This window comes from Clostridium sp. YIM B02569, from assembly GCF_022320765.1.
Lineage (GTDB): Bacteria > Bacillota > Clostridia > Clostridiales > Clostridiaceae > Clostridium > Clostridium beijerinckii.
Window position 1 is genome coordinate 1 of sequence record NZ_JAKJJX010000012.1, and the last position, 176,494, is coordinate 176,494.

General features: G+C 29.8%; 156 protein-coding genes and 3 riboswitches. Of the genes, 130 read left to right on the plus strand and 26 right to left on the minus strand.

From position 1 onward, the window contains the following. Window positions 1-32 precede the first annotated feature (32 nt). Window positions 33-305 carry a pyridoxamine 5'-phosphate oxidase family protein gene (locus L3B96_RS12165; protein WP_238861167.1) on the minus strand — a complete coding sequence of 91 codons (273 nt, stop codon included), beginning with the start codon at window positions 303-305 and terminating at the stop codon, window positions 33-35. A gap of 182 nt (window positions 306-487) precedes the next feature. Here L3B96_RS12165 and L3B96_RS12170 point away from each other — a divergent pair, with 182 nt between their 5' ends. From L3B96_RS12170 to L3B96_RS12260, 19 genes are all read left to right on the plus strand, one after another. Continuing rightward, window positions 488-838 (plus strand): helix-turn-helix domain-containing protein, encoded by a 351-nt coding sequence (locus tag L3B96_RS12170; protein ID WP_238861169.1) that lies wholly within the window; start codon window positions 488-490, stop codon window positions 836-838. Window positions 839-1,183: 345 nt separating this feature from the next. Continuing rightward, complete coding sequence (locus tag L3B96_RS12175; RefSeq protein WP_238861171.1) at window positions 1,184-1,657, plus strand: iron dependent repressor, metal binding and dimerization domain protein; 474 nt, start codon at window positions 1,184-1,186, stop codon at window positions 1,655-1,657. 200 nt (window positions 1,658-1,857) lie between these two features. Beyond that, window positions 1,858-3,243 (plus strand): L,D-transpeptidase/peptidoglycan binding protein, encoded by a 1,386-nt coding sequence (locus L3B96_RS12180; RefSeq protein ID WP_238861173.1) that lies wholly within the window; start codon window positions 1,858-1,860, stop codon window positions 3,241-3,243. A gap of 132 nt (window positions 3,244-3,375) precedes the next feature. Further along, the gene (locus L3B96_RS12185; RefSeq protein WP_238861175.1) at window positions 3,376-5,109 is read left to right on the plus strand and encodes an FAD-dependent oxidoreductase; all 1,734 of its coding nucleotides are present in this window, start codon (window positions 3,376-3,378) and stop codon (window positions 5,107-5,109) included. A gap of 118 nt (window positions 5,110-5,227) precedes the next feature. Further along, the gene (locus tag L3B96_RS12190) at window positions 5,228-6,619 is read left to right on the plus strand and encodes a L,D-transpeptidase family protein (protein WP_017209082.1); all 1,392 of its coding nucleotides are present in this window, start codon (window positions 5,228-5,230) and stop codon (window positions 6,617-6,619) included. A 146-nt stretch (window positions 6,620-6,765) separates the two neighbouring features. Next, the gene (locus L3B96_RS12195) at window positions 6,766-7,452 is read left to right on the plus strand and encodes a response regulator transcription factor (RefSeq protein ID WP_017209081.1); all 687 of its coding nucleotides are present in this window, start codon (window positions 6,766-6,768) and stop codon (window positions 7,450-7,452) included. Next, complete coding sequence (locus tag L3B96_RS12200; protein WP_238861176.1) at window positions 7,439-8,845, plus strand: HAMP domain-containing sensor histidine kinase; 1,407 nt, start codon at window positions 7,439-7,441, stop codon at window positions 8,843-8,845. The genes L3B96_RS12195 and L3B96_RS12200 overlap by 14 nt, the downstream gene beginning before the upstream one ends. A gap of 267 nt (window positions 8,846-9,112) precedes the next feature. Then, on the plus strand, window positions 9,113-10,096 hold the full coding sequence (locus L3B96_RS12205; RefSeq protein WP_012060258.1) for an efflux RND transporter periplasmic adaptor subunit: 984 nt from the start codon (window positions 9,113-9,115) through the stop codon (window positions 10,094-10,096). Between the two features lie 19 nt (window positions 10,097-10,115). Then, a complete protein-coding gene (locus L3B96_RS12210) occupies window positions 10,116-10,769 on the plus strand; it encodes an efflux RND transporter periplasmic adaptor subunit (RefSeq protein WP_017209079.1) in 654 nt (217 codons plus the stop codon). A 12-nt stretch (window positions 10,770-10,781) separates the two neighbouring features. Next, complete coding sequence (locus tag L3B96_RS12215) at window positions 10,782-12,374, plus strand: DHA2 family efflux MFS transporter permease subunit (RefSeq protein WP_238861178.1); 1,593 nt, start codon at window positions 10,782-10,784, stop codon at window positions 12,372-12,374. Continuing rightward, window positions 12,340-12,819 carry a MarR family winged helix-turn-helix transcriptional regulator gene (locus tag L3B96_RS12220; protein ID WP_012060255.1) on the plus strand — a complete coding sequence of 160 codons (480 nt, stop codon included), beginning with the start codon at window positions 12,340-12,342 and terminating at the stop codon, window positions 12,817-12,819. The genes L3B96_RS12215 and L3B96_RS12220 overlap by 35 nt, the downstream gene beginning before the upstream one ends. A 412-nt stretch (window positions 12,820-13,231) precedes the next feature. Next, window positions 13,232-14,635, plus strand: coding sequence for an amino acid permease (locus L3B96_RS12225; RefSeq protein ID WP_012060254.1), 1,404 nt, complete (start codon window positions 13,232-13,234; stop codon window positions 14,633-14,635). A 554-nt stretch (window positions 14,636-15,189) separates the two neighbouring features. Further along, window positions 15,190-15,918 (plus strand): FadR/GntR family transcriptional regulator, encoded by a 729-nt coding sequence (locus tag L3B96_RS12230; RefSeq protein WP_238861317.1) that lies wholly within the window; start codon window positions 15,190-15,192, stop codon window positions 15,916-15,918. A gap of 230 nt (window positions 15,919-16,148) precedes the next feature. Then, entirely contained in the window at window positions 16,149-17,864 is a 1,716-nt protein-coding gene (ilvD, locus tag L3B96_RS12235; RefSeq protein ID WP_238861180.1) for a dihydroxy-acid dehydratase, read from the plus strand. Window positions 17,865-18,270: 406 nt separating this feature from the next. Next, a complete protein-coding gene (locus L3B96_RS12240) occupies window positions 18,271-18,462 on the plus strand; it encodes a PspC domain-containing protein (RefSeq protein WP_017209073.1) in 192 nt (63 codons plus the stop codon). Between the two features lie 83 nt (window positions 18,463-18,545). Then, window positions 18,546-18,857: a hypothetical protein gene (locus L3B96_RS12245; RefSeq protein WP_012060250.1), complete on the plus strand. Its 312-nt coding sequence runs from the start codon at window positions 18,546-18,548 to the stop codon at window positions 18,855-18,857. Window positions 18,858-18,952: 95 nt separating this feature from the next. Next, entirely contained in the window at window positions 18,953-20,014 is a 1,062-nt protein-coding gene (locus tag L3B96_RS12250; protein WP_238861182.1) for an iron-containing alcohol dehydrogenase family protein, read from the plus strand. 145 nt (window positions 20,015-20,159) lie between these two features. Continuing rightward, on the plus strand, window positions 20,160-20,315 hold the full coding sequence (locus tag L3B96_RS12255) for a hypothetical protein (RefSeq protein ID WP_023973088.1): 156 nt from the start codon (window positions 20,160-20,162) through the stop codon (window positions 20,313-20,315). Window positions 20,316-20,602: 287 nt separating this feature from the next. Next, the gene (locus L3B96_RS12260; RefSeq protein ID WP_238861184.1) at window positions 20,603-21,046 is read left to right on the plus strand and encodes a GNAT family N-acetyltransferase; all 444 of its coding nucleotides are present in this window, start codon (window positions 20,603-20,605) and stop codon (window positions 21,044-21,046) included. Window positions 21,047-21,183: 137 nt separating this feature from the next. Here the strand turns inward: L3B96_RS12260 and L3B96_RS12265 are convergent, their stop codons facing one another. Beyond that, on the minus strand, window positions 21,184-21,480 hold the full coding sequence (locus L3B96_RS12265) for an HNH endonuclease (RefSeq protein WP_238861186.1): 297 nt from the start codon (window positions 21,478-21,480) through the stop codon (window positions 21,184-21,186). Window positions 21,481-22,051: 571 nt separating this feature from the next. Here L3B96_RS12265 and L3B96_RS12270 point away from each other — a divergent pair. After that, window positions 22,052-23,914, plus strand: a complete 1,863-nt coding sequence (locus L3B96_RS12270; RefSeq protein ID WP_238861188.1) for an APC family permease — start codon at window positions 22,052-22,054, stop codon at window positions 23,912-23,914. 79 nt (window positions 23,915-23,993) lie between these two features. Here the strand turns inward: L3B96_RS12270 and L3B96_RS12275 are convergent, their stop codons facing one another. Together L3B96_RS12275 and L3B96_RS12280 are read right to left on the minus strand one after the other, a co-directional pair. Continuing rightward, the gene (locus tag L3B96_RS12275; RefSeq protein WP_238861189.1) at window positions 23,994-25,169 is read right to left on the minus strand and encodes an extracellular solute-binding protein; all 1,176 of its coding nucleotides are present in this window, start codon (window positions 25,167-25,169) and stop codon (window positions 23,994-23,996) included. Between the two features lie 81 nt (window positions 25,170-25,250). Beyond that, a complete protein-coding gene (locus L3B96_RS12280) occupies window positions 25,251-26,930 on the minus strand; it encodes a methyl-accepting chemotaxis protein (RefSeq protein ID WP_238861191.1) in 1,680 nt (559 codons plus the stop codon). A gap of 346 nt (window positions 26,931-27,276) precedes the next feature. Here L3B96_RS12280 and L3B96_RS12285 point away from each other — a divergent pair, with 346 nt between their 5' ends. From L3B96_RS12285 to L3B96_RS12350, 14 genes are all read left to right on the plus strand, one after another. Beyond that, window positions 27,277-27,948, plus strand: a complete 672-nt coding sequence (locus tag L3B96_RS12285) for a GntR family transcriptional regulator (protein WP_012060242.1) — start codon at window positions 27,277-27,279, stop codon at window positions 27,946-27,948. A 190-nt stretch (window positions 27,949-28,138) separates the two neighbouring features. Beyond that, the gene (uxuA, locus tag L3B96_RS12290) at window positions 28,139-29,200 is read left to right on the plus strand and encodes a mannonate dehydratase (protein ID WP_023973084.1); all 1,062 of its coding nucleotides are present in this window, start codon (window positions 28,139-28,141) and stop codon (window positions 29,198-29,200) included. A 113-nt stretch (window positions 29,201-29,313) separates the two neighbouring features. After that, a complete protein-coding gene (locus L3B96_RS12295; RefSeq protein ID WP_275297168.1) occupies window positions 29,314-30,927 on the plus strand; it encodes a mannitol dehydrogenase family protein in 1,614 nt (537 codons plus the stop codon). Window positions 30,928-31,355: 428 nt separating this feature from the next. After that, window positions 31,356-32,768, plus strand: a complete 1,413-nt coding sequence (uxaC, locus tag L3B96_RS12300) for a glucuronate isomerase (RefSeq protein ID WP_012060239.1) — start codon at window positions 31,356-31,358, stop codon at window positions 32,766-32,768. Between the two features lie 38 nt (window positions 32,769-32,806). Continuing rightward, complete coding sequence (locus L3B96_RS12305) at window positions 32,807-34,312, plus strand: MFS transporter (protein ID WP_012060238.1); 1,506 nt, start codon at window positions 32,807-32,809, stop codon at window positions 34,310-34,312. Between the two features lie 284 nt (window positions 34,313-34,596). Continuing rightward, the gene (locus L3B96_RS12310) at window positions 34,597-35,019 is read left to right on the plus strand and encodes an HIT family protein (RefSeq protein ID WP_012060237.1); all 423 of its coding nucleotides are present in this window, start codon (window positions 34,597-34,599) and stop codon (window positions 35,017-35,019) included. 887 nt (window positions 35,020-35,906) lie between these two features. Further along, entirely contained in the window at window positions 35,907-36,464 is a 558-nt protein-coding gene (locus L3B96_RS12315) for an rRNA adenine N-6-methyltransferase family protein (protein ID WP_012060236.1), read from the plus strand. A gap of 577 nt (window positions 36,465-37,041) precedes the next feature. Beyond that, a complete protein-coding gene (locus L3B96_RS12320; protein WP_238861193.1) occupies window positions 37,042-38,505 on the plus strand; it encodes a sugar ABC transporter substrate-binding protein in 1,464 nt (487 codons plus the stop codon). An 82-nt stretch (window positions 38,506-38,587) separates the two neighbouring features. Further along, the gene (locus tag L3B96_RS12325) at window positions 38,588-40,285 is read left to right on the plus strand and encodes a methyl-accepting chemotaxis protein (protein ID WP_238861195.1); all 1,698 of its coding nucleotides are present in this window, start codon (window positions 38,588-38,590) and stop codon (window positions 40,283-40,285) included. Window positions 40,286-40,450: 165 nt separating this feature from the next. Beyond that, a complete protein-coding gene (gene rbsK / locus L3B96_RS12330) occupies window positions 40,451-41,368 on the plus strand; it encodes a ribokinase (protein WP_238861197.1) in 918 nt (305 codons plus the stop codon). An 801-nt stretch (window positions 41,369-42,169) separates the two neighbouring features. Continuing rightward, on the plus strand, window positions 42,170-42,481 hold the full coding sequence (locus L3B96_RS12335) for a CD3324 family protein (RefSeq protein WP_012060232.1): 312 nt from the start codon (window positions 42,170-42,172) through the stop codon (window positions 42,479-42,481). 366 nt (window positions 42,482-42,847) lie between these two features. Next, entirely contained in the window at window positions 42,848-43,087 is a 240-nt protein-coding gene (locus L3B96_RS12340; protein ID WP_065418726.1) for a hypothetical protein, read from the plus strand. A 288-nt stretch (window positions 43,088-43,375) separates the two neighbouring features. Continuing rightward, window positions 43,376-44,146: a DUF2087 domain-containing protein gene (locus tag L3B96_RS12345; RefSeq protein WP_238861198.1), complete on the plus strand. Its 771-nt coding sequence runs from the start codon at window positions 43,376-43,378 to the stop codon at window positions 44,144-44,146. A 90-nt stretch (window positions 44,147-44,236) separates the two neighbouring features. Then, on the plus strand, window positions 44,237-45,187 hold the full coding sequence (locus L3B96_RS12350; protein WP_238861200.1) for an L-lactate dehydrogenase: 951 nt from the start codon (window positions 44,237-44,239) through the stop codon (window positions 45,185-45,187). Between the two features lie 158 nt (window positions 45,188-45,345). Here the strand turns inward: L3B96_RS12350 and ytaF are convergent, their stop codons facing one another. Then, the gene (ytaF, locus tag L3B96_RS12355) at window positions 45,346-45,960 is read right to left on the minus strand and encodes a sporulation membrane protein YtaF (RefSeq protein WP_039771820.1); all 615 of its coding nucleotides are present in this window, start codon (window positions 45,958-45,960) and stop codon (window positions 45,346-45,348) included. Window positions 45,961-46,240: 280 nt separating this feature from the next. Beyond that, window positions 46,241-47,539, minus strand: coding sequence for an Nramp family divalent metal transporter (locus L3B96_RS12360; RefSeq protein WP_012060227.1), 1,299 nt, complete (start codon window positions 47,537-47,539; stop codon window positions 46,241-46,243). 220 nt (window positions 47,540-47,759) lie between these two features. Here L3B96_RS12360 and mntR point away from each other — a divergent pair, with 220 nt between their 5' ends. The 3 genes from mntR (at window position 47,760) to L3B96_RS12375 (ending at window position 51,440) form a co-directional block, all read left to right on the plus strand. After that, the gene (mntR, locus tag L3B96_RS12365) at window positions 47,760-48,230 is read left to right on the plus strand and encodes a transcriptional regulator MntR (RefSeq protein WP_238861202.1); all 471 of its coding nucleotides are present in this window, start codon (window positions 47,760-47,762) and stop codon (window positions 48,228-48,230) included. Between the two features lie 374 nt (window positions 48,231-48,604). After that, the gene (locus L3B96_RS12370) at window positions 48,605-49,360 is read left to right on the plus strand and encodes an AIM24 family protein (protein ID WP_238861204.1); all 756 of its coding nucleotides are present in this window, start codon (window positions 48,605-48,607) and stop codon (window positions 49,358-49,360) included. Between the two features lie 463 nt (window positions 49,361-49,823). After that, window positions 49,824-49,925: riboswitch (purine riboswitch) on the plus strand. Between the two features lie 222 nt (window positions 49,926-50,147). Further along, complete coding sequence (locus tag L3B96_RS12375) at window positions 50,148-51,440, plus strand: NCS2 family permease (RefSeq protein ID WP_012060224.1); 1,293 nt, start codon at window positions 50,148-50,150, stop codon at window positions 51,438-51,440. A gap of 181 nt (window positions 51,441-51,621) precedes the next feature. On the opposite strand, the gene L3B96_RS12380 is transcribed toward L3B96_RS12375, so the two are convergent. Together L3B96_RS12380 and L3B96_RS12385 are read right to left on the minus strand one after the other, a co-directional pair. Continuing rightward, the gene (locus tag L3B96_RS12380; RefSeq protein WP_017209051.1) at window positions 51,622-52,245 is read right to left on the minus strand and encodes a cytidylate kinase-like family protein; all 624 of its coding nucleotides are present in this window, start codon (window positions 52,243-52,245) and stop codon (window positions 51,622-51,624) included. 48 nt (window positions 52,246-52,293) lie between these two features. Further along, window positions 52,294-52,746 carry a heme-binding protein gene (locus L3B96_RS12385; protein ID WP_077854639.1) on the minus strand — a complete coding sequence of 151 codons (453 nt, stop codon included), beginning with the start codon at window positions 52,744-52,746 and terminating at the stop codon, window positions 52,294-52,296. 254 nt (window positions 52,747-53,000) lie between these two features. On the opposite strand from L3B96_RS12385, the gene L3B96_RS12390 reads away from it, so the two are divergent. From L3B96_RS12390 to L3B96_RS12530, 29 genes are all read left to right on the plus strand, one after another. Then, window positions 53,001-53,381 (plus strand): BMC domain-containing protein, encoded by a 381-nt coding sequence (locus L3B96_RS12390; protein WP_012060221.1) that lies wholly within the window; start codon window positions 53,001-53,003, stop codon window positions 53,379-53,381. Between the two features lie 8 nt (window positions 53,382-53,389). Continuing rightward, window positions 53,390-53,842, plus strand: coding sequence for a EutP/PduV family microcompartment system protein (gene eutP / locus L3B96_RS12395; RefSeq protein WP_238861207.1), 453 nt, complete (start codon window positions 53,390-53,392; stop codon window positions 53,840-53,842). Window positions 53,843-53,915: 73 nt separating this feature from the next. Further along, on the plus strand, window positions 53,916-54,491 hold the full coding sequence (locus L3B96_RS12400; protein ID WP_238861209.1) for a DJ-1/PfpI family protein: 576 nt from the start codon (window positions 53,916-53,918) through the stop codon (window positions 54,489-54,491). Between the two features lie 114 nt (window positions 54,492-54,605). Beyond that, window positions 54,606-57,143, plus strand: a complete 2,538-nt coding sequence (locus L3B96_RS12405; protein WP_238861211.1) for a glycyl radical protein — start codon at window positions 54,606-54,608, stop codon at window positions 57,141-57,143. 91 nt (window positions 57,144-57,234) lie between these two features. Next, window positions 57,235-58,155, plus strand: a complete 921-nt coding sequence (locus L3B96_RS12410; protein WP_017209046.1) for a glycyl-radical enzyme activating protein — start codon at window positions 57,235-57,237, stop codon at window positions 58,153-58,155. A gap of 29 nt (window positions 58,156-58,184) precedes the next feature. Continuing rightward, window positions 58,185-58,982: a propanediol utilization microcompartment protein PduB gene (gene pduB / locus L3B96_RS12415; RefSeq protein WP_012060216.1), complete on the plus strand. Its 798-nt coding sequence runs from the start codon at window positions 58,185-58,187 to the stop codon at window positions 58,980-58,982. Between the two features lie 160 nt (window positions 58,983-59,142). Beyond that, window positions 59,143-59,421, plus strand: coding sequence for a propanediol utilization microcompartment protein PduA (gene pduA / locus L3B96_RS12420; RefSeq protein ID WP_012060215.1), 279 nt, complete (start codon window positions 59,143-59,145; stop codon window positions 59,419-59,421). Between the two features lie 80 nt (window positions 59,422-59,501). Then, window positions 59,502-60,275: a hypothetical protein gene (locus tag L3B96_RS12425; protein ID WP_238861213.1), complete on the plus strand. Its 774-nt coding sequence runs from the start codon at window positions 59,502-59,504 to the stop codon at window positions 60,273-60,275. Window positions 60,276-60,395: 120 nt separating this feature from the next. Further along, entirely contained in the window at window positions 60,396-61,019 is a 624-nt protein-coding gene (locus tag L3B96_RS27245; RefSeq protein ID WP_275297169.1) for a BMC domain-containing protein, read from the plus strand. Between the two features lie 51 nt (window positions 61,020-61,070). Beyond that, window positions 61,071-61,322, plus strand: coding sequence for a EutN/CcmL family microcompartment protein (locus L3B96_RS12435; protein ID WP_241682647.1), 252 nt, complete (start codon window positions 61,071-61,073; stop codon window positions 61,320-61,322). 36 nt (window positions 61,323-61,358) lie between these two features. Next, entirely contained in the window at window positions 61,359-62,708 is a 1,350-nt protein-coding gene (locus tag L3B96_RS12440; RefSeq protein WP_238861215.1) for an aldehyde dehydrogenase family protein, read from the plus strand. A 25-nt stretch (window positions 62,709-62,733) separates the two neighbouring features. Beyond that, window positions 62,734-63,840, plus strand: a complete 1,107-nt coding sequence (locus tag L3B96_RS12445; protein WP_236892364.1) for a 1-propanol dehydrogenase PduQ — start codon at window positions 62,734-62,736, stop codon at window positions 63,838-63,840. 68 nt (window positions 63,841-63,908) lie between these two features. Then, window positions 63,909-65,222 (plus strand): PocR ligand-binding domain-containing protein, encoded by a 1,314-nt coding sequence (locus tag L3B96_RS12450; RefSeq protein WP_012060209.1) that lies wholly within the window; start codon window positions 63,909-63,911, stop codon window positions 65,220-65,222. Window positions 65,223-65,224: 2 nt separating this feature from the next. Next, window positions 65,225-66,235 (plus strand): response regulator, encoded by a 1,011-nt coding sequence (locus tag L3B96_RS12455; RefSeq protein ID WP_041899167.1) that lies wholly within the window; start codon window positions 65,225-65,227, stop codon window positions 66,233-66,235. A gap of 29 nt (window positions 66,236-66,264) precedes the next feature. Further along, entirely contained in the window at window positions 66,265-67,464 is a 1,200-nt protein-coding gene (gene metK, locus L3B96_RS12460) for a methionine adenosyltransferase (RefSeq protein ID WP_238861217.1), read from the plus strand. A gap of 20 nt (window positions 67,465-67,484) precedes the next feature. Continuing rightward, window positions 67,485-68,354: a hypothetical protein gene (locus tag L3B96_RS12465; protein WP_012060206.1), complete on the plus strand. Its 870-nt coding sequence runs from the start codon at window positions 67,485-67,487 to the stop codon at window positions 68,352-68,354. Window positions 68,355-68,387: 33 nt separating this feature from the next. Further along, on the plus strand, window positions 68,388-68,666 hold the full coding sequence (gene pduA / locus L3B96_RS12470; RefSeq protein WP_012060205.1) for a propanediol utilization microcompartment protein PduA: 279 nt from the start codon (window positions 68,388-68,390) through the stop codon (window positions 68,664-68,666). 36 nt (window positions 68,667-68,702) lie between these two features. Next, on the plus strand, window positions 68,703-69,341 hold the full coding sequence (locus L3B96_RS12475) for a phosphate propanoyltransferase (RefSeq protein ID WP_012060204.1): 639 nt from the start codon (window positions 68,703-68,705) through the stop codon (window positions 69,339-69,341). Between the two features lie 39 nt (window positions 69,342-69,380). After that, window positions 69,381-70,208, plus strand: coding sequence for an ethanolamine utilization protein EutJ (eutJ, locus tag L3B96_RS12480; RefSeq protein WP_238861219.1), 828 nt, complete (start codon window positions 69,381-69,383; stop codon window positions 70,206-70,208). Window positions 70,209-70,224: 16 nt separating this feature from the next. Further along, window positions 70,225-71,643, plus strand: a complete 1,419-nt coding sequence (locus tag L3B96_RS12485) for an aldehyde dehydrogenase family protein (RefSeq protein WP_238861221.1) — start codon at window positions 70,225-70,227, stop codon at window positions 71,641-71,643. Window positions 71,644-71,861: 218 nt separating this feature from the next. Beyond that, complete coding sequence (locus L3B96_RS12490; RefSeq protein WP_238861223.1) at window positions 71,862-73,187, plus strand: 4Fe-4S dicluster domain-containing protein; 1,326 nt, start codon at window positions 71,862-71,864, stop codon at window positions 73,185-73,187. 40 nt (window positions 73,188-73,227) lie between these two features. Continuing rightward, entirely contained in the window at window positions 73,228-73,776 is a 549-nt protein-coding gene (locus L3B96_RS12495) for a BMC domain-containing protein (protein ID WP_238861225.1), read from the plus strand. 658 nt (window positions 73,777-74,434) lie between these two features. Next, window positions 74,435-76,120 (plus strand): 2-oxoacid:acceptor oxidoreductase subunit alpha, encoded by a 1,686-nt coding sequence (locus tag L3B96_RS12500; protein ID WP_238861227.1) that lies wholly within the window; start codon window positions 74,435-74,437, stop codon window positions 76,118-76,120. After that, window positions 76,120-76,971 (plus strand): 2-oxoacid:ferredoxin oxidoreductase subunit beta, encoded by an 852-nt coding sequence (locus L3B96_RS12505; RefSeq protein WP_238861229.1) that lies wholly within the window; start codon window positions 76,120-76,122, stop codon window positions 76,969-76,971. Before L3B96_RS12500 ends, L3B96_RS12505 begins: the two co-directional genes overlap by 1 nt. A gap of 302 nt (window positions 76,972-77,273) precedes the next feature. Then, window positions 77,274-78,500 carry an aminopeptidase gene (locus L3B96_RS12510; protein WP_238861232.1) on the plus strand — a complete coding sequence of 409 codons (1,227 nt, stop codon included), beginning with the start codon at window positions 77,274-77,276 and terminating at the stop codon, window positions 78,498-78,500. Between the two features lie 399 nt (window positions 78,501-78,899). Continuing rightward, the gene (locus tag L3B96_RS12515; RefSeq protein ID WP_077854622.1) at window positions 78,900-79,370 is read left to right on the plus strand and encodes a DUF6323 family protein; all 471 of its coding nucleotides are present in this window, start codon (window positions 78,900-78,902) and stop codon (window positions 79,368-79,370) included. Beyond that, entirely contained in the window at window positions 79,370-80,728 is a 1,359-nt protein-coding gene (locus tag L3B96_RS12520; RefSeq protein ID WP_238861235.1) for a DUF6179 domain-containing protein, read from the plus strand. The genes L3B96_RS12515 and L3B96_RS12520 overlap by 1 nt, the downstream gene beginning before the upstream one ends. A 197-nt stretch (window positions 80,729-80,925) precedes the next feature. After that, a complete protein-coding gene (gene chbG, locus L3B96_RS12525) occupies window positions 80,926-81,663 on the plus strand; it encodes a chitin disaccharide deacetylase (RefSeq protein ID WP_238861237.1) in 738 nt (245 codons plus the stop codon). A gap of 418 nt (window positions 81,664-82,081) precedes the next feature. Then, complete coding sequence (locus L3B96_RS12530; protein WP_238861239.1) at window positions 82,082-83,395, plus strand: 6-phospho-beta-glucosidase; 1,314 nt, start codon at window positions 82,082-82,084, stop codon at window positions 83,393-83,395. A 46-nt stretch (window positions 83,396-83,441) separates the two neighbouring features. Here the strand turns inward: L3B96_RS12530 and L3B96_RS12535 are convergent, their stop codons facing one another. Next, the gene (locus tag L3B96_RS12535; RefSeq protein WP_031275509.1) at window positions 83,442-84,791 is read right to left on the minus strand and encodes a PLP-dependent aminotransferase family protein; all 1,350 of its coding nucleotides are present in this window, start codon (window positions 84,789-84,791) and stop codon (window positions 83,442-83,444) included. A gap of 431 nt (window positions 84,792-85,222) precedes the next feature. Here L3B96_RS12535 and L3B96_RS12540 point away from each other — a divergent pair, with 431 nt between their 5' ends. From L3B96_RS12540 to L3B96_RS12575, 8 genes are all read left to right on the plus strand, one after another. Then, window positions 85,223-86,761 (plus strand): diguanylate cyclase, encoded by a 1,539-nt coding sequence (locus L3B96_RS12540; RefSeq protein WP_238861241.1) that lies wholly within the window; start codon window positions 85,223-85,225, stop codon window positions 86,759-86,761. A gap of 172 nt (window positions 86,762-86,933) precedes the next feature. Then, the gene (locus tag L3B96_RS12545; RefSeq protein ID WP_012060191.1) at window positions 86,934-87,899 is read left to right on the plus strand and encodes an aromatic acid exporter family protein; all 966 of its coding nucleotides are present in this window, start codon (window positions 86,934-86,936) and stop codon (window positions 87,897-87,899) included. A 111-nt stretch (window positions 87,900-88,010) separates the two neighbouring features. Next, a riboswitch (cyclic di-GMP riboswitch) is annotated at window positions 88,011-88,098 on the plus strand. Window positions 88,099-88,238: 140 nt separating this feature from the next. Beyond that, a complete protein-coding gene (locus tag L3B96_RS12550; RefSeq protein WP_012060190.1) occupies window positions 88,239-88,571 on the plus strand; it encodes a hypothetical protein in 333 nt (110 codons plus the stop codon). Between the two features lie 53 nt (window positions 88,572-88,624). Next, window positions 88,625-89,611: a 3-oxoacyl-[acyl-carrier-protein] synthase III C-terminal domain-containing protein gene (locus L3B96_RS12555; RefSeq protein WP_238861243.1), complete on the plus strand. Its 987-nt coding sequence runs from the start codon at window positions 88,625-88,627 to the stop codon at window positions 89,609-89,611. A 247-nt stretch (window positions 89,612-89,858) separates the two neighbouring features. Further along, entirely contained in the window at window positions 89,859-90,725 is an 867-nt protein-coding gene (locus tag L3B96_RS12560) for a radical SAM protein (RefSeq protein WP_077854616.1), read from the plus strand. 94 nt (window positions 90,726-90,819) lie between these two features. After that, the gene (locus tag L3B96_RS12565; RefSeq protein WP_238861246.1) at window positions 90,820-91,011 is read left to right on the plus strand and encodes an anti sigma factor C-terminal domain-containing protein; all 192 of its coding nucleotides are present in this window, start codon (window positions 90,820-90,822) and stop codon (window positions 91,009-91,011) included. 265 nt (window positions 91,012-91,276) lie between these two features. Continuing rightward, window positions 91,277-92,737 (plus strand): glycosyltransferase family 39 protein, encoded by a 1,461-nt coding sequence (locus tag L3B96_RS12570; protein ID WP_077854615.1) that lies wholly within the window; start codon window positions 91,277-91,279, stop codon window positions 92,735-92,737. A gap of 110 nt (window positions 92,738-92,847) precedes the next feature. Next, window positions 92,848-94,203 (plus strand): amino acid permease, encoded by a 1,356-nt coding sequence (locus L3B96_RS12575; protein WP_012060185.1) that lies wholly within the window; start codon window positions 92,848-92,850, stop codon window positions 94,201-94,203. Window positions 94,204-94,297: 94 nt separating this feature from the next. Here L3B96_RS12575 and L3B96_RS12580 read toward each other — a convergent pair whose 3' ends face one another. Genes L3B96_RS12580 through L3B96_RS12590 form a run of 3 tightly spaced genes read right to left on the minus strand, consistent with a single transcriptional unit; the run spans window position 94,298 to window position 97,243 of the window. Then, on the minus strand, window positions 94,298-95,272 hold the full coding sequence (locus L3B96_RS12580) for an acyl-CoA dehydratase activase (protein ID WP_012060184.1): 975 nt from the start codon (window positions 95,270-95,272) through the stop codon (window positions 94,298-94,300). Continuing rightward, window positions 95,260-96,351 (minus strand): 2-hydroxyglutaryl-CoA dehydratase, encoded by a 1,092-nt coding sequence (locus tag L3B96_RS12585; protein WP_065418697.1) that lies wholly within the window; start codon window positions 96,349-96,351, stop codon window positions 95,260-95,262. The genes L3B96_RS12580 and L3B96_RS12585 overlap by 13 nt, the downstream gene beginning before the upstream one ends. Before the next feature lie 4 nt (window positions 96,352-96,355). Continuing rightward, a complete protein-coding gene (locus L3B96_RS12590; RefSeq protein ID WP_026015642.1) occupies window positions 96,356-97,243 on the minus strand; it encodes an acyl-CoA dehydratase activase-related protein in 888 nt (295 codons plus the stop codon). A gap of 315 nt (window positions 97,244-97,558) precedes the next feature. On the opposite strand from L3B96_RS12590, the gene L3B96_RS12595 reads away from it, so the two are divergent. Both L3B96_RS12595 and L3B96_RS12600 read left to right on the plus strand, forming a co-directional pair. Next, the gene (locus tag L3B96_RS12595; RefSeq protein WP_238861248.1) at window positions 97,559-98,512 is read left to right on the plus strand and encodes a DMT family transporter; all 954 of its coding nucleotides are present in this window, start codon (window positions 97,559-97,561) and stop codon (window positions 98,510-98,512) included. 104 nt (window positions 98,513-98,616) lie between these two features. Further along, a complete protein-coding gene (locus L3B96_RS12600) occupies window positions 98,617-99,381 on the plus strand; it encodes an N-acetylmuramoyl-L-alanine amidase (RefSeq protein WP_035768630.1) in 765 nt (254 codons plus the stop codon). 151 nt (window positions 99,382-99,532) lie between these two features. Here the strand turns inward: L3B96_RS12600 and L3B96_RS12605 are convergent, their stop codons facing one another. Beyond that, window positions 99,533-101,797 (minus strand): glycoside hydrolase family 3 C-terminal domain-containing protein, encoded by a 2,265-nt coding sequence (locus L3B96_RS12605; protein WP_238861250.1) that lies wholly within the window; start codon window positions 101,795-101,797, stop codon window positions 99,533-99,535. A gap of 188 nt (window positions 101,798-101,985) precedes the next feature. Between L3B96_RS12605 and L3B96_RS12610 the strand changes: the two genes are divergently transcribed. From L3B96_RS12610 to L3B96_RS12645, 8 genes are all read left to right on the plus strand, one after another. After that, window positions 101,986-102,771 carry a Cof-type HAD-IIB family hydrolase gene (locus L3B96_RS12610; protein ID WP_238861252.1) on the plus strand — a complete coding sequence of 262 codons (786 nt, stop codon included), beginning with the start codon at window positions 101,986-101,988 and terminating at the stop codon, window positions 102,769-102,771. A gap of 573 nt (window positions 102,772-103,344) precedes the next feature. Then, the gene (locus L3B96_RS12615) at window positions 103,345-103,698 is read left to right on the plus strand and encodes a response regulator (RefSeq protein WP_012060177.1); all 354 of its coding nucleotides are present in this window, start codon (window positions 103,345-103,347) and stop codon (window positions 103,696-103,698) included. Window positions 103,699-103,722: 24 nt separating this feature from the next. Further along, entirely contained in the window at window positions 103,723-105,786 is a 2,064-nt protein-coding gene (locus tag L3B96_RS12620; protein ID WP_238861254.1) for a chemotaxis protein CheA, read from the plus strand. Between the two features lie 23 nt (window positions 105,787-105,809). After that, the gene (locus L3B96_RS12625) at window positions 105,810-106,313 is read left to right on the plus strand and encodes a chemotaxis protein CheW (RefSeq protein WP_012060175.1); all 504 of its coding nucleotides are present in this window, start codon (window positions 105,810-105,812) and stop codon (window positions 106,311-106,313) included. A 78-nt stretch (window positions 106,314-106,391) separates the two neighbouring features. Further along, the gene (locus L3B96_RS12630) at window positions 106,392-109,286 is read left to right on the plus strand and encodes a methyl-accepting chemotaxis protein (protein WP_238861256.1); all 2,895 of its coding nucleotides are present in this window, start codon (window positions 106,392-106,394) and stop codon (window positions 109,284-109,286) included. A 160-nt stretch (window positions 109,287-109,446) separates the two neighbouring features. Beyond that, entirely contained in the window at window positions 109,447-110,976 is a 1,530-nt protein-coding gene (locus tag L3B96_RS12635) for an ATP-binding protein (protein ID WP_238861258.1), read from the plus strand. 35 nt (window positions 110,977-111,011) lie between these two features. Then, on the plus strand, window positions 111,012-111,413 hold the full coding sequence (locus tag L3B96_RS12640; RefSeq protein ID WP_077854609.1) for a response regulator: 402 nt from the start codon (window positions 111,012-111,014) through the stop codon (window positions 111,411-111,413). Between the two features lie 294 nt (window positions 111,414-111,707). After that, window positions 111,708-113,048, plus strand: a complete 1,341-nt coding sequence (locus L3B96_RS12645) for an FAD-dependent oxidoreductase (protein WP_171787647.1) — start codon at window positions 111,708-111,710, stop codon at window positions 113,046-113,048. An 82-nt stretch (window positions 113,049-113,130) separates the two neighbouring features. Here L3B96_RS12645 and L3B96_RS12650 read toward each other — a convergent pair whose 3' ends face one another. Then, window positions 113,131-114,648 (minus strand): PLP-dependent aminotransferase family protein, encoded by a 1,518-nt coding sequence (locus tag L3B96_RS12650; RefSeq protein WP_077829388.1) that lies wholly within the window; start codon window positions 114,646-114,648, stop codon window positions 113,131-113,133. A gap of 359 nt (window positions 114,649-115,007) precedes the next feature. On the opposite strand from L3B96_RS12650, the gene L3B96_RS12655 reads away from it, so the two are divergent. Beyond that, entirely contained in the window at window positions 115,008-116,807 is a 1,800-nt protein-coding gene (locus L3B96_RS12655; protein WP_238861260.1) for a heme NO-binding domain-containing protein, read from the plus strand. A gap of 61 nt (window positions 116,808-116,868) precedes the next feature. Here L3B96_RS12655 and L3B96_RS12660 read toward each other — a convergent pair whose 3' ends face one another. Further along, window positions 116,869-117,291: a carboxymuconolactone decarboxylase family protein gene (locus L3B96_RS12660; RefSeq protein ID WP_023973035.1), complete on the minus strand. Its 423-nt coding sequence runs from the start codon at window positions 117,289-117,291 to the stop codon at window positions 116,869-116,871. 133 nt (window positions 117,292-117,424) lie between these two features. Here L3B96_RS12660 and L3B96_RS12665 point away from each other — a divergent pair, with 133 nt between their 5' ends. The 7 genes from L3B96_RS12665 to L3B96_RS12695 all read left to right on the plus strand — a co-directional run bounded on the left by L3B96_RS12665 (window position 117,425) and on the right by L3B96_RS12695 (window position 125,246). Next, window positions 117,425-117,877: an Lrp/AsnC family transcriptional regulator gene (locus L3B96_RS12665; protein ID WP_077854694.1), complete on the plus strand. Its 453-nt coding sequence runs from the start codon at window positions 117,425-117,427 to the stop codon at window positions 117,875-117,877. A 68-nt stretch (window positions 117,878-117,945) separates the two neighbouring features. After that, on the plus strand, window positions 117,946-118,761 hold the full coding sequence (locus tag L3B96_RS12670; RefSeq protein ID WP_077308863.1) for a TraX family protein: 816 nt from the start codon (window positions 117,946-117,948) through the stop codon (window positions 118,759-118,761). A gap of 342 nt (window positions 118,762-119,103) precedes the next feature. Beyond that, a complete protein-coding gene (locus L3B96_RS12675; RefSeq protein WP_238861262.1) occupies window positions 119,104-120,276 on the plus strand; it encodes a malic enzyme-like NAD(P)-binding protein in 1,173 nt (390 codons plus the stop codon). A gap of 200 nt (window positions 120,277-120,476) precedes the next feature. Beyond that, window positions 120,477-121,451 (plus strand): 2-keto-3-deoxygluconate permease, encoded by a 975-nt coding sequence (locus tag L3B96_RS12680; protein ID WP_238861264.1) that lies wholly within the window; start codon window positions 120,477-120,479, stop codon window positions 121,449-121,451. A 185-nt stretch (window positions 121,452-121,636) separates the two neighbouring features. Further along, window positions 121,637-122,707: a butyrate kinase gene (gene buk, locus L3B96_RS12685; RefSeq protein ID WP_012060163.1), complete on the plus strand. Its 1,071-nt coding sequence runs from the start codon at window positions 121,637-121,639 to the stop codon at window positions 122,705-122,707. 264 nt (window positions 122,708-122,971) lie between these two features. Further along, on the plus strand, window positions 122,972-124,546 hold the full coding sequence (locus tag L3B96_RS12690) for a sensor histidine kinase (protein WP_238861266.1): 1,575 nt from the start codon (window positions 122,972-122,974) through the stop codon (window positions 124,544-124,546). Between the two features lie 4 nt (window positions 124,547-124,550). Then, a complete protein-coding gene (locus L3B96_RS12695; protein ID WP_012060161.1) occupies window positions 124,551-125,246 on the plus strand; it encodes a response regulator in 696 nt (231 codons plus the stop codon). Between the two features lie 92 nt (window positions 125,247-125,338). Here L3B96_RS12695 and L3B96_RS12700 read toward each other — a convergent pair whose 3' ends face one another. The 3 genes from L3B96_RS12700 to L3B96_RS12710 form a co-directional block, all read right to left on the minus strand. Then, complete coding sequence (locus L3B96_RS12700; RefSeq protein WP_238861268.1) at window positions 125,339-126,106, minus strand: 3'-5' exonuclease; 768 nt, start codon at window positions 126,104-126,106, stop codon at window positions 125,339-125,341. Window positions 126,107-126,246: 140 nt separating this feature from the next. After that, window positions 126,247-126,825, minus strand: coding sequence for an ATP-dependent Clp endopeptidase proteolytic subunit ClpP (gene clpP / locus L3B96_RS12705; RefSeq protein ID WP_077854604.1), 579 nt, complete (start codon window positions 126,823-126,825; stop codon window positions 126,247-126,249). A gap of 36 nt (window positions 126,826-126,861) precedes the next feature. Then, window positions 126,862-127,245 (minus strand): AraC family transcriptional regulator, encoded by a 384-nt coding sequence (locus L3B96_RS12710; RefSeq protein ID WP_238861270.1) that lies wholly within the window; start codon window positions 127,243-127,245, stop codon window positions 126,862-126,864. A 241-nt stretch (window positions 127,246-127,486) separates the two neighbouring features. On the opposite strand from L3B96_RS12710, the gene L3B96_RS12715 reads away from it, so the two are divergent. The 10 genes from L3B96_RS12715 (at window position 127,487) to lepB (ending at window position 136,815) form a co-directional block, all read left to right on the plus strand. After that, window positions 127,487-129,067 (plus strand): [Fe-Fe] hydrogenase large subunit C-terminal domain-containing protein, encoded by a 1,581-nt coding sequence (locus L3B96_RS12715; RefSeq protein ID WP_238861272.1) that lies wholly within the window; start codon window positions 127,487-127,489, stop codon window positions 129,065-129,067. A 530-nt stretch (window positions 129,068-129,597) separates the two neighbouring features. Next, on the plus strand, window positions 129,598-130,320 hold the full coding sequence (locus tag L3B96_RS12720) for a YdcF family protein (protein WP_343073093.1): 723 nt from the start codon (window positions 129,598-129,600) through the stop codon (window positions 130,318-130,320). 52 nt (window positions 130,321-130,372) lie between these two features. Then, a complete protein-coding gene (locus tag L3B96_RS12725) occupies window positions 130,373-131,233 on the plus strand; it encodes a putative RNA methyltransferase (RefSeq protein WP_238861276.1) in 861 nt (286 codons plus the stop codon). Between the two features lie 242 nt (window positions 131,234-131,475). Beyond that, complete coding sequence (locus L3B96_RS12730; protein WP_238861278.1) at window positions 131,476-132,042, plus strand: DUF5317 family protein; 567 nt, start codon at window positions 131,476-131,478, stop codon at window positions 132,040-132,042. Then, window positions 132,020-132,478: a hypothetical protein gene (locus L3B96_RS12735; RefSeq protein ID WP_238861280.1), complete on the plus strand. Its 459-nt coding sequence runs from the start codon at window positions 132,020-132,022 to the stop codon at window positions 132,476-132,478. Before L3B96_RS12730 ends, L3B96_RS12735 begins: the two co-directional genes overlap by 23 nt. Continuing rightward, window positions 132,471-133,082, plus strand: a complete 612-nt coding sequence (locus L3B96_RS12740; protein ID WP_238861282.1) for an accessory gene regulator B family protein — start codon at window positions 132,471-132,473, stop codon at window positions 133,080-133,082. Before L3B96_RS12735 ends, L3B96_RS12740 begins: the two co-directional genes overlap by 8 nt. A 48-nt stretch (window positions 133,083-133,130) precedes the next feature. Further along, window positions 133,131-133,256, plus strand: coding sequence for a cyclic lactone autoinducer peptide (locus L3B96_RS12745; RefSeq protein ID WP_039772020.1), 126 nt, complete (start codon window positions 133,131-133,133; stop codon window positions 133,254-133,256). A 58-nt stretch (window positions 133,257-133,314) separates the two neighbouring features. Further along, window positions 133,315-135,039 carry a diguanylate cyclase gene (locus tag L3B96_RS12750; protein WP_238861284.1) on the plus strand — a complete coding sequence of 575 codons (1,725 nt, stop codon included), beginning with the start codon at window positions 133,315-133,317 and terminating at the stop codon, window positions 135,037-135,039. Between the two features lie 136 nt (window positions 135,040-135,175). Then, entirely contained in the window at window positions 135,176-135,991 is an 816-nt protein-coding gene (locus L3B96_RS12755; protein WP_238861286.1) for an alpha/beta hydrolase, read from the plus strand. A 281-nt stretch (window positions 135,992-136,272) separates the two neighbouring features. After that, window positions 136,273-136,815, plus strand: coding sequence for a signal peptidase I (gene lepB / locus L3B96_RS12760; RefSeq protein WP_012060153.1), 543 nt, complete (start codon window positions 136,273-136,275; stop codon window positions 136,813-136,815). A gap of 28 nt (window positions 136,816-136,843) precedes the next feature. Here lepB and L3B96_RS12765 read toward each other — a convergent pair whose 3' ends face one another. Continuing rightward, window positions 136,844-137,170 carry a hypothetical protein gene (locus L3B96_RS12765; protein WP_012060152.1) on the minus strand — a complete coding sequence of 109 codons (327 nt, stop codon included), beginning with the start codon at window positions 137,168-137,170 and terminating at the stop codon, window positions 136,844-136,846. Window positions 137,171-137,650: 480 nt separating this feature from the next. Here L3B96_RS12765 and L3B96_RS12770 point away from each other — a divergent pair, with 480 nt between their 5' ends. Next, window positions 137,651-138,112: a hypothetical protein gene (locus L3B96_RS12770; RefSeq protein WP_238861288.1), complete on the plus strand. Its 462-nt coding sequence runs from the start codon at window positions 137,651-137,653 to the stop codon at window positions 138,110-138,112. An 82-nt stretch (window positions 138,113-138,194) separates the two neighbouring features. On the opposite strand, the gene L3B96_RS12775 is transcribed toward L3B96_RS12770, so the two are convergent. Continuing rightward, window positions 138,195-139,241: a substrate-binding domain-containing protein gene (locus tag L3B96_RS12775; protein WP_238861289.1), complete on the minus strand. Its 1,047-nt coding sequence runs from the start codon at window positions 139,239-139,241 to the stop codon at window positions 138,195-138,197. 134 nt (window positions 139,242-139,375) lie between these two features. Next, window positions 139,376-139,591: a helix-turn-helix transcriptional regulator gene (locus L3B96_RS12780; protein ID WP_023973012.1), complete on the minus strand. Its 216-nt coding sequence runs from the start codon at window positions 139,589-139,591 to the stop codon at window positions 139,376-139,378. A 135-nt stretch (window positions 139,592-139,726) separates the two neighbouring features. On the opposite strand from L3B96_RS12780, the gene L3B96_RS12785 reads away from it, so the two are divergent. The 4 genes from L3B96_RS12785 to L3B96_RS12800 all read left to right on the plus strand — a co-directional run bounded on the left by L3B96_RS12785 (window position 139,727) and on the right by L3B96_RS12800 (window position 142,238). Beyond that, entirely contained in the window at window positions 139,727-139,885 is a 159-nt protein-coding gene (locus tag L3B96_RS12785; RefSeq protein ID WP_017208982.1) for an aspartyl-phosphate phosphatase Spo0E family protein, read from the plus strand. 247 nt (window positions 139,886-140,132) lie between these two features. Next, window positions 140,133-141,425: a hemolysin family protein gene (locus L3B96_RS12790; protein WP_077829378.1), complete on the plus strand. Its 1,293-nt coding sequence runs from the start codon at window positions 140,133-140,135 to the stop codon at window positions 141,423-141,425. Window positions 141,426-141,628: 203 nt separating this feature from the next. After that, window positions 141,629-141,859, plus strand: coding sequence for a hypothetical protein (locus L3B96_RS12795; protein ID WP_077829377.1), 231 nt, complete (start codon window positions 141,629-141,631; stop codon window positions 141,857-141,859). 115 nt (window positions 141,860-141,974) lie between these two features. Beyond that, complete coding sequence (locus L3B96_RS12800) at window positions 141,975-142,238, plus strand: hypothetical protein (RefSeq protein ID WP_173707001.1); 264 nt, start codon at window positions 141,975-141,977, stop codon at window positions 142,236-142,238. A 477-nt stretch (window positions 142,239-142,715) separates the two neighbouring features. Here L3B96_RS12800 and L3B96_RS12805 read toward each other — a convergent pair whose 3' ends face one another. Beyond that, window positions 142,716-143,609: an AraC family transcriptional regulator gene (locus L3B96_RS12805; protein ID WP_012060147.1), complete on the minus strand. Its 894-nt coding sequence runs from the start codon at window positions 143,607-143,609 to the stop codon at window positions 142,716-142,718. Window positions 143,610-143,911: 302 nt separating this feature from the next. On the opposite strand from L3B96_RS12805, the gene fabF reads away from it, so the two are divergent. Beyond that, window positions 143,912-145,147, plus strand: a complete 1,236-nt coding sequence (gene fabF / locus L3B96_RS12810; RefSeq protein ID WP_238861290.1) for a beta-ketoacyl-ACP synthase II — start codon at window positions 143,912-143,914, stop codon at window positions 145,145-145,147. Between the two features lie 386 nt (window positions 145,148-145,533). On the opposite strand, the gene L3B96_RS12815 is transcribed toward fabF, so the two are convergent. Beyond that, complete coding sequence (locus L3B96_RS12815; protein ID WP_012060145.1) at window positions 145,534-146,337, minus strand: type II CAAX endopeptidase family protein; 804 nt, start codon at window positions 146,335-146,337, stop codon at window positions 145,534-145,536. A gap of 366 nt (window positions 146,338-146,703) precedes the next feature. Between L3B96_RS12815 and L3B96_RS12820 the strand changes: the two genes are divergently transcribed. The 15 genes from L3B96_RS12820 to L3B96_RS12890 all read left to right on the plus strand — a co-directional run bounded on the left by L3B96_RS12820 (window position 146,704) and on the right by L3B96_RS12890 (window position 165,781). After that, window positions 146,704-147,204, plus strand: a complete 501-nt coding sequence (locus tag L3B96_RS12820; RefSeq protein WP_238861291.1) for an AAA family ATPase — start codon at window positions 146,704-146,706, stop codon at window positions 147,202-147,204. 527 nt (window positions 147,205-147,731) lie between these two features. Beyond that, window positions 147,732-148,766, plus strand: coding sequence for a CAP domain-containing protein (locus L3B96_RS12825; RefSeq protein WP_238861292.1), 1,035 nt, complete (start codon window positions 147,732-147,734; stop codon window positions 148,764-148,766). A 569-nt stretch (window positions 148,767-149,335) separates the two neighbouring features. Continuing rightward, entirely contained in the window at window positions 149,336-150,769 is a 1,434-nt protein-coding gene (locus L3B96_RS12830; RefSeq protein ID WP_238861293.1) for a 6-phospho-beta-glucosidase, read from the plus strand. A gap of 384 nt (window positions 150,770-151,153) precedes the next feature. Next, complete coding sequence (locus tag L3B96_RS12835) at window positions 151,154-153,505, plus strand: PAS domain-containing sensor histidine kinase (RefSeq protein ID WP_238861294.1); 2,352 nt, start codon at window positions 151,154-151,156, stop codon at window positions 153,503-153,505. A gap of 40 nt (window positions 153,506-153,545) precedes the next feature. Beyond that, window positions 153,546-153,974 carry an EamA family transporter gene (locus L3B96_RS12840; RefSeq protein ID WP_238861295.1) on the plus strand — a complete coding sequence of 143 codons (429 nt, stop codon included), beginning with the start codon at window positions 153,546-153,548 and terminating at the stop codon, window positions 153,972-153,974. Between the two features lie 324 nt (window positions 153,975-154,298). Further along, a complete protein-coding gene (locus L3B96_RS12845) occupies window positions 154,299-155,975 on the plus strand; it encodes a peptide-binding protein (protein ID WP_238861296.1) in 1,677 nt (558 codons plus the stop codon). A 103-nt stretch (window positions 155,976-156,078) separates the two neighbouring features. Then, entirely contained in the window at window positions 156,079-157,050 is a 972-nt protein-coding gene (locus L3B96_RS12850) for an ABC transporter permease (protein WP_077308815.1), read from the plus strand. Between the two features lie 12 nt (window positions 157,051-157,062). After that, window positions 157,063-157,905, plus strand: coding sequence for an oligopeptide ABC transporter permease (gene opp4C / locus L3B96_RS12855; RefSeq protein ID WP_077308813.1), 843 nt, complete (start codon window positions 157,063-157,065; stop codon window positions 157,903-157,905). Between the two features lie 13 nt (window positions 157,906-157,918). After that, window positions 157,919-158,908, plus strand: coding sequence for an ABC transporter ATP-binding protein (locus L3B96_RS12860; protein ID WP_238861297.1), 990 nt, complete (start codon window positions 157,919-157,921; stop codon window positions 158,906-158,908). Next, window positions 158,901-159,887: an ABC transporter ATP-binding protein gene (locus L3B96_RS12865; protein ID WP_238861299.1), complete on the plus strand. Its 987-nt coding sequence runs from the start codon at window positions 158,901-158,903 to the stop codon at window positions 159,885-159,887. The genes L3B96_RS12860 and L3B96_RS12865 overlap by 8 nt, the downstream gene beginning before the upstream one ends. Before the next feature lie 280 nt (window positions 159,888-160,167). Then, complete coding sequence (locus L3B96_RS12870) at window positions 160,168-160,521, plus strand: hypothetical protein (RefSeq protein WP_012060134.1); 354 nt, start codon at window positions 160,168-160,170, stop codon at window positions 160,519-160,521. Between the two features lie 362 nt (window positions 160,522-160,883). Next, window positions 160,884-161,834, plus strand: a complete 951-nt coding sequence (locus L3B96_RS12875) for a transglutaminase domain-containing protein (RefSeq protein ID WP_238861300.1) — start codon at window positions 160,884-160,886, stop codon at window positions 161,832-161,834. 186 nt (window positions 161,835-162,020) lie between these two features. Further along, window positions 162,021-163,016: an L-glyceraldehyde 3-phosphate reductase gene (gene mgrA / locus L3B96_RS12880; protein WP_012060132.1), complete on the plus strand. Its 996-nt coding sequence runs from the start codon at window positions 162,021-162,023 to the stop codon at window positions 163,014-163,016. A gap of 114 nt (window positions 163,017-163,130) precedes the next feature. Then, complete coding sequence (locus L3B96_RS12885) at window positions 163,131-163,556, plus strand: MerR family transcriptional regulator (protein ID WP_012060131.1); 426 nt, start codon at window positions 163,131-163,133, stop codon at window positions 163,554-163,556. 601 nt (window positions 163,557-164,157) lie between these two features. Further along, window positions 164,158-164,245: riboswitch (glycine riboswitch) on the plus strand. A gap of 141 nt (window positions 164,246-164,386) precedes the next feature. Then, window positions 164,387-165,781: an amino acid permease gene (locus L3B96_RS12890; protein WP_238861302.1), complete on the plus strand. Its 1,395-nt coding sequence runs from the start codon at window positions 164,387-164,389 to the stop codon at window positions 165,779-165,781. A gap of 192 nt (window positions 165,782-165,973) precedes the next feature. On the opposite strand, the gene L3B96_RS12895 is transcribed toward L3B96_RS12890, so the two are convergent. Continuing rightward, on the minus strand, window positions 165,974-166,150 hold the full coding sequence (locus L3B96_RS12895; RefSeq protein WP_023972996.1) for a hypothetical protein: 177 nt from the start codon (window positions 166,148-166,150) through the stop codon (window positions 165,974-165,976). A 351-nt stretch (window positions 166,151-166,501) separates the two neighbouring features. On the opposite strand from L3B96_RS12895, the gene L3B96_RS12900 reads away from it, so the two are divergent. Further along, window positions 166,502-167,422, plus strand: a complete 921-nt coding sequence (locus L3B96_RS12900) for a DUF2167 domain-containing protein (protein ID WP_238861304.1) — start codon at window positions 166,502-166,504, stop codon at window positions 167,420-167,422. 834 nt (window positions 167,423-168,256) lie between these two features. On the opposite strand, the gene L3B96_RS12905 is transcribed toward L3B96_RS12900, so the two are convergent. After that, window positions 168,257-168,445 carry an H-type small acid-soluble spore protein gene (locus tag L3B96_RS12905; protein ID WP_238861306.1) on the minus strand — a complete coding sequence of 63 codons (189 nt, stop codon included), beginning with the start codon at window positions 168,443-168,445 and terminating at the stop codon, window positions 168,257-168,259. A 238-nt stretch (window positions 168,446-168,683) separates the two neighbouring features. On the opposite strand from L3B96_RS12905, the gene L3B96_RS12910 reads away from it, so the two are divergent. From L3B96_RS12910 to L3B96_RS12925, 4 genes are all read left to right on the plus strand, one after another. After that, window positions 168,684-170,057, plus strand: a complete 1,374-nt coding sequence (locus L3B96_RS12910) for an FAD-binding oxidoreductase (protein ID WP_238861320.1) — start codon at window positions 168,684-168,686, stop codon at window positions 170,055-170,057. A 327-nt stretch (window positions 170,058-170,384) separates the two neighbouring features. Further along, window positions 170,385-171,530 (plus strand): tetratricopeptide repeat protein, encoded by a 1,146-nt coding sequence (locus L3B96_RS12915; RefSeq protein WP_238861308.1) that lies wholly within the window; start codon window positions 170,385-170,387, stop codon window positions 171,528-171,530. A gap of 326 nt (window positions 171,531-171,856) precedes the next feature. Further along, a complete protein-coding gene (locus tag L3B96_RS12920; protein WP_081300660.1) occupies window positions 171,857-172,624 on the plus strand; it encodes a LytTR family DNA-binding domain-containing protein in 768 nt (255 codons plus the stop codon). Further along, window positions 172,618-173,868, plus strand: coding sequence for a GHKL domain-containing protein (locus L3B96_RS12925; RefSeq protein ID WP_238861310.1), 1,251 nt, complete (start codon window positions 172,618-172,620; stop codon window positions 173,866-173,868). The genes L3B96_RS12920 and L3B96_RS12925 overlap by 7 nt, the downstream gene beginning before the upstream one ends. 45 nt (window positions 173,869-173,913) lie before the next feature. On the opposite strand, the gene L3B96_RS12930 is transcribed toward L3B96_RS12925, so the two are convergent. Then, window positions 173,914-174,525 (minus strand): accessory gene regulator B family protein, encoded by a 612-nt coding sequence (locus L3B96_RS12930; protein WP_238861311.1) that lies wholly within the window; start codon window positions 174,523-174,525, stop codon window positions 173,914-173,916. Window positions 174,526-174,809: 284 nt separating this feature from the next. Between L3B96_RS12930 and L3B96_RS12935 the strand changes: the two genes are divergently transcribed. Both L3B96_RS12935 and L3B96_RS12940 read left to right on the plus strand, forming a co-directional pair. Beyond that, window positions 174,810-175,745: a CHAP domain-containing protein gene (locus L3B96_RS12935; RefSeq protein WP_238861313.1), complete on the plus strand. Its 936-nt coding sequence runs from the start codon at window positions 174,810-174,812 to the stop codon at window positions 175,743-175,745. A gap of 438 nt (window positions 175,746-176,183) precedes the next feature. Further along, complete coding sequence (locus L3B96_RS12940) at window positions 176,184-176,345, plus strand: hypothetical protein (RefSeq protein ID WP_238861315.1); 162 nt, start codon at window positions 176,184-176,186, stop codon at window positions 176,343-176,345. Window positions 176,346-176,494: the final 149 nt, after the last annotated feature.

Genomic DNA, 176,494 nt, shown 5'->3' on the forward strand with positions numbered 1-176,494 from the left:
TATTCTACCTCCAACCTTATAAAATAAACATATTACTTTTTGAAGTTTACACGAAAGTCTTGACAGACTCTCAAGGATGGAACTGATTCTAACATAGCTGATTTTACTTCTGTACTGGAATCAAAAACTGCTTTTCCAGTTAAACGAATCCATTCACCTTTAGGAGAAGTCGTGGATATTTCAACCTTAGGATTTGCAACTAACTGTTCAAAAACAGATTTAGTGTTATTTGTTGCAAAATATAATTTGTCATTATATTTCATTACTGCACCAAAAGGTCGTACTCTTGGTTGATCACCATCCATAGTTGCAATATAGAAGGTAGGGTTGTTAAGTAAAAAATTCTAATACTTCATTCATCTTAATTGCTCCTTAAATTTTAATATGTTATAATCTCTTTGTACATAATATAGGTTATTACCGTAATTTTTTCAAGTAGGATTATTTTAAATACATAGTATCATAAATATACTAAGGGGAGTACATGATGGAGGAAGAATATAATTTATTTGGCAAATGTCCGTTTGTAACAGCACAAAAAATTATTGCAGGTAAATGGGCAATAGTAATTTTACATAATTTAAGTACAAAAACACTTCGTTTTGGAGAATTACAAAAATTATTACCTGAATTAAAGCAAGCTACATTAACAAAACAGCTTCGTAGTTTAGAGGAGTATGGGTTGGTAAATCGTAAGATTTTTCCCCAGGTACCGCCAAAAGTTGAGTATTCATTAACTGAGATAGGAAAAGAATTTAAATTGGTGTTGGATAGCATATCTATTTGGGGAGAAAAATATATCGATCATATAAAATCAGCTGAAGTTTCAGAAACTTAAATATAGTTATATATTAGGAATGTTATAATTTAATATTTTAAATTATAACATTCCTAATTTTTTTGAGGTTAGCTATATAGCCTGAAAGATGTGTCTTAAAATATTTAGATCGTATTAAATGTTGTGATTTTATTGACATCAATGTCAATCTAAAACACTAAAACTATAAGTCTAATTAAATAGTAACAAAATTAATATTCATATTAACTTGCCTTTTTGTATATTATTAGTAAGTTTAAGTTTAGAGAAAAACTTTTTCTATGCTAACATATGTAGGATAATTTGAACATAACTGTTGGTAATATATAAATCCCCCAAATATAGTAAAATTGGATGGTGAGAAATATGGAAAAGAATTTTCATACTGCAAGAGGATATGAAAATATAAATTTGACAAGAAAATTGCTTACTCCTTCAATGGAAGATTATTTAGAAATGATCTATAGATGCAGCATGGAAGAAAAAGTAGTTAGGCTAAACAAAATAGCACAAATGCTGAATGTTCGCGATTCATCAGCATCTAGAATGATGAAAAAGTTTGGAGAATTATCTCTTATAAAATATGAAAGGTATGGAGTAATAATTCTCACTGAGGAAGGAATAAATATAGGTAAGTATTTGCTCGAAAGACATAATATTGTAAAGAAGTTTTTGGAATATTTAGAGTGTGAACGGGATATTTTAGAGGAAACAGAATTGATTGAGCATATTATTAGCAGCGAAACTATTAATAATATAGATATGCTAAATATGTTCTTTGCCGAGAACATAGATGTGTTAGAAAGGTATAGGAATTTTAAAAAGAGAAATAAAGAATAGTAAATATAATTTTTTGATGTCTCATAAAGTATGAGATAATTTGTAAATAAATTTATGTATATTGAGTATTAGGAATTACCTAGTAAGATAATATGGGATGTTTTGTAAAAGAATGATATTGTTTAAAAATAAATGGGTAAATAAAGCATACATTATTTATTCTATACATTTGTATAATGATAACGGGGTGAGACGTTATTATGGAAATGCAGAAAAATAAACACAAAAAACTTTTAATAGGCATTATAGTTTCATGTTTTACTTTACTTGCCATATATTTGGGGCTGGCAATCTATTTTATGAACCACTTTTATTTCGGTTCTACGGTTAATTGTGTTAATGTTTCGGGTAAGACTGTACAAGAAGTAGATGAAGAAATGCCAAACGAAATAACAAATTATACTTTGAAATTAAAGGAAAGAGGAAATAATGAAGAACAAGTTAAAGGAACTGAGATAAATCTTAAGTATAATCCAGATGGAAAAGTTCAGGAACTAAAAGATAAGCAAAATCCATTTAATTGGCTTATGTCATTATTGGGAACCAATGATTCTACGATAACAAATGTAGTTACTTATGATGATGAGTTACTAAAAAAAAGCATTGATAATCTTTCATGTTTTAATAGTAATAACGTAAATGAACCACAAAACCCTAGTTTTGAATATACAGATGATGGATATAAAATTACTGATGAGGTATATGGTAATAAAATTGATAAGATGGCGCTACATGATAGTATTGTGAATGCAATTCTTAATGGGAAAACAACATTAGATTTGGATTCGGAGGATTGTTATGAAAAGCCTCAATATACTTCAAAATCTCAGGAGGTTATTAATACTAAAGATACCCTTAATAAATATGTATCCTCTAAAATAACATATAATTTTGGTGATAAGACCGAAGTAATAGATGGATCTATAATAAACAAATGGATTAACGTAAATAATAGTTTAGAAATTACACTTGATGAACCAAAAATCAAAGAATATCTAAACAGCATATTGAATAATTACAATACAGTTGGTAAGACAAGAAATTTTGTTACATCGCTAGGTGCCACTGTGCAAGTTAGCGGAGGAGATTACGGTTGGTTAATTAATAATAATGATGAGGAAAAAGAATTAATTTCAAGCATAAAAGAAGGACAATCTGTAACAAAAGAGCCTAAATATACACAATCAGCAATGTCTCCTGGGAGTAATGACATTGGTAATACTTATGTAGAAGTAAATATGAGCAAGCAGCACGTATGGTTTTATAAGAATGGTTCTTTAATAGTAGAGGGAGATGTGGTTACAGGAAATGTAAGCAATAATACGTCAACACCTACTGGGGTATATTCATTAAAATACAAGCAAAGAGATGCTACTTTAAAAGGTCAGGGATATAGCAGTCCAGTTAATTTTTGGATGCCCTTTAATGGAGGAATAGGCATTCATGATGCAAGTTGGAGATCAGTATTTGGAGGAAGAATTTATTTGACAAATGGTTCTCATGGATGCGTAAATTCTCCATATTATCTAGCTAATACTATATTTAATAATATTAATGAGGGAACGCCTGTGGTTTGTTATTATTAAATTTCTATGAAATTATCAATTTAGAACTTAATAAACTAAGATTAAAAATGAGACTAGCTTTTAGCTGGTCTTTTGCAGCTGCTAGAATAATATATTTAACTATAGTGATTTTGTTTAAAGGAGTGGCTTTATTTGCCTAGAGAAACAAATTTTATTCAACCAGATAATCCAACTGATGAAGAAAGGCATGAAATGTTAAGGATGACTTTAGAGGAAGCGAATCGTATTGAAGATTTTAATAATATAGTTGAATTATTAAGTCCACCACAAGATATTACAACAATTTTACCTCCTGGAAGTTGCTCAGGCATTAAGGTTGGGATAATAGGAGGAGGTATTGCAGGTTTAGCCTCAGCCTTTGAACTTAGAAAACTAGGTTTTGATATTACTATTTTTGAAACAGAAGAGAAGCGGATTGGAGGACGAGTCTATACCTATTATTTTGATGAGGAGAAAAGACTTTATGGTGAACTTGGTGCTATGCGTACACCAGTAGGTCATGAAACAACATGGCATTATATTAATACTTTTGGTATAAAAACAAGGCCATTTATTCAAAATAATAAAAATGCATTATTTTATATAAGACATAAACGTGCGAGGAATGATCCTCAGGGAAAAAGTGTAATGGAAAATATATACCCGGAATTTAACTTGACTGAGAGGGAACGAAATACTCCATGGCAGAAAATAATTGGAGATGCATTGTCAAGTAATTTATTAAAAATACCCCCCTCCATAAGAAAGGAATTATTAGAGGTAAAAGAAAATTATTCAGATATAATTAAATATGTTGGTAGTCTTGGAATAAGGGAAGTACTTGAAAAGATGGGTGTAAGTGAAGGAGCAATAGAGCTAATTTCTGGAGTTGCACCTTTTCTAGGTTCATTTTATTATAATAGTTATTCTGAAAATTTAATTGAGGAATATACTGTAGATTATGCATATAGGTACGAAATTGTTGGTGGAGCAGTAAATCTACCACTAGCTTTTTATGATTCGTTAATGTCTAAAAAACCAAAAGAATATAATAATATTAGAGATGAAGAATTGGGAAAAGTATCTTGGGAAAGTGGAAAGACAGTAAAAAGCATATATAAAATTAATGATATAGAGGATAAAGTAGTGTTAGAATATGCGGATGAGAAGTTATCTAAGCTTTATAGTCAAACTTTCGATTTCGTTGTTTGTGCAATACCTTTTTCAAGCCTTAGAGATGTGAATGTATTTCCTATGTTTAGCAATGAAAAAATGCAGTCAATAAGAGAAGTTTTTTATACATCATCTCAAAAAACTCTTTTTATGTGTAATGAACGTTTTTGGGAAAAAGGAAATGATAATGAGAAGATAGTTGGCGGAGGATCTAATACTGATTTGCCAATTCAAACCATATGGTATCCTAGTCATAGTATTAGTACTAGTTATGGTGGAGTAACAAAAAATAAGATGAATGTTTCTGTTGGAAGAAAAAGAAGTGCTAAGGATAATCAAGGAGTTCTGATAGCATCATATAATTTAGGGTTAGACGGAATACGCGTAGGAAGCTTAGATGATAATGCACGATTTGAATTGATTAAAAGGCAAGTTGAGGATGTCCAGGGTCTTCCACGAGGATATCTTGATTATATAGTTGAAGATCATAAAACTGTTGACTGGGATAGAGAAAAAGGATTTTATGGAGCATTTTGCTACTTTATGCCTCAGCAGCAAAAACTTTTTTCTAATGCGATGGTAAAACCAGAATATAATAATAGAGTATATTTTGCAGGAGAACATGTTTCTTTGACGCATGGATGGATAGAAGGTTCTGTAAGTACTGCAATGAAAGCTGCAAATAAATTAGCAGAGTACTGTAAAAGTATGTGAGAGTGAGCTACCTTTAAATAGAAATGCATTTTCTATTTATGGTGGCTTTTTTTGGTGAAAAATTATATATTAATAATTTAGATTTTTTAGTATAATAGTAGCGAAGGGAGTAGATATAATGAGAAAAAGAAGAAATAAAAGTAGTAACAAGGTTATGCCAGGGGTTATAATTTCTCTCTGTACTTTGGGTGCTATATATTTAGGTATGTCATTATATTCTATTAATCATTTTCACTTTGGAACCGTAATTGATGGGGTTAATGTTGGCGGGCAGACCGTTGAGGGAGCAGAAGAAAAGCTAGCTGCCCAAATGCAATCATATGCATTGGAATTAGACGAAAGAGGAGATGTAAAAGAACAAATTAAAGCTAGTGATATTGGATTAAAATATAATTCTGATAAAATCAAAGAATTAAAGAAGAATCAAAGTTCATTTGCTTGGCCTAGTACATTTTTTAAGAAAAATAATTCTGAAGCATCCCAGATAATTATGTATGATGAAGAACAACTAAACCAAACACTAAATAAGCTTTCTTGTGTTAGTAACAAGAAGATAACCCAACCACAAAATGCTAGCTTAAATTATAAAGATGGAGAATACGAGATAGTAGATGAAGTTTTAGGAAATAAGATAAATAAAGATGCTTTACATGATAATGTAGCTAATGCGATCCTTGATGGGAAAACATCAATAGATTTAGATTCAAGCAATTGTTATGAAAATCCTAAATACACTTCAAAGTCAGATGAAGTAACTGCAGCAAGAGATACACTTAATAAATACATAGGATTAAAAATTACGTATGATTCAAATGGCAAAAAAGAAGTTTTGGATGGATCTACTATACATAACTGGCTTGGAGTAGATGACAATATGCAAGTTACAATCAATGAAGATAAAGTTCGGAATTATGTATATAAAATATCTAGCATTTATAATACTTTTGGTAGCACAAGAGATTTTGTTACAGCAACAAAAAAAACAGTACAAGTGAGTGGCGGTAATTATGGATGGATTGTTGATAACTCTAAAGAAGTAAAAGATTTAATAGAAATTATAAGGAATGGACAAGATGTAACAAAGGAACCAAAATATGCACAAAATGCATTTGTAAAAGGAACTAACGATATAGGGAATACTTATGTAGAAGTCAATCTTACTAAGCAGCATGTATGGTTTTATAAAAATGGAGCTCTAGTTGTTGATGATGATGTTGTTACAGGAAATGTAAGTAATAATACAGGTACACCAGTAGGGACATATGTTCTAAATTACAAAGAGAAAAATGCAACATTAAAGGGTGAAGATTATAGTTCACCAGTTGATTATTGGATGCCTTTTAATGGAAATGTAGGTATTCATGATGCTAGTTGGAGAAATGGAGTGTTTGGTAAGCAGATATATTTAACAAGCGGTTCACATGGATGCGTAAATTCACCTTATAATTTAGCAAAAACAATATTTGAAAATATTGAGCCGGGAACTCCAATTATAGTATATACTGAATAATGTACTATTTAATTTATATTTGTTAATAAAATTGTAATACTATTGAAATAGTATAAATAAGTAAAGTTATGCTAATATAAAAGCAGGTTTATAGATTAAAAATCTTGAACCTGCTTTTAATTTTAACATTAGAGAAGGTGTATATTATGGATATAAAAATTCTTATAGCTGAAGATGACAATATATTTCGTGATTTAGTATGTGATATAGTAAGAAAAGAAGGGTACATGCCTATAGAAGCGTGTGATGGGGAAGAAGCTATTAATATGTTTTTTAATAATAATGATATTGATTTGGTCATATTAGATGTAATGATGCCAGTGTACGATGGGTGGGAGGTTCTTAAAGAGATAAGAGAAAAGTCTGAAGTGCCAATAATTATGCTGACAGCATTAGGAGATGAAAAACATGAAGTGTTAGGGCTTAAAAAAGGTGCGGATGATTACATTGGAAAACCGTTTAGTTATGAAATATTTGTTGCACGCTTGAATAACATCGTAAAGAAAGTAAAGAAGAAATTCTCAGACGAAATAGCTGTAGGAAACTTAAGGATATATCAAAGAACTCATAAAGTAGTGATTGATGATGAAGAAATCAAATTAAATCCAAAAGAATATAATCTTTTACTGTATTTAGTTGGAAATGTTAATACAGTTCTAAGCAGAGAGCAGATATTGGATAAAGTATGGGGATATAATTTTGATGGTGATATAAGAACTATAGATACGCATATAAAAACTTTAAGGGCTAAACTTTCGGAACAAGGAGATTGGATAAAAACTATAAGAGGAAGTGGATACATGTTTGAGGTAGAAAAATATGAAAACAATTAAGACAAAATTATTTTATATATTTATGGTTCTTATGATTTCATTAGTTTTAGGTGGGATAATTTTAAATTCAGTCTTCCTAGAATCATATTATATTTATAAAAATAAAGGAGTCTTAGTGTCAGTAAGTCAGAAAATTAAGGATGAATATACGGAAGGAGAAAAAGACAATTATCAATATGTAGACACAATACAAAGTGTTGATAACATTAATACAATAATTGTTGATAATAATTATGATATAAAATACAATTCTATTCATCCTAAATCAAATGATGAAGAAAAACGTCTATCTAAGGAGATTAAACAAACTATTGTAGAGAATGAAAAAAGACTTTCGAAAAAGTATGTTTACTATATTGATGAGAAAAATAATGATCAAAGGACAAAATTAGTATTTGTTTCACAAATTGAGAATGGAGATTTTATTATTCTAAAGAAGTCTTTTAAGAGTATTCATGAGAGCGTAGTAATTGCAAATCAATTTTATATATTGGCAGGACTTATAGTAATGTTTATTGGTGCTATATTTATTATTATTTTCTCTAATAAAATAACAAAGCCAATTATAGAAATGAGTAAAATTGCTGAAAATATATCTAATCTTAAATTTGACAAGGTTGTTGATATAGATTCGAAGGATGAAATAGGAAGGCTAGGAAATAGTATAAATAAGATTTCTGACAAGCTTAACAAAAGTATAGATGAACTTAAACAAGATGTGGAGCGTAAGAAAGAACTTGTAAGGAATATGTCTCACGAATTAAAGACACCAATTGGGATAATTAAAGGGTATGCGGAAGGGCTCAAATTTGGAGTGGCCAATGATAGGGAAACAATGGATAAATATTGTTCGATATTAGTTGAAGAATGCGATAGAATGGATAGCTTGGTTAAAGAACTTTTACATTATTCTATGATGGAAGGTGGAATGATTAAACTAAATGTTGTATCATTTGATATTAACAAATTTTTATGCAAAATTGTAGAACGATTTAAACCAGTAGTTGGTGGGAGAAATATTACTTTCACTTTAGATTGTGTGAAAGACTGTGAAATACATGCTGATAGAGACTTGCTTGAGAAGGCTATAAATAATTTCATTACGAATGCCATCGATCATGTGAAAGGCAGAAAAATTATTAATATAATAGGCAAGAAAGAAGAAAATAAAATAAAGATAGGTGTTTTCAATACTGGTGATAACATATGTGAGGAAGAAATGGATAAGCTTTGGGATGTATGCTATAAAGTGGACAGGTCGAGAGCTAGAAAGTATGGAGGTCATGGTATAGGCCTGTCATTAGTGAGATTGATTGCACAACTTCATGGTGGAATTACTAAAGTGAAAAATGTGGAAGAAGGGGTGACTTTCTATTTGGAAATACCTGAATAGATTATTGAATATAAATTTATCCCAAATATAAGAGAATATTAAAGTCATGCAAAATATATATGCATGACTTTTTTGATATAAAATATATTTATATTTAAAATACATGAAAAAGATCAAGGGATTTTTGCAAAAGGTGTATACGATTTCGAAAAAAATGTATAAATTCATGGAATAATATTCTTGATAACAAGGACAATCTGCTGTATAATACATACTGTTAGTATGCGAACAATATGCATAAAAATAATTCGTACATGGAGGGTTAATATGAAAAAGACTATGTTAGTTTGTTTAGTTGTAGCACTAATGTTAAGTGGTTGCGGTTCGACTAATAACGGAAATACAAGCAATAATTCAAAAACTGCTGAAACTACTGCAGAGCAAGCTAAAAATAAATACATAATGGCTGGAAAAATAGAAGCAAATGATCAAGCAAATATAGCCTCAAAAATTTCAGCAAGAGTTTCAGAAGTACTAGTTGATGTTGGGTCAAAAGTAAATGCAGGGGATACTATAGTTAAGTTAGATACTCAAGACTTGCAAGCACAAGTGAATCAAGCACAGGCAGCGGTTGATACTGCAAATGCGACGTTAACTAACGCTATGAATTCTACACGTCCAGAACAAATATCTCAAGCTCAAGCAACTTTAGATAGTGCAAATGAAGCTTATGATGTTGCTAAGAAAAACTATGATCGTACTAAAGCTTTAGTTGATGCGGGAGCAAATACTCAGCAGCAACTTGAAGCTGCACATCAACAGCTTACAACTGCAGAGTCACAACAGAAATCTGCACAAGAGCAATTGAACATGCTTAATAATGGAGCAACACAAACAAGTATAGATGTTTATAAAGCTCAAGTGGCACAAGCAGAAGCTGCTTTAAAAACTGCACAAACAACATTAAATAATGGAACTCTTACAGCGCCGATTTCGGGTGTAGTAAATGCTAAAAGTATTAATGTAGGTGAGATGGCATCTCCAGGTGCAACTCTTGTTTCAATATCTAATCCGGATGCTTTAGTGGTAAATGCATATGCACCTTTAGATATTGCAGGTCAGCTTCAAGAAGGACAAGATGTGGTAGTTAAAGTATCAGAAGTAGATAATGTTGAATTTGACGGAAAGATAACTGTAATAAATTCAAAACTAAATTCGCAAAGTAGAAATATTTTGGTTAAAGTTAGTTTAGCAGACCCAAATTCACAATTAAAGCCTGGCATGTTTGCTGAAATTGGATTAAAGGAATAAGGGAAGAGGTGACTTGAATATGAAAGGAAAGCGTAAAATATTAATTATTGGAATATTGTTGGTAATTGTGGTAGCATTAGGTAGTATAGGATTCTACTATTGGTATGAAAATGCATACTATGTTTCAACTGAAGATGCAAGAGTTAATGCAGATTTTGTTAGTGTAACTCCACAAATTTCTGGTAAACTACTAGAACTTAATGTTGATGAAGGAGATAAAGTAACAAAAAATGAAATACTAGCGCGTCAAGAAATGAATAATCTTCCAGACACAAGTGTAGAACAATCTTTAGTAAGAGCACCTATTGATGGAATTATAGTAAAGAAGCAGGGAACTGTTGGAGAACTTTTATCAACAGGTCAAACTTTAATTACGTTAGTAGATCCAACTAAGCTTTATATTTCTGCTAACATAGAAGAAACAAAACTTGAAAAAGTAAAAGTTGGACAACCAGTTGATATTACTATTGATGAATATGATTCACAAAAATTTAGTGGAAAAGTAAAAACAATAGGTGAAATATCTAATTCTGCTATATCACTATTACCATCATCAACAAGCGGAACCTTTACTAAAGTAGTTCAAAGAGTACCAATAAAAATTGAACTTGATAATTTTGATGATAAGATTCTTCCAGGAACTAATGCAGTTATTAAGATTCATATTAAATGATGAGGTGATATAATGGGAGAGAATAATAACGAATCATTAGCAAGTAGTTGGTTAGCGTTAGCTGTAGTTATTATAGGTACTTTCATGTCTATACTTGATAGTAGTATAGTAAATATTGCTCTTCCTAAAATGATGGCTGTTTTTGGAGTATCTTTAGATGATATAAAGTGGGTGTTAACAGCTTATACATTGGCGCTTGGTGCCATTATACCACTTACTGGATATTTACAAGAAATTTTAGGAGCTAAAAGAATATATGTATTTGCTTTAGCGATGTTTACAGTTGGATCTATGTTATGTGGTCTTTCTTGGAGCAATACAAGTATGATAGCATTTCGTGTCCTCCAAGCCATTGGAGGAGGAATGATAATGCCAGTAGGAATGTCAATAATATATCAAATATTTCCTCGAGAAAAGATTGGATTAGCACTTGGATTTTGGGGAATAGCTGCGATGGCAGCACCTGCAATAGGACCTACTTTGGGTGGATATATTATTGAGAAGATGGACTGGAGACTTATTTTCAATGTTAATGTCCCAGTAGGGATAGTAGGAGTAATATTGGCCTTAATTTTATTAAAGGGGACAGAAAGGAAACCTTTTAAATCCTTTGATATAATTGGATTCTTATCTTCCACTGTAGGGCTAGTAAGTATACTATATGTTCTAGGTGAAGGCTCATCAATTGATTGGTCAAAACTTGAAAATCCAATTTTGATGACCCTTGGATGTTTAAGTCTTGTATTATTTATAGTAAATGAATTAACTCATCCAGATCCATTATTAGATTTAAGAGTTTTTAAATTATTTGATTTTACAATTAGCCAAATTATAACTAGTGTATTAACTCTAGCTATGATGGGCGGTGTTTACGTATTACCATTATTTTTACAGAATATAAGAGGATATACACCTATGGAAGCCGGATTAATAATGTTGCCGGGAGCTCTGGTAATGGGAATTATGATGCCTCTTAGCGGTAATTTATTAAATAAAGTTGGCGTAAAAGCACTGGTTATACCTGGACTTATAATACTTGCAGGCGCTTCATATGAACTTGCAACAGCTATAAACATGAATTCGAGTAAAGACTATATCATACTTGTTAATTGTATAAGGTCCATTGGAATAGGATTGAGTATGATGCCGATTAGTACTACCGGGATGAACGTTGTTCCAGCACATTTAATTAGTAGAGCATCAGCTCTTTCAAATACCTTAAGACAGGTGGCTGGTTCAGTTAGCGTTACTTTAATGTCTACTCTTATACAAGGAAGAAATGATTATAATTATGCAAAGTTATCTGAACAAATTAATGTATATAATCCAACTTCTAATAGCACAATAAGTACATTAACTAAAGCATTTATGGGAATGGGAATGGATGCAAATACTGCTAGAGCTTCTGCAGTATCTTATATAGTGAAAATAATTCAAGGTCAAGCGTATGTAGATGCTATGTCATATTCAGTTGTAGTAACTGTTGTTATAGTATTCGTGACTATATTCTTAGCTTTATTTATGGGTGGAAAGAAAGAGCCTAAAAAAGAAAATAAAGAAGGTGAAAAAAATGAATCTACAGGAGGGGCCCTCATCGCCGAATAATGAATTACATCAAAAACAAGCGGATGAGATTATTGGTGTATTTAGGAATATTAGAAAAGAATTAAGCTGTAAGTTTGAAAAAATTGCAAAAGATTGCGGATTTACAGCACCTCAATTAAATGTTATATTTCATTTATATATGATGCCATCGATAACTCTAAATGAATTAAGTGATCAGATAGGATTAACTAAAAGTACAGTTTCAGGAATAGTTGATCGTCTTGCAAAACAGGGCGTTGTTACAAGAGAAATACCAAAGGAAAATCGTAGAATTGTAAGATTGTCAATTTCAGCGGAATTTAGGAAAAACAATGATATTTGCAAAATGAAAAAAGAGTTTATATCAAATCTTATACTAAATTCTATAAAAAATACAGATCCAGAAGAAGTAGAAAAAATAATTTATGGATTAAAACAATTCAGTATATTACTGAATAATAATTAGAAAATTGTAAAGCGCTTTATTCATATACAATTATTTTAGGATAGTTTTTATGAGTGAAGTGTTTTTCTTTAAGAAATTTATAAAAGGCCAAAGTAAGACTGATTTTATAATTCTTTTATTTGGATCGGAATCTTTTTAAGTTTAATGTCCAGGTGAACTGTAATTGGCTAGGTGATAAATGGGAAATATGACGTTCAATGTAGTAGCCGAAATCTTGTTATTTTTATTAAAAAAAAGAAGTAATATATGTGCTAATTTAATAAAGTTAAAGTGAAATTATTTGTATATTTTAATTGAGTTAGTAATATAATTAAATGAAGGCTAATTTTGTCGAAGATGTATACAAAGGTAAAAGTATATTATATTATTTTAATATAAAAATTAAAATAATATAAGTGGGAGAGAAAAGTTTATGTCTGAAAAAAACAACAAAAAAATTGTTTGGTATACCTTAGCATTTATGGCTTTTTCAACAGTTTGGGGTTTTGGTAACGTTATCAATGGTTTCTCTGAATATAATGGACTTAAGTCAGTAGTATCTTGGATCCTGATTTTTGCTATTTATTTTGTACCATACGCACTAATGGTAGGAGAGTTAGGATCAGCGTTTAAAGAATTTGGTGGTGGTGTCAGTTCATGGATAAATGAAACAATAAGTCCTAGAGTTGCCTATTATGCAGGATGGACTTATTGGATTGTTCATATGCCTTATATTTCACAAAAACCATCAAACTTTATGATAGCAACAAGTTGGGCTATATTTCAAGATAAAAGAATTAGTAGTATGGATACAAAGTTACTACAAATAACATGTTTAGTAATTTTTTTAGTTGGACTTTATATAGCTTCTAAAGGATTAAATCCGTTAAAAAAATTAGCTACACTTGCAGGAACATCGATGTTTGTAATGTCAATTTTGTTTATTGTTTTAATGGTAGCTGCACCTGCTATTACTAATGCGCATTTAAATTCTATCGATTGGTCTATAAAAACGTTTATGCCCGCATTTGATATGAAGTTTTTTACAGGTCTATCTATATTAATTTTTGCAGTTGGCGGTTGTGAAAAGATTTCGCCGTATGTAAACGAAATGGATGATCCTGAAAAGGGATTCTCAAAGGGTATGATTGCATTAGCTGTTATGGTAGCTGTATGTGCAATTTTAGGAACAATTTCTCTTGGAATGATGTTTGATTCAAATAATGTTCCTAAAGACTTAATGACAAATGGAGCATACTATGCCTTCCAGAAGTTAGGGGAATATTATCATCTAGGTAATTTATTTGTTGTCGTTTATGCTATTACTAACATGATTGGACAGTTTGCGGTATTAATTATATCTATTGATGCACCTTTACGTATGTTACTTGATAGTGCGGATAAGAATTTTATTCCTGAAAAAATGTTTGTAAAAAATAAATATGGCACATATAAAAATGGTCATAAATTAATTTTAATAATTGTTTCAATTTTAATAATAGTTCCAGCCTTTGGTATTGGGAACGTAGACGAGCTAGTGAAATGGCTAGTAAAATTAAATGCCGTGTGTATGCCACTTCGTTATTTATGGGTATTTGCTGCTTATATTGCATTGAAAAAAGCAGGAGAAAAATTCAAGCCAGAATATCAATTTGTAAAAAACAGAACTGTTGGTATTATAATTGGAGCATGGTGTTTTGCATTTACTGCTTTTGCATGTATTAGTGGTATGTATACAGCTGATAAATTTCAATTAGTTCTTAATATTATAACTCCTTTTGTATTACTTGGGCTAGGATTTATAATGCCGTATTTTGCACGAAAGAACAATAATTAATTATACAATAAAATATTTGGCTCTAAGTATTATAACTTAGGGCTGTTTTTATTGTACAAAAAACTATGAATTTATTAAATGCTAAATAGCTTATTATATAAGTCTTTAGTGATATAATTGTGTATACATTGGGGATTATGAGATTATAAAAATAAACGGAAGTGGAGGGCGGCGTAGCTAGCTTTTATAAATGAATAATAATTAATCAGAATCTTTGAAAAGTTTTAATACTAAAGCAGTGTAGATTATAGTAAATAGAGAATTTAAATAATTTATAAATAATTATGGAAAGTGTACAGGATTTTAAAGAGGAAAATTGGTGCATTAAAAATATATTTAAAAGGTCTTTTAAATTGCTGTATTTTTAAGTATTATAATAAGTGAATGCTAACATTTTAATTGTCCTCCATATTATTTATCATGCTTAACAGCGGGTGTATAACTTGGGGGATAAAACTTATTTTTTAAAATAATAAAGCGGGTTAAGTTGGCAGGGTTAGAAAATACTTTTGAAAGAACTTTTAAGCTGCAAGATAGTAGCATTTGGAGGAAATATGTCAGATATTAGAGAATTGAGTTTTAATGATACAAATAGTTCAACAAAATCACTAGGAGAGCAAACTTCAGAAAGAATTGTTCGATTGATTATAGATAATGATTGGAAATCTGGAGATAAGTTACCTAATGAATATGATCTTGCAAGTAGCCTTAATGTAGGAAGAAGCACTATAAGAGAAGCTATAAAGGCTTTGGTTTCACGGAATGTTTTAGAAATTAGACGTGGAGCTGGAACTTTTATTTCTGATAAATGTGGAATTGCTGATGATCCCCTAGGATTAACGTTCGTAAAAGATAAATATAAATTAGCGCTTGATTTATTGGAAGTAAGATTTATGATAGAACCATCAATAGCATCTATAGCTGCTACAAAAGCTACTGATGAAGAAATCGAACAAATGTCTGGCCTGTGTGACGAAATAGAGAGCCTTATCTTGAAAAATGAACCGTATTTAGAGAAAGATATAGAATTTCATACTGCAATAGCTAAGAGTAGTAAGAATTTGGTTATTGTTAATTTGATTCCAATAATTAACAGATCTATTACTATATTTATAGATATTACAAATAGAAAATTACGTAATGAAACAATAGAGACGCATAGGGAAATTTTAAATTCAATTAAGGAACATAATGCTAATGGAGCCCATGATGCGATGCTCTTACACTTAGTATATAATCGAAGGAATATCGCAAGTATTATAGACAATGAAAGAAATTATTAATTGTTTTGACTTTATGAAATACGTCTGCTCTTATTTTGGAGAGCGATGTATTTTTTTGCTGCTATTTTAAATACATCAGATGAATGTGCATGTTTTATATTGCTTTTTATAGAAAAATAAGAATTAAAACAATGAATTCAAAAAAAATTGACAAATACATCAGATGTGATATCATAAATACATCAGATGTATTTAAACGGTGTCAAATAAAGATTAAGGAGAGAAATAGTATGATTAGTCAAGAAGTAAGAAAAATTGCTCCAGAGATGGATCCACTTCGAAGAGGAATGGGATGGACAACAGAAGATTTATCAAAGCCGCAAATTATAGTAGAAAGTACATTTGGAGATAGTCATCCAGGAAGTGCTCATCTATTGAAATTTGCTAACAGAGCAGTTGAGGGAATTACACAATCAGGTGGGAAAGGTGCTAGATACTTTGCAACAGATATTTGTGATGGAATGTCACAAGGGCATGATGGAATAAATTACTCCTTAGCGTCTAGAGATACATTAACGTCTTTAATAGAAATCCATGCTAATGCAACACCATTCGATGGAGGCGTATTTATTTCAAGTTGTGATAAAGCAGTTCCATCACATCTTATGTCAATCGGAAGGCTAAACATACCAGCTATTATGGTTACTGGAGGAGTAATGGAAGCAGGTCCTGATTTATTGACACTAGAACAAATAGGTGCCTATAGTGCAATGTGCCAAAGAGGGGAAATTTCAGAAGAAAAATTAACTTTTTATAAAGAAAACGCATGCCCATCTTGCGGAGCTTGTTCATTCATGGGAACAGCAGCTACAATGCAAGTTATGGCAGAAGCACTTGGATTAATGCTTCCAGGTAGCTCATTGATGCCAGCAACATGTGAAGATTTAGAAGAAGTAGCGTTAAAAGCAGGAAGACAAGCTGTTGAACTAGCTAAAATGAATCTTCGTCCAAAAGATATTGTTACAATTAAATCCTTTGAAAATGCTATATTAGTTCATGCAGCTATATCGGGGTCTACTAACTCACTGTTGCATTTACCTGCTATAGCTCATGAATTTGGATTGTATATCGATGAAGAGACTTTTGATAGAATACACAAAGATGCACATTATTTACTAAACATACGTCCTGCTGGAAAATGGCCTGCGCAATATTTCTATTATGCAGGTGGTGTACCAGCAATAATGGAAGAGCTAAAGCACTTGCTTCATTTGGATGTTATGACTGTAACGGGGAAGACTTTAGGTGAAAACTTAGAAGAATTAAAAACTAACGGATATTATGAGAAGTGTAATGAGTATCTTGAAAAAGTAGGACTAAAAAAAGAAGATGTTATTCGTCCATTCAATAATGCTATTGGTACTAATGGTTCTGTATCGATATTAAAGGGAAATATAGCGCCAGAAGGTGCTGTAGTAAAACATTCTGCAGTTCCTAAAGAAATGCATGAGGCTATACTAAAAGCAAAACCTTTTGATAGTGAAGAGGAAGCTATTGATGCAGTCTTAAGAAAAATAATTCGTCCAGGGGATGCGGTTATTATAAGATATGAAGGACCAAAAGGTAGCGGAATGCCAGAAATGTTCTATACAACAGAAGCAATTGCTTCGGATGAAGAATTATCTGCTAGTATAGCGTTAATAACAGATGGTAGATTCTCAGGAGCTTCTAAAGGACCGGCAATTGGACACGTATCACCAGAGGCCGCAGTAGGAGGACCAATTGCATTAATTGAAGAAGATGATTTGATTGAAATTAGTATTCCTAATAGAGTATTACAGATCGTTGGTATAAAGGGAAAAAAATGCAGTAAAGAAGAAGTGAAGAAAGTTTTTGAAGAACGTAGAAAGAATTGGAAACCACGAAAATCAAAATACGAATCTGGAATTCTAAAGATTTTTTCAGAACATGCAGTATCACCAATGAAAGGTGGATATATGAAATAGATTAAAAACAAGGGAAAGATAAACTGTTTATTATGTAGTATACAGATTAAAATATTTCCATAATAAGTGATAATTTAATAATTCCTATTATAAATTATTAAAAGGGAAAGAATGGTTCATGTGTTAGTGAATTGTTCTTTCCCTTTATTACGCTAGATTTAAAAGATATATTATGTAAGACAAGGATGTAATGCCTTTTGGGGTAGAAAGCTGAAAAAATAATCAGATTCCTATATAGAATTTTTAAATATACAAATATAATGTTTTAGTAATGATGTGTATGAACGTATATTAGCACTAAAAAATATATACCTCAATAATAGTAAATAGAATTCTAAAGTGATATAATTTTGAAAAAGAACTATGTTCAAATGATATGTTATAGCAATTTAGGAGGAAATCTATTATGGAGAAAAGACTCTATCTATCAGCAACAGATAAAAAGTTAGCAGGGGTATGCGGTGGGATAGCTGAATACTTTGGACTTGATTCAACATTAGTCAGAATTGGGTGGGCAATTTTGATTGTTTGTGCGGGATCAGGATTACTCTTATATATAATTTGTGCATTAATTATACCAAAGCAACCGCTATTATAAGCATAAGAAAAATTAAAATTTAAGGAAGTATACTAGTGAGCAAGTTTAATATAATATTAACTATCTAACTTGGGAGGAAACAAATGGATAAAGTAAATAGCTTGATAAAAAATACGCCAATACATTTAACAACAAATACTATAGTTTTAATAATAGTTGCTATTATTGCTCTTTATATATTAATTAAAGCAATAGCAGGTATCATAAGAATAGCAGCTCTTATAGGTGTGTGCTGGTTTATATTGATGTCTATTCAAAGTACAAACCTTATTAATATACCAATTATAAGAGAAGCGTATACAACGGTAGAAAAAATAATTCCTTCAAAGGAATTATGGACAGAAGCTTTGGATAAGGCAGATAAGATAAACAAAGTAGTTAATGATTTAAAATAATAAATGTTTTTTATTTTCCACCTAGGGAAAGCTAATTTCAAGATATAAAAATTGATATTTTAAAAAATTGAAAATACTTTTGAGGAGTGAAATGAATGAAGACGTCAACTCATAGAATAGCTATTCCTTCTATTTTAGAGGTGGGAAAAGGAAATATAAATAATGTAGGCAACTTGATTAAGAAAGCCATGTTTAAAAATGTTTTAATATGCTTTGGCGAGGGTCTAGAAGAATTGTTTGCAGATTCTATATGCAACTCTTTAAAAGAAGCTAATATAGATATTTCAAGAATAGAAACAATATCAGATGTAAATTTCGAAAAGATTAGTGTAAAAGCTTTTGAAATATCAAACGACGTAGAAGCTTTAATTGGAGTAGGCGGAGGAAAGGCTATAGATGCTGTTAAGTACATGAGCTTTTTGAGAAAACTACCGTTTATTAGTATTCCAACTTCAACTTCTAATGATGGTTTCTCAAGTGCAGTTGCCTCTCTTTTGGTTAATGGCAGGAGAATATCTCTTCCAGCTAAAACTCCTTATGGAATAATTGTAGATATTGATGTTATTAAGAGTGCACCAGAAAAATTTATATATTCGGGGATAGGAGATTTAGTATCAAATATCACTGCGTTGTATGATTGGAAATTTGAAGAAGAAAATGGAAGGATGATTATTGATGATTTTGCTACTATGATTTCTAAGAAAGCAGTCAATAGTTTTATAAGAACTGAGTTTAAAAATATTAAAGATGATTTGTTTCTGAAGGAATTAGTGGATTCATTAATATTGAATGGTATTTCTATGGAAATAGCAGGTAATAGCTCGCCGGCCTCTGGTTCAGAGCATCTAATATCTCATGCATTAGATAAATTTTTAGAAATGCCTCAGCTTCATGGAATACAGGTTGGAATTGCAACATATATTATGGCGAAAGTACAAGATCATAGATTTGAAAGAATATCGAAGATACTAAAAGAAACAAACTTTTTTGAGCATGCAAAAACTTTAAAAATGAAAAAGAAAGATTATAAAAAAGCTATTGATATTGCTCCATCAATAAAACCTAATAGATATACGTATATTCATGTAGATGAAAATAGAATTCTTGCTAAAAGAATTATAGATGAGGATGAAATTCTGAACTACATATTAATATAATTTTTTCAGAAGAAGATGGAAATAAAATAAAGATTAAATGCATGAAAAAAAGTGATGAAGAAGCTATCGTAAAAGCTGAATAAAAAAGTCTCCACGGGTAATACTAGATTTAGAGTTAGTATGATTCAAAAGAGGAGGAACTTTAATGGAAAAATTAAGAAAAGGTGAGCATGAAAAAGCCATGGAAAAAGCAAAAGAGATGCTTGATAAAGGTTGCGGAATGGGAGATATAGTAGAGGAAACAAAACTAAGCGAAGAAAATGTAATGAAGGCAAAAAGAAAATGGGAAGATAAATCGTAATATTTGTTTTTGTATAAAATAATAGAAAAGTATAGTTTATTTTATAACTACTAATTAGGTTGCTAGATAAGTGCTTAGTTGGTAGTTTTATATTTTTATAATTTAATATAATAAAATTTGTTCAAGATAAAAAAATATATTTATTAGTATTTCTAAAGCAACATGGACCTAGTGCTATAGTTATTGAATAAAATATACAATAATAAATAAATTTGTGAATAAATATTCAATTATTATGAATATAGTGTATAATATAATTATAATAATATAGAAGTTGGGGAAGAAATATGAATAATATTACATATGAATTTATAAATTATAAAAGTAAAGAGTTTAAAGAAGTATCTGAATTAAGGTTTAAAATACTTTTTAAACCATATAATAAAATTCATAAATACGACTATGATGAATTAGATTATAGCAGTATACATTTGGTAGCATTAGATGAGGGCACTGTTGTTGCATATTCCAGAATGACTAATTATAATATGAATGGTAAAATGACAAATATAGTTGTTAGTGAAAAATATGTGGGTAAAGGCATTGGCATTGAAATGTTAAAAAGACATAAAATTAAGGCTAAAGAGTTTGGAGTTATATGTTTATATTTGAATGCAAGATTAGATACAATTAATTTTTATAAAAAGGCAGGATTCCAGTGCAAAGGCAATACATTTTTATCAGAAAAAAGTGGATTAGCATTACAGCCTATGTATTTTAAAATAAGTTAATATATAATAATATTATTATAATGGGATCAAAACTTATTATCATACAAATTCAGAGTTGATAAATTATATAATTTTAGGCAATAATCTTAGTAAGATTATTGCCATTATTTTTGCACATAAAATATTTAAATATCATCCTAACAACTTTTTCGTACATGTCTTGATTTTTTTATGTCTAAATAAGAATCACCGGGAATATTCTGAATGAATTTAAGAAATTTAATTATCTTTATATCTTTCTTTAATGATTCAAGACTTCGATAGTGTGTTGCTAATTCACGATTCGTGAAAAGAGCATGAATTTGTCTATGACAGGTTGAACATAAAGAGAGTGTTTTAAATTTTTCTCCGCCTTTTTCTAAGGGAATTAAGTGATGTTTAGTAATGCTAGAAACATTTCTATTGCATAATTCACATATATGGTTTTGTGCCATAAAATCCTCCTCTTATATATTAGCTTTACAATTTGATTATATCAAAATAATGAGTAAAAGCAAAAAAGATTAAAAGTAATATCATTATTATTTTATTAACAATTATTCCGTAAAATTACAAAAATATAGAAGTCCATTTTAGTAAGATTAACTTGTATATTTAAATTTATTAGTTTTCATGAAGTAGAATTGAGATATTTATAGAATTACTGTTTCAAAATACAAATCAAAGATTTGAAATTTGTAATAATTTTGAGTTAAATTAGGAAAACTTTAATCATACTAAATCAGAATTTCTTAATATATATTAAAATCATAAAGCTATATTTATAATTATTATAAGTCAAGTGATTAATTAAGGCTAATATGTGGAAATTAAATTGAAATACAGGTGTAATAACAAAGTTAAAAATAATTCATTAAAAGAAGAAATCAGTGATAATTACATATGTATTCGTATTCATGAGGCGAATTCTACATTTTTCTTCAATATATGCAATAATTAGAATATTGCTTTTGATTTCATTATTACATACAATATTTTTCGTATGATAATATAGGGGGAAAATAAATGCTTACAAAGTTTTTAGATGTTTTATTAGGAGAACCTTTATCAAATGAACAAGGATGTAATGAAAAGTATAATATTCCTTTTGGATTAGCAATTATGGCAAGTGATGCAATATCATCTGTTGCCTATGCTGCCCAGGAGATTCTTTTTGTTTTAATAGTTCTAGGTGTAGCAGCATATCAGTGGTTAACATGGACCTCTTTTATGATTATAGGATTATTAATAATATTAACAATTTCGTATATTCAGATTATTAGGGCTTATCCTCAAGGTGGAGGAGCTTACAAAGTAGCAAATGAAAATATAGGGAAAAAATCTGGCTTAGCAGCTGGTGCAGGTCTAATAATTAGTTATATACTTACTGTCGCAGTTAGCGCCAGCGCAGGTGCGGATGCTATTATTTCTGCATTTAGCAATTTGACAGAATATAAAGTCATGTTTGTTTTAATAATAATTATAGTTTTGACTATTTTAAATTTAAGAGGTATAAGTGAATCTTCAAAAATTTTTGCCATACCTACGTATATTTTTATTTTTAGCATGGCTTTTATGATACTTTATGGTTTGTTTAAGTACTTTATATTAAATATTCATCCAGAACCAATGTATTCTATCCCGGTAAATACTACAGAAAATGTATCGATATTTCTTATTTTAAGAGCTTTTTCATCAGGATGTTCTGCTTTAACTGGAGTGGAGGCAGTAAGTAATTCTGTTCCAAATTTTCAAGAACCGAGCCAAAAAAGTGCAAAGACTGTTATGATATTATTAGCAGCTTTAATATTTTTCATATTTGGAGGAACTTCGGTACTTGCCATATTTTATACAGCTGTACCAATAGCAAATGGTCCTACAGTTGTTTCACAAATAGCATTTGCTATTTTCGGCAATGGCATAATGTACTATATAATTCAGTTTAGCACTGCTGTAATTTTACTTATGGCATGCAATACAGCATATACAGGATTTCCAATGCTAATGTATATAGTTGGGAAGGATGGTTTTGCACCACGACAATTCACTATTAGAGGTAAACGACTTAGTTTTTCTTTTGGAATCGTTGCATTATCATGTATAGCTTGTATTTTAGTTATTGTATTTAAGGCCGATACTCATAGGTTGATTCCGCTATATGCTATAGGAGTATTTATATCTTTTACCCTAGGACAATTTGGAATGGTGAATCATTGGAGAAAAGAAAAAGGTAAGGGTTGGGTAAAACGTGCAATAATCAACGGTATTGGTTCTGTTGTTACTTTATTAACAACGATAATAATTTTAATTGAAAAATTTAGTGAAGGTGCATTTATAGTTGCAATTTTAATTCCAATCATAATTGTAATTCAGCTAAGAATAAAAAAACACTACGATAAAGTGGCTTGTGGTTTAAGTATTAGTCAATTAAATCTGAAAAAGGTGAATTTAAGAAAGAAATATACTCATATTGTGATAGTTCCAATTGCTAGCTTAAATAAAGCAACAATAGGTGCGTTGCAATATGCTCAAAGTGTAAGCGATAATGTTATTGCTCTTAATATTTCACCAGACAAGGAAGCTATGGAAAAATTAAAATCTAGATGGAGTGAGTTAGATACAGATATATTACTTGTCGCAAAATATTCTCCATATAGAGCTGTGGTTACTCCTTTGTTAAAGAATATAGAATTGATTGCAAATTCAACAGCTAAAGATGAGAAGATAACAGTAGTTGTACCTCAATTTGTTACTAATGAAAGATTTGGTGAGGTCTTACATAATCATACAAGTTTCTTTATTAGAGAAACCTTATTGAAGAATGATAACATAATTGTATCTACTTATCCTTATCATTTACTAGATGAGGATATAAAGCAAAGTAAGTAATTATTAATTATAGATTTAGGATATAAAAACGTGCTATATTGTTTGATTCAGCAATATAGCACGTTTCTTAATTTTATTATTATCTTTTTACTTTAGTTCCAAATAATTGATCCCACATATTCAAAGCGTCCATGAATTTAGTTGTATCTAATTGTGTCGAATTTGGAAGTGTATTAATAGAATCTTCATAAGATTGTCTTATAGCTGGTTTTATTTTATCTTGACTTTCTTTTGGAGCCATATCAAGTGAAACATTTTTTACAGAAGGTCCAGGATAAAAATAACCGCTATCGTATGTTATTGCCTGCATCTTTGGCGTCATAAGCCATGCCATTAGTTTTAAAACTACATTTTTTTGTTCATCGCTAAGTCCTTTTGGAATTGCCATATACTGAGCATCTGCAACCAATGTAGTATTGTTTAATACAAATCCTTGATAAGTTTGTGGAATACCACCTATGATTCTCTGATTCATATCCCATCCTAACTGACTTGCTATAATAGATCTTTTTCCGTCTTTTAATTCTGTGAATGTAGTACCAGTTTTAGCAGGATAATAATCTATGTATTGATTCAATTCTTTAAGATAAGCCCAAGTCTTGTCCCAAGTTTTAGGATCTTTGGGATCCTTATCTCCAAGAATATATGGTAACCCTTGAAGAAAAATTCTGCCTGGCCCTGAACCCGCGGGTCTTGCATATGTGAACTTTCCAGGATTAGCTTTAGCGAAAGCCAAAAGCTCATCAGGCGTTTTAGGTATATTTTGTACGGTATCTGGGTTATAAGTAAAGAATGGGCCGCTAGGTGAATACACATAAGTTATCGCATAACCCTTTACTAAATCATAAGTGGCTTTAGCACCAGAACTATAATTACTTTCTAAATCAGGAAATCTGCTGCCATATGCAGGCATAATATTTTCTATAACATCTCTATCAATACATGTGGAAAGACCATCAATTCCAGTAAAAATCAAATTTGTTTTCATATCTTCAGATAAAATTTGAGCTTTTAATAAAGATGGAACCTCTAATGCAGTAGATTTTTTTACTACGACATCTCCTATTAAATCAGGGTTTGCAGCTTTAAATTGATCTATGGAATCTCCGACTAATTGCATGCTTCCTGAAACATCTATTATATTTAAAGTGATAGGCTGCATTGCTTTGGAAACATTTTTTGAACCGCAGCCTGTTAATATAGTCGTCATAAAAACTATTACAAGCGTAACATTTAGAAATTTAAAATTTTTCATAATTATCCTCCATTTTAATTTAGATATAATGCTCTCGAGTTTAAAATTGCAAAATATATCTTAAGTTATGTATAACAACAATTATAATTTAAATTTACTTACTTCATTCATCATAGAGGTTGTTAAATTTGATAAAGTTTGAGCTGAAGTTGCTACATCATTAAAAGATGAATTTATTTGTTGAACTGAGGCTGCTATTTCTTCAGATGAAGCTGCATTTTCTTCTGATACTCCAGAAATATCTAACGTTTTTGAGATTATGAGATCTTTTTCAATATTTATATTTTCAATAGATTTATTTATATTATCAACTCTAGGCAATATAGTATTTATAGCCTTAAATATTAAAGCAAAAGATTTTATAGAATCTTCAATAAGGACTGATTGATTATTTAAGCTATCTTTACCTAAATCAGTAGTCTTAACCGCTATTTGGGCTTCGTTATTAATATTAGTAATCAAGTCACTTATATTACTTGCAGATACTTTAGATTGTTCCGCGAGTTTTCTGATTTCCTCTGCAACTACAGAGAATCCACGCCCTACTTCCCCTGCACGAGCAGACTCAATTGCAGCATTTAATGCTAATAAGTCGGTTTGATCAGCAATTGAATTTATAATAGTAGTTATGTTATTCACTTGTTCTACATGATTATCTAATTGAACAACTTTATTTCTTACAGTATCAAAAGATTCGTTTACATCTTTAATAGAATTAAATAAAAATTCTAACTTAGAGTTACTATCTTCGGCCATTGAACTAATATTATGTATATTTGAGTTTACATCATTAATTGACGAGGTTATTTGATCTAGTGAATCAGCGAAACTATCTAATGAAGTTTTTACATTCATTAGGTCACTAGATTGTTCAGTGGCAGCATTAGCTACTTCTTGAACAGCAGCATTAATTTCTTGTGCAGAAGAAGACATTTCATCTGAAGCTCCTAATAAATTGGTTGCTTGTATATTTACAACATTTGCTGAATTTTGCACTTCTTCGAGCATGGAGGAGATGTTTGAAGTTGTTACTTTGAGTGATTTTTTCATTCTGCCAAATTCGTTTTTTAAATTAGTGCTTATTTCAAAACTAAAGTCACCCTGAGCAACATTATCTAAATCGGACATTATCTCCTTTATAGACTTTCTTATAACCAAGATTATAGAGGAGGAAACAAGTATCTGAAGAATAAAGCCAATGAAGAAAGTGGTAAAAAAGATTTTAGTGCTTCTAATGTATAAACTCATATTGTCATTATGTAGAGTATTAGCAGTATTTGAACTATAAGTTACTAGATTATCAAGAAAAAGTTGCATTTCAACTCCCAATTGATTAAATTTTTCTAAATCTATACCATATAATTTATTGCCTTTTTCAAGATTCTTAATTTGTTCATAATAAGCTGAGGAGTCCTTCTTAAATTCGGATAAATTGTTTGTTTCTATAGTGCTAAGCGATAGATTTTCGTAATCTTCCACCATTTTGTTTATGGCAGAGTAGTCATTATCTATAGCTGCTACATCATCATCATTAAATTCAGATATAGAAATTCTATTGACATTTAACCGAATATTTAAGAATGTTTGTCTAATTTCCTCAGTTTTAATAATTCTTGTTAATGCAATTGTGTACATTGATGATGAATTTGAGTTAATCGTTTTCATGTTATTATAACCAATTATTGCGATAGATAACGATACAACCGTTGATAAGATAACCATCAAAATAATACTATTGATAATTTTAATATTTTTCAGCATAATATTCCCCTTTCAAACATAATAAATTTCCATATTGATAATATATCTAACCAATATTATACTCAAGGTCTAAAAAATCGGCGTATATATGAAATACGTGCAATTATATTGCATTTTTCTAGTATTTTCTCATTATTGCTAACTATATTGTAAGTTAATGCATTTTAAAAAATAATTAAATATTTATCTTGACATTGTAAACGGTTATGATTATTATTAAAACATAACTACCATACAAGTATGGCAGTCTGGATTGATAATAGATTTTTTAAAATACTTATGATAAAATATAAATATAACTACCATACAAGTATGGTAGAACTTGAAAGTAAGGGAGAATATAAAAATGGCTTTAGAGGTAAATAAGAATACAACAAGTAAAACTATATATTATAAACTTAGAGATGAAATTATTAATTTATATCTTGAGCCTGGTACTAGTATTTCGGAAAAGGAACTTTCGGAAAAATATAGTGTGAGTAGAACTCCAGTAAGAGAAGCACTTGTTAGATTAGCTCAAGAGGGGCTAGTTAATATTTATCCTCAAAAAGGAACAGTTGTTTCTTTAATTGATTTATCTGCAGTTGAAGAAGGAAGGTTTTTACGTGAACATTTAGAAAGAGCAGTTGTAAAGGAAGCTTGTAAAGAATTTTCACAAGAAAATGTACTAGCTTTAGAAATGAATTTGAAACTTCAAAAAATGTATATAGAAAATAATGATTATAAAAAGTTATTTGAGGCAGATGAAGAATTTCATAAGATAATTTTCGAGGGAAGTAATAAAAAAAGAGTATGGAATAGTATTAATGATGGCAGTACTGAGTTTCAAAGAATTCGTATGCTTAGATTAGTAACTAATTCTAGCTGGGACAATATTTATCTTCAGCATAAAGAAATTTTTAATGCTATAAAAAACAAGAGCCCAGAGATAGCAGAAGACTTTATGAAGGAACATTTAAATATGGTTACTTTTGATAAAAATAAAATAAAAGAGAAGTATCCTAATTATTTTAAATAAAGATTGATTTAAGTTTTAATATGATTAAAGCTGTTAAATAATCATGTAATACTAAGATTATTATTTTAAATTAAAGGAGGTGAGGCTTATATATAAGCAGCATTAAATTTAAGCGTATTAATTTTATATATGTTTTGAGATATTATATATTGAAATTATAATTAAATGAAGTGACAGGAGGGACATTACTATGAAAATGGGTTTTAGATGGTACGGAGAAGGCAATGATACCGTTACACTTGAACAAATAAAACAAATTCCTGGAGTTGGAGGAATTGTTTGGGCTCTTCATGATATGGCAGCAGGTGAAGAATGGCCAATGGAAAAGATTCTTGAAGTAAAGAAATCAGCTGACAAGTATGGATTTAATATGGATGTTGTTGAAAGCGTTAATGTTCATGAAGACATTAAATTAGGTTTACCAACAAGAGATAAATATATAGAAAATTATAAAAAGACAATAGAAAAGTTAGCTAAGGTTGGTGTTAAAGTAATCTGCTATAATTTCATGCCTGTATTTGACTGGCTTAGAACAGATTTATTCAAGAAGGCAGAAGATGGATCAACAGCTCTTTTTTATGAAAAAGCAAAGATTAAAGATATTGATCCAATGGAGTTAGTTAACAAAATTGCGTCTAATCCAGATCTTACAATGCCAGGCTGGGAACCAGAAAGATTAAAGAATTTATCACAGCTTTTTGAAGCATATAAGAATGTAACAGAAGAAGACTTATGGAATAACTTAAAATACTTCTTAGAACAAATTATTCCTGTAGCTGAAATAAATGATATTAAAATGGCAGTACATCCGGATGATCCACCTTGGCCAATATTTGGGTTACCAAGAATAGTTAAGAACAGAGATGATTTAGCAAGATTATTAAAGCTTGTTGATAATCCATATAATTGCTTAACTCTTTGCAGTGGTGCTATAGGTTCAGATCCAAATAATAATGTACCAGCTATGATAAGAGAATTCGGTAATAGGATTGCTTTTGCTCATATTAGAAATGTTAAGATTTATGAGAATGGTGATTTTATTGAAACATCTCATAGAACTTGTGATGGTTCATTAGATATATGTGATATAGTTAAAGCTTATCACGAAGTTGGATTTACTGGATATGTAAGACCAGACCATGGAAGACATATTTGGAATGAACAATGCAGACCAGGTTATGGACTTTATGATAGAGCACTTGGAATTATGTATTTATGGGGAATATGGGATTCTCTTGAAAGAAATAAATAAAAGAGATAAACTAAAATTTTGATTAAAAAAATTTTGGCTCATAGAATCTTAAGATACAAAAGATAATTAATAGTATTGACTTTATTAGCAATAGTTTTAAAGAGGTGAAAAAAATGAATAACGCCAAAATAGTATTAAGTAAAGAAAGTATCAAAAATAGTGATTTATGGGAAAAAGCTGGGATTGAAATTCCAAAGTTTGATTATGACAAGATGTCAGCATCAACTAAAGAAAATCCTACATGGGTTCATTTTGGAGCAGGAAATATATTCAGAGGATTTATAGCAATACTACAACAGGAACTTTTAAATACTGGGAAAGCGAAATCTGGTATTGTTGCTGTAGAAGGATATGACTATGAAATTATAGATGAAATTTATTCTCCTTATGATAATTTAAGCTTACTAGTAATTATGAAACCAGATGGTAGCCTAGATAAAAAAGTAGTAGGAAGTATAGGCGAAAGCTTAGCTGGTGATTACTCAAGAGAAGAAGATTGGAATAGGTTAAAAGAGATATTTTCAAATCCATCTTTACAAATAGCAAGCTTTACAATAACAGAAAAAGGTTATAGTGTTAAGAATTTATCACAACAAGATACAACAGATGGTCTAGAGCATCCTGTAAGTATTATAGCTAAAGTTGCGTCCCTAGCATATGTAAGATATCAAAACGGACAACTTCCAATAGCTTTTGTAAGTATGGATAATTGTTCAAAGAATGGTGAGAAGCTTCACAATGCAATGGAAACAATGATAAAGAACTGGGTTGAGAATGGATTAGTTGATAAAGGGTTCCTTGAATATATCAATGATAATAAAAAGGTATCTTTCCCTTGGAGTATGATAGATAAAATTACACCTAGACCATCTCAAAGTGTTAAGAATACATTAGAAGCAGTTGGTTTTGATAGCACTAAGATTGTAACAACTAGCAAAAATACTTATATTGCACCTTTTGTAAATGCAGAAGGGCCTCAATATCTTGTAATAGAAGATAACTTCCCAAATGGACGTATGCCTTTAGAAGAAGCAGGTGTATTTTTAACAAATAGAGAAACTGTGGAAAGAGTTGAAACAATGAAGGTAACTACTTGTTTAAATCCACTACATACGTCTCTAGCAGTTTTTGGATGCTTACTTGGATTTGATTTAATTGCAGATGAAATGAAAGATCCAGCTTTAAAGAAGTTAGTTGAAAAAATTGGATATGAAGAAGGAATGCCTGTTGTTGTAAATCCAGGAATATTAAATCCAGAAGATTTCATTAAAGAGGTAGTTGAAGTTAGACTTCCAAATCCATATATACCTGATACACCACAAAGAATTGCTTCAGATACATCTCAAAAAGTTGGTATAAGATTTGGAGAAACAATTAAAGCTTATAGTAAGAGAGAAGATTTAGATGCTAAAGAACTTAAATACATTCCTCTAGTTATAGCAGGCTGGTGCAGATATCTAATGGGATTGGATGATAATGGTAATGTTATGGAGTTAAGTCCAGATCCTTTATTAGATGAATTAAGAAAATATGTAGCAGATATAAAATTAGGTTCTAAAGAATCAGTAGAAAGTAGCTTAAAATCAATACTTATAAATGAAGAAATTTTTGGAGTAAATCTTTACACTATAGGTTTAGGCGAGAAAATTGAAGGTTATTTCAATGAATTGATTTCAGGTGCTGGTGCAGTTAGAGCAACTTTAGAAAAATATTTAGATTGTAAATAATCAGAGATAATGCTCGAAGATGCAAAAAAATAAACATTTTTATCATTCTTCATTTATTATATTCTGCCAAATAATATAAGTGAAGAACGATAAAGAATGTTTAAGAAAATTAATATGAAGTACATTATAACATAAGCAATGCTAATTAACAACTTTGCACTTATACTAAAAGGATGATATAAAACTTTTAGTATTATAAGGTAAGGAAGTTAAATTAGCGAATATAAGAATATAAGAATATAAGAATATAAGAATCCAAAACATAACAATAAGGTTAATATATAAAATTTAAGAAAACGTTGTGGTAAAGTATTGAGTAAATGCAAATTACAATAATGTACGTGAATTTATATACTGCGTGTTATTAACCCAAATATTCAATGATTTACAAATATAAAATATTTATTTGAGAGAGTAGGATGAAGAATATGAAAAATTTCATGGATGAGAATTTTTTACTATCTAATCAAACAGCTATAGATTTATATCATAATTATGCTAAGAACTTGCCTATTATTGATTATCACTGTCATATTGATCCAAAAGAAATATATGAAAACAAAAAATTCAGTAATATAACTGAAGCGTGGCTTTATGGTGATCATTATAAGTGGAGAGCTATGAGAAGTAATGGTATAGATGAAAAATGCATTACAGGAGATGGAAGTGATTATGACAAATTCTTAGCTTGGTCGCAAACGATACCTATGGCTATAGGAAATCCTCTTTATCATTGGACTCATTTAGAACTTCAAAGATTCTTTGGAATATATGAACCGCTTGATGAAGATACTGCTCCTGAAATTTGGAAGAGAGCTAATGAATTATTAAATGGAGAAGGTTTTAATGTTAGAGATTTAATTATAAAATCAAACGTTGAAACTATATGTACAACAGATGATCCTATAGATACATTAGAATATCATATAAAAATTAAAGAAGATGCTAGCTTTAATGTAAATGTTTTACCCACTCTTAGACCAGATAAAGGAATTGAAATCAATTTAGATGGTTTTGTTTCTTGGGTAAAAGATTTAGAAAAAGTATCTGAAGTATCTATAAATAATTATGATGAATTTTTAAAAGCTCTTGATTCAAGAATAAGATTTTTCCATTCAGTTGGATGCAGAATAGCAGATCATGGTATAGATGGTGTAGTAGTTTATGCAGATTCATCAAAAGAAGAAGCAGAAGCAATATTTGCTAAAGCTTTAGAAGGTAAATCTATAAGCATTGATGAAGAAAAGAAGTATAAAACTTATACATTAAGACATGTATTCAAGCTTTATCATGAATTAGGGTGGACTATGCAGCTCCATATTGCAGCTCTTAGAAGTAATAATACAAAAATGCTTGAAAAAATAGGAGTAAATACAGGTTTTGATTCAATTAATGATGAAAGCATAGCTTATCCACTTTCTAGACTTTTAGATTCTGTGGACAGAGAAAATTCTCTTCCAAAAACAATTTTATATACATTAAATCCAAAGGATAACTATGTTCTTGGAACTATGATAGGAAACTTTCAAGGAGATGGTATTCCAGGAAAAATGCAATTTGGTGCAGCGTGGTGGTTCAATGATAATAAGGATGGAATGATTGAACAAATGAAGGCATTAGGAAACCTTGGATTGCTAGGACGCTTTGTTGGAATGCTAACTGATTCTAGAAGTTTCTTATCATATACTAGGCATGAATACTTTAGAAGAATTGCTTGTAATTTAATTGGAGAATGGGTAGAAAACGGAGAAGTACCTAAAAATGATAAATTACTTAAAAGAATTGTTCAGGGTATATGCTACAGCAATGCAAAAGAATATTTTGGATTTGATGAAAAATAATTCGGGAACACTTAATTGATGAAAGTGAGGAAAAATATATGTCAAATAATAATAGAAAAATCACGATAGCTAGAGGCGTTGGTTATGGACTAGTTGATTTAATGGGTGGTGGAGCATTCACCATTATTGGAGCTTTCTTACTATTTTTCTATACAACATTTGCAGGATTAACACCGATAGAAGGTGCTTCTATTATCGCTATCGCTCGTATAGTGGATGCAGTTGCTAGTTTATTTATCGGTAGTATATCTGATAACTTCTATAAAACTAAACTTGGAAAACTTTTTGGTAGACGTCGTTTCTTCTTATTAATCGGAGCTCCGTTAATGGCAGATTACGTATTACTATGGGTAACAGGAAGAAGTTATGCATTCTATTTAGTTACTTATTTGTTATTTGAAATAATTGCAGCTATGGTATTAATTCCATGGGAGACATTACCTGCTGAAATGACAAAAGATTTTACTGACAGAACTAAATTATCAGCATCGAGAATGTTTATTTCGGCAACAGGTACATTTTTAGCTACTTTTGTTCCAGGAAGATTAATAGCTTTCTTTGGTGACAAGAGCCCACAAGCATATTTCATTAATGGATTAGTTTTTGCTATTATATATGCAATATGTATACTTATATCACATAAAGTAACATGGGAAAGGGACCTTACACCTGAAATGGAACAAGAACTATTAAATGGTTCTACAAGCAAGAGCTTTGGCGAACAATTAATGACTATTGTAAAGGTTGCTGGTGACTATGTTTCAACATTTAAGATCAGAGCATTTAGACAACATTTAGCAATTTATATATGTTCATTTACTGCTAAAGACTTATTTAATTCAGTATTTATATATTTCTGTGTATTTAATTTAGGTGTTTCATCTACTACTGCTGCGAATGTACTTTCACTTAGCATCATTGGTATTCCTGTAACAATATTAGGCGGATTCTTAATGATTAAAGTTGGACCAGGTAACTTATATAAGATGGCTTATTCTATTATGATTGTATGTTTATTAGCATTTTATGGACTTTATGTAGGAAATTTAGGATCGAATATTGTTTTATTATTTGTAATTGGTACAATTTATCAAGTAGGAAGAAGTTTATTAGAGTTTACTCCATGGAATGTATTCCCATTCATTCCTGATGTTGATGAAATGGTTACAAGACAAAGAAGAGAAGGGCTTTTTGCAGCAGTTATGACATTTACTAGAAAAAGCAGTGTGGCAATAGCTACATTTGTTATAGGTGTTGTATTGCAAGAAAGCGGATTCGTTAAAGGACAGGCAACTCAATCACCACAAGTTGTATCAACTATAGCTACTCTTTTAGCTGTTGGATGTATATCTTTACTTGTAATTGCATTAATTTGTGCGGCAACTTTCAAACTTAATAAAAGAACACATGGTATATTAGTGGATGAAGTTGAACGTCTAAAGAATAATGGTTCAAAAGAAGAAGTAACTCCAGAAACAAAAACAATTGTTGAAAATCTTACTGGATATAAGTATGAAAATGTTTGGAAAGAAACAGTAGTATAAATTAATTCTTTTGACTAATAGAATATTAAAATATAAAAATAGCTCAAAATCATCATAATCTCTAGATACGTTTCAATTTAGTTATTATAGCTGTCTTAAGATAGAAAGTAAATTGCTATTTTAAGGCAGCTAATTTTAATTTCAACTGTACTAAAATATTATTTTGATAGCTTCTATATTGTCTGTAAGAATATAAAGGTATATCCTAAATAATTAATTGTACTATTAAATATAAAAATGTTATTAATATATGTCTATAAAAAATTAGGTTAGGAGACTGAAATATGAGTAATAAAAATAATTGTCTTTATTGTGATAAGGATGAAAAACTTGATAATTTAATGATTGAAATATGTAAGCTTGAAGTGTCAACTCTTTATTTGTTCAAAGAACAAAGCCATAAAGGAAGATGCATTGTTGCGTATGACAAACATGTGAAAGAATTATTTGAATTGGATGATAAGGAATTAGAATTATATATGAAAGATGTCACTAGAGCAGCGGCTATGATTAAAAAAACTTTTTCACCTGATAAAATAAATTATGGAGCATATTCAGATACACTTCCACATCTTCACTTTCATTTAGTTCCTAAGTATAAAGATGGATATTCATGGGGTGGTGTATTTGAAATGAATCCTCAGAAAAAATATTTAAGTGATGAAGAATATGTTAAGAGGATTAATCTTATAAAAGAAAATTTATAATTTTATATTTTGTGTTAGCTATTTCAAAATAGAGGATAGATATCTGTTTTGAAGTAGCTATTTTACAATGCAGATTTATGCCTTTATTTTGTATTGGATGTATTAATAACTATATATCCATATTAAGTTTTGAATATAACTTTCTATTTATATTAATCAAGAAGGATTTATAAGTACAAGGGGATAATTCTACAGCATATGGAAAAGAAAATAGATTTATTTGAAACTTGGATTAAAATAAAAATTTTAGTAAAGCTTCTTCAATGACAAGTTTAGGAGGCATAGATATCGAATTATCCCCTATATATATTTATGATGTATGTTCCTTTTTAAGAAGACATAAAGCAAAAAGTTAAACATATATTATAATCTAAGAAATATACTAAGATTACATTTGGGGTTGAAATTATATTGTAAATAATAATGAATATATTTGTTTTGTAAAGAATAAGCATGATTATTCGTAATTTTTAAATTATTAGACCTTAATAAAATTAAAATAATAAATTTTCACATAATTAGTTTATGTAAAACATTGAATTTATTTCCTTATTATGTTATAATTTAGAGGTTGAAAAAATTTGGATTCTAAAGTAGTTTTTGATTTTTACACTGTGTTGGAGACTCATCATCTAAACATTGTTAGCTATGTAAAATTCGCTAACAGAGATGTACTTTTAAAACTGTGCATGTCTATATAGAAGTGCTGTAATTAAATAAGAAAATAGTTAGAAAGAAATTTATAGAATATTTTAGATTATCTCTAGTTTTTAAAAATCGAGGGGTAGTCTCTTTTGTTAATAATAGAATATATATTTTATTTAGTTTGTTTAAGTTCAATAAAATATGTATTCTAATTAAGAAAATATAGAGAGGGTTGTATTATTATGTGGATAAAGTTCTTAATGGAATATTTTAAGTCGCCAAGAACTGTTGGAGCTGTAGCTCCTAGTTCTAAAAAGCTTGCGGAAAAAATGGCGCATGATATTGATTTTGACCATGCAAAATGTATTGTGGAGTATGGTCCTGGAACAGGAGTGTTTACTGATAGACTAATGAAAAAAATAAAGGATCATACGATGTTAATGCTCGTAGAATATAATGAAGAATTCTGCAGAGAACTAGAGGAAAAGTATGGTGAATATAATAACGTTGTAATAGTAAATGATTCAGCTGAAAATGTAGATAAATATTTAAAAGAATACAATATTAAAGAAGTAGACTATGTTGTATCAGGATTACCATTTGCTAGTTTGCCAAAGAATATGTCAAATAGTATATTGAAAAAAACAAAAGATATATTAAAAAAGAATGGATTATTCATAACATTTCAATATACATTGCTTAAAAAGGGATATATAGGAAGTTATTTTGAAGATATAAGTTTAGAAAGAGTAGTGTTAAATATACCACCAGCGTATGTTTTAAAATGTCAAAATACCTAATATGATTAACATAATTTTAAGTTATGTGAGAACTTGCTAAAATGATAGTAGTAAGTTTATTTCAGAAATTAAAGATGTTGGTATCTAGGAATATAAGTTTTGTACAAGCTTTAGAATTTCATATCAAGTTTTAAAGAAGTTTACAAATATATATTTTGAAAATAATAATTTTTAGCATTTAATTAATACAAGTGAAGCTCTCAATGTATGTTGAGAGCTTTTTATTTTTAAGGTTGATGTATAAGAATAATTATTATATATACTTTACCTTAAATCTCCGAAGTAATATTATACTGTAAAAATAACATTTATTAAGAAGTATAAAATAAAGGATTTTTGAAATTATTGTAGAATTATAGAAATTATAGAAGTATTTTAATATAGTAGTGAATATAACATTACAATAAGTTTGTATTAAAAAAGATAGTTTGCAAGGGAGGAATACAAGTTGTGTAAACGTTTTTTAAGAGGCTCATATTTGTTATAAATTTAACAAATATGATATCTAAGTAGTTATTGTGTATTAAAAGGATTGAATTACTAATATGATTAGATGCTACCAAGGAGGAAAGTCAAAATGGAAATATTAAATTTTAGGTTACGCAAATTAAGTTGCATTGTATTAATAATTTTGGTTGGAAGTATTTTATCAGCTTGTTCCCAAGTAGGTAAAGTAATTGTTGATAACGAATCAAAAGAAGACAGGCAAAAAGATTATATTGAAGAAGTTCCAACACAAACTGTAACAAATGAGAAATCAGTGGATTTGGCACCGTTGTACGATCAGGTAAGAAATTTAAAAGGACAAGAGGCATTGGATTTTTTTGAAAGTCTTAAATCAAAAGGGTTATCGGATAGTGATATATTAGAATTTTTTATTAATTTACCTCTTTCAGATGCAAATAAAGAGATTACGGATATATATAAGAATGAAAAATTTGAAACTTATATGAGTACATATCCTACGGGAAAGCCTTTCGGTAACTATAAATGGACAAATGGAGATGGAACTAAGATAAAAGGAGCATTTAGCGATCTGGATTTGAAATTACCATTTTCAAATTATGTGGCCTTAAAATCAGGACCAGTTGGAGATTTTAATAAAAAGTATAGGATTGGTGTCGCTATTCATGGATTTGATCAGCCATGGAATGTTAGTTTAGCTGATGCGGCTCAATGGGAGGCAGAAAGACATCCAAACGTCGAAGTTGATGTTAAAGATGCTCAATGGGACAACGATAGAATGGCGGATATTATAGATAGTTTTGTTTTGCAGAAAGTGGATGGGATTTTAACTTGGCCTATGGTTGAATCAGAAACAACTATTGCACCAGTAAAAAGGGCAATTGAGGCAGGTATACCAGTTGTAAGCGTTGATAGAATGACAGGACTCGAGGAAACCACGAGTAGAGTTACCGGGAATTTTCCAGCAAATGGCGCTCAGTGTGGTATGTATTTAATTTGGAAACTTGCAAAAGAAGGCAGTCTAAATGCAAATGTAGTTCTTCTTAGAAAGCCTTCTGGAAGTACTGCAGATGCTAATAGAACTGGTCATTTTCTTAAGGTACTAAGTTATTTCCCTGATATTCATATATTAAAATCATATCATGATGATGATAATACAGCAGAAGCACTTGCCAATATGCAATTAGCATTAAATGAATATCCTTCTATTGATGTTGTATTTGGAACAGGTGATCATGAAGCAATTGCTGCTTATGATGCATCAAAAAATGCTAATAGATTAAATAGCAGAAAGGATGCTAAAAAGATGATGTTTTTATCAATTGATGATTCTAAAAAAGCAATTACATCCGTAAAAGATGGATTGTTTGAAGTGAATACACCATACACGCCTTTAATATCTGATATTGGAATGAGAACTTTACTTAATATAATCACTAAAAATGGTTCAATGCCACATGATATTATTACACCTAATATACCTATGGTGACAAAAGACGGAGATACTATATTTGGATTGAAAACTCAAACACCTGATCAATGGTATGAATATACTTTTGGAGCACCAATTAAATAATATATAGATATTATTTAGAAGTTAATATTATATCTGAAAATTTTATAGAATCAATGACATAAGAGGAAGGAGAAACTTCAAGATGAAAAAAATAAGCTCAGTTCCAGGAAGAATTCCCTTAACAATAAAATCAAAGCTTATTATAAGCTTCTCATTAATAGTATTCTTGATATCTGCAGTAGGAATAACATCTTATATGACTATGAGGTCTTATTTGGTGCAAGAAAATATTATGATTGAAAAAAATGTTATGGCGAATGATATAATAATTTTAATAAACTCAATTCCTCAGGATATATCAAAATATATATTAAACCCAACAGCAGAGAATAAAAAAATTATAGATGATAAATTTATAAATATTAATAAAAATCAAGAGTTTATTAAAGACAATGTATCTGGAGAGAAGGCACCGAAATCTTTTGATGCCGTAAGCAGAATGTTAGAGTCTTATTCAGAGGAAAATATAAAACTTTTTGAAAGTAAGAATGCCACTGAAATGGTGGAAAAAAATAAACTTATGAACAGGTTTTCTAAACTAATTCAAAATAGCATGCAGGAATATATGTCAGTCGAATTAGACCAACAAAATAAAGCTAGAGCAGATTTGGCTAAAAAATCTAATTTTACAGGAGTGCTAATCATTGTTTTTATAGTATCCATAGGTTTTTTTAGCATAATTTTTGCTATTTTCTTTTCGATAAAGTTAGGAAAATCATTGAATAAAATTGTACTATTAGCTGATGATATTGCTAATGGAAATTTACAGGTAGAAGAATATAAAGTGAATTCTAACGATGAAGTATCTTTATTGGCAAGTTCTTTTAACGAAATGACAAAAAATCTAAGAACTATGATTAAGGGGATTATTAATAATAGTAAGGATTTGTATGAATCTTCTACTATGATCAAGGATAGGGCGAAGGAAAGTGTCAAAGCAGTTAATCAGATTGCAGTATCTACTCAAGATGCTGTCGATGGTTCGCAGTATCAATTTAGTGAAGCAAAAAGGACTGAAGAAGCAGTTAATAGACTTATTAAAATGAATAGTACAATAAAAGAAAAGTCAAATAATGTTTTATCTTCGGCTAATAAATCTCTTAAAATAGCTGAAGGCGGAAATGAGAAAGTTAGATCCATGTTAAATCAAATGAACACTATTAAAGAACAGGTTATGAATATCCAATCGGTAACTGGTATTTTAAAAGAAAATTCATCGCAAATAGAAACGATACTAGATACTATTTCTAAAATTACAGCCAGTACGGAGTTGTTGGCTCTAAATGCTGCGATTGAAGCAGCTAGAGCAGGTGAATATGGAAAAGGATTTGCAGTTGTATCAGATGAAATTCGCAAACTAGCAACAAGTTCTGCAACATCTACTGTAGAGATATCTAAAATTTTAACTCAAATTCAAAATTATATTAATGTATTGATTAAAAGTATGTCCATTGCGGTCAGCGAGGTAATGAGTGGCTCGGAAAAAGTTTTGGAAGTTGAAGGAGCATTTAAGAATATTGTGGAGTCAAACAATGATGTTGACGGTGAAATAAAAAATATTTCAGATGAAATTTTAGTAATGGTTAATGAAATAAATGCAATTGAAAAAATATCTAAGAATATATGTGAAATTTCAAATAAATCACTAGAAGGAAGTACAGATATATCTGCAATAGTGGAAGAACAGCTAGCAACCCAAGAAGAATTCTTTGCATCTGCCACTACTTTGGCTAACATTTCAAGTGAGTTAGCCAACGTTGTTTCTAAGTTTAGGGTTTAAGCGAACTTTAGAAATTTTAATAGTAGTGATGCAAGATTCTTGGAGTGTCGAAGCATATGTTGAGTTAGTGAAATTTTTAGGAATGGAAATTGTGATATAATAATACTAGATTTAAATTAGAAATATATTTCGTTTTAATCTGATGTAGGAAGAGGAGCGTATTATATGAAAAGTCTATGTGTAATTGGAAGTTTAAATATGGATTTAGTAACTACAGTAGAAAATTTTCCTGCGGCAGGACAGACTGTCATGGGGAAAGCGTTTAATACATTTTCAGGAGGAAAAGGTGGTAATCAAGCAATAGCACTAGGTAGATTGGGTTCAGATGTGCTTATGGTAGGAAAAATAGGGGAAGACATATATGGAAAAAGATATCTAGAAGTTTTAAGAAGTAATAATGTCAAGTCTCATGGAGTAAGCATTGAAAAAGGCATGTCTTCTGGAGTAGCAGTGATACAAGTAAGTAATAATGGAGAGAATAATATAATTGTTGTTCCAGGAGCTAATGCAGAAGTTGATATAAATTATATTGAAAGCAAATGGAGTTTGATTGAAAGAGCAGATATATTTTTGTTTCAATTAGAAATTCCACTAGAAACAGTAATTGCAACTATGAAAAAACTAAAAAAACAAGGTAAGACAGTAATACTTGATCCAGCACCAGCGGTGGATCTTCCTGATGAAATTTTTAAATATGTGGATTATTTAACACCAAATGAAACAGAGTTGGAGACTTTAATTGGAAGAAAGATAAATAGTGAAGAAAACCTTGCAGAAGCAGCAAAAACATTATTTGATAAGGGAGTAAGAGTTATAGTTGCAAAGTTAGGTAGTGATGGGGCTGCAATTATTAAGAAAGATAAATGTACTAGAGTTCCAGGATTTATTGTTGATCCAATAGATACAACTGCAGCGGGAGATTCTTTTAATGCGGGATTTGCTTTTGCACTAGCAAAAGAAAAAGAACTTAAAGAATGCGTAATATTTGGAAATGCAGTAGGTGCTATTTCAACAACTGCACTAGGAGCTCAGGAAGCTATGCCAACTTTTGAAAGAGTTGATAAATTTATTAGAGATAGATAAATTTATAAGAAAAATTAATTATAAAAATTATTTCCATTGAGATATTTATACGTATAATGCGATAATTAATTTACCGGTAAATATAATGGAGAGGGGATGATTATATTGAAAATTAATAAGAGGTGGTTATTAGCTTAAATTTAAGCTAATAATCTTGCTAATAAAATAAGGAGGATTATATCCTCCTTTGAAAGATTTTTAGACATCTCTAAAAAAGTACATTTGTGAGTAATTCAAAAATATTTTTAGAGAATATTGACATAAAACATTATTTTGAATAATATATATTATATGGGTTATTTAGGAAAGTTAGATGACCAAAATTCAGATGAAGGAGGATATTTATATGAAAATTTTATTAAATAAAAGTGTTGAGGTTTTTTTAAAATAATTGAATATTGCTGAAAGTCATTATAGAAAACTTTATAATTATTTTTTGTGATATTTATAGAGTAATGGAAGTATGTTATGCTTACTTTTCATTCGTTGTGCTTTCAAAAGAGTATTAACCATCATCTGAAGAATTAATATATATCTAGGCAGAATACACGAGGGTTATCGTGTTTTTTTTATTGCATTTTTTAAGCATAAGGAAGTACTAGACAATAGTAATTATCTAGTTTTTTTATGTGTAATCCCATGGATGATTAATTAGTATCCACGGGATTTTTTTATCTGAATCTAATTATAAGGAGTAATAATCTAATTTTGATTATAGAAATTATTAGGAGGTGGTTTCAATGAGAAATTTAAAAAACGTAGTATTATTGAATATTAAAAATTTTAAGGAGGAAATCAAGGGTGTGTTACAAAAACGGAAAGGATATCCTGCCAGAAAAGCTTTTGAGAGAGCTTCAAAAGTATATTCAAGGAGAAACCATTTATATTCCTAAGACTGAAGAAAGAAAGGGCTGGGGAGAAAGTAATGGTACTAAAAGAGCAATAAGAGAAAGAAATTTAGAAATATATAAATTATATAAAAAAGGCGAAAAAGTTTTTGATATTGCAGAGGCATATAATCTTTCAGATGATAGTATAAGAAAAATTATATTTAAGTTAAATAATGAAAAATTGGAGTCATCACATATAGTGCTAAAAAGTAAGGCTAAGTAAAGACAAAGTTCATATTTATAATATAAAATGATTTGCAAGGTACAAGAATACTATAAGGAAACTGTTGTAAATAATATATAACTCAATATCTAATTAATTATTAGTTGGATATTGCGTTAAAAATTATCTTCAGCAGTTTTTTGCTGATTCTAAATTAAAGAGTCGGAATTAAGAAAGTTTAATTATAATAATTTTTTACATATCATTTAGTTTATGGTAAGGGTAAACTGTTATTGTGGTGCTAGTTTATTATTAAATAAGTTGTTTCAAAAACTTTAAAAATATTAAAGAAGGAGTGAGTTAAATGGAATATCATGAAGCAGAATTTAGGGAGTATTCAAGGAAAGGAATTATAAAAAATACGGAATGAAATTTGGAATTAGTAGAGGTAAGATAAATATGAAGAATAAAAATGGAATAGGAAACTTGTTTTTTAAGTTAAAACGAAATGCTAAAGCTTTTATTGTAGCAATCTTTAATTTCGCGCCTAAAGATAATATAGAGAGTTTTGATTACTACAAGTTTAGAAAGCTAAAATCTAACGATTATGAGGAATGCAGAAATAGAATTAGCATTCAGATGCAAAGAGATAGGCTTTTATTTTAGAATTATAATAATATAATTTCAAATCTGAAAGTATTAGAAAATACAAGTAAGTTTTAAGATATATCTAATATATTAATAGGTCAACCATAAACAATAAATAGAGATGGTTGGCCTATTTTTATTTGAAATAAATAGAACATTGAAAAATCCTATGAGGTGTACTCAGAAAGTTTATGCTGATAAAAATGCAAACATTGGTCATAAATGTTTGTTTATATATAGACAAAGTAAATAAAAGTCTGTACTATATTAAATAGAAAGTAATTATATTGAAAGGAAATGAGATTAATGGATATAAAATCAAATGAATTATTTTGGAACGCTACTATAAGTGAGCTTAAAGAAGGGATTCTCGAAGAAGATGATGGATATAGGTGTATAATATGTGAAGAAGAATTCCAGAGAGGAAGAATATATGAAATAAATTCAAAGCTGTATGATGCAAAGAAATCAGCAGAGTTACATCTTAAAACAAGCCACGGTTCAATGCTTGAATATTTGTTAAATATGAATTCTGGTTTTACTGGAATATCAGATGTTCAAAGAGAATTAATAAAATTGATTGCCATGGGATTATCTGATAAAGAAATTTCAGAGAAACTTAAAGTTGCGCAATCAACAATACGAAATCACCGATATAAATTAAGAGAAAAGGAAAAGCAAGCAAAATTATTTTTAGCTATGATGGATTTGCTTTCAAAAACCACAAATAAGAAAATTAATAAAATTGGTAAAGAGACTATATGTGATGCTTATAAAACAGCAACTACTTTAGATGATAGGTATAATATAACAGATAAAGAAAAGAAGAGTGTTATTGAAACTTATATGAATGAAAATGGTGGTTTAAAGAGTTATCCAGCTAGAGAAAAGAAAAAGATTATTGTGTTAGAAGAGATATCAAGAAATTTTTCAAAAGGAAAGCAATATTCTGAAAAAGAGATAAATAGGATTCTAAAGAGAGTGTATGAGGATTACGTAACCATAAGAAGAGCTTTAATAGAGTATGGTTTTATAGAAAGAAAAAAAGATGGAAGCAGCTATTGGATTAAGGAATAAGTTTTTATGCTAAAGTGGAATTGGTTAGATGATAATAGGTCTAATTTTTGATATAATAATTTATAGAAAAATTAGTAGAGGGGGATATATATGGCGATTGGAAGAAGTAAAGTAGTAATAGTTGGAACGGGTTCTGTTGGGGCAGCGGTAGCATTTGATATGGTAATGAATCATGTTTGTGATGATTTAATACTGATTGATATAAATAAAGAAAAATCATGGGCTGAAGCAACGGATTTGCAACATTCTCTTGGATATAGCGGAAGTAAGATGAGGGTAAAAGATGGGGGGTACGAAGAATGTAATGATGCAGATATAGTTGTAATTGCAGCTGCATTACCTTATATTACAGGGCAAACAAGATTAGATATGTTAGAAAAAGCTGCAGGAATAATGAATAATATAGTCCCGAACATCATGAAAAGTGGATTTTCAGGCATAATAGTTGTAATAACAAATCCTGTTGATGTTATGTCATATTACGTGCACAAACTTTCGGGTTTGCCAGCAAGTAAAGTCATTGGAACAGGAACAGCTCTAGATTCAGCACGTTTGAAATATCATTTAGCTGATGTTATGAGTGTTGACCCACAAAGTGTTCATGCTTTGTGCATGGGAGAACATGGAGATTCACAGATAATTCCATGGAGTCAAATTACAGTTGGGGGTAAAAAGTTTTTAGATATAATCAGTGACAATGAAATGAGATTAAAAGGTTTTAATTTAAATTCAGTAACGGAAGATATTAAGAAAATAGCATATCGTATTGTGAATGCTAAAGGTGCAACTACTTTTGGTATTGCAGCAACTACTGTTCAGATTGTAAAAGCAATATTACGCGATGAAAATAAAGTTATTCCTGTATCAGCTATGCTTAATGGAGAGTATGGGGAAAGTGACACATATGCAGGTGTTCCAGCGGTTTTAAATAATCAAGGAGTGAAGGAGCTTGTTGAATATCACTTAGTTGAAAGTGAAAAGGCAGAATTAAAAGAATCTATTGAGATTATAAAAGACTACAATAAAAGACTAAAATTATAAAATATGATATTTAATATTTTTGTATAAATGATATTTTATATAAAAAATTGAGAATGAAAGCATTTCTTTTTATAGAAATACTTTCATTCCTAAAATTTATAATCGTTCTTCAATTTATTATGTTACGATTTTAGTAAACCATATTTAATCTAAATCTATTAGTTAAATAATTCTATGATCCCGAGACTTATAAGTAAGAGTCCTGAAATTAACGGAGCAAATTTACCTAAGAACTTGCCTAAAATATGGTTTCCAGCTCTTTCTCCAAGTTTAAGTGTACAAATACTTAATATAAATGTTAATATGACTGTAAGTTCTATATTAACGCCTGTTACACTTGCAGCAACTCCTGTACCAAAGTTATTAAATGTTAATGCAAAAGCTACCAAAAAAGCTTCTTTTTTATCTATATCTCCTGATTTATCTAAATCTGATTTTTCTGCATATTCAATCATATCATTAGTATTCTTTAAAGCGAGTTCTTTTATTTTTTTATTATTTATAAGTTTAAAAATACTTTGAATTACAAAGTATAATCCTAGAATTATGATAATTCCAGCACCTAAGCTATTTGATAAAAAGCTTGGTAAAAATTTAGATACATATATGCCAAGTAACATAGATAAAAATGTTCCAGTAGAAGTTACAAGTGCTACTATAAGATTTGCAGTTGTGTCTATTCTTATTTTTTTTATTCCATATGCAATACCTATAACTAAATTATCTAAGTTAGAAGATAAACTAAATAATAAAGCAGATAAAATTAATATCATATATGTCATTCCTTCTTAATTATTACTTATATTTAATATATGGTTGTAAATTTGTGTGGTGATTAAGAATTTTTAAACGAAATTACGTTTAATTACTAATATCTATTAAATACATAAAGATATTTAAGTTATATTTTATAAGATGTCCATACAAAAATGTGTAGATTAAATTAATAGTGGGAAGAAAACTCTTCTAAGGCTCTGGAAGACCGAAAAGAAGAGTTTTTATCTTTTAACATGTTAATAGACTTAATCACAAAGCACTCCTAAAATATTACTATTAAGCTTGGCCAGTAAATGTTAAATATAAGAGAACCATATTTAGTGATATGATTATAGCTGCGATGATAATACCTAAGATTCTTACCCAATTGCGATTTGCCATAATACCCATTAAATCCTTACGTCTAGCTATAGTTAGCATTTGTATTATCGGAAATGGCAATATGAAGCTAAGTGCTACTTGGCTTAAAACAAGGGCATTCATTGGATTTATTCCAAGTGCAATTATAGCCAATGCAGGCATCATAGTTATAAGTCTTCTAATATTAATTGGTATACTTAAATTCACAAAACCCTTCATAATTGTTTGACCTGCCATAGTACCCACAGCAGATGATGACAAACCTGAGGCAAGTAATGCTATTCCAAAAGCTCCGCTAGATAATGAACCTAGTAAAGGTTGTAATGATGCATGGGCTTGCTCCATTGTATCAACAATTAATCCATTTTTATTGAATACAGCAGCGGATACAATAACCATTGCAGCATTCACTATAAAGGCAATATTCATAGCTATTGTTACATCAATTTTTTCCATTTTTAAATGTTTTAGCTTTCCTTCAATGGATGTATCAGTTCCTCTATGCTGGACCAAATGTGAATGAAGGTATATTACGTGAGGCATAACTGTTGCACCAAGCATTCCTACTGCGATTAATAATGCCTGACTATTTGGCAGTGATGGAATTATTGTATGAATTCCTACTTGAAACCAATCAGGTTTGGCAAGAAATAATTCTATTGTATATGCAATACAAATTACTGCAACAAGAATTGATATTATTATTTCTATAGTTTTTTGGCCATACTTTTCCATATAACAAATGAAGAATGTTATTATTCCTGTAATAATCCCAGCATATATCATTGGTATATGGAACAATAAATATAATCCCAAAGTTCCACCTAGAAATTCTGCTAAGTCAGTTGCCATTGCACCTATTTCTGCAACAATCCAAAATACCCAATTTGTTTTTTTAGAAAATACTTTGGCACACATTTCTGGAAGGTTATGGCCTGTGGCTATTCCTAATTTTGCAGACATTATCTGTAAAAAGATAGCCATTAAGTTACTAAATAAAATTACCCAAATTAACGCATAGCCAAATTCCGATCCTCCACTAATATTAGTTGCAAAGTTTCCAGGATCTATATATGCTACACTTACAATAAAAGCTGGACCTAAATATTTTAATAGTTGCCTAAATTTACTAATATTAGCACTCCTGTCTTTTTTAAATGGAACAAATCCAGTGACAGATACATCAGTGCTTCTTAAACCTCTTTCGTTCTCCAAGAAAATACATCACCTTTCTTACTTTATTTTTTTATGTGTCTAATTTTTTAATCTTATATGTAATTAAGATAGTTATTAACAGTTAACTTTCTTAGCCTAGTCTAAATTATTTTATATTATAAGTTATGCAATAATATTCTAAATGTTACAGTAAAGTAACTTTTTCGCCATTAAAGCATATAATTTATTAAGTAGATTATTACGGGGAGCGAGTAAGTATATGGGCAAAAATGATTTCTATACTTTTAACGAATATATGAAGAAAGAAGACAGCAAGCTAACTGCGTCCATGGAAGATTATCTTGAGATGATATATAGACTGTCATTGAATAAAGGGTATTTAAGAATTAATGAACTTTCAAATGCACTTAATGTTCAACCTCCTTCTGCCACAAGGATGGTACAGAAGTTATCAGAGGAAAGACTTGTAAAGTATGAAAAATATGGGATTATAATACTTGAAGAAAGTGGTAAAGAACTTGGCGCAGCACTTCTTAACAGGCATCATATTATTGAGAATTTTCTAAAGATACTTGATATTCCTGATAAAGAAATATTAGATGAAACAGAAAAGATAGAACATACTGTAAGTAAAGAAACATCAAAATGCTTTCAGGATTTTGTACAATTTATAGAAAGCAATCCTAGTATAGCTAAGGCTTTTAAGGAGTATAGAGAGTCTATAAAATAGAAAGATGGAGATTGTTTATTTAAACATTAATAAAGATAAATCAGATAGCAAGTTAGATCTTAATTATAAGGCTTAATTTATTATCTGATTTATTTATGTTGCTTTTATTTGAGTTTGAGTAGATATAATTAAATAGTAAATATAGTTTTTATTATTTTTTAAATAAAGATGCTTGTTGAAATTGCACTATATTTAAAAAAGTGAGCCACAAATTGTATTTTTGAATGTTCTGTTTTATAAGTGGAAGAAACTTAGTTAATTGTTGTATGTCTATGTAAAAATCTTTATTACTATCTGTATACATAATAATGTGATTAATTAACATAGACTATATAAGAAATATATATTCAAAGAATAAGGGGAGAAAATTTTCGATGGTAAAATGTAAGAATCTTTTTGAAAATAAAAATATTGAAATTGTAGAATCAAGAGGGGGCGTTAAGGTTCTTGAATATAAAAAAGATTTGAGTGTAAGCACTACAACTGCAATGGCAGCATATTTTGCTTCAGAGATGAATGTTAGAAAAAGACAGGTTTTAATTGAGTTGAATGGTAATGCTTACACAATAAGTTCCGGAGTAATGCAGTGGACAGCAGGATCTGTGAGTATGGCTGCTGATATTAAGGGAATTGGTGATTTTTTTGGAAAAGCTATATCATCAAAGGTAACAAAAGAGTCTGCTATTAAACCAAAATATCAGGGAAATGGTTTATTGATGTTAGAACCAACATATAGGCATATTTTGCTTGAGGAAGTTTCGGAATGGGGAGGGATGGTTTTAGATGATGGACTTTTCTTAGCGTGTGAGTCTAAGGTTCAGCAAAGGATAGTTGCGAGGACAAATATCTCTTCGGCAATGCTTGGGAATGAAGGACTATTTAATTTGTGTCTAAAAGGTGAAGGGATAGCCGTGCTAGAAAGTCCTGTTCCAAGAAGCGAATTAATAGAATTTATATTAGATAATGATGAGGTGCGGATTGATGGAAATTTTGCAATTGCTTGGTCTAATTCTTTAGAGTTTAGAGTTGAAAAGTCTAGTAAAAGTTTAATTGGATCTGCAGTTTCAGGAGAGGGATTAGTTAACGTATATAGGGGAACAGGAAAAATACTTATGGCTCCAATATCATAGAAATACGGATGTGAATATTTAATTGTAGAAGGATTGGTAAGAAATATTATAATCACCAATCCTTTTGCTATTAAGAAATTAAAAGGTAAGTCAAAAATAATGTTCATTTGGGATTAATAGTAAACAGGATAATATAAAAAGTTAATAGAATAATAAATATAAATATTAAGATTGCTTAAAAACTAATATTCGGAATAATTTTACATACGAGGAATTATAGCTATATTATTAGATTTTTTTTGCCCAAAACATATAAAAACACGAACATTAGATAAATAAAAATGAAAAAAATACATAAAATATTTAATTTGCTATTGATTTATAGTCCAAAGTATTGTAGCATTAAGTATGTAAAATAAAGAGCTATATATTACGCACTGAATATATTACATTTTATTTATTCTATGCTTTAACATTCGATGATTGTATGGAAATTCAAAAAGTAATTTATTAGTATGTCATATATAAATAATGAAATTTTACCCGTATATGCTTGAAAATAAGGTTCAAGCGTTTCTACCGGACTACCGTAAATTGTCTGACTATGGGTGTTTATAGGTACTTGTTACTTGTAAGCCCCTTTGTAAAAAAACAAAGGGGCTTATATTTTACAAGAAATCTTTAAATTCTTGTTATTATCTTTTATATTTTTTTCAACGTTAGTGCATCCTACTAACAGATGTATTATTTTGGAGTAGCAGTGTTAATTTGTGTAGCTCAAAAATAGGAGGAATCTATATTGGACAATGTATTAAAAAAATCGGTAAAAACAACGGAGGAGAACGGTATGTTAGAAAAAATATTTCACTTATCAAAAAATAAAACAACTGTTAAGACAGAAATGTTAGCGGGGTTAACAACCTTTTTAACTATGGCGTATATCTTAGTAGTAAATCCTAGTATCTTAAGTCAATCAGGTATGGATGTATCAGCTGTATTTACTGCAACTGCATTGGCTTCTTTTATTGGTACTGTAATTATGGCGCTTATTGCTAATTATCCATTTGGTATGGCACCAGGTATGGGATTAAATGCTCTTTTCACATTCACAATTTGTTTGGGAATGAAGTTCTCTTGGCAAACAGCTTTGGCAGCTTCATTAATCGAAGGATTTATATTTATGGCGCTTAACATATTTAAAATTAGACAAGTAATTATTGATAGTGTTCCGCCAACATTAAAATATGCAATTAGTATTGGTATTGGTTTCTTTATAACATTTATAGGTCTTCAAGATGCTAAGATGATTGTTGCTAATCAAGCTACATTAGTTGGAATAGGAAATTTAAAAGATCCAACAGTTCTTTTAGCTGGTCTAGGTGTTATTATAATATCGGTATTATATTATAAAAATATAAAAGGTTCATTCATTATTGGAATGTTTTCTGTATATGTATTAGGAATGATTTTTGGAGTTGCTAAGGTACCTACAGGAATAATATCTATGCCACCATCAGTTGCTCCAATATTTATGCAATTTGATTTTAAGAGTGCAATGGTGATTGGTATAATACCAGCAATTCTTTCTATGTTATTTATAGATGTTTTCGATAGTATAGGAACTCTAATTGGTTTAGCTTCAAAAGCTGGATACTTAGACGAAAAAGGTAATGTTAAAAATGCAGATAAAGTTTTAACAGCTGATGCTATTGGGTCTGTAGTAGGTGCATGTTTAGGAACATCTACACCAGTTGCATTTGTTGAGTCAGCAGCCGGTATTGCTGAAGGTGGAAGAACAGGACTTGCTGGTCTTACAATAGCTGGATTATTCTTCTTGTCATTATTCTTTTCACCAATTTTAACTGCTATACCAGGTTTTGCTACAGCGCCAGTTCTAATAGTTTTAGGTGCAGTAATGATGGAACCAATAGCAAAGGTTAATTTCTCAGATTTCACTGAAGGAATGCCTGTATTCCTAACATTGATACTAACTCTTTTAACATATTCAATTACAGATGGGTTAGCATTTGGATTTGTTTCTTATGTGTTAATAAAATTATTCACAGGTAAATCAAAAGATATTCCTGTACCAATGTATTTTATTGCCTTGGCATTTGTAGGATTATTCGCGCTTATGTAATAATAGATAAGAAGAGCCTCATGGTGTAAGAAAATTCACCATGAGGCTTTTATAAATTAATTACTATTCTATTAGTATTCTATGTTATTTGTTAAGAAATAATGGTAATAGTGCTTTGAATTATCATTTAGTTGGAAATTTTGATTTTATATTGAAGATATTTTTAAGGACGTCCGAAGATTTATAATTCCATACGTAACTTTACATACTTCTTAATATATTTTACGCATTTCTCGAAGCCGAGCTTGCTGGTATCTAGAGACAGATCATAGTTTTTTACGTCCTCCCATTTATTGCCAGTGTGGTAATAGTAGTAGTCACTTCTATATTTATTTAATTTCTTAATTTCCTTAATTGCTTCTTTTTCAGAAGCGCCAAGGATATCCATTTCATGCTTAATACAGTAATCTTCTGATGCATGAATAAAAATTTTAAATATATTTGGTTTATCCTTTAAGATATAATCAGCACAACGCCCTATCACAACATAAGATTCTTTATCGGCTAATTCACGTAATACCTTAGCTTGATAATTGAACAAATTGTCATTTGAAGTAAAATCATTACTTTCAGGTGGGATTAATTCACCATTATATACTTTCTTTGAAACCTTATATAACAAACTATTTTTTACACCTTCGTCTGCATTGGCAAATAGAGCTTCATTTATACCACTGTCATCTGAAGCCAAACGTAATAACTCACGGTCATACATATTTATACCCAAATCTTTAGATAACATTTTCCCTATTGTTGTCCCACCGCTTCCACAAGTTCTTGTTATTGCAATTACAAACTTATCCATATAATCTCACTCCTTCCTTATATAGAAATTATACCACATTTTATTAAATTATTTAAGTGCGGCTTGAGCTATCTGAATATCTTCATCAATGCTTCCACCACTAACACCAATAGCACCAATGATATTTCCGTTACTAACTATTGGTATTCCTCCACCTAAAATACAAAGTTCGCCATGTCCAGTATTTTCTAAGCCATAAAGAGGTTTGCCAGGAAGCGCTAGTTCATTAAATCTTTCAGTAGACATTTTTAAAGCAAGTGCAGTATATGCTTTATTAAAGGAAACTTTAATACTTATTAAGATTGAATTATCCATTCTATGCTGGGCGATAAGATTTCCACCATCATCAACTAATGCTATAACTACTGGAACATTTATTGATTCAGCTTTTCTTTCTGCTTTTTCAAGAATTTCTTTTGCCATTTTTAGTGTTAGCTTAGGCGTCTTTATAGAACTAATTAGATCACTCGATAACTTTTTTATTAAATCTTCATTTATCATATAATCGCTCCTATAAATATTATTTATATAATGTATTTAAGTTAAATTACTCCAATAATATTATATAATTTAACTAATTTTGCTACAGGTAATTTACAATTGTATAATAAGTAAAGTTCAGACTATACTTAAATTTACTTATTTTTAGTTACAAAATTATTACTAATAGTCCTTAGGGATATGCTAACATTATAAACAGAGTGGTATCAAAAAAATGTATTTAAAATTACAATTTCTTCGAGAGGGTGAAAAAAATGAAGTTAAATGATTTGCAGATAAATAAAACTGATTTAATGAGGATAATTCAAGAAACCGTTCCAGGAAAACAAATTACAATGGCTCATGTAATTGCGAGCCCAGACTCAATTATTTATAAGAAGCTAGGATTAGACCCTAAAATTGATTATAACAGGGCAGCTATTGGTATTCTCACTGTTACTCCAAGTGAAACTTCTATAATAGCTGCAGATATAGCAATAAAAGCGTCGGCAATAGAGATTGGTTTTATTGATAGATTTAGTGGAACTTTGATTATTACAGGAACAATTTCAGATGTGGCAATTGCTTTAGAGTCTATCTTAAACTATGCAAAAAATACATTAGGGTTTAATGTTTGTAATCTAACAAAGGCATAGGTGGTTTTATGAGAAAGATTATGTTAGTTGGAAGGACAGGCTGTGGTAAAACTACTTTAACTCAAGCTTTAAAAGGAAAAGAGATTACATATCATAAAACCCAATATATAAATAATTTTGATGTTATTATAGATACTCCTGGCGAATATGCTGAAAATAAAAAACTAGCACGAGCGTTAATACTATACTCCTATGAAGCCGATGTAATTGGACTTCTAATGAGTTCACTTGAAGAATATTCTCTTTATAGCCCTAATATTGGAGCAGGAGCGACTAGAGAAGTAGTTGGAATTGTGACTCAGATAGATAATAAGAATGCAAGAGCAGATTTAGCAGAAGCATGGCTCAGCCTTGCCGGTTGTAAAAAAATATTTCATATAAGTTCATATACAGGAGAAGGAATACCAAATCTTTTGGATTATTTAAAAGAAGATGACGATATACTGCCTTGGGAAAAGTAGCATATAGAAAAGGTCTTAAAATTACATGTAAAGGTTTAAAAAGTGCAAATTTTATTTAAGGAGAGATTTGAATATGAGAAAAATTTTGATGTTAGCTGGCGATTTTACTGAAGATTATGAAGCCATGGTACCATATCAAGCCTTGGAAATGTTAGGTTTTAAAGTTAATGTAGTTTGTCCGGAAAAGAATGCCGGGGAATATATAAAGACTTCAATACATGATTTTGAAGGACATCAAACTTATACTGAAAAGCTTGGACATAACTTTCTATTAAATATGTCTTTTGATTATTTAAAATTAGAAGAATATGATGGATTATATATAACAGGGGGAAGAGCACCAGAATACCTTAGACTTAATACACGGGTTATTGATATTGTAAAATACTTTATGGAATTAAAAAAACCAGTAGCTGCTATATGTCATGGAATTCAAATATTAACAGCGGCTGATATAATTAAAGGAAGAAAGTTAACTGCGTATCCTGCTGTTAAGCCAGAAGTAGTTATGGCTGGAGGAATATTTATAGATAAAAATCCAGATGAAACAGTGGTAGATGGTAACTTAATAACTGCACCAGCCTGGCCAGGAAATACAGCCATCTTGAAAGATTTTTTAAATGCTCTCAATGTGAAGATTCAATTATAGTTTTAATTTTACAATATTTTAGTTTGAATTGTATTACAACGATTTCATACCTCTAATATATAATGAACTTGCACGAAATAAATTTTTACGATTTTTTTGAGGAGGGAATTATAAATGATATCTAAAGGGTTTTCAAAACCAACTGAGAGGGTTGAAAGATTAAAAAGAATGATTGTGGATGCAATTCCGTATGTAGAATCAGAAAGAGCGGTTCTTGTAACAGAATCATATAAGGAAACAGAAGGTCTATCTCCTATATTAAGACGTGCTAAAGCCGTAGAAAAAATATTTAATAATCTACCTATTACTATTCGTGAAGATGAATTAGTAGTTGGTGCAATTACTAAAAATCCACGTTCTACTGAAATCTGTCCAGAATTTTCTTATGATTGGGTAGCTAAAGAATTTGACACAATGGGAGCAAGAGTTGCAGATCCATTCCAAATTCCGAAAGAAACAGCAGCGGAATTAAGTGAAGCATTTAAATATTGGGACGGTAAAACTACAAGTGCACTTGCTGACTCTTATATGTCTCAAGAAGCAAAAGACTGTATGGCAAATGGAGTATTTACTGTAGGAAATTATTTCTATGGTGGTGTCGGACACATTTGTGTTGATTATGGAAAGATTTTAAGAAAAGGGTTTAAAGGCATTATTGCTGAAGTTATTGAAGCAATGAGTAAAATAATGGACAAGAAAGACCCTGATTATATAAAGAAACAACAATTTTATAATGCTGTAGTAATTTCTTATAGCGCAGCAATAAATTTTGCACATAGATATGCTCAAAAAGCTAGAGATATGGCAGCTGCAGAATTAAATCCAACTAGAAAAGCAGAATTGTTACAAATAGCTGCTAACTGTGAAAGAGTACCTGAAAATGGTGCAACAAACTTCTATGAAGCTTGTCAATCATTCTGGTTTATTCAAATAATGGTTCAAATTGAATCTAATGGACACTCAATTTCGCCAGGACGTTTTGACCAATATATGTATCCTTACCTTAAAGAAGATAAAAATATTTCAAAAGAATTTGCTCAAGAGTTAGTTGATTGTATTTGGATTAAACTTAATGATATCAATAAAACTCGTGATGAAATTTCAGCTCAAGCTTTTGCAGGTTATGCTGTATTCCAAAACCTATGTGTTGGTGGACAAAATGAAGAAGGGCTTGATGCTACAAATGAAATATCTTACATGTGTATGGATGCAACAGCTCATGTTAAATTACCAGCGCCTTCATTCTCTATCCGTGTATGGCAAGGAACTCCAGATGAATTCTTGTTAAGAGCTTGCGAAGTTGCAAGATTAGGGCTTGGCGTACCTGCTATGTACAATGATGAAGTTATAATTCCAGCATTAGTTAATAGAGGTGTTACTCTTAGAGATGCACGTAACTATTGTATTATCGGCTGTGTTGAACCTCAATGTCCAAACAAGACAGAAGGCTGGCATGATGCAGCATTCTTTAATGTAGCTAAGGTATTAGAGATTACATTAAATAATGGTAAAGTAGGCAACAAGCAATTAGGTCCTATCACAGGAGATATAACAACATTTAAGAGTATCGACGATTTCTATGCAGCATTTAAGAAGCAAATGGAATACTTTGTTTACTATCTTGTTGAAGCAGATAACTGTGTTGATTATGCTCATGCTGAAAGAGCACCATTACCATTCTTATCAGCAATGGTTGATGACTGTATTGGAAGGGGCAAATCTGTTCAAGAAGGTGGAGCAATTTATAACTTTACAGGACCACAAGCTTTTGGTATAGCAGATACAGGAGATTCCGTATATGCAATTCAAAAACATGTATTTGAAGATAAAACTATTGAAATGGATCAATTAAAAGCAGCATTAGATGCAAACTTTGGACATACTGGCGTTAATACAGTTAGTACAAGCAATAACAATGCCGATGTTACTGAAATGCAGATATATGAAGCAGTTAAGAGAATATTAAGTAATTCTGGATCAATTGATATATCTGAAATTCAAAGTAGAATCTCTTCAGAATTTACTTCACCTAAAACAACAGTTTCGGGAGATTTTGATAATATAAGAAGACTTCTTGAAAGTACTCCTTGCTTTGGTAATGATATAGATGAAGTTGATATGGTTGCTCGTAAATGTGCACAAATATACTGCTTCGAAGTTGAAAAATATACTAACCCACGTGGAGGACAATTTCAAGCTGGAGTTTACCCAGTATCTGCAAATGTATTATTTGGTAAAGATGTTGCGGCATTACCAGATGGTAGATTAGCTAAGACTCCTCTTGCTGATGGTGTATCTCCTAGAGCAGGTAAAGATTGTGCAGGTCCAACTGCAGCAGCAAATTCTGTTGCTAAGTTAGATCACTTTGTAGCATCAAATGGTACACTTTATAATCAAAAATTCTTACCATCTGCAGTTGCTGGAGATACAGGATTACAAAACTTTGCTTCTGTAATAAGAAGTTACTTTGATCATAAAGGTATGCATGTTCAATTTAATGTAATTGATAAGCAATTATTATTAGATGCTCAAAAGCACCCAGAAAATTATAAAGACCTGGTTGTTCGTGTTGCAGGCTATAGTGCTCAATTTACTGTATTAGCAAAGGAAGTACAAGATGACATTATAAATCGTACTGAACATTCACTTTAAGCTTATTTGAACATAATAAGTAGGCCAAAATTTTATCCCTTATAAGTTTTATTTGAAAAAGTTACACTTTATAAGGTTAGGGGAGATGTGCATGATGGATACAATTAATTATAGTATGGAAGGAACAGTATTTGATATACAGAGATTCTCTATACATGATGGCCCAGGAATTCGTACAATAGTTTTTTTAAAAGGATGTCCTTTATCATGCTTATGGTGTAGCAATCCTGAATCACAGAAAATTAAACCTGTCATAATGTATCAATCTGCGAATTGTATTCATTGTGGAAGATGTATTTCAGCCTGCAAAATAGGTGCAATTAGTGTTAATAATAAAGGTTTTATAAATAGAGAAATTTGCACAGCATGTGGTGAATGTAGCAATGTTTGTCCAACAAGCTCTTTAGTCTTAAAAGGTAAAAAAATGACGATTGAACAAGTTATAAAAGAACTCAAAAAAGATGCTATAAATTATAGACGATCTGGTGGTGGAATCACTTTATCAGGAGGAGAACCACTAGTGCAGTCAGATTTTTCAAAAGAACTTTTTAAGGCATGTAAAGCACAAGGTTGGCATACAGCTATTGAAACTACAGGTTATGCAAATTCAGAAACTATTGAAGAAGTATTTCCTTATATAGATTTAGTGCTTATGGATATTAAGAGTACAAATCTTGAATTACACAGAAAATACACAGGAGTTTCTAACGAAATAATTCTAAATAATGCAAAGAGAATTTCTGAAATATCAAAAATGGTAATTAGAGTACCATTAATACCAGACTTTAATTCTTCAATGCAAGATATTTTGGAATTATGTAGGTTTACTAAAACGTTGAATAACATTGATACGATTCATTTGTTACCATACCATACTTATGGTGAAAATAAATATGAACTCCTTGGAAGAGATTATCTTATGAAAGACTCACGGTCATTAAAAGAAGATGAGATTGAAGTCTTAAAAAAGATTATTGAGGATCAGGGGATTAAATGTATTATTGGTGGTTAAAGATATAATTTTAGAATGGAGGAGTCAAAATGGATCAACAATTGATTGAAAAGGTAATGAAACAGGTTTCTAGCGAACTTGGAATATCTGTTAAAAATCAAAATAATGATTCTCAAAATATAAGCAAAAATACTAGTGGAGGAATAGGTGTTACTGAATTTGTAGGTACTGCAATAGGCGATACTATTGGACTAGTAATTGCAAGTGTAGATCCACTACTTACAGAAACTATGAAATTAGGAAAGTACCGTTCAATCGGTATCATAGGTGGAAGAACCGGAGCTGGACCTCAAATTATGGCTGTTGATGATGCTGTTAAAGCTACAAATACAGAAGTTATTTCTGTTGAATTACCTAGAGATACTAAAGGCGGAGCAGGTCATGGAAGTTTAATTTATATAGGAGCTGATGATGTTTCAGATGCTAGACGTGCAGTTGAAATTGCACTTTCAAGTCTAGATAAATATTTTGGAGATGTGTATGCAAATGATGCAGGACATTTAGAATTTCAATACACAGCTAGAGCAAGTTATTGTTTAGAAAAAGCTTTTGGAACACCACTAGGCAGAGCTTTTGGAATGGTTTGTGCAGGACCAGCTGCAATTGGAACAGTTTTAGCTGATGTTGCTGTAAAAGCTGCTAATGTTGATGTTGTGGGTTACTGTTCACCAGGAAACGGAACAAGTTTCTCAAATGAGGTTATATTAACTTTCAGTGGTGATTCGGGAGCTGTAAGACAAGCTGTAAGAGCATCAATTGAAGTAGGTAAAAAATTACTAGGTGCGTTAGGCGATGAACCTAAATCAACAACAACACCTTATATTTAAGTAGAGAACCCAAATCTGTGATTTGGTGTGAATCACTTACTCAGCGAGTGAATACGAGTCGAGTTTCCTTATCAATATAATATATTAAATTCAATATTTTCTATATAAAGTTAAATATAAAAAAACAAAAGTTTACCTAAAATTTAAGGAGGTATTTAATATGAATTCAGATGCATTAGGAATGGTTGAAACTAAAGGGTTAGTTGCTGCAATAGAAGCAGCAGATGCTATGGTTAAAGCGGCAAATGTTAATTTAATAGGATATGAAAAGATAGGCTCAGGTCTAGTAACAGTTATGGTTCGTGGTGACGTTGGCGCTGTAAAAGCAGCAACTGATGCAGGGGCTGCATCTGCTAGATTAGTTGGAGAAGTTGTTTCTATTCATGTTATTCCACGTCCTCATATGGACACTGAAAAGATTCTTCCTAAATTCGTATAACAAGATTTTAAATTATAATGAGATAGTTATGCAAAAAGAAAATATTACAGTAATTGCTTTTAGAGCTTAGGAGGGATAACGTGGAAATAGATGAGAAAAGACTAAGAGAATTAGTGATTAAAGCCATACAATTGCTTCAAGCCGAAAGCTCTATACAGAATTTGTTTATTCCCCGAAAGAAACTGTATGTGATATTTACTGAAGAGTGGAATAACAAGTATTCATCTCTATTTGAAGAATTAGATAAGCGAAACGAATATGAAGTTTATGCAGTATTACCAGATGGAATATATAATGCTTTTCACCTAAGTAATTTGAAAAAATTTAGTGTATGTAAATCCGTAATAAGTAGAAAGAATGCTGACTTTGATGAATCATCAGAATATCTCACGGTATTTCCAGTAGTTCCTAGAGAAATCGTAGTTAAAACAGCATTATGTATTGATGATATTTTTGAAAGTAGATGGATTTTTAAAAGTATGGAAAAGGGACAAAGAATTATTTTACTCAGTTCAGGACTTGAAAAATTTACTGGCAAAGAGCCACCTAGTTATATTAATAAGATATTAAATTATTACAAGACTTTGTTGGAATTTAATATTGAAATAACAAAGGATATTTTTCAAATTGAAGAATATGAAAATAAATTTATTGAAAATAGTTCCGTGGTCTATGAAAGTACAGAATATAATGAGGTTTTAAATAATAAAGATGGCAAAAGAATAATTACTGTTCAGGAAATAGAGAGATATAAGAATGATAAAAAATTATTCTTATATTCAGGAGATATAATAACTGAGTTAGCTAAGGATAAGGCAAAAAATTTAAACATTCAAATTATTAGAAGAAGTTAGAGTATATTCAAAGGTATCGTTTAGTATAATAAAGATTTTCATAGAATGCGAGATTACTCGTATTTTATGAAAATTGTAAAAAGATGCACACATTAATAAAGATTAAAGTGAGGTGACAAGATGAAAGAAGCATTAGGTTTAGTTGAAACAATAGGTTTATCAACTGCTATTTTAGCTGCAGATGCTATGGCGAAAACGGCTAATGTTAATATAATTGACCTTGAAAATACTAAGGGATCCGGGTACATGACGATAAAAGTTTCAGGAGATGTTGGAGCGGTAACAGCTGCAGTTACAGCAGGAAGACAAGTTGCTATTGAAAACAACGCATTTGTTTCATCTAAAGTAATTCCAAGACCTTCTAATAATATAGAAAGCGCTTTTTGTCAGCCTAAAAAGGAAGAAGATACTTCTTCTATCACAGAGAATAATATAACTGAAGAAAGTAATGTAAGTGAAGAAAATAATATTATTGAGGAAAATAATACTGTTGAAAACAAAGAAGATTTAGAAAATCACGTAGTTGTATTAGAAGAGGCTTTAACTGAGAAAGTTGAAAAGCTGGAAGATAAACAGGAAGGAAATACTTCTCAAAGTGAAGAGACAGTAGTTGAAAATAATGAAGACATCAATCAATCTGAAGAAGATGGCATTCAACTTAAGCAATCTGATATAGAAATTTCTCAATCTCAGTCAGAAGAAAAGAGAACTAGAAAAACTAGCAGTAGAAAAAAAGGAAAATAATAAATATCACTTTTTAAGCTGTTAAAGGAAAGGACTGTGATTAGTATGTATATGGCAAAAGTTGTTGGTAATGTTGTAGCTACAAGAAAAGATGATTCATTAGTTGGATATAAGTTAATGATTGTAAAGAGAATAGATGTAAAAGAGAATTTTATTGGCAACGAAGAAGTTGCAGCAGATTATGTCGGAGCAGGTATAGGGGATTATGTATTACTTTGTAAAGGGTCAGCTGTACGTGTAGAGAAACAAAAGGTTGCTATTGATATGGCTATTATTGGAATCATAGATACAATTGATGTCTAAAATGCATTTATTCCATAATCAAGAGAGGAGGTTAACATGGATATAAATTATAAATTTTTTAATAACGAAGAATTAAAAAGTGGTGTTTTTTCTTCAGTGAACGATGCAGTTTTAGCAGCGGTAGGTGCATATAATCAATATAGCAAATTTACTTTGAATGAAAGACAAGAGATTATTGATTCTATTAAGGAAAAGCTTTTATCTAGGGTTGAGGAAATAGCTTATATGACAGTTGAAGAGACTGGAATGGGGAATGTGCATGACAAAATTGAGAAACTTATTCTAGCGATTAAAAAAACACCAGGAATAGAAGACTTAATTACTGAAGTGAGAACAGGAGATAATGGGATGACATTATATGAACTATCATCTTATGGTGTTATCTGCGCTATACATCCATGTACTAATCCATGTGCCACATTAATTAGTAATACAATAGGGATGCTGGCAGCAGGAAATGGAGTTGTTCATTGCCCACATCCAAGAGCAATAAAAGTGTCAAAATATGTTACGGAGATAATCAGTGTTGCAATAAGAGAAAGATGTGGAATAGATAATTTAGTTGTAACCTTAAATGAAAATTCAATTACTTGTACTAATGAAATTATGACTCATCCAGATATTTCAATGGTGGTTACGACAGGTGGTAATAATGTATTGCGGCAAGCAATGGCATCTGGCAAAAAAGTTATTGGAGCTGGACCTGGTAATCCTACGACTATTGTTGATGAAACTGGTGACATTAAAAAGGCTGCAAGAGATATTGTAAGGGGAGCTTCTTTTGATAATAATATAATGTGCATTTCAGAAAAAAGCATAGTGGCTGTTTCAAGTATTGCTGATTTATTAGTAGAAGAGCTTGTTAGAAATAAGGTATATTACGTAGATAATGATGAGGAAATGCTTAAACTCACAGTAGCTACATTAACAAGCGACATGACCTTAAATAAGACTCTTGAAGGTAAAAGTGCAAATGAGATTTTAAAGGCTGCAGGAATTGTATGCGAAAGAGATATTAAGCTTATTGTAGTTAATACTATAAAGCAGCATCCATTTGCAACAGTTGAAATGCTTATGCCACTTGTACCATTAATAAGAGTAAAGAATTTTGAAATAGCTTTGGATACAGCACTTGAAATAGAACAAGGATTCAGGCACACAGCAACAATTCATTCTCAATCAATTGAAAGATTAAATGTAGCAGCAAAAGTAATGCAGACGGCAGTATTTGTTAAAAATGGTGCTTCACTCGTAGGAATTGGATGTAATGGTGAAGGTGATACCAGCTTTACAATTGCTACAATCACAGGAGAAGGCACTACTACAGCAAGGCATTTTGCAAGAAGAAGGCGATGTTCCCTAACAAATGGTTTTTCAATTAGGTAGGAAAGGAGAGGAAGTTTTGAAAAGTGTGTATATTAAAACAAAAATATATTCAGGAGAAAATTCTCTGAAGCGCCTAGAGAAATTTAAAAATACAGACATCTGTGTGGTATGTGATCAATTTCTTGTGAAAAACGGCAGCGTAAAAGGTCTATTGAGTTTTATTAATGACAGTAATAATGTTTCTGTTTTTGATGAGGTTATTCCAGACCCGCCACTAAATGTAATTGGAAAAGGTGTTGCTCTTATTAAGAAAAATAATCCTAGCATAGTTATTGCGTATGGTGGAGGCTCTGCTATAGATACAGCAAAGGGAATTATTTATTTCGCAAAACAGCAAAACTTTATTGATAAAGTTAATTTTATAGCAATTCCAACTACAAGTGGAACTGGATCTGAGGTAACGTCAGCGACAGTAGTTACTGATACTGAGACAAAAACAAAGCATATTATTTTTGATGATGTGATGCTACCAGATGAAGCGATCTTAGATGCCAATCTAACAGTTTCTGTTCCAGCAGACATTACTGCAAATACAGGAATAGACGTTTTAACTCACGCAATAGAAGCATATGTTGCAAAAGATGCAAATGTATATTCAGATGCATTAGCTGAAAAAGCTGTTGAATTGGTCATTGAATCTTTAGTACAGTGCTATAAACAAGGTAATGACATCGCAGCAAGGAAAAAAATGCATGAAGCATCTAATTTGGCAGGTATGGCTTTTAATATAGCGGGTCTTGGTATAAATCATAGCATTGCTCATCAATTAGGAGGTAGATTTCATATTCCACACGGACTTGCCAATTCAATCTTGGTGAATATTGTAATAGATTATAACTGTGAAGATCATGAGATTTTAAAGAAATACGCTAAATTAGTTTATAAAACTGGTATGGTGGAAAAAGCACAAAGTGATGAATTTGCAGTTGAAGTTTTAAAAACATATATTAAAACACTGACGAAGATTATGAACATGCCTCAAAACTTAAAAGAGTGTGGTGTAGATAAAAATGAATTTGACAATGTAAAATCAATTATAGCTGAAAATGCACTAAAGGATGGATGTACACAAGCAAATAGAAGAGAAATTACAAAATTTGGTATGGAAAGACTGATTCAATTAGTGTACTAACCTAATCTTAGTATGATAGAATATATTTAGAAAAATATATTCTTGTGATGTATGAAGGAGTGGGTTAAATGCATGAATTCCATGATAGAACAAAAGGTGAAATCGTTGACAGCAATACGCAGATTGATGAGAATTTAATTAATAAATTTAATATAATCAATTTATTCGGCAAAGAAACATTAGAAGATATCCAGGAAAAGATATCTAGAGCAACAGGCCTTGCATTTGTTACTGTTGATTATAAAGGTGAACCAATTACCAAAATGACTTCTTTCACAGAATTTTGTAGCGAGATTAGAAAAAATAAGAAAGCAGAATGTGTCTGTAAGTCTTCCGATGCTTTTGGTGGAATTCAGGCAGCAGTTACACAAAAGAATTGTGTATATTTTTGCCCTTGTGGATTACTTGAAATTGCAATACCTATAATCGTTAGAGGCCATTACCTAGGTGGCTTTATTGGCGGACAAGTGAGATGCTTAGATGCACCTTCAGGAGTAAGTAAACTTGAAAATGTAATAAAACATTCTCAAAATTATAGGGAAGATAAGCATATGTTAAGTTTGTTTGAGTCTGTTCAATTATATGATTATGAAAAATTTATGAGTGTTGCGGAATTAATTTCTCTTATTATAAATCAATTGGGAGAGAAAGAAGCATATAGATTAATGCAAAAAAACTCATTAAAAAAGGAAGTTGAGGAATTAAATAATTCTAGAAAAGAACTTGAAATAGAAAATGCATTGAAAAAAAATGAACTTATAAATCTCAGAGCTCAATTAAACCCACATTTTTTAATCAATGTTTTGAATTCGATTTCTAATTTAGCAGCTATTGAAGATTCACCTAAGACAAATGAGATGATTGTAATGTTTGCAGATTATTTAAAGCAGAGTTTAGGTAGTCAAAAGAGCTATACAAATTTATCAGATGAATTCGAAAATATTGAAAAATATTTGAAGATCCAGAAAGTTAAGTATGGAGATTTGCTTCAATATTCAATTAACATGAATGAAAAAATGCATTATCAAAGAATCCCAAGCCATATTATTATGCCATTTGTGGAATATGCTGTTTTTTATGGAATTGCAACAAAGAATAACGGTGGAAAAGTAGCGGTAACTTCTTATTATGAAGGTAAGGATGTTGTTATATGTATTTCTGACAATGGATCTGGATTTAGTGATGAGGCAATAGCTAAGAAATTCAAGATATATAAAGGTGGTTATGAGGGAGAATCTATTCAGATAAGCATCTCCAATGCAAGAGAAAAGCTCATAACATTATTTGGTGAAAAGTATGATACTTTTATTGAAAATACTGAAGGAGAAGGTACAAGGAGTATTATAAGATTTCCAATAAAATTCGAAGAAAGGAATGTCTAGATATGTATGGAGTATTAATTGCGGATGATGAACCACTAATGAGAGCATCTTTAAAGGTTATGATATCTAAAGTTGAAGGATTTGAGGTCTTATATTCTGTTGGTAGCGGTGAGCAGGCAGTTGAGATATGTAAAAATAATAAAATAGATATTGTTTTTATGGATATCATGATGCCTGGTGAATCAGGGATAGAATCTAGTAAAAAGATATACACCATTAATCCAAGTACCACTATTTTTATTGTATCATCTTATAACAGTTTTGATTTTGCAATTGAAGCTTTAAAAACTAAAGTTAAAGAGTATATATCAAAACCTGTATCCTTTTCTCAAATAGAAAAATTATTGAGCAATTATAAAGATGAGAATCAGAATGTTAAAAGTGAGATAGAAGGGAATAAGTATGACAGTCTACTTTTAATAATTAAAGAAAAAAATTACAAAAAAATGTATTATGAAATTCCTAAGATAATAGATGAGATGTGTTCTTCTAAAAAGTCTGATACAAAGTTACTAAGAGAAGAATTTATGCAAATAGGAGAAAATCTTATTAATTCTGTCCAACTGCTAAACAAAAAGCCCAAAAAGCTTAATGAGCTATTTCCGATGGAAGAAGATTTAGGCAATGAGAAAAGATTTTTCGAATTTTGGTTATTCAAGGTTATGAATTATGTTTTTCAACAAAATAGCATAAAAAAGTATTCAATATTAAATGATGTGTTTAGTTATATTGAAAATAATATTGAAGAAGAGATTGGATTAAATGAGATAATTAATAATTGTTCAGTAAGCCAAGGTTATTTAAGTAGAATTTTTAAAAGGCAGTTTAACATAAGTGTTATGGAATATTTGCATATGAGAAAGATTAATATGGCGAAAAGTTATTTTTGTTTTACTGATTTAAGTATTACGGATGTTGCATTTAAACTTGGATATAATGAGAGCAGTTATTTTAGCAAAGTGTTTAAGAAGTATGAAAATACAACGGTTTATAAATATAAAAAAATGTTGTAGAATCAGAAAATCAAGGTAGGTGGTAAAATATGAGCGAATATTTTGTTACATCAGAATCTGTAACAGAAGGACATCCTGATAAAATTTGCGATCAGATATCGGATGGAATCTTAGATGCGTATTTAGCACAGGATAATAATTCAAGAGTTGCAGTAGAAACAATGGTCTCAAAGAATACAATTATGATAGCAGGAGAGGTTACTTCAAATGCAAAGGTAAATATTGTTGAGGTTGCAAGAGAGGTTGTAAAAAATATTGGTTATACGAAAGAAGAATATGGTTTTGATTATAAGACATGCCTAGTGTTTACAAATATCAATAAACAGTCTCCAGATATTGCTTTAGGTGTTGACAAAATAGAAGAAAACAGGAAGATTACTAAAGCAATATTAGGAGCTGGTGATCAAGGAATTATGTACGGGTATGCCTTTAATGAGACTGATAATTACATGCCATTAACGTGTGATCTATCTAATAAGCTTACAATGAGGTTATCTAAACTTAGAAAAAGTGAAGGAATTCCTTGGATTCGTCCTGATGGTAAATCTCAGGTTACAATGAAATATGATAGTAATGGGAATCCAATTAACATTTCAAGCATAGTAATTTCAATTCAACATGATCCGGATATTGACTATGATTATATGAAAAATGTTATTGAATATGAGGTTATTCGTAATGTTATTGATAGCAAGTGGATTAAATATGATACGAAGATACATATTAATCCTACCGGAAGATTTGTTATAGGTGGTCCTGCAGGCGATACTGGTTTAACGGGACGAAAAATTATGGTAGATACTTATGGTGGAATTGGAAGACATGGTGGTGGAGCCTTTTCAGGAAAAGACCCCACAAAAGTAGATAGATCAGCAGCATATATGGCAAGGTATGTGGCAAAAAATATAGTTGCTGCAAAGCTGGCTGACAAGGTTGAATTATCCTTAAGCTATGTAATTGGAGAAGCTGAACCAGAAGCAATAACTATTAATACATTTGGAACTGAGAAAATAGATATTAAAGATATAAGAAAAATAATTAAAGAGACTTTTTCTTTTTCGGTTGCTAATATCTTAGAGCAACTTGATTTAAAGAAACCACAATTTTTTAATACAGCTGCCTATGGTCATTTTGGGCGTGAAAATAAAAATTTTAAATGGGAAAAAACTGATAAAATGGAACTTTTAAGAAAGAAGGCAATGCAATGTGTTTTGGAAAATTTTAAATAGTATTTAAGGAGTTTGATGTTATGAATATCTATGCATTAATAGCAGCATTTGGTGGAGGAGCTTTAGGAGCACTTCTTGGATCAATACCTGCTTTTATTTTAACGGGAATTTTAGCAGTTGTTGGAGGAATTTTAGGATTAGCAGGTATTGCTGAACCAACGGTTGGAAATATTACTTTTGGTTCTTTTTTAGGTCCTCATATTGCATTTGCAGCAGGAGTAGCGGCAGCAGCATTTGCTGGGAATAAAAGAAAAACATTGAGCAATGCAAACGATGTATTAACACCATTATATTCAATTAATGATTATACAGTAATACTCGTTGGAGGCCTATTCGGAGTTATAGGTTTTTTATGTCACTATGTTTATGGTGCAGTATTGAACTTTAAAACAGACCTTCCTGCTATTTCTGTTTTCACCGTTTTGATGATTTCGAGATTAGTATTTGGTAAGACAGGTCCGGTTGGTAAGTATACTGGGGCAGGCAAAAGAGATTGGCTTCCTGATACAAAAACATTAGTTAATCATATTGTGCTTGGATTAACAGTTGGAATTGTTGTAAGCGGTATTGCTATATCAATGGTTAATTCGGGTGTATCGCCTAAAGTTATGTCTATGTATCCTATCGTTTGCTTTGGAATTAGTGCAACTTCATTGATTTTCTTGCAGACTGGTTTTGGAGTTCCGGTAACACATCATATCACTTTACCAGCTGCAGCGGCTACAGTTATGACAGGAAATATATTTATAGGTGTTTGCGTAGGAATTGCCTGTGCAATAGCTTGGTTAATTGCAGGAAAAGTTATTAACAGTTATTGTGATACTTATATAGACCCACCAGCTACAGTAATATTTATTTCAATGTTTATTATTAATGCGATGTTCATTTAGATTTATATGTTAAAAAATAAGGAGGAATTTATTATGAATAATGAAGCTTTAGGAATGGTTGAAACAAAAGGCTTAGTTAGTGCAATAGAAGCAGCTGATGCAATGACAAAGGCAGCGAATGTTATGCTTGTTGGATATGAAAAAATTGGATCAGGGCTTGTAACTGTAATGGTTCGCGGGGATGTTGGAGCAGTAAAAGCGGCTGTAGATGCTGGAGTTGCAGCTGCAAGAAATGTTGGCGAAGTGATTTCGCAACATGTTATTCCAAGACCACATATTGATACAGAAAAGATATTACCAAAAACTTTATAGAGTTTTTATAGGATATCTAGAGAGTGAGTTGATAAAATGCATAGCGAAGATGTAGTAAAGTTAATTACTAAAATAGTTGTAGATAAAATCAAAGCATTAGAGAATTATAAAATTCCTATTGGCGTATCAAATAGGCATGTGCACCTAAGTCAAAAGGATTTAGATATTCTATATGGTCTAGGATATAGCTTAACTAAAAAAATTGATTTGAAACAACCAGGACAATTTGCAGCTAATGAAACTGTAACTATTAGAGGTCCTAAAGGTGAATTTGAAAATGTCCGTATTTTAGGGCCTATAAGAAGTGAAAGTCAGGTTGAAGTTTCAATGACAGATAGTTTTAGGTTGGGGGTAAAACCTCCAATTAAAGAATCAGGACAACTAGAAAATACTCCAGGACTTGAAATTATAGGACCTAAAGGGAGTGTGAAAATTCCAAACGGAACAATCATTGCTTTAAGACATATTCATATGACACCTGAATATGCTGAGAAAATGGGAGTGAAAGATAAGGAAATTGTTGAAGTGGAAACTATGGGCGAAAGACATGGTATCTTAGGCAATGTTTTAATAAGGGTTTCTGATAAGTCTTCTCTTGAAATGCATGTGGATGTTGATGAAGCTAATGCTTGTGCTTTAAAAAATGATGACTTTGTTATCCTGCATAGGAAGTAAGCAGTTAGTTAAAAATTAATTATGATAGGAGAGATAAGAATGTTAATAAATAGTGACATATTAACAGAATTCTCCAATTTGATTGCTGAAAATAGAAGTAATTCATTTGAAGGAGAGCTTAAAACGGGAGTAGACCTAGGAACGGCCAATATTGTTGTATCAGTTGTAGATTCTAATAATAATCCTATTGCAGGAGCTACTTACCCTTCTACTGTTATTAAAGATGGAATTGTAGTAGATTTTGTAGGTGCTATAAATATAGTTAAAAGTTTAAAAGCTGAGGTTGAAGAAATAATTGGTAGGGAGCTTCTAACAGCAGCAACTGCTGTACCACCAGGAATTATTTCCGGTAATGTAAAGTGTATATCCAATGTTGTAGAAGCAGCAGGATTTGAAGTTATAAATGTTGTGGATGAGCCAACAGCGGCAGCTAGGGTGATAAACATTAAGGACGGTGCAGTTGTTGATGTTGGAGGTGGAACAACAGGGATTAGTATATTGAAGGATGGACAAGTGATTTTTACTGCTGATGAAGCAACTGGGGGTACACATATGACACTTGTACTTGCAGGATATTATGGAATATCAATTAAGGAAGCAGAAGAATTAAAGAAAGATCCTAAGAAAGACAAAGATATATTTCCAATTATTAAACCTGTAGTTCAAAAGATGGCGTCAATAGTAAAACGATATTTAAATGGTTATGATGTTTCAGAAATTTATGTTGTTGGAGGAGCTTCTTCCTTTGAGGAATTTAATGATGTTTTTGAAAAAGAAATAGGTATTAAAACTATAAAGTTTAATGAACCTTTATTAGTAACGCCTTTAGGCATTGCAATGAATTGTAATAGAGATGAAAATTTTTAAAAAGAGGTGTATATAAATGGATGTAGATGTAGTATTAGTTGAAAAACTAGTTAGACAAGCAATAGAAGAAGTGAAAAATCAAAACCTAGTGAATTTTGATAAAATTGATTCTTTAAAAAATTATGGTATTTTTGAAACTATGGATGCGGCAGTTGAAGCATCATTTGTAGCACAAAAACAATTATTAAAGGCTTCTATGACGGACAAACAAAAATATGTGGATACTATAAAAGCTACTATCTTGAAGAAAGAAAATTTAGAATTGATTTCAAGAATGTCTGTTGAAGAAACAGAAATCGGTAAATATGAACATAAGTTAATTAAAAATAGAGTAGCAGCTGAAAAAACACCGGGAATAGAAGATTTAACTACAGAGGCTATGACAGGAGATAATGGACTTACTTTGGTTGAATATTGTCCATTTGGAGTAATTGGTGCTATTACTCCTACTACAAATCCTACTGAAACTATTATTTGTAATTCTATTTCTATGATTGCGGGCGGGAATACAGTAGTGTTTAGTCCACACCCAAGAGCAAAAAATGTTTCAATAAAATTAGTAACTATGTTAAATAAAGCATTAGAAGAGGCAGGGGCTCCTGATAATCTTATAGCAACAGTTAAGGAACCTTCTATTGAAAATACAAATATTATGATGGAGCATCCAAAAATCCGAATGCTCGTAGCAACTGGTGGACCAGCCATAGTTAATAAGGTTATGTCTACGGGGAAAAAAGCTATTGGAGCGGGGGCAGGAAATCCTCCTGTTGTTGTTGATGAAACTGCTGATATAGAAAAAGCTGCTATTGATATTGTTAATGGATGCAGTTTTGATAATAATGTCCCTTGTATAGCTGAAAAAGAAGTCTTTGCGGTTGATCAAATATGTGATTATTTAATACATTACATGAAACTGAATGGAGCTTATGAAATTAAAGATAGAGACTTGATTCAAAAACTTTTAGATTTAGTTACAAATGAAAATGGCGGACCTAAGGTTTCTTTTGTAGGAAAGAGTGCACCATATATCTTAAATAAGCTTGGTATTTCAGTAGATGAGAATATTAAAGTAATTATAATGGAAGTAGAGAAAAATCATCATTTCGTTTTGGAAGAAATGATGATGCCTATTCTACCTATTGTAAGAACAAAAGATGTAGATGAGGCTATTGAATGTGCTTACATTGCTGAGCATGGAAATAGACATACAGCTATAATGCATTCAAAGAATGTTGACAAGCTCACTAAAATGGCAAGACTTTTAGAAACAACTATTTTTGTCAAAAATGCACCATCTTATGCTGGAATAGGTGTTGGTGGGGAAGGAACTACAACATTTACTATTGCAGGCCCTACTGGTGAAGGTTTAACAACAGCAAGGTCTTTCAGCAGAAAACGTAGGTGTGTTATGGTAGATGCATTTAATATAAGATAATGTAGTCAGTATGATAGTATATTTCCCTTTATACTTTGTCACTATGTTTACCTAGTAGATTACTATTAGAAAACATACTTCATTGTTTAATGGGAAATATTTATCATATTATGGAATTAATATTTTCTCTCATATATCTTAAAGAAAAAATTTGCAATAAAGAGAAGATGTGTTCAGGCGGTACTTTTTCAATGAAATAGAATTGGAGTAGAGAAGTTATGGAAAAAAGCTTTATTGATTTAATAAAAGATGCTGGAATAATTGGAGCCGGTGGAGCTGGTTTTCCAACCCATGTGAAATTAAATGCAAAAGTTAAAACCGTAATAGTGAATGGTGCAGAATGTGAACCATTGCTAAAGGTAGACCAACAATTGATGGATAAGAAAGGAGATGAAATTCTTTACGCATTAAACAAAGTTGTTGATGAGACCGAAAGTGAGGTAGGGATAATTGCGCTAAAAGGGAAATATAAAAGCGCAATAAATACCTTAAATTCAAAAATCAAAGATTATCCTAAATTACAACTGTTTATGTTGGAAAATTTTTATCCTGCTGGAGATGAGCAAATTCTTGTATATGAAGTTACAAATAAGATTGTGCCAGAGGGTGGAATCCCTCTAAATGTAGGAGTCATAGTAATTAATGTAGAGACACTATTGAATGTGTATAATGCAATTAATGGTATTCCTGTCACTGAAAAATATTTAACCATCACTGGCGAGGTTAAGAATCCAATAACAGTTAAAGTACCTATAGGAATTTCTATTGAAGAAGCAATTGAAATTGCAGGCGGCAGCTCTATAAGTGATTTTTGCGTTATAGACGGCGGACCAATGATGGGAAAAATAGTAGAGGATATTCAAAGTCCAATCAAAAAAAATACAAAGGGGCTAATAGTGCTTAAAAAGGAGCATAAAATAGTACAATCTAAAATAAAGAGTATACAATCTACCATAAGAGATGCAAGAATAGCGTGTTGTCAGTGTTCCTTATGTACGGAAGTATGTCCGAGACATTTGCTAGGGCATAAAATTGAACCATCTAAAATAATGAGAATTGCTAGTTATGGCAAGACTTGTAGTACAGAAATATCATCTACAAATACCTTTCTTTGTAGCGAATGTGCCCTTTGTGAACAAGCATGTATTATGGGATTACAACCTTGGAAATTAAATAGGTTCTTTAAAGGGGAATTAAGCAAAAACGGTATAAGAAATCCTCATAATAGGATACCCGAAAAGGCTGATGAATTTAGAAGGTATAGAAAATTTCCTGTTGAGAGATTAAAGCAAAGGCTTGACATAAATAAATATAATTCAGATTCACTTTTAGAAGAGAAAGAATACGATTTTCAAAAAGTTACAATATTACGATCACAACATATAGGGGCAAAAGCTGAACCTATAGTTAAAATTGGAGATAAAGTTCAAAAAGGTGATTTGATAGGAGAAATTTCATATGGGAAGCTAGGAGCTAAGATCCATGCAAGCATAGATGGAATTATAAAAGAAATAACAGATGAAAGTATAGTTATAGTTAAATAATATATGAATTATTAAATCTATGAGAGGGGAAGAGACAGCAATGAGAAGGTCTATTGGATTACTTGAATATAAAAGTATTGCAAAAGGAATGGAAGCATGTGATGAAATGCTTAAATCTTCAAATGTCGAATTAGTTTTAGCTTCACCAGTATGTCCTGGGAAATATATAGTAATATTATCTGGAGATGTAGGTGCAGTTGAAAATGCTGTTAAAGTAGGGAAAAGTATTGGAGGCAGTTATCTTATAAGTGATTATTTAATAGCAAATGTTCATGAAAATGTATTCCCGGCTATTACAGGAACAATTGATATTGGAAAAATTGATTCGATAGGAATTGTTGAAACTATATCGGCAGTAGCATCTGTAATTGCGGGAGATGTAGCATTGAAAGCTGCTAATATAGAACTTTTAGAAATAAGAATTGCAAAAGGACTTTGCGGAAAAGGATACATGTTAATGACTGGAGAAGTGTCCGCTGTAAAATCTGCAGTCGAAGCTTGCGAAAGCAGACTTATTGAAACTGGTGAAATTATAAGTACAGTTACAATACCATCACCAAGTAAGGAATTGATTTCAAGCTTGCTTTAGGAATAGGAGTGAATATAAAGTAAAGAGATATGCTTATCTATTTACTACTTTTTATATAAAGAGATAGTCTGTATTTACTTGGCTTAATAATGCGTTGCATAATCTTCATAAAGTTTATTAGACTATCCCATAAATGAATTTGTAATTTTCTACCATATCTCAATTTATTCGTTAGAAATTTGTTTTACTACCTACAATAAATGCACCTAATTTCTTATCTTTTGAGCTGATTGCTTACATTATAATGCAATCATCCTCTATATCCACAACTAAATAGTAGTATACAGCGATTAAAACAACTACTATTCCTTGCTTACCTTTATATTTGTCTATAAGCTTTTCGCTACTACCAGTTATTGATTAATTATTTTCATAGTAGGAATTCTCATTGTTAAATGAATCGTATATGATACTTCTTGGATAGTTATGCTTATGACTAGTCATAAATGTATTCACCTAAACAAGCGTATCTTTTAACAATAAGCCCTTATCAATAAATTAGTATCAATATTAGTATATGATTAAAAGGATGTTTTGATATATTAAAAAATTGTAGGTTTTATGCGTTTAAAGATTATATATAGTCATAATACTGAGAAACAATAATAAAATATTATCAGCATGCAATTTATAAGCGTTTTTAGAGGGGAGGAATTTTATGATTTATAATATTTTAATTGGAGGAGCAGCTGGGCTAGGAATGGAGACCATTTCCTCTATATTAGAGAAAGTTTTAAAAAGAAAAGGCTTTGAGATATTTACTATACAAGACTATATGTCAAGGGTAAGAGGCGGGCATAATTTTTTTCAAATACGCTTTGGAAATGAGCAAATAAATTCCCATTGGGATGATATTGATGGAATAATCGCTTTAGACAAAGAAACAATAGATCTTCACATCGGCAGATTAAAGGAAGATGGGTTTATAATTGCTGATAAGCAAATTAAGCTTGAGGATAAAAGATTCTTTGGTCTTACTCTTAAAGCTTTAGCTAAAAGCATTGGAAATCCAAAAGTATATGGTAGCATAGCTTTGGGAGCTTTTGTAAAGTTATTCAATTTGGATTTAAGTGGCGTTAAGGAAGTATTAACAGAAAAGTTCAAAGAGGAAATCGCCAACAAAAATTTCAATGCATTTGAACAAGGATACAAGCTAGTTGCACCAAAGTATCAAATTCAACCTAAGAACAATGATGAGAGTATTTTAATTGGAGGAAATGATGCGATTGCTCTTGGGGCTATTGCAGCAGGATGTAAGTTTTATTCTGCTTATCCAATGACACCATCTACAAGTATAATGAATTATCTTGCTTCAAAGATGAATGAATCAGAAATTGTAGTTGAACAGGCTGAAGATGAAATTGCTTCAATAAATATGGCTATTGGAGCCTCCTATGCAGGTGTTAGAGCAATGACAGGATCGTCTGGAGGGGGATTCGCACTAATGGTAGAGGCGGTAGGATTATCCGGAATGCTTGAGGTGCCTCTTGTAATAGCAGAAATACAAAGGCCTGGGCCTACTACAGGTTTGCCAACAAGAACAGAGCAAGCAGATTTGAAATTTGTTATAGCCTCATCACCAGGGGAAATACCCAAAATGGTAATAGCATTAAGGGAACCAGAAGATGCATTTTATCAAACTATAAGAGCATTCAATATTGCTGATAAGTATCAAATACCAGTTATTTTACTTGGGGATCAGTTTTTAGCTGATAGTATAAGAACTGTAAAGCCTTTTAATTTCGATAAGATTAAAGTAGAAAGGTATTTAAAAGATGATGAATATATAAATGCTAAAGATTATAAGCGTTATGAATTAACAAAGACAGGTGTTTCGCCACGTATAACACCAGGCAAAATACCAGGATTAACAGTATTAGTAGATAGTGATGAACATGATGAATATGGACATATTACTGAATCAGGTGAAGTAAGAAATAAGATGAATGAGAAGAGACTAAGGAAAATGGAGTATTTAAAAGAAGAACTTTTGGAACCTGAATTCATCGGTGAAGAAAATGCAGATACTTTACTTTTAGCATGGGGATCATTATATAGTCCGGTTAAGGAAGCTATAAAACTTCTTAATGAACGTTCAGGAAATAATAATAAATACTGCTCATTAGTATTTGGAGATGTGTGGCCTTTACCTGAGAAAGATCTTAGGAAGTATGCAAAAAAAGTAAAAAATATAATAAACATAGAGCAAAATGCGACAGGACAACTAGCGGGGCTTATTAGAGAATATACAGGTATTGAATGTGATAGCAGTATCTTAAAATATGATGGAAGACCTATTTCATCTCAAGAAATATACAGTAAGTTAATTGGAGGTGAGCAATAATGAATGATGAAATATTTCTAACAGCAGAAACAGCTTGGTGTCCAGGATGTGGAGATCATAATATTCTTGATGCTCTAAAGCAAGCACTTATAGATTTGGGAAAGGCTCCACACGAAGTGCTTATTGTTGGTGGAATAGGTCAAGCTGCTAAAACACCTCAATATATAAATACTAATGGATTTTGTGGCCTTCATGGAAGATCATTACCACCTGCAGTTGCAGCAAAGATTGTAAATAAAAGATTAACTGTAATAGTAAATACAGGAGAAGGGGATTCTTATGGAGAAGGAGGAAATCACTTTATTCATAATATTAGGCGTAATGTAGATATAACACATTTTGTTCACGATAACCAAATATATGGGTTAACAAAAGGACAAGCATCACCTACAACTGACATCGGACATGTAACAGATGTTCAGCCAAATGGGTCAAACAACATTCCTATGAATCCAGTAGCACTTGCAATAACGCTTGGTGCTGGTTTTGTTGCTAGAGCATTTAGTGGAGATAAAGAGCATTTGAAGAAAGTTATGATTGAAGCTATTAATCATAAAGGCTACTCTCTTGTTGATATCTTACAGCCATGTGTGTCATTTAATAAAGTTAATACATTCCAATGGTATAATAAAAGAGTTTATAAACTTGGAAAAGAATACGATCCAAGCAATAAATTGAAGGCTATTGAAAAATCAATGGAATGGGGCGACAAGATTCCTTTGGGAATTTTATATAAAGAAGAGAAGTCCACTTTTCATGATAAAGTTAGCTTTTTAAAAAATGGAGAATCACTTGTTGAAAGTAAAGTTAAAATAGATAAGGTCAAGGAATTTATGAAAGATTTCCTATAAAAATAGCATAGAAAAAAATTAATGATCAAAAGTAATTACATTTTAGTAGCCAAGGCCTGATTTTTATTAAATCGGGCCTTTTAAATGCGAATAATTGTTATAAAGCTTATATATTTTCTTAAACAGATAATTTCTAATGAAATCTTAGTTTGTATTTTAATAAATGTTATATTTTTATATTGCATTTATCGAAATAGATATAAATGAAAGTATATTATGAAGATTTTAAATAAAAACTTATAAAGTAAGATATGCTATAATTATGATAATAAAAATTAAGGAAAAATGTGGAGGGAAGCAAAATGAATACAGATACATTAAGAAAGTATGCAGAGCTTGTTGTTAAGAAAGGGATCAACTTACAAGATAAGCAACAATTGCTTATAAATTCACCAATAGAATGTGCAGAGTTTGCTAGACTGATAGCAGAAGAAGCTTATGAAGCTGGTGCTATTAATGTTATAGTTGATTACAATGATGAAGAGCTTGCCTTGATAAAATATAATAAAGCTCCTATGGAGAGTTTTGAAAGGGAGCCAAAACATGCTGTATTATCAAGAGAGCAACTTATAAAGGAGAAAACTGCGTTTATAAGTATTTCTGCTAGAGATCCAGAGCTATTAAGCGGAGTAGATCCTAATAAGATTTCCGCTTTAGCAAAAACAGCAAATAGAGCTATGAAAGATGTTAGTGCTGCCATGATGAGTAATGAAGTTCAATGGTGTGTTGTTTCAATACCTACAAAGGGATGGGCGAGAAAAGTATTCCCTGATTTATCAGAAGCAGATGCAGTAGAAAATCTTTGGGACTCAATTTTTAGCATAGTAAGAGCTGATAAGGAATCACCTATTGAAGCGTGGAATGAACATTTAGAAAAATTAAAAAATAGAAAAGATTATTTAAATGAAAAGAATTTTAAATATCTTTATTATAAATCAGAAGGCACAGACCTAACTGTAGAACTTCCAGAAGGACATCTATGGTTAAGCGGTGAAGAGGATTCTAAAGATGGTATTAACTTTGTTGCTAATATACCGACAGAAGAAGTATTCACCCTTCCAAAGAGAGATGGAGTAAACGGCTATGTTACTAGTAAAAAGCCATTGAACTATGGAGGAAATTTAATTGATAACTTTAAGTTGACATTGAAAGATGGTAAGATAGTTGACTTTACTGCAGAAAAGGGAGAAGAAATATTAAAAGGATTACTAGATACAGATGAAGGTGCTAGATATTTAGGAGAAGTTGCGTTAGTTGGTTATAACTCACCTATATCAAATTCAGGACTAATTTTCTTTAATACATTATTTGATGAAAATGCATCATGTCATTTTGCTTTTGGAAAAGCATATCCAACTTGCCTAAAAGATGGTGACAATATGTCGGAAGAAGAACTAATAAAAAATGGAGCTAATGATTCGTTAACTCATGTAGATTTTATGGTAGGATCAGAGGAACTTGAAATAATAGGTGAAACCGCTAATGGAGAAAAGATTCCAGTATTTAAAAATGGTGATTGGGTGATATAATTGTGTTATCTATACAGATTGTCGAGTAAAAACTTGATGAGAGATTAATCTATATAAATGAAGATAGACATTTGTTTAAGTTGTTAAGTGTTCCGAATTTGGTTATCTATTGAAAAAATCAAAATTGTTAAATTTGAATCTAATAATTAAAAAAGGCTGTTAAATATCAAAATTTACTAGATATTTAACAGTCTTTTTAATTATTAATGATTTTATATTAATTTATAAAAGTTGCTATTTATACAAAATGGGCATAAAAAAATACCATTGACTTTCCATATAGCCGATGATAGAATTAATTGTTAGAAAGATATTCTGTTTATCTATATATAATAATCATAACATATTTAAAAAGATAAGTCAATACTTAAAAATAAAAAAGTTTGGATGGTGTTATTTATGAAAAATTATCTTATGTCTATTTCTGATTCTATAATAAGTAAACAAACTTTTGAAGATATTCTTCAGTGTAATGAGGAGACATTGGAATATGGATTAAAGCTTAGTGAAGAAAATGTTAAAGAGATAGTTGAGATAAGAAGCGAAGCTTTAAGTAAGAATGGCAGAGTTGAATTTGGCGGAGGGATAATAAAGCAAATAATATCAACCTTTTGCGATTCGCCATATATTTCTCAATACAATTATATTGAAACTATAGAGGAGCTTATAGAAACATTTTATTATTATAAAAATGAAACTATGGAAGAAATAGGTGACATTGAATTAATTAATTTAATGAAAGATTATTTCGATAATGAATGCCAAGGATCTTTAGAGCTACTTAGATATAAGTATTTGGATACTATAGCTCATAATATTAAATATGGGGTTTCTGATTATTTAAATGTGGATGGAGATGAAGAGTTATAATGGATAATTATATTGCTAACAGAAATGATACCATTGAAAATTTATTAAGTAAGGAACATTATTTTCAATCTTTACTACAAATACTCCATTCGAATAATATACTAAATAATAAAGAACTAGAAAACATTCAAGTTCAAATATTAGATATTTTAAGAGAAACCGTAAATTATTATACAAAAGCTGAAAGCTATTCGGTAAGAGTTGAAGTTGCAGAGCAAATAATGTTATCAATTTATTATACTATGGGGAGCTTTCTAAAAGGCAAAATATCAATAAAGGAACGGATTATATTAATAAAAGAAAATACAATGAAATATTTATTTTCTGAAGGGGAAAAAGTTTTAAAGATTAAAATAGAAGAAAGTAAAGAACTATTAAAGAACGTGCAAAAAAATAAATTAAAAACAAGTAATTATGCTTATATAGATACTATAGATTACGGGATTCCATTATTTTTTATGGAATATGATAGTAGATTTGCGGCTCATGAAACGCAGGGATCTATAGATTATCCATTAGCTATAGATGAGATGGATTTAGTAGGAATAGAATATATAAACGAATATTTAAAAAAAATAGACTTTGAAAATCAATTTTGTTCCCACTTTGATAGCTATGAAATTGAAAATTTGCTTAAAAGTTTTGATAAAAATTCAGATCATATATTAATAAATATCTTTGAATTGGTTCTGACTAATTATTTAGGATGTATGCTATTAGGGAAAGGAGGAATAACTCTAGATATAACAGATATTGAAAGACGTTATCTTAAAAATAAATTAGGAAAACTGAAAGAAGTGGAATTTAATGAAGTAATATCTAGGATAGTTAAAGATATTTTCAAGGAGTTTACTATAAATGATATAAATTTTATTAATTATATAAATAAAACTACTTACAAGATTATGCCAAATATTAAGAAGAATATTGAAATTAATAAATTGGAAAATACATTTATCACATTTAAAAATGCAAATGAAAATTTAATTAGATATGAAGATGGAGAAAGTTTAGATAACAGCAGATTTAAGGATATAACTGAAGAAATCAGAGATTGTGATAAAGTAGAGAATAAGATACAAATTATAAAGGAGGAAATTCACAGTCTTAGGGATTTAGTAGATGTTCTTGGTTCTGATTGTATATTCGATAATGAGTTTATTGAGATATTCAGGGTCTTAGATGATTTCGAAATATCATTATTACTTAAGTATATTCCTAATGGTTCAGTTACGGCTGTAGAGTATGGAACTGAAAGTGAGAAGGAGTGGCATGAAAAGCTTAAGGAATATCTTGATATGATTAATGAAGAGAAAAAAAGTAAAATAATTACCGAATCCGTGAATATTATATTGTAATACTAGTCTAGGTATATATAGGCAGCGAGCTATGTCTCAGGTTTATATTATGAAATATATCCCAACTAAAAATAAGAATTACATATAATATGATTATTATTTGGAGCTATTGCTGATAAAAATAATGTGGATTATTATGTTATTATAAATATATTTCTGTTAGATTAAAATATTAAGTATAAGGAGTAGAGAAAGATATGAGATTAATAATGAATGCAGATGATTTTGGTATTTCAAAAGCAATTAATCTAGGTATAATTGAAGGATTTAAAAATGGAATAGTAACATCTACCACATTAATGTGTAATATGGAGACAACGGAACATGCAGTTAATTTGGCAAAAGAAAATTCTAAATTAGGTGTAGGAATTCACTTGGTCCTTACCGCAGGCAGGCCTTTATCAAAGAACGTGAAAACATTAGTTGATAGTGAAGGGAATTTTTTGAAATATGATAAGATGGTTGAGTCAGCGTGTATTGAAGATATACGAAGGGAATTTAGAAAACAATTTGAAAAGTTTTTATCTTTTGGGATAGTTCCAACACATATAGATACACATCATCATGTACATTCTATTGAGAGTGTTTTTGAGGTAGTTGCTGAGTTAGCAAAGGAGCATAATATACCAATTAGACATATTAAGGCGATTGGAGAAGAAAAGTATGAAAATATTAAAACAACAACTGAGTTTGTTGATAGTTTCTATAATCTTTCTATGATTGAACCCCAGATGTTAATAAACCTTTTGGATGATAATATGAATGTAGATTCTTTAGAAATTATGTGTCATCCAGGATATCTTGATTCTAAGATTCTTAGTAGTAGTTCATATGCATATCCAAGAGTAAAGGAATTAGAAACATTAACTAATAAAGAAGTAATACAGTTTATTAATGAAAAAAACATTGAATTAATAAATTTTAAAGATATATAACTAAAAATTATTGTTATATATAAAGCAAAACATTTAAAGGTGCCAATTACTGGGAAATAGTAGTTAGGGCTTTTCATAAAGATATTGTTAGAATATTGATAAATAGTATTTTACAATTGCGGTGCTCTATATTTAATAAAAACACAACTGTACTAGTACAGTTGTGTTTTTATATTATTGAATAGAATATTATATTGAGTTACGATATAGAAAACAGATCTGTTAGAATTTTATGAAAATAAGAGAAAATACAATTTTTATATAAAGAATAGAAGAGGAAATTTCTTATAAGAGTATCTAAATAAATTGCTTAAAGAATAAAAAATAAGTATAGCCAATATAAACAAATGCTTAAATTATTAAATCAAAATTTAAAAATGATTATGCTTATATTTTATAATATATAGGAGGATATCTGATGGAAAAAGGAATTAAAATAGTAACAATTGGCGGGGGATCGAGCTATACTCCAGAATTAGTGGAAGGGTTTATAAAAAGGTATAATGAACTTCCGGTAAGGGAATTATGGCTAGTTGATATTGAAAGCGGAAAAGAAAAATTAGATATTGTAGGGAAATTAGCTAAAAGAATGGTTAAAAAAGCTGGTGTACCTATGGAAATTCATTTGACTTTAGACAGGAGAGAAGCATTGAAGGATGCAGACTTTGTAACTACACAATTAAGAGTTGGTCTGTTAGATGCTAGGATTCAGGATGAAAGAATACCATTAAGCCATGGCGTAATAGGACAAGAAACAAATGGTGCAGGAGGTATGTTTAAAGCATTAAGAACAATACCTGTGATTTTAGATATAGATAAGGATATGTCAGAGCTATGTCCAAATGCATGGCTTATAAATTTTACAAATCCTGCAGGAATGGTAACAGAGGCTCTTCTTAGGTATGGAAATAATAAAAAAGTTATTGGATTATGTAATGTTCCAATTGGTATGGAAAAAGCAGTAGCGGACATGCTTGAAGTAGATCATAACAGAATTACTATGGATTTCATGGGATTGAATCATATGGTATTTGGTAGAGAAATTTATTTAGATGGTGAAAAAATTACTGATAAAGTAGTAGACTCACTAGCAGAAGGTAAACTGGGATCAATTGTAAAAAATATTCAAGATTTGGAGTGGAATCCAGAATTTATTAAAGCTCTTAGAATGATGCCATGCCCTTATCATAGGTATTACTTTCAAACAGCAGATATGCTTGAAGAAGAATTAAAAGAATTTTCTAAGGGAGAAACTAGAGCAGAAGTAGTTAAGAGATTAGAAAATGATTTGTTTGAACTATACAAAGATGAAAATTTAGATATTAAGCCACCGCAATTAGAAAAAAGAGGTGGAGCATATTATTCAGATGCAGCTTGCAGATTAATTAACTCTATTTATAACAACAAGGGAGATATTCAACCAGTTAATACTAAAAATAATGGGGCTATTGAAGGAATAGAGAATGACTCAGCAGTTGAAATTTCATGTATTATAACTAAGGATGGACCTAAACCTATTGCTATGGGGAAATTACCAGTAAGTGTAAATGGATTGGTTCAAACAATAAAATCATTTGAACGTCTAGTGGTTGAAGCAGCAGTTGAAGGGGATTACCATAAAGCACTTCTTGCATTAACTATTAATCCATTAATTCCATCAGAGAAAATGGCAAAAATATTATTGGATGAATTACTAGAGGCACATAAAGATTATTTACCACAATTTGCTTAATATAATAAAAGATTTAAGGGAGAGAATATAACCATTAGATCTTTTATTATTGTATTTGTGATAATTTTAATATTTCATCATAAATAATATTTAATGCTAATTTCAAATCAGCAGAATTAATTCTAGCAATACTAAGTCTTAGACTATTGTCAAAATTCTCTGTATTATAGTATGATGCTGAATTATGGGCTAGAAAGATATTTTTGCTTTTTAAGTTGTCTAATAATTTATTACAGCTGATATGAGGAGCTAATCTTATAGTAGAATAATAACCAGAACTTCCGCCAAGTATCTTAACTAAATTTGAGTCCCAAGTAGAAGTTATTTTCCTAAATAATTTTAAAGTGTCCTTTAAATTGTTGGAAAGAATAGTTACATGCTTATTATATATAGAGCTTTTTATATATGATTCAAGTGTTGCTTGAGACACCAATGATGGCATGTAATATGAAAAATAATATGAGTATCTCATCCATTCCCTAAAGCCATTAATTAAATCATCAGGAATTATAGCTACACCAATTCGTATATAAGGTATTGTCTTTGAAAAGCTTCTAAGGTATATACAATTCCTAAAATCCGAGTAATAGTAAAGAGGTGAATATCTTGACAAGGTGCTTAAATCTGAAAAATAATCATCTTCGATAATATATACATTGTAAGTATGGGCAAGCTTCATTATTGCTTTTCTTTGATTTAATGAATAATAAGTGCCTAAAGGGTTATGATTTCTAGGAATCGTATAAAAGAATTTAATATTTTGGGTTTTAAATATTTCTTCAAGTTTATATAAATTAATTCCATTCTCATCTCTTTTTATAGTTTTAACTTTCATATTCTCATACTTTAAAAAGTTTATATAATAAGTATAAGATGGATCCTCGATAAGTATAGTATCATTGCCGTTTGGAAATTCCATCTTTGAAAAAAGAGTTAATACTTGTAGAATACCTTGAGATAGAATTAAATTTTTGCTTTTAGAATATATATCATCCTTCATAAGTAAATCAGTTAACAGTTCACGTAGAGAAGGAAGTCCTTCTAAATCCATATTTAGAGACATGTTGCCATGGAGCTCTAAGGCTGAGTTTAGACAATGCTGAATGTCCTTTATTGGGATATTGCTAACTAAAGAGTTACCAGTCGATAGGTCATAAATATTAGTTTGATTTGTATTAAATCGTACAAGGTTATCAGCAACGTAAAATCCACTCTGAGGTGAAGAGTAAACTATATGTTCATTGCATAGGTTATCGTAGGCTTTAATCACAGTTCCTTTACTGCATTTGTATTCTTTGCAGAGGGATGTAATTGATGGTAGTTTAGCACCTTGAGGCATTTGATCAAGTATTATTTTTTGTTTTATATCACATGAAATTTGTTCGTATATCTTCAACAATTTAATCCCCCCCTTAAATTTTTATAAAATTAGTTTAACATATATAAAAAATTTTATAAATAATCTCTAAATGACTATTCGAAAGCATAATATATAATTTCTATTTGAAAATATTACATGATAAGTTCACTTAAAAATAATTTGAGTACTTATAGGACGAAAAATAATGTGATGTTGTATTTAATGTTAATAATTATATATATTAATACATTTATTTGTATTAAGTTTAAAAATTCGATATTTTAATGAAAGAGTATGTTATAATTTTCTTGTTAAAATGGAGCATATTTAAATAAAATATTGAAGTTGGAAATGAGATAAGGTAGACAATATATAGTAAAAAGTAATCGGTAAATTATATATAGTTAATAAGTAGGATGATTTGTTTAAAAATAAACTATTTAGTATTAGTAGCTTAGGAGAAAACAATGGAGAAGAATTCAGTTAGATATACTAGAGTTATAAAAACGATAAGAAAAAGATATATATTAGCATTGTGCATAATTATTTTTGCATTATTACTAAGCCAAATAATAGTGCAATATAATATAAATAATGAAATGAGCTATTCTAGAATAATAAATATTGCAGGAAGGCAAAGAATGCTTAGTCAAAAGATTTCAAAAGATGTATATGCTATTTATTTATCAGAAAATAAGGAAACGGAAGATTTATATATAGATGAATTAGCTTCAGCTTTAGAAATATGGGAAAAATCTAATACTGATTTGCAAAGAGGGAATATTGAAGAGGGGATTTCGAAAATAAGCAATAAAAAAATTGAAGATATGTTTTTAGCTATAAAGAAACCACACGAGGCAATGATTAATAGTTCTCATGAGATTATAGATATGGTAAAGGGCAGTAATTATAACAAAAGTGAATTTTCAAGTAAAATGCAAATAATCCAGGATAATGAAAAGGTGTTTCTTAAAGGAATGGATGATATAGTTTTTCAGTATGACTTAGATGCCAAAGAAAAAATTTTAATGATAAAGAATATTGAAATTATTTTATTAGCTATAACATTGATACTAATATTATTCGAAATTTTATTCATATTTGCTCCGGCAGAAAAGAGCATAATTAAGGCTTTTAGAGATATTAATGAAAGCCGAAAGAATTTTTATAAACTATTTGAAGTAGCGCCTGGGGCGATGTTTTTGGTAGATTATGATACAGAAGATGTAATCCTTATAAATAAGCAGGGGAAGGATTTTAAAAGCAAGTTATTTGGAAAGGATAAAAAATTAAATATAAGAAATATTACATTTTCCAAAGTTGAAAATAATGATGAGTTGATTAAAAAAATAAAACTTAATGAAAGACTTGAAAATCAGGAGATGGTTATTACAACTGAAGCAGAAAAAAATATAGCAATGCTTATATCATCTATTAAATTATATTTTGGTAAGAAAAGTACCATATTATTGGCAATTGCTGATGTAACAAATCAGAAGAAAGAAAAAGAAAATTTAAAAAAACTAGCCAACATTGATGAACTTACTGGGATTTTTAATAGAAGATACGGATTGAGTATCCTTGAAGATAATTATATGAAAGCGAAAATTGAGGGTGGAGATTTTTCTATATGTTTTATTGACATTGATGGTCTAAAGTTAGTAAACGATAAATTTGGGCATGATGAAGGTGATTGGTACATAAAAACAGTTGCCAATTGTATTAAAGAAAACATAGGAGAAAATAATTCTGTATTTAGACATGGTGGAGATGAATTTATTGTTATTTTTCCTAAAATAGATAGTGGACAAGTAAACGAAATTATTGATAAAATACAAAAAAGATTAAAAATAATAGAAGATTCAGAAGGTAAAACATATAAACTAGAAATAAGTTTTGGATTAACTAGTTATAAGCTGAATGAAGCAGATAATTTAGAAGAGCTGTTAAAGAAAGCTGATTATAAAATGTATGAAAATAAAAAATTAAAAAAAGTTTCTAGGTAATGAAATATATGCCTCTTATAATCTCAATGAGGGAGGTATATATTTCATTATAAATCTGGAACACGTGTGCAAAAAGCGTTATTTAGTTAAGATACATATGAAAGGCAAGCTACATGCAAAAGTGAAGATTATATAATGAATAAGAATTTAAGCATGGTAGGAGAAAGTAAAAATGATAAAATATTTACAATCTAAAACTCTTAAAATGGCATTATCAGCTACAATAGCAATTATTATATCAAATTATGTTGGTTTACAATTTGGAGTGACTTCAGGAATTATTGCAATCCTAAGTATTCAAGATACAAAAAAAGAATCTTTATTAGTTGCAGGGAGAAGAATAATTGCTTCTGCATTAGCCATTCTTTTGTCGTTTATGCTATATTTATTACTTGGAAATAACCCAATCATATTCGGATTATTTTTAATTATATTTATACAAACAACAATAATTTTAAAAATAGAGGAAGGAATGGTAGTTGGATCTGTATTATCAACACATTTACTTACAAGCACAAATATAAATATTTCATGGATTATAAACGAAGCACAATTAACTGTAATAGGAATTGGAGTAGCAATGATGTTTAATTTATATACCGCATCATTGGAAGAACAATTTGAAAAAAACAAAGAAAGAATAGAAGATTATTATAGAGCTATATTATCAGATATGGCAGTAAGCCTTGTTACTCAAGCTGTACCAATTTATGAAAAGCAAATATCAGTGAGCGTTGAGGAATTAATTAATAAGTCTAAATTTATGGCGCAGATAATAAATAATAACCATTTATTTAAAAAAAATGATTATTATTTGAGTTATATAGAGATGAGAATAATACAGCTAGATACAATGAAAAGAATGAAGAGGCATTTCTCGAGATTTTATATGACTTATGATCAAACTAGAATATTATCAGAATTTACAAATGAAGTTGCAATGAATCTTAAGGAAGATAATGATTGTGTAGAGCTTATAGATAAACTAAATTTGCTTAGGAAAGATTATGAAAAAATGGATTTGCCTAAAAATCGAAACGAATTTGAAAATAGAGCGTTATTATTTCAGTTTTTGAATGATTTAGAAGATTTCCTAGTTATTAAGAAAGAATTCAAGGAATCTTTTCAAAATAAGTAGAAATTATAAATATAACTTACTAAAATTAGTTTTAATGCCATTAATGGTAAAAATATTGGTATAAATATTGAAATTTATCAAAAATAAGTGTAAAATTATGCATATCATATGCATTGATAATAGCACACTTGCCGAAAGGTAGGGCCGCAAAGCTATGGGTCTAAAGAAATTCATTTTCAATGATTGCCAGGTTGCCAAAATGTAGTTATATAAACATTAGTCATTTGTTTATTTTTGGTGCCTATTAATAATTAATAGGTACCTTTTTATTTTGATACAAAATCATTGAAATATGTGTATATGGTAACAATTTAAATAAAGAAAGGTTAGGTGTAGTAAATGAAAAAGTATCAACTGTCTTTGGACAAAGCAAAAAAGGAGATTAATATAAGGATATGGGGAATGTTTGAACCAAACGATGCTAATAGTTTTGTTGAAGATTTTAGAAAAGAACTATCTCCTATACAAACTTCAGAATATGTATTGAATTTTGACGCAAGAGAGTTAAACGTTTCAAGACAAGAGATGTTACCAATGTTAGAAGGATGTTTTCAAATGTACAAGGCTTGCAAGTTTGTAAAGGTTATAGCAAATGTTGGTAGCAATATTACTTTAAAGATGCAATTATCAAGAATAAGTAGGAACACTGGATTGGTAATTGAAATAATTTAAAATGATACATAATTTATAATATTAAATTGAATTACATTAGCTAGGAGATTATTATGGGAATAAGACTAAGTTGTATTGATGTTTGTCATGCATCAGAAGTTGTTTCAAATGATATTTATTTAAAACATTTTGAAAAACAAGATAAAGATGTAGAACATTTATTAGTAGATATAATCGGTAGAGATAAACGATTTATGTTTAATGAACAGGAGACAACTTTATCTCTAGCAGTAAAAGTAGCAAAATCAGTATTAGATAAGGCTAACTTGACAGGTAGTGATATAGATGTACTAGTTTATTCATCTATATTATCGGAATATGTAGCACCAGCAACATCTATTTTAATACATAAGGAATTAAATGCAGGAAGAAATGTAATGTGTTTTGATATGAATGCTAATTGTGCTGGCATGACTGTTGCATTAGAGAATATGTCAAATTATTTAGAATCGTCGAAGCGAGCTAAAAGAGCATTAATTATTGGTTGTGATGATGTTGATTCATTAGCTGACCCAAATAATGAGCTTTGCTATGGAAATTATGGACATGCTGCATGTGCAATAATTTTAGAAAAAGTTGAAGAAGAGTGTGGGATAGTTGATGCAGAATATTATATAAACACAGAGGAAAGTCATAACATTATGTATCCAAGTGAAGGATTCTCTAATTTTTTCAAATCAAAAGATGTAAGCGAACTTTATTTGAAATGGTTGCCATTTGATGGTGGGGCATGTGTTTATCCCGCAGCAGAGATTGCTAAAAAGATGCTGAAGAAAAATGGCTTAGAAAATGAAGATATTAAGATGTTTTGCTTTTCTCAGTTTGCGTTTATAAATATAAAAAATATAAGACAACTTTTAGATATAGGAGAAGATAAGAGTATCTATATAGGAAATAAATATGGATATACTGGAACTACTAGCCCTTTCATAGCATTGTATGAATCGATAAAGGAAGGTAAAGTTAAAAGAGGGGACTATGTAATTTTCTGGACTATTGGATCTGGTTCTCAGAGTATAGTTATGTTATATAAATATTAATATTAGAAAACGCACTTCATAAATATAACCTTCTGTAGTAAAATCTATAGAAGGTTATATTTATGAGTTTGATGCTATCATATGAAATGCAAGTAAATATACTTCGGATAAATATATATTAGAATATCACTAATTTAAGAATAAATACTTATAAAGAATTTAATGAAGTAGAAATATATATGTAGATAGTGTTAGAACTTAAAAAATACTATATTAATTAAAGAATAACAGGGGAGATGGTTTGATAATGTACGATTATCCACTATATAGGCCTCCAAGTGAAAGTAATAGTCTTATAATACAAGTAACTTTAGGGTGTTCTCATAATAAATGTAATTTTTGTAATATGTATAAATCTAAAAAATTTACAATAAAATCTTTGGAAGATATTAAAGCAGACGTAAATTACTTTAGAGAAATGTATTCTTATGTAGAAAAAATATTTTTGGCAGATGGTGATGCTTTAATCATTCCAACGGAAAAATTAAAAGAAATATTAACGCTTATAAGAAATACATTTTCTGAATGCAGGAGAGTAACGCTTTATGGGTCACCAAAATCAATATTAGGTAAAACTCATCAAGAGTTGAAAGAACTTAAAGATTTAGGTTTATATATGATATATATGGGCGTTGAAAGTGGAAGCGATGAGGTTTTAAACGATATAAATAAAGGAGTGAGTAGTAACGAGATAATTGATGCTGCTAGAATAGTTAAAAATGCTGATATCTTACTATCAGTAACAGTTATAGCTGGAGTTGGTGGCATTGAAAAGAGCGATATTCATGCAATCAAAACAGGCAAATTAATAAGCGATATGGCTCCAAATTATTTAGGCGTATTAACTCTTATGGTTGAAGAAGAAACGGATTTGTATAATAAAATATTAAGGAAAGAATTTAAACTTCTAAGTGATAGAGAAATATTAAATGAGATAGGGATATTAATACAACATATTAATGTCAATGAATCAGTTACATTTAGATGCAATCACGCATCAAATTATGTTTCTCTAAGAGGAAGTTTACCAGAAGATAAAGAAAAATTGCTTAATCAAATTAACTACTATTTAAAAACTAATCAAATAAAACAAGAGGAATATAGAAGATTGTAAGCAAACAATTGAAGTTAATAATCCAGCATTCGATGTTATTGGGATAAAATCTATTGATGGAGCAGGAGAGTTTAGGAGTGATACAGATGGTAGAATGCAGAACTTTAAGGCAGCGATTAAACAGTTAAAGGATATAGGGCATACTCAGTATATAAAAAATATAGATGAGAATGATATTAGAATAATTGGAGCTGTAGTGGTTGGAAGTCCAAAAGAACTAAAGGCAATCGAGAACAATCCTATTATAAAACATGCTGTCTTAGGTACTGTGGTTGATAAATATTAATTAAAGGGAAAAATTTAATTTTAGTAGTAATAGTGTAATAGTTGATTATAAAAGTAACTTTTGGTTCTAGACTGAAAGTTACTTTTTTATTCTATATGAATTCATATTGTAATGAAATCTGTGGACATTGTGTTCCTTGTGGGTGCAAGTTATGGAAAAGGCTGATTCACATTTTTAAGAATGTATATATTTTTCAAGCTAAGGTTAATATAGTAAATGATTTTATGAAATTAAAATATTAAGTATATTACAGGGAGAGCAAAGTATGAGCATGTTTAGAACAAAGTTAATTGATAATATTATAGGGCTTGTTGAAAAATGTTACTACATTATATTAATAGTTATATTGTTAATTGCATCCTTTAATATATTTTACAATTTAGGTGTCATTCCTATATATAGCTGGGATGAGGCACGACATGGTGTTAGCGCTTATGAGATGATAAAAAATAGCAATTATATAGTAAATACATATGCTTATAAAAATGATTATTGGAATTTGAAACCACCAATAAGCTTTTGGGCAATAGCTATGGGATATAAAATTGCAGGATTTAATGCTTTAGGACTAAGAGTATTTTCTGCATTTGCAGCAATAATAACTATAGTACTCGTAGCAATTTTTAGTTTCAATATATATGGGAGATTGACATCTCTGATTGCGACAATTGTTTTAACAACAACAATACCATTTATTACAGAGCATTGTGCAAGAACCGGAGATGCAGATGCCATATACGTTTTATTTTTTACAATATCAGTAATGTCTTTAATTTTAATTGAAAGGAGTACTAAATGGCTATATGTATTTGGATTATCATTTTCAGCAGCTTTTTTAACTAAAAGTTTCCATGCAGGTAATATCTTTTTTATAGGAATATTATATTTAATATTTAGTAAAAATTTATTTAAATTAACATTAAAGCAAATTCTGGCATTAGTATTAAGTGCATCTTTTCCGATTCTTATATGGGCAATCTTAAGATATTCCAATGATGGAATAGATTTTTTTAAGACTATGATAGAATTTGATTTGCTAGCAAGAACATCAAGACCTTTAGAAGGGCATATTGGCGGAAAGTGTTACTACATTGAACATTTGCAATGGTCATATTTTTACTGGAATCTTGTATTTGTAGGTGTTAGCATGGCATATTTAACTATAGCCCATAGATATATTACGGATAGGAAACTAATAAATTGTAATTTGATAATATGGCTGTCGATGATTATTCCGTTTATATTATATACTATTTCAAAAACGAAAATTTCATGGTATGTTTTACCGATATATCCTGCCGCAGCAATATGGATAGGATATGCATCAGGTTTTATATTAAAAGAGCGTAATAGAAATTTTGCTACACAAATAGTATTGGTTGCTATGATTATATTATCGATATATAAAAGTGAAGAAGTTATAGTAACTAGAATTTTAAATCCAAAAGAGGACTTGAGTCAAGAGCTTATTAAGGAAATCGGAAACTTGCCAGAATATTATGGAGAAAAAATATATGTAAATCATTTTGAGCAAAGCTATTGGCTGGATAGTGAGCTTTATGCAGATTTGACTCCGCTAGAAGGTGGTATAGAAGGATTTTTGAAAGATAATGAAGATAAAACATTATTGTTTATTAAAAAAGAAGATTTCGACTCACTTGGAAATGAAAAAGATAATTTAAAAGTTATACTTGAAAATGATGAGGCCTATATTTTTGCAAAATAATATAATTATGGTTTTTGTTGACGAAATTCATTACGAATTATACAATAGAAAAAGTGTTTTATTTAATATTATATATATAAAATTTAAAATTGAGTCAGGAGATGACTAGCATGAATGAATCAACGCAAAAGAATAAGGAAACTGTTATTCCTAAAGGTTTAAAAAAAGAAATAGGACTTATTGAAGCTATTACTATAGTTATAGGTGTAGTTATAGGGTCAGGAATTTTCTTTAAGGCGTCATCAGTATTTAAAAATGCAGGTACCCCAACTCTGGGAATAATGGCTTGGCTGATTGGTGGATGTATAACTATAGCTTCAGCTTTAACCGTTGCTGAAATTGCAGTAGCAATTCCTAAGACAGGTGGAGTTTTTGTTTATATTAAGGAATTATATAGTGAAAAATGGGCATTTTTATTTGGTTGGATGCAGACTTTAATCTATGTGCCAGGGGTGGCAGCTGCATTATCAATAGTTTTTGTTACTCAAGCAACGTATTTTATTCCAGATCTAACACCAATGATGCAGAAAATATTCGCTATATGCATTCTATTTTTTGTAATGGCTTTAAATGTTCTATCATCAAGACTTGGTGGGAAGGTTCAAGTAATTTCTACAATTGGTAAGCTTGTTCCAATAATTTTTATTGTTATATTTGGATTAATAAATGGTACAGCTCATGATTTCTCGACAACTGTATTTGCTTCAAATACATCAGGAGCAGCAGGATTCGGAGCTGCAATACTGGGGACTCTATGGGCTTACGACGGATGGATTAGCGTAGGAAATATGGCTGGGGAGCTTAAAAATCCAGAAAAAGATCTCCCAAAGTCAATAATAATGGGATTAATAGCAATAATAATAGTGTATATATTAATTAATGTAGCAATAATAAATATAATGCCAGTTAACGATGTAATACTTTCTTCCAAGCCAGCTTCAGATGCAGCGGTAATATTGTTTGGAAATATGGGAGCTGCCTTAATCGCAGTAGGCATAATGATTTCTATTTTTGGAGCGCTAAATGGATATCTAATGACAGGGGTTAGAATACCTTTTGCTATGGCTCAGGATAATCTTTTCCCTTTTCCTAAATTTTTTGGGAAAATCAATGAAAAATTTGAGACTCCTATAAATACATTTGCTTTTGAAGTATTACTAGCAAGTTTATATGTATTAAGTGGATCTTTTGACAAACTTACAAACTTGGCTGTGTTTGTAATGTGGATATTTTTTGTTATGTGCGTATGTGGGATTTTTATATTGAGACGTAAACATAAAGAATTAAAAACTTCATACAAAGTTCCTTTATATCCAATTGTTCCATTGATCGGAATAGTTGGTGGGCTGTACATATTAATAAGTACTTTTATAACAGATTCATTAAGTGCAATATATGGAATAGGAATAACTTTAATAGGTCTTCCAGTTTATTTTTATATAAGAAAAAAATATAAAAGAGATTAATATTATATTGCAATACAGACTAAGTAATTAAAATCAATCGCTTAGTCTGTATTTTTTATCCTTAATTATGTAAGAAACAATTATGGTTTTATTATTAAGCACCTTTAGTAATATTTTCATTAATGGTATTGGTCCATTTTCCACAGCGATCTCCAAAGCATCCTATTATTATACTATCATCTTCTATTCGTACAACTTCGCACCGATTAGAGCAGCCTTCACATTCAAAGCTAGTGGATATAAAACTAGAATCAGCAATATCAAAGCCTCTAAAGTTAGTAGCGCCGGTCTTGTCAACAGTTTCTTTAGCAATAATTGCGGCACCTATGGCGCCCATAACATTATAATGTTCAGGAATGTATACTTCACATCCTAAAGCTTTTTCAAAAGATGCCTTCATACCCTTGTTAGCTGCTACACCACCTTGAAAGAATATTTTAGGGCATATTTCTTTTCCTTTCCCAATATCATTGAGATAATTTCTAACAAGGGCTTCGCATAACCCGTTTATAATATCAGGCTCATTATAACCAAGCTGTTGTTTGTGTATCATATCAGACTCGGCAAAAACTGCACATCTTCCAGCTATTCTTAGTGGAGTTGTTGATTTTAAAGCATAATCTCCGAACTCTTCTATTGGAATTCCTAATCTTTCAGCTTGCCTATCAAGGAATGATCCAGTTCCAGCTGCACAGACATTGTTCATCGCAAAGTCTATAGCAACTCCATCTTTTAATATTATTATTTTTGAATCCTGTCCCCCTATTTCTAAAATTGTCTTAACATCGTTATCTATAGCGAGTGCAGCACATGCGTGAGCTGTTATCTCATTTTTTACTGCATCTGCTCCAAGGATAGAGGATGCGATTTGTCTTCCACTACCTGTAGTACCAACAGCTTTAATTTGTTCATCATCGTATTTCTCTTTCAAGATTTTAAACCCCTGTTGGATCGCATTTATTGGCTTTCCTTTTGTTCTTAAATATAGTTTATCTACGACATTCAGATTATTATCTAAAAGAACAATGTCAGTACTTACTGAGCCAACATCAACACCTAAATAATACATTTTTGCTTTCTCCTTTCCAATAGATCTAGGAATGCTTCTATTCTTGTAATATATCCTGTTTCACCCGTCATTTCGTCAACTACAAGAGTTAAAATAGGGAAATTCTTATCTTTAGATATGGAAGGAAGCACAGCTTTGCAAACAATTTCTGGCATACATCCCATAGGGAATATTTGTATGGCACCATCAAAGCCATCATGTGCCGCCATTACTGCTTCTCCAATGCATTCTCGTGCGTGTCCTCCAATATATAATGGAAGATATTCTTTAGAAGCTTTTCGTATGTCTAAAGAATTCATTCCAACAACTGACATAATAGAGTTTTTAGCCCACCAGCTTGGCGTAAGTTTTCTTTGGGTTGAAACTCCATATTCCATAAGTTTATCCTCAATAAAAAGGTTCGAAAATGGCTCTATTATTGTATAGATTTCTCCTATTATTGCTACTTTTATTGGATTCCTATCACTACATATCTCTAGGGAATCTAGTCTTTTATCATATTTGTTTAGTATTTTTATCATATCATTAGGACTATTACTATTTTCGGCATCAATTTTACAATTGCTTAAGAGTTTTTTACATTCATTTTTATTTTTTTCATACCCTGCTAAGTAATGTGCTTTTGCCTCTATTTTATCTATTAGATTTAAAACTTTAAATCCTATGCGTAATGCATTTAGCTTTTGCGGCATATTTTTATTGCTGCTAGATGAGATGGAAGATATCCTATTTAGAAATTCTTTTGGGCCTATTTCTGACGGTTTATCTAATACAATAAAATTTAAATTATGTCCTAATTTTTTTAGAGTGTTTATTTGGAGTTCGCAATATTCTCCATATCTGCAAGGTCCGCAGCTTCCAGTAATTATTATTGTATCTGCGCCTTGTTCGATTCCCTGTATGTAATTTCCCATCATAAGTTTAAATGGGAGGCACATATCATCTGGAGAATACATAGATCCTATTTCTAATGATTTTTTACTGTTGAATTCCGGAATTATATAGTCTATACCAAGAGTATCAAACACTGCTTTAGTAACCAGATATGTATTTCCTAAATGAGGCGTCATAATTTTCATAACATTACTTCCTTTCTAACATGTCGACAAAGGCTTCTATTCTTGTGTCAAATCCAGATTCTCCAGTATGTTCATCGACTTTTAATACTAAGAAAGGAAAATCTTTCACTTTTTGTTTTATAAGATCTATAACAACAGAATCAATACCACAAGCAAACGAAGATATGTATACTATACCGTTAATTTTTTTATTTTCTGCTAAGTATGTAGATGCCCCATAAGCATTTTTTGCAAATGTCCAGAAAGGTCTTTTAAATAATTCAGTTGTTTTGTCAGCAATAGAGGCTTCGTCTATAAATTCTTCCGTTATGATACCAACACCTAATTTATTTAATTTTTTCACTAAGTTCATATTCACAAATTTATCATAAATATTGTAAGGATGGCCAATTAGAGCTATATTTAATTTATATCCATCGCTTTTAATTCCTATTTCATATTCATCTTGTGCTATTAAAGCTTTATCATAAGCATCCCGAATTCTTTTTTTGTTTGTTGTTATTAGGCTTCCAGTTGAAACTATCCATTTATATAATTTTTCTTTTGACGTTGCATAAATAGGAACCATAGTAACTTTTGGCATATTGGGAATGCTATTTATGATCATTTCAGGTAAGCCGCAAAATTTTGGACAGATAAATTCATGTTCACTTAATTGCATAATTCTAGGGATAACCATTAAATCACATTTATCTTTTATTGCATTTACATGACCGTGAAAAATTTTAATAGGCAAACATGCTTCATTTACACAATTCTTTACACCTTCATCTAATATTGTTTTGTTTGTATCTGGTGATCTAACAATATCTGCACCAAGTTCAGAAAAGAACTTCTCAAGGAAAGCAGAATATTTGTAATTTAATAATCCATTGGGAATTCCAACCTTCATATACATTTCACTCCTATAAAATTCATGCTCATTATTATATTTTTTTCAAAATTACTAGAATTATTCATAAAAATTGGATTAATTTATATTTTACTTTAAAGTTTTACATTAAATTATTAAAATACCATTTTATCTAATATTAAAAACAAGAAAGTACTTTTAGATATATCTATATAAATTGTTGTAGATGGTATTTTTTTATAGTATACTTACTTGGAAATTTATATATTTAAGGGATCTATAATAACTTTTGAGTTCTTGACCTCTTAAGTTCATATTTTAAGATCTATGTACAAGGAAGGAAATGACATAAATATGAAAAATAAATCACATATAATTCCATACTTTACTGCTATAATAACTAATTTTATTTTTGGATTAAGCTTCTTATTTTCGAAGCAAGCATTAAGTGTAGCTACGCCAATAGAATTACTTTCGTTTAGATTCTTAGCAGCTTTGCTAATAATGACAATTTTGATATTTTTAAAAGTAATAAAGGTAAATTATAAAAATAAGCCTATGAAATGGCTTATTATTTTGGCTGTTATAGAGCCTATAGTTTACTTTATATTTGAAACCTATGGAATTAAGAAAACATCTTCGTCTTTAGGCGGACTTATGATTGCTCTTATACCAATAGTTGTGACAGTTTTAGCTGTGTATCTATTAAAAGAAAAACCATCTCCTAAGCAAATCGTAAGTATAATACTTTCGGTATCTGGAGTAATACTGATAATTCTTATGGAAAATTCTAATGATTCAGGAGGGAGTACTCTATTAGGAATTATCCTTCTAGGAGGAGCTGTATTTTCAGCTGCATTATTTAATATAATAGCAAGAAAAATATCACGACAATTTACAGCGATTGAAGTAACATACTTTATGATGCTTATTGGAGCTATATTTTTTAATATTGTTTCAATTACTAATCACGTGATAAATGCAAATTTATCAGAATATTTTATACCATTAAGAAGTATAAACTTTATGGTATCTATATTATATCTTGGAATATTATCTTCAGTTGTAGCATATTTTCTGGCTAATTATACGCTTTCTAAAATGGAAGCTTCTAGATCAGCTGTATTTGCCAATATATCAACTATAGTATCTATCGCAGCTGGTGTGCTCGTATTACATGAAAACTTCCAATTATACCATGTAATAGGATCAGTGATGATTCTAGTGGGTGTATGGGGAACAAATTATTATCAAAAAAAGCTTAATTCAGAAGAGTTTACACCAACTGTTGGTTCTTTTGAACAATAAGCTATATGAATGTATTAGTCTTCTTTCTAATGGATTAAAGTTAAAATTTTCAAATTCTTCTTTAATTATGTAAAATATTCTGGTAATATTTACTATAGAGGGGGATGAGAAAGTTGGATAATTTTAAGGTGAAATTAGTTACTTTCGTACTTGGTTTTGCAATAGTGTCAAGTTTGGCTCCAGCAATACGTGTACAAGCATCAACATTAACACAAAGCACTTTAAGCAGCCAGGCAATGACCGCTATAGCTAACCTTGATAAAAAGAAAAAGACAATAGTGGTTGATCCAGGTCATAACTACGGTGGTGATCTAGGAGCTGCATCTACAATTAAAGGCATAACGTATAAAGAAGTAGATTTAAATATGCAGGTTGCATCTAAGTTAAAAACGGAATTAGAGAAAAGAGGATATAATGTTGTAATGACTAGATATCCTAAGGAAGTACAAACGATAGGGACCAATCAGAGTCTTAAAGATAGAATTACAATTGCCAATACAGCAAATGCAAGTTTATTTGTAAGTATACACCATAATGCTGTAAAGGATGCTCCAGACGCAAAAGGGGTAGAAGTTTATTATAGTTCGGCACAGCAAAGTCAAAATTTTAAAGGTGGGGTATCTCCTAACAAGTTAACGATAAGTAAGAACGTAGCAACAGTTATTGATAACAATATTGTTAAGAAGTTTAATTTTAATGATAGAGGTGCAAAGGATAGCAGACTATTCATAAAAAGCACAAATATGCCATCAGTAATTGTGGAAGCAGGATTTATAACTAACGAGGAAGAGGCGAAAAGGTGTTCGGATCCAGTGAGTCAGCAAAAATTAGCAGAAAACATTGCTGAATCTATAAAAACTGTTATATAAATATAATAATGAAAATGAAGAACATGTTTTGGTATTAAGTTGATAAATACTTATATGAAACATGTTCTTTTTAATGTGAATACACTAATATATAGTTTTTAGATATATTGTTGTAATTTTATTTTGAATTATAAATGAAGATATTCTATAATTAAGCTTCATTCGCAGAATATAAAAGATCATTTAGCATTTTTTCGGTGAATGTTCCATTACTTAAGGTAGTAAATCTTCCTATAGGAATATTTTTAAAGTAATTTATAAGCTTTTCTTGCGCATTTGTATCAGAAGTTATGGATTGAGCAGCGCTGCTTAATAAAGGTTCTACAATTGCCTTAGTTTTTGGATTAATGAGAAAATCTTGTGCGAGTGTATCTCTAGTATAATTAGTCTTAGGTAGATATGGTGACTGAACATAAATGTTTTTAGATAAAGGAAGATCTCTAGAAGATTTACCAATTAAAATTTCATAAGGACCGCTTTCAATTACCCAGCTATTTGTGTTTATATCATAGTGAGAAAAATCTTTTGTATCAATCAAAAAACTCACCTCTTTTTCTTCATCTGGAAAAAGAGATACTTTTGTAAAGGCTTTTAATTCTTTTTCAGGTCTTAAAATGTTACTATCAGTATTCTTTATATATAACTGTACAATTTCTTTACCAAAATATTTTCCAGTATTTTTTACTTTAAGTTTAATTTCTAATGTATCATTATCAGTTAATATATCTTTATCAAGAGTTAAGCTGCTATATTTAAAAGTAGTATAGGACAATCCGAATCCAAAAGGAAATTCAACATTCATATTTTTTTTATCATAATATCTATAGCCTACAAAAACCCCTTCTTTATACTGTAAATTATTTTCTGAATCTATATAATCTAAATATGTTGGAGTGTCTGACAATTGTATAGGGAAAGTAGTTGGTAATTTACCGGATGGATTAGCGATGCCAAATAGGATTTCTGCAAGAGCACCTCCACTTGCTTGTCCTGGAAGCCAGGTTTCTAAAATAGAATCAGCATATTTGGCCCAAGATGATATAGTAACTGGAGATCCATTGCTAAGTACTACAATTAAATTTTTCTGGACTTTACCTATTTCCTTAATTAATTTCACTTGATCAGTGGGGAGATCTAGGTTTACATTGTCAGCATATTCTTTATCATAGTATTGTGGAGTTCCTACAAATAATATAACTATATCCGCGGTACGTGCAGTTTTTCTTGCATCTGCAAGAAGTGTGTTATCATCATCTTCTGAATTTTTAGAAGTATTATAACCTTTTTCATAATATATTTTGACGGAACTTCCGACGAGTTTTACTATTTCATCATAGGCATTTTCAAACATTATAGGTATGACGTTAGAATTACCATCACCTTGACATCTTGTTTCTTTTGCATATTCTCCAATTATCGCTAATTTCCTATTTTTTAACCTATCTTTTTTTAAAGGTAAAAGATTACGTTTATTTTTCAAAAGGACAATGCTATCTTCAGCAACTTCTCTTGCTAAATCATTATGTTTTTCTTTGTCATAAATATTGCATTCACATTCTTTTACAGGTTTAATAACTTTAGATATAGTATTTAATATATCTTCAATAGCATTATCAAGGATTGATGAATCTAAAGTACCACTAAGTACAGCTTCTATAATTTGTTTTGTATTATTAGGTGAGTTTGGAAATTCTAAGTCTAATCCAGACTGTAATGAATTTATTATTGAATTTACTGCATATAAGTCTGATAAAACTAATCCGTCAAAATTCCATCTATTTCTTAAAATATCGATTAACAAATAGTCATTTTCGGTACAAGGTATTCCATTTATTTTATTGTAAGCAACCATTACAGCGAAGGGATTAGAATTTTTTATTACCCGCTCAAAGTTTGATAAATAAATTTCATTTAAAGTCTGTTCATCAATTATGTTATTAATATTTTGTCTATGTGATTCCTGGTTATTTCCAATGTAATATTTAACACATGCTCCAATACCCTCACTTTGGATTCCATTTATAAAAGCTGCACCCATTTCACCACTTAGAACTGGATCTTCTGAAAAATATTGAAAATTTCTTCCGCTTAATGGAGAACGTTGAATATTTACAGCAGGACCAAAGAGAATATTAACATTTTCAGCTAAGCATTCTTCACCAATAGCTTTTCCGACAGAATAAGCAAGATTAACATCCCAAGTTGCGGCCAAGGCAGTAGGCGTAGGAAAACACGTAGCTGGAACAGGGTCATAAGAATTGCAGTTTATTTTTGATAATCCATAGGGACCATTCGCAAAAGTTATTGAAGGAATTCCGAATCTTTCAATTTCTTTAGTTGCCCAAAGTTTTTTTCCAGAACAGAGAGATGCTTTCTCTTCTAAGGTCATTTCATTGATTAATTTCTTTATATCCACTCAGATACCACCTTATCTTTCTTAATAGTATTAATTTATACATTTGAAATTAAATTGCAACATATTTTAAGGAAAATTTAGCTCTCATTATTATATATTTAAAGTAAATAATATATATTACCTTTTACTTCTTTTGTTATTAATGTATGATATAGTTGTGGATGTAATTGTTTTTTAAGGAGGTAAGAATGGAAAAGAAGGCAGTTTTTTTTGATATAGATGGGACACTATATAATCGTGAAGTTGGTGTGCCAAAGAGTACAATAGAAGGTATTAGGCAGCTAAGGGAGAATGGTCATCTTGCTTTTATATCAACTGGAAGGGCAAGAGCAATGATTTCACAAGATCTAATTGATATTGGGTTTGATGGGATACTCGCATCTTGTGGTTGTTATGTAGAATATGATGGAAACGTAGTTTATAACATAGATTTGGAAAAGCAAATAGCTGATAATGCAATAAGTGTTTTAAAAAATAATAAAGTATTTTGCATTCTAGAAGGGCAAGATTATTTATATATGGATGAAGAGGAATTTATAGATGATAAAAGATCTTCAATAATGATGTTTAAAAATAAATATAGGGAAAAAATAAAGCCAATAACAGGAAATGAACATAGTTTCAATAAAATTACATGCAGAACATATGAGAATAGTAATTTTAAAGAAGCATATTCAATAATAGAAAAGGATTTTGACTGCATATGCCATAGTTCAGAATTTATTGAATTAGTACCAAAAGGATTTTCTAAGGTAAAGGGAATAGAGGAGATTATAAAGCGTTTAGAAATTGATATTGAAAATACATATGCATTTGGTGATAGTTTAAATGATATAGATATGTTGAAATATGTTAAATATGGAGTTGCAATGGGAAACAGTAGTCCTGAGATTCTTGATGTTGTAAAATATAAAACAGATAATATTGAGAATGATGGTATTTATAAAGGATTAAAACAGTTTAAATTAATATAACCTTATAATTACTAACTGAGTATGATATTAAAATCATGTCACTAGTAATTTTAACAGTACTAATATAAATTATATATTTTTCACTGTATATAAATTTATTTAGAATTAAAATATAAGTAAAATTAGTTGAGAGTTATAAGCCCAATATAAACAACTATCCAATTAGAGAGAAATTGGATAGTTGTTTTATTATTTATACTGGCTTATTTCACACTTTATGTTTGATTTGATAAAAAGTAATATTGTGCTAAAAAATTATTGTAAATATGAAACATAGGTATAGTAAGAATATACAAATATACTTAATTTTTAGAACAAACAGACAGAATAATACAAGCATTGACTTTTAAAGATAAATCATTTAAATTATAATCAGATAGTTGTTTACATAATACAACCAATTTATGCAAGTATTTCACCTATAAACGTTTGCAGATAAAATATGCTTGCAATTATTTTTAATATAATTTATAAAAGGTTATTATTTAAATAGATTGGAAGAATTATGTAGTAATATAGATTGAAATATTAATTATCTTAATAAAGTTATGATAAAACGGGAGGGTATTATTTATGAAAAGAATACTTGTAGTTGATGATGCTGCATTTATGAGGCTATCTTTAAAAACAATGCTTGAAAAAAATGGTTATGAAGTTGTTGGGGAAGCAGAAAATGGTCGTAAAGCTGTTGAAATGTATAAAATGCTAAACCCTGAACTTGTGACAATGGATATTACGATGCCTGATATGGATGGCATTGAGGCATTAACTGAAATAATGAAATTTGATTCAAAGGCTAAGGTAATTATGTTAAGTGCTATGGGGCAAGAAACCAAAATTAGGGAAGCTGTAATTCAAGGTGCTAAAGGTTTCGTAGTAAAACCATTTAAAGAAGATTATCTTGTTAAAGCATTAAGCAAGTTTTAAGAGTGTTTACTAAGGAGGACAAGCATGGATACTAGAGAACCGATGCTAGAAATGTTTATATTCGAAACATTTGATATGATAGAACAACTTCAGCAACTCATTATTGATAGTGAAAAGAATAAGAGACTAGAAACAGAAGCTATAAATGAAATATTTAGAATAATGCACACAATTAAAGGTTCTTCTGGGATGATGATATTTGATAACATTTCTAATCTTTCTCACACTATAGAAGATTTATTCTATTTTATTAGAGAATCAAAGCCAGGGAAAATAGATTATTCAAAACTTACAGATTTAGTTTTAGAAGGAAGCGATTTAATAAAAATAGAAACAGAAAAAATAAATAATAATAAAGACACAGATGGAGATTTTACTTTATTTATAGAGAAAGTTAAGGGGTTTTTAAAACTCCTTAAAACATACGATGAAAATTCAGAAGATTCGGGAAATGGCGGGTCAGATGAATTAGTAAGTGAGGAAGATGTAGAACAAAAATATTACTTAAGCACTGATAGGGTAAATTCGAACCTTAATTTATTTAGTTCTACTTTGTTTTTTGATGAAGAATGTGATATGGAGAATATAAGATGCTTTACTGTTGTGCATCAGCTTAAAGAGATTTCTGAAGTTTCATATTATTATCCTGAAGATATTATTGAAAATAATGATACGTGTGAAATTATAAAGAAGCAGGGATTTAAAATATTTTTCAAGACAAATCAAAGTATTGAGGATATTAGAACACTTTTGATGGAAAATGCTTTTTTGAATAATGTTGATATAAACAAATTTTATAGTGAAATTGAATTCAGTGAGCAATTTAGTAAGAAGAACGAAAAACCACAAGAAGATATTATAAAGTCAATTAATAATATAGTTAATGATACAAATGACAATGAGAAAGTAGCTTCTAAAAGCTTATCGTATAAACAAAGTTTAATTAGCGTAGATGTAAATAAATTAGATAAGTTAATGGATTTAGTAGGAGAATTAGTTATTTCAGAAGCGATGGTAACTAAAAATCCAGAAATATCTGAATTGCAATTGGATAGTTTTAATAAGGCAGCGAGGCAGCATAGAAAAAGGCTTTCTGATCTTCAAGATGTTGTTATGTCAATAAGAATGGTATCACTTGCCCCGACATTAACTAAAATGAATAGAATAGTTAGAGATATGTGTAAGAAATTGAATAAGGAAGTAGAACTTGAAATAATAGGACAAGAGACAGAAGTAGATAAAAATATAATTGAGCATATAGGTGATCCATTAATGCATATAGTAAGAAATTCAATGGACCATGGAATAGAAACCAAAGAAGAGAGGTTAGCAAATGGGAAACCTTCAATTGGAAAAATAACTATTGAGGCTAAAAACACTGGTGGAGAAGTTTGGATTATTATAAAAGATAATGGTAAAGGCCTTAATAAAGATAAGATATTAAAAAAGGCAAAAGATAATGGACTACTAAAAGTAAAGGAAAACGATTTGACAGATAGAGAGATATATTCAATGATTTTTCTACCTGGTTTCTCAACCAAGGAAAATGTTACAGAATTTTCAGGACGTGGGGTTGGAATGGATGTGGTTACAAAGGAGATTGAAAAAATCAGGGGGATTGTGACAGTCGATAGTATACCTGGTGAAGAAACAACAACTTCTATAAAAATTCCATTAACTCTTGCGATTATTGATGGCATGACAATAAAGGTAGGAAAATCAGTTTTTACTATTCCTGTTACTTCAATAAGGCAATCATTCATTATAAAAAAGGAAGATATTATAAGAGATATAGATAATAATGAAATGATATTAATAAGAGGAGAATGTTATTCTATATTAAAGCTTCATGAGTTCTATAATATAAAAACTAATGTAGTAAATATAGAAGATGGTATTGTAATTATGGTTGAAGATCAAGGTAAAGCAAAATGTATTTTCGCAGATGAACTTATTGGAGAGCAACAAGTTGTTATTAAGGCACTTCCAGAATATATAAAAAAGGTGAAAGCAATAAGTGGTTGTTCATTATTGGGAGATGCAACTATAAGCTTAATATTAGATATATCTGAAATTGTTAACTTATAAAATTGCGTTATGGGAGGATTAGAATGTCAGAGTTAGTGGATGTAATGATTGAAAATGAAGAAGATACTCAAAAGGATAAATACCTAATATTTTCGATCGGTCAAGAGTGCTATGGAATTGATATTAAATATGTAATAGAAATAATAGGAGTTGAGCCAATAACAGAGGTGCCGGAATTACCTAAGTATATTAAAGGTGTAATAAATCTAAGAGGAAAAATAATACCAGTGATGGATGTCAGGATTAAACTGAAAAAAGAGGAAAAAGAATATGACGATAGAACATGCATTATTGTAGTTGAAATTGAAAATATAGATATCGGTTTAATAATAGATAAAGTTATAGAGGTTGCCAATATTGATGAAAGTAATATTTCTCCTCCTCCAAAAGTAAATTTAGAGAAACACAATTCAAATAGTTATATAAAGGGTATTGGAAAGATTCAGAATGAAGTAAGGCTTCTTATAGATTGTAATAGGCTTTTAGAAGATGATGAAATAGAAGAATTAAAGAATGGAGAAAATTAATAATTGTAAGAGCATATTAAGTAAGTTTAAATGAAATTACGTTCAGATAAAATTTGAAGAAGATGAGAGGTAAAGAATATGAAGTGGTTTTTGAATTTAAAGATAAGGAGTAAAATTTTAACGGCGTTTTTAGGAATTGTTATATTAATGGGAATTGTAGGATCGGTGGGGATTTTTAATTTACAAAAAATCAGTAAATTAGATAGTGATCTATATGAAGACAACACAAAAGCTATTAGTTTTGCCAGTACTATACAGGTAAATTTACAAAAAAATAAAGTATTGTGTAGAACTTTGTTAATTGAAACTGATACATATAAAAATAATGAAAGTAAGAATATAATATCTAAAAATGATGAAGAAATAGATAAAGCTATGGAAGAGCTTAAGCTCACCCTTAAAGATCAAGAATTAGTTAATGAATATAATAATTTAAAAGTAAATATGGATAAATACAGACCACTTAGAGATAAATTTATTGATTTAGCGTTGCAAAATAAAGATACAGAGGCTGTAGGTATCATGAATGGTGATGCAGGCATATTCTCTAGTAATATTGATAATTCAGCTACCAAACTTATTGAGCTAAAAGAGGCAGAAGGTAAAGTGAAGGCTGACACTAATTCAAAAGCTGCAAGTAGTGCAATTATTATAATGCTTGTAGTAATTTCTATGGGAATAGTTATTGCCTTAGTATTCGGAATTATAATATCGGGATTAATTAGTAGACCGATAAATAAAGTATTAACTATTCTTGGTGAAATGAGTAAAGGGCATCTTGGTGAAAGAGTGGACATATCAACTAACGATGAAATAGGACAAATGGCTAAGGTTATGGACTCGTTTTCTAACACATTACAGAATGATGTTATAGGGGCTATGAATAAAATAGCTAAAGGTAACATGGATATTAATATAGTTGCGAAAGATGAAAAAGATGAAATAGCTCCTGCATTAAATAAGGTTGTAGAAAATGTAAGGATGCTAGTGACAGATGTAAATATGTTATCAAATTCGGCAATAGAAGGAAAGTTTGAAACAAGAGCTGATGCAGGAAAACATGAAGGAGATTTCAGAAAAGTAATAGATGGAGTAAATGGAACTTTAGATACTGTAGTAGATAAGGCTGTTTGGTATGAGGCTATTATAGATGCTATACCTTTCCCAATTCATGTTACAGACAATGATATGAATTGGACGTATATGAACAAGTCATTTGAAAATTTAATGATTAATCAAGGTGTCATTAGAGATCGAAAATCTGGTTACGGGTTGGCGTGTAGTCATGCGGGGGCTAATATATGTAATACTGAAAAATGTGGTATAAAACAGCTACATAAGGGAAAATCAGAAAGTTTCTTTGAATGGTGTGGCATGAGCAATAAGCAAGATACGTCTTACTTAAAGAATAAAAATGGTGAGAATGTAGGATATGTGGAAGTTGTAACTGATTTAACACCTATTATTAGGGTAAGCGATTATACAAAGGGTGAAGTTAAGAGACTTGAGGGAAATCTAAAGCTTTTGGCATGTGGAAATACTAATTTTGACTTAAAAATTAAAGAAGCAGATCAATTTACTGATGAAGTTAGCAGACAATTTGAAGGAATATCTAATAGTTTAAAAGATGTTAAGCGTGCAATAGATAATCTTATATTTGATGCCAAAATGCTGTCAAATGCTGCGATAGAAGGAAAATTAGATATAAGAGCAGATGAAACAAAACACAGTGGAGACTTTAAACAGGTTGTAGAGGGTGTAAATCAATTGATTGGAGCTATGGTAGAACCAATTAAGGAAGTTACAAGTGTTATGAGTGAAATATCTAAAGGGAACCTTGATGTTCTAGTAAGTGAAAATTATAAAGGGGAGTTTGGAATTCTAGCTAAAGCTGTTAATGAGACCGAAGATGGATTAAAACGTGTTGTTGGAGAAATCTCTGATATAATAGGACAAATCTCACAAGGTAATCTCAATATTGAAAATGTAAAAGAGTTTCATGGTAATTTTAATAATATATCAGTTTCTCTAAATACAATAATAGACTCGTTAAATTCAGTTCTTAGTGAAATAAATAATGTGTCAGAACAAGTTTATACAGGTGCGAGCCAGGTTTCAGACGGTAGTCAGTTATTATCACAGGGAGCTACAGAGCAAGCAAGTGCGATAGAACAATTGACATCGTCAATAACCGAAATTGCAGCACAAACTAAGGAAAATGCTTTTAATGCGAATCAGGCTAAGGAGTTAGCTCTTGAAGTAAAAGTAAATGCAGAACAAGGAAGTAGGCATATGAATGAAATGCTTAAATCTATGGGTGAAATAAATGAATCTTCAGCGAATATTTCAAAAATTATAAAGGTTATAGATGAAATAGCATTTCAGACCAATATACTTGCACTAAATGCAGCAGTTGAAGCCGCAAGGGCAGGACAACATGGAAAGGGGTTTGCAGTAGTTGCTGAAGAAGTTAGAAATCTAGCAGCTAGGAGTGCAAATGCAGCGAAAGAAACAACAGCACTTATTGAAGGGTCTATAAAGAAATCTGAAAATGGAACTGAAATTGCTAATAACACAGCAAAAGCCTTATACGAAATAGTTGATGGAGTATCTAAGGCAGCGACTCTTGTATCAGAAATAGCAGCGTCTTCAGATGAACAGGCTACTGGAATATCACAAGTAAATTTAGGAATAGAGCAAGTATCACAAGTTGTTCAAACAAACTCAGCAACAGCGGAAGAAAGTGCGGCGGCTAGTGAGGAACTTTCAAGTCAATCAGAACTGCTTAAAGATTTAGTTTCTAGTTTTAAACTTAAAAATGATAGTTTGAGAGGGAGAGTAAGCAAAAATAGTAAAAACTATATATTGAAACAATCATATGATATGGGAGATAACTCGCTAGATAAAGAAGTGGCAGTTACTTCAAATAAAAAAAGAATAAAACTAAGTGATAGTGAATTTGGTAAATACTAATCTACAAAGATAAAGGTAGGAAGAGAAAATTAAGAGAAATTTTTGTTTTGCTTCCTACCTTAATTATATAGAATGAGATAAGATAAGTGGTTTATTCCTCTAAAATAAGGATAGTATTAACAGGAGTTAATATATCTAAAGGGAAAGGTTGGGGAATATTGTGAGGAATGAAAGAGAAAATGTGTATAAGTTTGACCGAGCACTGACAAAAGAAGAACTTTTCAAACTTAAAGAAGCAGCAGAGGCAGCCAATAGAGCTAAAAGTGAGTTTCTAGCAAATATGAGTCACGAAATAAGAACTCCGTTGAATGGAATAATAGGTATGACAGATCTGACGCTTTCAACTAATCTTACAGAAGAGCAAAAAGAAAATCTGAGTATTGTAAAAAGTTGTGCTCATTCGTTATTATCATTAATAAATAATATTTTAGATTTGTCAAAAATTGAAGCAGAGAAAGTCTTAATTGAGAATGTGAATTTTAATATACAAGTTCTTATTAAAAATGTAATATATACTAACTTGCCAAAGGCTAATGAAAAGTATATACAACTTCACTATACGATTGATGAGAATATTCCGCAAGTTTTAGTTGGAGATGTATATAGACTTGAGCAAGTATTAAATAATTTAGTTTCTAATGCTGTAAAATTCACAGAATCTGGATTTGTAATTATAAAAGTAAAAAAGATAAACAAAAGTAAAAATGAATATGAAATTCAGTTTGTGGTCGAAGATGTAGGGATTGGAATTAGCAGAGATGAGATGCAACACCTTTTTAAGAGTTTTAGTCAGGTTGATGGATCTATAACAAGAAAATATGGAGGAACGGGACTTGGACTTTCTATCTCCAAAAAACTTGTAGAATTAATGGGTGGTAATATAGAAGTAGAGAGTGAAAAAGGAGTTGGAAGTAAATTTTACTTTGCCATTAAATTAGAAAAGGCAATGGATGATATTGGAGAATTAGATCATCAAAAAATAAATGATGAAAATTCTAAGAGTGAAAAAATTCTCGTAGTAGAAGATGATAAGATCAATCAGATAGTGATTAAAAAAGTGTTGAAAGAGCTGGGATATATTAATATAAAGATTGCATCAAATGGAGTTGAAGCTTTGAAGTTTATTGAAAATTACAGATTTGATTTAATTCTAATGGATGTACAATTGCCTGAATTAGATGGAAGTGAAACTGTTAGGATAATTAGAAAAAATGAAATAAAAACAGGAGGGCATATTCCTATTGTAGCGATGACAGCCTATGCTTTGAAGGGAGATCGAGAAAGATTTTTATCACAAGGTATGGATGACTATATTTCAAAACCAATAGATATAAATAAACTTAAAAAAATTTTAGAAAGGACTCTAAAGAACATCGACTTAGAGGCAAAAAGCACCATTCAACTATTCTTAAGAAATACTACATATAATAATAGTCTTATTATAGTTGATAAAGAGATTAAGGAGACGTTGTTAAAATGGTTATATAGCATGGAGAGATATATTATTGAAGAAAAAACGCTAGAAGATTACATTAAGATTGAAAATATAGCTCATGAAATAAAAGAATATTGTGAAGAAAACAGTTTGAATAATATTAAGATTTTAGCATTTAAAATTGAACTTGCGGCAAGAAAGAAAGATGAGTTGGGAATTAAAAATAACTACGAGAAAATTACAAATAGTTTATAAGTTTTATACTATATATTTTATAAGGGGGCTTAACAGTGAAAATTTTAATAGTAGAAGATGATCTTTCAAGTAGAAAGCTTTTGTTTAAATTTATGTCCAAGTATGGTGAGTGCGATATCACACTTGATGGAATGGAAGGATTAGATGCCTATTTAATTGCATTAGATGAAGGCGAACCTTATGATTTGGTGTGCTTAGATATAATGATGCCAAAGGTAGATGGAGTGAAGGTTCTAAAGACTATTCGAGAAATAGAAAAGCAAAAAGATATTGAGAATAATAAGAAAGTTAAAATAATAATGACAACAGCTCTAAATGATGCGGACTTAGTCAAAAGTATTTTTAACAATGGTTGTGAAGTATATGCGACAAAGCCTATTGATATAAAAAGATTGGATCTTGTAATGGAAAAATTGAACTTTAAAAAGATAGAATAAGGGTTTTAAGTATATTAAGTATATTATTCAATGGGAAGTATAAAATATATCATAAATAGATAATTAATAAGATATTTATGTTTCAATGACAAATCTACATTATAAAACTTTTATCACACTAGGTGATAGATAACTAGCGAATGTAGAAATTTAATTGCAAAATGGATATTAGAGAATAATTATATTATTTAAGAAAAATTCTTTATTTTTCTTGAATAAAGATATATAATATTATTAGTTAATAATTATTATTTATAAGTAAAAATTATCGAAAAGATTTCAGGAGGATATGATATGAAGGTTATTGTAATTGGATGTACACATGCAGGAACAGCTGCTATTGTTAATTTAAAGGAATTATACCCAGATAGTGATGTCGTAGTTTATGAAAGAAACGATAATATATCATTTCTATCTTGTGGAATTGCGTTAAGTATAGGCGGAATAGTTACTGAAACAGAAAAGTTATTTTATAATTCGCCAGATAATTTGAGCTCTTTAGGAGTTAAAACAAAGATGAAACATGACGTTTTAGATATTGACTTTGATAATAAAATTGTTAAAGTTAAGAATTTAGAAAATGGTGAAATATTTGAAGATAGTTATGAAAAGCTAGTTTTAACATTAGGGTCTTGGCCAATAATACCTAAGTTTGAAGGCGGAAATTTACAAAATATTTTATTATGTAAGAACTATAATCATGCGAAAGAAATTGAAGCTAGACGTAGTGATGCAAAGAATGTAGTTGTAATTGGTGGCGGATACATTGGTGTGGAACTTGCAGAAGCTTTCAAAATTCAGAATAAAAATGTTACATTAATTGATGCTGAAGAGAGAATAATGTCTAAGTACTTGGACAAAGAATTTACTGATATTGCAGAAAATGAATTTAGAGATCATGGAATAAACCTAGTTTTAGGGGAAAAAGTTAAATTGTTCAAGGGAGATAATGATAAAGTTTCACATGTAGTAACTGATAATAATGAATATGAGGCAGACTTAGTTATATTATGCATTGGCTTTGCACCAAGCACTGCTCTTGTAAAAGGTAAATTGGAGACACTTCAAAATGGTGCAATTATGATTGATGAATATATGCAAACAAGCAGAAAAGATGTATTCGCAGCAGGAGATTGCTGTGTTGTTAAGTTCAATCCGGCTGATGATACACGATATATACCTTTAGCAACAAATGCAGTGAGAATGGGAACTTTAATTGCGCATAATATAGTTGAGCCTAAATTAAAGTATATGGGAACACAAGGCACATCAGGAATTAAGATATATGAAAAATGTATTGCATCTACAGGATTAACTGAAGAAGTTGCAAAAAATACAACATCATTTAATGTAGGAGCTGTTTCTGTTACAGATAACTATAGACCAGAGTTTATGCCTACTTATGAAGAAGCATTATTAAAATTAGTTTATGATAAAGATAGTAGAAGAATACTTGGCGGTCAAATAATTTCGAATTTAGATTTAACACAATTTATGAACACATTGTCAGTAGTAATTCAAAATAAAATGACTATAGAAGAACTTGCAATGACAGATTTCTTCTTCCAACCACATTTTAATAAACCTTGGAGTTTACTAAATATAGCTGCTTTGCAGGCATTAAAAAATATATAGTAAAAATTCTTATAATAGGTGTTAAATAAAAAAATCATTGGCCATAATTTTGTGGCAATGATTTTTTTACTTTAAGTAGATACTAATTATCCAAAAGTCTTATATTTTTTCCTATTATCGCAATGCCCTTTTTTATATTTTCGTCACTTACTCGACCAAATCCAATTCTAAAAGTATCATAGCCTTTTAAGCTTTTTTTTCTATGGCTAATAGGCTTGTTATCATCTGTTTTAGTATGAAATTCTACATTATCATTGGAATTTTCATAAAAAATATCACCAGGCATAAATAATACATTATCTTTATAGCAGAGTTCTAGAAGAGTTCTTGCATTTATGTTGTTCTTTAGCTTTATGAATACATGAAGGCCACCCTCACCAGTTATATATTCATATGGAATATATTTTTCAACCATATCGAGTACAAGATTGTATTTATCTCTATAATATTTTCTTACATTTTTAACATATCTGTTGAAGGCACCACTTTTTAAATAATAGAAAAATGCGCTTTGATCTAAAAAAGAAGAATGAATATTTCTTCCACGTTTTACACTTTCTAAAGTTTCTATAAGCTTATCATCTGCGAATATCCATCCTATTCTAAGACCTGGAAACAGTATTTTAGAAAGACTTCCTATATATATGACTCCATTACCAGTTCCACATAGTGATGCTATTGGATCAATTGGGGAGCTTGAGTAGAGTAATTCTTCATTAAAGCCATCTTCTATTATAGGAACAGAATATTTTCTAAAAAGTTTATATATTTCCTTTCTTCTTTCAGTTTTAGTTACTATTCCAGTTGGATTATTGTAAGACGGAATCAAATATCCGAACTTTGGATTATATTTACTTAAAGCACTTTCAAGAGATATCAAATCTAGGCCTTCTTTATCCATTTTTACTTGAACTATCTTTAATCCATAGCTTTTCATAATTTTTAAAGCTGTATTATGTGTTGGTTCTTCGCATAAAATAATATCACCATTATTTGTTAGCGAACTAATTACTATATCAAAGGCTTCGGTAAATCCATTAGTTACTAAGATATCTTTGTTATTAGTATCAACTCTTTTATCTCTCATATAATCTAAAAAATAATCTATTAATGGCTTATATCCTTTAGCATAACCGTAATTTAATAGATTGGCTTCCTCGTAAGTCCAAGCATCTAACAGAGATCTTTTAAAATCATCAAGATTAAAGAGATGACTTTCAGGAGAAATGGATTTGAATGATATCATTCCCTTCTTATACGGCAATTCACTTTTTATGATATCAAACTTCTTTAAGGTAGTTCCATAATTGTTAATCCTTTTAGAAAAATCCACATTATATTCATAACTTTCATTTTCACTTTCTATGGAGATAAAAGTACCTATTCCTCTTTTTGTTGTTATTATTCCTATGCTTTCTAATTCCTCATAAGCTGAAATTACAGAATTCCTACTTATATTCAAAAACTTACTTACTTCCCTTGTAGATGGAAGCTTACTATCTTTTTTTAATTCACCGTTTTTAATGCCTTGTTTTATATGTCTTTCAATTTGAATATAAATAGGCTCATCTTTATTTATATTAAGATTAGAAAATATCAATGCTGAATCACCTCACTACTTTAGATAAGCAACAACAAATTTAATAAGAAAATACTTAATGTTTAAATTATATTGTTAATACTAATATCTAATGAATTTTATAAATGCAATTAAACTGTATAGAATTAATTTATTTCAATTATTTTAGATTTACCATACTATTTCTTTTGTGTCAATAAAATGGTGCGATGGTTATTAAAAATAAAGATATGAAGATATTAAATAATAATATATATTAACTAGTAATATATTTACTGACTAAAGGAAATAAGTGTATAATTATATTATACAATAACGTGAAATATGATAAATGGCATGAAATACTGTTATAGAAAAAGAGAAAAGGAGGTAATGTGTTTATGAAAGGGACCGTTGTATCAACATGGATGAAGACAAATAGAAAGTTGTTTGGAGACTCAATTGTCAACGAAGCAATGGATTATATAGGTTGGGGAACAACAAAAATATTTTCACCTATTGAAAATGTAGACGATGGAGAAGTTAAGAAAATAATATCATACATAGCTAAATCTCAAAATATAGAGGTAGGAACTCTTTGGAGAAAAATTGGACAAGATAATATAAAAGCTTTTAGCCATGATTATCCAGCATTTTTCAAACATGACAATGTATATTCATTTTTAAAGTCGATGTTTGATGTACATGTAGTGATGACAAAAAAGTTTGCAGGAGCGAAGCCACCTTTGGTATCTATAGAACCAATATCGAGTAGGGAAGCTATCTTTAGCTATAATTCTTCTAGAGGAATGTTTGACTATTTTTTAGGTATGCTTCAAGGGACTTGCGAACACTTTAACGAAAAAGTGGATATAAAAGAAATATCAAGAACGAGCAGTGAGCTTAAATTAAAACTTACTTTTGAAAGAGACGTATATTACAATAAAAAATACTTTTTTAATAGAGTTTTTTCTTTGGGTATTATAAAAAGTTTTGGGGTAAAGGCAGGAGTATTTTCATTCGTAATATCGGCTATAGTTTTTTTGATAATGTTAGGAATAAATGATATTACAAAGGTTTTAATAGGAAGCTTAGTATCCGGTTTAGCTACATTTGTAGGTGTTTCTTTAATGATGTCACCTATAGGAAAAATAAAAGAGGAAATAGAACGAATAATTAAAAATGAATACAATATTGATGGAAAAATTACCACTAATGATTTCTTTGAAGAAATTTATGATTTACTTAAGGAACATAAAAAAGTGATTCAGGCAGATTTCGTTGGATTTAAAGGTGTTACAGATGAAATGAATACTTTTGTAAATACAATAAACAAGATTTCTGATTCGATGAATCATACTTCAACAGAAATAAGTGGCGTTGTTGAACAGGTTGCGAATGGGGCTGTTACACAAGCTCAGAATACAGATAAAGCTGTACAAGCACTTAATGGAAACATCGAAGCCTTAAGGAATATAGTTGAAAACGAGAATGAAAATAAATCAGAACTTGAAGATGCCATGCTTAAAATTAATAATAGCTATGGAAATGTTGAAAATGCAAGTAAAAATATTTTGAAATCTTTACAGAGTTTTAATGAAGTTAAAGAGAAGGGGACACAGCTTGAAGGAAGGGCTAAAGATATAAATAATATTGTATCTATAGTATCAGGAATAGCAGAACAAACTAATTTATTAGCATTGAATGCATCCATAGAAGCAGCTAGGGCAGGAGAACAAGGGAAGGGGTTTGCTGTTGTTGCAGAATCAATAAGAAAACTTGCTGAACAGTCCAAAGAGGCAGTACTTGATATTAACTCTAATTTAGCTCAATTTGTTAAAGAAATAGGTTTCTTAGTGGATCACATAGATGTTCAATATAATGTATTAGAAAAAGAAACCAATAACTTAGACGTCGTACGAAATATTAGCTATGAAGCTAATCAATCAGTACAGAGTGTAGCAACTTCTATGATTGAGACTATAAGCAAGTTAAATATTGAAGCTGATTCTATATCTGATGTATATGATAGTATAGAGTCGTTAGCAGCCATTGCGGAAGAAAATTCAGCATCATCGGAAGAAGTAAGTGCTAGTGTAATAAATTATACAAATGAGATAAAAAAACTTATAGATAATATATCTGATTTTAAAGGTATTACAAAAACCTTTAAAAATGATCTAGAGAAATATAAAATTTAAATTCATGATATATAAAAATACCTACTAAAAGAAAATCATTTACTTTTAGTAGGTATTTTTATTAAATATTAATTGAACAACTTGGTTGTAAATTAAGAGTAGCTCCAAATTTTTGAGAAGCTGTTATAAAGCATATTAGAGCAATAAGCTCTGAAATTTCTTTTTCAGAAAGTTCATTATTTAAAGGGATGAAATCCTCATCGCTAACTACAGAATTTTTTGAAAATGAATTTGCAAATTTGGTAGCTGCTAAAATCTTTGAATCGTTTATGTTATTGAATGGCTTACCTTTAGCCATACAATATTCACAGCCATTATTAAATGCCAAAGTACGTCTTACCTGTTCTTTTAATTCAGAAGTGAATGTATTGGTAGAGAAAAGAAGATTCTCTAAATCGGACCACTTTAACATAATATCTTTATTGTGTCCTAATAGTTTTTGAAATGGTGTATTTCCTTCTTTTGAAAAATTGATTCTTGCCATAATAAATCTCCTTTTATATAATATTAACAATTAATATTATATAGGAGTTATAGTATTATTTACATTCTAGATGACATATAATACTAATGATAAGGTTATATTTGGAACAAAAAATATACTAGGAGCGTTACATATGAAATTTGATGAAATAGATATATCAATATTATCAGAGTTGCAAAGAAATAGTAGGTTATCAATAAGAGAATTATCTAAGCGTATAAATTTATCACCTCCCTCCGTTACAGAGAGAGTGAACAGACTTCAAGATAGTGGTATTATAGAAGGCTATACAATTAGAATAAATAAGAAAAAGCTGGGATTATCAATTGATTGTATAATGAAGATTACAATGAAGAACGGAGAATATAACAAATTTAAAAATTTTATTAAAAATCATAAACGAAGTGAATGGGGGTATAGGATAGCAGGGGATGGATGTTTCTTAGTAAAATTATCTGTAAAGAATTTAGAAGAGATAGAAGAGTTTATAAATGATATATCAGAATATTCACTGACAACAACAATTATTGCATTTTCAGAAGTAGAAATAGATAATAACATAAATAAGTTTATGGAACATATATAAATAAATAGTTATTAATAAATATGCATGAACTTACATATGAAGTTTTAATAATAGCTAGGAGATACAGTATGTATATAGCAAATAATAATATTATTCAAAAAGGGTTTAGTGGATTTTCTTTGAAGATAATCGCATTAGTATTAATGACAATGGATCATATGCATGAATTCTTAGCATCGACTGGAATTCCAATTTGGTTTAATTGGCTTGGGAGATTATCGGCTCCACTTTTTTTCTTTACAATGGCAGAAGGCTTTTTTTATACAGGGAATAGAAAAACTTATGTTAAAAGATTATATTTATTTTCAATAGTAATGTCTTTAGGAAAATTTATTTCATGGAAGATATCAGTTGATGATCCATCATATTTTCCAGTGAGTAATAATATATTCGAGACATTCTTTTTGATAGCATTAAATATATTACTAATTGAATATTTAAGAGATGAAAACAAAGATTTGTATAGGAAAATTTATATTATTTTTTTAGCGATAATGTTTGAAGTTGTATTACCAATAAGTACTTATTCAATATTTTCAAAAAACATAGCTGGAATTATTATATCCTTTTTACCTTGTCCATTGCTTTGTGAAGGAAGTGTTTCATTTGTTGCTCTCGGAATAATATTTTTTTATTTAAGAAATGACAGAAAAAAAATGATGATTGTTTATGCAATTTTTTCAGTATCGTTTTTTCCATTTGCGAGTTTTTCATTTAAGAATATATTTTATGGTTACAATCAGTGGATTATGATTTTCGCTATACCGCTAATGATGCTTTATAATGGAAAAAAGGGACGTGGATTAAAATATTTATTTTATTTTTATTATCCTATCCATATATTCATATTATTTTTATTGGGAGGAATTACACATATAAACTGAAGTTAAATAATGGCTTATGAAAATGCAAAATGGAGATCGTGTTCAAAAGAATAGGATCTTCATTTTGTTTTTTTATTTCTAGGATATGCTTTTTTTATATTTGCATAGTACACAAGCTAATATGTCTAAAAAGATATCTATTGATGCTATGTGAAAAAGTTATTTAGGGCAATTAAAATGCTCGTTAAAAAAAACACAAAGTATTCTTAATTTACTAAACATAAATTAAACTTACTTAATATTTTAAATTTTCAGACAAAATGATATTATCTAGTTACACCAAACAACAGCAAAATATTAAATATCAAATGTAAATGTTTAAATATAGAGGGGATGTTTTAAATGAATTATTTTGAAGAAAGTTTAAAATTACATGAAGAAAAACAAGGAAAGATTTCAATCACATCTAAGGTTAAGGTTGAAACAAGAGATGATTTAAGTCTTGCATACACACCAGGAGTTGCAGAACCATGCAGAAAAATTCATGAGAATCAGGAAAACGTCTACAAATATACATCGAAAGGAAATCTGGTAGCAGTAGTAACAGATGGAAGTGCAGTGTTAGGACTAGGAGATATAGGGCCAATGGCAGGAATGCCTGTAATGGAAGGAAAGTCAATTTTATTTAAAGAATTTGCAGATGTTGATGCTTTCCCTATATTAGTAGATTCTAACGATGTTGATGAGATAGTTAATACAGTTAGATTGATAGCGCCAACATTTGGTGGAATAAACTTAGAAGATATTGGAGCACCAAGGTGCTTTGAAGTTGAAGAAAAATTAAAGAAAGTAGTTGATATACCTGTATTTCATGACGATCAACACGGAACAGCAATAGTTGTTCTTGCTGGTGTTATAAATGCACTTAAAGTAGTAGATAAGAAGCTTGAAGATATAAAAGTAGTAGTAAATGGGGCAGGGGCTGCAGGAACTGCAATAGCTAAGCTTTTATTATCATCAGGAGTAAAAAACTTAGTTGCTTGCGATAAAGTAGGTATTTTATATAGAGGCATGGAAAAAATTGATGATGCTAAAGATGCTTTAGCAGAAATAACAAATCCAGATAATATAAAAGGAAGCCTTACAGATGCTTTAATTGGTGCTGACGTATTTGTTGGCGTGTCTGCTCCAGGAATATTGAAGCCTGAAATGGTTAAAGCAATGAATAAAGATGCAATAATTTTTGCAATGGCAAATCCAACACCGGAAATTATGCCAGATGAAGCAAAAGCGGCTGGAGCAAGAGTTATAGGAACAGGACGTTCAGATTTTCCAAATCAAGTGAACAATGTTCTAGCTTTCCCAGGTATTTTTAGAGGTGCCTTGGATGTTAGAGCAAAAGAAATAAATGAGGAAATGAAACTTGCTGCAGCATATGCCATAGCTGGATACATTAAAGATGAAGAGTTAAATGAAAATAATGTAATTCCAAGTGCTTTAGATAAAAATGTTGCTACAAAGGTAGCAGAAGCAATTGCAAATGCTGCAAGAGAAAGTGGGGTTGCGAGAAAATAGCTGGATTCGATTTGTACATGTTATTAGAAAGTAAGAAATTAGAATTACTATATTTGTGACATGTACAAATTCTAAATAAAATACGATTATAACTAATTATATCCAACAAAATTATAAATTAGGATTGTTTAAGTAGAAGTTTATCATGAGACATATGTAAAGGTTTAAAGATGAAAAACAAGATTTTAGGAGGTATATATATGCAAATTCCAATTAAGAAAACACTTGATAAAATACCGGGTGGTATGATGCTTGTTCCACTTTTTTTAGGAGTACTAGTTAACACTTTTTGTCCGCAATTTCTTAAAATTGGTGGATATACAACAGCACTATTTAGTTCGACGGCATCATCAACAATTCTGGCTTGCTTTATGTTTTTAATTGGCTCACAAATTAATTTCAAATTAGCACCTAAAGCACTAAAAAAAGGTGCACTATTAATATCTGGAAAATTCATAGTGGGTGCTGGTATCGGTATAATTGTAGGAAAAGTTTTTGGACCAGCTGGTGTATTAGGTTTATCACCACTAGCGATTCTTTCAGCGCTAACAAATTGCAACGGTGGGTTATATGCATCTTTAGCTTCACAATATGGTGATGAAACAGATGTAGGTGCTTATGCTCTATTATCGTTAAAAGATGGTCCATTTTTCACTTTGGTTGCATTAGGTGCATCAGGGCTTGCTCAAATTCCATTTATGTCACTTGTTGCAGTTTTAATTCCAATAGGGATAGGAATGATTTTAGGAAACGCCGACCCTGATATGAGAAAGTTTCTTGGAAGCAGTAAGTTGTTATTAATTCCATTCTTCTCATTCCCATTAGGTGCAGGAATGAATCTTGATACAATTGTAAAAGCTGGAGGTCCTGGTATATTATTAGGAGTGATAGCTGCCTTTACTGGAATAGGGGCATATATACTTTTAAAATTATTTAGAGAAGAACCTATAATTGGACTTGCAACAGGATCAACAGCGGGAAATGCAGTAGCCACACCAGCGGCTGTTGCAGCGGCAGACCCAACATTGGCTGCAATAGCGACAGTAGCAACAGCACAAGTTGCGGCGGCATGCGTAGTATCTGCTATTGTTTGTCCATTCATTGTTTCTTATGTGTTTAAAATGCTTAGAGCAAATAAAGAAAAGAAATTGAGCAGAGAAGCAGTAGTACAATAAATAATTATTAGTATTGGGTTAAGAGCTATAGTATGAATTAATAAAATTAATTTTAATATTGAAAAATACTTGCTAAAGCTGATACCTACAGAGTATAATTTAAAAACAGGTTTTGTATCTGTGTTTATAATAATAACAATAGATGCAAATACTATAATTAAATATAACGTAGGGGAGGAAAATGTGTGAGTCATAAATTATTAATTATAAATCCAGGTTCCACATCAACTAAAATAGCAGTATATGAAGGTGAAAAGGAAATTTTTGAGGAAACACTTAGACATTCATCAGAAGAGATAGGAAAGTTTAAGTACGTAGTTGATCAACAAAGCTTTAGAACAGAAGTTATATTAAAAATACTAGAAGATAATAAAATAAATATAACTGAAATGGATGCAATAGTTGGAAGAGGTGGCCTTTTAAAGCCTATAGTTAGTGGTACCTACAGTGTAAACGATAATATGTTAAAAGATTTAAAAGAAAATGTTCAAGGAGAGCATGCATCTAATCTTGGTGCTATAATTGCTAATGAAATTGCGAGGTCTATTAATAAACCTGCTTTTATAGTAGATCCAGTAGTTGTAGATGAAATGGAAGATATAGCAAGACTTTCAGGAGTGCCAGAACTTCCAAGAAAAAGTATATTTCATGCATTAAATCAAAAGGCAGTGGCTAAGAGGTATGCGCAAGAAAATATGAAGAACTATGAAGATATAAATGTTATAGTTGCTCATATGGGAGGCGGTGTTTCGGTAGGCGCACATAAAAATGGCAGAATAATTGATGTAAATAATGCTCTTGATGGAGAAGGCGCATTTTCACCAGAAAGAAGTGGTGGCATACCATCTGGTGATTTAGCTAGAATGTGTTTTAGTGGGAAATATACTTTAGAAGAAATATTGAAGAAGATAACCGGAAAAGGCGGTTTTGTAGCATATCTTGATACAAACGATGGGAGAATAGTTAGACAACTTGCATCAGAAGGAGACATGAAGGCAAAGTTAGTTTATGAAGCCATGGGATATCAAGTAGCAAAAGATATAGGGGCAGCAGCTGCGGTTTTATGTGGAAAAGTAGATGCGATAATTTTAACTGGAGGCATTGCCTACGAAAAAATGATGGTAGACATCATAAAAGAAAAAGTGGAATTTATTGCTCCAATAACTGTTTATCCAGGTGAAGATGAAATGCTTGCTTTAGCTCAAGGTGCACTAAGAGTTTTAAACGGACAAGAAGAAGTTAAAGAATATAAATAGACTTCTATATATACTAAAGATTAGAAAGTAGTTGAAAAGATAGCATTTAGTATTACTATAATTATTGAGTATTAGTTTATTGGCTTTAATAAATTATGAATTAAGAGCGGATTCCTAGGGATACGCTCTTAACTTTTTGTGGGAAATTGCTTTGATAAATAGCAAGTAAACGTATTACTAAAGAAGTTGTACTATTTTGTAATAGGGAATTATTTATATATAATGTAAATGAACTAAAATTTAGAATTAGATAGAGGAGATAAAATGAAGCTAAAAGGTAAAATAATATCTCTTGTAATAGCTATCCTTGTAATTTCAATTGGAAGTATAACAATACTTTCTTTTATTGAAATGAAAAAGTTATTAAGAGATCAAATAGATAAAAATATGTTGAATATAGCGGATTCATTTGCATCAACCTATGAAGTTAAAGAATATTTGAAAGGAAATAAGGCAATTCCGATTGATCTGTTAAATAGTGAGATAGAGAAGGCACGTATAAAGACAAATGTAGAGTTTATCGTAATTATGGATATGAATGGCATAAGATATTCTCACCCAGATAAAAGTAAAATAGGAGAAAGATTTGCTGGTGGAGATGAAGATAGGGTATTAAGCACAGGAGAGCAGTATATATCAACAGGAAGTGGTACACTTGGTATTTCTGTAAGAGCATTTGCACCTATTTATGATGATAGTAATAAGCAGATAGGTGCAGTTGCTGTTGGTATGTTGTATAATAAATTTGATAACGAAGTCTATACGAAAATGTATAAATTTATTCCTATAATATTAATGGGATTAATATTGGGTATATCGGGAGCTATAGCTCTTTCTTATAATATAAAGAAGTCAATATTTGGACTTGAACCAGAAGAAATAGCCTTGGCGTTAAAGCAAAAAGAAACTGTAATTGAAAATATAAAGGAAGGTATAATAGCTTTAGATAATAATGGATGCATAACGCTATTTAACGGGCAAGCTAGTGAAGTTTTACATTTGAAAGAAAATGATATAGGGAAGCCGATTACTGATTTTACCTACGAAAGTATGGCTCTAAAAGTTTTAAACAGTGGGAAATCTATGACTAATATTGAGATAAAAGTTCGTCCTGGAGTAAACGTTATGTGTAAATACAGTATTATAAGAGGATTTAAAAAACAAATTCTTGGATTAGTTGTAACATTTGAAGATTTAAGTGAAGTTAGAAAAATGGCTGAGGAGTTAACTGGTATAAAGAAAATGGCATGGTCACTTAGAGCACAAAATCATGAATTTATGAATAAACTTCACACAATCTCAGGACTTATACAACTCGAAGAATATGATGAAGTAATTAAGTTTGTTAATGTAATAGTGGAAAGTAAAAAGAATATAACTACTATAATATCTGATAAAATAAAAAATGTATCTTTGGCAGCGTTAATACTATCTAAATATAGTAAGTGTGAAGAAGCTAGAATCAATTTGATAATAGATGATGACTCAAGAGTAATTAAATTACCACAATATATGACATCAGAAGAGTTAGGATCTGTTGTAGGAAATCTAATAGAAAATTCTATTGATGCAGTTAAAAATGATGGGACTGGTGAAATATATATGAAAATTTTTGAGGAAGATGATCAAATGAAAATTATGGTGAAGGATAATGGCTGTGGGATACCAGAGAATATCAGAAATTCTATTTACAACATTGGAATCACAAGTAAAGAAGGGGAACGAGGATTTGGGATGTATATAGTGAAAAAGATCATTGATGAAGCTAAAGGAGCTATTAAATTTAAAGTTGATGATGGTACTGAATGGGAGATATCTATACCTATGAGGAGGAGTTAAATATATGATTAAAACTATGATTGTTGAAGATGATCCGATGGTAAGACAAATTAATTCTAAGTTTTTGAAAAAAATAGAGGGATTTTCACTGGAAAAAGCAGTTGCAAACCTTTCTGAAGCAAAAGAATTTTTGATGCAGAAGCAGGTAGATTTAATTTTATTAGATATTTTTCTTCCTAATGAAAATGGCATAGATTTGCTAAAGTGGTTAAGGCAAAATGAAATATTATCTGATGTTATATTAATTACTGCTGATAAGAGTGTAGAGAGAGTAAAGGATGCTTTTAGATATGGAGTTGTAGACTATTTAATAAAACCATTTACATTTGAAAGGTTTAACGAATCTCTCAATATTTTTAGAGAAAGATTAAATAGCTTTGAAAATAGCCAGACTATGGAACAAAGCGATCTAGATAAGTTTATTTTGAGTAATAAAAATAAGAAAACAAACAATAGTGAAACAAAACCAAATCTAGAAAAGGGCTTGAACAAGTATACTTATAATTCAATTGCTAATGAGCTTAATAATACTAAAGAAGAGTATTTTACTACTGAGGACTTATCAGAAAAGTTAGGCATTGCAAAAGTTACTGTAAGGAAATACCTTGACTATATGAGCAAACAAGGCGAACTGGAGAAAATCATAGAGTATGGAAAGATTGGAAGGCCATTGTATAAATATAAAATAAAAGGTCTATAATGTTACGGTTCATGAATTCACGGATACTCTAAAAATTAGTAATAGAGTATCCTTTTTATATTGAACTAAAAAAAGTTTTCTACTAGCTGCATTTATTTCAGAAATTGTTTCGTTTTTCCCATCATGTATGCAACTTTAATCATTGACTTTTCATCTTTAGTCAGTTCTCTATTATACATTTTTTCAAATTGCTTTAATAAAGCTTCATTATCAATTACTTCTTTGGGTTCTGTAGTTCTTTTTGCTGGTGAAGGAACGTAAGTTTCAGGCTTCATGTATTTGTTATAGATACGCTTAAAAATTTCAGAAGTATAGTAAGCATCATTAAGTGCATCATGAAATTCACTATAAATTGGTATATTTAAAATCTCAACAGCATTTCTTAAACCAATTCTAGAATTTTTGGGTGCTTTAAGGTATTTTGAAGCATACTTCTGAATGTCAATATATTTTGAAATATATGAAGTAGATAGATTATAAAATCCCAAGTTTCTGTAGAGTTCCTTAATATCGCCAACGCCCCATACACACAGTAGTACGTCATCATCTCCAATGAACTCTAAAAAGGCTTTATGTACATTAATAAAGTTTTTGCAAGAAGAAACTTTATCGTATGTTATTTTAGTTAAATTCTCAACATATGGATGAATGGTTTTATATAGAGTTGGTTTGACTAAGGAATTGAATTTAGACACTTCTTGAAAATTATTATCTAGTTTTATAGCACCAATTTGAATTATTTCAAAAGGAATAAGTGGTATGTTAGTATCATCATTAAATTTTGAAAAATTAATATTATTGCAATCTTCAGAGGCATTACTTCTTTGGTTAAATTCTAAATCATATATTACATAATACATACTTTCACCTGCTTTTTGGTTAAGAATAAGAATACTATTTATATTATAGCCAATGAAGATGTGAATAATATAAACATAATAAAAAAGATTCAAAAATTTTTGAACCTTTTCAATATATTTATAATAGGAATTTATATTTATCAAAGAATTTTATCTATTATTCCATAAGATAAAGCCTCTTGAGCAGACATAAAATAATCTCGTTCCATATCTCTTTCAATTTCCTCTATTGGCTTTTTGGTTTTTTCACTATATATTTTATTTATTTTATTTTTTGTCTTTAGCAGCCATTCAGTATGAATCCTAATATCTGTAGCTTGACCTTGAAAACCTCCATGTACAGATGGCTGATGGATTAGAATCTCACTATTTGGAAGAGCATATCTTTTTCCAGGTGCGCCTGCTGCAAGTAAAAACGATCCCATACTTGCAGCTAATCCTAAACATATTGTTGATACGTCAGGCTTTATATATTGCATTGTATCATATATTGCCATTCCTGCTGTAATAGAACCACCGGGGCTATTTATATAAAAGTGAATATCACCATCTGGATTTTCTGATTCAAGAAATAGTAATTGTGAAGTAATTATACTTGCGGTAGAATCGCTTACTTGATCGCTTAGCATAATTATTCTTTCTTTTAGCAATCTAGAATAGATATCATAAGAACGTTCTCCTCGACTTGTTTGTTCAATAACCATTGGTACATAGCTCATAAAGATTCACTCCTTAAAAAATATTTTTGATGAATTCTAAACAGCCATAGAAAGGTAAGTTGTAGAATTCTTTCTTGAATGTATTGTTGTTAAATTTATTTTGTTTTTCCTAAATTCCTTAGGGGGGATTCCATAAAGCCTTTTGAAAGCCTTAGTAAATGATTCCTGATTACTAAATTGATATTTTAGCGCTATATCTATAATCTTATTTTCTGTAGTTAATAGTTCATTTGCAGCTTCCTCTAATCTTTTTTTACGAATATATTCAGCAACAGGTTCTCCAACCACTGAATGAAAAACCCTATGAAAGTGGTATTTGGATAAAAAGGCCTTATCTGCAAGTTCCTTTAGTTGTATTTTCTTATTTAGATTATTTTCTATATATTCAATGGACTTTTTTATACAAGCTTCATAATTCATGTAAGGCGCTCACCTCATTTAATCTTTTCCTATATTATATAGCAACATTTTATTTAAATCCTGTCTTTTTTTGCTCATTAAATATTTAAGAAACGATCAGAGTCAAGAGTTTATGTTCATTTTTAAATGATAGTTTTCAGTTGCTATGAAAAATTTAAATAATTAATAAATTAGATATAGTAATAATAAAAGAAGATAAAAAGTAATTATAACTATAGAAATGAATAACATGGAGAAATTTATGGGAAAGTCAAAGAAAGCCAATAGAATTGAAGAGGATAATATAATACAAATAAACAAGAAAAAATGTATTGGATGTACTGCATGCGCTTTTACGTGTGCTCAAGAAACTAAGATGGCGATATTAAAGGAAGTAGATTCAGGAAGGAAAACTGTGGATACTAAAAGTGGAGGATTTGGGGCTTCTGGATGTCTATATTGTGGACAATGTACACTTGCCTGTCCAACAGAAGCGATTGATGTAAGAAATGACGTAGATTTAGTTAAAGAAGCCTTAAGTAGTGGGAAATATTTAGTTTTAACGGCCTCTCCAGCAGTCAAAGCAACACTAGGAGAAGAATTTAATCTTCCAATAGGTACTTATGTTGGAGGAAAAATAGCTCCATCCGCGAAGAAATTAGGTTTTCAAAAAGTATTTAATACTGAATTTGGGAATGATATGACAGTTGTAGAGGAAAGTAGTGAATTCATTAAAAGAATTGCTAATAAAGAAAAACTTCCTATGTTTACGTCTTTCTGTCCTTCTTTCATACGTTACGCTGAAATATATCATCCAGAAATACTGGATAATATATCTACAGCGAAATCTCCTCAGCAGATGATGGGAGCAGGAATAAAAACATATTTTGCAGATGTTTATAATATTTTGCCTACCAATATAGTTGTTGTATCTGTACAACCATGTAGTGCTAAAAAATATGAGGCTGATAAAGAGGATATGGGGAGAGATAGTTACAAAGATATCGATATTGTTCTAACTGTAAAAGAATATGCAAATCTATTAAAAGAGAAAGGCATAGATATAACTGCTATACCAGACGAAAAACCAGATGATTTTATGGGGGAATATACTGGGGCAGCAGCTCTTTTTGGTATGAGTCAAGGAGCAATGCAAGCAATTTTTAGAACCGTGATGAGTTATTTAAAGAACGATATATCTGAGGCTGAAAATATGATATTAAAACCAGTAGAAGGATATAAGGAAATAGAAGAAGTATCGGTTATTTTAGGTAATAAGAATTGTAAAGTAGCAGTGGTAAATGGTCTAAAAGAAATCGAAAAATTTTTAGTCAGTAACAAATGGAAGGAATATTATTTCATTGAAGTAGTGGCATGTAACGGAGGGTGCATAAATGGAGGAGGGACTCCTAGAATAGGTGCAAAGTCTCAAATTAATGAAAATCTATGCATATCGTGTGGTACTTGTATACAAAATTGCCCTGTTAATGCGATACAATATAATGTTAGAGGAAGGGCAGAGGTTAAAGAAGAAGAGTGTGTTGGCTGTAAATTATGTAATAACGTCTGCAGAGCTAAAGCTGTACAGGTAAAATGTTATAATAAATCCTCAAATGAGTTGTTAGGAAAAGATTATAAAATATTGAGATCAGATATTCTAAGGAATATTGATAAAAAATCAATAAAAAGAGTGTCAGACGAAAATGAAAATCTTGAAAATATGTATAAGAGCTATATAGGAGATCCTAATAGCACAAGGGCAGAATCTTTGTTTCATACCAGTTATATTGATAAATCCAATGAATTTAGAAATAATAATACAAAAAAGAGACGAAGGCATTAACTGGATAAAGGAGAATGAATGACGAAAAACAAATAAGAAATATATTAAAATATATGGCGTTTATTGTTGAAATATGTTAATATATAGTTATACAAAAGATATAAACCCTCTCCCATTTATACCCACGGATAAGATGGACTATTCCTAAAAGGCTAGTCTATCTTATTTTTTTTGATATTTTACTTTATAGCTAAATTTTTATTATAGAATTCTTAATGAATTTATAAGTGTGCTTTTTTATTAAAATTTAATTTAATAATATATATTTGTGTTGTTATAGCGTTTATCAAATCAATGATTATTATATTAGGGTTTACTAACGATGATATAAATAACATAAAGATAATATTATGGTAAAATAAATATGCAAAGTTAGTGAAAAAATATATTATAGTTTATGTTATAATTTATTAATTCATATCAGTAGTGATTTTGTTATTATATGCTTTTAGTGGAGGGAAATAACAATTAATAGTGAAAAAATCCAATATTGTATTAATAAGATATCTGAATTTTTAGCAGTTAGAGATATTAACACGTTAAATCCTAAGGAACTAGAAAGAAAATTTGGATTAAAAAAAGTTGATGTATTAGTCTTATTAGGGAATTCTATACCTTATACAGTACAATGTGCTGTGAATGCATGGAAGAATAATATATGTGATAAGATTTTGATTAGTGGGGGGATTGGACATTCTACCCAAATACTAAGAGATGAAATAAGGAGAAGTTCAGAGTTTAATTCGATTGAAGTAGATGGTAGGCCGGAAGCTGATATATTTTTTGATATAATGACTAAAATTTATGGTGTTAACTCAGATAAAATTATTATAGAAAATAAATCTACGAATTGTGGAGATAATGCTAAAAAGACAATAGAATTATTATGGAAATTAAATATAGAATATGAATCTTTAATTTTGATTCAAGATCCTACTATGCAGCTTAGAACTTTTGCTTCATTTTCTAAGTATACATATAATAATGTTAAGTTAATAAACTATGCTCCATTTATTCCTAAGATTGATATAAATCTAAAATTGAGTAATATTGGAATTAATGGAATCTGGGAAGATAAAAGGTATTTGGAACTTTTGATGGGAGAGATACCAAGATTAAGAGATAATGAAAATGGATATGGACCTAATGGAAAGGAATTTATAGTCCATGTTGATATACCAAGAGAAATAGAAGAAGCATACAATAGTCTAAAGACACTGATTAATAATGAAGATTTTTACCGTAGATGTTGATTTTAGCAATTAAAATAAAATACATAATATATGGAAAGAGAGTTGTAAGTTTATGAATGATATTTTAAATGAGACCATGCTGCTTTGCCCAGTTTGTAAGGAAAAATTAGTTAAGGATATTTCAAATAAGATGTACAGGTGCAGTAACAAACATACATATGATATAGCAAAAGAAGGGTATGTAAATTTGTTAATAAGCAATCAGAAAAGAAGTAAGAATCCTGGTGATTCAAAAGAAATGGTTTTATCAAGAATAGATTTTTTATCTAGAGGATATTATAAAGCACTGTCTGATAAAATAAATGAAATAATAGTTGATGGGATGTCAGATAAAATTATCAACAAATTGAATATTGTAGATCTAGGATGTGGCGAAGGGTATTACTTAACAAACCTAAAAGATTATATGAATAAGAAAAATATTGAAGCTAATTATTATGGCTTAGATGTTTCTAAAGAAGCTGTAAAATACGCAAGTAAACTAAACAAAGATTGCGTTTGGGCGGTTGGAAACAATTTTAACATACCACTTGGGGATAAAACAGTGGATTGTATTATTTCAGTATTTAGTCCTATAGATATTGATGAGTGTAATAGAGTTTTAAAGAATGATGGAATATTTGTTAGAGTGTTACCTAGAACTAATCATTTAATACAACTTAGGAATATTATTTACTCTGAGGTTCATTTAAATGATAAAGTTTATAAAGCAAATGCAGAAGAAAATGATTATATAGAGGAAGCTAATGTAACATTCGATATAACATTAAATAAAGAAGAATTATTGAGCTTATTAAAGATGACACCTCATTATTGGAAGTCTACACCAGAGAATAAAGAGAAGTTAGAAGATTATGAATCCTTAGTTATAACTATAGATATGAGAATAGGTATATTTAAAAAGAAAATTTAATTGAGTAAAACTTAATCCAAATTTAATGTAAGCTTATATAGGCAGTGTTTGTCTTAGGAGTTTTATAACTAATATATTAAATTGATCCTTTTGTAGGCAAAGATATAGAAACTGTACAAAATAGGTATTATAATATATATTAATATGCATAATAATTTACTTATAATTCATAATTATTAGTTTTATTATGATGCAAATTATTATGTGAAAATTAAAAAAGTAAATTTGATCACGGAGGAAACATGCCAGAAACAGTATTACTTACATTTTTTTTAGCAAAAATTAGAGGATACAAAATATGTCCGTTATTTAAATCATGGGCTATTTATCCCCTAATTGTATTTGAAATATTCACGTTTGTTGGACAAGTTGCTACTTTTTCTGGCAATTATGTGATTATAAGAACCATAGGGAGATTGACACCTATTTATTTAATTACATATTTGTTTTTAATATTAAAATATGAATTATACATAAGTTCGATAATTGGATCGCTTTTTATGATTTTAGGCGGCGCATTAAATGATATTGCAATAAAAACTAATTGTGGATTTATGCCAGTTTACCAATCATTATCACGCCTTACAGGACGTTCATTAGAGAATTTTCAAGGAATGAATGATATTCATATATTAGGAGATTCACAAACTAAATTAAAGATATTAACTGACTTTATAGACTTAGGATACACTATTCTTAGCGTAGGTGATATATTTATAAGATTATTTGTGTTTTTAGTAATTTATAGTGCTTTAAAGAAAATTAATAATCAAGGGAGAAAAGAAGATGTTGAGATTAACAGTATTTGAATTTATATTTAGGTTAGTTCCAGAAGCATTTGTATTGATACTAGCAATGATAGCGTTATCTAATGTAAAACTTAATTCAAAAAGATATATAATTTCGAGTTTATTATTAGCAGTATGCGAATATGGAATACGACTTCTGCCTATAAATTATGGAGTGCCAACCATACTTGATATATTTGTAATGATTATTATTATGTGGAGTGTAAATAAAGCAGATGTGGTTTTGTCTATAAAGTCATCATTAATAACAACTATAGTTTTATTTATGTGTGAAGGATTAAATATGCTACTATTAAACATTGCGTTTAGAAATAGTTTGGATGTTATAATGCTAAATCCAGTATTAAAAGAAATATATGGGTTACCATCTCTAGTATGTTTTGCAATTATAACATTAATTTATTATTTAAAAAAAGGAATGCTTAGAGATGTTTAAAATTGAGAATATATGCAAAAAATTTTCTGGTTATATTGCACGTGAATTAAATCTTAATGATGATAGAAGATCAGTAATAAACTATGGAATATTTGCTTTTGCCCAAATTATGGTTTGCATAGCATTAGTTATGATATTTGGAATTGTTTTCAATGCAATGATTGAAGCACTTATCGTATCATTTACAACAAGTATGCTAAGGAAAAGCTCAGGGGGAGCTCATGCAAGTTCACCTGAAAAATGTGCGATTATAGGAACTGTTGTTAGTGTAGGAATGGGAATAATAGCGAAATATGCACATTTTGATTTGATTTTGATTATAGTGGTAGGAAGCATAATATTTGCATGGTCGTATTATATTATATATAAATTAGCTCCTGTTGATAGTGTGGCAAAACCAATTAAAAGTTATAAAATGAAAAAAAGGCTAAAAAAAGTGTCTATCATAACGTTGAGCGTTTACTTAACTATTGTATTAATTTTAATTTTGTCATATTTGCTAACAAAGAATCTTACTTTATTAACATATTCTTTGTGTATTTATATAGGCTTGTCGTGGCAGATTTTTTCTTTAACTAAAACTGGACATTTAGCATTGAGGTAGTTCGGACATTAAAAAACTAGGTTACTTAATTTAAAGGAGGTGAAGTTAATGAAACGAAAAATTTTAATGGTAGTAGCAACAGCAGCAACACTTATCGCATCAATTGTTTCTACTTCTGCATGTATATGGGGACATTATCAGCCAGAAGAGCCTAAGTGCTTAAGAGAAGAATAATTTACAAAGTGAGACCAGCATATTGGGTCTCACTGTAACTATTTATGAGGGATATGATATGAAGCGTGTAAAAGATGACAAAAAAAAACAAGTTAATGATATAATATCTGTAGTAAAATTATCTTCACTTTTATTCGTGGGTATAATTTTATGTAGAGAGTTTATTAAAAATACTAACTCGCAAGTATGGGAAATTAGTTACTATTATCAATATGTATTTCTTTGTGCTCCATTAATGATAATAACTTTAGTTTACTGCGCATGGACATTTTCAATAAAAAATAAGATTAGATGGAGGCATGGAACTATATTCAATAAAATCGAAATAGCAGTATTTATAATAGTGTTTTCGATAATTATATTTATATGTGGAGTAAATGAAAGCCAATATAAATTTTTGTATTTGTTTATAATAATAACAACAACAATTCAATATGGAATGAAACAAGGTATTATAGTTTCCTGTATTTCATCTCTAATTATTTTAGCTATGGATATATTTATGGAACCTAATGTAATAGTAAATACATATTTTGAAAATGATTTAATCTTAGCAGGAGTATTTATTTTGACTGCATGGCCCTTGGGATTCTATGTAAAGATAGAAGCAGAACATATTAAAAAGTTAGAGGAGTTAATAAATATTGATGGACTTACTGAACTTTATAATCATAGATACTTCTGTGACTCGTTAGCAGAGAAAGTTAAGAATGGAGATAGGAATAGCAAACCTGTATCCATGATTTTTATAGATATAGATTATTTTAAGCAATATAACGATACTCATGGCCATCAAAAAGGTGATTACGTTCTTAGAAGAATTGGTGAAATTATTAAAAGTAACATAGGAGAGGAAGATATTGCAGCAAGATATGGGGGGGAAGAATTCTCAATAATACTGCCTGATGCAAATGAGGAAGAAGCAATTCAGGTGGCAGAAAATTTAAGAAAAAAAATAGAGTGTACACGTTTTTATGGTGAAGAAAGTCAGCCTAAAGGGAAAGTTACAGTTTCAATAGGTGTATCAGTTTATCCATATAAAGCGAGAAATGATATAGAATTAATAAAAAGCGCAGATGATGCACTATACAGAGCAAAATTTTTCAATAAGAATAGGGTCGAAGCATATACATCAATTCTAGATGAAATCAAAAAAAATATAGATGAAAAAGATATTGAACTTGTCGCTTCGATAAAAACCTTGATTAGTGTTATTAATGCTAAAGATAGATATACTTATGGTCATGTAGAAAGAGTTGTAGTGTATAGTAGAATGATTGCTGATAAACTCAAATTAAGCAAAAGAGAAAAAGAAATTTTAATTTATGGCGCTTACATGCATGATATTGGCAAGATTAACATCAATAAAGAAGTGTTAATGAAAAAAATGAGATTAACAGATGAAGAATGGGAATTATTAAAGCAACATCCTGCTAATGGAGTTGAAATTATAAAATCTGTAGATTCACTTAAAGATATCATACCTTTAATCATAAGCCATCATGAAAGGTATGATGGAAACGGATATCCTAATAAACTAAAGGGCAAAGAAATACCTTATCTAGCAAGAATTCTGACAGTTGTGGATAGTTTTGATGCAATGACATCAAATAGACCATATAATACTAGAAAAACTTATGAGGAAGCTGCAGAGGAACTTGAAAAATGCAGCGGGACACAATTTGATCCTGAAATTTCGGCAGCTTTCATTGAAATAGTGAGAAAGAATGAGGGAGAGGCTTTTATAGAAGGCGTAAGCGATATAGGAGAAATACACATATAAATAAATCATAAATATCTATTTTAATCAAATTGCATGTTAATATTAGTTTTAGAAACTTAATAGTAGTAATTCACCTATTTGCTGTAAAAGAATAAGCTGTTTTTAGAAAGAAAGTTTATTAATGGAGGCAATTTGCATGGGTTACTATATTAAAGTAGAACCAGACGTTAAAGTTTATGTAGAAGATCTTAATGAAGAAGGAAGAAATACAATTGTATTTTTACATGGTTGGCCAGGAAGTCATAAATTATTTGAATACCAGTTTAATATCCTTCCTAAAATGGGATATAGGTGTATTGGGATAGATCAAAGAGGGTTTGGCGAATCAGATAAACCATACAGAGGGTATGACTACGATAGATTAGCAGATGATGTTAGAAGAGTTGTGGAAGTGCTTAATTTAAAAAACTTTACATTGTTAGGTCATTCTACAGGTGGAGCAATCGCTATTAGATATATGTCAAGATATGATAATGACAAAGTTTCTAAATTAGTTCTTTGTGCAGCAGCAGCACCAAGCCTTGTTCAAAGATCTTATTTTCCTCATGGGTTACAGAAACAAGCCGTTATTGATATAATTAAAGGAACATATAATGATCGGCCTAAAATGCTTCAAGATTTTGGAGATATTTTTTTCTATAAGCATATTACAGAGAGTTTTTCAAATTGGTTCTTTCAGCTTGGATTGCAGGCAGCAGGTTGGGCTACAGCAGAAGTTGCTAATACTTGGTTAGGTGAAGAAAGTTTGTTTTCGGATCTTGGAAAAATTAATGTTCCGACATTGATTCTTCATGGTATTCATGACCAAGTTTGTTTATTTGCTTTGGCTAAAGCTCAAAAGCAAATCATTAAGAATTCCAGAATTATGCCATTCACTGATAGTGGACATGGATTATTCTACGATGAAAAAGAAAAATTCAATGAAGAGCTAACAAAATTCATTGAACAGTAATATTCATGAGAGGTAAGTGACTGTAATTAAGTGATATTTTGATTTTAAGTTGAAGATAGGAATATGATATAGAAATTATATTTTTTATAAGGTTACAAATTCTAAAGAATATATATTGTTTAGAATAGTACCTTATATTTTCTTTTATGATGATTAATATAATGTAAGTAAACTTGACTAATTCTTATTTTATTGGTAAGTTAAATAAATGGTTACTAAATTAATCTGTATATATAGTAAAAGCAGAAATATTAATTATAATCTGGGAAGGATGATATGCTTTGGAAGAAAGTACTAAAATAGAAGAAAAAGGTAAGAAGAAAAGTAATTTTATTAAAGATTGGATAATACCAATATTTTGTGCTTTAGTAATAGCGTTTTTACTAAGACAGTTTGTATTTTTTAATGTATATGTGCCAACAGGATCAATGATTCCAACTATAAATTTAAATGATAAAATTTTAGTAACAAGAATACATAACTTTGATAATCTAAAAAGAGGAAACGTAATTGTATTTTATTCAGATGAACTTAAAGAAACTTTAGTAAAGAGATTAATAGGTTTGCCAGGAGATAAGATAGATATAAAAAATGGGGTAGTATTTGTAAATGGAGAAAAGTTGGAAGAAGATTATGTGAAAAATAAGGATGATTATAATGGATCATTCGAAGTACCACAAGGAAAGTATTTTTTCTTAGGAGATAACAGACCTGTATCATTAGATGCAAGGTATTGGAAAGAACACTATATAGATAGCTCTAAAATAGAAGGAAAGGCTCAGTTTATATTTTATCCTTTTAAAGATTTTGGAATGCTAAAATAATTTAAGAAAACCACTCGAGAGAGTGGTTTTAACTTATACTTATAAAATTAGCAGCTATTTCTCCATTACCGATTATTGATACTATATCACCTTTAACCATAGGACCTAAGTTAATCGTTTCGTTGACTGTATCGAATCTCTTAAAAAATTTTATATCTCCATCAGGATCTATAACAATTAAACTTGTAATGTTATTAGGAGTTATAAGTTTTGCAGTATAATTTTCTTTGCTGCTTTCAGAAATTTTATATATACCTTGCTTGTAAGTATTTGCTATTGGAATCGTTGCATTAGCATTGCTTATAGTAAAGATAAAAAATATTAAGAGAGTTGCTAAGAAGTTTTTTATTTTCATTATTTATACCTCGCTTTAATGCAGTTATAATTTTTTAAACGCAGCCAATAAAATACTGGCTGCGTCTTTACTTAAGTTAATTAGAGGAATAGAGATTAATGCATTAAATATATTCTGCAAAAACGTTATCTATTATACTTAAATATTAAATTTATAAAAATATAATAAAAACAATAGAATATTTTGTCGGATTATGTTAATATATAAGTGTACAAAAGAGTATGTCTCAAATTATATAAAACCTTAATAATCTCATAATCTCTTATAAATATGGATGCGGCTAAGTTGGGCCGCATCTTTTTTTTGTACCTTCTTAATAAATACTAATGTCAAGGTATAGTTTATAAGAAATTTTAATTTAACACTCATTAAAAATTATTTATAGGCAAATTATTTATATTATATTATCATAAGGAAAGTGGATTTTAAGGTCGGTATTTCATAATATGTGTTATAAAATAATATTGAAGGAAGTATATAATGTTAAAAGCAATTTTAAAGCCAGTGGAGAAGATTCTTACTAACAGATTTAATAAACCTGGATTGAAGGAGGAATTATCAAAACATCCAGATTATATTTCAAAAGCACGAGAAATTTGGGATATGATTGATGAGGATTTTGGAATTTCAAGTACAATTGAGAATGTACTAAAATTAAAAATAGACAAGTTTGATAATACTTTAATATCTAAATTTCCAGAATTAAAAAAAGAGGATATTGAGGAATTAAAACAAAATATACTTGAGAATTTAAATCTAGGCAAAGATTTTACATTTGGTAATGCAAAAGTAATTAAGGAATTGAATGATATTAATTCTAAGTTGCAAGAGGAAAATGAGAAACTAAAAAGTCAATTAAGGAAATTTGAATCACTACTTACTTCGAGTAGTAATTCGAATTTAAATGAAGCAGAAACAGTTGCTAATAAAGATGAAAAATAATAAGTTTATAAATTAATTAAGAGTAGCCATTTGGCTACTCTTAATATCATATGAATGAGTGTATTAATAATTTCAAATTTATTCATTCTTTATATTCTCTGTAAGGCATTTCTACTACAAAGCCGGTTTCGTTGAACTTATAGTTCGTATTACTAAGAGGTGGTCTATTATAAATTAAATTCATTCCAACTTTATAAAGAGCTTCTGCCATCTCAGATGGATCTTGGATAACAGTACCGAGCATAGAACCTTTTTTAATTAATTCTCTAGCCTCTGGTATTGCATCAGCGCCAACAACTGGTATTGATTTATTACCTATATTATAACCATATTTTTGCAAGGCATTAATGGCTCCTATAGCTAAAGTATCATTATTTGCAATTATAGCTTCAATTTTATCACCATACTTTAGAAACGTAGACTCCATAATCATTTGAGCAGCTTCTTTAGTTCCTTCTGAAGATATTCTGGAAAGTTCCTCTGTTTTTATTCCAGCTTTATTAATTGTTGATATAGAATACCTTGTTCTTGCAGTAGTTAGTGTGTTATTGTTTTTATCTGTTAACATAATATATTGAAGAATATTATCTTTATTTTTATCCATAGCTGCTTTGTTAGTGTTCCATGCATTAACAATTAAATTTCCTTGTAAAATTCCAGATTGTTCAGCTGATGTAGCTATTACAAGAGCTTTGGGATAGGATTTTATTGAAGTTGTTACAAATGGAACTATATTAAATAAAAGTACAGGAATATTTTTTGACTTTACTTTGTTAATAAATGAGTCTATATTATTTGCATCTAAATTAACTAAGTTAGCTAATAAAAGATCAAAATCTGTTGAAAGTGTTGAAGTTATAAGTTCGTTTTGTATGTCTGTATTATTCTTCCCATCAAGAAATATAAATTCTAGATTGTTAGCGTTTTCTTTTTGGATTCTTTCTAAGTTATCTTTAATCAAAGAAATATAAGCATCATTAAATGAAGAGAGAAGTACTACTATTTTTATAGTTTTTTCTGATTTAATTTGTGCGTTTGCATATATATTATTTTTTACTATATTTAATGATGTAACGATAAATAATGTTAATATAGTAGTAAAAATTATTATTTTTTTTAATACCTTCATTTGAAGCCTCCGGGTTCTTAATATAATTAATAGTTTTAGGTTGTGTTTTAGTAAAAAAAATATACTCTATTTTGTTAATGCAATTTATTAGATATGATCTGTAAGAAATGTATATGATAATAGTTATATAATTTTTATTTAATAAAAGAATTTTTGCTTTCTATAAAATATAAAAAAATTTCTGTAGGATCTAGGTTTAATTCTTTCGATAATTTTAAAATAAAATTAATATTAGGATTGCAAAGGGAGGGATGTTTTTCTAACTTAGATAAATAACTTTTGCTGATTCCTAATTTTTTTGCCAATTTCGACTGAGTTAAATTTAATTCTCTTCTTTTTCTCTTTAACATACTTATCACCTCATTTTATAGCTTTCGAAAAAAGTCGAAAGTTTCCTGGTAGTAAACAATATTTGTTATATAATGTAATTACTAATGGCTTTAAATACAATATATAGCTAAAAAGTATTTTATTGGAGGTACAGTATGGACAAAAAGAAAGAAATTGAAGAATTAAGGGATGAATTAAATAAAATAATTAGTGAAAGGCTGGACTATAATAAAATTTTAAAGTTGAGTCAGAAGTTGGATATTTATATAGTTGAAGCTATGAAAACAGATGTTGAAGGTATAGATAAAGAGTAGATAAAAATGAACTTAAATGGACAAACTCGATAAAAAGTCATTCCTCATAAGTGTATACAGATTTTGTTTTAGTAAGAAAAATAGTAGGGTTTAATTAATTGGAGAATGGAGAATATAAAATAAAATGAATTATTAATTGTTTATACTCTAACTTATTAAACAATATATGTTATAATGTTAATTAGTATTTAAAATAGTATTATATAGTAGTATACATACAATAACTTGGGAGGGAAACTATCAATATATGATTATAATATTAAACGTTATTATTGTAATTTTGCTTGTATTTATGAATGGTTTTTTTGTAGCAACAGAATTTGCAATGGTAAAGGTAAGAAAATCAAGGATAGAAACATTAGCAATGGAAGGAAACAGAAATGCAAAGCATACATTAAAAGTTGTTACGGATCTGAATTCGTATTTATCTGCATGTCAATTAGGAATAACCTTAGCGTCATTAGGACTTGGTTGGGTTGGAGAGCCTGCATTTGCAGAGATGTTAAGACCTTTAATAAATCTATTTAATTTGCCGGAAATAACATTGCATTCAATTTCAGTGGTTTTAGGATTTTCAATTATAACTGGTCTTCATATTGTACTTGGCGAATTGGCGCCTAAATCATTGGCAATTATAAACACGGAAAACATAGCAATGTATACAGCTTTGCCACTTATAGCTTTTTATAGATTGACTTATCCGATAATGTGGACTTTTAACCATAGTACTAATTTAGTTTTAAAGATATTTGGAATTTCACAAATTAATGAGCAAGAAGCAGCTCATACGGATGAGGAAATAAAGCTTTTAGTTGAAGATAGCTATAAACATGGATTAATAGACCAAACGGAATTAACTTTTGTAGATAACATATTTGACTTTTCGGAAAAAACAGTAAGGGATATTATGATACCGCGTACTGATATGGCATGTATTTTTATTGAAGATACTTTTGATGAAATTATAAATTATGCTTTAGAGGAACAACTGACTAGATATCCTGTATGTAGAGATAGTAAAGATAATGTAATTGGATTCATACATATTAAGGACTTATATAAACTTAAATTTGAAGGCAGTGATAACATAGAAGGAATTATTAGAGAAATTAAATTTGTTCCCGAATCATTATCAATTAGTGAATTGTTTAAAACTTTCAAAAAGGAAAAAGCTCAAATGGCAATAATTATAGATGAGTTTGGTGGTACAGCAGGGCTTGTGACTACCGAAGATATCTTAGAAGAAATTGTTGGCGAAATTCAAGATGAATTTGATGATGACGGAGAAGAGGAAATAAGAGAGACTGATAATGGTAGCTATGTAGTTGATGGTAAAGTTTTAATCGGAGATATCAACGAACTTTTAGATACTAATATTGAAGCTGAAAATATTGATACTATTGGTGGATGGATTTACTCTCAATTGAAGTCATATCCAAAACCTAAAGAAAAGATAAATTATGACAAGTATGAATTTATAATTTTAAAATGCGATAGAAAAAGAATAAATCAAGTATTAATTAAAAATTTAAGTGAATAATTTAAAACAGTGCTTTTAGATATTTCTGCATATCTGAGTGCTGTTTTTTTATTTGTTTGCTAAATTTTTCTTACATACGTTCAATAAGGCATAAGTATAAAAATATTCGTAACCAGAGCTGCATATCATCTTGTTTTCAAAGAATTAAAGCTATAAATTTATTTAAGGTTAAATTAAGAATTCAAGATGATTTTTATTCAGCAGTGAATAGGAAATGGTTAAATAATGAAAAAAATCACGCAGAGAATAGTGATGAAAAGAAGATAATTAATTTATACAAAAATACTTTAAATATTGATGCAAGGAATAAGCAAGGAATTGGACCGATAAAAGGAATGTTGGAAGAATTGAGAAATATTAAAACAATAGATGATCTTTCCGAGTTGACGCTTGAATCAAAAGTTGAAAGTCCTTTAATAGAATTTTCTTTGTGAAAGAGTTTCAAGAAATAAATTGAATAAATATAATGTGTTCGAATCGTTTGGATATATTGAATGAAAGATAAAGACACCGCTAATGGTGCTTTATCTTTTATTGAATTATATTTTTGTGGATGATTTAAGAAAATCAGAATGCAATCGTTTTATATGGCTTAAAAAGTATATATATGCAGTATCAAATATAAAACAGAAAATTCCTAAAGTAATGATTAATCCACTATGCAAAATAATGCTAGATGAGATTGTAGCTGCTAAGGTACCAATACATTTATTAATAGCTATAGTTAAACTTTGTCCCTTTATATCGGGTCTACCGACAAGCATTATTATGAATGATATAGACATTATGAGGTTTTGGATAAAAGCGGAATAGAATTTAGCTAAATCACCAAATTCTATGATAAAGAAATATTGGATAACAAAAGACATTATAAATATAATCAAAGTCCATGGCCAGAAGTATTCTTTATTTGTATGTTTTGGGAAATAGCGCTTCCCATATAATAGATAAGTTAAGATGACTAAAATGTCTAAGCATAGCCAAATTAAAGTGATATAAGTTGTAATATTTAATATATTATCTTTTAAATCGAAATAAGAATTGACACTTTCCCAAGCAAAATTAAGAGCTAATGCAATAAATGGAATTCCGCAAGCTTTATATCTAAAACCTAAATGAATTAATTTTACATAAACAATCGACCAACAAAATCCACAAACTAATAACAAAAATAATACCATAAAATTGCTCCCTTATAATTATAAAAGTTAATTACATTGTTAATATATGATATTCAGAAGCTAAGAAAACTAGACTCGTATTTATTAATTTAAATTAGTAAATACGAGTCTAGTTTTCTCTTTTTAGATCTTCTATTGGCTGATATACATATAGCTCACAGTAATTGTCTTTGGACCTTGAATTGTCTATATATTCAAACCTGAAGGTGGCAGCAAATTTATAGCCAGACTTAAAAATCCATTTTCTATATAACTGGACTAATAAACGGCCTAAATGTCTTCCGTTAAGATCGTCAGGGCGAAAGAAACCAACAAAACGGAACACTACATATTTATGAGCTGGTATAGAAATACTAATCATTCCTTCAGGTATAGTATTTATATCAGAAACTTGGACACTTGGAATGTAATATATGAAGTCATCACTACCCCAATCTGTAAAACCAAAGTATTCATGTGGGTTTATCAAATTATTAATTTTATGCTTATGATTATAGAAGAAATCTCGACCATATGAATTTGCGCTTTTATCACCAGATTTACTTAATATCTTATGCTTTATCCCAATCAAATTGAATTTTTGTTTAAAGACAAATTGAGGATTATATGTAATAGAATTACCTATGGATAAGATATCGTTGCAATTAATCTTTTCTTTAAGTATTAAACTTAAAGAAATCTTATCGGATCTAATTTTAAGAGGCGTATGTCCAAAACATTTTTTAAATGCTCTAATATATGATTGTTCATAATCAAAACCGTACTCAAGAGCAATATCTATAATTCGCATAGTTGTATTAATTAATTCGTTAAGGCTAGATGTTAATTTTCGACCTTGAACATATTCCATAATAGATTCGCCGGTTAAAGATTTAAAGATTCTGTGTAGATAATATTTTGATATTCCTGTATGTAGTGAGATGTCAGCCAAAGAAATCTTATTATAGAGGTTATCTTCAATATAAGCTACAGTTTCAATAATAGTTTCTTTTAAGTCTTTCATATTTTAAACACCTTTTCTAAAAATAGTTATTGAGATAAATGAAAAATAATAAGGCAATAATTTTATGTAATATATTTGATGCTGAACAAAATTAAATATATTAATTTATTCATTTTGGAAATATATCGGACATTAAAAAAGCAATATCTGTTCATTTTAATTAACAATTTACATATAAAATCATATTGAAAGATGATTTTAAATTGTTTAGATTTATTATATCGATTAAAAGTTATAAAGTAAATACTTTGTAAATTAGAAAGAATTATACTGTATTGGTTACGGAAAGTAGGAGGTTTAGTATGAGTAGAAGAGTAGTTATTACAGGGATTGGAGCAGTTACATCACTTGGAATTGGAGCAGATAAGCTTTGGGAGTCAATAAAGGATGGAAAGTCTGGAATTAGTATGATTGAGGGAATAGATGTTTCTGATTTATCTACCAAAGTTGCATCTCAGGTAAAAGATTTTGATCCAAGTAGCTTTATTGATAAAAAAGAAGTTAAAAGAATGGATAGATTTGCACAATTTGCTCTAGCATCAGCTCAAATGGCTATGGAAGATTCGGCACTTAATTTGGAAAAAATAAATAAAGAACGTATGGGAGTAATAATTGGTAGCGGCATAGGAGGAATTGGGACTTTAGAAAGTCAGTATGATGAATTGAAAGAAAGAGGTCCTAGAAGAGTAAGTCCGTTTTTAGTACCAATGATGATAGCTAATATGGCTTCAGGGCTTGTTGCTATAAAATTTGGAGCTAAAGGTTATAATGAATGTACTGTTACAGCGTGTGCAACTTCAACAAATGCAGTTGGGAACGCATTTAAAGTAATTCAAAGAAATGATGCAGATATAATGATTGCTGGTGGAGCAGAGGCTTGTGTAACGAAACTAACTTTAGCGGGTTTTTGTGCAATTAAAGCTATGACAACAAATCATGATCCGGCTACTGCATCTAGGCCGTTTGATTCAGAAAGAAATGGATTTGTACTTGGAGAAGGTTCGGGTGTTCTTATACTTGAAGAATATGAGCATGCTTTAAATAGAGGAGCTAATATAATTGGCGAAATAGTTGGATATGGGTGCACTAATGATGCGTTCCATATAACTGCTCCGGCTGAAGAAGGGGAGGGGGCTGCAAGATGTATGAAAATTGCGCTTGAAGACGCAAAGATTACACCTTCCGATATAGGATATATAAACGCTCATGGAACATCAACAAAAGCAAATGACAAAAATGAAACTATGGCTGTAAAATCTGTTTTTGGGAAACATGCGTATGAACTTGCTATAAGCTCAACAAAATCAATGACGGGTCATCTGTTAGGAGCTTCAGGTGCTATAGAGGCGATTATAACGGCATGTGCTCTAAGAGAAGGATTTATCCCTCCAACAATAAATTACAAAAATCAAGATCCTGATTGTGATTTAAACTATGTACCTAATGAAGGAAAGAATCTGGAATTTACTTATGCTTTGAGTAATTCCTTCGGTTTTGGGGGACACAATGCAACTTTAGTTTTAAAGGCATTTAATTAGTTTAAGTGATATAACGGGTTAAGTTAGCTTGTCTTGTTTAAAGAAGCTCTAGTAGCGACTTTTACATTAAAATTGTTGATAGTTCATTATTTTTGTGAGATTTTACAAATGCATAAGAAAATATGGATTATTTTGTTATAATATGATAATGTAGACATAAGCAAAACAATTCAAACATAATAATCTGAAAAACAGAATTAAAGATAGGTAGAGCGTTGCTCGGCCTATCTTTAATTCTTTAAGAAAACTAGATTTAAGACTAGAGATATTAGGTCAGAGTTTTAAAAAACACAACCATATATGCTATAGTCTATAATGATATTATAGACTATGGAGTTATACTGCTTTTTTGAGTGACATGCTATGATTAAGCTAATTTTAGATAGCTATATATTTAAACTCGGATGATTGGAAAATTTTCTGTGAGCGTAAATTGCAAATATGCTTAAAAAAATTAACCCTAATAATCCTTCCCCATTAATAATTTTTACATTACCAATAATAAATCCATAAGAAACATTATTATAAGAGTAGCCAAGTGTGGCTATGTTTATATTATTCCATAATATGTGCATTATACTTGGTAAAATTACATTTGGTGACATTGTATAAAGATAAGTAAAGCAATAGTTCAACGCAAAAATAGCTGCACATTGCAAAACTACATATGTAACTGCTTTAGGTAAACCAAAATGCATATTTAGAATAAAGAATGCTGGAACATAGTATAATGACCAAATGATACCCATTATAAAATTTGTTCTTTTAATACTATATCTTTTTAAAAGACGAGGTAAAAGGTAACCTCTCCAACCATACTCTTCAAATAATCCAGCTATAAAAAGTGTTAAAGAGATCAAAGTAATCTTTATAGAATCGAGAAATATGTACGATATATTTTCTGATAATACACCTTGTTTAGTTAAATATGCAGATGACCCGCATAGAAAGATCACAATTAATGGAAATGCAATAGCGAAAATTAAGCCCTTCAATGTGATTTTGTAAGTAAAGGGATTTAGTAATACTTTTAATGACCTTGATTCCATCAATATCGAAATTATAGCAGCGAAAGCTGGAATAACCATTATAATAGTTAAGGCTCCAATAAAACCTTTCGGTAAAAGTATTATACTTATAAAATAAGTTAATAAAAAAGTGATTGATAGGAATATTTTTTCGTATTTCATTTTTAAGCTCCTTTTAAAAACATAATTGTTTTAGTTCTTCGATATAATTATATTTTGTTTCGTAAAATAAATAACTTTGATTAATTATTATATCATATAGTTTAGAATATTATGTGGCAATGTTGGAATATTATATGAAAAATATGAAATGTTGCATTAGAAACTATATTTTTTGAGTTCTATTATTAAGAAGCAAAAATTTTTTATAGTCAATGCACTAATCGTTATTGAATATATATAATAAAAAGGGTATATTTAACAATTAAGTGGATAGTGTTATTATAAATATGGGATTATAAAAGAAGTCATTCTAAAGATGTACCATATTAGTTCGTGTGAATTGGACATTATAAAAAGGAGAGAGCTATGAAGAAAAAAGTGATAATAATAAATGGAACTATGGGGGTTGGAAAAAGTGCAACCTGTAGAGAGTTAAATAAAAAGTTGAAAAATTCAGTATGGCTTGATGGGGATTGGTGCTGGATGATAAATCCTTTCGTAGTTAATGAGGAAAATAAGAAAATGGTTATAAATAATATAAATTATTTACTGAGAAGCTTTCTTACTAATTCATCATTAGAATATATTATTTTTAATTGGGTTATACATATGGAAGATATTTTTGATGATATATTAGAACCGTTAAATGATTTGAATTTTGAGATTATCAAGATAACTTTAATTTGTGATGAAGATGCTCTAAAGAAGAGAATTTTAGGAGATGTAAAGTTAAAGTTAAGGGATGAAGAGTGCGTAAGTAGAAGTGTTGAACGTCTTGATTTATATAAAGAAATGTCAACTAAAAAGATTGATACAAGCAACATTTCTGTATTGGAAACTGTAGATAAAATAATGAAAATTATTTAAAAATAAATCTTATTTATTTTTAATGACATGGAATATATTTAGGGAAAAAAATGTATACTGTGTAGATACCCCATTAACTAATACTTAACTTTCTTATATTAATATTTTATAGGTGGATTATCCACCTATATTTTTTTGTAAAACTATAAAATTTAAATATAGATAAATAATGTTAAAATTATTATAACAATTATGAATAAAATGTAAAAAACAAGGTTTTTGATTAGAGATATTTTTAATAATACTATGGTATTTCGAAAAAATATATAGGGGGTAGTCCTTTGCAGAGTCAAGGTTTAGAGCATATAAGGGCGGACGATAGAGTAAAAATAAGTAAAACAGAGGAAGCTACAGCTATTTTCTTTTTAAAGAGAATCTCTAAGGAAAAACATGTTGAATAATGTCGAAAAGATGATAGTATTAAGGCATGGACTTCGTTGAAAGAGTAAACAAGTAAAGCAATTAATAAAGAAAATGTTTACTTTAAAAATTCAGAAGACAAATAAAAAAACAAAGGAGAAAAACTAATGAAGAAAGCTTTTTTAAGAAAGATAGTGACGGCTGTTATTGCTGCTACAACAATGACTAGTATTGCACCATTAGGAGTATCTGCAGCGACTACTAATTCAATGTTTAACAATTATTACAATGTATTCTCTAATGGAGGATTACAAACTGGTTGGGTTAATAACAATGGTCAATGGTCATACTTTGATAATAGTGGAGCAATGCAAACTGGTGTTATTAAAGTTAATGGTGAGACTTATTGCCTAAATCAGAATGGTATAATGGAGATTGGAAAGGTTTTAGTAAACAATAGAATATATACAACTTCTCAAAGTGGACAAGTTATAGGGACTAAAGCTCCATCAAGTGATAAGGTATTCGATTCTGGAAATAACGTAGTACAAGATAATAATAAAACATCTACAGTAAAACCTTCAAATACGACAAGTACAACAGGAGGTACAACTGGAACTGTAACAACAACTAAACCCACAACAGGAAGTACGACTGGTACTGTAACTACAAAACCTACAACAGGAAATACAAATAGTACTGGCACAACAACAACTGGAAATACAACAAATTCAGGAAGTACAACAAATACTTCTACAAGTACAAGCTCGCTAGATGTTCAGGGGTTACCTGAGTTACCAGCTAATTATTCTGTAACTGTACAAGCTGCTGCTGAACAAAAGATTCTTGAATTAATGAATGCAAAAAGAACAGAAGCGGGTTTAAAACCGTTAACATTAGATAATACTTTATTACAAGTGGCTAGATATAAGAGTAATGATATGATCCAAAATAATTTCTTCGACCATACAAATCCAGATGGAACAAAGTGGACAAATTGGTTGCAAGCAGTAGGCTATAGATACACTACAACAGGTGAAAATATAGCATACAACACATATGATGCTGTTGAATTATTTACTCAATGGTGGAACTCACCAGGTCATAGAGCAAACATGATGAATTCTTCATATACTAAAGTTGGTGTAGGAGTTCTTTATGGAAATGGTAAATACATGGGAACACAAGAATTCTCAAACTAGTAAGCCATAATAATTACATGTGGCTTATCGAAATAAAGGACAATTATTTTTATGAAAGTCCTTTATTTCTAGTTTTTGATATTTGGTTTAATCATAGAACTTAATTTAATTATACATAATCAATGGAATTGAAATGAGGAGAATATACCCTAAAAGGTAATGTCTAAAAGACTGTGCCGTTTAGGGTATATTTTTTATCTTAATTAGTACATATGTATATAATTTTAGGTTATCCTTATTATAGAATGTGATTATAATATCTAGTAAAAAGTGCGATGTTTATAGCTAATTTCGAAAGAATTTTAGCATAATATTTTAATGAATTTTTGTAATTAAATATGGAATTTATTTGGGATTTTTCGAGAAATTAAAATATGTATTATATAAGAAGTATTGTTAAGCTTTTTATAATCATTAATTTTATTTCTCGTATAGGTATTGTAATAATAAATCTATATTTAGAATTGAAGTAAACTAAATATTAAAATAAAATTAGAGTGTAGAAATTTGATTACGCTATGGTTATATAAAAAAATATTTTTATATTGTAAATGTAAGGAGGAAGTTTTATGGCTTTTAGTAAAGATTTTTTATGGGGCGGTGCTGTTGCAGCTCATCAAGTTGAAGGTGGTTGGAATAGGGGGGGGAAAGGTCCCAGTGTTGCAGATGTAATGACCGCAGGAGCTCATGGAGTACCAAGAAGGATAACAGATGGAGTGATTAAGGGAGAAAATTATCCTAACCATGAAGCTATTGATTTTTATGGACATTATAAAGAAGATATTGCACTCTTTGCAGAAATCGGTTTTAAATGCTTTAGAACAAGTATTGCGTGGACGAGGATTTTCCCTAAAGGTGATGAATTTGAGCCTAATGAAGAAGGTTTGAAATTTTATGACAATATGTTTGATGAATTATTGAAGTATGGAATCCAACCAGTTATTACGTTAAGTCACTTTGAAATGCCTTATCATTTGGTCAAGAAATATGGAGGGTGGAGTAATCGAGAAGTTATTGGATTTTTTGTACGTTATGCAACTACTGTAATGGAGCGCTATAAGAACAAAGTTAAGTATTGGATGACTTTTAATGAAATTAATAATCAGAAAAATACTATAAATTCTATATTTGCATGGACTTGTTCAGGGATCCAGTTTAAAGAAGGTGAAAATAGAGAAGGGGTAATGTATCAGGCTGTTCATCATGAATTAGTTGCTAGTGCATTAGTAGTTAAGAAAGGGCACGAAATAAATCCTGACTTTCAAATTGGATGTATGTGTTCATTTGTTCCTATATATCCTTTCTCCTGCAATCCAGATGATATGATGCTTCAAGTTGAATCGATGCATGATCGTTATTTGTTTGCTGATGTACATTGCAGAGGTCATTATCCTTCTTATGCATTAAAAGAATGGAGTAGAAAAGGGTATGATATCAAGATGGAACTAGAAGATGCTAAAATTTTAGCTGAGGGGACTGTAGATTATTTAGGGTTTAGTTATTATATGTCTGATGTAGTTAAATCAGGAGTTAATGAAGTTGATAAGGATTCGGTAAATGGAGGGTCAAGTGCAAGTGTTAGGAATCCACACGTAAAAGCTTCGGATTGGGGATGGCAAATTGATCCTGTTGGGTTGAGATATTCTTTAAATTTATTATATGAAAGATATGAACTTCCATTATTTATAGTAGAAAATGGATTTGGTGCTATTGATGTTAAGGGTGCAGATGGTTCATGTAATGATAATTATAGAATAGATTATTTAAGGGCGCATATAAAAGAAATGAAAAAAGCAATTGAATTAGATGGTGTTGATTTGCTGGGATATACTCCGTGGGGATGTATTGATTGTATTTCATTCACTACAGGAGAAATGAAAAAACGTTATGGATTTATATATGTGGATAAAGATAATGAAGGAAATGGAACGTTAGAGAGATCTAAGAAGAAATCATTTGATTGGTATAAGAAAGTAATTTCATCTAATGGCGAAGAAGTTTAAATAATAGGCATAATTAGGAATGATGAAGTTTAAAATTCTGAGTATATATTAATAGGTGGAATTAGAGTGGTAGTTGTAACTACATCTATTATTTAACAGAAGCAAAATATTTTTATTGTATATATTAATAATTCATATAGAATATCCTTTATAAATTTCCTATATTAAGACGCTCACAAAATATAAATCAATTAGGAAGATTTTATTTGTTGTGAATGCAAACTTATTCCTAGAATGAAATAGAACTAAAGAATGAAGCCTAAAAATTCAAAATAATTTAAGTTAAGTAAATTTAGGAGTAGAAATACACAAAATACTGTGGTAAAATATTACTTATTTTGTTGCATATGCTAATGATAACGGATAACTTAGGAGGATACTATTATGGAAGATAGAAGGCACCTTGAGTGCATAGAAGAGACTTCTTATATATTATTAAAAAATCATAAAGTTTTTAAGGTGAGTCAACAGTTTGCAGAAATTACGGAATATACAACTGCTGACTTGCTTGGAAAAAGTATCAAAGAGATATTTAAAATTCTAAGAGTCGGCCCAAGCGTTGATGTAAAAAACATCGCTAAAAAGGCCGACTATTTTTTATTTACTAAATCTCTTGAATTTAGATCAATTTCAATGGAAATAATTAATGGAAAAGATACTCAATTATTTATTATAAGAGAAAATCCAAATTCAAGACTTGAAGTTAAACATGCATACTTATCAGAATTATGTAAATCAAACTTTGTGGGAGTAGCAGTTTATAGTGTTCCTGACATGATACTTATTAAAGCAAATCAGGAATATTTAGATTTCTTAGAACCTCCATTTGACCAATCATATTATAGTATAGGGCAAAGCATAGAGAAGATTATATTAGGATGGAGCGGAAGCAAAGTAGAAAAATTTTGGAAGGAAGCTATATTTACAGGAAAAGCAGTTCAAGTAAAAGAATATGAACATATTGGATATGAAAGGGGAATTACATATTGGGATTCCATAATTATTCCAGTTACAGAAGGTGGAAGTATCAAATATGTGGTAAGTAATACATCTGAAGTTACAGAAAAGGTACTTAATAGAAAGAAAGTTGAAGAACAAATGGATGCCATTAACATTCAAAACAAAGAAATGGAGGCTATATTTGAAAGTATTCCAAATGGAGTATTCGTTAGATCAAAAGAAGGAGATATACTTCAGCAAAATGAGATATCGAGAAAATTGATTGAATACCCTAATGAGGAAAAGACTTCACATGGAAAAAATAGTGAAGCTAAATACTTTAATGAATCAGGAAAAGAAATTGACATTGAAGATATGCCATCATTTCGCGCTTTGAAAGGTGAGAAAATTAAAAATCAACGTATTACAGTTATAGATAAATGTAAAGAAAGTGTTTTAGATATGAGTTCTTCACCTATTTATGATAAAGAAAATACTGTGTTAATGTCAGTTACTGCATTTGATGATATTACAGAACTTGTAAGTAATGAGAAAAAAATTAGAAATAATAGAGAGCAATTAAAAGCGATTATAGATAACATGTCTGATGGAGTTGTAGCTATAGGAAAATGTGGCAATCTGGTTATGCTTAATAAAGCAGCAGAGAAACATTTTAATGTTATAAAAATAATTGAAGGAAGAAATAAAAACGATGGTGAAATAAAATATTTTGATATTAATATGAAGGAATTGAAGGAGGGGAGCCTTCCGTCAGATAGAATTTTAAGAGGAGAAATAATTACTGAATATAGAATAATTATAAAGAGATATAGCGAAAATATATATATGTGTATAAGTGGTAATCCTGTATATGATGATAGTGGTAATTTCTTATTTGGAATGATGTGTATGAAAGATATAACGGAAAAAGTTAAACAGGAAAGAATCATAAAATCTCAACATGATTCAGTTTTGCAGGCGGAATTTGAAAGGAATGAAGCATTAGAAAAAACAATAGCTATGAAGGATGAATTTCTTTCTATAATATCGCATGAATTCAGAACACCACTAAATGTAATTAATTCAGCAGTACAAGCTATGGAGTATATTTGCTTTAATGAGTTATCAAATAATACTAAAAAATATTTGGGGATGATAAAACTTAATGCATTTAGGCAATTAAGGCTAGTAAACAATATTCTTGATATAACCAGTTCAAATTTGAAGAGTACCAAAATAAATAGAAAGAACATAGATATTGTGTTTTTTATAGACGTGATTGTTGAAGCTGTAAGATCATATGCTAGTAAAAAAGAAATTGGTTTAATATTAGAAACATCATATAAAGAATTTATGGTCGCTATTGATAATGAAAAATTCGAAAGGATACTTTTAAATCTGCTATCTAATGCTATTAAATTTACTTCTGATAATAAGAAAATAACTGTACGATTTAATGCTTTAAAAGAAAATATATTTATAGAAGTAAGTGATGAAGGTATAGGTATTTCAAGTGCTAAAATAGATACAATTTTTGAGCAGTTTGGGCAGGTAGATAGTTCTCTATCTCGTCAAGTGGAGGGGACAGGATTAGGATTATCATTAGTTAAGAAATTTGTTGAGGAACTAGGTGGGAGAATTTTTGTAAATAGTAAAGTTGGTAAAGGAAGTGCTTTTATAGTAATGCTGCCAAATGAAAAGGTTACCGAAACGTATGATTACAGATCATCAAAAGAGTTTTTTTACAATCACATTTTAGAATCAACTAAGGTGGAATTTTCTGATATTTATCTATGATCATAAAAGAATTGCAGTAAAATTAATGGAGGAGATTTTTATGTTTATGTATGCATTTTCTATTATAATTGTTGTTGTATCAAATATGATTTATCATATTTGCTCAAAATCAGTTCCGGAGAAGGCTAACCCTTTCTCTTCTTTATTCATTACTTATTTAACTGGAGTAATTGTAGCCGCTATAGCATTTAAATTTTATAAATCAGATAAAGGATTTTTTGAATCCTTTGATGATCTGAATTGGGCGAGTATATTACTAGGGTTTGCTATTGTTGGTCTTGAGTTTGGATATATAATGGTATATAGATCAGGCTGGGATATAAGTATAGGATCTCTAGTATCTAATATTCTTATTGCACTTATACTTATTCCAGTAGGTATAATTTTTTATAAGGAAGGCTTTAATATAAATAAATTAATAGGAATAATATTATGCATTCTTGGACTAATATTTATAAATAAAAAGTAAGAATCAATCACTACAATTTCGTAGTGATTGATTTTTTGTTTAAAAGTTAAAAAATTCTCACAATATTAACTGTTTAATATTCGTATAATTTAAGAAGATTTAATTGTAGTGCTTAGTTATTTTAAGATTAATAAATATATTTTATATATTTGATTAAAATTTTAATATGCTAAGGTTATAATTTTAAAAAAGTAATCATATTAAAATACTATGAATTGAAATTTGAAAAATATATTCCTAGAATTTATGTTGGGAAGTATTTTAATAAAATCAATAACTTAATTTATATGAATTAAAATCAAGTTATGAAAGAGAGGAATATTTATGTTTCGGAGAAAAAATAAAATATTGGCTGGTATGCTTTCAATGCTATTATCTATATTGCTATTAAACGGTTGTGGAAGTACATCTGCAGAAATACCAACTAATTCATCAGCCGATAATCAATCATCAAGCGGTGAATCTGTATTAAGATATGCTGTAGAATCTTCACCTAAAGGTTTGTTTAGCCCATTATTATCAAATACAACGTATGATAATAATGTAAATAGCTTGGTATATTCACCATTGATTTTATTGGATGAGAATAATGATTTTAAGCCTGGACTTGCAGATAAATATGAATTTTCAGGTGATAATCTTACTGTGACATTCAATTTAAGAAAAGATGTCAAATGGCATGATGGAGAAGATTTTACAGCAGATGATGTTGCATTTACATTTACTAGCATGGCTGATCAAAAGTACACAGGATCAAGATTCAATGAAATTTCCAAAATAGTTGGTGCGCAGGATTATCATGATGGTAAAGCAGATTCTATAAGTGGAATTAAGGTTATTGATAAATATACCATAAGCTTTACATATTCTAAAGTTTATGCGCCAGCATTATCAAATTTTTCACAACGTGGAATTATTCCGAAGCATATTTGGAGTAAAGTAAATGTTGCTGATTGGGATAAGCAAAGTGATTTGCTTAATAAGCCTGTAGGAACCGGACCATATAAGCTTATAGATTTTAAACCAGACCAATATGTTGAATTAGCTAAAAACGATAGCTATTTTGGAGGAGCTCCCAAAATAGATAAATTTATTTTTAAGGTTGCTAATACAGAAACAGAGCTTTCGGAGTTAGCAAAAGGGGATCTTGATATTGTTGAACTTTCAAGCACAAAAGAAGAAGATTTAAAGATGTTAAAAGATGCAGGTATAAAAATAGAGGAGAAACCAAGTGCGAATTATCAATTTATGACTATGAATAGCAATAGAGATTTCTTTAAAGATAAAAGAGTACGTCAAGCAATCACTTATGCGATAAACAGAAAAGGCATAGTTGATAGTTTACTAGGTGAACATGGACAAGTAATAAATGCACCTATATCTCTAGCTGGATGGGCTTATCCTAAGTCAGGACTTAATACCTATGATTATAATGCAGATAAGGCTAAAGAATTACTAAAAGAAGCTGGATGGATTGAAAATAATGGAGTTCTTGAAAAGGATGGTAAGAAATTTGAAGTGGATTTAATGGTTCCGACAGGAAATAAGGTTCGTGAACAAAGTGCTCCAATTATTCAGCAAAATTTAAAGGATGTAGGTATTATAGTAAATATCAGTACTATGGATGTTGCTTCTGCTATGGCAAAAACTAAAGGACAAGGAGATTATGACATGGGATTATTAGGATTCACCTTAGAAGTTGATCCAGGTGATGCCGATCGTTATTGGTCTTCAAGCATTGCAAATAATTCTCAATTTAATTTTTCGAATTTTATAAATGCTAAAAGTGATGAATTTATAGAAAAGGCTGCAACTACTATTGATCGTAATGAACGTAAAGAAGTTTATGCAAAATGGGGACAATTATTGAATGATGAAGCACCATATGTATTTTTATATTCACAAAATGCTATTCGTGCTCATAATCCCAAATTGCAAGGATATAAGTACTCAGCATATTCTGTATTTCCAGACATACAAAACTGGACGATTTCAAAATAGTAAGTTACTGCGCAAGAGTGATATGGAAGTAAACTATAAAAATTAAAAATTTGATGTATTGGTTAGGGTAAAAGCCCTAACCGATATGATTTTATAGGAGGAGGTGATTGTTCTGCAAAAATATGTATTTAGACGTTTAATACAAACAATACCTGTATTAATTGGAATTTCTATAATTGTTTTTATACTTGTAAAGCTACAACCAGGAGATCCATTTTCATCTATGATGGATCCTAATCTTTCACAAGAAATGAAAGAAAAAATGTTGGAACAATTGGGATACAATGATCCCATATTAATTCAGTATTTTAAGTGGCTAATGCAAGCTTTACAGGGGAATCTTGGATATTCTATTCAATTTAAACAGCCGGTTCTAAATGTTATAGGCAGCCGGCTGGGCAATACAGTTATCTTATCTATATGCTCAATGATTCTTAGTATTTTAATAGCGATTCCATGTGGAGTTATAAGCGCCACAAAACAGTTTACTAAAACTGACTACATTGTCACAGTATTTGCATTTATAGGATTATCTATTCCATCCTTTTTCTTTGGTATGATTTTGATTAAAGTGTTTTCTGTAAATCTAGGATGGCTTCCTATATCGGGTATGGTGACTACAGGCGTTAATTTAACTGGCTTATCATTTGTAATAGATGTTGCAAAGCATATGTTATTGCCGATGATAGTTCTTGCACTAATGAATACGGCTAGTTTAATGCGTTATACACGTTCTGATATGATTGAAATTTTAAAAACAGATTATATACGTACAGCACGTTCAAAAGGAGTTAGGAAGAGGAATGTTATATACCAGCATGCCTTAAAAAATGAATTACTGACTTTAATTACAGTAGTAACTATGCAGATACCATCATTATTATCAGGCGCTCTTCTTACAGAGACAATTTTTGTTTGGCCAGGGATTGGAAGGCTGAACTACAATGCTGTTATTAGCAGGGATTATCCACTTATTATGGGCATAGTTATGATGGTTGCGATAATAAGTTTATTTACGAATTTATTGGCAGATATACTTTATGCAGCCGTAGATAAACGTATAGAATTTGATTAAGGGAGGAAAGGTGTGTTAAAACATGTGATTTTAACTAGGTTTCTAAAGAATAAGCTGGCCGCAATTGGTTTTTGTCTTTTAATTATATTTGTATTAGCAGCAATTTTTGCACCATTTTTGTCAGGTTATGGGAGAGACACGATAGATTTAATGAATATAGAAAGTCAACCAAGTTTAAGGCATTTATTTGGAACAGATGAACTTGGAAGAGATGTATTTACTAGATTATTATATGGTGGACGCATTTCATTGGGGATTGCAGTAAGTGCAACTGTTTTGCAGTTGTTAATAGGAGTTACGTTAGGCTGCATCAGCGGATTTTATGGAGGCTGGATTGATAATGCAATCATGCGTATAGTCGATACAATTATGTGTTTTCCTTTCTTTGTGATAGCAATTACAGTTGCTGCGCTAGCTGGACCTAGTGTTTGGAACGTAATTTTGATTATAGGTCTTTTACAATGGACGGGAGTTGCTAGAATTGTAAGAGCTGAAATTCTTTCTATTAAACAAAGTGAATTTATTGAAGCTGCACGAGCTATGGGGCTTAACAGTTTTGAGATTATTATTAATCATTTGCTACCCAATACATTATCACCGGTTATAGTGAATGCTACGTTAGCTGTTGCACAAGGGATTTTAATGGAAGCTGGTTTAAGCTTCTTAGGATTAGGAGTAAAACAGCCCGAGCCAAGCTGGGGGAATATATTATCAGCAGCTCAAAGTATGCGTGTATTGCAATATGAATGGTGGCTTTGGATTCCTGCAGGAGTATTGGTATTCTTATCAGTTCTATCAATTAATTTTGTAGGGGATGGACTTAGGGATGCTCTTGATCCCAAAATGAATATATAGGAGGGGGGCAAATATGGATAAACAAATTCTCTGTATTAATAATCTATCTGTTAGTTTCGGGGAAGGAAAAGATAAAGTAATAGCTGTAGATGATGTAAGCTTTGCTTTTGAAAAGGGCAGAATACTAGGAATTATCGGGGAATCTGGTTGTGGTAAGAGTACTTTAGCTTTATCTATCATGGGATTGTTACCAGATAAGATAAGTAATATTGAAAATGGAGAAATATTATTTAATGGAAATGATTTAAGTAAGTTTACAGAAAAACAATTTGAATATATTCGTGGAAATGAAATTTCTATGATATTTCAGGAACCAATGACTTCACTAAATCCAGTATTTAAAATAGGAGGGCAAATAGCAGAGCCGCTAAAGATACATAAAAGTTTGTATGGGAGAGCGCTTAAGGAGAAGGTAATTGATATTCTTAGAGCAGTCCATATTCCAAATCCAGAAAAAGTTTATAATTCTTATCCACACAACTTGAGTGGAGGGATGCGTCAGAGAGTAATGATTGCAATGGCTCTAAGCTGTGAACCAGAAATATTAATCGCAGATGAACCTACAACAGCGCTAGATGTAACTATTCAGGCTCAAATTCTATTTCTATTAAAAGAATTAAATAATAAAGTTAAAACATCTATTTTGTTTATTACCCATGATTTATCGGTAGTTGCTGAAGTCTGTGATGAAGTTATGGTATTGTACGGAGGAAAGGTGGTTGAGCAATGTAATGTATATGAGTTATTCGATAATGCTAGACATCCTTATACTCTTGGATTATTGGAGTCACAACCGCATAGGTGTGAAAGTGGAAAACCTCTAAAAAGTATTGAAGGAATAGTGCCATCTTTATCAGATATGCCATCAGGGTGCCGATTTAGTAATAGATGTTCTAAAAAGTTTTGTGTAAAATGCGAAAGCGAGATTCCGCCATTATTTAATATTAGAGATAATCATAAAGTAGCATGTTGGTTATATGAGGAGGGAAAGGATTTTGATTGACACTATTTTAGAAGTAGATCGGATTAGAAAGAAATATGTAATTGAAAAAAGCTTTTTGGGAAGAGAAAAGATTGTTTTAGATGCGGTAAATGATATTTCATTCTCAATAAAAAAGGGAGAATGTTTTGCGTTGGTAGGAGAATCAGGATGTGGAAAGTCTACAACAGCCAGAACTATATTGAAATTAATAGATGCTGATGGTGGAAAAGTAATATTTGAAGATAAGACTTTATTTGATGTCGAAAATAAGAAATCAATTAGTAACAAAGAAATGTGCAGATTAAGAAAAGATATGCAGATTATTTTTCAAGATCCATTTGCTAGTTTAGATAAAAGAATGAAAGTTGGACAAATTATAGCAGAAGGAATTAAGAAACATAGATTGATACATGGGAAAGATGCATTTAATATAGCAGAAGAATACTTAAGGATTTGTGGTATGGATAAAGAAGCTATAAATCGATATCCTCATGAATTTAGTGGTGGTCAACGTCAACGAATAGGAATTGCTAGAGCTTTGGCTGTTCAGCCTAAATTTGTGGTCGCAGACGAACCAGTAGCTGCATTAGATGTTTCTATTCAAGCACAGATTATAAATTTACTGAATGAATTAAAAACACGATATCTACTAACTTTTCTGTTTATATCTCATGACTTAGGCGTTGTAAAATATTTCTGTGATAGAATTGCAGTTATGTATTTAGGGAACATTGTTGAGCTGGCTGAAAAAAAAGATTTATTTGATAATCCGATGCATCCATATACAAAAATGTTACTTGAATCTATGCCGGTTAGTCATCCAAAATTGAGGAAGCAGAGGCTTAGTATAAAAGAATCAGAGATAACATTGAAAGATAGAGAGAATGGGTGTAAATTTTGTAATCGCTGCGTATATGCATATGAGCGATGCAAAAATGAAATTCCTGTTTTTAAAGAAATTGAAGGTGATCATTTTATTGCATGCCATTTATATGATTGATTGGTAAACTTAATATATTAATCCATTAATTTTATGAATTATTACACCATTTGAAATAGAGGAATTTGAATATTTTTGTGGAAATATAGAATTTATGAAATATATTAAATTTAAAGAAAAAGTTTTTTATACTAATATGCTGAATTTTCTTGGTTTACAGAATGAAAACGCTGCTTAAACATAAAAATTAGCAATAATAGATTCAGATTATTATACAAGAGAGTGAGGTGTAAAATAGGAAGATACAAGCTAAATCATAAGTATCTATCCTATTAAGTGAATGAGTGAAACAGGTATATGTGGTTGGTTATCAAGAGATGGAAAATTTTATGAATGTGGTGAATCTAAACATAATCTTTTAGCATCCAGGTTAGAAAAAGAATTGGGATTAGAAATGTTTGATCAGGAGAAATCAATTTATCTTCATGATACAGCATTGCTAGAGACTCTTGGGTTTATTAAATTTACTCAATCTACCTATGGATTAGTAGGAGATAATTATGACAATCAATTTATGTTATTCTTTGGAAAAAGATTTTCTTATGAACAGCGAAAATGGATGGAAGAAAATATATTAAAGATGTCATCATATCAAAGATCAGAGTGCAGGCAAAGATTAATTTTGGGGTACTAAAATAATCATATAACTATGTACATATTCTTAATGTGCATATGAATGTTATAGAAATTATATATTGGGAATTTGAAATGCATAATTTTTAACTACGCGTGGTTTATTTAAATATTCGGGACATATCTAAAAATAAATAAACATAAAAATAGAGCTAGTATCATAGATGTTAGAATACTAGCTCTATTTTCTAATTAACATTATTTAATTGCAATTTTATAATATTGAAAAATAAACATTTAAACCTGTATAGTAAAATATAAATACAATGACTAGATTTTTTGTGTAAAACTGTTTTGTAACATATTTGAAAAAAAGATGAAGTAATATACAATTATGTTATAAGTATTGAAGGGGGGAATAAAATGAAAAGTCTAAGATTAAGAAATATTATTATTTGTACATTGGTTGCAGCTTCGATTACAGCGCTAACCCCAATAGGAGTTTCGGCAGAGTGGAAGTCTAATTATAAAGGCTGGTGGTATACAGAAGGTAATTCGTATGCCACTGGATGGAGAAGGATAGATGGCTTTTGGTATTATTTCTACCAAAATGGATATATGGCACAGAACACTACTATTGATGGGTATTACTTGAATTCCAGAGGAGTGTGGATTGATTCAGTAAATACATTAATAGGACAAGAAATATTAAAGAATGTCAGTATTCAAAATCCATCATTTTATATAGAGTGTCCAAGTAGTGGTGTGGATATTAGCAACCTAGAAAATATTATTAAAGATGATATAAGCAAGCTAAAAATCACTAACTCTTATGAAATGTTTAATGTATCTGATTATGATGTAACTATGACAAGTTATGGATCAGGTAATATTGGAATACAGGTTAAATGCAATTATAAAATGACAGCAGGAATGGAAGCAGATTTAGATTCAAGAGTGAGATCTATAGTCGCACAGATTGCTCCAGATAGCATGAGTCAGCCAGAGAAAGAACGTGCGATACATGATTGGATAATAAATAATACAAAATATGATCAATCCTTAACTATATATGATCCTTATAATACTTTAATTAAACATACTGGAGTCTGCGAGGGGTATTCTCTTTTAGCCCAAAAAATGTTTACTGTTGCAGGAATTAAATCAATGGTTGTAGAGGGTACTGCTGATGGACAGGTTCATGCATGGAACTTGGTTTATATAAATAACAAATGGCGTCATGTGGACTGTACGTGGGATGATCCAGTATCTAATTACGGCGATGTTATACAATACGACTATTATAACTTAACAGACCAAGAAATAAGTGCAGATCATTCATGGGACACTTCAGTTTATCCAAGTGCTAATTAGGTATATAATCCAACATAAATGAAAATATATATTATGCAATGCAAGCAATTAAATATTTATGGTAGTCCTGATTTATGTTGTTTATTTTTTGCATAATATATATTTAAATAATCTAAAAATGTGATATTGACTTAAAGTTAACTTTAAGTGTTAAAGTAAAGTTATAAAAACAAAGGAGTTGAGAGAATGAAATATCAAGCATCAAAAAATAGATATAATGAGATGAAGTATAGTAAATGTGGAGAAAGTGGTTTAAAGCTTCCTATGATATCCTTTGGTCTTTGGCATAATTTTGGAAGCAATGCAGATTATAATAACATGAAAGAATTATGTTTTACTGCTTTTGATAATGGAATAACCCATTTTGATTTGGCAAATAACTATGGGCCAGTTCCGGGAAGTGCAGAAGAAAATTTTGGACGTATTTTAAGAGACGATTTAGCGACATATCGTGATGAATTATTAATTAGTACAAAAGCAGGTTATAAGATGTGGGAAGGACCTTATGGAGACTTTGGAAGCCGTAAATATATATTAGCGAGTTTGGACCAGAGCTTAAAGCGTATGGGATTGGAATATGTAGATATATTCTATCACCATCGAATGGATCCCGATACTCCATTAGAAGAATCTATGATGGCTCTTGATACAGCTGTAAAAAGTGGAAAAGCACTTTACGCAGGAATTTCAAATTATAATGGAGAGACAATGGAAAAGGCAGCTGCGATTTTAAATGAATTAAAATGTCCATTTGTAATTAATCAAAATAGATATTCTATATTTGATAGAACTATTGAAAATAATGGACTTAAAAGAGCAGCAAAAGAAAACGGAAAAGGAATTATAGCGTTTAGTCCATTAGCCCAAGGGACATTAACAGATAAGTATTTAAGTGGAATTCCAGACGATAGCCGGATAAAGGTGGATGGAAGATTTTTAAAGCAAGATATATTGACAGAGAAGAAGTTAGAGCAAATTAGGAGATTAAACAATATTGCTTTAAATAGAGGGCAAACTCTTGCTCAAATGGCGCTTAGCTGGGTACTAAAAGATTCAGAAGTAACAAGTGTACTTATTGGAGCATCAAAACCGTCTCAAATTATTGAAAATGTGGGAATAGTTCATAAGATTGGATTCACGGATGAAGAGTTAATGATGATTGATGAAATAAGTGCTAACTAGGCTAGGGATAAAAAATAAGTTTTATGTATACATTTTCTTTTTCTTTCTATTCTAAAAATAGTAATTTTGGCGTATAATGTATCTTAGAAATTTCTGGTATTAAGGAGAGAAACTATGAAATATTCTATACAAGAAGCAGCTAGGATTACAGGACTAACACCATCTACCTTGAGATATTATGAATCTGAAGGATTATTGCCTAATATTAAAAGGGCCGAAAATAGACATAGATATTATGATGAGTCAAATCTAGAGTGGATAGCAGTAATTAATTGTCTAAAGAACACGAATATGCCTATTGAGCAGATAAAAGAATTTGTTATTTTAAATAGCCAAGGTGATGGTACATTATATAAAAGGTTGGAGTTAATATTAAAGCACAGGGAAAATGTTCAAAAAAAGATAGATGAATTAAATAAATATATGGAACATATTAATTACAAGGTTGACTATTTCACCATGGCGTGTGAATTAGGGACTGAAAAGGAACTTAAAAAAGAGCGATATCCAAATCATTTTTATATAAAAGAAGATGAATAATGAGAGTTAAGGAAAAAATATTTAGTGATACATAAAATATCAAATTAGCGTTTATATAAGTGAAAATATTTAAAAAGTTTAGTATTTTTTTATATTAGACTTTTTGTTATATAATTTCTAAATTCAATGGAAGATGAAAATTGATTTTGTGTAGTTAGTTATATAAAAATAGTAGAATTTAAGGTGATCATCAATATGAAATATTAACTAAATGTATGCAAATAGATTGATAAGAAACAGAGAGTAAGGGTAGTGAAATCTTATTAAGAAACAAGAAACTCTTAGGTATTGAAAATAAAAAATCGTATTTTAGAAAGAAGCAGCAACAGAGGAATTGATGGATAAAACAAAAAAGCAAATGGGTAAATAATTAGGAACTCTAGAAATAGGGTTCTTTTTGTGGTTGTTTTAAAATTATGATAAAAATACTTAAGAATTCTGATTAAAATGAAAAAAATGTTGCAACTTTATTAAAAATGTATTACTATATAACAGTAAAATCTAAAAGTTCAGATGAAGATAGCGGGAGAGTAATGGCTATGGTCATTCACCGAAGAAGTAAATCTTTCAGGTACCTATTTAATTAGAGATGACCGCTATTGGATGAAACCTTGGAGAGACTCGAAACGAGCACCGAAGGAGAAAGCTGTAAAGGCGAAACTCTCAGGTAAAAGGACAGGGGACAGATAACATATCTTATCAAAGTAATATATTATAAATTACTTCATTTAGATCTTATCTATTCCCATTTATATCTCAAATTACAAAACATTTATATTAGTAAAAGGCTTTTTAGTACATGCTTTTTTAACTAAGATGGAGGGATAAAAATGGATCAATTAAAATCAGGAAATCAAAATTTATCAAGAGGACTAAAAAATCGTCATGTTCAATTACTTGCAATTGGAGGAGCAATCGGTACTGGATTATTCCTTGGTTCAGGAAGGTCCATTCACTTGGCAGGACCATCTATATTGTTTGCGTACATGATAACAGGAATAATTTGTTTTTTTATTATGCGTGCCCTTGGGGAATTATTACTTTCTAATTTAAACTATCATTCATTTGTAGATTTTGTATATGATTATTTAGGAGAAAGAGCAGCATTTATAACTGGATGGACTTATTGGTTCTGCTGGATTTCACTTGCGATGGCGGATGTGACTGCTGCAGGCCTTTATATACAATACTGGTTCCCGAATATAGCTCAATGGGTTCCAAGTCTTATAATCCTTATAGTTTTATTGATTATGAACCTTACAGCAGTAAAGTTATTCGGTGAAATGGAGTTCTGGTTTGCCTTAATTAAAGTTGTTGCAATTTTAGCTCTAATTATAATCGGTATATTTATGGTTATTAAAGGATTTTCTACAGATGCTGGCGCAGCTAGCTTCACAAATCTTTGGAGTCATGGAGGATTGTTCCCGAAGGGTGCAACTGGATTTATTCTTTCGTTCCAAATGGTTGTATTTGCTTTTACCGGAATCGAGTTAGTAGGACTTACGGCTGGTGAAACAGAAGATCCAGAACGAGTTATTCCAAAGGCTATTAATAATATTCCAATTAGAATTATTATTTTCTATGTTGGAGCGCTATTTATTATTATGAGCATATATCCATGGACTTCAATTAATCCAGATAAAAGTCCATTTGTACAAGTGTTTTCAGCAGTAGGAATTGCAGCGGCAGCGAGTATTGTAAATTTCGTTGTATTAACATCAGCTGCTTCTGCATGTAACAGCGGTATTTTTAGCACAAGCCGTATGGTTTACTCTCTTGCAAAAGAAGGTAATGCACCAGAGTCAATGAATAAATTAACTTCTAATCAAGTACCTGCTAATGCTACAATCTTCTCAGCAATTATTATCTTGATTTCAGTTATTTTAAATTATATTATGCCAGAAGGAGTATTTGTTCTAATTACAAGTATATCAACATTTTGTTTTATCTTTATTTGGGCAATTATTGTTGTTTGCCATTTGAAATATCGTAAAACTAATCCAGAACTTGCAGCTTCGAACAAATTCAAGATGCCACTTTACCCAATCATGAATTATATAATTCTAGCGTTTTTAGCTTTTGTTATAATTACATTAGCATTTAATAATGAAACTCGTGTGGCTCTATTTGTAACGCCAGTATGGTTTATTATGCTTTGGTTGATCCATAAAGGGATTAAATCAAAAGCAGAAACAAAAGAAGCTGTTAAGAGGAATTTAACATAAGATTTTAATATTCAAATAACTCTGTTAAATGATTGTAGATTTTGATGTGATGAATGTTTTTAATACGTATGCTCACATTTTTAAAGTATGAATTTAAGAAATATTTAAGATAAAAGATAATAAACCACTTTATTCTAGATTAATCAGAATAAAGTGGTTTATTATATTGTTAACAATATATCTAAGTATGAATTAGTCTTGATACTGAGATAATTGTTGGCATGCAGAATTAAGAGAATTTATTGCTTGTTGAATTTTATTTTTATTATCTTGTTTTTCTGCAGAGCTAAGAGCTTGTTGTAGTGAACTTATAGTATCTTTGCATGAAGATACGCTTTGATCAACATATTGTTTAGCTTTTCCTGGCATATTTAGCACCTCCTATATAAATCATTCAAAGTTAGTATGAGCATAACTTAATTAAATATACGAAATTAAGAGAAGGAATTTGTATTGTAAATATTGGATATTTTGATTATGTAATACAAAAGGGAATAGTTTTTTTATTAATCTTAAGCTGCTTCTAAAATATAAACTTTAGTTATTAAAAGTAATCTGAATTATCTTAGCGTATTCAGTTATATAATTTTTATATTATTTAGAAGTGAAAAAGTATAAAAAAGTATAAAAAAGTATACAAAAGTATACAAAAGTATAATATACAACACATGAAAATAACTTTAGAATAATAAATGTAACTTAATACATAGGGGGATAAAAATGTTAAAAAGTATATTAAGAACATTAGCCGCTTTAACTATATTTACTATTATTCCAGTTATTTCATATGCTAATGATTCAACAAATGCATCGGAAATAAATTGGATTGAAGGGCCAAAGACTGTTGATGTAGGAACTGACTTAGCAAAGTTGGATTTGCCTAGTGAATACGTTTTTGCGAATGGAAAAGATGCAAAGGAATTAATGAAAGAAATGGATAATTCAGTTACCGGCATGGAACAGGGAATAGTTTTATCAAAAGATAATAATGAAAATTGGTATGTTTTATTTGAATTTGATAATATGGGATATGTCAAAGACAATGATGCAGGAAAAATAAATGATGATCAGTTATTGTCAGATATAAAAAATGGAACTGAAGAGGATAATAAGGAAAGAATGAAGAATGGAAAATCTACATTAGATATAATTGGATGGGATGAAAAACCACATTATGATCCAAACACCAATAATTTAGTATGGTCAGTATTATGTAATAGTAGTGGCGAACAGATAGTTAATTATAATGTAAGAGTTTTAGGGCGTGGTGGAGTGACTGAAGTCACACTGGTTGCAAGCAAGGACGAAATGTTGGCGGTTAAACCTAAACTGGAAAATATTATTAAGAATTATGCTTATAAAGAAGGAAAAAGATACTCAGATTACATAAAAGGCGATAAGGTAGCAGAAGCAGGATTAGCAGCACTAATTGTTGGAGGAACAGCATCTAAGATAGGTTTGTTTGCTAAAATACTAATAATATTTAAGAAGGTATGGATATTTGTTTTGGCTGTGATAGGAGGTCTATTTGGTAAAGTAATAAAGGTATTTAAGAAAAAGCCATATAGATATGATGAAACTGAATTGAATTCAAATAAAATTGTATTTAAAGAAAATTCTGAGGCAGATATAAAAAGCTGATATATTTTTTAAAATAATTTGTATGAGCTTTATTAGTCGCAAATATTCCAATATAAACTAAAGGTACATGTGAAAGTTTACTAAAAGCAACTTCCTCACATGTACATTTTTGTTGTATATGGAAAAAATTTATTGTAGTTATTCAGAATATAAATAAGGATTTGTTATAGGAAATGAGTAGAAATAAAAGCCATAAGTAAATTTATGTAAATTTACTTATGGCCATTAAATAAAGAATATAGCAGTATAACTCACACTAATATAGATAACTTAGTATCTAATTATAATCTTTCGACCATAATTAAACAGTGCAATACCTATATTAATATTTTGTTCGACTAAATAAGATACTTACACGACCATATATAATCTTTTGACTATATATGATTATTACACTACCAAATATAATCTTAGCTTGACTTTATAAGATAAGTTAGAATCCTATTATAATAAAATTAATCTACTATAATAAGACTTTTCCTAACCATATAAAATCTCATCTAATGTTAATACAAGTCTTTTGACTTGTATTAAATTCTGATAAACAAATATATTGTTTTTTGAACATATTTGTTTGCTTAACTGTTATATCCTTTATGATACTAGCATATCCTAAAGGAAGTATTTGATACTATGAAATTCATGGTAGTGCTATATAAATTTTCATTGATAAAATAATTAACTAGTAATTTTAAAAAAATTTCTAGTGATATAGTGATTAGTTAAAAGTTTTTGCGTGCAATATGTAGACTTAATGACTACAAAATTGTAGTCGTTAAGAATTGAAATTTAAATGTAAAATCATAAGGCGTTTTTATAATTTTATATTTAATACTATTTTCTATTATGTTCTTGTAAACTAGTTAAAGGCACTTCGCGTGAATTTTTTGGATTTTTAAAAAAATGGATATTAGCAGTTTCTGTATTAGTATTTACGCTTTCGATGTAAATTGGAGTTCCATTAAGTGTTACATTTGCCATTACTGATGATGAAACAATTTCCTGTGCTCTTTCTTTATCCATAATAAATCTCTCCTTTATGATTTTATGATTAGCTATATATTTGACATGGGAAAATTATAATATTCAATAAAAAATAAAAGTTCACAGTTTCTTAACAAGTTTTAATAAATTTTATTTTTACATCAAAAGATTGTGTGAAAAAATATTTTATTAGATAAAATACGCTTATTATAAAAAATATAATATGGTATTATGGGAGTAGATGAAATAATTAGTAGAAAAGTAGAAGGTGATAGACTTGATAGATTTTGATTATAGAGGATTAACGGGAGATATCATTACAAAAGAGGAATTTAGTTATGAAGAAGAACGAAAGGCTTGGAATAGGGCTATAGAAAAATATCCATTAGCAATTGTATATTGCCATACTAATGATGATATCATCAATGCAATAACTTGGGCCAAATTGCATTCAGTAGAAATTAGAATAAGGTCAGGCAGACATCACTATGAGGGATATTCAACAGGGAATGATGTTTTGGTTATTGATATTAGCAAAATGAATGCAATTAGTGTAGATGAAGAAATAGGAATAGTAAAGATGCAAGGCGGAGTTAGGAATAGGGAACTTTACGAGGTTTTAGGAGAACTGGGCTATCCATTTCCAGGAGGAGGATGTCCAACTGTTGGAGTTTCGGGACTAACTTTAGGTGGCGGATGGGGTTATTCAAATAGATTGCTTGGATTAGCCTCTGATAACTTACTTGAAATTGAATTGATAGACTATAAGGGGGAAAGAATAGTTGCTACAGATAAATCTAATACAGACTTGTTTTGGGCTTTAAGAGGTGCTGGTGGAGGAAATTTTGGAGTAGTTACTAGCATGATATTTAAACTTCCTGAAAAAATTAAGATGGCGACTTTAATAGATATCGATTATATAGGCGTTGATGATCATGAGATATTAGATATATTTGAGATTTGGACACATTTATATATGAGTTTAGATAAAAGAGTTAATTTAAAGATGGGGATATATAATTCAGAAATAAAAGGAAGAGGAGTCAGAATTACAGGAATATTATATGGTTCCAGAGAAGAGGCAGAAGTAATTTTAGGCGACTTTAAGAATATTTCTAAAAAAGGAGTATTTGATTTTAACTATATTTCAGTTTTGGATGTAAATAGAAGGATTCAAGATGGTCATCCTCCATATGAAAAATATAAATCGGCAGGAAGATTCGTATATAAGGATTATAGTAGAAGTGAAATGAAAAAAATCATAGAACTTGTTGAAGAGAGGGCTAAAGGTGCAGTATATGCAGCTGTTTCCCTATATGGATTAGGTGGAGCAATTATGGAAAAAGATAAAAATGATACAGCTTTTTACTATAGAGATGCGAAATTTATAATGGGATTTCAATCTGTTTGGGAAGAAGCTGAGTATGCGCCTATGAATATAGAATGGGTTAAAGAAAAGCTTAAATACATAAATAGTATCACAACAGGTTCATATATTAATTTTCCATGCGCAGATATTGAGGATTATGAAAAAGAGTATTATGGAGAAAATTTAGAAAAATTAAGAGAAGTTAAATTAAAATATGATCCGTATGAGGTGTTTAAATTTCCTCAAGGAATACGAATTGGAAACGGGCAAAATTTAAATTAAGGAAATTATTTATAATAAAATATTATTTGGAAGCGAAAAAAGGCTATGTATAAGAGATAATTGTTTTAAACTTATACATAGTCTTAAGTTTTTTATACTACTTTTAAAATGAAGATATTCAATAATTTTGTGTACGCTTAAAAATATTTTAGAAAATATTTTGCCAGTAAGACTTTATATTGAATTATATTACATAATTTGCTAAGATTTATACATAGAAATAAATCAAATTTTAAATACAAATGTAAAGCTATTCTGGTTTTAATGGGAAGATATTACTGTTTGAACATTAGTGTATTATTGTGTAATATTTTAGGAGGTAATTATTTGGTTAATTTTGAGATGGAGATTAAAAAAATAAATCCAATCAATATAAAGGAAATGGAATTGAATAGATATAAGATCGATGATGACATTAAGAAATCCATTATTCTATATAATTCAGCAATAGGAGAAATAAAAAAGAGTAACTTTGAGTTGGCTGTAAATGATTTGAAAAAAGCTTTATCCTATAATAAGGGGTTTTCAGATGCAATTAAGCTTATTGGATTGTGCTATGTTAGTATGAAGCAATATAGAAATGCAGAAAAGATCTTTAAGAAACTTAAAAAATACGCTATATATGATAGTTTAGCAAATGATTATATACAAAGTCTAAAAATAAAATCATCCAGAGGAAGAAATGTAAATAATATGGATGTTATAAATCATATTAATAGTGATATATGGAATGAGTACTCTAAAAAAACAAAGCGCTCGACAGGGAAAATAATTATGGTTATATTAAGTACAGTAATCATTATGGGTGGTATTGTAATGAATTATTTTTATCCAAAGTTTATTCAGGTGGCAATAGCGAAGGTTCCTATCGAAACTCAAGAATTTTTACATAAGCTTAGTATAAATAATAAACTAATAGTAAAGCAAGAGGAAGTCGATAACGATCAGAACAAAGTAGATGATTCGTTAGAAGAGAACATGGTAAATCTTGAAAATAGTGAGAAAGCTAAAATAGATTCAGAAGATCAGAAAGTAAAAAGCGATAGCTATAAAAATAATATCTTTGGCATGTTAGATGAGGCTGAGAAATCAATTGGAGACGGAAAATATGAAATTGCTGCTGAGGATTTAATAAATGTGAAGAACGAAAATCTTGATAATGATATGAAAGCGAAGTTTGATAAATTATGGCAAGATTTAAAAATAAGTGGACTCTGGCCTATATACAATGATGGAAATAAGCTATATAAACAAAAAAAATATGCGGAAGCACTTCCTAAATTAAAAATGGCTTCACAAATCGATTCTGATATAGATATTATGCCTTGGTTGATGTATCAAATAGGGACATGCTATAAAGAGACAAATGATTATTCAAATGCTCTTATATATTTTAGGCAAGTTAAAGATAAATATCCTAAAACTGAGTATTCTTCATATGCAGATTATAGTATGAAGGAAATGGGGAATTAGAAATGTTTCTTTCCCCCAAAATAGCTATGCTTATGTAATTAATTTAAAAAAAATTTAATAATAATAATTATAATTAAAACGTGCCGCATTAGATTAAATAGTCTATACAGCACGTTTTATCACTATCCTTAAATAATAATAAATAAAAATTACACAAAAGTGGGATAATTGTATATAATTATATAATATTGTATTATATAGGTAGAGGCGTTTTAATGATCTAATATAAAATAAGATTAAAGGAAATTAGCCTTTAACTCATGCTTATATGAGACAGTATTATTGACATATTTTTTAGATTGTATATGGATTGGAGCGTGGTACTTTTGTATTCTATTATTATAGTAGAGGATGATTCTATACAAAGAGACATTTTAAAGAGAATGATATTATCTGTATGTGACTTTGTAAAAATTTATGAGGCTGATAGCGAAATGTCAGCATTAGAAATAATTTTAAATAATGATATTAATATGTTTTTAATAGACATTAGTTTAAAACAATCTTCAGGATTGGATCTTGCTATGAAGATTAGAAGTATATCTAAATACGAATTTAGGCAAATTATTTTTTTGACAACACACATGGAATATATAACCCAAGCATTTAAACAAACTCATTGCTATGATTACATTGTAAAACCATATGATAAAAATGATGTACAAGCTATGTTGAATAAGATTATTCTTAATGAAACAAGTGATTTAAATAACAAAGTTGATAATTATAACGAGGAAAAAGATAAAGAGATTGTAATCACATTAAAAAATGGCGTGTACGTTGGAATAAAGGTAAATGATATTATATTTATAGAAGTTGATGGTAAAAACTGTGATATTAATACTTACAATGGAGTTTATACTGCATATAACATAAGTTTGAAAAAAATATTGCAGCTAATTGACTGCAATTATATAGTTCAAAGCCATAGAGCTTTTGCAATAAACACGAATTATATATACAAAATAGAAAAACTAGATGTTAAACTTAGTGAAGTATATTTTAATGAATGTAGTAAGACAGCATTTTTAGGATACAAATTTAAAAATAGCATTATGTCTGAATTTAAAAAAGGAAAAGTGATAATATGTTAAGTTCAGCGATTATAAATGGGATGAATACATTTAATATAATTTATTTATGGGCAACATTAACCAAGAAAAATAATGATATATTGAAATTGGCTTTAAGTGTATTGATTGCTTCAATTCTGTGTACAGGTATTGAAGTATTACAATTAAACTTTATTATAACCTACATAACAATTATTACAATTATTAAGGTAGTATATAAAATAGATTTAAAACAAGCTGTGCTAGGATTTTTTTTGGTACTTATTATAATAATAAGTTTAGAATTAATATTTTCTGCTCTTATTGATAAATTTATTTTCGATAATATATTTAAGGCAATTTGTGTAGAAGGAATAATACTGGGAGGAGAAATTATATTTTCAAAGATAAATCTATTAAATGAAAACTTTATTTTTGAGAATAAGGATAATGTAGTTTTTATTTATTCTATTCTAATATGCAGCGTATATGCTATTCTTTTTAAGATTAGTTGGTATTATGACAACATAGTGATCTTGAATAATTTATTCATTTCATCTTTAATATTTGGCATACTGGCTTTATCTCAGGTTTTGATATATTTATATTTTATTAAGGTAACAAGGGAAAAAGAATCCTTAAAAGTTTCTAATGAATATAATACAGTTATTGATGAAATAGTTCAGGAAATAAAACAAAGACAACACGATTTTGTTAATTATAAAAATTCAATAAGGGGAATGGTGGAGGTTTTAAGTGAAAGAGATTTAAAGGAAGCTATTAGAACTTATATGAAAGACGAAGATATATATGATAGTAAAATAAATGAACTTATATATATTGATAATGTAATTGTTAGATCTATAATATATAGGAACATGTGCAGAGCAAAAAAGAATAATATTACTTTTAAATATGAGATAGAGAATAGTGTTTTAGATAATATATTAAGTTATAATGAGTTCTCTAATTTATTAAATAATTTATTAAATAATGCTTTTGATGAAGTGATAAAAGAAGAATGTACAGTAAAATATATTGAAATAAAGATTTTTAATAAAGACAAAAAATCTCATCTAGTGGTTAAAAATCAAATAGTAAATCCTAGTGATATTAACTTAGATGAGATTTTTACAAGAGGCTATTCTACTAAAAATATTGATACAAGAGGTTATGGTTTATATAATGTACAACAAATAGTTAACTTACGTAATGGATATATTAAAATTAATATAGAATGCAATGAAATTCTTTTTGATATTTATTTCAATAGTTCCTCGGGATAATCTGGCTCTCCCCACATACCTGGACAGCTCGATTTAGATGTTAAGTTAAATAACTTGAGAAGTATAGCTGAAAAAATGTTTATAGATTTTTGCATTTGAAACAACTCCTTTTCTATTAATAATAATTATTTGAAGTATTTGTATGAATATACTTGCAAATATGCAATTACATATTTGCACATTTGACAGGGTAAAGAATACTACAATCCAAAGAGTTAGCGATATTAAAGAAATTATTTTTAATGTCGCTTTATTTTTTACAGGTCTCTTTAAATTACGGCATGGCGCATAAATTGCAACTATAATAAAAGATATTGTAAAGAAAATTATATTAAAACTATTATTTATCTTAGGTGCTAATGTAGTAAATAGCATTACCATTATGAAGTACATTGTAGTAACAAATAAACATGAAATAAAAGTTTTACAGTGAACACCTCCCATAAAGGGCCTAATTGAAATTAAAATAACATAAGATAGTAAAAGTATAGGGACTTTATTCAAGCTTAGAAATATTAAGAATATAACTATAAAATCGAATAAATTGCCTAAAATTACTTCTAATGTATATTGAATTTTAAGTAAATCTGTTTTAATTAAAGAAGAGTTATTTTCTTCTAAGTACCTTGTTATAAAAGTTGATATTAATTTTATCATTTTAACCTCTCTAGATTATTTAGTGAATAATATCTTTATAAAGCATATTGGATAAAATTTCAATATTATTGGAATAAAACGTACAAATTTTGGAATGAAAAGAATAATTGTTTAATAATTAAGCAAATAATTTATTGCATTGCTTTTAATACTTCATATTGTATGTTTAGAGGAAACACTATTTATTTAGGTTTAGTAATATGAGAATATATAAATGTGGTAAAGAGTGTTATTAAGCTGATGGTGATGTTAATAATACTAATAATTAAGAGGGGAGAGGTAATATGAAAAAACAACTTAGAAAAGTGATGATTTTGGCTGTATCATTATTAATGCTTTTGGGACAAACTCCTAACATTGTTTTCGCTGCAACTTCACCAAATATATCAAGCAGTGCTTATAACAGTGAAAACATATTTACTCAGAGTGGTTACAAAGGACAATGTACATGGTTTGTATGGGGACGTGCATATGAGAAATTAGGAATAAAGTTAAACTCTCAGTTTTATGGCAATGCAAAACAATGGTGGAATGAAACTACTTATCCGAAAGGGCAAACACCAGCCGCTAATTCTATAGCTGTATTCGGGAATGGTAGCGCGGGGCATGTTGTATTTATTGAAAGTGTTTCTGGTGACACAATATACTTTAACGAAGCTAACTATCATGTGAGTAAGGCATATGATGGCGCAGAGGAAAATCAGACAGTATCAGCATTTAAGAGCAGATCTGCGAATTTTCTTGGATTCATATATCTACAGGGTAATCCATCTGAACCGAGTGATCCAACACAAAGTGGCTTTACTTATCCCAATAATGCTCAAGTATCAGGAGATTTTCTTTACGTAAGAGATTCGAGTGGGAATATTATTTCTGGTCGTAGAGTTGATGATGGGGATAAAATAACAGTATTGGATGTTAGTTATTCAACTCAATTGGCTTTGATAGAATATCCAACACCTAATGGAGTAAGGACAGGATATGTTACAAATGCTACAAATATAATTAAATATTTTAATGCTGGAGCTTGGAAAAATGGTTCTACATCAGAAAATGTTTATGATTCTAATGGAAATGTAATAGGATCACTATCTCCTGGTGAGACCGGGACACCACTGTATCGTAAAAATGGTAAGCTGAGTGTAGTTTATAATACGTCTAAAGGCGCAAATACTAAATCAGGATTTGTAGTATATAATGGAGGTTTCAATAAGTATTAACAAGTGAGTTTTAAAAATGTGGGTATGACTTTATTTCAAAGAGGAAAGTCTAAATGAGATTGTGGGTTAGAGAATAGGTTTTATATATACATTTATAAATAATAAATATAGTTTAATAAAAATTGATGATATAAAATGTTTGATATCATCAATTTTTTTATTATTTTATTTTAGATATAACCTTATATGCAAATGTTTCTGAATAGTATATAAAGTGAATTGAAAGAATTTATAAATTAAGGTTTCATATTTTTAAAATATCAAAAGTATATAGGTTGGATTTTTAAATATTTACTTCAGAATATTCAATCTATACAACGGTTTCTAGTGTATCAATATATGTATTAGTTAGCATAATAGCGAATAATAGCGAAAAAACAGAATAACTTCACAAAAAGGTGAGAAGATAGGAAATTAATATATGCCAGAGGTGTTAAGATGAAACACGTCGCTAAGAGATGTGAAATTAATAACTTAAAGCTAATAGAACTAATGAAAATGAAGTTCAAAAAGTTTTTTGAAAAGTTGTTGACAAGCTTTGAAAGCGGTGATATACTGAGTAAGCTGTCAGAAACGACAGATATTTTTAAAGCCCTATAACAACAGGCTTTAGAAAGAAAAATTGGTCTTTGAAAATTGAACAGAATAACATAAATACATTTAAGTAAACCAGCAATTTTATTTGAGTAAGCTAAGATTAAACTTTTTATTGAGAGTTTGATCCTGGCTCAGGACGAACGCTGGCGGCG

What these genes read in the sequence shown, in the direction of transcription:
- L3B96_RS12165 (WP_238861167.1), bottom strand. Translation starts at nt 305, where the DNA reads ATGGATGGTGATCAACCAAGAGTACGACCTTTTGGTGCAGTAATGAAA.
- L3B96_RS12170 (WP_238861169.1), top strand. Translation starts at nt 488, where the DNA reads ATGGAGGAAGAATATAATTTATTTGGCAAATGTCCGTTTGTAACAGCA.
- L3B96_RS12175 (WP_238861171.1), top strand. Translation starts at nt 1,184, where the DNA reads ATGGAAAAGAATTTTCATACTGCAAGAGGATATGAAAATATAAATTTG.
- L3B96_RS12180 (WP_238861173.1), top strand. Translation starts at nt 1,858, where the DNA reads ATGGAAATGCAGAAAAATAAACACAAAAAACTTTTAATAGGCATTATA.
- L3B96_RS12190 (WP_017209082.1), top strand. Translation starts at nt 5,228, where the DNA reads ATGAGAAAAAGAAGAAATAAAAGTAGTAACAAGGTTATGCCAGGGGTT.
- L3B96_RS12195 (WP_017209081.1), top strand. Translation starts at nt 6,766, where the DNA reads ATGGATATAAAAATTCTTATAGCTGAAGATGACAATATATTTCGTGAT.
- L3B96_RS12200 (WP_238861176.1), top strand. Translation starts at nt 7,439, where the DNA reads ATGAAAACAATTAAGACAAAATTATTTTATATATTTATGGTTCTTATG.
- L3B96_RS12205 (WP_012060258.1), top strand. Translation starts at nt 9,113, where the DNA reads ATGAAAAAGACTATGTTAGTTTGTTTAGTTGTAGCACTAATGTTAAGT.
- L3B96_RS12210 (WP_017209079.1), top strand. Translation starts at nt 10,116, where the DNA reads ATGAAAGGAAAGCGTAAAATATTAATTATTGGAATATTGTTGGTAATT.
- L3B96_RS12215 (WP_238861178.1), top strand. Translation starts at nt 10,782, where the DNA reads ATGGGAGAGAATAATAACGAATCATTAGCAAGTAGTTGGTTAGCGTTA.
- L3B96_RS12220 (WP_012060255.1), top strand. Translation starts at nt 12,340, where the DNA reads ATGAATCTACAGGAGGGGCCCTCATCGCCGAATAATGAATTACATCAA.
- L3B96_RS12225 (WP_012060254.1), top strand. Translation starts at nt 13,232, where the DNA reads ATGTCTGAAAAAAACAACAAAAAAATTGTTTGGTATACCTTAGCATTT.
- L3B96_RS12230 (WP_238861317.1), top strand. Translation starts at nt 15,190, where the DNA reads ATGTCAGATATTAGAGAATTGAGTTTTAATGATACAAATAGTTCAACA.
- ilvD (WP_238861180.1), top strand. Translation starts at nt 16,149, where the DNA reads ATGATTAGTCAAGAAGTAAGAAAAATTGCTCCAGAGATGGATCCACTT.
- L3B96_RS12240 (WP_017209073.1), top strand. Translation starts at nt 18,271, where the DNA reads ATGGAGAAAAGACTCTATCTATCAGCAACAGATAAAAAGTTAGCAGGG.
- L3B96_RS12245 (WP_012060250.1), top strand. Translation starts at nt 18,546, where the DNA reads ATGGATAAAGTAAATAGCTTGATAAAAAATACGCCAATACATTTAACA.
- L3B96_RS12250 (WP_238861182.1), top strand. Translation starts at nt 18,953, where the DNA reads ATGAAGACGTCAACTCATAGAATAGCTATTCCTTCTATTTTAGAGGTG.
- L3B96_RS12255 (WP_023973088.1), top strand. Translation starts at nt 20,160, where the DNA reads ATGGAAAAATTAAGAAAAGGTGAGCATGAAAAAGCCATGGAAAAAGCA.
- L3B96_RS12260 (WP_238861184.1), top strand. Translation starts at nt 20,603, where the DNA reads ATGAATAATATTACATATGAATTTATAAATTATAAAAGTAAAGAGTTT.
- L3B96_RS12265 (WP_238861186.1), bottom strand. Translation starts at nt 21,480, where the DNA reads ATGGCACAAAACCATATATGTGAATTATGCAATAGAAATGTTTCTAGC.
- L3B96_RS12270 (WP_238861188.1), top strand. Translation starts at nt 22,052, where the DNA reads ATGCTTACAAAGTTTTTAGATGTTTTATTAGGAGAACCTTTATCAAAT.
- L3B96_RS12275 (WP_238861189.1), bottom strand. Translation starts at nt 25,169, where the DNA reads ATGAAAAATTTTAAATTTCTAAATGTTACGCTTGTAATAGTTTTTATG.
- L3B96_RS12280 (WP_238861191.1), bottom strand. Translation starts at nt 26,930, where the DNA reads ATGCTGAAAAATATTAAAATTATCAATAGTATTATTTTGATGGTTATC.
- L3B96_RS12285 (WP_012060242.1), top strand. Translation starts at nt 27,277, where the DNA reads ATGGCTTTAGAGGTAAATAAGAATACAACAAGTAAAACTATATATTAT.
- uxuA (WP_023973084.1), top strand. Translation starts at nt 28,139, where the DNA reads ATGAAAATGGGTTTTAGATGGTACGGAGAAGGCAATGATACCGTTACA.
- L3B96_RS12295 (WP_275297168.1), top strand. Translation starts at nt 29,314, where the DNA reads ATGAATAACGCCAAAATAGTATTAAGTAAAGAAAGTATCAAAAATAGT.
- uxaC (WP_012060239.1), top strand. Translation starts at nt 31,356, where the DNA reads ATGAAAAATTTCATGGATGAGAATTTTTTACTATCTAATCAAACAGCT.
- L3B96_RS12305 (WP_012060238.1), top strand. Translation starts at nt 32,807, where the DNA reads ATGTCAAATAATAATAGAAAAATCACGATAGCTAGAGGCGTTGGTTAT.
- L3B96_RS12310 (WP_012060237.1), top strand. Translation starts at nt 34,597, where the DNA reads ATGAGTAATAAAAATAATTGTCTTTATTGTGATAAGGATGAAAAACTT.
- L3B96_RS12315 (WP_012060236.1), top strand. Translation starts at nt 35,907, where the DNA reads ATGTGGATAAAGTTCTTAATGGAATATTTTAAGTCGCCAAGAACTGTT.
- L3B96_RS12320 (WP_238861193.1), top strand. Translation starts at nt 37,042, where the DNA reads ATGGAAATATTAAATTTTAGGTTACGCAAATTAAGTTGCATTGTATTA.
- L3B96_RS12325 (WP_238861195.1), top strand. Translation starts at nt 38,588, where the DNA reads ATGAAAAAAATAAGCTCAGTTCCAGGAAGAATTCCCTTAACAATAAAA.
- rbsK (WP_238861197.1), top strand. Translation starts at nt 40,451, where the DNA reads ATGAAAAGTCTATGTGTAATTGGAAGTTTAAATATGGATTTAGTAACT.
- L3B96_RS12340 (WP_065418726.1), top strand. Translation starts at nt 42,848, where the DNA reads ATGAAATTTGGAATTAGTAGAGGTAAGATAAATATGAAGAATAAAAAT.
- L3B96_RS12345 (WP_238861198.1), top strand. Translation starts at nt 43,376, where the DNA reads ATGGATATAAAATCAAATGAATTATTTTGGAACGCTACTATAAGTGAG.
- L3B96_RS12350 (WP_238861200.1), top strand. Translation starts at nt 44,237, where the DNA reads ATGGCGATTGGAAGAAGTAAAGTAGTAATAGTTGGAACGGGTTCTGTT.
- ytaF (WP_039771820.1), bottom strand. Translation starts at nt 45,960, where the DNA reads ATGATATTAATTTTATCTGCTTTATTATTTAGTTTATCTTCTAACTTA.
- mntR (WP_238861202.1), top strand. Translation starts at nt 47,760, where the DNA reads ATGGGCAAAAATGATTTCTATACTTTTAACGAATATATGAAGAAAGAA.
- L3B96_RS12370 (WP_238861204.1), top strand. Translation starts at nt 48,605, where the DNA reads ATGGTAAAATGTAAGAATCTTTTTGAAAATAAAAATATTGAAATTGTA.
- L3B96_RS12375 (WP_012060224.1), top strand. Translation starts at nt 50,148, where the DNA reads ATGTTAGAAAAAATATTTCACTTATCAAAAAATAAAACAACTGTTAAG.
- L3B96_RS12380 (WP_017209051.1), bottom strand. Translation starts at nt 52,245, where the DNA reads ATGGATAAGTTTGTAATTGCAATAACAAGAACTTGTGGAAGCGGTGGG.
- L3B96_RS12385 (WP_077854639.1), bottom strand. Translation starts at nt 52,746, where the DNA reads ATGATAAATGAAGATTTAATAAAAAAGTTATCGAGTGATCTAATTAGT.
- L3B96_RS12390 (WP_012060221.1), top strand. Translation starts at nt 53,001, where the DNA reads ATGAAGTTAAATGATTTGCAGATAAATAAAACTGATTTAATGAGGATA.
- eutP (WP_238861207.1), top strand. Translation starts at nt 53,390, where the DNA reads ATGAGAAAGATTATGTTAGTTGGAAGGACAGGCTGTGGTAAAACTACT.
- L3B96_RS12400 (WP_238861209.1), top strand. Translation starts at nt 53,916, where the DNA reads ATGAGAAAAATTTTGATGTTAGCTGGCGATTTTACTGAAGATTATGAA.
- L3B96_RS12405 (WP_238861211.1), top strand. Translation starts at nt 54,606, where the DNA reads ATGATATCTAAAGGGTTTTCAAAACCAACTGAGAGGGTTGAAAGATTA.
- L3B96_RS12410 (WP_017209046.1), top strand. Translation starts at nt 57,235, where the DNA reads ATGATGGATACAATTAATTATAGTATGGAAGGAACAGTATTTGATATA.
- pduB (WP_012060216.1), top strand. Translation starts at nt 58,185, where the DNA reads ATGGATCAACAATTGATTGAAAAGGTAATGAAACAGGTTTCTAGCGAA.
- pduA (WP_012060215.1), top strand. Translation starts at nt 59,143, where the DNA reads ATGAATTCAGATGCATTAGGAATGGTTGAAACTAAAGGGTTAGTTGCT.
- L3B96_RS27245 (WP_275297169.1), top strand. Translation starts at nt 60,396, where the DNA reads ATGAAAGAAGCATTAGGTTTAGTTGAAACAATAGGTTTATCAACTGCT.
- L3B96_RS12435 (WP_241682647.1), top strand. Translation starts at nt 61,071, where the DNA reads ATGGCAAAAGTTGTTGGTAATGTTGTAGCTACAAGAAAAGATGATTCA.
- L3B96_RS12440 (WP_238861215.1), top strand. Translation starts at nt 61,359, where the DNA reads ATGGATATAAATTATAAATTTTTTAATAACGAAGAATTAAAAAGTGGT.
- L3B96_RS12450 (WP_012060209.1), top strand. Translation starts at nt 63,909, where the DNA reads ATGCATGAATTCCATGATAGAACAAAAGGTGAAATCGTTGACAGCAAT.
- L3B96_RS12455 (WP_041899167.1), top strand. Translation starts at nt 65,225, where the DNA reads ATGTATGGAGTATTAATTGCGGATGATGAACCACTAATGAGAGCATCT.
- metK (WP_238861217.1), top strand. Translation starts at nt 66,265, where the DNA reads ATGAGCGAATATTTTGTTACATCAGAATCTGTAACAGAAGGACATCCT.
- L3B96_RS12465 (WP_012060206.1), top strand. Translation starts at nt 67,485, where the DNA reads ATGAATATCTATGCATTAATAGCAGCATTTGGTGGAGGAGCTTTAGGA.
- pduA (WP_012060205.1), top strand. Translation starts at nt 68,388, where the DNA reads ATGAATAATGAAGCTTTAGGAATGGTTGAAACAAAAGGCTTAGTTAGT.
- L3B96_RS12475 (WP_012060204.1), top strand. Translation starts at nt 68,703, where the DNA reads ATGCATAGCGAAGATGTAGTAAAGTTAATTACTAAAATAGTTGTAGAT.
- eutJ (WP_238861219.1), top strand. Translation starts at nt 69,381, where the DNA reads ATGTTAATAAATAGTGACATATTAACAGAATTCTCCAATTTGATTGCT.
- L3B96_RS12485 (WP_238861221.1), top strand. Translation starts at nt 70,225, where the DNA reads ATGGATGTAGATGTAGTATTAGTTGAAAAACTAGTTAGACAAGCAATA.
- L3B96_RS12490 (WP_238861223.1), top strand. Translation starts at nt 71,862, where the DNA reads ATGGAAAAAAGCTTTATTGATTTAATAAAAGATGCTGGAATAATTGGA.
- L3B96_RS12495 (WP_238861225.1), top strand. Translation starts at nt 73,228, where the DNA reads ATGAGAAGGTCTATTGGATTACTTGAATATAAAAGTATTGCAAAAGGA.
- L3B96_RS12500 (WP_238861227.1), top strand. Translation starts at nt 74,435, where the DNA reads ATGATTTATAATATTTTAATTGGAGGAGCAGCTGGGCTAGGAATGGAG.
- L3B96_RS12505 (WP_238861229.1), top strand. Translation starts at nt 76,120, where the DNA reads ATGAATGATGAAATATTTCTAACAGCAGAAACAGCTTGGTGTCCAGGA.
- L3B96_RS12510 (WP_238861232.1), top strand. Translation starts at nt 77,274, where the DNA reads ATGAATACAGATACATTAAGAAAGTATGCAGAGCTTGTTGTTAAGAAA.
- L3B96_RS12515 (WP_077854622.1), top strand. Translation starts at nt 78,900, where the DNA reads ATGAAAAATTATCTTATGTCTATTTCTGATTCTATAATAAGTAAACAA.
- L3B96_RS12520 (WP_238861235.1), top strand. Translation starts at nt 79,370, where the DNA reads ATGGATAATTATATTGCTAACAGAAATGATACCATTGAAAATTTATTA.
- chbG (WP_238861237.1), top strand. Translation starts at nt 80,926, where the DNA reads ATGAGATTAATAATGAATGCAGATGATTTTGGTATTTCAAAAGCAATT.
- L3B96_RS12530 (WP_238861239.1), top strand. Translation starts at nt 82,082, where the DNA reads ATGGAAAAAGGAATTAAAATAGTAACAATTGGCGGGGGATCGAGCTAT.
- L3B96_RS12540 (WP_238861241.1), top strand. Translation starts at nt 85,223, where the DNA reads ATGGAGAAGAATTCAGTTAGATATACTAGAGTTATAAAAACGATAAGA.
- L3B96_RS12545 (WP_012060191.1), top strand. Translation starts at nt 86,934, where the DNA reads ATGATAAAATATTTACAATCTAAAACTCTTAAAATGGCATTATCAGCT.
- L3B96_RS12550 (WP_012060190.1), top strand. Translation starts at nt 88,239, where the DNA reads ATGAAAAAGTATCAACTGTCTTTGGACAAAGCAAAAAAGGAGATTAAT.
- L3B96_RS12555 (WP_238861243.1), top strand. Translation starts at nt 88,625, where the DNA reads ATGGGAATAAGACTAAGTTGTATTGATGTTTGTCATGCATCAGAAGTT.
- L3B96_RS12560 (WP_077854616.1), top strand. Translation starts at nt 89,859, where the DNA reads ATGTACGATTATCCACTATATAGGCCTCCAAGTGAAAGTAATAGTCTT.
- L3B96_RS12565 (WP_238861246.1), top strand. Translation starts at nt 90,820, where the DNA reads ATGCAGAACTTTAAGGCAGCGATTAAACAGTTAAAGGATATAGGGCAT.
- L3B96_RS12570 (WP_077854615.1), top strand. Translation starts at nt 91,277, where the DNA reads ATGAGCATGTTTAGAACAAAGTTAATTGATAATATTATAGGGCTTGTT.
- L3B96_RS12575 (WP_012060185.1), top strand. Translation starts at nt 92,848, where the DNA reads ATGAATGAATCAACGCAAAAGAATAAGGAAACTGTTATTCCTAAAGGT.
- L3B96_RS12580 (WP_012060184.1), bottom strand. Translation starts at nt 95,272, where the DNA reads ATGTATTATTTAGGTGTTGATGTTGGCTCAGTAAGTACTGACATTGTT.
- L3B96_RS12585 (WP_065418697.1), bottom strand. Translation starts at nt 96,351, where the DNA reads ATGAAAATTATGACGCCTCATTTAGGAAATACATATCTGGTTACTAAA.
- L3B96_RS12590 (WP_026015642.1), bottom strand. Translation starts at nt 97,243, where the DNA reads ATGAAGGTTGGAATTCCCAATGGATTATTAAATTACAAATATTCTGCT.
- L3B96_RS12595 (WP_238861248.1), top strand. Translation starts at nt 97,559, where the DNA reads ATGAAAAATAAATCACATATAATTCCATACTTTACTGCTATAATAACT.
- L3B96_RS12600 (WP_035768630.1), top strand. Translation starts at nt 98,617, where the DNA reads ATGAGAAAGTTGGATAATTTTAAGGTGAAATTAGTTACTTTCGTACTT.
- L3B96_RS12610 (WP_238861252.1), top strand. Translation starts at nt 101,986, where the DNA reads ATGGAAAAGAAGGCAGTTTTTTTTGATATAGATGGGACACTATATAAT.
- L3B96_RS12615 (WP_012060177.1), top strand. Translation starts at nt 103,345, where the DNA reads ATGAAAAGAATACTTGTAGTTGATGATGCTGCATTTATGAGGCTATCT.
- L3B96_RS12620 (WP_238861254.1), top strand. Translation starts at nt 103,723, where the DNA reads ATGGATACTAGAGAACCGATGCTAGAAATGTTTATATTCGAAACATTT.
- L3B96_RS12625 (WP_012060175.1), top strand. Translation starts at nt 105,810, where the DNA reads ATGTCAGAGTTAGTGGATGTAATGATTGAAAATGAAGAAGATACTCAA.
- L3B96_RS12630 (WP_238861256.1), top strand. Translation starts at nt 106,392, where the DNA reads ATGAAGTGGTTTTTGAATTTAAAGATAAGGAGTAAAATTTTAACGGCG.
- L3B96_RS12645 (WP_171787647.1), top strand. Translation starts at nt 111,708, where the DNA reads ATGAAGGTTATTGTAATTGGATGTACACATGCAGGAACAGCTGCTATT.
- L3B96_RS12655 (WP_238861260.1), top strand. Translation starts at nt 115,008, where the DNA reads ATGAAAGGGACCGTTGTATCAACATGGATGAAGACAAATAGAAAGTTG.
- L3B96_RS12660 (WP_023973035.1), bottom strand. Translation starts at nt 117,291, where the DNA reads ATGGCAAGAATCAATTTTTCAAAAGAAGGAAATACACCATTTCAAAAA.
- L3B96_RS12665 (WP_077854694.1), top strand. Translation starts at nt 117,425, where the DNA reads ATGAAATTTGATGAAATAGATATATCAATATTATCAGAGTTGCAAAGA.
- L3B96_RS12670 (WP_077308863.1), top strand. Translation starts at nt 117,946, where the DNA reads ATGTATATAGCAAATAATAATATTATTCAAAAAGGGTTTAGTGGATTT.
- L3B96_RS12675 (WP_238861262.1), top strand. Translation starts at nt 119,104, where the DNA reads ATGAATTATTTTGAAGAAAGTTTAAAATTACATGAAGAAAAACAAGGA.
- L3B96_RS12680 (WP_238861264.1), top strand. Translation starts at nt 120,477, where the DNA reads ATGCAAATTCCAATTAAGAAAACACTTGATAAAATACCGGGTGGTATG.
- L3B96_RS12690 (WP_238861266.1), top strand. Translation starts at nt 122,972, where the DNA reads ATGAAGCTAAAAGGTAAAATAATATCTCTTGTAATAGCTATCCTTGTA.
- L3B96_RS12695 (WP_012060161.1), top strand. Translation starts at nt 124,551, where the DNA reads ATGATTAAAACTATGATTGTTGAAGATGATCCGATGGTAAGACAAATT.
- L3B96_RS12700 (WP_238861268.1), bottom strand. Translation starts at nt 126,106, where the DNA reads ATGTATTATGTAATATATGATTTAGAATTTAACCAAAGAAGTAATGCC.
- clpP (WP_077854604.1), bottom strand. Translation starts at nt 126,825, where the DNA reads ATGAGCTATGTACCAATGGTTATTGAACAAACAAGTCGAGGAGAACGT.
- L3B96_RS12710 (WP_238861270.1), bottom strand. Translation starts at nt 127,245, where the DNA reads ATGAATTATGAAGCTTGTATAAAAAAGTCCATTGAATATATAGAAAAT.
- L3B96_RS12715 (WP_238861272.1), top strand. Translation starts at nt 127,487, where the DNA reads ATGGGAAAGTCAAAGAAAGCCAATAGAATTGAAGAGGATAATATAATA.
- L3B96_RS12725 (WP_238861276.1), top strand. Translation starts at nt 130,373, where the DNA reads ATGAATGATATTTTAAATGAGACCATGCTGCTTTGCCCAGTTTGTAAG.
- L3B96_RS12730 (WP_238861278.1), top strand. Translation starts at nt 131,476, where the DNA reads ATGCCAGAAACAGTATTACTTACATTTTTTTTAGCAAAAATTAGAGGA.
- L3B96_RS12735 (WP_238861280.1), top strand. Translation starts at nt 132,020, where the DNA reads ATGTTGAGATTAACAGTATTTGAATTTATATTTAGGTTAGTTCCAGAA.
- L3B96_RS12740 (WP_238861282.1), top strand. Translation starts at nt 132,471, where the DNA reads ATGTTTAAAATTGAGAATATATGCAAAAAATTTTCTGGTTATATTGCA.
- L3B96_RS12745 (WP_039772020.1), top strand. Translation starts at nt 133,131, where the DNA reads ATGAAACGAAAAATTTTAATGGTAGTAGCAACAGCAGCAACACTTATC.
- L3B96_RS12750 (WP_238861284.1), top strand. Translation starts at nt 133,315, where the DNA reads ATGAAGCGTGTAAAAGATGACAAAAAAAAACAAGTTAATGATATAATA.
- L3B96_RS12755 (WP_238861286.1), top strand. Translation starts at nt 135,176, where the DNA reads ATGGGTTACTATATTAAAGTAGAACCAGACGTTAAAGTTTATGTAGAA.
- L3B96_RS12765 (WP_012060152.1), bottom strand. Translation starts at nt 137,170, where the DNA reads ATGAAAATAAAAAACTTCTTAGCAACTCTCTTAATATTTTTTATCTTT.
- L3B96_RS12770 (WP_238861288.1), top strand. Translation starts at nt 137,651, where the DNA reads ATGTTAAAAGCAATTTTAAAGCCAGTGGAGAAGATTCTTACTAACAGA.
- L3B96_RS12775 (WP_238861289.1), bottom strand. Translation starts at nt 139,241, where the DNA reads ATGAAGGTATTAAAAAAAATAATAATTTTTACTACTATATTAACATTA.
- L3B96_RS12780 (WP_023973012.1), bottom strand. Translation starts at nt 139,591, where the DNA reads ATGTTAAAGAGAAAAAGAAGAGAATTAAATTTAACTCAGTCGAAATTG.
- L3B96_RS12785 (WP_017208982.1), top strand. Translation starts at nt 139,727, where the DNA reads ATGGACAAAAAGAAAGAAATTGAAGAATTAAGGGATGAATTAAATAAA.
- L3B96_RS12790 (WP_077829378.1), top strand. Translation starts at nt 140,133, where the DNA reads ATGATTATAATATTAAACGTTATTATTGTAATTTTGCTTGTATTTATG.
- L3B96_RS12805 (WP_012060147.1), bottom strand. Translation starts at nt 143,609, where the DNA reads ATGAAAGACTTAAAAGAAACTATTATTGAAACTGTAGCTTATATTGAA.
- fabF (WP_238861290.1), top strand. Translation starts at nt 143,912, where the DNA reads ATGAGTAGAAGAGTAGTTATTACAGGGATTGGAGCAGTTACATCACTT.
- L3B96_RS12815 (WP_012060145.1), bottom strand. Translation starts at nt 146,337, where the DNA reads ATGAAATACGAAAAAATATTCCTATCAATCACTTTTTTATTAACTTAT.
- L3B96_RS12820 (WP_238861291.1), top strand. Translation starts at nt 146,704, where the DNA reads ATGAAGAAAAAAGTGATAATAATAAATGGAACTATGGGGGTTGGAAAA.
- L3B96_RS12825 (WP_238861292.1), top strand. Translation starts at nt 147,732, where the DNA reads ATGAAGAAAGCTTTTTTAAGAAAGATAGTGACGGCTGTTATTGCTGCT.
- L3B96_RS12830 (WP_238861293.1), top strand. Translation starts at nt 149,336, where the DNA reads ATGGCTTTTAGTAAAGATTTTTTATGGGGCGGTGCTGTTGCAGCTCAT.
- L3B96_RS12835 (WP_238861294.1), top strand. Translation starts at nt 151,154, where the DNA reads ATGGAAGATAGAAGGCACCTTGAGTGCATAGAAGAGACTTCTTATATA.
- L3B96_RS12840 (WP_238861295.1), top strand. Translation starts at nt 153,546, where the DNA reads ATGTTTATGTATGCATTTTCTATTATAATTGTTGTTGTATCAAATATG.
- L3B96_RS12845 (WP_238861296.1), top strand. Translation starts at nt 154,299, where the DNA reads ATGTTTCGGAGAAAAAATAAAATATTGGCTGGTATGCTTTCAATGCTA.
- L3B96_RS12860 (WP_238861297.1), top strand. Translation starts at nt 157,919, where the DNA reads ATGGATAAACAAATTCTCTGTATTAATAATCTATCTGTTAGTTTCGGG.
- L3B96_RS12870 (WP_012060134.1), top strand. Translation starts at nt 160,168, where the DNA reads ATGAGTGAAACAGGTATATGTGGTTGGTTATCAAGAGATGGAAAATTT.
- L3B96_RS12875 (WP_238861300.1), top strand. Translation starts at nt 160,884, where the DNA reads ATGAAAAGTCTAAGATTAAGAAATATTATTATTTGTACATTGGTTGCA.
- mgrA (WP_012060132.1), top strand. Translation starts at nt 162,021, where the DNA reads ATGAAATATCAAGCATCAAAAAATAGATATAATGAGATGAAGTATAGT.
- L3B96_RS12885 (WP_012060131.1), top strand. Translation starts at nt 163,131, where the DNA reads ATGAAATATTCTATACAAGAAGCAGCTAGGATTACAGGACTAACACCA.
- L3B96_RS12890 (WP_238861302.1), top strand. Translation starts at nt 164,387, where the DNA reads ATGGATCAATTAAAATCAGGAAATCAAAATTTATCAAGAGGACTAAAA.
- L3B96_RS12895 (WP_023972996.1), bottom strand. Translation starts at nt 166,150, where the DNA reads ATGCCAGGAAAAGCTAAACAATATGTTGATCAAAGCGTATCTTCATGC.
- L3B96_RS12900 (WP_238861304.1), top strand. Translation starts at nt 166,502, where the DNA reads ATGTTAAAAAGTATATTAAGAACATTAGCCGCTTTAACTATATTTACT.
- L3B96_RS12905 (WP_238861306.1), bottom strand. Translation starts at nt 168,445, where the DNA reads ATGGATAAAGAAAGAGCACAGGAAATTGTTTCATCATCAGTAATGGCA.
- L3B96_RS12925 (WP_238861310.1), top strand. Translation starts at nt 172,618, where the DNA reads ATGTTAAGTTCAGCGATTATAAATGGGATGAATACATTTAATATAATT.
- L3B96_RS12930 (WP_238861311.1), bottom strand. Translation starts at nt 174,525, where the DNA reads ATGATAAAATTAATATCAACTTTTATAACAAGGTACTTAGAAGAAAAT.
- L3B96_RS12935 (WP_238861313.1), top strand. Translation starts at nt 174,810, where the DNA reads ATGAAAAAACAACTTAGAAAAGTGATGATTTTGGCTGTATCATTATTA.
- L3B96_RS12940 (WP_238861315.1), top strand. Translation starts at nt 176,184, where the DNA reads ATGAAACACGTCGCTAAGAGATGTGAAATTAATAACTTAAAGCTAATA.